The organism is Streptomyces sp. CBMA152 (assembly GCF_014596475.1).
Taxonomy (GTDB): domain Bacteria; phylum Actinomycetota; class Actinomycetes; order Streptomycetales; family Streptomycetaceae; genus Streptomyces.
The window spans coordinates 280,803-511,488 of sequence record NZ_MECJ01000033.1 but is presented as its reverse complement, the minus strand read 5'-3'; the positions used below and the strand labels follow the sequence as shown (position 1 = coordinate 511,488).

Sequence of the window (230,686 nt, the reverse complement as noted above, 5' to 3'; positions counted from 1 at the left end):
TCTGGAGCAACTGCCCCTCCATCGCGGCCACTTCAGCCGCCCGCGACGGCTTGGTGGCGAGCTCGCGTACGACCGCGTCATGGGCGTAGAAGTAGCGCAGATAGTACGAGGGGACGACGCCGAGGCGGTCCAGGAGGTGCCGGGGCAGGCGCAGGTCGTCCGCGACCGCGTCGCCGTGCTCGGCGAGCAGCCTCGGCAGCACGTTCTCGCCCCCGGGGCCGCCCAGGCGTACGCCCAGCTCCCAGGTGAGGTGGTTGAGGCCCACGTGGTCCAGATGCAGCTCGCCGGGCGCGACGTCGAGGAGCGCCGCGAACTTGCGCTGGAAGCCGATGGCGACGTTGCAGAGCCCGACCGCCTTGTGCCCGGCCTGGAGCAGCGCGCGCGTGACGATCCCCACCGGGTTGGTGAAGTCGATGATCCACGCGTCCGGGTTGGCGCGCCGCACCCGCTCGGCGATGTCCAGGACCACCGGGACGGTCCGCAGCGCCTTGGCGAGCCCGCCCGCGCCCGTCGTCTCCTGGCCCACGCAGCCGCACTCCAGCGGCCACGTCTCGTCCTGTTCGCGGGCCGCCTGGCCGCCGACGCGCAGCTGGAGCAGCACCGCGTCGGCGCCCTCGACACCCGCGTCCAGATCGGAGGTGGTGGTGATCCTCCCCGGGTGGCCCTGGCGGGCGAAGATGCGCCGGGCGAGGCCGCCGACCAGCTCCAGGCGGTCGGCCGCCGGGTCCACCAGGACCAGCTCACTGATCGCCAGCGTGTCCCGCAACCGCGCGAAGCCGTCGACGAGTTCGGGGGTGTAGGTGGATCCGCCCCCTACAACTGCGAGCTTCATAACAGACGTCAGCCCTTCACTCCGGTCAGTGTGACACCCTCGACGAACGCCTTCTGGGCGAAGAAGAAGACGAGGATGACAGGGGCCATGACCAGAACGGTCGCGGCCATGGTCAGGTTCCAGTCGGTGTGGTGCGCGCCCTTGAAGGACTCAAGGCCGTACGACAGGGTCCAGGCGCCCGGGTTCTCCGAGGCGTAGATCTGCGGTCCGAAGTAGTCGTTCCAGGCGTAGAAGAACTGGAAGAGCGCGACGGCGGCGATGCCGGGCTTCGCCATCGGCACCACCACCCGCAGCAGCGTCCGCAGCTCTCCGCAGCCGTCGACCTTCGCCGCGTCCAGGTACTCGTTGGGGATGGTCAGCAGGAACTGGCGCAGCAGGAAGATGGAGAACGCGTCGCCGAACGCCATCGGGACGATCAGCGGCCACAGCGTGCCCGACAGATCCAGCTGCTTCGCCCAGAACAGGTACATCGGGATGATGATCACCTGCGGCGGCAGCATCATCATCGAGATCACCAGCATCATCGACAGATTGCGGCCCCGGAAGCGGAACTTGGCGAGCGCGTACGCCACCGGCAGGGACGACACCACGGTGAGGACGGTGCCGAGCCCCGCGTAGAGCAGGGTGTTGCGCCACCAGGTCAGAAAGCCCGGGGTGTCGAAGACCTTCTTGTAGTTGGACCACTCCCAGTGGTGCGGGATCAGATCGCGGGTCAGGGTCTGCTGGTCGTCCATCAGCGAGGTGAGCACCAGGAAGACGAACGGCAGCACGAAGAAGAGGGCCGCCGCCACGCCCAGCGCGTGCACCGCGATCCACTGCAGGACGGCCTTGCGGCGGGCCACCCGGGCCGCCGGGGTGTCGGCTCTCGTCGTCGGCGGGTAGGCCAGATCGGTCGTCGCCATGTCAGTCACCTGCCTGGATCAGTCCGCCGCGGCGCCGCATCAGCAGGGCGGTGAAGGCCATGGAGAGGGCGAAGAGCACGAGGGCGACCACGCAGGCGGAGCCGTACTCGAAGCGCTGGAAGCCCAGGTTGTACACCAGTTGGGGCAGGGTCAGCGTCGACTTGTCCGGGTAGCCGGGCTCGAACTGCTGCCCGGAGTTCCCGATGATCCCGGAGGCGACCTTCCCCGCCACCAGCGGCTGGGTGTAGTACTGCATGGTCTGGATGATCCCGGTCACCACCGCGAACATCACGATGGGCGAGATGTTCGGGAGCGTCACGAACCGGAACCGCTGCCAGGCCGAGGCCCCGTCCAGCTCGGCGGCCTCGTACTGCTCCTTGGGTACGTCGAGCAGCGCGGCCATGAAGATGACCATGAGGTCGCCCACCCCCCACACCGCCAGCATGGTGAGCGCGGGCTTGGACCAGGTGGGGTCGGTGAACCAGTCGGGGGCGGGGACGCCGAGGTCGGTCAGGACCGAGTTGACCGGTCCCGTACCGGGGTTGAGCAGGAAGACGAAGCCGAGCGTGGCGGCGACCGGCGGCGCGAGGTAGGGCAGATAGAACAGCGTCCGGAAGACCCCGACCCCCGTCTTGATCTTGGTGACGAGCATCCCGATGCCCAGGCCGAAGATCACCCGGCAGGTGACCATGACGAGCACCAGCCAGAGCGTGTTGCGCAGCGCGGGCCAGAACATCGGGTAGTCGTTGAAGACGTACGACCAGTTCTTCAGGCCCGTGAAGGAGGGGGCCGTGAAGCCGTCGTAGTCGGTGAAGGAGAAGTAGACCGTGGAGAAGAGCGGGTAGGCGAAGAAGACGCCGAAGCCGATCAGCCACGGTGACATGAAGGCCAGGGTCCGCAGCGCGGCCCGGCGGCGCTTGGCGCGCAGGGTGTACGTACTCATGGGATGGACCGGCCCGGCTTACTTCGCCTGGTCGATCGCGGAGTCGATCTCCCGGGCGGTGCTCTCCAGACCCGCCTTGACGTCCGTCTGCTTGCCCTTCTCGACGTCGTAGCCGAGGTTCTGCAGGGAGAGCAGGTACTGGCCGCCGTTGACGGAGGCGGGGGTGGTCGTCGAGTTCGGGTTCTGCGCGATGTCCAGGAACGTCTTGAAGCGCGGGTCGTACTTCAGGTTCGGCGACTTCAGCGCGTCCAGGGTGGACGGCACGTTGTGGATGGCGTTGGCGAAGTTCACCACCGCGTCCGTGTCGGTGGCCATGAACTTGACCAGCTCCCACGCGGCGTTCTGCTTGGCCGAGGTGGCGGGTATGCCGACGATGGTGCCGGTGACGTAACCCTTGCCGGTCGTGGCCACCTGGTCGTCCGGCACGGGCAGCGGGGCGACCCCGATCTCGAACTTCGGCTTGGCCTCCTCGGCCATCGCCAGGCGCCACTCGCCGTCCAACTGCATGGCGACCTGGCCCAGGTGGAAGGGGTGCTTGGCGCCGAGCTCGTCGCCGAAGCCGGTCCGGAACCTCTCCAGCTTCTGGAACCCGCCGAGGTCGTCCACCAACTGCTTCTGGAAGGCGAGCGCCTTGGCGAAGGCCGGGTCCTTGGCGATGTTCGACCTGCCGCTGGAGTCGAAGTACGTCGGTGACCACTGGGCGAGGTAGTGCTCGGTCGTCGACTCGTAGCCGTGGTAGGTCGGCATGAAGCCCAGCTGCTCGTACGAGTCGCCCTTGGTCTTCGTCAGCAGCTTGGCGTCCTTGGCGAACTCGCTCCACGTCTTGGGCGGTTCGGCGATCCCGGCAGCCTTGAAGGCGTCCTTGTTGTAGTAGAGCGCGTACGCGTCACCGAGCAGTGGCAGCGTGCAGCGCTTGCCCTCGAACTGCGTGTACTCGTTCATGGCCTTCGGGAACGTCTTCGCGGGGTCGATCTTGTCCTTCTTGAGGAAGGCGTTCAGGTCGACGAACGCGTGCGACGAGCAGAACTTGCCGACGTTGTTGGTGGTGAACGAGGAGACCACGTCCGGCGCGTTCGAACCGCCCGCGCGCAGCGCCTGGTTGATCTTGTCGTCGTTGATGTTGCCGACGACCTTCACATGGATGTTGGGGTGCGCCTTCTCGAAGGCGTCCACGTCCGCCTGGATCGCCTTGACCTCGTCGGGCGCGTTCCACCCGTGCCAGAAGGTGATCGTCGTCTCCTTGGACGGGTCGTCCTTGGCAGAGGAGGTGCTCTGGCCCGTACAGGCGGACGCGAACAGGGCGATGGAGGCGGACGCGGCGAGCGCGGCGGCCGCCTTCCGGTTCCGGCGGATTGTGGACATGGCGAAGTCTCCCGGGGCAGGGTCGGGGGTGCGGGCAGGACGGGGCAGGGCAGGGTAGGGCGGGGTTCGGCGGGCGTGGGTCAGCGCGAGGTGTCGAAGACCTCGTCACGGGTGGTGGCAAGCGCGCTCTCCAACGCGCCGCGCAGCACCGGGTGCCGGTCGACCTCGCCGATGACGAGCCGGGGCCGGGAGGCGGCCAGCTCGCCCAGCTCGGTCTGTACGAGCTCGCGCAGCGGCTCGCCCCCGGCGGCGATCAACGCGCCGGAGAGGACGACGAGTTCGGGGTCGAGCACGGCGACCAGGGAGGCGAGACCGGTGGCGAGGCCGGTCGCGAACGTTTCGAGCAGCTGACGGTACGGGCCCTCGTCGGCCTCGGCCGCCCGCGCGACCAGCGCGATCGCGACCTCGATGGGGGTGCCGCCGGGCATGTCCGGCACGCCGTACTCGCGGGCCAGCCGTGGCACCACCTGGCCCCCGGCCAGCTCCTGGAAGCCGCCGCTGTTGGCCTTGGTGACATGGCGTACGAGCGGGGCGCCCGGCACCGGCAGGAAGCCGACCTCGCCCGCGCCGCCGGTGAAGCCGCGGTGCAGCCGCCCGCCGATGACGAGGGCGGCGCCGAGTCCGCCCTCGTTCCAGAGCAGCACGAAGTCGTCGTGGCCGCGGGCCGCGCCCAGGCGCTGCTCGGCGATGGCGGCGAGGTTGACGTCGTTCTCGTACTCGACCGGCATGGGCAGCGCGGCGGCGAGCTCGTCGAGCAGCGCGGGGGAGTGCCAGCCGGGCAGATGGGAGGCGTAGCGCAGGCGGCCGGTGCCGGGGTCGAAGGCGCCGGGGGTGCCGATGACGACGCGGTGCAGGTCCGAGCGGACCAGATGGGCGGCCTTGACGGCCCCGTCGAGGGCGTCGGTGACCTGGTGCGCCACGGACTCGGCGGCGCGTCGGCCGGGGGTGCGCACCTCGAACTCGCCGACCACGTCCCCGGTGACATCGGCGACGGCGGCGCGGATGCGCTCGGGCGTGACATCGAGCCCGGCGACGTGCGCGGCCCGCGAATTGACCGCGTACAGCTGGGCGTTGGGCCCCGGGCGGCCCTCGGTGGTGCCGGTCGCGACGACCAGCCCGGCGGCTTCGAGGCGCGCGAGCAGTTGCGAGGCGGTGGGCTTGGAGAGGCCGGTAAGCTTCCCGATCCGGGTGCGGGACAGCGGCCCGTGCTCCAGCAGGAGATCGAGGGCGGCGCGGTCGTTCATCGCGCGGAGTACGCGCGGGGTTCCCGGGGTAGTACCCGCCACGACGGTTGCACCTGCCTTCGGCTGGGGCCCGCCGCGTTTCGCTGCCGCGGGGAGCACTGTTAGGAAAGTTTCCTATTCGGTTGTGAGGACGGTAGGCCGCACGTCAGGGCCCCGTCAATGGGCTGACCCCGGGCGGCTGTCAATCCGTTACCTGCGCGAAGTGGGAACGAAGTCGGCAGTTCTGGTCGAGTCCGATCGCACCTGCGCAACTTGACACAACGTATGCCTGCCGGACGTACCGTGAGTGCCGGGCAGCGGTGCGAGGGGCTGTGCGGCACTATCGTGGATGACGCGCCGGAGCGTGCCCGACGAGTGGAAGAGGCTACCGATGACCGTGCCGTTCGGGGCGAACGACGGGCCGATCATTCCGAGACCAGCGCTCACGCTCCCCGCCCTCAGACAGGCTGTCGCGACGGTTGCCCCGTCCCGGTTGCCCGAGTTCTTCGAGGAACTCCAGGACGCGTTCGTCCGGGCGGGGGAGGAGGACAGCGTTGTCCCCATCCGGATGTTCTACCAACGGTGGGGCGTGGTCGTGGAGATCGAGAGGTATCCGGCGACCGCCCGGCGGCTGCACGCAGCCGAACGCAGGGTGGACAGCGCTGACCCCGAGGCGCGGAACCAGGCCGTCCGCGAGGCCGGCGACATCGTGCGGGCGGCACACCGCGAGGTCGCGGGTGGCTGACTGGCATTGGGAGCACGATCCCGACAATCTGCTCGACGGACTGGCTCCCGAGGCGTTGGCCGAGGTCGGTCTGCTGGCGCGAGAGATCGCCGTCCGCGAATCCATGGTCTTTCTGGAAGGGGCTTCGTACACCGGGATCGGCCCGGGACTGCGAACCGAGAGCCGTGGCTCGGTGATGCTCACCTACATCACGGACGTACGTGGTGAACGAATCGTCGTCGTCCAGGTGAACTGGTACGGCTGAGCGGTCTTGTGGAAGTCCGACGTGGTTCCGTGCCCGTCCGCACTTCCGGCGGAGCGTTGGCCCCCGGGTACGGCAAAGGGCGCTCACGCCGATGTGAACCGGCGGGAGCGCCCTCGCCGCGGATTACTTCGCCAGGCTCGGGCCCGGCGGTATCTCGGCCGTGGCCAGGGACTGGGGGGACGTCGGGTTGCCCAGGGCCGAGGGGGCGGCCATCGACGCCGTCGGGTCCGCGGCCGCCGCGGCCTCCGTCAGCGGCGGGCCGCCCACGATGCGGATGCCCGCCGCGTCGAACGCCTCCTTGATACGCCAGCGCAGCTCGCGCTCGACACCCACCGCCTTGCCCGGCATCGTCTTCGCCGAGACGCGGATGACCATCGATTCGAGCAGCACCTCGTGGAGGCCCAGGATCTCCACCGGGCCCCACAGCCGCTCGTTCCACGGCTCGTCCTTGGCCATGGAGTCGGTCGCCTCCGCGAGCACCGCGCGGACCCGGCCCAGGTCCTCGCTCGGGCGGACCTGGACGTCGACGGTGGCCGTCGCCCAGCCCTGGCTGAGGTTGCCTATGCGCTTGATCTCTCCGTTGCGTACGTACCAGATCTCACCGTTGTCGCCGCGCAGCTTCGTCACGCGCAGGCCCACCTCGACGACCTCGCCGGACGCCACGCCCGCGTCGATCGAGTCGCCGACCCCGTACTGGTCCTCCAGAATCATGAAGACACCGGACAGGAAGTCCGTGACGAGGTTGCGCGCGCCGAAACCGATCGCCACACCCGCGACACCCGCCGAGGCGAGCAGCGGCGCCAGGTTGATGTTGAGGACGCCCAGGATCATCAGGGCCGCCGTGCCCATGATCAGGAAGGACGCCACCGAGCGCAGGACCGAACCGATCGCCTCCGAGCGCTGGCGGCGGCGCTCGGCGTTGACCAGGAGGCCGCCGAGCGCGGTGCCCTCCACGGCCTGGGCGCTGCGGTTCATCCGGTCTATGAGCTTGGTGAGCGCCCGGCGTATGAGCACCCGCAGGACCGAGGCGATGATCAGGATCAGCAGGATGCGCAGGCCGATGGCGAGCCACGTCGACCAGTTCTGCTCGACCCAGCCGGCCGCCTCGGTGGCCGACTTCTGGGCGTTGTCGAGGGTGGGGGTGGTCGTCGGACCGGTGGGATCGGCGGACGGGGATCCGGCGGCCAGTACGGCGGGCCAGTGCACGGCGGGAACCTCCAGGACTTGCGCTGCCGACAGTGCGACGGCAGGCCAACCACACTAACGGGGCAACCCGTGTGCTTCGGTGCCGTGTTCGAGGGAGAGACGGACCGGACCTGGGGATGTAGGGGAGTGTGGTCGAAAACACTTCCAGCCCGTTACCCGGACGTGGTGGCGTTTCGACCAGGCATGAGGAGAGACTGAAGGCAGATCGTCCCGGCGCGAGCCACGCGCCGCCGGCGTACAAGGAGGCATCCACCGTGCCGCACGTCCTGGTCCTCAACGCGTCGTACGAGCCCCTCGGCGTCGTACCGCTCCGCCGCGCGCTCGTCCTCGTACTCGAAAACAAGGCAGTCTGCCTAGAGGAATCCGGCGCCTTCATGCATAGCGCGACCCGTGCCGTCCCCGCGCCCAGCGTGGTCCGGCTGAAGAGATTCGTACGGGTCCCCTACCGGGGGCCCGTTCCGCTGACCCGCCGTGCGCTCTTCGCACGGGACGGCGGGCGCTGTATGTACTGCGGTGGCGTCGCAACCAGCGTCGACCACGTCATCCCGCGCAGCCGTGGTGGTCTGCACGTCTGGGACAACGTGGTGGCCGCGTGCCGTCGCTGCAACCACGTCAAGGCCGACCGTCATCTGCTGGAGCTCGGCTGGCGGCTGCGGCATCAGCCCGCGCCGCCGAGTGGTCTGGCCTGGCGGATCATCGGTACGGGGCATCGGGATCCGCGATGGCTTCCGTACCTTCAACCGTTCGGGGCGGATGATGCTCTGGCCCGGATCGATGGCATTTCTGCCTGATTCCGGGCCAGATTTGTCTCTGGGCGCGGTGTCTTTGGGTGCGGGGTTCGTCTGCGGACCGTGCGTGGCTGGTCGCGCAGTTCCCCGCGCCCCCTAAGGGGATGGTGGCTCGGGCGGCCGTGGGGGCGTCGCAGCTGGTCGCGCCCGCGCGGCGGAGCCGCAAATGTCACAGCCCCGCGCCCCTTAAGGCGCAGCCACTGCGTATGCCTCTACCGACCACAGTGAGTAGCCGTACGGGGTCGCTCTTGTGACGCCCTGGATCCGGAGGAAACGGGCGTCTCTCGCGTCCATCCGTACCGCCTCTCGGCCGCCCTTGCCGTCTCGGACCGTCGCCGCCGTGCGCCAGGTGCGGCCGTCGGGGGAGGTCTGGATGGTGTACGCGCTCGCGTAGGCGTCCTGCCAGTTCAGGACGACCAGGCCGACGCGGCTGCGGGCCGGTAGTTCGGCCTGCCACCAGGCGTTGTCGACCGCCGGGGACGACCAGCGGGTCGACGGATCGCCGTCGGCCGCCGCGCGGGCCGGGAACGCGGGGGTCTCGTCGCCCGAGGACGACGCGGCGGCGCCCGCGATCAGGTCGGGGCCGACCGTACGCGGATACGCCTTGACGGTCAGGGTCCGCTCCTGCCCGGCGAAGGACACCGGCACGCGGTACTCGCCCGCCGGTGTGCCCGGCGCCACCGTCACCTCCACCGGCACCGTAGAAGTGGCCCCGCGCGGCACCGTGGCCGAGCCCGGGAGTGTGACCCCGATACCTCGGGGAGCGCGCGCGGTGAGCGTGCCCCGTACGTCCCCGGGCCGCGTCGACGTCAGCACCGCCGCGACCCGCTGCGGCTTGCCGCCGATCTCCGCGTCCGTCGCGTCCTTCGCCAGCTCGAAGCGGGCGCGCGGCTCGTCCGCGAACCACGGGATCAGATGCCGTACGGACTGTACGGAGTCGGAGGGGCCCGTCACGCGGACCGCGTCGGCGAGGACGCCCCCGGCGGCCGCCTGCGTCCAGCCGTCGCCCGACAGCGGCCCGACACTGCGCCAGCCCTGACCCGGCACATGCACCTGCACCAGCGCCCCGCCCTCGGCCCACGGCACACGCGCGGCGGCGAGGACCGGGCCGGGGCCGACGACCGGGGCGGCCGGGGCGCCCGCCGTGGCCCAGGCCGGGGGGCCCGAGCCGGGGCCCACGGCGGGGCCCGGGCCGAAGCCCGCGTCGTCCATGACCGTCAGGGCCTCCACGGGGCGCACCCGCCCGAGGCCCACGGTGTACGCGTCCGGCGACACGGTGACGGTCCCCGCCGGGCGGTCCGCGCCCGTCCAGGCCGCCGACGCGTCGGCCGCGCGCGCCAGGAACGCGTCCAGGACCCCCTTGCCGACCGTGGCCGTCCCGGTCGCGGCGCTCTGGCGCAGTGGCTCCAGGGCGAGCGCGGCCCGCCAGGCGGCCGCGCCGTGGCCGTGGGCCTGCGCCTGGAGCATGTCGACGGCGACCTCGCCGGCCCGGCCGTAGCGCGAGAGCCGGTCGGACCAGGGGCGGACCTCGTCGGCCAGCGCGCTGTCGGCGGCGAGCCGGTCGGGCGTCTGGCGCATGACCGTGAAGGCCGAGCGCAGCCGTGCGGCGGCCGCGTCCCGTACCGACGGGTCCGCCGAGCCGCGCGACTGCCAGAACGCGTCCAGGAGCGGGCGCAGATAGGCGGACTCGGCGCTGCTGAGCACCGACGAGGAGTCGTTGCCGGCCAGCGCGGTCAGCGCCTCGCGCACCGGCGCGTCACCGCCCGCCAGATCCGCGATCGCGGCCCGCCAGGACGCCTCGGGCTCGTACCCCTGCGGGTTCCAGGCGTAGTCGGCGGCCGTGAACAGCGGGATGCGGGAGGCCGACGCCTGTTCCATGGCGTTGGCGAGCAGCGCCGCCGAGCCGGTCGCGACGGCGGGCTCGCGGCCGGTGTACGGGCCGAGGAAGATCCGGCCGGGCGCCCAGTCGTTGACGGGATAGTTGTCCATCGTCACCAGCGGATGCCCGAACGCTGCCCGCGCGCCCGCGAGTTCGCGCCCGGTGATGGTGCGCGGCACCACCCCGACACCCGTCCAGGCGACCTGTACGCGCGCGTCGAGCCCGTCCGCGAGCGCGCCGCGGTACGTGGTGGCGCCGTCCTGGTAGTACTCCGTCGGCATCAGCGACAGCGGCTGCGAGCCGGGGTAGCGCTCGGCGAGGTGGGCCGCGACGGCGTTCGCCACGCGCGCGTGGGCGCGGGCGGCGGCGGCCGGGCCCTTCCCGAAGGTCTTCTTGTCCTGGCCGCAGTGCCACTCGCTGTAGCTGACGTCCTGGAACTGGAGCTGGAAGGCGCGCACGCCGAGCGCCCACATCGCGTCGAGCTTGCGCAGCAGCGCCTTGACGTCGCCGTCCGAGGACAGGCACATCTCCTGGCCGGGCGCGACCGCCCAGGCGAGCGTCACATGGTTGGCGGCGGCGCGGGCGGCGAGCGTACGGAAGGCGGCGCGCTGGTCGGCCGGGTACGGGTCGCGCCACTGGGCCTGGCGGTACGGGTCGTCGCCGGGCGCGTACAGGTAGCGGTTCTGCTTGGTGCGCCCCATGAAGTCCAGCTGGCCTAGCCGCTGTTCGGGCGTCCACGGCTGCCCGTAGAAACCTTCCGTCGTGCCGCGTACGGCGGTCGCGGGCCAGTCGCGCACGCTCACCCCGGGCACCGTCGCGTCCCCGCGCGCGTCCTTGCCGACGAGCTGACGCAGTGTCTGCACGGCGTGGAAGAGCCCGTCGTCGCCGACGCCGTCGAGTGCGACGGTGTCCCGCCCGCCGACCCGCCCGACACCGATCCGGTAGCCGCCCGACGGCAGGTCCCCGCGCTCGGGGACCCGCAGGGCGCGCAGCGCGTCCTGCGCGCCCGCGCCGCCCACCACGAACACCGGACCGTTGCCCGCGAGCCCGTCGTGGATCGTGGTGACCCCGGCCTGGTCGAGTACGTCCCCTAGCGCGGACACCGCGTACGGGTCGGCGCCGGGGTCGGCGACGACCACGGCCTCGCTGCCCAGGCTCAGCCCGGACCCGGACCGCTTGACCGACTGCGGCCGGGGCCAGACGGCCGGGACGGAATCCTGTCCGGCCTCCGTCGAGGGGCCGGTGGTGGGCTGGTCGGGCACCCAGGGTCCGGTGGGGGCCGCGAGTGCGCCGGGGGCCGCGCCGAGGAGCCCGCCGATCACGGCCACCGCGAGAGCCGTCGCCCGCCTACCGCGCCCGAACCGCACGCCATCTCCTCGCCTCGGCACCGCTTTTGCGGCCGCCCGCGCCACAACCCGCCCCGAGCCCACCACCCCCGGTGCGAGGGTGTCAATGCGGGTGACTGTTGTGCCGGAATTGCCCCCTCCGGTGATCGTTCACGAGCGGAGAAACGTGTCGGCGCGGCGAACGCGCAGTGACGACCGTGACCCGCCTCACGTTGTACGGATGGGAGCCCGCCCACGGGGTAGGGCTGCTGTGTCCTCCGTTGCCGACACTCTGTGGAGCCCCCGTGGCCCTCTCCGCCCTAGAACAGCCCCTGACCAGCGAACCTCCGCTGGCCGACGCCGAACCGCTCACCAGCGAGCCGCCGTTGACCGAGGCGGCGCCCCTGACCAGCGAGCCGACCCCGGTGGCCGGGCCTGTCGGAGCATGACGCCATGACCCTCGACCGGCTCGCCGCGCTGCACGGCGTCGCCACGTCGTACGACCCGTCGCCGGACCGTACGGTTCCGGTCGCGGACGCCACGGTCGTCGCGGTCCTGGCCGCGCTGGGCGTGGACGCGGCGACCCCCGAGGCGGTGGCCACCGCGCTGGCGACAGCCGAACTGGCCGAGGCAGAACGCCTGTTGCCCCCCACGGTGGTCCACTGGCACACCCCGGGCCCACCGCCCCCGCCCCCGGCCCTCGCGACCCTGCCCCCGGGCACGATGGTCCGCGTCGAGGCGGAGGACGGCGGGGAGACACGGTGGGTGACGCCGGGGGTGGCGGAGCCACCGGGACCGGGTGGGGCGTCGGTACGCGCCGAGCGGCCGGGATCGGGTGAGGCCTCGGCACCCGCCGACCGGTCGGCGCCGCCCGAGCCACCACCCGCCGAGCCGCCGGGACCGGCCGAGCCACCTGTGGCCACCTCCGCCGACCCACCGGCACCCGAACACACCCCCTGGCCCGCCCTCCCCCTCGGCGTCCACAGTGTCACCGCCCGCACCCCCGACGGCCGCGTCGCGCGCGCCACGCTCGTCGTCGCGCCGGGGCGCACCCCGCAACCCCCCGCCCGCACCCACGGGTTCCTCGTGCAGCTGTACTCGCTGCTCTCCGCCCACTCCTGGGGCATGGGCGACCTCGGGGACCTCGCGGAGCTCGCCGCGTGGGCGGGGCGGGCCGTGGGGGCCGGGTTCCTCCAGATCAACCCGCTGCACGCCGCCGTCCCCGGCACCCCCACCGACCCCTCGCCCTACCGCCCCTCCTCCCGCCGCTTCCCCGACCCCGTACACCTGCGGATCGAGGACGTGCCCGAGTACGCGTACGTACGCGACAGACGCAGGCTCGACGAACTCCTCAAGGCGGCCGACGCACTGCGTCAATCCGTCCTGAACGACGGCGAGTTGATCGACCGGGACGCGGTGTGGGCGCTCAAGCGGGAGGCGCTGGAGGAGATCGCGCGCGTACCGCTGGCGCCCGGGCGGCGGGCCGCGTACTGCGACTATCTGGCGCAGCAGGGGCAGGCGTTGGAGGACCACGCCACCTGGTGCGCGCTCGCCGAGCGGTACGGGCCCGACTGGGCGCGGTGGCCGCAGGGGTTGCGTGACCCGCGCTCGGCCGCCACCGCGCGCGCCCGCCGCGAGCTCATCGACCGCGTCGACTTCCACACCCGGCTCGCCTGGCTCACCGACACCCAGCTCGCCGCCGCCCAACGGGCCGCCCGGGAGGCCGGGATGGCGGTCGGGCTCGTCCATGACCTCGCCGTCGGTGTGCATCCGGGCGGCGCCGACGCCTGGGCGCAGCAGCGGACCTTCGCCCGGGGCATGTCGGTGGGCGCGCCGCCCGACGCGTTCAACGCGCGCGGCCAGGACTGGGGCCTGCCGCCCTGGCGCCCCGACGTGCTGGCCGCGACCGGCTACGCCCCGTACCGGGGGCTCCTGCGGAACCTGCTGCGGCACGCGGGCGCGCTGCGGATCGACCACGTCATGGGGCTCTTCCGGCTGTGGTGGGTCCCGCAGGGTCAGGAGCCGACCGCCGGGACGTATGTGCGCTACGACGCCGAGGCGATGCTCGCCGTCCTCGTCCTGGAGGCCCACCGCGCCGGGGCCGTCGTCATAGGGGAGGATCTGGGCACGGTCGAGCCCGGCGTACGGGAGGCGCTCGGCAGGCGCGGGGTGCTCGGCACCTCGGTGCTCTGGTTCGAGCGCGACTGGGGCGGCACCGACCGTCCGCTGCCCCCCACCGCCTGGCGCGAGGCGTGCGTCGCCACCGCCACCACGCATGACCTGCCGTCCACGGCCGCCCGGCTCACCGGCGAGCACGTCGGCCTGCGCCACCGCCTCGGCCTGCTCACCCGCCCGCTCGCCGAGGAACAGGCCGAGGATGCGGCCGAGGTGGGGGAGTGGCTGGCCTATCTCGCCCGGCTCGGGCTGCTGCCGGAGGGCGCCCGGGGCGAGGAGGGCGCGGTCCGGGCCGTCTACCGCTTTCTGCTGCGCACGCCCGCCCGGATGGTCGGGGTCTGGCTGCCGGACGCGGTGGGCGACCGCCGCCCGCAGAACCTGCCGGGCACCTGGGACCAGTACCCCAACTGGCGCCTGCCCGTGGCGGGCCCCGACGGCCGCCCGCTGACCCTGGAGGACCTGGTCTCCTCGCCCCGGCTGCACGGCCTGATGCGGGTGTTCACCGTCGGGGCGCGCACCGCCCCGACGGGCGCGCGGACTCATACGGCACCCCCGGGCGCGCGCCCCACTTAGGCGTTCGCTACTTTTGCACTGTGGACAAGAAGAACACCCTGCGCGCCGGCGCCGTGGCGGCCGGAACGACGCTGATGATGCTGCTGATGTCGGCCCCCGCCCTCGCGCTCACCCGCGACGACGGCGACGACCCGGGCAAGGGCCTGAGCGTGATCAACACGATCGGCCTGTACGTGGTCACGCCGATCGCGCTCTTCGCGATCATCGCCGGTCTGGTGATAGTCCTCGACAAGTCGCGCAAGAAGGCCTGACCGCCGCGCTTCACGCCTTGAGAAGGCGCTTTACGGTACGAGTCCGACTCGTACCGTAAAGCGCCTTTTCTCATTTCAGGCGGCGGTCGACGTGCTCAGTGCGCGGCGAGCAGCTTGCGCAGCAGGGCGGCGAGCTGGGCCGCCTCGGCCTCGTCGAGCACGCTGTCCAGCACCTCGTGCTGCATCGCCAGGCCCGCCGTCACCGACTCGTCGACGATCTCCCGCCCCTTGTCGGAGAGGGTGACGCGCAGCCCGCGCCGGTCGTGCGGGTCCGGGCTGCGGCTCAGCAGCCCGGCCTTCTCCAGTTTGTCGAGCCGCCCGGTCATCCCGCCGGTGGTGAGCATCAGCGTCGCCGAGAGCTGGCGCGGCGAGAGCGTGTACGGCTCGCCGGAGCGGCGCAGTGTCGCGAGCACGTCGAACTCGCCGCGTGAGATCCCGAACCGCTTGTACTCCTTCTCGATCCGGTCGCCCATCGCGCGGGAGACGCGGTAGATGCGGCCGTAGACGGCCATCGGAAGGGTGTCGAGGTCGGGGCGGACCTCCGCCCACTGCGCGGTGATGGCGTCGACGGGGTCGCGGGGGGTGGTCGCTGTCATGGAACCAGTATCCGAGCGGAATGGGTCGGACGCAAGAAAGTTGCTTGGCGGAAAGTAGCTTAGGAGTAAGCTACTTTCCATCGAGCAACTTCGGCATCGATCCCGTTTCTGGAGCCCCGTATGAGCACCGTCCGCAACCCGAGCCGCATGGCTACCATCGCGCTCACCGCCCTCGCGCCCGTCTCCTGGGGCTCCACATACGCCGTGACCACGCAGTTCCTGCCCGCCGACCGGCCGTTGTTCACCGGCATGATGCGGGCGCTGCCTGCCGGACTCGCACTCCTCGCCGTCACGCGACGGCTGCCGAGAGGGGAGTGGTGGTGGAAAGCGGGAGTGCTCGGGGCGCTGAACATCGGCGCGTTCTTCCCGCTGCTCTTCCTCTCCGCCTACCGGCTGCCCGGCGGTATGGCCGCCGTCATCGGCTCCGTCGGGCCGCTGTGGGTCGCCGGGCTCGCCGCGCTCTTCCTCGGCGAGAAGCCCACTCTGCGTACGCTCCTCACCGGCATAGCGGCCGCGCTCGGGGTGAGTCTCGTCGTGCTGAGGGCGGCGGGGGCGCTCGACACGGTCGGGGTGCTCGCCGGGGTGGCCTCCTCGGCCTCGATGGCCGCCGGGACCGTGTTCACCAAGCGGTGGGGGCGGCCGGAGGGGGTCGGGCCGCTGGTGCTCACCGGGTGGCAGCTCACCGCGGGCGGACTGCTCATCGCGCCGATCGCCTTCCTGGCCGAGGGTGCGCCGCCCGCGCTCGACGGCCGCAACCTCGCGGGCTACCTCTACCTCGCGCTGGTCAACACCGCGGTCGCGTACTGGCTCTGGTTCCGCGGCATCGGCCGGCTCACCGCGACCTCGGTGACCTTCCTGGGCCCGCTCTCGCCGCTCACCGCGGCCGTCATCGGCTGGGCCGCGCTCGGGCAGTCGCTGGCGCCGCTCCAGCTGGTCGGGATGGCGATCGCGTTCGGGGCGACGCTGGCGGGCCAGTGGACGCCGCGCGGGAAGGCTCGTACGGCCGATCCGTTCACTTCTCCTAAAGGGATTGATCAAAAAGATTCGATGGACCTGATGGTTCCTGCGGTGCGACGGTAGGGATCCACCCACCGAGAACCCCGCCGAGGAGAGACGACGAACGTGGCAGTCCTGGAACGCGCACGTGTCCGCACCGAACCGACCACCACCCCCGGAGCGCCCCGCGCGTCCCGGGCCGGTGGGCGCGGGCTGCTCCTCGCGGGGCTCGCGACCGTCGTCTGGTCGGGCAGCTTCGTCGCCTCCCGGGCGCTCCACGACTCCGTACCGCCCGTCCAGGCCGCGTTCTGGCGCTGGATCATCGCCCTGGTGGCGGTCGCGCCCTTCGCGGCCCGCGAGACCTGGCGCCAACGCGCCCTGATCCGCCGCCACTTGGGATTCATCACCCTCGCCGCCCTGATCGGCGTCACCGTCTACAACACCCTCGTCAACCAGGCCGGACTCTCCACCTCGGCGGGCAACATGGGCATGATCATGGCCGCGTCGCCGGTCCTGATGGCGGTGTACGAACGGCTCGGCGGCCGGCGGCTCGGCGCGCGCCGCACGGCCGGGATGCTCGTCGCCTGCGCCGGGGTGCTGCTGCTCGTCAGCAAGGGGTCGCCGACCCCCGACTTCGCGCCGGGCGACCTGTGGATGGTCGCGGCGGCCCTCTCCTTCGCCTCGTACAGCGCGCTGCTGCGCCGCCGCCCGGCCGAACTCGGCTCGCTCGCCTTCCTGTTCACCACCTTCGCGCTGGGCGCGCTGATGCTGGCACCGGTGTACGGGATCAGCGTTGCGATACAGGGAGGCTTCGCGGCGACGCCGGGGACGGTGGGTCCGCTGGTGTACGTGGGGGTGCTGTCGTCGGCCGTCGCCTTCTTCGCCTGGAACAAGGCGATCGGACTGATCGGCGCGGCCCGCGCGGGCGTCGTCTACTACCTCCAACCGGTGTGCGTGGCGCTGCTCTCCTTCGCCCTGCTCGGCGAGGCGACGGGACCCGGGCAGCTGCTCTGCATGGCGCTGATCCTCGGCGGAGTGGTGCTGGGGTCGCGCAGGTAGGTTGCGGCCATGGCCGACTGGGACATCAAGAAGCTGCGGATCCTGCGGACCCTGCACGAGCGGGGGACCGTGACCGCGACCGCCGAGGCGCTGCGCATGACGCCCTCGGCGGTCTCGCAGCAGCTGACCAACCTCGCCAGGCAGCTCGGCGTGACCCTCCTCGAAGCCGACGGCCGCCGGGTCCGCCTCACCGACGCCGCCCATCTCGTCCTGCGGCACGCGGACGCGGTCTTCGCCCAACTGGAGCGGGCGGACGCGGAGTTGAGCGGCTATCTGCGCGGGGAGGCGGGCGAGGTGCGGGTGGGCGCGTTCTCGACGGCCGTGCCCGCGCTGGTGGTTCCCGCCGTGCTGCGGCTGCGGCGCAGTCATCCCGCGCTCGATGTACGCGTACGGGAGGCGGAGGCGGCCGAGGCGTACGAGCTGCTGTCGGCCGGTGACGTCGACCTCGCCCTGTCGCTGGCCGCCCACGCGCCGAGCGCCCGCGATCCCCGCTTCACGGTGGTCCCGCTGCTCGCCGACCCGCTGGACGTGGCCCTGCCCGCCGACCACCCGCTCGCGTCCGCGCCGGACCTGCGGTTGTCCGACCTGGCGGGGGAGGCGTGGATCTACGGCGGGAGCGGGCCGTGGTCCGAGATCACCCTGGCGGCGTGCGAGGCCGCGGGCTTCGTCCCCGCGCAGGCGCACAGCGCGGCGGGCTGGACGGCGATTCTGTCGATGGTGGAGGCGGGGATGGGGGTCGCGCTGGTCCCCCGGCTTGCCGCGGTGCGGCGGGAGGGGGTGGCGATGCGGGAGCTTTCTGCGGACCGTCCGTATCGGCATGTGGTGGCGGCGGTGCGGTGTGGTGCGGAGGGTGGTCGGGTGGGGCGGGTGCTGGCCGCGCTGCGCGCGGTGTCGTCCCCCACCCCGCCCCTTCCCTGAACCCTCCGGGGGTGGGTGGGGGAAAGGGTGGGAGGGTTTTTCCCGGGGGCGGCGCCCCCGGACCCCCGTTTGTCTGCGGACCGTGCTGGGTTGCTCGCGCAGTTCCCCGCGCCCCTTGATGGGCCCTTCGGGCCCTCCTTAGGGGCGCGGGGAACTGCGCGACAAGCCCCCACCGGCGGCCACGTAGTGGGCCCGCTGGCGAGGACTCGCACCAGGGCGACGGGTAGCCTCGCCCGCCCACGGCGGAGGAATGCCGGGACGGGCGGGGCCGGTCGCGGGGCATGGGGTCCGGCTTCCTATGCTGCGGCCTGGTCCAGGGCCTTGCAGACTTCCTGAATCGTGGGCCGGTCGTCTGCGTCGTACCGCAACATGTCGCGGATGAGCGCTCCCAGTGTGCCCGCCACGTTCACGGGGCGGTGTGTGCCAGTGACGATCGCTTGCCGCTGAATCGCCCGCGACGCGTCGTCCGGGTACTCAACGTGCCGCCAACCGGTCGCCGCCATGAACAGGGTTGCCCCCAACGCGTACACGTCTGCTTGTCGCGTAGGAACCGCCTCGCCGTCCTCCAGTACGCGGCGGGAAATCTCGGGGCTCTCGTAGTGGACGAGACAGCCCCTGTAAGCGAAGTCGCACCACTCGGGTACTTCGACGCCACGGGCGAGGGCAAGGTCGATGAGCGCTGCCCTCGCCGGCTCGTCCCTCACGATGAAATGGGCAGGCTGCACGTCGCCGTGAACGACATCTTTGTCGTGCAACTCGGCGAGGGCTCGCGCGCATGCAAGGGCGTCGGGCAGGGGTGGACGGGAGGGGCTGTCCCGGGTCCGGTGCGGTTCCCATAGGTGTTGCAGATCGGTGCCCGCAAGCCATGGCTGGACGTTCCAAGTGCCCTGGTCCCACTGTCCGTACGTTGCGGCGGCCGTACCTAGCGCTTGCAAGATCACACCTTCACGGGCGGGTGCCAGTGCCGTCCATGCGTGCGTTTCACTGCGGTACCCCAGTTTGACCACGACGCGGCCAGTGGGCGTGTCTACATCCCACACCGTTGAACCGCGCCGGTTCAGTACGAGCCGCTGAGACAAGGGCGTTACGGGGACAGGGTCAGGGATCTCGAATGGCCCAAGACCGGTCATCGGCTGGTCCTCTCAATGTCAGGGGCCGACCCCCGGAGCAGAGGTCGGCCCCTCGGGTCAGGGGAGACTACTAGCGGGTGTGGTAGTCGCGCCCGTCGTCCGAGTCGCCCGTCGGCGGGTTACCCTCACCGCCGTCGTCGTCTCCGTCTCCGTTGCCACCACGCGGGGTGGCCATGCGCTGTAGTGCTTCCTTGAGTGTCACTTTCGTGTCTCCTCATGGCGTCCGGGTGGGGGCCGTCCCCAACCGTCGTGCACTTGCTGACCCGACCGGCCGTCCCCGGTTCACGGGACGTGCAACCGGACGGGCGTTACGCCCGCCCCTGCCGGGGTTCCTGTGAGCCGTGGGGACAACTCATCGGGTATGTCCGGCAGGGATGGAGTCACTGTTGGTCGACCTCGGCAGGGCACGCAGTTTCTCCGTATCCCGCACCTTGGCAGGTAGTTGGAACAGCGGGTCCCCGGCCACCGGGAGCCTCAGCGGTGGTCAGCCCGCGCGTTCTCGGTCTCCTCAGCGGCTTCGCGGCGCGCTTCGCTGCTGGTCACCAGTTCCAGCCGGTTGACCGCCCCTCGGCACGCCTGCTCCTGCTCGTTGTTGAGGACCACGACCGCCACGTCTTCCACTCTGCGGGTGAAGAGTCCGTGCCCCGTCTCGGCGGTGTGCGACATGATCGCGATGCTTCCGGCGTCAAGGTCGTTCGTCGCGTCCAACTCCCAGCGGCAGCCGTCGCCGGACATGCAGCGGGCCGTCAGGGTCACTTCGCTGGACGGGTGCCGCAGCAGCCGGTAGACCAAGCTCCGCAGCGTGCTTCTGACGCTCACCGGACCACCTCCTTGCCAGGCCACGACTCGTGGTCGGGGTGGCGGGTGATCTCCGCGTTGGCCCGCTGAACCTCCTGGGGCTGCCGACCCTCCCGCGCCACCTCACGGCTAGCGCGCGAGGCATCGCAGTGATCGCACCCCTCAGCGCCAGGCGGCTCAAGGCCGTACGTCGGGTCCACAGCGCTGACGGGTACTGAGCCGTACTCCGGCCCTGTGGGCATTCCTACTGGTAGTGCAAACATCAGCGCCGACCCCCAATCGGAGTGTCAATCATTCGGGCCTGCCGCAACTCGTCGTCAGTCAGGTATCTGAGTGCTTCTGGGGCGGTCGCCCACTCGGTCCCGCCACCGGGCGGGGAGTTGGTTGATCTCGCCAGCCTGTCCGGGGGCGGTCTGTTCGGATCGGCCGTGCACACATCCGCCGTGGGGACGTTGACGGGGATCACGGACAGGAAGTACGCCCCGGAGAGAGCCCGCCCCACCAGCCACCGGAACGCGCGTCCCCGGTGCGGAGTTGCGAACGTGCCGAGCAGAACACGGACGGTCTCACCAGAGGCGGGCCGCTCTGCGAATACTTCGGCCCAGTAGGCGCCGTGGGTCGCCGTCTGCACATTCTCGGCAGCATGATTCTCGCCGGGCACGACCACTCCTCTCCGTAGTGCTATCACTACCGGGGTGGTTCAGAGTGCTCCGCACCTGGGAAGGTTTCAACTTGCTGGAAGAGAACGAAAGGTTGGTGAACGGCCTTTGAACCGCAAGGAGTTAACGCCCGATGCCTCGCCCCAAGCGGCCTATGGGGCGCGTCTGCGCAGCCTGCGGGAGGCACGCGGCTGGACTCAAGATGATCTCGCCGATCGCATGGACTATTCCAGCGTGCATATCTCGGCGGTCGAAACTGGTCGGAAACCTCCGACTCTCCGCTTCTCGCGTAGTGCTGACCGCGCTTTCGGCCTTGAGGGCTCCGTGGACGCGTTCGAGCGCGAGTACCGGCAGATGGGACAAGGCAGCCTGCTGGAAGGGTTCCCGGAGTACGTCAAGCGCGAGGGGCGGGCCGTAGAGCTACGGCTGTACGAAGTAGGCGTCATCCCCGGTCTGCTTCAGACAAGGGAGTACGCGGCAACACTGGAGGCCGACGCTGTACGGCGGGAAGCCAGCACGGCCGAACAAGCGGAAGAGCGCGTGGAGTTGGTGACCCGGAGGCAATCCACGCTCGCCCGCACTCCATCTCCCTTGATCCATGCAGTGCTTGACGAGAGCTGCATCCGGCGACCCATGGGGAACTCTTCGGTCATGGAAGCTCAGTTTGATCGCCTGTTGGAGTTCGCCGAGATGCCGAACACCTTGCTCCAGGTCGCCCCCTTCAGCATGGGGGCACGCCGACCCTTCAGTCTGCCGGTAACTGTGTTGACCATGCCGGACCGCTCGATCATGTCCTACGCCGAGTCAGCGCAGCGAGGGCATCTAGAGCGGGACAGCGCCGCTGTCGTGGCCATACTTAAGGCATACCATCAGTTGCAGGCCGAGGCGTTGCCCCAAGCGGCGTCGGTGGCCTTGATCAACCAGTTCCGAAAGGGTTTCAAGTGACGACCGAATCCCCCCGCTGGTTCACGAGTTCGTACAGCGGTAACGGCGGCCAGTGCGTACAGGTCGCCACGAACCTTGTCGCCTCGCGCGGCGAGGTCCCAGTCCGTGACTCCAAGCGCCCGAACGGCCCCGCTTTGGGCTTCCACGCGGATGCGTTCTCTTCCTTCGTAGCAAGCCTCAAGGCCGGAGAGTTCGGCTCTATCTGAACGGCACCAGCACCACCAAGCACCCCGCCACTCCAACCCCTATGGAGCGGCGGGGTGTTCTGCTGTCAGGGAGCGAGTCCACAGGACAGGAACACCGCGCGCCCAGCTGAGCCTCGGCGGTAACCACGGACGACCTCTCGAAGGGGCGGGGTGGGGGAAACTCACCCCCGGCCCGACGTCGCCGTCACCAGCAGCGCCGCCCCCGCCAACCCCGCCCCCACCAGCAGCACAACCGTCTCCCCCGAACCGTTCACCACCGCACCCCCCACCGCCGCGCCCACCGCGATCGCCGCGTTGAAGACGCCCACGAGCAGGGCGGACGCCGCCTCGGGCGAGCGTGGGGCCGCCGCCAGGAGCCATGTCTGGGTGGTGACCGAGACGCCGCCGTAGGCCAGGCCCCACACCGCCAGCAGGGCGATGGAAAGGCAGGCCGAGCGCTGCGTGGCCGCAAGGAGCGCCAGGACCGCAGCGAGCAGCCCGGAGATGACCGGCAGCGCCCGCCGCGCAGCCGTCGCACCCGCGACGAAGTTGCCCACGACGCCCGCGACCCCGTACAGCAGCAGAAGGCCGCTCACCGCGTCCGGGGAAATGCCGTCGACGCGCTCCAGGACGGGCCGCACATAGGTGTACGCCGCGAAATGGCCCGTCACCAGGAGCAGCACCAGCAACAGACCCACCCGTACCGGCCGCAGCGCGAGGAGTCCGGCCAGCTGCGCCGGGCGCACCGCGCTCTCGGCGGGCAACGGCGGCAGCAGTACGGCGAGCAGCGCGGCCACCGCGAGCGCGAGCAGCCCCACCGCCGCGAACCCCCAGCGCCAGCCCGCCAGTTCACCGATCAGCGCGCCCGCCGGGACGCCGACGACCGAGGCGACCGCGATACCGCTGAAGACGACCGCCGTCGCCCGGCCCACCGCCTCGGCGCGTACGAGCCGGTGTGCCAGACCCGCCGCCAGCGCCCATACCCCGCCGATGCACACCCCGACGACCAGCCGCGCGCCGAGCAGTACGCCGAAACCGGGCGCCAGGGCCGAGACCAGGTCGGCGGCGGCCAGGAGCAGCACCAGGGAGACGAGGAGTACGCGACGGTCAGTGCGGCCCGCCAGTGCGGGCAGCAGCGGCGCGGTGACCGCCGCGACCACACCCGGCAGGGTGACCGCGAGCCCGGCCGTCCCCTCGCTCACCCCGAGCGCGTCCCCGAGCGGGCTCAGCAGACCGACGGGCAGCATCTCGGTGGTGACGACGCTGAAGGTCGTGGCGGCGACCGCGAGCACGGCGGCCCGGCTCCGCGCGGGGCTCAAGGGGGCGTGGTCCGGGGCGGCTTCGGTGATCGTGTCCATGCCCCCCAGCCTTCGCCCGCCCGGCGGCGGGAACAACGGCCGTTTCCTCATCCTTGGATGAACTGGGCTCATCGATCGACGACGGAAGAGGTTGTGTGGGCGGGCTGGAGATACGTGAGCTGGAGTGCTTTCTCGTCCTCGCCGACGAGCTGCACTTCGGGCGGACCGGCGAGCGGCTGTATCTGTCGCAGAGCCGGGTCAGCCAGCTGCTCGCCGCCCTGGAACGCCGGCTCGGGGCGCGGCTGGTGGAGCGCACCAGCCGCCGCGTACGCCTGACGCCCTTCGGCGACGCCTTCGTAGCCGAACTACGGCCTTCGTACGAGCAGTTGGCGGATGTCGTCGCCAAAGCGCGCGCGACCGCGCTCGGCGGCACGCTGCGGATCGGGTTCCAGGGCGCGGCCAACACGTGTCTGACGGGGGCGCTCGGCGCGTTCCGCGCGGCGTATCCCGAGGTCCGTACGCAGGTCACCGAGGTGCCGCTGTGCGATCCGTTCGGCGCGTTGCGGCGCGGTGAGGTGGACACGGCGGCCGTGCTGCTGCCGGTGGCCGAGCCGGATCTGGAGCTGGGGCCGGTCTTCTCCGAGCAGCAGCAGACCCTCGCCGTGTCGGTCCGGCACCCGTACGCCTCCCGCCCGTCCCTGACCGCCGCCGAACTCGCCGGTGCCCGTCTCATCGCCCCGGCGGCGCCCGCCCCCGCCTACTGGCGTACGGCGCAGGCGCCCGGGGCGGATGACGGGCCCGCCGTGGCCACCCTCCAGGAGGGTCTGACCCTGGTCGCGGCGGACATCGGCGCGATGCTGCTGTGCCGCCCGAGCGCCGAGTACCACGCGCGCGACGACATCGCCTTCGTGCCGGTGGAGGGGCTGCCCGCCTCGGCGCTGGGCGTGGTGTGGCGCCGGGGCGGGGCGACGGCCGCGGTGCGCGCCTTCGCGGACGCGCTGGCCGGGGTGCGGGACGGCGTCAGGGGCGGCGCACCTCGAAGAGGAAGCAGCCGTATTCCAGCGCCCTGACGTGGACGAGGACCACCTGCGGGTCCGCGAACGCCTCCTCGAAGGCCGCGTCGCAGGCCGCCGTCGCCTCCGCCGGGACCGCGAGCAGGCGGCCGCCGACGATCCGCCCCTCGCTGTCGTAGCGGCGCACGGTGCGCAGCGCGCCCTCGTGCGCGAACGGATAGCCGTCCGCCTCGCCCGGCCCGTCGCACTCGGCGTGGATGAAGACCGGGCCCTGCTCGTCGTACGCCCCCGGCTTGGCCCAGGTCAGGGCCGCCCAGCGGCGCAGCGGGGCGTACGACACGAGCGCGATGCGCTCGCCGGGATCGCTCCGGCGCAGACAGCAGCGCAGGGGCGCGCCGCCCTCGTCGTCGGTGTACGGGACGCAGGGCCGCCCGGCGTCGTCGCTCACCCGCAGCTGTGCGAGCGCGGCGGACCCGATGGGCCGGGCGGTGTAGGCGGTGGTCGCGGTGGTCGCGGTGGTGGAAGTCGTCGTGTTCATGGCTTCGAGCCTGGCCCGCCTCCGCCGTGTCCACCGGCGGAATTCGGACCTGGCGGTGGACGGGTACGCGGGCGGCGAAAAGCCCTGTACGTCCGCCACAGGTGTCATGTAAGGATGGCCGGAACCGTCACGATCTGATGGATACATCTGAAGTTCTGAAGGAGATGGCCGGGTGCCTGGCACGAATCTGACCCGTGAAGAGGCCCAGCAGCGGGCGAAGCTGCTGAGCGTCGACTCGTACGCGATCGAGCTCGATCTGAGCGGGGCACAGGAGGGCGGCACCTTCCGGTCCGTGACCACCGTGCGCTTCGACTCTGCCGAGGCCGGTGCGCAGACCTTCATCGACCTGGTCGCGCCCACCGTGCACGAGGTCGTCCTGAACGGCACCGCGCTGGACGCGTCGGCTGTGTTCGCCGACTCGCGGATCGCGCTGACCGGTCTGGAGGCGGGCCCGAACGAGCTGAAGGTCGTCGCGGACTGCGCGTACACCAACACGGGCGAGGGTCTGCACCGCTTCGTCGACCCGGTCGACGACCAGGCGTACCTCTACACGCAGTTCGAGGTGCCGGACGCGCGCCGCGTCTTCGCGTCGTTCGAGCAGCCGGACCTGAAGGCGACCTTCCAGTTCACCGTGAAGGCGCCCTCGGGCTGGACGGTCGTCTCCAACTCGCCGACGCCGGAGCCCTCCGAGGACGTGTGGGTCTTCGAGCCCACCCCCCGGATCTCCAGCTACATCACGGCCCTGATCGTCGGTCCGTACCACTCGGTCCACTCCTCGTACGAGAAGGACGGCCAGTCGGTGCCGCTGGGCATCTACTGCCGTCCCTCGCTCGCCGAGTACCTCGACGCGGACGAGATCTTCGCGGTCACCCGGCAGGGCTTCGACTGGTTCCAGGAGAAGTTCGACTACGACTACCCGTTCGCCAAGTACGACCAGCTCTTCGTGCCGGAGTTCAACGCGGGCGCGATGGAGAACGCGGGCGCGGTCACCATCCGCGACCAGTACGTGTTCCGCTCGAAGGTGACGGACGCCGCGTACGAGGTGCGCGCCGAGACCATCCTGCACGAGCTCGCGCACATGTGGTTCGGCGACCTGGTCACCATGGAGTGGTGGAACGACCTGTGGCTGAACGAGTCGTTCGCCACCTACACCTCCATCGCCTGCCAGGCGTACGCCGAGGGCTCCAAGTGGCCGCACGCGTGGACCACGTTCGCCAACTCCATGAAGACCTGGGCGTACCGGCAGGACCAACTGCCGTCCACGCACCCGATCATGGCGGACATCCGCGACCTCGACGACGTGCTCGTCAACTTCGACGGCATCACGTACGCGAAGGGCGCTTCGGTTCTCAAGCAGCTCGTCGCCTACGTCGGCATGGACGAGTTCTTCCAGGGCGTGCAGGCGTACTTCAAGGCGCACGCGTTCGGCAACACGCGCCTGTCGGACCTGCTCGGCGCGCTGGAGGAGACCTCCGGGCGTGATCTGAAGACCTGGTCGAAGGCGTGGCTGGAGACGGCCGGGATCAACATCCTGCGCCCGGAGATCGAGGTGGACGGCGAGGGCCTGATCACCTCCTTCACCGTCCTCCAGGAGGCCCCGGCGCTGCCCGCCGGCGCCCAGGGCGAGCCCACCCTCCGTCCCCACCGCATCGCGATCGGCTTCTACGACCTGGACGAGGCGGGCAAGCTGGTCCGTACGCGGCGGATCGAGCTGGACGTCGACGGGGCGCGTACGTCGGTCGAGCTCCCGGCGGGCACCCGCCGCCCGGCCGTCGTGCTCCTCAACGACGACGACCTCTCGTACGCGAAGGTCCGCCTCGACGAGGAGTCCCTGAAGGTCGTCACCGCGCACCTCGGCGACTTCACCGAGTCACTGCCGCGCGCGCTGTGCTGGGCCTCGGCGTGGGACATGACCCGCGACGGCGAACTGGCCACGCGCGACTACCTGGCCCTTGTGCTCTCGGGCATCGCCAAGGAGTCGGACATCGGCGTCGTGCAGTCCCTGCACCGCCAGGTGAAGCTGGCGCTTGAGCTGTACGCGGCGCCCGACTGGCGCGAGACGGGACTCGCGCGTTGGACCGAGGCGACCCTGGAGCAGCTGCGCGCGGCCGCGCCCGGCAGCGACCACCAGCTGGCGTGGGCGCGGGCGTTCGCGGCGACGGCCCGTACGGGCGACCAGCTCGACCTGCTCCAGGGGCTGCTCGACGGCACGGAGACGGTGGACGGCCTGGCCGTCGACACCGAGCTGCGCTGGGCGTTCGTCGAGCGCCTCGCGGCGACCGGGCGTGCCGACGAGAAGGCGATCGCTGCCGAGCACGAGCGGGACCGTACGGCGGCGGGCGAGCGCCACGCGGCCACCGCGCGCGCGTCGCGGCCGACGGCCTCGGCGAAGGCGGAGGCGTGGGCGGCGGTCGTGGAGGGTGACACGCTGCCCAACGCGATGCAGGAGGCGGTGATCGGGGGCTTCGTCCAGACCGACCAGCGCGACCTTCTCGCTCCGTACACGGAGAAGTTCTTCGCGGCGGTCAAGGGTGTGTGGGAGTCGCGTTCCCACGAGATCGCGCAGCAGATCGCGACGGGTCTGTACCCGTCGCTCCAGGTCTCCGAGGCGACCCTGTCCGCGACGGACGCGTGGCTGTCTTCGGCGGAGCCGAACGCGGCCCTGCGCCGCCTGATCTCGGAGTCCCGCGCGGGCGTCGAGCGGGCGCTGCGGGCCCAGGAGGCGGACGCGGCGGCGTCGTAGCGGGGGTTTGCCCCCGGGCCCCTTGGTTCGGCTGCGGACCGTGGGGGCTTGTCGCGCAGTTCCCCGCGCCCCTTAGATGGGCCCTTCGGGCCCTCCTAGGGGCGCGGGGAACTGCGCGAGCAACCCAGCACGATCCGCAGAGGAAGCGGGGCGCAGGGGCGAAGCCCCGCCCGGGGTCCGGGGGCCTCGCCCCCGGGAAGCCCACCCCCACCCCCTCCCACCCCCGGAGGGTTAAGGGAAGGGGCGGGGTGGGGGGAAAACTACGCCGACAGTTCCGCGGCCACCAGCTCCGCGATCTGCACAGCGTTCAGCGCAGCGCCCTTGCGGAGGTTGTCGTTGGACAGGAACAGGGCCAGGCCGTGTTCGACCGTCTCGTCGACGCGGATGCGGCCCACGTACGACGCGTCCTTGCCCGCGGCCTGCAGCGGCGTCGGGATCTCCGAGAGCTCGACGCCCGGGGCGGCCGCAAGGAGCTCGTACGCGCGCTCCACGCTGATCGGGCGCGAGAAGCGCGCGTTCACCTGGAGCGAGTGGCCGGAGAAGACCGGGACGCGCACGCACGTGCCGGAGACCTTCAGCTCGGGGATGCCGAGGATCTTGCGGGACTCGTTGCGGAGCTTCTGCTCCTCGTCCGTCTCGAACGAGCCGTCGTCGACGATCGAGCCCGCGAGCGGCAGCACGTTGAAGGCGATGGGGCGCTTGTAGACGCCCGGCTCGGGGAACTCGACCGCGTCCCCGTCGAAGGTCAGCTGGTCCGCCGTCTCGACCACCTTGCGCGCCTGGGTGTGCAGCTCGGCCACGCCCGCGAGGCCCGAGCCGGAGACGGCCTGGTAGGTGGTGGCGACCATCGCGGTGAGCCCGGCCTCGTCGTGCAGCGGACGCAGCACCGGCATCGCGGCCATCGTCGTGCAGTTCGGGTTGGCGATGATGCCCTTGGGGCGGTTGCGGATCGCGTCCGGGTTCACCTCGGAGACCACCAGCGGCACCTCGGGGTGGCCGCGCCACGCCGAGGAGTTGTCGATGACGACCGCGCCCTGGCCCGCGACCTTCTCGGCGAGGGCGCGGGAGGTCGCGCCACCGGCCGAGAACAGCACGATGTCCAGGCCGGAGAAGTCGGCGGTGGCGGCGTCCTCGACCGTCACCCCGTCGACCACGGTGCCCGCCGACCGCGCGGAGGCGAACAGGCGAAGCTCGTCGATCGGAAACTTCCGCTCGGCGAGGATCTTGCGCATGACTCCGCCGACCTGTCCGGTGGCTCCGACGATTCCGACCCTCACGATGACTCCTTTGTGTGCACGTATGTACGGCCCGGGCGCCTCCATGATGCGTCGGCCCACGGCCGACTTGTCCAATCCATTGTCCGGGCTGTGGGACGGCTGCCCACTTGTGACGAGCTCATGGCAGGTCTGTTGCATCCGCCCCGAAATGCCCTGCGACGGACGATTCGCTGGTTACGGTCCTGCCGTACCGATCGATTACCGGTCATCACCCCCCGCATTCCGGAGGATCTTCCGTGCGCGCATCCCGTCGCAGCCGGGCCATAGCGGTCCTGGCCGCCGCCCCCGTACTTCTGACGGCCGCCACCCCGGCCGTCGCCCGTTCCCACGGCCATCCCGATCCGCACCGCCAGGCCGACCGCCTGGCGCGCAAGCTGGTCGCACAGGCGTCGGGGGAGAGCGCCTACCGCCATCTGGAGCAGTTCCAGAAGATCGCCGACGCCAACGGCGGCAACCGCGCGGCGGGCACGCCCGGCTACGACGCGTCGGCCGCGTACGTCTACGGCCGGCTGAAGAACGCCGGGTACGACGTGAAGTACCAGGACTTCGACATCTATGAGTCCAAGGCGCTGCGCGAGAAGCTGACCGTCGTCTCTCCCCAGCCGCGTGAGCTGAAGACCGCCGCCTTCAAGTTCAGCAAGGCGAGCCCGGCCGGTGGCCTCACCGCCCAGGTCAAGGCCGCCCGCGTGGACGCCACCCCCGGCTGCGAGCTCGACGACTACACGTCGGGCACCTTCACCGGCAAGATCGCCCTGGTCAAGCGCGGCAGCTGCACCTTCCAGCAGAAGGAGGCCGTCGCGGCGCAGGCGGGCGCCGCCGGGATCATCCTCTACAACCACTCCGGCACCGAGCCCGCCCACGGCTCGGTCGGCGAGCCCGGCAACGCGCACATCCCCGCCACCGGCATCTCGCTGGCCGACGGCGAGGCGCTGGCCGCACAGGTCGCCAAGGGCGAGGTCACCGTCACCCTGGACGTCGCCACCGAGGCGGTCGCGCACAAGACGCGCAATGTCATCGCCGAGACCAAGGGCGGCGACCCGGACAACGTCGTGGCCCTCGGCAGCCACCTCGACTCGGTCCCGGCGGGCCCCGGCATCAACGACAACGGCTCCGGCTCGGCCGGGCTCCTCGAAGTCGCCCTCAAGCTCGCCAAGGAGACCAAGCAGACCAAGAAGCACCCGAAGCCCACCGCCAACAAGGTGCGGTTCGCCTGGTGGTCGGCGGAGGAGCTGGGCCTGCTCGGCTCCGACCACTACGTGAAGTCGCTCACCGACGCACAGAAGCGGCAGATCAAGCTGTACCTCAACTTCGACATGATCGCCTCGCCGAACGCCGCCCAGCTCGTCTACGACGGCGACGACTCCGACAAGAAGGGCGCGGGCGCGGGCCCGGCGGGCTCGGCGCAGATCGAAAGCCTGATCAACGGCTACCTCGACAAGCGCCATGTCCAGCACGAGGGGTACGACTTCGACGGCCGCTCCGACTACGGCCCGTTCATCGAGGTCGGCATCCCGGCGGGCGGCACCTACACCGGCGCCGAGGAGATCAAGACGCCCGAGCAGGCGGCGAAGTGGGGCGGCAAGGCCGGTGAGGCCTTCGACCCCAACTACCACGCGGCCGGGGACACGTTGAAGAACATCGACCGCAAGTACTTCGACCTCAACATCGACGTGATCGCGCACGCGGTCGGCACGTACGCGCAGGACCTCAGCTCCCTGAAGAACTGAAGCAGTACGCGAACGGGCCCGGCGTTCACCGAACGCCGGGCCCTCACACATGCTCAGCCGGTTACGGCGTGACCTTCTCGATCACGACGCTGCCGGTGCCCGCGGCGGTGCCGCGCGCGTTGACCAGCTTGACCTCGCCGAAGAACTGACGGCCCTCGGGGGCCGCCCCGCCCACCAGCACCTGCGCGCCGACCGTCGCCGAGGCGCCGTTGGCGAGCTTGACGGGCGTGGTGCCGTCGACCTTGACGGTGCCGAGCGACGGAGCGAAGTACACATCGCGGTAGTTGTACGTCGTCGACCCGGACGGGACCGAGTAGCCGGCGACCTGGATGGTGTACGTGCCGGCGGCCGGCTTGGCGATGCTGACGTGCTCCTCGGAGGTGGAGCCCGCCGAGGTCGCGACCTGCACGCCGTCCTTGAGGACCGCGAGGTCGAGGTCGGCCCCGGTGTCCGAGGTGCCGCCGATGGCCACGTCCAGGCGCTCCACGCCCTCGCCGAGGGTCACCGTGGTGCTCTGGACGTCACCCTGCTTGATGGTCGGCTTGGCGACCTTCGCGGAGCCCAGCGAGCCGCCCTGGAGACGGCCGTCGAGGACGCCGAACCCGTTGGTGACCTTCCAGCTGACCGGCGCCGCGGTGCCGATCTTCGCCTCGGGCAGCGTCTGCACCGCCGGGGCGAACTCGGCGCCGAGCAGCGCGACATCGAGCTTGTACGGGTTGTCGAGGTACGGCGACGTACGGCGCGACTCGACCTCGATCTCCCAGACACCGGCCGTCGGGTTCGCGTACGAACGCAGGTCCGGGCGGCAGGTGTTGGCCGGGTTGTCGTAGTTCGGGTAGCAGTTGGGCGTCCCGGTGTCCTCGGCCGGCACCCCGTACGGGTCGAGCGCGATGAACCGGGTCTGGCTGCCCGAGCGCAGCGCGCCCATGGAGAGCTCAAGCGACTTGGCGCCCGCCGGGACGGTCACGAAGTACGACTTGGTGCTGTTGCGCTGCACCGAGGACGAGTCGGTGAACGCGTACGACGGCTTCGCCAGCGGCTTGGAGACGATCACCGTGGCGAGGATCTGCTGGTCGACGCCCTTGGTGGCCTTGTCGTCGACCTCCAGGATGGCGCTGTGCACGCCCGCCGACTTCGGCTGCGCCTGCACCTTGACGGTGACGGGCGTGGCCAGCGGCAGCGCGACCTCGCGGGAGCCGAGGACCTTGAACGTGCCGTCGTCGTTCTTGAACGACAGCTTGTGCTTGACGGCCTTGTCCGGGCCCGTGGTGCGGGTGATCGTGACGTCGTACGTCCGCTTCTCGCCGACCTTCAGGCCGCCCTCGCGGTCGTAGATGCCGGTGCCGAAGCCCGGCGTCTTCAGCGCGAAGTCGAGCGCGGTCTTCACCGGCGCCTTGACGGTGTACTCGTGGGCGAGCCCGCCGGAGTCCTTCGCGCCGTCCTTGATCATGCCCCAGGCGTCGACGATGTCGATCAGGCCCGCGCCCTCGGCGTAGGCCTGAACACCCTTGATGTGCTTGGCCGTCGAGGTCAGCGCGGTGCGCAGATCCGCCGGGGCCAGGTCGATGTGCTGCTGCTTGGCGGCCGAGAGCAGCAGGGCCGCCGCTCCCGTCGCCTGCGGCGAGGCCATCGAGGTGCCCTGGAGCATCGAGTAGCCGGCCGGCAGCGAGTAGCCCGACTCCTTGACCGGGGAGCCCGGCAGCCAGGTCTGGGTGGTGTTGATCGCGGCACCCGGCGCCGACAGGGTCGGCGTGAAGCCGCCGTCCTCACGCGGGCCGCGCGAGGAGAACGGCATCATGTCGTACTTCTTCGACACGGCCGAGCCGTAGTTGGACGCCCAGGTCTGCTGGGAGATGGTGGCGCCGACGGAGATGACGTGGTCCGCGAGGCCCGGGTCGCCGATCGTGTTCACACCGGGGCCCTCGTTGCCGGCCGAGATGACCAGCTGGACGCCGTAGGTGTCGATCAGGCGCTTGTAGAGCTCGGCGCGCGCGTTGTTGCCGTCGTTGAGCGCCGGCAGGCCGCCGATCGACATGTTGACGATGTCGACGTGGCGGTTGGTGACCAGGTCGATCATGCCCTCGGTCAGCGCGATGTTGGTGCAGCCGCCGGACCAGTTGCAGGCCCGCGAGGAGACGATCTTGGCGCCGGGGGCGGCGCCGTTCATCTTGCCGCCGAACAGCCCGTTGGCCGCGGTGATGCCCGCGACGTGGGTGCCGTGCTCGGACTCGATGACGCCGATGTTGACGTAGTCCGAGGTGTGCCCGGCCGCGTCGTACTTCACGTCCTTGCGGATCTCGACGGTGAACGGGATCCGCTTGCTGGCGCCCGTGACCGGGTCGGTCTTGTCCTCGCCGAAGTAGCCGACCTGGAAGCCGTCCTTGTACGGCTTCATCGGCTCGTCGTCGGTGAAGTCGCCGTTGTTGTTGAGGTCGACGCGCACGGTCCCGGCGACCGGGTCGTAGAGCACGCCCCAGCTGTCGGTGGTGTCGCCGTCCCGGTTCAGGTCGCCCTTGGCGTCGCCGCCCTTGGTGACCGCCTCCGAGAACATGCTGATCTCGTACGAGCCGGCCGGCGCCTTCCAGGTGCGGCCCGCGTAGGTGAACGTCGACCCGGAGACCGGGGTGTTCATCCGCCGCCAGGTGCCGTCGTTGTCGGCCACCGGGTCGGTCGAGGTGACCCAGTCGACGATCTTGCGCTCGCCGGTGGTGGTCTTCTGCAGCGCCGGGTGGCCCAGGTCCACGCCCGAGTCCAGGACGCCGATGGTGATGCCCCGGCCGTCCGCCTTGGGGTGCTGCTTGACGAAGTCGACCGCGCCCGTCTCGAAGGACGGGTTGTACGGGTTCTTCGCCGGGGTGTTCTTGCCCGGTGCGGGCTGCGCGGAGGCGCTGCGCAGGGACTTGGTGCCCTTGGGGTTGTCGCCGACCGGGGTCGGGTCGTCCAGCTGGATCTCCTGCTTGAGGTCGATCCCGTGGACGGAGGGCAGCTTCGCGGCCGCCTTCAGGGCGGAGTCCGCGCTGCCGGTGGGCAGGGTGGCCCGTACGTAACCCAGCTTGTCGTCGGTCTTGCCGACGGTGGCGCCGGAGACGGAGCCGAGCTGGTGGGTGACGGCGCCGGTGGCGCCGGGGGCGGTCGCCACCATGACGGTGACGCTCTTCTCGCCCTTGGCCTCGGCCTCGGCGAGGCGCTGCTGGCCGACCGCGCCGAGCTTGTCCGCGGGGGACTTGACGGGCGTGGACTTCACGGGGGCGGGCGTCGGGCCGTTCTGGCCCGAGGCGAAGACGGGCGCGGCGCCCGCGGCGACGAGCGCGGCCACCATGCCGGCCGCGGCCGCTATCTGGGCCGTACGTCTCGCGCCGGGTATGGCGCGCGGCGATTCGGAGGTCATCAGCATCCCTAATGGTCAGAAAGGGTCCGGAATACGGGGCCGGATGACCGCTGAGCATTTCGTATATGACAGGTCTTTGTGGAGAGTTGACCGTTGCCGGAATCGGACATGGCGGAATCCCGCCATACGCCATCGGGCGCAAGGCGGTGTCAATCAGGGCGAATCAGCTCTCGCGCGTACGGGCGTAGTGACGGGACGCCTTCGCGCGGTTGCCGCACGCGGCCATCGAGCACCAGCGGCGGGTGCCGTTGCGCGAGGTGTCGAAGAAGTGCAGGACGCACGCGTCGTGCGCGCACTTGCGGATGCGGTCGGGCGCGGTCCGCAGCAGATCGAGGTAGTCCCGCGCGGCCGTCCAGGCGGCCCCCCACGCCGGATCGGCGAACTCCGCGCGCTCTCCCGGGCCTTGTGGGGTGAGTGTGGCGCGAATGCGGCCGTGTTCCAGGATCTCGTCGACGAGCGCGAGCGCCGCCGGGTCGCCCGGGCTCGCCACGGCCCGCTCCAGCGCGTCCCGGGCCCGCAGCAGCGGCCCGAGCGTCGCCTCGTCGGCGGCGAACCGCCGATCCAGCCCGTTGGTGGCCAGCCAGATGGCGAGCCCTTCGGTGCCGGTGAGCAGGTCCTGGCGGACGCCCTCGCGGTTCCAGTGCGTGTTCACCAGGTCGAGGGAGACGGGCTCTCCGGTGAGCGGACGCGGGTCGGGCGCGGACATGTCCGGCTCCTCTCGTACGGCGGGTGTGGCGGGGCGGGTGGGGCGTGCCGTTCGGTCGCCACTAACCACTGAAGGTTACGTGACCGGTTGCGCGGTTCGCACCTAACCTCTAACATCACATTGACAGGTTAGAACGCCTCGGGAGGGAACGCCATGACGGCGACCAGTACGTTCCGCACCGCCCACGTCGGCCTCAATGTGACCGACCTCGACCGCTCGCTCGCCTTCTACCGCGACCTCCTCGCCTTCGAGCTGCTGCACGAGGGCAAGGAGGAGGGCCGCCGCTACGCGCTGCTCGGCCGGGAGAGGCAGCTGACCCTCACGCTCTGGCAGCAGGCCGAGGGCGACTACGCGCCGGGCCGCGCCGGGCTGCACCACCTCGCCTTCCGCGTCGACACCCTCGACGAGGTCAAGGCGTACGAGAGCGGACTGCTCGCGGCCGACGTGGAGTTCGTGTACGAGGGCGTCGTCGCCCACGGCGAGGGCTCGGCCTCCGGCGGCATCTTCTTCCGCGACCCCGACGGCATCCGCCTGGAGATCGCCGCGCCCACCGCGGGCGAGGGCGCCGAGGCGCCGGTGGCGACCGCTCCCACCTGCGGCTTCTTCTAATCGCCGACTGAATCACCGGCTCGACCGACGAAGGTGCGTACGCCGTGACGACACAGACCGCATTCCACCCCGGGGCCCGGGCCGTGCAGGACCGCCTCGGTGTCCGTGAGCTCGCCGACCACGTCGGCCGCTCCATAGGCCCCGGCATCCGCCCGGTCGCCGCCGCCTTCCTGGAGGTCCAGCCGATGCTGGTGCTCGGGGCGGCGGACCCGGCCGGCCGGATGTGGGCCTCGCTGCTCACCGGGGACCCCGGGTTCGCCCGGGCCACCGGGCCGCATCGGATCGCGGTCGCGGGCGGCCCGCGCGAGGGCGACCCCCTCGCCGGTGCGCTCGCGGGCGAGGACGTCCCCGTCGGCACGATCGCGCTCGACCCGCGCACCCGGCGCCGGATGCGGCTCAACGGCACGGCCCGCGCGACCCCGCGCGGCTTCGCCGTCGTGGCCGAGCAGGTCTTCTCCAACTGCCCGAAATACCTTCAGCACCGCGAGATCGAGGCGTACGACGAGAATCGGCCAGGTGTCGTCCGGAGCGGCATCCAACTCACTCCCGACCAACAGGAGTTCATCCGTACCGCCGACACCTTCTTCATCGCCACCACCGCCCCCGACGGCGTGGACGCCAGCCATCGGGGCGGCAACCCCGGCTTCGTACAGGCGACTTCACCCCACGCACTGGAGTGGCGCGACTTCCCCGGCAACAACATGTATATGACGCTCGGCAACCTGGAGGCCGACCCGCGCGCCGGGCTGCTGTTCGTCGACTGGACGCACGGCACCACGCTCCAGCTCTCCGGCACGGCGCACACCACCTACACGGCGGGTGAGCGGATCACCGGCTTCACCGTCGAGCACGTGGTGCAGTCGGACGGCGCCAGCCCGCTGCGCTGGTCGGCGCCCGGGTACTCGCCCGCCAACCCGCCGAACTGACCGGCCCCGAACGGCCGAAAGCCGCTCAACCGTCGAAGTCCCGGGCAACTCCCGCCCGACATCTGCGTCTCCCTCCACCGACGGCGCCCGATCATGGCGCCGCAGGTGGAGGGAGACGCAGATGTCGGTTCGTACGGGGCGACGGATCAGGACGGTCGTGCTGGGGGCGGTCGTGGCGACGGGGGTATCCACGACCGTCCTCATGGCGCCCGCCTCGGCCCACGAGGCGGGCGCCGCCTCGCACACGGCGACCCAGCAGGCGATGGACGCGGCCGTGCACGACGGCGTCCCCGGCGTCGTCGGGGTCGCGCAGCACGACGGCCGCACCTGGAGCGGTGACTCCGGCGTCGCGGACCTCACCACCGGCCGCGAGCGGCAGGCCCCGGACCGGTTCCGGGTCGGCTCGATCACCAAGACGTTCGTGGCCACCGTCATGCTCCAGCTGGAGGCCGAGGGCAAACTGAGCCTCGACGACACCGTCGACCACTGGCTGCCCGGCGTCGTCGAGGGCAACGGCCACGACGGCACGAAGATCACTTTGCGCCAACTGCTCAGCCACACCAGCGGCATCTTCAACTACACCGAGGACAAGGACTTCCAGACCAAGGTCTTCGGGCCGGAGTTCCTCAAGCACCGCTACGACACGTACGCGCCCCAGCAGCTCGTCGCCATCGCCATGGCCCACAAGCCGGACTTCGCGCCGGGCACCTCCTGGCACTACTCCAACACCAACTTCGTCCTGGCCGGAATGGTGATCCAGAAGGCGACCGGCCACTCCTACGCGAGCGAGATCGACCACCGGATCCTCGGCCCGCTGCACCTGCGGTCCACCACGCTGCCGGGTACGGACGCCCGGATGCCGAAGCCCAGCGGCCGCGCGTACTCCAAGCTGGCCCGGGAGACGACCGGCCCCACCTACGACGTCACCGAGCTCAACCCGTCCATCGCGAGCTCGGCCGGCGAGGTGATCTCGAACTCCGGCGATCTCAACCGCTTCTACCGGGCCCTGCTGACCGGAAAGCTGCTGCCGCAGCGCCAGTTGAAGGAGATGACGACCACCGTCCCGCTGGGCTCCGGGTCCGCCGACAGCGGTTACGGTCTGGGCCTGATGAGGAACAAGCTGCCCTGCGGCACCGAGGTCTGGGGCCATGACGGCGGGATCCACGGTTCGTCGTCGGTGGCCCTCACGACGAAGGACGGGCGCCACTCGCTGGCGTTCAACTTCAACGGCGACTGGTCCGGCGACTCCGTGGCGGTCGTGCTCGCCGAGTTCTGCGGCACCACACCGGCGGCCAAGACCGTCAAGTGACCCTGTGGTGCTCCCCTGTTCAGCGGGGGAGCACCACCACGTACGCGGCCGGTTCACGGTCCGCCGACGCCATCAGGGCGGTGCGGACCACCGTCGCCTGCTGCTCCATCGCGTCGCGCAGCTTGCGGGGCGTGATGTGGACGACGGTGATGCCGAGCCGCTCCAGCGTCTCGCGCTTCTGGGTGTACTCGCACCACAGCGCGTCGTCCTGGCCCCGGTCGTGGCGCGGCGCCCGGGTGTCGAGCTCCACCGCGACCGCCTGGTCCGGCCAGTAGGCGTCCACGCCGCCGATGTGCGGGCCGCCCGGCAGCCGCAGATCCACGTTCCACAGCGGGTCCGGCAGTCCGTGCACGCGCACCATCTCGTAGAGCCGGGCCTCGGCGATGGAACGGCCCTCCGCCAGCAGTGAGTCCACGGCGTCCACCACATGCGCCCGGCTCAGCAGGCGTGCCTGGGTCAACTCCCTTACGATCGCGGCCGGTTCGCAGTGCCCGCCCCGTACGGCCTCGGTGAGCAGCCTGCGTACGGCGTGCGCGTCGGTCAGCTGGGCGACCGCGTCCGCGAGCGCCCTCGGTACGGGCGCCACCGGCACCCCGGTGACGGGTTCGGCGAGCGGCATCACATGTGCCCGCACCAGGCGGACGCAGCCGGTTGAGCGCAGCCGCCGGGTGCGCGGGACCAGGATGTCGATCCGGTCGAGCGAGATCAGCGGGGGAGCGGAGGAGAACCCGTGCAGGGTCAGCGCCGCGAGCCCGGTGACGATGGCGTCGGGGGGCGCCGCGTGCGCCTTGCCCTGGGCCGGGACGGACCGGGCGCGCTCGGCGGGACGGCCCGCGTACAGCAGGGCCGCGTGCAGCCGCTCGTCGCTGGTCGGCGGTCCCGGGTGCAACACATAGACGCCGGGCAGCAGTTGCTGCCAGGGGCCGCCGGGGCGGCACTGGGCTGCGGCGCGGGAGGCCGAGACGCCGTGCGCCCGCAGCTGCGTCGAGGAGAGCACCCGGCGCTGGACGTCGGTGAGGTGGCTGAGGGGGCGGGGGGAGAGCGGGGAGGGGGTCTCGCCGCCGAAGGTCGGGGTGTTGTGGTTCATGCACCGGGGTTTCCCGCGCCCGGACCGCCCCTTAACCGCTGTTACAAGCCCGTCGACAATTCCGGACAACCCCGTCCTAAAGTACGGGCGTTCGAGTGCCGATCAGGGGGCCCGTCGCCGGGCCCCCTCACCGGTGTCAGAGCGCGGCGGCCGCCGCGTCGCAGTCCTGGCCGCGCAGGGTGCGGGCCAGGTCGTCACGGGCCTCGACGACCAGGCGGCGCAGCGCCGGGGCCGCGTCCTGGTGGCCGGCGAGCCATTCGTCCGTGGCGTCGAGAGTCGAGCTGTTGTCCTGAAGGCCCGGGAAGAGGCCCTTCACGATGTCCATGCCGATCTGGATGGAGCGCTCGGCCCAGACCCGCTCGATCACCTCGAAGTACTTCGCGGCGTACGGAGCGGTCAGCGGGCGCTGCGAGGGCTGGCCGAAGCCGGAGATGGTCGCCTCCACCAGCGCGTTGGAGAGCGCGTCGGACTCCACGACCTGCGCCCACGCCTGCGCCTTGACCGCCTCGGACGGCCGGGCCGCCAGGCAGCGGACCTGGTGGCGCTTGCCGGAGGCGGTGTCGTCGCGGGCGAGCTCGGCGGCGATCGCCTGCTCGTCGGCGCGGCCGTCGGCGGCCAGCGGCTCCAGGAACGTCCAGCGCAGCTCCTGGTCCACGTCGAGCCCGTCGATCTTCGCGGTGCCCGCGAGCAGCCCCTCCAGCAGCTGGAAGTGGGCGCCGTCGGTCGCCGTGGAGGCGAAGAACCGGGCCCAGGCCAGCTGGGACTCGCTGCCCGGCTCCGCGATCCGCAGCTCGCGCAGCGCGCCCTCGGCGAGCAGCCGCCCGCCCTGCTCGCGCCACTCGGGCGCCGCGTAGTACGTCTGCGCCGAGCGGGCCCAGGAGTGCAGCATCTGGAGCACGCCGATGTCGCTCTCGCGCCCGGAGTGGGCGAGCACCAGCTCGATGAAGTCCCGGGCGGGCATGAGCGCGTCCCGCGTCAGGTTCCACAGCGCCGACCAGCACAGGGCGCGCGCCAGCGGGTCGGTGATGTCGCCGAGGTTCGCGCGCAGCGTGGCGAGCGAGTCGGCGTCGAAGCGGATCTTGCAGTACGTGAGGTCGTCGTCGTTGACGAGGATCAGCTCGGGCCGCTCGGCCCCGGCCAGCTCCGCGACCACGGTGCGCGGGCCCTCCACGTCGACCTCGGCGCGCGCGTACCGGACGAGCGCGCCCGCCTCGGAGCGGTAGAGGCCGACGGCGACGCGGTGCGGGCGCAGCGTCGGGTAGCCCTCGGCGAACTCCTGGACCACGGCGAGCTCCGTGATCCGGTCACCGGCGTCGTAAGTGGCCACGGGCGTAAGGGAGTTGACCCCGGCGGTCTGCAGCCAGGACTGCGACCAGGTCGCCATGTCGCGGCCGGAGACCTCTTCGAGGACCGAGAGCAGATCGCCCAGGCGCGTGTTCCCGTACGCGTGGCGCTTGAAGTAGCGGCGGGCGCCCTCCAGGAACGCGTCCCGTCCCACGTACGCCACCAGCTGCTTGAGGACCGAGGCCCCCTTGGCGTACGTGATGCCGTCGAAGTTGAGCTTGGCGTCCTCCAGGTCACGGATGTCGGCCGTGACCGGGTGGGTGGACGGCAGCTGGTCGGCGCGGTACGCCCAGGACTTGCGGCCGTTGGCGAAGGTGATCCAGCCGTTGGTGAACCGCGTCGCCTCCACCTGCGAGAAGCTGCCCATGAAGTCGGCGAACGACTCCTTCAGCCACAGGTCGTCCCACCACTGCATGGTGACGAGGTCGCCGAACCACATGTGCGCCATCTCGTGCAGGATGACGTTGGCGCGCCGCTCGTAGGCGGCCTGCGTCACCTTGCCGCGGAAGATGAACTCCTCGCGGAAGGTCACCAGCCCCGGGTTCTCCATCGCCCCGAGGTTGTACTCCGGCACGAAGGCCTGGTCGTACTTGCCGAACGGGTACGGGTAGTCGAACTGGTCGTGGAAGAAGTCGAAGCCCTGCTTGGTGACGAGGAACACGTCGTCCGCGTCGAAGTGCCGGGCCAGACCCTTGCGGCACATGGCGCCGAGCGGGATCTCCAGCGTGGTCCCGTCGTCGAACGTACGGGTGTAGGTGTCGGTCACATAGTGGTACGGACCGGCCACGACACAGGTGATGTACGTGGAGATCGGCTTGGTCTCGGCGAACCGCCAGACCCCGTCCTCGCCCTGGGTGCCCTCGCCGTTGGACCACACGGTCCAGCCCTCGGGCGCCTGCGCCTCGAAGCGGTAGGGCGCCTTCAGATCAGGCTGCTCGAAGTTCGCGAACACCCGCCGGGAGTCGGCCGGCTCGTACTGGGTGTAGAGGTAGACCTCGCCGTCCTCCGGGTCGACGAAGCGGTGCATGCCTTCGCCGGTCCGGCTGTACGCGCAGTTCGCGTCCACGACCAGCACGTTCTCGGCGGCCAGCTCCGCCAGCGCGATCCGGGTGCCGTCGAAGACGGTGGCGGCGTCCAGCGGCTTGCCGTTGAGGGTGACGGAGTTCACCGACGGCGCGATCAGATCGGCGAACGACTCGGCACCCGGCCGCGCGCAGCGGAACCGGATCGTCGTCACCGAGCGGAAGGTCCTCGGCCCGTCCGGGGCGTCCCCGACCGCGGACCGCAGGTCGAGGGCGACGTCGTACCCGTCGACGGACAACAGCTCGGCCCGCTCACGGGCCTCGTCGCGGGACAGATTCTCACCGGGCACGGGCACTCCTTCGTGTCTCGTTCGAATGCGACGATCCTGCCACGTCCACCCACGGCGGGACACGTGGGAATGCGCCGGGCGCCCGCCGACGTTGCGACCCACGGGAAAGGGCACCGGCGTGCGCCGCCGGAACCCGTCCCACCGTTTCCAGCATCCCCGCACGAGGAGTGACATGTCCGAGACCGCGTCCCAGACCGGGAAGACCCCCGTCGACTTCTGGTTCGACCCGATGTGTCCGTGGGCCTGGATGACGTCCCGCTGGATGCTGGAGGTCGAGAAGGTCCGGGACGTCGAGGTCCGCTGGCATGTGATGAGCCTCGCCGTCCTCAACGAGAACAAGCTGGACGAGCTGCCCGAGAACTACCGCGAGTTCCTGACCACCAAGGCGTGGGGCCCGGTGCGTGTGGTGATCGCCGCGCAGGAGAAGTTCGGCTCCGAGGTCCTCGGCAAGCTGTACACGGCGCTCGGCACCCGCTTCCACAACCAGGCCCTTGGCTCCGGCCGCGAGGTCCTGGTCGCAGCCCTGGAAGAGGCCGGCCTCCCCGCCGAGCTCGCCGACTACGCGGACGCCGACCCCGACACCTTCGAGTTCGACGCCCAGCTGCGCGCCTCCCACAAGGAGGGCATAGACAAGGTCGGCCAGGACGTCGGCACCCCGGTCATCGCGGTCCCCGACGCCAACGGCGACCAGATCGCCTTCTTCGGCCCGGTGGTCACCCCGGCCCCGAAGGGCGAGGCAGCGGCCCGCCTGTGGGACGGCACGCTCCTGGTGGCATCGACCCCGGGCTTCTACGAGATCAAGCGCACGAGGACGCAGGGCCCGATCTTCGACTAGAGCGACCTAAAGGCCCCCGGGTGCCCTACAGCGGCTCCGCCGCACGGGCGCAACCAAGCAATCCCGGGTGCCCTACAGGGGCGCGGGGAACTGCGCGACCAGCCCAAGACGGCCCGCAGTCAAAGCACCACGTCCATGCGAACGGCCCCCCACGAGTCACGTCCTCGCAGGGGGCCATTCGTATATCCGCCCGCACGCGAAGGTTGAGAAGACGATCACGAGCAGGACGTAAAGGGGGGCCTACGGGGCGAGCAGCAAGCTCCCCGAAGCCTTCGCTGCGGCGTAACGCGCAGCCACGTCCTGCCAGTTCACGACCCGCCACATCGCCTCGATGAAATCGACCTTCTGATTCCGGTACTGAAGATAGAACGCGTGCTCCCACGCGTCGAAGACCAGAATCGGCGTCGACCCCTGCCCGACATTCCCCTGGTGGTCGTAGATCTGCTCCACGATCAGCCGCCCGCTGACCGGCTCGTACGCGAGGACACCCCACCCCGAACCCTGCGTCGTCGCCGACGCCTTGGTCAGCTGGGCCTTGAACTTGGCGAAGGAGCCGAAGGATTCGGCGATCGCGTCCGCCAGCTCGCCCACGCCGTCCTTGTCCAGCGGCTCGCCACCGCCGTCGCCGGTCATGTTGTGCCAGTAGATCGAGTGCAGGATGTGGCCGGAGAGGTGGAACGCGAGGTTCTTCTCCAGGCCGTTGACCGCCCCCCAGGCGTCCTTGTCGCGGGCCTCCGCGAGCTGCTCCAGGGTGTCGTTCGCGCCCTTCACATACGCCGCGTGGTGCTTGTCGTGGTGCAGCTCGATGATCTCCGGGCTGATGACGGGTTCGAGCGCGGCGTAGTCGTACGGAAGTTCAGGAAGCGTGTAAATGGCCATGTCCGAAGCCCCTCCGACTGCTTATTGCGACTGATGTGCAAGTGCAGGCTAACAGCAGGAATGATCAACCGCAGCCAGGGGTGACCTCAGCAAAAAGCCCTGCGTCCCGGGGTCTAGGACCACGGGATGCAGGGCTTCGTACAGCAGGGAGCGGGATCAGACCGCCGTCCGGGCCTCCGCCCGACGCTGGCGGATGTACCCGACGATCGCGAGCACGATCGTCAGTACACCCGTCGCCGTCAGCTGGTCACGCGTGTCGGACTGACGGGCCATCAGGACGAAGATCCCGGCCATCGCGAAGAGCGCCACCCAGGTCAGCCCCGGGTACAGCCACATCCGTACCACCAGCTTCTCCGGCGACTCCAGCTCGGTGCGCCGGCGCAGCAGCAGCTGGGAGACGGCGATGAAGATCCAGACGACCAGGATCACCGCGCCGATCATGTTCAGCAGCCACGGGAAGACGTCGTCCGGCCGCCAGTAGCTCAGCAGCACGCAGCCGAAGCCGAAGACCGAGGAGCACAGCACCCCGATGCGCGGCACGCCGCCGAAGGTCCGGCCGAGCGCCTTGGGGCCCTGGCCGCGGGCGACCAGCGAGTACGACATCCGGGAGGCGCCGTAGATGTTGGCGTTCATCGCGGAGAGCAGGGCGACCAGGACGACCACGTTCATGATCTGCCCGGCGCCGGAGATGCCCAGGTGGTCCAGGGCGGCCACGTACGGGCCCTTCGCGACGACGGCCTTGTCGTTCCACGGCACCAGCGTGACGATGACCGCCATCGAGCCGATGTAGAAGACCGCGATGCGCCACATCGCCGTACGGACCGCGCGGGCCACGCCCTGCACCGGGTGCTCGGACTCGGCGGCCGCGATGGTGACCGTCTCCAGACCGCCGTACGCGAAGACGGAGGCGAGCAGTCCGAGCACCAGGCCCTCGGAGCCGTTGGGCATGAAGCCGCCGACGCCCGTGAGGTTCGAGGTGCCGGGGGCGGGCGTGTCGGGCAGGACGCCGAGGATGGCGAGCAGGCCGAGGACGAGGAAGAGGGTGATGGCGGCGACCTTGAGCGCCGCGAACCAGAACTCGAACTCGCCGAAGTTCTTCACGGCCGCGAGGTTGGTGGCCGTGAACACCAGCATGAACAGCGCGACCCAGGCCCACTCGGGCGTACCGGGCAGCCATACGGTCACGATCTTCGCGGCGCCGATGCCCTCCAGACCGACCGCCACACAGAGCAGCACCCAGAACGACCAGCCGGCGGTGAAGCCGGCCCACGGGCCGATCGCCCGCTCGGCGTGGACGGAGAAGGAACCGGAGGCGGGGTTGGCCGCCGACATCTCGCCCAGCATGCGCATCACGAGCATGACGAGCGCGCCGGATATGCCGTAGGCGAGGACGATCGAGGGCCCGGCCGCGGCGATACCGGCGCCGGAGCCGACGAAGAGCCCGGCGCCGATGACGCCGCCGAGCGCGATCATCGAGAGATGGCGCTGCTTGAGTCCGTGGGTGAGTGGGGAGTCGACCTTCGGCTTCGCGTCGGTCGTCGCGGGCGCGTTTGTCCGGGACATGGGCAGGACCTGTTCAGTAGCCGAGACGGGGAGAGGGAGCCACAGTCTGTTGGTGGCACCGCTCAGAGGGAACACCCGACCGCTATCCGGACACTCGACTCACACAGCGTGAATATTTACGCACATGTTGCACACGGAATGAACACTTCCATACTCGTGGGTCACGCCAAACCCACTCGTAACAACAGGTTCAAGCCTAGAGGCAACGCATTCAGGCCTCGACATCGGTCGGCCGCGCCCGTCGCTCCCGTACGAACGCCACCGCGAGCACCGCCGCCGTCGCGCCCGTCGACCAGAGCAGCTGAGGACGCGCGTTGTCGTCCAACAGCATGAGGACGAGGACGGCCGCCATCGCGGCCAGGGCCGCCCAGGTCAGCCACGGGAACGCCCACATCTTCAGCGTCAGCTTCTCCGGGGCCTCGCGCTCGATCCGGCGGCGCAGCCGCAGCTGCGAGACGGCGATCAGACCCCATACGAAGAGCAGCACCGCACCCACCGCGTTGAGCATGTAGAGGAAGACGGAGTCGGGCCACTTCAGATTGAGCAGTACGGAGAGGAACCCGAAGGCCACCGACGCGAGCACCGCACGCCTCGGCACCCCGCCGCCCGACACCTTCAGCAGCCCCTTCGGCGCCTCGTCGCGCTCGGCGAGGGAGAAGATCATCCGGGAGGAGCCGTAGAGGTTGGCGTTCAGCGCCGAGAGCAGCGCCACGAACACCACCACGTTCATGATCTGCCCGGCCCCGCTGACCCCGATCGAGTCGAGCACGGCGACGTAAGGGCTGTGGCCCGGCTGCATCGACGTCCACGGGAGCAGGGTGACGATGATGAGCATCGAGCCCACGTAGAAGAAGAGGATGCGCCACACCGCGCTGCGCACCGCGCGGCCGACCGCGCGCACCGGGTCGGCGGACTCGGCGGCCGCGATGGTGACGACCTCCAGACCGCCGAAGGCGAAGATCACGGCGAGGACGCCGGAGACGACGCCGTCCCAGCCGTTGGGCAGGAAGCCGCCCTGCCCGGTGAGGTTGGTGAACCCGACGGGCTCGGTGTCCGGCAGCACGCCGAAGACGGCCAGCAGGCCGAGCACCAGGAACAGCACGATGGCGCCGACCTTGAGCGTGGCGAACCAGAACTCGAACTCGCCGAAGTTCTTCACGGCCGCCAGGTTGGCGCCGGTGAACACCACCATGAAGAGGAGCACCCAGGCCCACTGCGGCATCCCCGGCACCCAGCCGTTGGCGATCTGCGCCGCGCCGGTCGCCTCCACGGCGAGGACGACCACGAGCAGGAACCAGTACAGCCAGCCGACGCTGAACCCGGCCCACCGTCCAAGGGCCCGCTCGGCGTGCACGGAGAACGACCCCGACGCGGGCATCGCCGACGACATCTCGCCGAGCATCCGCATCACCAGCATCGCGATGGCGCCCGCGATCAGATACGAGACCACGATCCCCGGCCCCGCGACCGCGATGCCCGCACCCGACCCCACGAAGAGCCCGGCGCCGATCACCCCGCCGAGTCCCAGCATGGTGAGATGACGCTGCTTCAGACCGTGGGACAGGGGCTCGGCCTCGCCAGTGGTGTCGGCGGCGGTGGCCCCGGCGGTGGTCTTGCCGTCGTGCATGGCGCTCGTCACTCTCGGATCACTCGCTGATCGTTTATGGGGAGTCCACAGTCTCCCCGAGCGCGCCCCCAGACCGCAAAACGGGGCCTTCTCTCCATCGCCGCAGTGACCAGCGTCACGCGGACGGACGGAAGACCTCCGCCCTTTGTGCGATCCCCACGAACCTGCCAACGGCCGCTTTGTCGGCCACTGATGGTGATCGAGCGAGATTCCCTCGGTTAACGTCACGGTGTCCCCTGCACGTATCGCCCTGCCCGTCCCCGATCCCGCGGAGTCCCACGATGGCCACGACCACTGTCACTGCCCCTGCCGCACCCCGCACCGGACAGGTCCTCGCCGACCTGGTGCCCGGCGCCCGCACCCGGGACATCGCCCTGGTGCTCGGCGGCGCGGCGCTCACCGGCGTGGCCGCCCAGATCGCCGTACCGGTCCCGGGCTCCCCGGTCCCGGTCACCGGCCAGACCTTCGCGGCGCTGCTGGTCGGCACCTCGCTCGGCGCCCGCCGCGGCTTCCTCTCGCTCGGTCTGTACGCGCTGATCGGCATGGCGGGGATGCCCTGGTTCGCGGACGGCGCCTCGGGCGCGGGCGGCGCGACCTTCGGCTACGTCCTCGGCATGCTGCTCGCCTCGACGGTCGTGGGCGCGCTGGCCCGCCGGGGCGGCGACCGCTCGGTGCTGCGGACGGCGGGCACGATGGTGCTGGGCTCCGCGATCATCTACGCGGTCGGTGTCCCGTACCTGGCCGCCTCGACCGGCATGTCCCTGAACCAGGCGGTCGCGCTCGGCCTCACGCCGTTCCTGTTCGGGGACGCGCTGAAGGCGGCGCTGGCGATGGGCGCGCTGCCGACGGCGTGGAAGTTCGTGGGCCGCAAGTAGCGGCAGCGGCAAACGAGAAGGGGCCGGGCGCGATGAACGCGCCCGGCCCCTTCCCTGTTTTTCAGTGTGTCCGACGACGTTGCTGATGGCGGGTGTTGGCCCACCAGACGCCGGTGGTGCCGACGAAGAGGAGCAGTCCGCCGGCCGCGAGGAGCGGCAGCACACCGTCGTTCACGCCGGTCTTGGGCAGCTGGGCGGGCGGGGTGGGAGCGGGGCTGGTCGGGGTCGGGGTGGCCGGGGTAGAGGGGCTGGGCGAGGCGCTGGGCGGGGCGGCCGGGACGTTGTCGGTGCCGAGCAGCAACGGGGTGTCAGGGGCGTTGGGCGTCGGCTTGGTCGTCCCGAACGGGACCGGCCCCTGTTGCCACAGCAGTTTGTCGCCGGTGCCCTCGGTCACCGGAAGGCAGATCTTTCCGGTCGCCTTCAGGTCGTAAGTGGCGGAAACGGTGTACGACTTGTCCTTTCCGGCCGCCAGATTGTCGATGACACAGGCGAATCCGGTGTTGACCCCTTTCGGCAACTTCTCCTGGGGAACCGGTACGCACCCCTGCACACCGGTGATCCGCATTCCGTCCAGACCGAGCACGCTCAAGGTGATCTGCCCGGTGTCCTTGGTCCCCTTGTTGATGACTTTCGCCGTGAGTGTGGTGTCGCCGGAGGAGTTGGAGACCTTGATCTCCTTCGGCAGTTCGGTGCCGATCTTGACGTCCGCCGGGGCGCTGGGCCCGGGGGAACCGCCCTGGCCGCTCCCGGGGGTGGGGTCGTCGGCGAAGGCGGCGGAGCCGAGTGGCAGTACCAGCAGGGCGGCGAAGAGGCCGACGGCGGCGAGAGCCGTCCGGTGTTTCTTCTGTTCCACGGACCGTACCAATTGATCCGAACGATCCGAACGGTCCACACGTGTCGAATGTGTCGAACGCATTTCTCATCCCCCTCACCCGAGTTGGGCGCTTGCAGTGCTGAGAAGGGTCCCACAAGATTTCGCGGAATTATGCTGTGATGGTGGCAAGTTCGTGTTTCTGTCCTGGTCACACCAGGTACTGAGGGGGCGGGCGGTAATGCCGGGAATTCGCGGGCTTTTGGTTGCGGGGCGATATCGGCTGGACGTCACGATCGGCCAGGGGGGAATGGGGCGGGTGTGGCGGGCGGCCGACGAAATACTCGACCGTACGGTCGCGGTGAAAGAGATGCGCATGGACGATCTCGACGTCGAGGACAGCCGGATCCGCCGCGAACGCACCCTGCGCGAGGCCCGCGCCACGGCCCGGATCGACCATCCCAATGTGGTGCGCGTGTACGACGTGGTGGAGGAGTCGGACCGGCTGTGGATCGTGATGGAGCTGGTCGAGTCCCGCTCGCTGGAGCAACTCCTGGTCCAGGACGGCCCGGTGACCCCTCGGGAGGCGGCGCGAATCGGCCTGGGCCTGGTGGAAGCACTACGTGAGGTCCACGCGGTAGGAGTCCTGCACCGCGACATCAAACCGGGAAACGTCCTTCTCAGCCGGACGGGCAGGGTGGTCCTGACCGACTTCGGCATCGCCGCGATCCAGGACGCGACGGCGCTGACGGTGGTGGGGATGCTGGTCGGCTCGCCCGACTACATGGCCCCCGAACGCGTGGGCGGCAAGCCGCAGGGCCCGGCGTCGGACCTGTGGTCACTGGGGGCGACGCTGTGCGCGGCGGTGGGCGGCCAGTCCCCGTTCGCCCGCGAGACGACCCTGGCGACGCTGCACGCGGTCCTGTACGAGGAGCCCCAACTCCCGCCGACGGCAGGCCCCCTGGCCCCGACGCTGGCGTCCCTCCTGGTCAAGGACCCGGAGACCCGACCGACCCTGGACGCCCTGTCGGCCCTACTGCTCCCGCTAGCGGCCCCACCAACGGTCCTGGCCCACCCCCCGACGGTGGCGGTCCACCAGACGGCCCCGGAGGCGCCGGAGGGGGTGAGGGAGCGACCGGTGGAGGAGGAGCCGACGGGGGACCCGGGGCGGAGCCCCGAGGACCGGGTACCAGGGCCCGAGGCCCCAGCGTCCCCACGGGGTCCGGGGCGGAGCCCCGAAGGGGGTGCAGGGGGCGAAGCCCCCGCGTGGGGGCCCGGGGGCGTAGCCCCCGGTAGCTCCCCTCACCCCCAAGCCTCCACCCCGGGGCCCGCACCCGAGACTCCCGCACGGGGTCCGGGGCGGAGCCCCGAAGGGGGTGCAGGGGCCGCAGCCCCCGGAAACCAACCTCCACCCGCACCCGAGGCTCCGCCTCACCCCACCCCCCGGCCGCCCGCCCAGGGCTTTCGGGAAGGGGCGGGGTGGGGAAACCGCCGCCGCGCCGCCATCGGCGCCGCACTAGCCCTGGCCGCAGCCACAGCAGTAGTCATCGTGCTCAGCACCACGAACAACTCCCACACCCCCGCAACAACCACCGGCACCCCCACCGTCGCCGGAACATCCCGCCCGCCCAGCACACCCCCACCCGGCACCATCGGCGAAACGGGCTTCGCGTGGGCACCCCCCAAGGGCTGGACGCGCACCGCGAAGAGCCCGTCCAACATCCACTACCACGCCCCCGGCGGAAAACAGGAGATCGCCGCCTCGTACGCACTCGCACGCGGCGGCGATCTCATGACCCAGTGGCAGGAGGCCGAACAGGGCTCCCACGACGTCCCGGGCTATCGCAACATCAGGCTGGAGCGGACCACCTTCAACGGCCGCCCGGCCATCGCCTGGGACTACTACTTCACACAGAACGGCGACCCGTGGAAGGCCCGCCAGATGGGCTTCGACGAGGGCGGCAAGTCGTACCAGGTCAACATCTGGTACGAGGCCGCCACGACCGCCGAGGCCGACGACGCCCTGCGCACCTACTCGGCGGTGACCTCGTCGTTCACGCCACTCTGAACAACGGCGGCTTCAGCAGCCACGGAACCCCGCTGCATGAAGTCCCGTACGAACGCGATCGCGATCACGACCGCGGCCACCAGCAGCGAAAGGAGCACCTGCTTGCGCCCGGCGTCGTCGGTGAGCATGTAGACGAGCACGAAGGAGATCATCGCGATCGTCAACCAGGTCAGATACGGGAAGAACCACATCTTGACCGTCAGCTTCTCCGGCGTCTCGCGCAGGATGATCCCGCGCATCCGCAGCTGCGTGAAGCAGATGACCAGCCACACGAACAGCGCGACCGCGCCGGACGAGTTGAGCAGGAAGTCGAAGACGGTGTCGGGCCACTTGTAGTTGAAGAAGACCGCGACGAAGCCGAAGAGGACCGAGCAGAGGATGGCCGCCTGCGGCACGCCCCGCTTGTTCGTCTTGGCGAAGGCGCGCGGCGCGTCACCGCGCTGGCCGAGCGAGAAGGCCATACGGGAGGCGGTGTACAGGCCGGAGTTGAGGCAGGAAAGGACCGCCGTCAGCACGATCACGTTCATGATCTGGCCGGCGTGCGGGATGCCGATCGAGTTCAGCGCGGCCACGTACGAGCCGTCCTTGACGATCGCCGGGTCGTTCCACTTCAGGAGGGTGAGGACGATGAAGATCGAGCCCAGGTAGAAGACGCCGATCCGCCAGATCACGCTGTTGGTGGCCTTGGTGACGGCACGGCGCGGGTCCTCGGACTCGCCGGCGGCCAGCGTGACGATCTCGCTGCCCATGAAGGAGAAGACGACCATCAGCACACCGGTGAGAATCGCTCCGGCGCCCTTCGGCATGAATCCGCCCGCATCGGTGAGATGCGCGAACCCGTCACCGGGGTTGTTGGACCCGGGAAGTATCCCGAAGACGGCCAGCAGGCCGATGACGACAAAGGCGCCGATGGCGACGACCTTGATCCCGGCGAACCAGAACTCGAACTCTCCGTACGAGGAGACCGACACCAGGTTGGTGGCCGTCAGCACGATCATCACGATCAGCGCCCAGCCCCACTGCGGGACCGCCCCGACCCAGCCGTGCAGGATCTTCGCGCCGGCGGTCGCCTCGACGGCGAGCACCACGACCCAGAAGAACCAGTACAGCCAGCCGATGGAGAACCCGGCCCAGCGGCCGAGCGCGCGGTCGGCGTAGGCCGAGAAGGAGCCGGAGGTCGGCCGGGCGGCGGCCATCTCGCCGAGCATGCGCATCACGAAGACGACCATCAGGCCGACGAGCGCGTACGAGAGCAGGATGGCGGGACCGGCCGCGGCGATGCCGGAGCTGGAGCCGACGAACAGGCCCGCTCCGATGACACCGCCGATGGCGATCATCGAGAGGTGACGGTTCTTGAGACCGGCCTGGAGGCCGTTGGAGCCGTGCGGGGCGCCGACGACGGGGGAGTCGGACGTTCCGGGATCGCCCGGTCGGCCTTCTTCCTTCGCAAGGGAGGGTTGCGAGGTCATGGACGAATCCTTAGGTCTAAGGGTCGCTCGGGTTACGAACCAACGCATTGAAGCCCGGTACTCCCAGGTACGGAAGTCCTGACTCCGAATCGTGATGAGGGGAACAAGGCCCCGACCAGGCAGGAGCAAGGTCATCCGAGGCCGGGACTTACGTCCTCACCCCGATGACTGCTGCCCGCCGGATCGCATGCCACACTCGGAGTCATGCGCGTGTACCTCGGCTCAGACCATGCCGGATATGACCTGAAGAACCACCTCGTCGAGTGGCTCAAGGCCCACGGCCACGAGGTCGTCGACTGCGGTCCCCACATCTACGACGCCCAGGACGACTACCCGCCGTTCTGCCTGCGCGCCGCCGAGAAGACGGCCGCGGACCCGGACGCGCTGGGCATCGTGATCGGCGGCTCCGGCAACGGCGAGCAGATCGCCGCGAACAAGGTGAAGGGCGTCCGGGCGGCGCTGGCCTGGAGCGAGCAGACCGCCGCGCTCGGCCGTGAGCACAACAACGCCAACGTGATCTCCATCGGCGGCCGGATGCACACGCAGGAGGAGGCGACCAAGTTCGTCGAGGTGTTCCTGAACACCCCGTACTCGAACGAGGAGCGCCACACCCGCCGTATCGAGATGCTCGCCGAGTACGAGACCACTGGCGCGCTCCCGCCCATCCCCGCTCACCACCCGCAGCAGGGCTGACCTGGCGTTATGCCCGAGGGGCACACGATTCACCGGCTGGCCGCCGACCACGATCAGTGGTTCGGCGGCCGTGTCGTGCGCGCGTCGAGCCCGCAGGGCAAGTTCTCGGACGGCGCTGCGCTGGTCAGCGGCCAGGTCCTCGACCTGGCCGAGGCCCACGGCAAGCACCTCTTCCTGGGCTTCGGCCCGGTCGGCTGGATCCATATCCATCTGGGTCTGTTCGGCAAGTACGCGCTCGGCGGCGCCCCCGTCCCGCCGCCCACGGAGACCGTCCGCCTGCGTCTGCTCGGCGAGGACGGCTACGCGGATCTGCGCGGCCCGACGACCTGCGCGCTGATCACCGACGCCGAGAAGCGCGCGATACACGACCGCCTGGGACCCGACCCGCTGCGGCCCGCCGACGACGGCGAGAAGGCGTGGGCGCGGATCTCGCGCAGCCGCACGACGATCGCGGCGCTGCTGATGGACCAGAAGATCATCGCGGGTGTCGGCAATGTGTACCGGGCCGAGGTCCTGTTCCGGCACGGCATCGACCCGTACCGCCTGGGCAAGGACCTCACCCGCTCCGAGTGGGACGCGATCTGGGCGGACCTGGTGCTGCTGATGCGCGAGGGCGTCCGCGTCAACCGCATCGACACCGTCCGCCCCGAGCATCTGCCCGAGGCGATGGGCCGCCCGCCCAGGGTCGACGACCACGGCGGCGAGGTGTACGTGTACCGCCGCGCCACCATGCCGTGCCACATCTGCGGTACCGAGATCCGCACGGCGGACCTGTCGGCCCGGAACCTGTTCTGGTGCCCGACCTGCCAGCGGACCGGCTGAGCGCACACCACCCGTACAGGTGGAATAGGCCCGCGTCGAGGGCCGCCCGGACGCGTAGGGGCTGCGGGGCGATCCTCCCCGGACCAGAGTCGGACTCCCGAACGAAGGAGTCGTCATGCCCACGCCACCCCCCGGGAGTGCCGCCCCCGGCGTGTACGTCGACGAGGTGTACAGCGGGCTGCGTCCGATCGAGGCCGTCGGCACCTCCACGCCCGCCTTCCTCGCCTGGAGCGGCAGCAAGCACAACGTCACCGGCCCCGAACTGGTCTGCGGCTGGGCCGAGTTCGAGGAGTCGTGGGACGTCCAGGGCGTGCTCGCCGCGATCAAGGACAAGCGGGAGAGCGAGCACGGCAGGCTGGCCGACTATCTGCTGATGGCGGAGGCCGTGTACGGGTTCTTCGCCAACGGGGGCCAGTCCTGTTACGTCGTCCCCGTCGCCCTGGGCGAGGACGGCTACGCCAAGGCGCTCAAGGACCTGGAGTCGATCCAGGACGTCTCGATGGTCGCCGCGCCCACGCTGGGCTCACCGGGCGACACCGAGGTGATGCGGCTGATGGCCGACCACTGCGAGCGGATGGGCAACCGGGTGGCGATCCTGGGCGTCCCGCCGGAGGCGGATCCGCTGAGGCTGGGCATCGAGAGTTCGTACGCGGCCGCCTACCACCCCTGGGTGCGGGTCCCCGGCCTCGACGGGCGCCCCCGTGACGTGTCGCCGGTCGGGCACATCGCCGGGGTCTGGACGCGTACGGACGGCGAACGGGGCGTGCACAAGGCCCCGGCGGACATGTCCCTGGAGGGGGTGCGCGAACCGGCCCGGGCGCTCGACGACAAGGAGTCGGCGGGGCTGGTCGAGGCGGGCGTCAACCTCGTGCGGGACTTCCCCGGAAAGGGTCCGACGGTGTGGGGAGCACGCACGCTCTCGAACGCGGCCGACGGGAAGTACCTCAACGTGCGGCGCGTCACCTGCTTCCTGAACGAGTCGATCAGGCGGGGCACCGACTGGGCCGTGTACGAGCCCAACGACCACAAGCTGTGGGCCGCGCTCCGGCACTCCGTGACGAGCTTCCTCGACGAGCAGTGGCGCCGGGGAGTGCTGGTGGGCGCCTCGCCGCAGGAGGCGTTCCAGGTGATCTGCGACGAGAGCAACAACGATCAGCGCGCGCCCATCGGCCGGGGCGCGGTGCGCGTGGACATCTCGGTGGCCCCGGCGCGCCCGGCGGAGTTCGTTCACTTCAGGATCACGCAACTCGCCGGTCAGTCACGGTAGTCGACGGGCCCGGGGCGTTGGCCTGGACGTACACCCTCTGTCATATGCCATGACTACCAGCGAGTAGGTCATCGGGCCGAGCCGATTTCGAACGGGATGGCCAAGGGGTCCCCCTGCGCACGGCGCCATCGGCTGGATAGGGTCACCGGCAATGGCACGTCGCGCGGGAGCGGATTCGTACAGTGCCCGGTGGCGGAAGTCCGCGCACCGGGCACGTATTGCGCTGCGCAAGTCCGGGGTGGACTACTTCCGGGGCGACGGCTCGGACTGGATCGCGCTCGCGGGCCTGCTCCTGACCGTCCCGGCGATCGCCCTCGCGACGCTCGCCTCGCCGGTCTGGTGCGCGCCGGGGGCCCTTGCCCTGCCGATCGTCGCGGGCGGCGTCCTGCTGCGGCCCGCGAGCCTGCTCGGGCTGTACGCGGCCGCCGCGATCGCCCTGATCGTCGAGTCGATCCAGCTCGGCCCGTACACCGAGGGCCCCGCGCGCGTGACGCCCGGCACGGTCCTGGTGGTCGCCGCGTGCGGGCTCTTCGGGCTGCTGATCGCCCAGTTCCGGGCCCGCGTCGGGGTGCCCTGGCGGCGCGGCGGCACCATGCTCTTCGACCTGCGCGAACGCATCCGGGTGCAGTCCGCGCTGCCCCGGCTGCCCAGGGGCTGGCACCGCGAGATGGCGCTGCGCCCGGCCGGCGGCCAGTCCTTCTCCGGCGACTTCGTCGTCGCGGCCCGCACCAACGGCAGCCGCACCCTTGAAATCGTCCTCACCGACGTCTCCGGCAAGGGCATGGACGCGGGCTCGCGCGCCCTGCTCCTGTCCGGCGCCTTCGGCGGCCTCCTCGGCTCGCTCCCGCCGCACGGCTTCCTGCCCGCCGCCAACGGCTATCTGCTCCGCCAGGACTGGGACGAGGGCTTCGCGACCTCGATCCACCTCGTCCTCGACCTGGAGTCCGGCGACTACGAGCTGCTGTCCGCCGGGCACCTCCCCGCCCTCCACCTCCAGGCGGGCTCCGGCCGCTGGCAGGAGGTGTCGGGCGAGGGACCGCTGCTCGGGGTGTACGACGGCGCCGAGTTCCACCCGGTCAAGGGCTCGCTCGGCCCCGGCGACGTCCTGATGCTGTTCACGGACGGCCTCGTCGAGACGGCCGAACGCGACATCGCCGAGGGCATCGACCGCCTCACCGGCGAGGCCGACCGCTATGTCACCAGCGGCTTCGACGGCGCCGCCTGGCACCTGATCGAGGCCGTCGCCAAGGACGTCAACGACGACCGCGCGCTCCTGCTGATCCGGCGCGAGGCGTGACCACCTTCTGAAGACCAGGGGTGGGGATTTCCCCACCCCGGTTCCGCCAGCAGCCGCCATGGCCCCCGACCTGCCCGAATCCGTACGTTCGAGAGAGCGAGCATCACGTACGTACGAGGAGAGGTCGAGGACGATGGCACTGCGACGCGGCAAGCGGCGGACACAGGGCGAGGCCGTGGAGGCCGACCCCGGCTGGGCCGTCGAGCTGCGCGGGGTGCGGCGTCAGTACGGGCGCGGCGGCTCGGCCGTGCACGCGCTGCGCGGGATCGACCTGGCGCTGCCGCGCGGCAGCTTCACGGCGGTGATGGGGCCCTCCGGCTCCGGCAAGTCGACGTTCCTGCAGTGCGCGGCGGGGCTGGACCGGCCCAGCGACGGGTCGGTGCGGCTCGGCGGGACCGAGATCACCGGCATGAGCGAGAACAAGCTGACCGAACTGCGGCGCTCCCGGCTCGGGTTCGTCTTCCAGGCGTTCAACCTGCTGCCCTCGCTCACCGTCGAGCAGAACGTGCTGCTGCCGATGCGGCTCGCGGGGCGGCGGCCCGACCGCCGTCGTGCGGAAGAACTTCTGGGACAGGTGGGGCTCGCGGGCAAGGGGAAGCGCCGCCCGGGCGAGCTGTCCGGCGGCCAGCAGCAGCGCGTGGCGATCGCCCGCGCGCTGGTGACCCGTCCGGACGTGGTCTTCGCCGACGAGCCGACGGGCGCGCTGGACACCACGACGGCGACCGAAGTGCTCACGCTGCTGCGGAACGCCGTGGACGGCATGGGCGCCACCGTCGTCATGGTCACCCACGACCCGCGCGCCGCCTCCTACGCCGACCAGGTCCTGTTCCTCGCGGACGGCGCGATCGTCGACTCCCTGACCCGCGCGTCGGAGGCGGACATCGCGTCCCGGATGAGTTCCCTGACCGCCCGGCCGACCGCCGCGTACGCGGGGGTGGCGGCATGAGGGGCCCCAACGGTCTCGCCCGGGCGGCCGTCCGCTTCAAACCGTCCGCGTTCGTCGGCACCTTCGTCGCCCTGTTCATGGCCGCGCTCGTCGTCTCCGCCTGCGGAATCCTCCTGGAAACAGGTGTACGCGCCTCCGTCCCGGCCGAGCGGTACGCGGGCGCCCCCGTGGTCGCCGCCGCCGACCAGCGCGCACACCACACCACCGGCAGCGGCGAGAACCGCAGCACCGCGTCCGTCCCGCTGCCCGACAAGGCCCGCCTCGACGCCTCCCTGGCGTCCCGCGCGGCGCAGGCGCCCGGCGCGGCCGCCGCGATCCCGGACGTCTCCTTCCCCGTACACGACGTACGTACGGGAAATACGCCCGCCACCGGCCACGGCTGGGGCTCGACCGCCTTCACGGGCACCAAGCTCTCCTCCGGCACCGCGCCCCGCACCGGCGAGGTGGTGACCGGCGACGGCGCCGCCGTCGGCGACCGGGTCGCCCTCGACACCCCTTCCGGCAAGCGGCAGTTCACGGTGTCCGGCACCACCAAGACCCCCGGAACCGTGTGGTTCACCGACACCCAGGCCATGGCCCTGTCCGGGCACCCCGGCCAGGCCGACGCCATCGCCGTCCTGGCCAGGCCCGGCGTCGCCGCCTCCGCCCTCGCCGACCAGGTCGCCCAGCGGCTCGGGGACGCGGCAGAGGTGCGCACCGGCGACGGGCGCGGCGCCGTCGAGACGCCCGGCCTCGCCTACGCCAAGGAGATGCTCACCGCACTCGGCGGCTCCTTCGGCGGCACGGCCACCATGGTCGCCGTCTTCACCGCCGCCGGGACCGTCACGCTCTCGGTCGGCCAGCGCCGCCGCGAGTACGCCCTGCTCCGCGCGATCGGCGCGACCCCGCGCCAGATCCGGCGCACCATCGCCACCGAGGCGCTGCTGGTCGCCCCGCTCGCGGGTGCGCTCGGCTGCCTGCCCGGCATGGCCCTGGCGACCTGGTGGTTCGGCCAGCTCCGCGACAAGGGCGCGGTCCCGGCCGCCGTCGAGCTTTCGGTGTCGTGGATCCCGATGGTGTGCGCGGTCGGCGCCACTGTCCTGACCTCGCTCTTCGCCGGATATATGGCCGCCCGCCGCCCCTCGCGCACCAAGCCGGGCGAGGCGCTGCGGGACGCGTCGGTGGAGCGGCTGCGGGTCGGCTGGATCCGTACGCCGCTGGGAGTCGCGGCCCTCGGCGGCGGTATCGCGATGTCGGGCGTGGCCGCCAATGAGAAGGGCTCGAACGCGGCGAACGCGGCCCTCGGCGTCGTCATGCTCTTCATGCTCGCCGTCGCCCTCCTCGGCCCGCTGATCGCCCGCGCCTGCGCGGGACTGTTCGGTCTGCCGCTGCGCGCGGCGGGTGCCCCGGCGTCCCTCGCGGCCGCCAACTCCCGTACGAACGCACGCCGTCTGGCCTCCGCGATCACTCCGATCGTGCTCGCGATGGCCTTCGCCTCCACCCTCGTCTTCATGCACACCAGCGAGGACCGGGTCACCGAGAAGCAGCAGCGGGCGGGCCTGGTCGCCGACCGGGTAATCACCGGCCCCTCCGGCCTGGCCTCGGACGCGGTGGCACGTGCTCAGGCGACCCCGGGCGTCGACACGGCGGTGGCCCTGACCCGTACGTCCGTCCTGGTCCGCGAGCACGGCGCGCTGCAGTCGGTCTCCACCCAGGGCTTCACGGGCACCGGCGCGGACCTCGCCCGCGTCCAGGACCTGGGCGTACGCAAGGGCTCCCTGGACGCCCTGAAGCCCGGCACGGTCGCCCTCGACAAGACCCTCGCCGACGACACCGGCGCCCACGTCGGCGAGCGCCTCAAGGTCGTGCTCCCCGACGGTACGACGGCGTCCCCGCAGGTCGTGGCCACGTACGACCGGGGCCTCGGCCTCGCCCAAGTGACGCTTGCGCAGGCCGACCTGGCGCGTCACACGACCACCGTCGCCCTGCCCACCGAACTCCTGGTGAAGGGCCCGGTCGAGGCGTCCGCCCTCGCACCCCTCGGCACGGTCACGGACGCGACGGGCTACGCCACCGCCAAGAACATGGACCGTGAGCTGAACGCCTGGGCCAACACCACCATGGCGGCCGTCCTCGGCGGCTTCGCGGCGATCGCGGCAGCGAACACGCTGGTCATGACGGTCCTCGACCGGCGCCGCGAGCTCGGCATGCTGCGCCTGATCGGCACCACCCGCCGCCAGGTCATGGGCATGGTCCGCTGGGAGGCGCTGCTCGTCACCTCGGCGGGAATCCTCCTCGGCACGGCCATCGCGATCGCCACCCTGATCCCGCTGACCAACGGCATGACCGGCGAGAACCCGTACATCCCGCCGTTCCTGTACGGGTCGTTCGCGGCGGCCGTCCTGGGCCTCGGCCTCGCCTCCACCGCGCTCCCGGCGCGGGCGGCCCTACGCTGAAGCGCATGCTGACACTTGCCGAGGTAGAGAAGCTGGCCAGGGCGGCGCACGCCGCCCAGAGGGACAAGGCGGGCCGTCCCTACAGCGAACATCTGGCGGCCGTCGCCGAGGGCGTACGCGCGCGTGGAGGCAGCGAGGAGCAGATCGCCGCGGCGTGGCTGCACGACTCCGTGGAGGACAAGGCGCTCACGCGCGCGTGGCTGGAGGGCGCCGAACTCCCGCCCTCCGTCAAGGAGATGGTCCTCGCCGTGACCAAGGTGCCGGGCGAGGAGCTGGCTTCGTACACGGCCAGGATCCTCGCCACACCCGGCGCGCTGCTGGTCAAGGAGGCGGACCTGGCCCACAACGCGAACCCGGCGCGCCTAGCCGTACTGGACGAGGCGACCCGCATTCGTCTCACCCGCAAGTACGCCACCGTCCGCGCGCTCCTGGGTCTTACGGACACGTACAAGGATTCGGTGTGAACGATTCGATGGCGATCCGTCACGCGGCAGCATCCATGGGGGTGTTGGTGGCACGATGGACTCTGCGGGGTGTGCTCGGCGGCACACCCCGGGCCGGCAAGGCGGACCGACCGAGGGTGTGATCAGTGTGGCCATTTCACTGTCTGTGGTGCTGCTGTTGGCGATCGTCCTCGTGGTGATGATCCGCGGTGGCTCCATCAAGGCGGGCCCGGCCATAGTCGCCGCGCTCTTCGGTTTCTTCATGGCCTCGACCGGCATGGCGCCGTCGATACAGCGGTTCCTGAACTCGCTGGCGGACACCATCAACCAGATCAAGTTCTGAACCGATCCCGGGCCCCGGAAAACACTGCGGGCCCGGTGAGCTGGTCACCGGGCCCGAAGCCGTGGAGCGGGCGACGGGAATCGAACCCGCGTAGCTAGTTTGGAAGACTAGGGCTCTACCATTGAGCTACGCCCGCGTGCGCCGCGTCGCAGGTCATGACGACCGCGGCACGAAGAGCATCGTAGCGGGTCACCCCCCGCGCGTGCACACCGCATAAGGGCGCGGTGTCCGTACGCGAACGAGCCGGGTGTCCGCAGCTGCAAAGCGGCCGACGCTTGTCTCCCGGGCATGTACCCTACGTGTCGCACCGACGGGGTGTGGCGCAGCTTGGTAGCGCGTCCGCTTTGGGAGCGGAAGGCCGTGGGTTCAAATCCCGCCACCCCGACCACCACCGTCTTCGAGCTGATCCGCGGACCCTCGCGAGCAGATCTCCGGACCCCCGCGCACAAGATCACATTGTGGGTGGCATCCCGCTTGCGGTTACTATGCAAGCTGCGTGCCCGTGTGTCTGACCAATCCGATGAACCGGGCCCCATCCGCCCGCGGCCGTCGGCCACCGGGTAGAACCCCCCAGAAGTCAGCCACAAGGAGACCGAACCGTGAAGAGCGCCGTGGAGACCCTGAACCCGACCCGGGTTCGGCTCACTGTCGAGGTGCCCTTCGAGGAGCTCAAGGACAGCCTCGACGCGGCGTACAAGAAGATCAACCAGCAGGTCACGGTCAAGGGCTTCCGCAAGGGCAAGATCCCGGCCCGCGTCATCGACCAGCGGTTCGGCCGTGGTGCTGTGCTGGAGGAGGCCGTCAACGACGCCCTCCCGAAGTTCTACACCGAGGCGGTCAACGAGGCCGAGCTGAACCCGCTGGGCCAGCCCGAGGTCGACATCACGGAGCTGAAGGACGGCGAGACGCTGAACTTCACCGCCGAGGTCGACATCCGCCCGACCATCGAGATCCCGGACTACTCCGGCATCGAGGTCACCGTGGACGCCGTCGAGGTCTCGGACGAGGACGTCGAGAAGGCCGTCACCGAGCTGCGTGAGCGCTTCGCCTCGACCTCCCCGGTCGAGCGCGCCGCCACCGACGGCGACGTCGTGACGATCGACCTGGAGGCCAAGGTCGACGGCGAGGTCCTGGAGGACGGCGTGGCCGAGGGTGTCTCGTACACCATCGGTTCCGGCGAGCTCCTCGACGGCATCGACGAGGCCGTCAAGGGCCTGGAGGCCGGTGGCGAGGCCACCTTCACCTCGCAGCTCAAGGGCGGCTCGGCCGAGGGCAAGGACGCCGAGGTCACCGTCAAGGTCACCCAGGTCGCCGCGCGCGAACTGCCGGAGCTGGACGACGACTTCGCGCAGCTCGCCTCGGAGTTCGACACCCTCGACGAGCTCAAGGCCGACAGCCGCAAGCGCCTTGAGAACATGAAGCAGTTCGACCAGGCCACCCAGGCCCAGGAGCGCGTGCTCGACGAGCTGCTGAAGATCACCGAGGTCCCGATCCCCGAGAAGCTTCTCGCGGACGAGGTCCAGACCCGCAAGCACAACCTCGAGCACCACCAGCTCGGCCAGATGGGCCTCGACCTCGCCAAGTACCTGGAGATCCAGGGCAAGACGCAGGAAGAGTTCGACGCCGAGACCGAGGAAGCGGCCGTCAAGGGCATCAAGACGCAGTTCATCCTCGACGAGCTCGTCAACAAGGAGAAGCTGAACGTCAACCAGGAGGAGCTCACCGAGCACCTGGTGCGCCGTGCCGCCTCCTCCGGCATGTCCCCCGACCAGTTCGCCCAGGCCGTCGTCGAGGGTGGCCAGGTGCCGATGCTCGTCGGCGAGGTCGCCCGTGGCAAGGCGCTGGCCGTGGTCGTCGAGGCCGCCAAGGTCGTCGACACCAACGGTGAGGCCGTCGACCTGGAGGACGACGAAGACGAGGCTGCCGAGGTCGAGGCCGCCGCCGAGACCGTCGAGGCCGTCGTCGACGGTGACGCCGAGGAGAAGACCGAGGCCTGACCCTCGGCCCGACCTCGTACGGCAGGCACCGCCTGACCGACGTACGAAGTACGTAAGGAGGGGCCCGCGACGCAGCCGCGTCCGGGCCCCTTCGCGTACCCGGGACGGAGGTTCGCCCAGGTGGCGGATGGCCGGTTCCGTACGGGCCCGCTGTTCAACCACCTTGCGCTCCGAGCGAACAGTTCGGGAACCGGGATGGCGTTGTCCTACCTGCGCGTTAGGGTCCATGAATACGGGGGCGTGGAGTCGGCCGGTTGAGAGTCGGCCCGAAGTCCCGCCCTCCGAACGAAGACGCTGAGACGGCCGGAGCCGTCAGAGACGAGCAGGTGGATACGTGACGAATCTGATGCCTTACGCCGCCGGCGAGCCGTCCCTCGGTGGTGGCCTCGGCGACCATGTCTACAACCGACTGCTCAACGAGCGCATCATCTTCCTCGGCCAGCAGGTCGACGACGACATCGCCAACAAGATCACCGCGCAGCTCCTGCTCCTGGCCGCCGAGCCGGAGAAGGACATCTACCTGTACATCAACAGCCCCGGCGGCTCGGTGACGGCCGGCATGGCGATCTACGACACCATGCAGTACATCCCGAACGACGTGGTCACGATCGGTATGGGCATGGCGGCCTCGATGGGTCAGTTCCTGCTGACCGGCGGCACCGCCGGCAAGCGCTTCGCGCTGCCGAACACCGACATCCTGATGCACCAGGGCTCCGCCGGCATCGGCGGCACCGCCTCGGACATCAAGATCCAGGCCGAGTACCTGCTGCGTACGAAGACGCGCATGGCCGAGATCACCGCCCACCACTCGGGCCAGACCGTCGAGACGATCATCCGCGACGGCGACCGCGACCGCTGGTACACGGCGGAGGAGGCCAAGGCATACGGCCTCATCGACGAGATCATGGCCCACGCGGCGGGTGTTCCGGGCGGCGGCGGCACCGGGGCCTGAGCCCCCGCCTGCTCCTTACCGAGCAGGCTTTCAGTCCCGGCCTCCGAAGCCCCCGAGCCCTCAGAACGCCACCAGGATGGTGAACCCCGACATGCAGAACAACCTCTCCGCGAGCGGCCTCTACACCGGCCCGCAGGTGGACAACCGCTACATCGTGCCGCGCTTCGTCGAGCGCACCTCGCAGGGCGTGCGCGAGTACGACCCGTACGCGAAGCTCTTCGAGGAGCGCGTGATCTTCCTCGGCGTGCAGATCGACGACGCCTCCGCCAACGACGTCATGGCGCAGCTGCTGTGCCTGGAGTCGATGGACCCGGACCGCGACATCTCGATCTACATCAACAGCCCGGGCGGCTCGTTCACGGCCCTGACGGCCATCTACGACACGATGCAGTTCGTCAAGCCCGACATCCAGACGGTCTGCATGGGCCAGGCGGCCTCCGCCGCCGCCGTGCTGCTCGCCGCGGGCACCCCCGGCAAGCGCATGGCACTGCCCAACGCGCGCGTGCTGATCCACCAGCCGTCCTCGCAGACCGGCCGCGAGCAGCTCTCCGACCTGGAGATCGCGGCCAACGAGATCCTGCGCATGCGCACCCAGCTGGAGGAGATGCTGGCCAAGCACTCCACCACGCCGATCGAGAAGATCCGGGACGACATCGAGCGGGACAAGATCCTCACCGCCGAGGACGCCCTGGCGTACGGCCTGGTCGACCAGATCGTGTCGACCCGCAAGACGACGTCGGCCGCGGCCGCCTGACGCAGCCGGAGCCCTTGGCGCGGTGCACGTCAAAGTGAACCGCGCCAAGGGGGGCCCGAACGGGGGGCCAGGCAAGGTACCGTCGGATATGAGGCACCAGGAGCCGCTGAACGTGGCGTCTCCCAGGCGAAGGGGAAGCACCTCGTGGCACGCATCGGTGATGGCGGCGACCTGCTCAAGTGCTCGTTCTGCGGGAAGAGCCAGAAGCAGGTGAAGAAGCTCATCGCAGGCCCCGGTGTGTACATCTGCGACGAGTGCATCGATCTCTGCAACGAGATCATCGAGGAGGAGCTCGCCGAGTCCTCCGAGGTGCGGTGGGAGGAACTGCCCAAGCCGCGCGAGATCTACGAGTTCCTGGAGAGCTACGTGGTGGGCCAGGAGCCCGCCAAGAAGGCGCTCTCCGTGGCGGTCTACAACCACTACAAGCGCGTCCAGGCCGGCGAGAACGGCGGCGCCCAGGGCCGCGACGACGCCATCGAACTGGCGAAGTCCAACATCCTGCTGCTCGGCCCCACCGGCTCCGGCAAGACGCTGCTCGCCCAGACCCTCGCCCGGATGCTCAACGTCCCGTTCGCCATCGCGGACGCGACGGCGCTGACGGAGGCGGGCTATGTCGGCGAGGACGTCGAGAACATCCTCCTGAAGCTGATCCAGGCCGCCGACTACGACGTCAAGAAGGCCGAGACCGGCATCATCTACATCGACGAGATCGACAAGGTGGCTCGGAAGTCCGAGAACCCGTCGATCACGCGCGATGTCTCGGGCGAAGGCGTCCAGCAGGCCCTGCTGAAGATCCTGGAAGGCACCACGGCGTCGGTCCCGCCGCAGGGCGGCCGCAAGCACCCCCACCAGGAATTCATCCAGATCGACACGACGAACGTGCTGTTCATCGTGGGCGGTGCCTTCGCGGGCCTGGAGAAGATCATCGAGTCCCGGGCGGGCGCCAAGGGCATCGGCTTCGGCGCGACGATCCGCTCCAAGCGGGAGATCGAGGCGAGCGACCAGTTCCAGGAGGTCATGCCGGAGGACCTGGTGAAGTTCGGGATGATCCCCGAGTTCATCGGCCGCCTGCCCGTGCTGACCTCGGTCCACAACCTGGACCGCGAGGCGCTCCTCCAGATCCTCGTCGAGCCCCGCAACGCCCTGGTGAAGCAGTACCAGCGCCTGTTCGAACTCGACGGCGTGGAGCTGGACTTCGACCGCCCGGCCCTGGAGGCCATCGCCGACCAGGCCATCCTGCGCGGCACGGGCGCGCGCGGCCTGCGCGCCATCATGGAAGAAGTCCTGATGTCCGTGATGTACGAGGTCCCGTCCCGCAAGGACGTCGCCCGCGTCGTCATCACGTCGGACGTGGTCCACAACAACGTCAACCCGACGCTGGTCCCGCGCGAGCCGAGGATCGTGAAGAACGACGGGCGCCACGAGAAGTCGGCGTAGCCGCTCCCGTACGCACACGAAGGGCGCCCGGCCGGTTGGAACTCCAACTGGCCGGGCGCCCTTACGTGTTGAGCGTGCCGCAGGCGGCTACTCAGGTGGTTACTTCTTCACCCGCGCGGTGTTGTACAGCTTCGCGGCCTGGTCGGCGACCTGGTCGGTCGGCATGGCCGTGCCACCGGTGCCCAGAATCTGCGCCATGTCGATGTTCTCGACGATGCCGACGGTGCTGTAGTCGGCCCAGATGCAGACCGGGATCTCGAAGTTCTTCGGTGCGCCGGTCGCCGACGGCTTGGTGTTGGTGAACTTGACGTTCTGGCACTTCATCAGCGCACCCGAGAAGCCGGCGGGGCTGACGGCCTTCGGGCTGCCGACCAGCTCGGCCTTCAGACCGTCGTCGCTGCTGCCCTTCTTCTTGTCGTCGTCGCTGCCCTGCTGCATCTTCGCGAACGCGGCGTCAAGGGTCTTCGACGGGTCGCTGATGTCGCCGTAGACGCCCTTGAGCATCAGCATCTTTCCGGACATCGGGTTCTTGGGGTCACCGGCCTTGTATGTCGCGGACGCCTGCGCGGGGTCCTTGACCCCCATCGCCTCGGTCTTCTGCTTGTCGTCGTCCGTGAACGGCTTGTCGTCCGACGCCGACGGGGTCTTCTGGTACTCACCGACCGACGCCGGGGCCACGAGCTTGTAGCCCTTGGTGCTGGAGGCGACGTCGCCGACGCTGCTGCCACCGCCACCCTTCGTCACGAACCACACGCCGCCGCCGATGGCGGCCACCGCGACGACGACGGCCGTCACGATCAGGCCCGTCTTCTTCTTGGCCGGGGCGGGCGGCATGGGGGCGCCGTACGGCGGCTGCTGGCCGTACTGGGGCTGCTGGGGCGGGTAGCCGTAGGGCTGCTGGGGCGGGACGCCCTGCGGGGCCTGCTGCGGGTAGCCGTAACCGGGCTGCGGCTGCCCCGGCTGCCCGTAGGGCTGCTGCGGCGGCTGCTGGCCGTACGGACCCGGCTGCTGCGGCTGGCCACCGTACGGGCCCGGCTGGTTGTAGCTCATTCTTGGGATTCCCCCTAGGGATGCTTATCTGATCCGGACATCCTGGCGGACGCGGGGGGAGAACGCATTACCCGGGGTGGCTTGATGTCTGCCTGTTGATGACTTGTTCCTGTTCCTTCACGTACTCGTCGATCCCGGTGCAGGGTTCTGTTCCGGTGGAGGTGACGAAGAAGGCCGCGGCCCAACCTGTGGCACACCCTTCCGGCGCAGGGCGCGTTCCGAGGCGGTTCTCAGCCTTCTGGCCAGGTCGGCGCTGCCGCGACGACGCCGACCACAACGCTTCGGCCGTGACGCTCGACCGCGCACTCCGGATGGAGACACACGCGGACTCTGCCGCAGGCCACTGCGGAGAGGATGCCAACAAGGATTCCCGTTTCATCGTGGGTGGCCGCCGCCCCTAAACTGGCCCCGTGACCGAGAACACTCAGCAGCAGAACTCAGCGCCCACCACCGAACTGCCGACCCAGTACGCGCCGGCCCAGGTAGAGGGGGAGCTGTATGAGCGCTGGGTAGAGCGTGGTTACTTCGAGGCGGACGCGAAGAGCGACAAGCCTGCGTACACCGTCGTCATCCCGCCGCCCAACGTCACCGGCAGCCTGCACCTGGGCCACGCCTTCGAGCACACGCTGATCGACGCCCTGACGCGCCGCAAGCGCATGCAGGGGTACGAGACGCTGTGGCAGCCCGGTATGGACCACGCCGGTATCGCCACCCAGAACGTCGTCGAGCGTGAGCTCGCCAAGGAGGGCAAGTCCCGCCACGACCTGGGCCGGGAGGCGTTCATCGAGCGCGTCTGGCAGTGGAAGGGCGAGTCCGGCGGTCAGATCTCCGGCCAGATGCGCCGCCTCGGCGACGGCGTCGACTGGTCGCGTGAGCGGTTCACCATGGACGAGGGCTTGTCCGAGGCCGTCCAGACCATCTTCAAGAAGCTCTACGACGACGAGCTCATCTACCGCGCCGAGCGCATCATCAACTGGTGCCCGCGCTGTCTGACCGCGATCTCCGACATCGAGGTCGAGTACCAGGACGACGACGGCGAGCTCGTCTCGATCCGGTACGGGGACGGGGACGCGTCCATCGTCGTGGCCACGACCCGCGCGGAGACGATGCTCGGCGACACCGCTGTCGCCGTCCACCCCGAGGACGAGCGCTACAAGCACCTGGTCGGCACCGAGATCGAGCTGCCGCTCACCGGCCGCCGCATCCCGGTCGTCGCCGACGAGCACGTCGACCCGGAGTTCGGCACCGGCGCCGTCAAGGTGACCCCGGCGCACGACCCGAACGACTTCGAGATCGGTCAGCGCCACGGCCTGCCCAACCTCGCCGTCATGGACGAGCACGCGGTCATCACCGTCCACGGCCCCTTCCAGGGTCTGGACCGCCTGGAGGCCCGCTCCGCCATCGTCGCCGCGCTGCGCGCCGAGGGCCGCATCGTCGCCGAGAAGCGCCCGTACACCCACTCGGTGGGCCACTGCTCGCGCTGCAAGACCACCATCGAGCCGCGGCTGTCGATGCAGTGGTGGGTCAAGGTCGGCCCGCTCGCCAAGGCCGCCGGTGACGCCGTCCGCGACGGCAGGGTCAAGATCCACCCGCAGGAGATGGAGAAGCGGTACTTCGACTGGGTCGACAACCTCCACGACTGGTGCATCTCGCGCCAGCTCTGGTGGGGTCACCGCATCCCCGTCTGGTACGGCCCGAACGGCGAGATCATCTGTGTCGGACCGGACGAGGAGGCACCGACGGGCGAGGGCTGGCGCCAGGACACCGATGTCCTGGACACCTGGTTCTCCTCCGGTCTGTGGCCCTTCTCCACGCTCGGCTGGCCGCAGCAGACCGAGAGCCTCGCGAAGTTCTACCCGAACTCCGTGCTGGTCACCGGTTACGACATCCTCTTCTTCTGGGTCGCCCGGATGATGATGTTCGGTCTGTACGCGATGGACGGCACCCCGCCGTTCCACACCATCGCCCTGCACGGCATGGTCCGCGACCAGTTCGGCAAGAAGATGTCCAAGTCCTTCGGCAACGCGGTCAACCCGCTCGACTGGATGGACACCTACGGCTCCGACGCGGTCCGCTTCACCCTGGCGCGCGGCGCCAACCCGGGTGTCGACGTCCCGATCGGCGAGGACTGGGTCCAGGCGTCCCGCAACTTCGCCAACAAGATCTGGAACGCCACGCGCTTCGCCCTGATGAACGGCGCCACGATCGAGGGCGAACTGCCGCCCGCCGAGCAGCTGTCGGCGGTCGACCGCTGGATCCTTTCCCAGCTCAACAAGACCGTGGCCGAGGTCGACGCCTTCTACGAGGACTACCAGTTCTCGAAGCTGTCGGACTCGCTGTACCACTTCGCGTGGGACGAGGTCTTCAGCTGGTACGTCGAGCTGTCGAAGACCACGTTCTTCGCGGGCGGCGAGCAGGCGAAGGTCTCCGGCCGGGTGCTGGGCGAGGTCCTCGACGTCATGCTGCGGCTGCTGCACCCGGTGGTCCCGTTCGTCACCGAGACGCTGTGGACCACGCTGACCGGGCGCGAGTCCCTGGTGATCGCCGAGTGGCCGAAGGACAGTGGCTTCCGCGACGAGGCCGCCGAGGCCGAGATCGAGAGCGTCAAGGCCGTCGTCACCGAGGTCCGCCGGTTCCGCAAGGAGCAGGGCCTGCAGGACGGCCAGAAGGTCCCGGCCCGCCTGGACCTGACCGGCACCGCGCTGGCCGCGCACGAGGCCGCCATCCGCCAGCTGCTGCGCCTGCAGCCGGAGGGCGAGGGCTTCAGCGCCACCGCCACCCTGCCGGTGGCCGGAGCGACGGTCGGGCTCGACCTGTCCGGCACCATCGACGTCGAGGCCGAGCGCAAGCGTCTGGCCAAGGACCTCGCGGCCGCCGAGAAGGAGAAGCAGCAGGCCGAGGGCAAGCTCGGGAACGAGGCGTTCCTGGCCAAGGCCCCCGACAACGTGGTCGACAAGATCAAGGGTCGCCTGGCCAAGGCCGAGGCGGACATCGAGCGCATCACCACACAGCTGGCGAACCTGCCGCAGGCGTGACGCGCGCGTAGCGCGTGAGAAAGGCCCCGGTTCGTACGTGACAACGTACGGTCGGGGCCTTTCCTGTTACCCAGGGATAGGTACGCGTGGGGCAAATCACTCAATTCACCCTCGATTAGGGTCGAAAGTCAGCCAACAAGGGCCCAAAGACCTTGGATGATGGAGAGCATGTTCGCCTCGTCCCCCGCCTCCGCGCTGCGGCGCGCGCTGGGCGACGAGCGAGCCCTGGACGTGGTGATCGCGGTGACCGCGTTCGCGCTCCTGCTCATCGACATCCCGGGCCTCGCGGCGGCGGACAACTCGCTCAACAGCGCCACCGTGCCGCCCGTGCTCGCGGCGGGCTCGGCCACGCTGCTGCTGCGCCGGCGCTGGCCGTGGATCCCGTATGTGGCCGCCCTGGTCTTCATGGGCTGGCTGCACCAGCTCACCCTGATCCAGTTCGCGCTCTATTCGCTCGGCCGCTTCCGGGGCCGCCGCACCGCCGTGGTGTCCACCGTGCTGTACGTGGCGGTGGCGTGCACGCTCTACCTCGCGCCGGGCTGGCCCGAGCACCGGTCGGAGACGCTGACGTCGTTCCTGAGCATCGTGGTGCCGGTGGGGGTGCTGTCGGCGGCGGTCGGTGTGGCCACCTACCGCCAGGACCTCGTACGCGAGGTGCAGGCGCTGCACGCCGTGCAGGCCGAGCGGGCGTCGGTGGCGCGGGACGTCCACGACATGGTCGGGCGCGAGCTGACGATGCTGGCGGTGACGGCGGAGGTACGCGCGCGCAGGGCCCGCGGCGGCCCCCATGAGCAGGACTTCGACTCCCTGGCCGAGACCGCGCGCCGCGCCCACCACATGCTCAACGAGATCATCGTGCAGCGGGCGGACGAACGCACCGCGACACCGGGCCTGGAGGGGCTGACGGAACTCGCCTCCCAGACCCGCCGCGCCGGGACCCCGGTGGAACTGGACGTGGCCGAGCGCGCCTACGGCCTCTCGCCGCTGCGCCAGGCGGCGGTGTACCGGGTGGTGCAGGAATGCCTCACCAACGCGGTCAAGCACGCCGGGGGAGAGGGCGTCTCGGTCGTGATCGCGGTACGCGGCGGTGAGCTGTGCGTACGGGTACGCAACGGCCTGCCCTCCGCCGTACCGGCCACGGCACCCGTCTCCTCCGGGACGGGCACGTTCTCCATGCGCGAACGGGTGGAGAGCATGGGCGGCGCGCTGACGACGCGGCGCACCCCGACGACGTACGAGGTCGAGGCGACGCTGCCGTCGGGCACGGCGTAAGGCCGACGGGGGCGGGTCCGGGGTCCTGTCGGTGCCCCTCCGTAGACTGGGTGCGTGACCGAGCAGCCCGACCACAGCAGCAGCCCCGACGACCACTTCGATGACATCGTCGAGGCCGAGACGAATCGCGACCCCGACCTGGCGGTGATCGAGGCCGGCAGCCGCACCCTGCGGACGCACGGCGGAGCGCCGCAGGCCGACCCCGTGCCCGCGCGGCCCGCCGACCCGGAGGTCGACAAGGCGCTGCGCGCGGTCGAGACGGAGCTGGCGACGCGCTGGGGCGAGACCAAGCTGGAGCCGTCGGTCGCGCGTATCTCCGCGCTGATGGACGTGCTCGGCGAGCCCCAGCGGGCGTACCCCTCGATCCACATCACCGGCACCAACGGCAAGACCTCGACGGCCCGTATGGTCGAGGCGCTGCTCGGCGCCTTCGACCTGCGCACCGGGCGCTACACCTCGCCCCACGTCCAGTCGATCACCGAGCGCATCAGCCTGGACGGCGCGCCGATCACGGCCGAGCGCTTCATCGAGACGTACGAGGACATCAAGCCGTACGTGGAGATGGTCGACGCCAAGGAGGAGTACCGGCTCTCCTTCTTCGAGGTGCTGACCGGGATGGCGTACGCGGCGTTCGCGGACACGCCCGTGGACGTGGCCGTCGTCGAGGTCGGCATGGGCGGCAGCTGGGACGCGACGAACGTCATCGACGCCTCGGTCGCCGTCGTCACCCCCATCTCGCTCGACCACACCGACCGCCTCGGCTCCACGCCCGCCGAGATCGCCGTCGAGAAGTCCGGGATCATCAAGCAGGGCGCGACCGTCATCCTCGCCCAGCAGCCGGTCGACGCGGCCCAGGTGATGCTGAAGAAGGCCGTCGAGGCGGACGCGACCGTGGCCCGCGAGGGCATGGAGTTCGGCATCGTCGCGCGCGAGGTCGCGGTCGGCGGCCAGCTGCTGACCCTGCGGGGCCTGGGCGGCGAGTACGAGGAGATCTTCCTTCCGCTGTACGGCGCCCACCAGGCGCACAACGCGGCGGTGGCGCTCGCCGCCGTCGAGGCGTTCTTCGGCATCGGCTCGGAGCACGCCCGGCCGCTCGACGTCGACACCATCCGCAAGGCGTTCGCCTCCGTGGTCTCGCCGGGCCGCCTGGAGGTCGTGCGCCGCTCGCCGACCGTCGTCCTGGACGCCGCCCACAACCCGGCGGGCGCGCTCGCCACGGCCGAGGGCCTGACCGAGGCGTTCGGCTTCTCGCGGCTCATCGGTGTGGTCGCGGCCAGCGCCGACAAGGACGTGAAGGGACTGCTCGAAGCCTTCGAGCCGGTCTTCGCGGAGGTCGTGGTCACCGCGAACTCCAGCCACCGCTCGATGGACGTCGACGAGCTGGCCGCGATCGCCGTCGAGGTCTTCGGCGACGAGCGCGTGGTCGTCGAGCCGCGCCTGGACGACGCCCTGGAGGCGGCGATCACGCTGGCCGAGGAAGAGGACGAGTACGCCGGTGCGGGAGTCCTCGTCACCGGTTCCGTGATCACGGTCGGCGAGGCCCGGCTGCTCCTGGGGAGGGGCTGACACCCGATGCGTACGCTCTGCGCTTCCACCCTCATCGGTGAATTCTTCGTGATCGGTTTCGCCGGCCTGGTCGCGATGAAGGACCCGGACCTGACGGTCACCACCGTCTGGACGATCAGCGGCATCTGCATGCTGTTCTCGCTGCTCCTGTGCGGGATGCTGACCCGTCCGGGCGGCATCCAGCTGGGCTGGGCGCTGCAGATCGCGCTGATCGCGAGCGGCTTCGTCGTCCCGCACATGTTCTTCCTGGGCGCGGTCTTCGCCGGTCTGTGGTGGGCCTCGATCCATTTCGGCCGCAAGGTCGACGAGGCGAAGGCCCGCTTCGCGGCGCAGGCCGAGGCGGAGGCTCCCCAGGCCGGGTGAACAGGGGGTGTCGGTGCCGGGTGCCGTTCGTTCGGACGCACCCGGTAGCCTCGCCTCACCGCACACGTATGCCTGCAAGGAGCCGTACACCATGACCCAGCGCACTCTCGTCATCCTCAAGCCCGACGCCGTCCGTCGCGGCCTGATCGGCGAGGTCATCGGCCGTATCGAGCGCAAGGCCGGCTGGACCATCCCGGCGATGGAGCTGCGCACCCTGGACCAGGAGACCCTGGAGCAGCACTACGGCGAGCACAAGGGCAAGCCCTTCTACGAGCCCCTGATGGGCTTCATGGCCTCCGGTCCCGTCGTCGTCCTGGTCGTCGAGGGCGAGCGGGCCATCGAGGGCGTACGCCAGCTGGCGGGTCCCACCGACCCGATCGCCGCCGCCCCCGGCTCCATCCGGGGCGACTTCGGCACCATCGTGCGGGAGAACCTCATCCACGCCTCGGACTCCGAGGAGTCCGCCGAGCGGGAGCTGAAGCTCTTCTTCCCGGGTCTGGTCTGAGTCTTCCCCGAGGCACCCGTTTCTTGACCGGGTGTCAGCCATATAGCGCTCATGACCTGGGGCGACCGAAGGAATTTCGGTCGCCCTTCGGCATATGCACGGCCACATCGGGAACTCATCGCTCCGACACATCGTCACCATTACTAGAGGTGGACCAACGCGCCGTGTCCGTGCAGGCGGCACTACGATGGAGCCTCACGCCCACAGCACCCACCTCGCCGACCTAAAAAGCCGTCAACGCTCGATTAGGGAAGGCCGGACGCATCCTCATGGGGAGCAACAACATGTCGTTCATCGGCCGTGACATGGCTGTCGACCTCGGGACCGCCAACACGCTGGTGTACGTCAGGGGCCGCGGAATCGTCCTGAACGAGCCGTCCGTCGTCGCCATCAACACCAACACCGGCGGCATCCTGGCGGTCGGCGCCGAGGCGAAGAAGATGATCGGTCGTACGCCGGGCAACATCGTGGCCGTACGACCGCTGAAGGACGGCGTCATCGCCGACTTCGAGATCACGGAGCGGATGCTCCGCTACTTCATCCTGAAGATCCACAAGCGTCGTTACCTGGCCCGCCCGCGTGTCGTCGTCTGTGTGCCCTCCGGCATCACCGGAGTCGAGCGCCGCGCCGTCATCGAGGCCTCCTCGCAGGCCGGCGCCCGTCAGGTGCACATCATCGAGGAGCCCATGGCCGCGGCCATCGGCTCTGGTCTGCCCGTCCACGAGGCGACCGGCAACATGGTCGTCGACATCGGCGGCGGCACCACCGAGGTCGCGGTGATCTCGCTCGGCGGAATCGTCACGGCGCAGTCCATCCGCGTCGCCGGCGACGAGCTGGACAACGCGATCATCCAGCACATCAAGAAGGAGTACAGCCTCCTCCTCGGCGAGCGCACCGCCGAGCAGATCAAGATCACCATCGGCTCCGCGTACGACCTCGACAAGGACGAGCACACCGAGATCCGCGGCCGCGACCTCGTCTCGGGCCTGCCCAAGACCGTGGTCATCTCGGCCGCCGAGGTGCGCAAGGCCATCGAGGAGCCGGTCAACGCGATCGTCGACGCCGTGAAGACGACGCTCGACAAGTGCCCGCCCGAGCTCTCCGGCGACATCATGGACCGCGGCATCGTGCTGACCGGCGGCGGCGCCCTGCTGCGCGGCCTGGACGAGCGGCTGCGCCGCGAGACCGGCATGCCGATCCACATCGCCGAGGACCCGCTGGATTCGGTCGCTCTGGGATCCGGCAAGTGCGTCGAGGAGTTCGAGGCCCTGCAGCAGGTCCTGGACGCCCAGCCGCGCCGATAAGCGCCCAAAACCGTCGTCCCCCCGGGTCACCCAGTGGCCCGGGGGGACCGCCCGTACGGGCCACTGCCAACCCGTACGGCGGATCGTTGATATACAGATCGAACAGATTCCGACGAGGAAGGCACGGCCGCCGCACGTGAGGGACACACGAGAGAGTCGGCTGCTCCTGGTGCTGCTGATCGTTGTAGCGTTCGCGCTGATCACGGTCGACATCCATGGTGGGGAGCATTCGCCGATGGACGGCGCCCGGCAGGTCGGCGCCACGGTGTTCGGGCCGGTGGAGAACGGCATGGCAGCCGCCGTCGATCCGGTGGGCAACGCCATCGGCGCGGTGCGCGACTCGGGGGAGCGGCACAACAAGATCGCCGACCTCCAGCGCGAGAACGAGGCGCTGAAGCAGAAGCTCGGCAGCGACGCCCGCAACCGCTCGCGCCTGAACCAGCTCGACGCGATGATGAAGACCGCCGGTGAAGGCCAGTACGGCATCAAGGCCGCGCAGGTCATCGGGATAGGAGCGGCCCAGGGCTTCTCCTGGACCGTCACCATCGACGCGGGCTCGCGCGACGGCATCAAGCGTGACATGACCGTGCTGAACGGGGAGGGCCTGGTCGGCCGGGTCACCACCGTCGGCCCGTCCACCGCGACCGTCCTGCTCGCCAACGACCCGGACTTCACGGTCGGCACCCGGATGGAGAACAGCGACGAGCTGGGCTTCGCCACCGGCCAGGGCGACCGGCCGCTTTCGGTGCAGCTGCTCAACGGCAAGGCCAAGGTCAAGGCGGGCGACCGCCTGGTCACCTTCGGCTCGCAGTCCGACAAGCCGTTCGTACCGGGCGTCCCGGTCGGCGAGGTCGTCAAGGTCGACCCCTCGGGCGGCGACCTGACCCGGACCATCTACGTACGTCCGTACGTCGGGTTCACCAAGCTCGACATCGTCGGCATCGTCGTCCAGGCCCCGCGCACCGACCCGCGCGACGAGGTGCTGCCCGCCAAGCCCAAGCCGACCCCGACACCGACCGTCACCGTGACGGTCACCCCGTCGCCGACCGGCAACGCGAACCCGAACAACGCGGCGGGTGAGACCAACCCGAACGGGAACGCGCCCCAGAACGGGAACGCCAACCCGAAACCCAACGGGGATCCGAACGGCAACGCGAACGCGAACAACGCCGTAGACAACCGCGGCCGGTAGGAGCTGATCCAGATGCGCATCAACAGGGTCGTGCTGTCCTCCGCCCTCATCGTCGTCGCCCTCGTCGTCCAGGTGAGCGTGCTCGCGCGGCTCCAACTGCCGGGCGCGGTCCCGGACCTGGTGCTGCTCACCGTCGTGGGCCTCGCTCTCGTGTACGGGCATCTCGGCGGCGCCTTCGTCGGCTTCGCCGCCGGGCTGCTCTCCGACCTCGCGCCGCCCGCCGACCACGCGGCCGGCCGGTACGCGCTGGTCCTGTGCCTGGTCGGCTACGCCGCCGGGCTCGCCAAGCCCGACCACGGAAGGCTGCGCTCGGCGACCGGGCCCATGGTCGTGGTGGTCTGCTCGGCCATCGGCTCCACCCTGCTGTACGCGGGTGTGGGCGCGCTCGTCGGTGACACCGCGGCCCGCCATGTCGGCCTGGTGAACCTGATGTTCACGGCCGCCGTGTACGACCTGCTGCTCGCGCCGTTCACCGTGCCGCTGATCATGGCCCTGGCCAGACGCGCCGAGAACGATCCGCTCGCGGAGACGTCCGGCGGCCCGGCCAAGAGCAGCTCCATCACCTCCGGCTGGCTCTCCGGCGGCACGGGACTTCGGATCGGCAACCAGCGCGGCGGCCTGCGCGTCAAGGCCGCCCGCAACCGCGCGGCCCGGGCCGGCCGCATCAAGGGCGTCAAGCGACTGTGAACCAGGGGGCCACGGCGTGAGCAACATCCCCGAGACGGGCCGCACCCCCCGGGTGCAGATCCGGCTCATCATCATCCAGGTCCTGGTCTTCTCCCTCCTGCTCACGCTCGGCGGGCGGCTGTGGTACCTCCAGATCCGCAACGGCCAGGAGTACACCGACGAGGCCAAGAACAACCACGTCCAGCAGGTCGTCCAGCCCGCCGTGCGCGGCGCGATCCTGGACGCGCGCGGAGTGCCGCTCGCGGACAACGAGACCCGGCTCGTGGTCTCCGCCTCCCGTACGGACCTGACCAAGATGCCCGACCGGGGCAAGGCGGTCCTGACCCGGCTCGCGGGCGTGCTCGGCATGAAGCCGCAGGACGTCATGGACAAGATCCGGCTCTGCGACGCCAAGACGCCCAAGCCGTGCTGGAACGGCTCGCCGTACCAGCCGATCCCGGTCACCGACAAGGCGACCACCCAGCAGGCGCTCCAGATCCGCGAGCGCTCCGAGGACTTCCCCGGCATCTCCGCCGACCCCACCGCCGTGCGCCGCTACCCCTCGCCCGGCAAGGCCAACACCTCCCAGGTGCTCGGCTATCTCTCGCCGGTCACCGACGACGAGATCGGCAAGGCGAAGAACACCGACTCGCCGTATCTGCGCTCCGACATGGTGGGCCGCTCGGGCCTTGAGCGCACGTACGACAAGCAGCTGCGCGGCAAGGCCGGGATCACCCGGTACGAGGTCGACAACCTCGGCCGGGTCATCGGGCAGGCGCAGAGCGACAAGGCCGAGCCCGGCGCGAACATCGTGACGTCGATAGACGCACGGGTGCAGGGAGTCGCCGAGTACGAGCTCGACAACGCGATGAAGGCCGCCCGTACCCAGTTCGACAAGATCACCAACGAGAACTACAAGGCGGACTCCGGCGCGGTCGTCGTGATGGAGGCCAAGACCGGCCGGATCGTCGCGATGGCGTCCGCGCCGACGTACGACCCGAACGTCTGGGTCGGCGGCATCTCCGGCAAGGACTACCAGGCGCTCACCGGCAAGGACAGCGACTACCCGCTGCTCAACCGGGCCATACAGGGTCAGGCCGCACCCGGCTCGACCTTCAAGGTGGTCTCCACGGCCGCCGCGGTCGAGGCCGGCTACAAGTGGGACGGCGGGTACCCCTGCACCAGCTCGTACTCCGTGGGCGGGCAGGTCTTCAAGAACTTCGAGGGCGAGAACTTCGGCCCCATCTCGCTGGGCCGCGCGCTTGAGGTCTCCTGCGACACCGTCTTCTACGGACTCGCCGACAACGAGTGGAAGAAGGACGGCGGCATCAACCCGAAGAAGGGCCAGCCGCAGGACTACTTCTACAAGGCGGCCCACCAGTTCGGCCTCGGCAAGCCCACCGGCGTGGACCTGCCCAACGAGGTCACCGGCCGCGTCCCGGACCGCCAGTGGAAGGAGAACTACTGGACGGCCAACAAGGACGCCTGGTGCAAGTCCGGCAAGAAGGACGGCAGTTACGTCGAGAAGATCGCGTACGAGAACTGCCTCGAAGGCAACAAGATGCGCGAGGGCGACTCGATCAACTACTCCATCGGCCAGGGCGACACCCTCGTCACCCCGATCCAGGAGGCCATGATCTACGGGGCGCTCGCCAACGGCGGCACCATGCACGCGCCGACCATCGGCAAGGCGATCGTCAGCGCCGACGGCAAGACCGTCCAGGAGATCAAGCCGAAGGTCAACGGCAAGCTGCCGATCACCCAGGACACCCTAGACGGGATGAACAAGGCGCTCGCGGGCGTCGTCACCGCCGGTACCGCCGCCTGGAAGTTCCAGGGCTGGCCGCAGGACAAGATCGAGCTGCACGCCAAGACCGGCACCGCCGAGGTCTACGGCAAGCAGACGACCTCCTGGCTGGCCACGTACTCCAAGGACTACACGGTCGTCATGACCATCGCCCAGGCCGGTACGGGTTCCGGCGCCTCCGGTGAGGCCGTGCGCAAGATCTACGAGGCGATGTACGGCATCGACGACGCCGGCCACCAGGACCTCAAGAAGGCCCTGCTGCCGCAGCCCGAGCAGTCCCTGCCCAAGATCCAGCCCGACGGCTCGATCGACGCGCCCACCGTCACCGCCTACGAGCGGCCGACGCCCAAGGCCTCCGACCAGCCGACGCCCGACGGGCAGCCGCAGCAGACCCCCGCCGGACAGCCGCAGCAGAACACCACGGCCACCAACACCGACAACCGCAACGGCCGGAGGGACTAGCGCCATGGCAGGCTTCTCCGTCCAGCGCTACGCCCCCCAGCGCTCCACGTTCGCCCGGATGACCGCGCGCGACTCCGTGCTGCGCCGGCTCGACTGGCCGCTGCTGCTCGCGGCGCTCGCGCTCTGCTTCATCGGCTCGCTCCTGGTGTGGTCCGCCACCCGCAACCGCACCTACATCAACCAGGGCGACCCGTACTTCTTCCTGATCCGGCACGCCATGAACGCCGGCATCGGCCTCTGCCTGATGACCGGCACCATCTGGCTCGGCCACCGCACCCTGCGCGGCGCCGTGCCGGTCCTGTACGGGCTGGCCATCCTGATGCTGCTCGCGGTGCTCTCGCCGCTCGGCGCCACCGTCAACGGCGCGCACTCCTGGATCGTGCTCGGCGGCGGATTCTCCCTCCAGCCCTCCGAGTTCGCGAAGATCGCCATCATCCTGTGCATGGCGATGCTGCTCGCGGCCCGGGTGGACGCGGGCGACCAGGCCCACCCCGACCACCGCACGGTGATGAAGGCGCTCGGCCTCGCGATGGTGCCGATCGGCTGCATCATGCTGATGCCCGACCTCGGCTCCACCATGGTCATCGTGGTGATAATCCTCGGCGTGCTGCTGTCCTCCGGGGCCTCCAACCGCTGGATCTTCGGACTGCTCGGCGCCGGAGTGGTCGGCGCGGTCCTGGTCGCCTCGCTCGGGATACTGGACAAGTACCAGATCAACCGCTTCGCCGCGTTCGCCAACCCCAACCTCGACCCGGCCGGTGTCGGCTACAACACCAGCCAGGCCAGGATCGCGATCGGCTCCGGCGGCCTCACCGGCACCGGCCTTTTCAAGGGCTCGCAGACCACCGGCCAGTTCGTGCCCGAACAGCAGACGGACTTCGTCTTCACGGTCGCCGGAGAAGAGCTCGGCTTCGTCGGCGCGGGCCTGATCATCGTGCTGATCGGCATCGTCCTGTGGCGCGCCTGCCGCATCGCCCGCGAGACGACCGAGCTGTACGGCACGATCGTGGCGGCCGGCATCATCGCCTGGTTCGCCTTCCAGTCCTTCGAGAACATCGGCATGACGCTCGGCATCATGCCGGTCGCCGGCATCCCGCTGCCGTTCGTCTCGTACGGAGGATCGTCGATGTTCGCGGTCTGGGTGGCGATCGGACTGCTCCAGTCGATCAGGGTGCAGCGCCCGATAACGGCGTAATACGGGGCCCTGGGCGACAAGGGGGCCGGATCGGACGCAATGGCCGGTCCGGCGCTCTGCCCAGGGCCCGTTTTCGCGTCTAGATTCAATTCATGGCGGAGACGAAGCGCGAGATCGAGCGGAAGTACGAAGCCACCGGCGACGACGTGCGCCTGCCCGACCTGACCAGGGTCGCGGACGTCGCGTCCGTCGTGGACAAAGGTGTGGCGGAGCTGGACGCCGTCTACTACGACACCCCGGACCTGCGCCTGGCCGCGCACGCGCTCACCCTGCGCCGCAGAACGGGCGGCGACGACGCGGGCTGGCATCTGAAGTTCCCGGTCGCCACCGGCATCCGCGACGAGATCCGCGCCCCCCTCTCCCCGACCGTCCCGCGCGCACTGGCCGCCCTGGTGCGCTCCTGCGTCCGCGACACCCAACTCGCCCCCGTGGTACGGCTGTTGTCCTCCCGTGACGTACGCCATCTGCTCGACGAGGACGGCGCCCTGCTCGCCGAGGTGAGCGTCGACGCCGTGCGGGCGGAGCGCCTGACGGAAGCCGACGGGCCGGCCACCGCCTCCTGGACCGAGATCGAGGTCGAGCTCGCCGACGACGTCGACCCGGCCCTCCTCGATCGCGTCGAGAAACGCCTGCGCAAGGCGGGCCTGCACCCCTCGGCGAGCGCGTCCAAGCTGGCCAGGGCGCTGACGGAGACCGGCCTCGGCCACCCGGCCGAAGACACCCGCGAGAGCGGGAAGCCCACCGCCGGCACGCACGTCCTCGACTATCTCCGCGCCCAGCGCGACGCCCTGGTGGCCCTGGACCCGGCGGTCCGGCGCGATCTGCCCGACTCCGTGCACCAGATGCGGGTGGCCACCCGCCGTCTGCGCAGCGCCTTCCGGTCGTACGGAAAAGTCCTCGACCGGACCGTCACCGACCCCGTCGGCGAGGAGCTGAAGTGGCTCGCGGCGGAGCTCGGGGTGGACCGGGACCAGGAAGTGCTCACCGAACGCCTCCAGAGCCGGATCGCGGCCCTGCCCCGCACGCTGCTGCTCGGTCCCGTGCGCGGGCGGCTGCGCATCTGGTCCGTCGCCCGCCGCAGCGGCTCGCGCCGCAAGACCATCGCCGTCCTGGACAGCAAGCGCTACCTCGTCCTGCTCGACACCCTCGACGCCCTCCTCGACGGCCCGCCGCTGCGCCCGGCCGCCCGCCGCCCGGTCACCGACGTCGTGCCCAAGGCCGTGATCAGGGACTACGACCGGCTGGCCGGACGCATAGAGCACGCCCTCGCGCTCGGCCCCGGCATCCCGCGCGACCTCGCGATGCACGACGCCCGCAAGGCCGCCAAGCGCGCCCGGTACGCCGCCGAGGCCGCCACCCCGGCGCTCGGCGGGCCCGCGAACAAGTTCGCCAAGCGGATGAAGGCCGTGCAGACGGTGCTGGGCGACCACCAGGACAGCGTGGTGGCCCGCGAGGCCCTGCGCGGCCTGGCCGTCCAGGCACATCTGGCGGGCGAGTCCGCGTTCACCTGGGGACTGCTGTACGGGCAGGAGGTCGCGACGGCCGCCGAGCGCGAGCGGGAGCTGCCCGGGGTGTGGGCGAAGGCGTCCCGGCCCGTACTGCGGGAGCGGCTCATGGCCTGAGCCGAGCAGGATCCGGCGGGCGAGGAGCGCCTCGCGAGCGGGTTACGCTAGAGAGTCGCCCCCTGCCAGCTCACGAAAGTTCGTCGAGATGACTGCCGCCGAATCGGTCTTCCCACAGCTCGAAGCTCTGCTCCCGCATGTGCAGAAGCCCATCCAGTACGTCGGCGGTGAGCTCAACTCCACCGTCAAGCCCTGGGAGGAGTGCGACGTCCGCTGGGCGCTCATGTACCCGGACGCGTACGAGGTGGGCCTGCCCAACCAGGGCGTCATGATCCTCTACGAGGTGCTGAACGAGCGCGAGGGCGTCCTCGCCGAGCGCACGTACAGCGTGTGGCCCGACATGGAAGCCCTGATGCGCGAGCACCAGGTGCCCCAGTTCACGGTGGACTCGCACCGGCCGGTCAAGGCGTTCGACGTCTTCGGCCTCAGCTTCTCCACCGAGCTCGGCTACACCAACATGCTCACGGCCCTGGAGCTGGCGGGCATCCCGCTGGAGTCCAAGGACCGCGGCATCGACGACCCGATCGTCCTGGCGGGCGGCCACGCGGCGTTCAACCCGGAGCCGATCGCGGACTTCATCGACTGCGCGGTCATCGGCGACGGTGAGCAGGCCGTGCTCGACATGACCACGATCATCCGCGCGTGGAAGGCCGAAGGCCGTCCCGGCGGCCGCGAGGAGGTCCTGTTCCGCCTCGCGAAGACCGGTGGCGTGTACGTCCCGGCCTTCTACGACGTGGAGTACCTGCCCGACGGCCGCATCGGCCGTGTCGTCCCGAACAAGTCGGGCGTGCCGTGGCGGGTCAGCAAGCACACCGTCATGGACCTCGACGAGTGGCCCTACCCCAAGCAGCCCCTGGTCCCGCTCGCCGAGACCGTCCACGAGCGCATGTCCGTGGAGATCTTCCGCGGCTGCACCCGCGGCTGCCGTTTCTGCCAGGCCGGCATGATCACGCGCCCCGTGCGGGAGCGAAGCATCACCGGCATCGGCGAGATGGTGGACAAGGGCCTGAAGGCCACGGGCTTCGAGGAGGTCGGCCTGCTGTCCCTTTCGAGTGCCGACCACACCGAGATCGGTGAGATCGCGAAGGGCCTCGCGGACCGCTACACCGAGGACAAGATCGGCCTGTCGCTGCCGTCGACCCGCGTGGACGCGTTCAACGTCGACCTCGCCAACGAGCTGACCCGCAACGGCCGTCGCTCGGGTCTGACGTTCGCCCCCGAGGGCGGCTCCGAGCGCATGCGCAAGGTCATCAACAAGATGGTCTCGGAAGAGGACCTGATCCGTACGGTCGCGACCGCGTACGGCAACGGCTGGCGCCAGGTGAAGCTGTACTTCATGTGCGGCCTGCCCACCGAGACCGACGAGGACGTGCTCCAGATCGGCGACATGGCGGTCAACGTGATCGCCAAGGGCCGTGAGGTCTCGGGCCAGAACGACATCCGCTGCACGGTGTCCATCGGCGGGTTCGTGCCCAAGCCGCACACCCCGTTCCAGTGGGCCCCGCAGCTGAGCGCCGAGGAGACGGACGCCCGTCTCGAAAAGCTCCGCGACAAGATCCGCGGCGACAAGAAGTACGGCCGCTCGATCGGCTTCCGCTACCACGACGGCAAGCCGGGCATCGTCGAGGGCCTGCTCTCGCGCGGCGACCGCCGTGTGGGCGCGGTCATCCGCGCCGTCTACGAGGACGGCGGCCGCTTCGACGGCTGGCGCGAGCACTTCTCGTACGACCGGTGGATGGCCAGCGCCGAGAAGACGCTGCCGTCGTTCGGCGTGGACGTCGACTGGTACACGACGCGTGAGCGCACGTACGAGGAGGTCCTGCCCTGGGACCACCTGGACTCCGGTCTGGACAAGGACTGGCTCTGGGAGGACTGGCAGGACTCGCTCGACGAGACCGAGGTCGAGGACTGCCGCTGGACGCCGTGCTTCGACTGTGGCGTCTGCCCGCAGATGGACACCAGCATCCAGATCGGCCCCACGGGCAAGAAGCTGCTCCCGCTGACGGTCGTCAAGTAACCGCTCGATCACGGAAGGCCCCGCACCGCAACGGTGCGGGGCCTTTGCCGCGTCTTGACGTTCATGGAACTCCAGCAGCAGCCGCCGAGGCAGCCCGAGGGCTGTCTGACCGTGGCGATCCGCATCCCCGTACGGATCGTCGTCCTGGTCCTGGTCGTGCCGGTCCGCATGATCTGGGACGTCCTGGCGGCCGCGGCCCGCGCCCTCCACCGCACGGCCCTGCGCCCCCTGGGCCGCGCGCTGTCCTGGCTGGGCCACACGCTGATCGTGCTCCCGCTCACGTATCTGGGCCGTGGACTGGCATGGACGGGGCGGGTGTTGGTGGTCGTGCCGGTGGCTTGGCTGTGGCGGTGGCTGGTAGTGCCGCTGTGGCGGTACGGCGTGGCCGCTCCGGCGAACTGGGTCTACCGGTACGTCCTCACTCCGCTGGGCCACGGCGTCGCCTGGCTCGCCGCCGGAGGGTGGACGGGTCTCTCGTGGGTGGCGCGGGGCATCGGCGTGGTCCTGTCCGTGATCGGAACCGCCCTCGTTCGGGTGGGTTTGATCTTGATTGTGGTACCTGTCGGGTGGTTCTGGCGGCGGGTACTGACGCCCGTCGGACGCGGGATCGCGGTCGTCGCGCGGGAGGTCGGGGCGGCGTTCGGGCACGCCTGGCGGATCGCCGGGCAGGTTTCGCGGGCCGTCGGGCGCGGCCTGAAGTGGCTCGGGTGGCAGCTGGTCGGGCGGCCCGTGCGCTGGGTGTGGCGGACCCTGTGCGCGCCGGTGCTGCACTGGGTGCGGGACACCCTGTGGGCCCCGGCGGCCCGGGCCGCGGCCGTCGCGGGACGGGCCGCGCGCGGGGCGCTGGGCGCGGCCGGACGCACCGCGCGCGAGGCGCTCGCCTCGGCCCGGGACACCGTGCGCCAGGCCCGCGCGGATGCCTGGCGGGCGCTGGTGGGCGGGCCGCCCCGGGAACCGGTACCGCATCCGGCGCGTACTCTGGGTCGTACAACTACTGCCTCCGACGCGGTGCCCGCCCCCGAGATCTCCCTGCGTAAAACGGAGGGATGAGCCGGGCGGCGCGCGGGCTGTGACGGAGGGCCCCCACAGGACAGGTGGGCGGCGCCCACCGCGCCCGCCCCGCACGAGGAGAAGAACCACTGGGCAAGCGACAGCCCGAAGGCCCGCCGCCCGCACCTGCGGTGCAGCGCATCCGACTGCGCTACACCAAGCGCGGCCGCCTCCGGTTCACCAGCCACCGCGACTTCCAGCGCGCCTTCGAGCGCGCGCTGCGCCGCGCCGAGGTGCCCATGGCGTACTCGGCGGGCTTCACCCCGCACCCCAAGGTCTCGTACGCGAACGCGGCCCCCACCGGTACCGGCTCCGAGGCCGAGTACCTGGAGATCGCGCTCACCGAGCACCGCGACCCGGCGACGCTGCGCGAGCTGCTCGACGAGTCGCTGCCCGCCGGGCTCGACATCACCGACGCGGTCGAGGCCCGCACCTCCGGCCTCGCCGACCGGCTGACCGCCTCCGTCTGGGAGCTGCGGCTCGAAGGCGTGGCCGTCGACGACGCCCAGAAGGCCGTCGAGACGTTCCTGGCCGCCGAGACCGTCGAGGTCCAGCGCCGGACGAAGAACGGTATGCGCACCTTCGACACGCGCGGCGCGGTCGTCGAGCTCCAGGCGCTTCCACAGGCTGATAGGCCGGTGGACAAGCCCTGTGCGATACTGCGCCTGGTGGTACGGCACCTGACACCTGCCGTGCGACCCGACGACGTCCTGTCCGGTCTCCGAGCTGTGGCCGACCTGGCGCCGCCGGTCCCCGCAGCGGTGACCAGGCTGGCGCAGGGGCTCTTCGACGAGGAGTCCGGCACGGTGACCGACCCGCTCGCGCCCGACCGCGAGGCAGCCCCGGCCGCTCCACCCAAGGCCGCCGGGACCACCTCTGCGACGGCGCCGGAAGGTCCAGCCGCGTAAGGGCAGTCGTTGTAGCGCAGCCCTGGTACTCGGGAGCCACCTGGGTCGGGCCGCGCACTGACCAGGAGACTTTCGCCAGGCCGTGCGTACATCGCGGACGGAACCGGCGAGCCGGACATACAGCTCCCGTGCGGCGCCCGCGCCCCGGACGACGGCACCCGCGCACATCACGCGGTCGTGCCGCCGGACCGGACCAAGGCGCGGCGCCCGGGAGCGTGACGGGAGCTACGCCCGCATGCTTGAGAACGAGAAGAACGAACCCGGCGTGACCGGGGACGACAACAGCCCCAGCGACACGCTGCCGCCGCGCCGCAGGCGCCGCGCGGCGTCGCGGCCCGCCGGTCCGCCGGGTGCCGCCACCGGCGACGCCCCCGAGGCGACGACCGAGCCGGCCCCCGTGGCCGAGCCCCCCGCAGCCGCTGCCGCCGCCGAGCCGGAGGCCGCTCCGGCGCGTACGCGCCGCCGCGCCACCCGTAAGGCCACCGCTCCGGCGGGTGCGCCCGTGGTCGAGGAGACCCCGGCCGCCGAAGCCGAGGCGCCCGCTGCCGCTGACGCCGAGCCGGAGGCCGCGCCCGCCCGGACGCGTCGCCGCGCCACCCGCAAGGTGACCGCGCCCGCCGCCGAGCAGGCCCCCGAGGCCGTCGAGGCCGCTCCGGTCGTCGATGCCGAGGCCGAAGCCGAAGAGGCCGAGCCCGCCGCTCCGGCGCGTACCCGCCGTCGTGCCACCCGTAAGGCCACGGCTACGGCCGGTGCGCCCAAGGCCGCCGAGGAGGCCGTGGAGGTCGTCGAGGCCGCCCCGGTCGCCGTCGAGGAGGAAGAGGCCGAGCCGGTCGTCGAGGCCGCCCCGGCCCGGACCCGCCGCCGTGCCACCCGTAAGGCCACCGCGCCCGCCGGTGCCCCGGTCGTCGAGGAGGCCCCGGGCGCCCTCGGTGCGCCGGCCGCCGTCGCCGCCGAGGACCCGGTCGCCTCCCCGGCCGAGGAGGCCGCTGTCGTGGCCGCCGCCGAGGAGCCCGCCGCGCCTGCCCGCACCCGCCGCCGTGCGACCCGTAAGGCCACGGCTCCGGCCGGTGCGCCCAAGGCCGCCGAGGAGATCGTCGAGGCCCCCGTGGCCGAGGCCGTCGTCGAGGCCGAGGTCGTCGTCGAGGAGCCCGTCGAGGACGAGGCGCCGCGTGGGCGCACCCGTCGCCGTGCCACCCGTAAGGCCACCGCGCCGCAGTTCACGCCGGCCGCCGCCGAGGCCGCCCCGGCGAAGGAGCCGCAGGCCGAGGAGGCCGCCGAGGCGCCGGTCGGCCGGTCGCGCCGTCGCGCCACCCGCCCCGCCGTCGCCGTCTTCCAGGCGCCGGTCTTCCACGAGCCGATGTTCCAGACCCCGGAGACCGCCGCGGCCGCCGCCGCGCACGCCGTCGTCGAGGTCGAGGACGAGACGGAGGCCGAGGAGGAGGCCGTCGTCGTCGAGCAGGCCGAGCCGCAGGGCCCCGCGCGCCGTCGCCGCCGCCGTCGCGGCGAGCCCGCCGAGGCCGCCCCCGAGCCGCAGGCCCCCGTGGCCGAGGCCGAAGAGGCCGAGGTCGAGGAGGAGGCCGAGGAGGCCGCCGAGGAGCACGAGGACGACCGTCCCTCGCGCCGCCGCCGCCGTGGTGGCCGCCGCCGTCGCCGGGGCGAGTCTGCCGGTGGCGAGGGCGAAGAGGGCGCCGAGGAGGCGGAGTCCGAGGAGTCCGCCGAGGCCGAGGGCTACGAGGACGAGGACGAGGAGGCCGACGGCACCCCGTCCGCCGCCGGGACCAGCAGCAGCCGTCGCCGTCGCCGGCGCCGTCGCCGCAGCGGTGACGGTGGCGACCACGAGGCCGGTACGGGCGGGGACGACCCGGAGCGTACGGTCGTCAAGGTCCGTGAGCCGCGCCCGGCCCGCGAGAAGGCCGAGCCGTCCGACGAGGTGCAGTCCATCAAGGGCTCGACCCGTCTGGAGGCCAAGAAGCAGCGCCGCCGCGAGGGGCGCGAGCAGGGCCGCCGCCGGGTGCCGATCATCACCGAGGCGGAGTTCCTGGCGCGCCGCGAGGCCGTCGAGCGCGTGATGGTCGTCCGCCAGAGCGGCGAGCGCACCCAGATCGGCGTCCTTGAGGACAACGTGCTCGTCGAGCACTACGTCAACAAGGAGCAGGCCACCTCGTACGTCGGCAACGTCTACCTGGGCAAGGTCCAGAACGTGCTGCCGTCGATGGAGGCCGCCTTCGTCGACATCGGCAAGGGCCGCAACGCCGTCCTGTACGCCGGTGAGGTCAACTTCGAGGCGCTCGGCATGGCCAACGGTCCGCGCCGCATCGAGGCCGCGCTCAAGTCCGGCCAGTCGGTCCTGGTGCAGGTCACCAAGGACCCGATCGGCCACAAGGGCGCCCGCCTGACCAGCCAGGTCTCGCTGCCCGGCCGCTACCTGGTGTACGTGCCCGAGGGCTCGATGACCGGCATCAGCCGCAAGCTGCCCGACACCGAGCGCGCGCGTCTGAAGACCATCCTCAAGAAGATCGTCCCCGAGGACGCGGGCGTCATCGTGCGCACCGCCGCCGAGGGCGCGAGCGAGGACGAGCTGCGCCGCGACGTCGAGCGTCTGCAGGCGCAGTGGCAGGACATCCAGAAGAAGTCCAAGCAGATCTCGACCTCCGCGCCGAGCCTGCTGTACGGCGAGCCGGACATGACCGTCCGCGTCGTGCGCGACATCTTCAACGAGGACTTCTCCAAGGTCATCGTCAGCGGTGACGAGGCGTGGGAGACCATCCACGGTTACGTCTCGCACGTCGCCCCGGACCTCACGGACCGGCTGTCGAAGTGGACCTCCGAGGTCGACGTCTTCGCCACGTACCGGATCGACGAGCAGCTGATGAAGGCGCTGGACCGCAAGGTCTGGCTGCCCAGTGGCGGTTCGCTGGTGATCGACAAGACCGAGGCGATGATCGTCGTCGACGTCAACACCGGCAAGTTCACCGGCCAGGGCGGCAACCTGGAGGAGACCGTCACCAGGAACAACCTGGAGGCGGCCGAGGAGATCGTGCGCCAGCTGCGGCTGCGCGACCTCGGTGGCATCGTCGTCATCGACTTCATCGACATGGTCCTGGAGTCCAACCGGGACCTGGTGCTGCGGCGCCTGCTCGAATGCCTGGGCCGCGACCGTACGAAGCACCAGGTCGCCGAGGTGACCTCGCTCGGCCTGGTCCAGATGACCCGCAAGCGGGTCGGCCAGGGTCTGCTTGAGTCGTTCTCCGAGACCTGCGTCCACTGCAACGGGCGCGGTGTGATCGTGCACATGGAGCAGCCGACCTCGGTCGGTGGCGGCGGCAACGGCAAGCGCTCGAAGAAGCGCGGCCGGGGCGGCGCCGGTGAGCACGAGCACGGCCACGAGGCGCACGAGCACGAGGTCGTCGAGGCCGAGGCCGAGGGCGAGTTCGTCGAGACCGAGGCGGAGGTGGCGGCCGAGGTCGCGACTCCGGTCGCGCTCGCCGAGCCCGAGTTCGTCCCGGACGAGGAGCTGTACAGCAGCGCGGCCGAGGCGGAGGCCGCTGCCCGTGGTGGCCGTTCTCGCCGCCGGGCGACCCGCAAGGCGTCGGCTCCGGCCGGTGCGCCGCGCCGGGCCGCCGAGCCGGTCGTCGAGGCCGAGCCGGTCGCGGAGCCCGTGGCCGAGGTCGAGCCGGAGCCGAAGGCCGTCACGGTCGCGTCGTTCATCGAGGACGAGGCGCCGCGTGGGCGCACCCGTCGCCGGGCCACCCGCAAGGCGACCGCTCCGGCGGGCTCGCCGGTCGCGGCCGAGCCGGTCGTGGTGGCGGAGCCCGAGGTCGTCGTGGTCGAGCCGGTCGCGGAGCCTGTGGTGGCCGAGCCCGTCGTCGAGGAGGCGCTCGTCGCCGCCGCGCCGCGTGCCCGTCGCCGGGTGACCCGTAAGGCCACCGCGCCCGCCGGTTCGCCCTCGGGCGCGCAGGAGGCCGCGGTGCTCGTGGTCGAGTCCGCCCCGGTGGCCGAGCCGGTCGTCGTCGCGGAGGAGGTCGCCGAGGAGGCGGCCCCGGCCAAGAAGACGGCCCGCAAGGCCGCCAAGAAGGCCCCCGCGAAGAAGGCGGCCGCCAAGAAGACGGCGGCCAAGAAGACCGTGGCGAAGAAGACGACCGCGAAGAAGGCGGCGTCCAAGAAGTCCGCCGCGGAGTCGGCCCCGGCCGACAGCTGAGCGGTGCGTAGGTAGTACGGCGAAGGCCCGGTCCCGGGATTCCGGGGCCGGGCCTTCGGCGTTCACCGATGCGTTACGCGCGTCGGCCGCGCCAGGCCGTACGCAACTGGCTCGTCAGGTACAGCGACGCCAGGGTCGGGATTGTGGCGCGGTACGGGTCCGGGGTTGTCCAGGCGTACGCCGACGCGGGGAGCAGGATCGTCAGGGCCGCCAGGCGCAGGTGCCACCAGCGGCGGGGGCGGGGGATCGGGAGCGTCGGGGTGCCCAGGTCCGTGGACAGGGAGTCGCGGATGCCGCGCAACACACCCCGGCGGGCCAGGAGTTGGGCGCCCGGGGCGGTGCTCAGGACCTCGTCGCGCTCGCCGAAGCCGGGCGGCAGCGGCGGCAGGCCGAGGGCTGCCAGGACGTCGGCCTGGCGGCGGGCGGGGGAGTCCGCGCCCCGCAGCAGCGTCACCAGCGGCCGCGCGTCCGGCACCAAGAACGCCGCCGCGAGGGCCTGCGCGGTCGCGGCGGCCGCCGTGTGGTCGGTGACCGGGGCCGCCGGGTCCCACTGGTGCGCGGCGGTCTCCCGGCCCTTCTGCAGCAGCGTGAGGCCGTACCGCGACTCGGTGCGGCGCAGCACCAGCGCGGGCCACTTCTCGCCCGTGGTGAAGCTGTCGGCGGCGGCCGTGAGCCGGTCGTCACCGGCCAGCGCCGCGCGCCGCCCGGGCGAGGGGTCCGGGACGAGCTCGACGTAACTCATCCCCGTCCGCGCGGGCGCGATCCGCAGCGAGACGCCGCACATCAGCGCGGCCTCGGCGACCTGGTGCGGCGGGGCCGCGGCTATCGCCAGCGAGCGCAGCGCGGAGCTCGCGGGCCGTGTGGCGCCGGGCCGGGTGGCGGGCCGCCGGGGCCGGGAGAAGAACGGTGTACGGGAGGCGAGCTGCATCCGTACGCCCGAGCGCAGCTCCACGAACTCGGTGCGTGGCTCGCCCAGATACGCCCACGGATACGTCCGCGCCCGCACCCCGATCGCCCGGAACACATCGAGGGCCTCGGCCCAGCGCTCGTGCAGGATCAGCATCAGGACGAGGTGGTTGCGGAAGTCCGCGGCCTCCGGGTCGCCCGGCTCGTACCAGGCGGACAGCTCCAGGGCCCGTTCCACCGCCGCGTCGATGCGGGGGCGCTCGATCGGGCTCTGGCGGGCCGGATCGTCCGAGGCGACCACGTACTCGACGGCCGCGAGCAGCGGCAGCGCGTGCAGCTTGGAGCCGGGCAGCGCGCTCTCGGCGGCCCGCTCGGCGAACGCGAACATCTCGACGTGCGAGCCGTACCACTTCTCGGAGAGGTACTGAAGCGCCGCCGCGTGGCAGCCGTAGTGGTGCGGGGAGCGGGCGGTGGCCTCCGCCCAGTAGGCGTCGAACACCTCGCGGGTGGCCTGGCTGCCCCGGGCGTGGGTGAGCGCGATCTGCCACGGCACCGGGTCGGTCGGGTTGAGCCGGGCGGCGGCGGAGGCGACCGGCACGGCGTCGCCGAGCAGCGCGAAGAACGCCTGGAACCGCTCGGGCCCCACGTCCTTGGCCCGCGCCGCGCTGCGCACCTCCCACGCCTGGTGGACGCAGAGCTCGGCCTTGACCAGCACCGCGTCGGGGTCCTCGGGCGACTCGGTGAGCCAGGCGTCCAGCCAGTGCGGGCTGTGCAGGGCGGCCGCGGCGAGCTGGGCCACATACGTACTGCGGCGCTCCCACTCCGCGCCGAGGCGGGTCCCGGCGAGCAGGGCGGCGGCGGGGCCGTGGTCCCCGGCGTGCACGGCGGCCAGCGCGTCGCGCATCGGGCCGTCCGGGGCGTCCAGCGTGACGGCCTCGTCGGGCGGCAGGTCCGCGCCCACGGACGAGCCGTGGCGGAGCATGCGGGGCATGGAGAGCAACGAACGCAAGGACACGAGTGTTCATTGAATCAGGGACGCCCGCGCGGGTTACCACGGGTCCGCCGCCCGCCCCCTTTCGCTACCCCTCTCCTCAGCCTCCGTCCGACCCCGGTTTGACCCCTCGCGGCCACCCCCGTAACCTTGACCCTCGGCGTGTTTCCATGCGCGCCCGCCTCTGAGCACCTCCCTCCCGGCGATCATTCGTGGTTGCGGGGAGAGGCCGCTCGTCCATTCCGGATCATCACGGGTTCGCCCGTGTGACGCGGCTGGCTTCAGGGGTTTCCGTTCCGAGCGAGAGAGAGATCCGCGTGTACGCCATCGTGCGCAGCGGTGGTCGCCAGCACAAGGTTGCTGTCGGCGACATCGTTGAGGTTGACAAGATTTCCACTGCCAAGGTTGGCGACACGGTCGAGCTCTCGACCCTGCTCGTTGTCGACGGCGACGCTGTCACCAGCGACCCGTGGGTGCTGGCCGGCATCAAGGTCACGGCCGAGGTCGTGGACCACCACAAGGGTGCCAAGATCGACATCCTTCGGTACAAGAACAAGACCGGTTACCGCCGTCGCCAGGGCCACCGCCAGCAGTACACGGCGATCAAGGTCACCGGCATCCCCGCGGCTGCGAAGTAAGGGACTGAGGAGACATGGCACACAAGAAGGGCGCATCGTCCACCCGGAACGGTCGCGACTCCAACGCTCAGCGGCTCGGTGTGAAGCGCTTCGGCGGTCAGACCGTCAACGCCGGTGAGATCCTGGTCCGCCAGCGTGGCACCCACTTCCACCCGGGCGCCGGTGTCGGCCGCGGTGGCGACGACACGCTGTTCGCCCTGCAGGCCGGCGCGGTGCAGTTCGGCACCCACCGTGGCCGCAAGGTCGTGAACATCGTTCCGGTCGCCTGACCGGTTCTCTCGTGAGGCGGACCTCACTTCCCGTACGGATGCCGTACGGGAAGCGGGTCCGCCTTTCGCGTGTTACAGAAGAGACATTCCCGTACGTTCTGGAGGCAAGTAACCATGACCACCTTCGTGGACCGCGTCGAGCTGCACGTCGCCGCGGGTAACGGAGGCCACGGCTGCGCCTCCGTACACCGGGAGAAGTTCAAGCCGCTCGGCGGTCCCGACGGTGGCAACGGCGGCCGTGGCGGCGATGTCATCCTGGTCGTCGACCAGGCCGTGACCACGCTCCTCGACTACCACCACAGCCCGCACCGCAAGGCCACCAACGGTGCGCCCGGCGAGGGCGGCAACCGGTCCGGCAAGGACGGCCAGGACCTGGTCCTGCCGGTCCCGGACGGCACCGTCGTCCTCGACAAGGACGGCAACGTGCTCGCCGACCTGGTCGGCCACGGCACCACGTTCATCGCGGGCCAGGGCGGCCGAGGCGGCCTCGGCAACGCGGCGCTCGCCTCCGCCCGGCGCAAGGCCCCCGGCTTCGCGCTGCTCGGCGAGCCGGGCGAGGCCCGTGACGTGGTCATGGAGCTCAAGACCGTCGCCGACGTGGCCCTGGTCGGCTACCCGAGCGCGGGCAAGTCCTCCCTCATCTCCGTGCTGTCGGCCGCCAAGCCGAAGATCGCGGACTACCCGTTCACGACGCTGGTCCCGAACCTCGGCGTGGTGACCGCGGGCTCCACCGTCTACACCATCGCGGACGTCCCCGGCCTCATCCCGGGAGCCAGCCAGGGCAAGGGCCTGGGCCTGGAGTTCCTGCGCCACGTCGAGCGCTGCTCGGTGCTCGTGCACGTGCTGGACACCGCGACGCTGGAGTCCGACCGCGACCCCGTCTCCGACCTCGACGTCATCGAGGAGGAGCTCGCGCAGTACGGCGGCCTGGACGACCGGCCCCGCATCGTCGTGCTCAACAAGATCGACATCCCGGACGGCCAGGACCTCGCGGAGATGATCCGCGGAGACCTGGAGAAGCGCGGCTACAAGGTCTTCGAGGTCTCGGCCGTCGCCCGTACGGGCCTGAAGGAGCTCTCCTTCGCGCTCGCCGAGATCGTGGCCCAGGCGCGTGCCGCCAAGCCCGTCCAGGAGGCCACCCGCATCGTGATCCGCCCCAAGGCGGTCGACGACGCGGGCTTCACGGTCACCTACGACGAGGCCGCCGAGGTCTACCGGGTGCGCGGCGAGAAGCCGGAGCGCTGGGTGCGCCAGACCGACTTCAACAACGACGAGGCCGTCGGCTACCTCGCCGACCGCCTCAACCGCCTCGGCGTCGAGGACAAGCTGATGAAGGCCGGTGCCCGCGCGGGCGACGGCGTCGCCATCGGCTCCGAGGACAACGCGGTCGTCTTCGACTGGGAGCCGACGATGATGGCGGGCGCGGAGATGCTCGGCCGCCGTGGCGAGGACCACCGCCTGGAGGCCCCCCGCCCCGCCGCCCAGCGCCGCCGCGACCGCGACGCGGAGCGCGACGAGGCCCAGCAGGAGTTCGACGACTTCAACCCGTTCTAGCCGGTCGGCTCGGCTCGGCAGCGGGTGGGTTGCCCAAGAGGGCCGTCTGCGGATCGTGCTGGGTTGCTCGCACAGTTCCCCGCGCCCCTTTAATGGGCCCTTCGGGCCCTCCTAGGGGCGCGGGGAACTGCGCGACAAGCCCCCACCGGCCCGCAGACGACGAACCTGGCCGCCCGCCAAGGGCTTCAGGGAAGGGGCGGGGTGGGGGTAAAACCCCGCGTCCGGCGGCGCACACCCCGGCGGCATACTGGACACGTTCAGCAAACGTACGATGTCCACCGAACGTCAAGGAGCAGCCCCCCGTGCGTAATCCCGAGGCACCGAGACTGCTGGGGGTCTACCGGCGCGCCGTGCCCGAGAGCGTCCGCAAGGCGATCGTCTCGCAGGTCGACGCGGACATGCGGCGCCGTGTGAAGATGCGCATCGCGGGCGGCGCGGCCGTCGCCGAGAAGATGCGGGCCGCCCGCGTCACCAAGCGCTACCAGAGCCTCGCCGCCGGGGACGACCGCGCGGTCGTGCACGTCGGCAAGGACCCCAAGGTCGCCCTCGTCATCCCCGGGGTCACCCCGCTCCAGGCGCGCCGCGCCAACCTCGACACCGTGCTGCGCGCCCTGCACGCCGCCGGTCTCGACCACTTCTGCGTACGCGGCCGCTCCGACACCGCCGCCGCCGTAGCCGTCCGCGAGGACGACCGCACCGCCGTACTGAAGGTGCTCGAAGCGCTCTGCGGCGACCAGCCCGGCTACGTCACCCACGTCAAGGGCAACAACCCGGTCCCCGAGACCTCCCTTCCGGGGTACGAGGACGCCACCTGGAAGCGGTTCAAGAGCGCCGGGACCGTACGCGTCACCTGGTACCGCACGGACCCCACGCACCGCCTCGTCCTCGGCAACACCTACGGCTGCGACGTCGAGTTCTGGCACGAGGAGGACGGCGAGCTGGTGCCGCCGCGCGTCGGCAAGCTCGCCGAGAGCCTGCCCGCCGAGGGGCCCGCCGCCGTCGTCTCCGAGGCGTACTTCACCCACCTCGCCCCGCGCCAGGCCCCCGACGCTGCCCTGGTCCGCACTCGCGCCGAGTTCGCCATCCACCCCACCGACGAGATCACCTTCCCGATCGACGTCGTGTACACCTGGGTGAACGGCGCCGACCCCGCCTGGCTGCGCCGCCGCGCCCAGTTCGCGGGCGAGACCTACCACGCCGAGTCCGCCAACGCCGCGCGCTATCTGAGCCGCGACGAGCTGCGCTACTCGCTGCGCTCGCTGCACATGTACGCACCCTGGGTGCGCAACGTCTACCTCGTCACCGACGACCAGACCCCCGACTGGCTGGACACCACCCGGCCCGGCATCAAGGTCGTCAGCCACAAGGAGATCTTCCGCGACCCGGGCCTGCTGCCCACCTTCAACTCGCACGCCATCGAGAGCCAGCTCCACCACATCGACGGCCTTGCCGAGCACTTCCTGTACTTCAACGACGACGTGATGCTGGGCAACGAGGTCACCCCGCAGGACTTCTTCCTCTCCAGCGGCCTCACCAAGTTCTTCCCGTCGCCCGCGCTCGTCCCGCTGGGCGCGCGCAGCCCCGAGGACCCGCCGGTCGCGGCCGCCGGAAAGAACAACCGCCGGCTGATCGAGGAGCGGTACGGGGCGGTGGTCGTGCAGAAGATGAAGCACATGCCGCACCCGCTGCGCCGCAGCCTGCTCACCGAGATCGAGACGGAGTTCGAGCCGGAGTACCGCTACACCGAGGCGAGCCGGTTCCGCTCCGAGGACGACATCTCCATCTCCTCCTCGCTGCACCACTACTACGCGTACCACACGCAGCGCGCCCTGCCCTCCGAACTCCCGTACACCTACCTGGACTTGACGCACCCGTGGACCGAGACGCGGCTCGGCCGGCTGCTCGCCAACCGGGACAAGACGGTGTTCTGCGTCAACGACACGGTCTCCACGGAGTCGGACGTGCATGAGCAGAAGGACCTGATCACGCCGTTCCTGGACGCGTACTTCCCGGTCCCGAGCCCGTTCGAGAAGCGGTAACAGACGTAAAGAGATAAGGGGCTCGGCCCGGACCAGATGGTCCGGGCCGAGCCCCTTACTCGTATCCGACGCGACAGGCGCGTCAGTCGCGCTCGAACCGCGACTTCACCGGGAAGTACGCGCTCAGGAACGCCCGCAGTACGCGGTCCTGCTCCTCCACCGACACCTCCGCGTCGGCGGACTCGCCGATGCAGAACACGTCGTGGCCGCGCTCGGCCAGCAGCCGGGTCAGCACCGTGTGGTGCTCGTAGTTGCCCACGTTGATGTAGCTGCAGGAGATCGCCGACGGCACCGAGCTGCCGACCAGGTAGCCGTAGTGGTGGTGCAGCGACGACGTGATCGACAGGTCCGAGTTGGCGCGGAACGGGTTGGCGGCGGTGCGGCCCACCTCGTCCGGGAACTTGTCCTCGATCTCGCTCAGCACACTGCGGCGCAGCGGGTGCGGCGCGTGCAGGAAGCTGGTCGTCGCGGTCCGCCCGAACGCCTGCTCAAGCAGGGCCCGGTTGTTCTTCGCGGCCGCGAAGTAGCCCTCGTCGTCCGGGGACGGCTCGGTCGGCGGCACGGCGGTCGGCGAGCGGAAGAACTTCGCCACGCCGTTGCTCAGGAAGAACGACGACGGGTTGAGCGGACGGCCGATGAACACATCGTCGTTGAGGTACAGGAAGTGCTCGGCCAGACCCTCGATGTGGTGCAGCTGGCTCTCGATGGCGTGCGAGTTGAACGTCGGCAGCCACGCCGCGTCCTTGAAGATCTCGCGGTGGCTGACCACCTTGATGCCGGGCTGCGTGGTGTCCAGCCAGTCCGGGGTCTGGTCGTCGGTCACCAGGTAGATGGTGCGCACCCAGGGCGCGAACATCTCCAACGAGCGCAGCGAGTACCGCAGTTCGTCGCGGTTGCGGAACCGGACGTCGCCGCTGTCGGCGTCGTCGGTCGGCATGTCGTGGGCCCGGCGCACCGTGTCGCGGCGCTGCTGCCACGCCGGGTCGGTGTCGTCGACCCAGGTGTAGACGACGTCGACCGGGTAGTCCACGTCCCACATCAGCTGCTTGGTGAACTGCGCGAGCGTCGGGTAATCCCGGTCGCCGACCCGCAGCTTGGCGGTGGCCTCAAGGTTCGGCAGCCGGCGCCCGAGCAGGGTCGTCAGACGCGGGGTCTCGCGCCAGCCGTCCTCCTCCGACTCGGCCCAGAACTCCAGGCTGCAGCCGTAGGCGGGCCCGTAACGAAGCGTGCGGCTCTCGGAGGTGACCGGCTTGAAGACGCGCAGCCCGGCGACCTCGCCGACCTCACGCAGCCGCTCGGCGAGCACCGCGCCGGGAGCCGAGCCGCGCGGGGTGACCAGCTCGGCGTAGACGGGCTTGCCGTGCAGGGCGGTGGCCATCGCCTCCATCACCTGGCGGCGCTGCTCGACGGGCACGGCGACGCGGTGGGCGACACCGGCGTCGTGGCGCAGCAGGATGTACGGGATCCCCGCGTCCTCCAGGACCTTCGCGGTGATCTCCAGGTTGATCTGCGCCATGGCCGGGCCCGACAGGTCGTCGCGCTGCTCGGCGAGACGGCCGGCGGAGCGGATCAGGGTCCGGTCCTGGGCCTGGAGCATCACCTCGCGGGCCTTCTGCTCGTCCGCCGAGTTCGCCATGTGCGAGACGGGGGCGGCGACGCTGAAGCTGCGGGTGCCACCGGCGGCGATGCGCAGCGCCGTGCGGTCGGCGCGCTGCGCCAGACGCTCGGGGCTGTCGCGGCGGGCCACCAGCTTGGCGAACAGCTGCTCCCAGCGGGCGGTGATCTCCTCGCCGCCGAACCGCTCGTACACACCCTTGCGGGCGGCCTTGCCGAACGCGTGGCGGGTCTCGTCCTCGCCCATCAGGCGGGCCATGGCGGCGGACAGCGAGTCGATGTCGCCGGGCGGCACCAGGAGGCCGTCGACGTCGTGGCGGATGATCTCGGCGGGCCCGGTGACGATGTCGTACGCGATGACCGGCACGCCGGCCGCGAACATCTCCAGGAGCACCAGCGGGAACGCCTCGTTGCGCGAGGGCAGCAGGCAGACGCTGGCCTTGGCCCACTCCTGCTCCATCTGCGAGGAGCGGCCCACCAGTTCGATGCGCGAGTGCATGCCCAGGCCCTCGACGAGGCGGCGCAGCCGCACCTCCTGCGGGCCGTCGCCGAAGATCCGCAGCTGCCAGTCCGGGAAGTCGGCGGCGATGCGCTGGAAGGCGTGGATGGCGTGGTCCAGCTGCTTCTCCGGGGTCATCCGGGCAGCCAGGACGATCGTCTTGGACTCCAGGTCGGCGCGCGGACGGTAGCCGTCGGGCACCGCGTTGGGGATCGCGGCGAGCTCGGGGGCCGCCTCGCGCAGCGAGTCGGAGAACCAGTCGTTGGTGCGCTCGGTCAGCGACACCAGCGCGTCGATGCGCGGGCCGTAGACCAGCAGCGGCTCACCGGAGACGCCGCGCAGCTGGGAGGCGCGGTGCTCCTGGTGCACGGTGATCACCCGGGCGGGGGCGAGCTCGGCGGCCGCCGCCATCAGCGCCGGGGTCGTGGTGACCAGCACGTCGGAGTCGAGGGAGCCGAGAGCGGCCGTCATCTCGATGTCCGAGAGCCGGTCGAAGGTGGACTCCCAGGACGGCTTGATCAGCTCGCTGGGCAGCGACTCCAGGGTGCGGCAGGCGCTCTCGTCCAGGGCGCTGGTGCGCACCGGGCGGCCGTACGATTCCGTCCTGTCCACCAGATAGCGCCGCTTGACCTGCTGGGCGGCCGCGAAGAACGGCTCCGGACGGGTCTTGAAGACGCTCAGCACCTCGACGTCGTGCCGGGGAGCGAGATGGATCGCCTGGGTGTAGGCGGCCATCTCGGTGCCGCCCATCTCGTCGCCCCAGGTGAGCAGAAACGTGATCTTCATGCAACTTCCTCTGCGCCACGGGGGGCGGTTCCGAATCCGGTACAGGACACGGCGAACACGCCGGCCGGGGTGACGTAGGCGTGCACCCGCGCGAGCGAGCCGTTGTCGAGAGCGACGATACGGAACGGTGTCCGGTAGACCTGCTTGGGGTAACGCACATCGGTCAGCCGCCGGGTGATCTTCAGCCGGGTTCCGCCGGTCTTCAGATGCATGTCCCAGGTGCGGGTGGTGCGGCCCACCGACATCGCGGCGAGCGGTACGTCGAAGGTGAAGCGGTCGCCGTCCCACTCGACGGGGGCCGTGACCGACTTGCTGCTGCGCCGCAGCACCGCCTCCGCCGTGTACTCCGACACCGGGGCGCGGCCCGCGATGAGCCGGCCGTGCACCACGACCCGGTCCCAGCGCAGTTCGAACGAGGTCAGCTCGGCGTGGTGGCGCGGCCCGCGCACGCTCAGCATGGAGCGGCCGTCGACCGAGCGGACCGGGCGGAAGATCGCGCCACTGGTCGGCGACGGGGACGTCGACAGGGTCGGGCCGTCCAGGGAGTCGGAAGAGGCGGAAGGGGCCGCGGAGATCTTCGCCCGCAGCTCACGGCCGTCACTCCCGGTGACCACGACCTCCATGCGCCAGGTGCCGGTCGACAGCAGCGGACCGCGCACGGCGGTCTCCGACGGATCGTCGTGGCGCAGCGGAGAGGTGGCCGTCAGAAGGAGAGTTCCGTCACTCTGCGGCTCCTGCTCCAGGTCGACGTGCACGACCCGGCGGCCACGGGAGAACTCCAGGTGAGCCGCGCTGATGGCCTCGGCACGGCGCGGGAAGGCCACCGCGAAGTTGAGGGTGCGTCCACCGGAGACCGAGAAGTGCACCGCCTGGAGCAGCGGCCGCGGCTTGACGCCGTCGATGGCCGGTACGGTATGCATCTGCTCGACACGACGGCGCATACGTACTGCCGCGCGGCGTGCCCGCTTGGCGGCGCCCACCGCATAGGGCAGCAGTGAGTCACTCACGGTGAACCTAGCTCTCGTCTGGGCTAATGGTCAGCGTTGCATGCTGCCAAGATTGCGTAAGATCGGCAAGTTGCTTCGTAATTCTATCGATGCATCACGATTGCTTCATCGAGTGGAACCCAAACGAAGTTTCCTCCCTCTCCTCGGATGGCGGTCTGCTTGATCGCAGATGAACGTGAAGCGGGGAGTGGGAGAAGGACATGGGACGCTGGTCGAACATGGGACGCCAAGTGACGTCCCGGCGTACCGTGCTGGCCTCGATGGCGGGGGTAGTGGCAGCCGGTGCGATCGCCGGATGCGACAGCTCCCACCCGTCGGCGAGAGGCGCGGCGGTCACCAGTCAACCACCGAAGCCGGTGTCGCTGCTGCCGGTCGACCGCCGCAGCAGCTTCGACGCCCCCGGCAACCCGCTCGCCATGGCGATCCTGGCGCACCCGGACGACGACCTGTTCTTCATGAACCCGGACACGCTGCACACGATCGAGCGCAATGTCCCCGTCGTCTCCGTGTACGTCACCGGCGGCGGCTCCTACGGCGTCAACCAGGCACCCGGCGAGCCCAAGGCCCGCCCCGACGTGCCCGCCTACGTCTCCGCGCGCCAGCAGGGCCTGCGCCAGGCGTACGCCCGGATGCTCGGCGCGACCCTGTTCACGCCCTGGAACCGCACCGTCGTCAAGCTGCCCGGCGGACGCGCGGCCGAGCTCAACGTGCTGGAGTACAACGGCCGTCGCGCCGAACTGATCTTCCTCGGCATCCGGATGCACGAGAAGACCGGCCGCGGCTCGGTCGGCATGACCCAGCTGTGGAACACCCCCGGCGTCGTCCTGCGCACCCAGCCGACCCCCGAGTCCACGGTCCAGGAGAAGTACACCTACAGCCGCGACGACCTCACCGAGACGCTGCTGTTCCTGATGCGCAAGTACCGGCCCACGCTGGTGCGCACCCTCGACCCGGACCCCGACGCCCAGGTCCACGACAAGCTCCACCCGCGCGGCAGCGACCAGGTCGGCTACTCCGACCACCCCGACCACACCGCCGTCGCCCTGTTCACCTGGCGGGCGCTCGCCCAGTGGGGCCAGGGCAGCTCCGAGGGCTCGCGCACCCCCGGCTTCCTCACCGAGGCCTACCGCGGCTACTACAACCAGCGCTGGCCCTACAACCTGCCGGGCGACACCGTCCACCAGAAGACCGAGTACCTCAACGACTACGGCGGCGCCTCCAGCTGGCAGTGCGGCAACGCCTCGGGCTGCGGCGACTACTCGGTCGGCCTCAACGGCGTCCTCAAGTCCAAGAAGGGCTGGGTCCGCTCCACCCACCGGCGCTACCCGACCGCCGGACCCAAGGTCGTCCTCGACAAGGACGGCCGGATGACCGCGTACGCCGTGCTCGGCACCCGCGCCGCACGCTGGCGCGAGTCCGGCCCCTACAGCGGCGGCTGGGGCGCGGCCGAGGACCTCGGCGGCGGCCCGCTGGCGCCCGCGCTCAGCGCGGTCGCCGCCGCAGACGGCCGCCACCTCGTCTTCGGCCTGCGCTTCACCAGCATGGGCCTGACCGACCCGGACGACACCCGCGAGATAGTCCTCCTCCAGCAGAAGACGCCCGGCGGAGCCTTCGAGGACCGCTGGATCAGCCTCGGCAACCCCGAGACCGACGCCCGGCACACCCGCCTCACCGGCCCGCCCACCGCGGTCGCCGCCCCCGACGGCACCGTCCACGTCTTCGTGCGCAACGCCGCCAAGGGCATCAGCACCCGCGTACGCGACAAGCAGGGCAAGTGGTCGCCGTGGCAGAAGCTGCCCGGCGGCGGCCAGATCCAGGAAGGCGTCAGCGCCACCGTCGACGGCGACGGCCGCGTCCACGTCTTCGGCTCCGCCTTCGGCTGGGTCGAGCACTGGACGCAGAAGGACGCCGGCGGCGCCCTGGTGCGCGGCGCCCGCAACCTGCGCACCCGCCCCGGCGACTCGCCGAACGTGGCCACCGCCAAGGACGGCACCGTGCTGCTCGCCTACCCCAAGCCGTCCAGCGACCAGATCAACGTGTCCCAGCTGCGCGGCGGCGAGGCGGGCCGCTGGACCGACCTGCCCGACCAGAAGGTCAGCGGCTACGGCCCGGTCGCCCTCGTCGACGGCCAGGACCTCGCCACCGGCGGCGTCGTGCTCGGCGCCCGCTCCGGCACCGGCGCGGTCGAATACCTCGACAGCGGCAAGCAAGTCACCCTCCACGGCGACGCGTCCACGGGCCTGATGGTCGGCGCCCCCGCCGTCGTCCAGGGCGCGAGCCAGGGTGTCGCCGTCGTCACCCTCGGCCTCAACACCGCCCCCGCGGTGACCAGGGTCCCGCCGCGCGCGGGCACCGTCTGACCGACACACCGTCCGTCCCGCCGAGCCGGGGCGGACCGGGAGCGAACAGGGGCGTGCGGGATTCCCGCACGCCTCATTCGCACGCCCGCCCGCGCAGACGACAACACCCGTCGCGTACGTACGAAAAGTCACACGCGGCCGGAGCGCCGGAGGGCACCTCCTAGACTGTCCGTATGACTTGGATGATCACAGGCGGTGCCGGTTACATCGGATCTCACGTGGTGAAGGCCCTCGTCGACGGCGGTGACCAGGTCGTCGTCCTCGACGACCTCAGCACCGGAGACGCGGCCCGGCTGCCCGAAGGCGTCCACCTGGAGCGCGGCTCCGTGCTCGACCGGGACGTCCTCGACCGCGTCCTGCGCGAGCACGACGTGGACGGCGTCATCCACATCGCCGGCAAGAAGCAGGTCGGCGAGTCCGTGGAACGGCCGCTGCACTACTACCACGAGAACGTCGAAGGCCTGCGGGTCGTCCTGGAAGCCGCCGCCGACGCGGGAGTCAGCCGCTTCCTGTTCTCCTCCTCCGCCGCCGTCTACGGCATGCCCGACGTCGACCTCGTCACCGAGCAGACCGAATGCCTGCCGATGAGCCCGTACGGCGAGACCAAGCTCGCCGGCGAATGGCTCGTCAGCGCCGTCGGCAAGGCCCACGGCATGGCCACCGCCTCGCTGCGCTACTTCAACGTGGCCGGCGCCGCCAGCGCCGAACTCGGCGACCCGGGCATCTTCAACCTCGTCCCGATGGTCTTCGAGCGGCTCACCGACGGCAAGGCGCCGCTGATCTTCGGCGACGACTACCCGACCCCCGACGGCACCTGCGTACGCGACTACATCCACGTCGAGGACATCGCCTCCGCGCACGTCGCCGCCGCCCACCGCCTCGCCCAGGACCCCAGCGCCGCGCTCATCCTCAACATCGGCCGCGGCGAAGGCGTTTCGGTCGCCGAGATGATCGAGATCATCCGCGACGTGACCGGCATCACCGAGCCCGCCCCCGAGACCGCCCCGCGCCGCGCCGGCGACCCGGCCCGCGTCGTCGCCTCCGGCGAGCTCATCACCAAGGAACTCGACTGGGCGGCCCGCCGCGACATCCGCGAGATGGTCACCTCCGCCTGGGAGGGCTGGCTGCTGCGCCACCCGCGCGGCTGAAGTCGTACGGGAGGGGCCTCGCCACACGGTGGGCCCCTCCAACAGACCCCGGACCCGTCCGGCCGCCCCGCGCCCGGACCGTCCAGCGATCGGAATAGCCGCGCGCCCGCCGCGCGGCCTGGCATAGATTCGCCGGTGTGACAGTGGCAAGGCAGTTCGTGACCCAGGCCCGCAGGATCGTCGTCAAGGTGGGCTCGTCCTCCCTCACCACCGCCTCCGGCGGCCTCGACGCCGACCGCGTCGACGCACTCGTCGACGTCCTCGCCAAAGCCCGCAGCGGCGGCGAGAAGGAGATAGTGCTCGTCTCCTCCGGCGCCATCGCCGCCGGACTCGCGCCACTCGGCCTGCGCCGCCGACCCAAGGACCTCGCCCGCCAGCAGGCCGCCGCCAGCGTCGGCCAGGGCCTCCTCGTCGCCCGCTACACCGCCTCCTTCGCCCGCTACGGCGTACGCGTCGGACAGGTCCTGCTCACCGGCGACGACACCAGCCGGCGCGCCCACTACCGCAACGCCTACCGCACCCTCGACCAACTCCTCGCCATGGGCGCCCTGCCCGTCGTCAACGAGAACGACACCGTCGCCACCGACGAGATCCGCTTCGGCGACAACGACCGGCTCGCCGCCCTCGTCGCCCACCTCGTCCGCGCCGACCTCCTCGTCCTGCTCTCCGACGTCGACGGCCTCTACGACGGCGACCCCAGCACCCCCGGCACCACCCGCATCGCCGACGTCCACGGCCCCGACGACATCGCCCACGTACAGATCGGCAGCGCCGGCAAAGCGGGCGTCGGCACCGGCGGCATGGTCACCAAGGTCGAAGCCGCCCGCATCGCCGCCGCCGCAGGCGTCCCCGTCGTCCTCACCTCCGCCAGCCACGCCGCCGACGCACTGGCCGGACGCGACACCGGCACCTGCTTCCACCCCACCGGCCGCCGCTCCGCCGACCGCCTCCTGTGGCTCGCCCACGCCTCCACCCCGCAGGGCCACCTCGTCCTCGACGACGGAGCCGTACGCGCCGTCGTCGAACGCCACTCCTCGCTGCTGCCCGCCGGAATCGCCGCCGTCGAAGGCGAGTTCAGCGCCGGAGACCCCGTGGAACTGCGCGACACCGCAGGACACGCCGTCGCCCGCGGCCTCGTCAACTTCGACGCCAAGGAGATCCCCCAGCTGCTCGGCCGCTCCACCCGCGAACTCGCCAAGGAACTCGGCCCCGAGTACGAGCGCGAAGTCGTACACAGGGACGATCTGGTCGTGCTGCACCCCTGAAACGGCTGAAAGTCCAGCCTTCGGCCGGACACCTTCACGAAAACCGCCCCGCGCGCCGCCCCGGGCTGGTCAACTTTGTTGCTGGGTACTCGCAGGGGGTGACCTCGCGGGGGCACTACATCGCATCACAGCATCACAGGAGGCCGCCGGTGAGACGAGCACGCCCGGGGGCGGCGCCCCGAGTCGGGGGAACCCACGCCCGCAGGGCCGTGGGGGAGGACGGGCGGACCCTGACCAGCGTGGGCACGGGGGCCGACATCACGCAGAGCGAGGAGCGGGAACAGCCCGGGGACACCCCCCGGCTCTGGCACATCACCCTCAGCGTCTCCGGCGCCGAGGCCCCGCTCAAAGAGGTCCGGCGCGGCCTCGAACAACTCGCCCACGACCACCCCTTCTTACTGACCAGCAGATACGCGGGCGACCACGCCGAGATCCGCTACTGGGAAGAGGCCCGCGACCTCCACGACGCGGCCGCCGTCGCCCTGCGCCTGTGGGGTGAACACCGCTCCACCGCCAAACTCCCGCCCTGGGAGATCGTCGGCCTGGAGGTCATCGACCGCGAGACCTACCACCAGCGCCTGGCCGAGGGCTACGGCCCACCACCGGCCGCACCGGTCGGGGTGCACCCCTTTTGAGAGCGCCGCTCTCTCCGGGACCAGCTCACCGAGGCCCAGCGCGCGACCACACCGTGAGAGACCCGTCTCGGACAGTGGAATACCGGCGGAACGCCCACGCCGGGAGCATTACCCTGCGTGCATGAGCGCGCAATCCCCGAACGAGAACATGTCCCCGGTCCTCCAGGCCGCCCACCGGGCCCGCACGGCCGCCGCCGAAATCGCGCCATTGCCGCGCGCGGCCAAGGACGACGCGCTCCAGGCGATCGCCGACGCCCTCGAAGCCCGCACCCAGGAGATCGTCGAGGCCAACACCCTCGACATCACCAAGGCCCGCGAGGCCGGGACCAGCGAGACCGTCGTCGACCGCCTCACCCTCACCCCCGAGCGCGTGCGCGCCATCGCCTCCGACGTACGCGACGTCGCCGCCCTGCCCGACCCCGTCGGCGAAGTCGTCCGCGGCTCCACCCTGCCCAACGGCATCGACCTGCGCCAGGTCAGGGTCCCCCTCGGCGTCGTCGGCATCATCTACGAAGCACGGCCGAATGTGACCGTCGACGCCGCCGCCCTCTGCCTCAAGTCCGGCAACGCCGTCCTGCTGCGCGGCTCGTCCTCCGCGTACGAGTCCAACACCGCGCTCGTACAGGTGCTCCGCGACGCCGTCGCCGAAGCGGGCCTGCCCGCCGACGCCATCCAGCTCGTACCCGGCGAATCCCGCGACTCTGTACAGGAGTTGATGCGCGCCCGCGGCCTCGTCGACGTCCTCATCCCGCGCGGCGGCGCCTCCCTCATCCGCACCGTCGTCGAACAGTCCACCGTCCCCGTCATCGAGACCGGCACCGGCAACTGCCATGTGTACGTGGACGCCCAGGCCGACCTCGACATGGCCGTCGACATCCTCATCAACTCCAAGGCGTCCAGGCCCTCCGTCTGCAACGCCGCCGAGACGCTCCTCGTCCACCGCGACATCGCCGACGCCTTCCTGCCGCGCGCCCTCGACGCGCTCGCCGACGCGGGAGTCAGCGTCCACGCCGACGAGCGGGTCCTCGCCTACGCCGAGGCGACCAAGGCGACGGTCGTCCCCGCCACCGCCGAGGACTGGGAGACCGAGTACCTCTCGTACGACATCGCGGCCGCCGTCGTCGACTCCCTCGACGCGGCCGTCGCGCACATCCGGCAGTGGACCTCGGGCCACACCGAGGCGATCGTCACCACCTCCCAGGCCGCAGCCCGCCGCTTCACCCAGTTGGTCGATTCCACCACCGTCGCCGTGAACGCCTCCACCCGCTTCACCGACGGCGGCCAGTTCGGCTTCGGCGCCGAGATCGGCATCTCCACCCAGAAACTCCACGCCCGCGGGCCCATGGGCCTGCCCGAACTCACGTCGACGAAGTACATCGTCACCGGCGACGGGCACATCCGGTAGGCGCCCGGTGGATGGATCCGGCTGCCCCCGAAGGGGAGAGTTCGGACACTCCCTGCCCAAAACGACCGCGCCGGGGCTACGCTGAACCCGTGCCGGACGACGTGGGGGGCAGGCCGTTCCCGGACGGCTGGGAGCCCGACGACGACCGCGGGGGCGCGGACGACGCATTCGCCTCCGTGGTCTTCGACGAGGACTTCGTACGGGCCGCCGAGATCCATGAACCGAGCGCCGTGGAACGGCTGTTGGCCGCAGCCCAGGCGCGCGCCGAGGCCGACGCGGCCCGAGCCCGCGCGGGCTCCGGCCCGGACGACGACTTCACCTACCCGTCCCGCGACCCCGACGCGTTCGGCCCCGCCTTCCCCGGCGGCGCCGAGGCAGGCCCCTACGGCCCGCACGGCGGCGCCCTGCGCCCCTACCGCGGCCGCTCCCGCTGGCACCGCCCGGTCGCCTGGCTGCTCGCCCTGATCATGGGCATCGGCATGATCGCCCTGGCCTTCGCGGCCGTCTACCGCGGCGCCTCCTCCGGCAGCGACGACCCGGCCCGGACACCGGCCACCAGCAATGTGGACAAGCCGGAGGGCAAACCCGGACTGCCGGTCCCGGTGACGGTGGGACCCAGCGCTTCGGCTGACTATTCGGCACCGGCTGCGCCTGCTGCGCCTGCGGCTTCGGCTGTACCTCGGATGGGGTGAGCGGGGCTTGATCGGGGTGGGGGGCTCCCCCCCCGCCCCCTCCCCCCGACCCCCACCCCGCGCCCACCCCACCCCGCCTCCGGCCCCCGCTCGGACAGGCTTCCGATGGCTCTCTGACGCCCGTCCGACGCCCGTCCGACCCCCCTCTGGCCGAGTGGTCGAGAACTCGCCAGAACTTGTCGCGTACCAGCGCGTTTACGGGCCCCTCCGGCGACCTACCCTGAAGGTATGGCAGGGCGTGGAGAGCCACCCGAGGGGACACCGGAGGGTCTCCCCGGCGGAGGTGAGGACGAGTACCGATCCGTCGTCTTCGACGAATCGTTCGTCCGGGCTGCCCGCCTGCAGGAATTCTCCGCACAGGAACGGATGCGTGAGCACGCGCGTGCGGTGCGCAGCCGCTCCAGCTGGTCCTTCAAGCCCTTCACCAGGCAGATAGTCGCGCTGGTCGTCCTCCTCTTCGTCGCCTTCGGTACCGCCGTGTACATGGGCCTGCGTCACCCGTACCAGCCCGGTGGCGGCAGCGTCGCCGCCGAGCCGCTGCGCATGACCGTCATACCCCTGGCGCCCCAGGGCGCCGTTCCCGGCATCGACGCCGCCCAGCTCTTCGACCACAGCCCGGCCGCCCAGTTCCGCACCGGCGCCGAGGGCATCAACCTCCCGGCCGTCCGCAGGACGTCCCACTTCTCCGAGAGCCAGATCATCGCCGGTGTGACCACCGCCAAGAAGTATCTGGTCCAGTCCTCTCTCGACCCCCAGGTCCTCACCGGCAAGTCCGTGCACCAGGTGCGGGCGCTGCTCGACCCGGACCTGCTGGCCCAGTTCGACCAGAGCATCGACAACCCCGCCGACGACGGCCGCCACGCGGCCACCGGCTGGCTGGTGCGATTCGATCCGGCCAAGGTGGCTCTCGCCGACACCCAGGTACGGGTGCAGGGCACGTTCCACTACGCCGAGTCCAGCCGGGACACCCTGGACGTGACGTCCGACCACACCTTCACGTACGCCCTGCGCCCGGCCGCGACCGGTTCGGCCAAGGCGGCCTCGCTCTTCACCGTCCGCCGTGAGCTGCACTTCCGCTTCGACCGCGACGACCTGCGCCTGCACCGGGTGGAGCTCCAGGTCAGCTATGTGGAGGCCGGACCGCAGGCTTGCTCGGCCGATGTCTCCGCGCAGCTGCGGCCGCTGCTGGCGGGGGAGCGGGCCAACACGGTCGGCCCGGCGGGAACCGACCCGTATGCGACCGGTCCCGCCACCGCCGCCCTCTGCGGCACCCTCGCCACCAGCGCCCAGCCGACGCCGTAGGGCCAGACCCACCGGACAGGCCCTGGCGAGCTCTCAGCCCTTGCCGCCGCCGTTGCCACCGGTGGCGCCGCCGTCGCCGTCCCTGGGCTCGTCGTTCGGCCCGTCGCCGTCCGCCGTGCCGGAGGGGCGGTCCGTGCCCGCCGATCCGTCGACCGGGCCATCCGCAGGCCCATCCGTCGGCCGGTCCGACGGACCGGAGTCCGTCGTACGCGAGCCGGAGCCCGCGCCCGTGAACTTGCCGTACAGCTTGCCGCCCAGGTCCGCCGTGCCGCCGGCTATGTCGCCGACCAGCTTCATCAGGGGATCCTTGCTCGTCCGTACCGAGTCGGCGTACGACGCGGCGGACTCGCGGAACGAGTCGGTGACCGAGGTGTCCTTGTCCTCCTCGCGGCGCGGGTAGTGACCGTCCATGATCCGCTGGTAGTCGCGGGTCGCGGCCCACTTCTTCAGCTCGGCCGCGCGCACCGTGGTGAACGGGTGCGAGCGGGGCAGTACGTTCAGGATCTTCAGGACCGAGTCGCGCAGGTCGCCGCCCGCCTCGTACTCCTCGGCCTGCTCCAGGAACGCGTCCACGTTCATCTCGTGCAGGTGGTTGCCACCGGCTATCTTCATCAGGCCCCGCATCGAGGCCTGGAGGTCCTGGCCGACGAGCAGTCCGGCCCGGTCCGCCGACAGCTCCGACTTGCGGAACCACTCCCGCAGCGCCGTCACGATCGCCATCACCGCCACGTTGCCCAGCGGAATCCAGGCGATCTTCAGCGCCAGGTTGGTGAGGAAGAGCAGGATCGTGCGGTAGACGGAGTGACCGGACAGCGCGTGGCCCACCTCGTGGCCGACGACCGCGCGCATCTCCTCCTCGTCGAGCAGTTCCACGAGGCCCGTGGTGACGACGATGATCGGCTCGTCGAGGCCGATGCACATCGCGTTGGGCTGGGGGTCCTGGGTCACGTACATCGGAGGGACCTTCTCCAGGTCCAGGATGTAACAGGCGTCCCGCAGCATGGCGTTGAGGTGCGCGAACTGGGCGTCGCTGACCCGCACCGAGTCGGAGAGGAAGAGCAGGCGCAGGCTGCGCTCCGGCAGCAGACCGCTGAGCGCCTTGAAGACGGTGTCGAACCCGCTGAGCTTGCGCAGCGCGACCAGCGCCGAGCGGTCCGCGGGATGTTCGTAGGCCCGGGAGGAGATCCCGGGGAAGCGTCGGCGCTGCCTGCTCGGCACGCTGTCCTGAAGGTCTTCGGTCATTGGTGTCCCCCTGCCTGAGAGTCTCGGCTCGTCCCCCTGACGACATCCACACTAGGCGGTGGGGCTACCGTGTGACGGGGGCCTGTGGATAACCAAGGAGAGACCTGCCATGTCGGACGCCGTGACGCTGCTCGCCGCCGCCTCCGACCAGCAAGGACCCGGCAATGTGCTGCGGATCGTGCTGGTCGTGACCATCCTCGGCGCGGCCGGCCTCGCCTGGCTGCTGCTGCGCGGCTACCGCTCGACCGACGACGAGACGACGGGCGAGCCGACGACGGCGGAGCCCGCCGCCGAGCGGGCCGAGGACGGCCGGTCCGGCGCGGAGAGCGCCGCCCGGGACTGACCCCGGCTCACCCCGGGTACCCCGCCGGGAACGACGCCCGGTTCACCGCACGTACCGCGCCGCGAGCGTTACTCGGGACCGGCCCCGGCTTGGTCGCGAACCCCCGCCCGGGACTGAACGGCTGAGTCGGCGTGAGCGTGCCCGGGCCGCCCGCATACGATGAGCCCGAAGTCTCCGCTCCGACTCCCGGATAGGTCCTGCTGACGATGAGCCTCCACAGCACCGCCGCCAACCTGGTCTCCCTCGCCGAGGGCACCGAGCACGGTGGCAACCACGAAAGCCTCAGCCCGTACGTCACCGGTGGCGGCGCCCTGGTCGCGCTGCTGCTCCTGCTGTGGATCACCACGCGCTTCAACCGCGACCGCTGACGCGACCGCCGAGGCGGGGCGTTCCACCGGGCCAGTAGGCTCTGCACGCATGGGAGAGCAGGAAGTGCCTACCGGTCCGGTCAAGCGGCGCATCGGCGTGATGGGCGGAACGTTTGACCCGATCCACCACGGACACCTGGTGGCCGCCAGCGAGGTGGCCTCTCAGTTCCATCTGGACGAGGTCGTGTTCGTACCGACGGGGCAGCCGTGGCAGAAGAGCCACAAGCATGTCTCCGCGGCCGAGGACCGGTATCTGATGACGGTCATCGCGACCGCGTCCAACCCGCAGTTCTCGGTGAGCCGCATCGACATCGACCGCGGCGGCGCGACGTACACCGTCGACACCCTGCGGGATCTGCGCGCGCTCAACAGCGACGCGGACCTCTTCTTCATCACGGGCGCCGACGCCCTCTCCCAGATCCTCACCACCTGGCGCGACGTGGACGAGCTGTTCTCGCTCGCCCACTTCATCGGGGTGACCCGCCCCGGCCATCTGCTCACCGACGACGGTCTGCCCGAGGGCGGGGTGTCGCTGGTGGAGGTGCCCGCGCTGGCGATCTCGTCGACGGACTGCCGGGCGAGGGTCGCGCAGGGCGATCCGGTCTGGTATCTGGTTCCGGACGGTGTGGTGCGCTACATCGACAAGCGCCAGCTGTACCGCGGCGAGTGAGAGAAGGGCACCCGGTGAACGACCGACAGGACCCGCACGACCCGTATGCACCGCAGGTGCAGCTTGTCGGTTATGACGAGTACGGCCAGCCGGTGTACCAGCAAGTGCCGCAGCAGGCTTCGTACGACCCGTACGCCCAGAACCAGCAGGCGCAGCAGTCCCAGCAGACTCAGCAGCAGGGCGGCTACGGGTACGACCCGTACGCCCAGCAGCAGCCTTCTTACGGATACGACCCGTACGGCCAGTCCGCCCAGCCCTCCGTGCCGCAGCAGCAACAGGGCTACGGCTACGACAGCACGCAGCAGTGGAGCCAGCAGCAGGCCCCGGCGCAGCAGCAGCCGACGGCCGCCGAGGCGGCTGCCCAGGCTCCGGTCCAAGCCCAGGTGCAGGCCCCCGTCCAGGAGGCCGCGCCGGAGGCGGTGGCCGAGCAGGTGCCGGTCCTGCCGCAGCAGCGCAAGGACGAACGCGACTACGGCACCGAGCAGTTCGCGTTCATCGAGGAGCCCGACGAGGACTCCGAAGACGTCATCGACTGGCTGAAGTTCACCGAGAGCCGCAGTGAGCGGCGCGAGGAGGCGCGGCGCCGCGGCCGCAACCGCATCGTCGCGCTGGTCGTGGTGCTGGCCCTCGCGGCGGTCGGCGGCGTCGGCTACCTGTGGTCGGTCGGCAAGCTGCCCGGCCTGTCGTCGTCCTCCGGTTCGAAGGCTCCGGCGGCCGCGGTCGGGGCGCAGAAGCGGGACGTGATCGTCGTGCATCTGCACAACACCCAGAAGGGCGGCACCTCCACGGCGCTGCTCGTGAACAACGCGACCACCAAGCAGGGCACCACCGTGCTGCTGCCCAACTCGCTCGCCGTCTCCAACGACGACGGCACCCGCACCACGCTGGGCAAGTCCGTCGACGGCGACGGCGCCCAGGGCACGCGCGAGGCGATCGGCACCCTGCTCGGCACCAAGATCACCGGCACCTGGCGCCTGGACACGCCCTACCTGGAGAACCTGGTCGACCTGGTCGGCAACGTCGACATCAGCACCGACACCGATGTGCCGAGCACCAAGGCGGGCGCGGATCCGGTGGTGAAGAAGGGCGACGACCAGACGCTGACCGGGCAGATGGCCGTCGCGTACGCCACCTACAAGGGGCCCGGCGAGGCCGACGCCAAGCAGTTGCAGCGGTTCGGGCAGGTCATGTACGGCGTGCTGCGCAAGATCTCGGACGACCCCAAGGCCGCGACGATCACCGTGCAGACGCTCGCGCAGATCCTCGACCCCTCGCTGCCCGAGTCGGACCTGGGCGCCTCGCTGGCCAAGCTCGCCGAGCACGCCAAGGTCGGCGCGTACAAGACGGCGCTCCTGCCGGTCCAGGCCGACGGCACGCTCAGCGCGCAGGCGAGCGACAGCGTCGTCAAGGACATCCTGGGCGGCACGGTCACGGCTCCCGACAAGGGCGCGGCGGTCCGGGTCGGGGTGGCCAACGGCAGCGGCAACGCCAAGGCGGCCGACAAGGCCCGGGTCGACCTGGTCAACGGCGGCTACGCCTTCATCGACGGGGGCAGCGCGAGCACCCAGTCGGCGTCCACCGTCACCTACGGTGACGCGGGGCAGAAGGCGAAGGCCGAAGAGGTCGCCAAGACGCTGGGTCTGCCGGCCGGTGCGGTCAAGCAGGGCAAGGCCGCGGCGAACGCGGATGTCACCGTGGTGCTGGGCAAGGATTACAAGGTCAAGTAATCCTTTCGGGGCTGTCGGCGGTCCGTGAGATCCTGGAGAACGATCTGAATCGATCTGACCGCCGACGAAAGCCTGCTTGTGACCGCCACGGACCGTTCCATCGAGCTCATCACCGCCGCCGCTCAGGCGGCCGCCGACCGGCTCGCGCACGACATCATCGCGTACGACGTCAGCGATGTGCTGTCGATCACCGACGCCTTCCTGCTCGCCTCCGCCCCCAACGACCGCCAGGTCAAGTCCATCGCGGAGGAGGTCGAGGAGCGCCTGAACAAGGAGCTCGGCGCCAAGCCGGTGCGCCGCGAGGGCGACCGCGACGCCCGCTGGATCCTGCTGGACTACGTCGACATCGTCGTGCACGTCCAGCACAGCGAGGAGCGCGTCTTCTACGCCCTGGAGCGGCTGTGGAAGGACTGCCCCGAGATCGCGCTGCCCGACGACGCGGTGAAGACCCGCGGCAAGGCCGCCGAGCACGCCCAGCTGCACGGTGGGACGGAGGACGGTGAGCTGAGCTGAACGCCGGCAACGTAAAGCCCAGGGGCCGCCGCGTCGTCCTGTGGCGGCACGGTCAGACGGCGTGGAACCTGGAGCGCCGCTTCCAGGGCTCCACGGACATCGAGCTGACCGAGACGGGCCTGGGCCAGGCGCGCCGCGCCGCGCGCCTGCTCGCGGCCCTCAAGCCGGACGCGATCATCGCCTCGGACCTCAAGAGGGCCGCGGCGACCGCCGGCGAGCTGGCCGCCGTGGCCGGGCTCCCGGTGGCGTACGACGAGGCCCTGCGGGAGACGTACGCGGGCGCCTGGCAGGGCCTGACCCACGAGGAGATCGTGGAGCGCTACGGCGAGCAGTACGCGGCGTGGAAGCGCGGCGAGCCGGTGCGCCGGGGCGGCGGCGAGCTGGAGACCGAGGTGGCCGACCGGGCCGCCCCGGTGGTGCTCAGCCACGCCGACAAGCTGCCCGACGACGGCACCCTGGTCGTGGTCAGCCACGGCGGGACGATCCGTACGACCATCGGGCGCCTCCTCGGCCTGGAGGCGCACCACTGGGAGGGCCTGGGCGGCCTCTCGAACTGCTGCTGGTCCGTCCTGGGCGAGGGCGCGCGCGGCTGGCGGCTCCTGGAGCACAACGCCGGCACGCTGCCCGAGCCGGTCCTCGGCGACGACGACTGAGACGACGACTTGGGCGTCCGCCGGGGCCGCCGACCGGCCGCCCGGGCGGTGCGACCACCGGATTTCACTTTCCGGCAGGTCGCAGGCTAAAGTTCTTCTTGTTCGCGGCGCAGGAGCGCGGGAAACAAAGCGAACAGCGGGGCTATAGCTCAGTTGGTAGAGCGCCTGCATGGCATGCAGGAGGTCAGGAGTTCAATTCTCCTTAGCTCCACAGGTACAAGATCCCGTCCGGTCGGTTCGACCGGGCGGGATCTTTCGTTTTCCCGAGACCCGCCCCCTTTCGGGGAACGGCCTGCGGGAGTGAGGCGTCCGCGCGGCCCCGTGCCCGCGCGGACGCCTCACGCCCAGAGCTTCTCCCGCATCTCCCGCAGGGCCGCCGTCCGCGCACGGCTCTCCTCGTCGTTCGGTGTGTACGTGACCAGCCGGAAGTCCGGCATGCCGTTGATCGACAGGGACAGCGACGTCATCCGTATCTCGCCGACCGCCTGGTGCCGGAAGGTCTTCACGCGCGGGCCCGGCGGGACCACGTCGCCGTTCTGCCAGAGCTCCGCGAAGTAGGAGCTGGCCGCCGACAGCCGCGCGATGAACGTCTCCCAGACGGGCTCGCCGACATGGCGCCCGTACTCGGAGCGCAGTGTCGCCACCATCACCGGCAGTTCCTGCTCCCGGAACAGCACCGGGCACTCCGATTCCGGCAGCATGAATATCGTCCACAGGACGTTGCGCACGCCCATCGCGCGGATCTCCGGCAGGTCGAACAGGTCCCGGTAGGCGGCGTTGGTCGCGAGGATGTCGTAGCGCCCGTTGTAGACCACCGCCGGGTGCGGGTCGAGGGCGTCGATCAGGCCCTGGACCTCGGGGCCGATGGCCGCCGGGCACGCCTCACGGTCCGGCTCGAAGGCCACGTCCGCCAGGTGGTACAGATGCTCGCGCTCGGGCTGGTCGAGGCGGAGCGTGCGTGCCACCGCGTCCAGGACCTGCGGCGAGGCGTTGATGGGACGGCCCTGCTCCAGCCAGGTGTACCAGGTCACGCCGACTCCGGAGAGCGTGGCGACCTCCTCGCGGCGCAGCCCCGGCGTACGCCGCCGCAGGCCCGGCGCCATGCCGACGTCGGCCGGTGTGACCCGCGCCCGCCTGCCGCGCAGGAAGGCCGCCAGCTCCGGCCTCCGGCGTCCGTTCGGTGTAGCCACTGTCGTCACGTCCCCCATCGTCCATCCCGTCGCCCACCGCTGCCAGGTGCTGTCAGTACCAGCATCAGCGGGCTCTCGTTACCCGTATCCGACTGCGGTCAGGCTCGCTTTCATGACCACAGCACTTCCCACGGGGCCAAGTCCCTTGCTCAGTAAAGACGCTGCCACTGACAATCGGCCTCCGCTGCTGCTCGCGATCGTGCTCGCCGCGCAGTTCATGGCGCTCCTGGACGTGTTCATCGTCAACGTCGCCGCCCCCACCATCCGCACCGAACTCCACGCGTCCGGCGCCGGGTTGCAGCTCGTCGTCGCCGGCTACACCATCGCGTACGCCGTCCTGCTGATCACCGGCGCGCGCCTGGGCGAACTGCTCGGGCACCGCAGGCTCTACCTCGTCGGGCTCGCCGTCTTCACCGCCGCCTCGCTCGCCTGCGGCCTGTCCGGGAGCACCGGACAACTGATCGCCTTCCGGCTGTTGCAGGGCGTGGGGTCGGCGCTGATGATCCCGCAGGTGCTCAGCCTCATCCAGCGCAACTTCACCGGAGAGGCACGCGTGCGTGCCCTCGGCGTCTACTCCGCGGTGCTCGCCACCGGCGCCGCCGCCGGGCAGGTCCTGGGCGGCATCCTGGTCAGTGCCGACCTCTTCGGAGCCGGCTGGCGGCCGGTGTTCCTGGTCAACGTGCCCATCGGCATAACCCTGCTGGCCCTCGGCGCGCGCTATCTGCCCAGGGACCGGCGTGAGCGGCGCGGCGCCGCCCGGCTGATGCGCGATCTCGACCTGCCCGGCCTGGTGCTGCTCGGCGGGTCCGTGTCGCTGCTCACGGTGCCGCTGGTGCTCGGGCAGGAGGAGGACTGGCCGCTGTGGGCGTGGCTGTCGCTGGCGTCGAGCGTGGTGCTCTTCGCCGCCTTCTGGGCGTACGAGTCGCGGCTCGCGCGGCGCGGCGGCGCCCCGCTGATCGCCCCCAGGGTGCTGCGGATACCCGGCATGGGCCTCGCGGTCACCAGGATCGCCGTGGCGATGGCGATCAACGCGGGCTTCCTGTTCACCCTCACACTGCACATCCAGGGCGGCCTCGGCTACAGCGCGCTGCGCGCGGGGCTCACCTTCGCGCCGACCGCCGCGGTCTTCGGCACGGTCGGCCTCACCTGGCGGCGCTGGCCCGCCTCCTGGCAACGGGCGCTGGTGCCCGGCGGGTTCGCGCTGACCGCGGTGTCCACGGTGGCCACGGGCGCGCTGCAGCACGGCGGCGGTACCGGGGGCCTCGCCATCTACGGTGCGTACGCGGGGGTCGGCGCCGGTCTGGCGCTCGCTTTCAGCCCCACGTTCGCCGGGGCGCTGGCGAACGTACGGCCCGAGGACGCGGCCGACGCCAGCGGACTGCTCGCGACGGTGAACCAGCTCGGCCAGCTCATCGGGGTCGCGAGCTTCGGCACGCTCTTCCTGAACCGGCTCGGCGCGGGGGCGCACGCGTCCGGCGACGCGCTGTGGGCGTGCTCCGTCGCGCTGGCAGGAGCGGCCCTGGTGGGGGTACTGACGGCTCTCGTATCACGACGTCGCTGACCCTCTTGCGCGGCCATGGCAGAATCGTGACGGCCGGAGGGGGACGACGGACCGAACGGGAGGGAGACCGCGATGCCTGCGAGCCGCGACGAGTTCCCGGACCTGTCCGGTACACCGACCTCGGCCGCCCGCCTGACGTGTCCGGCCTGCGGTTCCTTCCATGTCGCCCAGATGCTCGGCGACGACGGCGGTGGCGTCTCCTACGTGTGCACGGCCTGCGGCCACAGCTGGAGCTGAGATGGGTGCACACAGGCGGAAGTGCGACTGGTGCGGCAGCGGTACGCCGATCGTCCGGGACATGGAACCGATCAACGCCGACTACCAGTACTGGTGCGAGGAATGCGCGCGGGCGCTGATCATAAAAGGCGACCCGATCGAGACCTATCGGGAGCTGGAGGGCGAGCCGATCTACGGCCGCCTCCTGGAGGCGCACTGCACCCTCAAGAGGTTCTACTCGTTCGCCACGGCCTGAGCGCGGCCGCCGTCACAAAGGCGGCTCCGGCCAGCGGATAGAGCGCCGAGAGCGCCATCTGCACACCGTTCTGGGCGAGTTCGGGACGGCCCACCCCGTGCGGCACCCACCACAGCGCGTACGAGCAGAAGAGCGCGCCGGCGGCCGCCCACCACAGGCGCTGCGCGCCGAGCAGCACCAGGACCGGAACGCACCACACCCAGTGGTGCGACCAGGAGACGGGGCTCACCAGGAGCGCGGTGACGGCGCAGGACAGCGCCGCCCAGGCCCGCTCGCCGCGCACCTCGGCCCGTACCGCCGCGCAGAGCCCCAGCGCCGCTGTGACGGCCGCGGCGACCGTCCACCACGTCCCGGGGTCCCCGGTGTGCAACAGGCGCGCCAGCACCCCGCGCAGCGACTGGTTGGCGGTGTCCTCGGCGTGGCCGACCCGGTCCGCCTCGAAGAGCGTGGAGGTCCAGAAGCGCCGCGAGTCCCGAGGCAGGACCACGGCGGTGGCCAGGGTCGCCCCCGCGAACACCGCGAGCGCCGTCGCCGCCTGCCGCAGCCATGTGTTCCAGCCGTCTCCACGCGCGCGTACGAGCCCGGTCAGCAGCAGGAAGAGCGCGAACAGGGCGGGCGTCAGCTTCACGGCGGCGGCCAGGCCGATGCCCGCGCCCGCCCCTCGGTGGCCCGGGCGCCGGGTGAGGTCCCACAGGACGGCGACCGCGAGCAGCAGATTGATCTGGCCGTAGCGCAGCGTCGTCCACACCGGCTCGCACCACACGGCGAGCGCCGCCACCCACAGCGCGGCCCCCGGTCGCTCCCGCCCTGCCAGACGCAGCGACAAATGGGCGAGCGCGACAAGGAGGGCGAGGTTCGCGACGGTGGCGAGCGTGCGCATCTCGGGGACACCGAGCAGGGTGAGCGGGGTGAACAGCAGCGCGGCGAACGGCGGGTAGGTGGTGGGCAGCCTCGCGTGCGTGGCGCGCATCGCGTAGAGGTCCGCCCCGGCCCGTACGGCGGCGCCCTCCGCCCGGTAGACCATCAGGTCGATCATCGAGACCCCGGCGGCCCGCTGGGCGATCCAGAAGGCGCCGAACGAGAGCAGGCACGCTGTGGCGGCGAGCAGCACGGGACGGCGGACGAGGGCCGGGCGGGTGGCGGTGTGCGCGAGCACGTTCACGGTCACGAAAGGGGACGTTACCGGCCCTGTCGGTACAGAACGGCAACCGATTTGGTGGAGTGCCGGGGGGACCGTGTAATGTTCTCGATGTCGCCAAGGGAAACCGGGCGGAAAACAGAACAAGGGGCTATAGCTCAGTTGGTAGAGCGCCTGCATGGCATGCAGGAGGTCAGGAGTTCAATTCTCCTTAGCTCCACAATAAAGAAGGCGGCCACCCGGATCGGGTGGCCGCCTTCTTGTCATGCGTCAACTACGGCCGCTGCCCAGGGCCTTACGGGCGGGGGCGGGCAGGGCGGGCAGAGCGGCGGGCGCCTGCTCGATACGGAGTGCCAGCGCGGGACACCGGCGCACGGCCCGTTGTGCGCGCCCGCGCAGATGCATCGGGACAGTGGCGTCGGCCACCGCCGGATAGCCGTCGGCGCCCAGCCGGATCAGCTCCGGGATGAGGTCCGCGCACAGCCCGTGGCCCTCGCAGAGCGTCCAGTCGACCAGCACCTTCTCGCCGCTGGGAATGCCCTCCTCCGCGTAACCGTCGCCCGGCAGCGGCAGCAGGCCCAGCGTCGGGCGGCCGCAGCCGCCCGCCAGGACATGCGCCGCCAGGTCGTCGGTGAACGCGTTGACGGTCGACGTCAGGAAGCGGGCCGAACCGTCCGGGTGCTTGCACGCGCCGCGCCCCTTGACCGCCCCGGTGACCTCGCGCAGCGCCTCCAGGGCGGCCGGGCCGCCGCCGTTGAGCACATCCGCCAGACCGCCCGCCGCGGCCGGCAGCCCGAGCCGGCAGGGCCCGCACTGGCCGGACGTCTCGGCGGCCAGCCAGTTGGCGATCCGCAGTGACTCGCCCAGCGGGCACGTCTCCGGCCCGATCGGCAGGATCGCGCCCGCGCCCAGCGCCCCGCCGAGAGCTGCCAGCGAGTCCCGTGAGACCACCGCGTCGTGAGCGGCCGCCGCGTCCAGCCAGCTCCCGTGGTAGCCGCCGGTCAGCACGCCCTGGGGCACCGGCGGCGCACCGGCCAGCTGCAGTACGTACCGCAGCGGCACGCCGGTCGGGACCTCCACCACCATCGGGCGGGCGACCGCCCCGGAGAGCGTGAGCAGGACCGTGCCGGGCTCGGTGGGCAGGCCGTGGTGGCTGTAGCGGCGCGGGCCGACGCGGGCGGCCACGGCGAGCTGCGCGTACGTCTCCGCGTTCGACAGCAGCGTCGGCGCGCCGCCGATACCGGTGTCCGAGGCGCGCACCTTGCGCCCCGGCGGCAGCGCGGGCCCGCCGCCCGCGGCCCGGATCACGGACGAGGCCTCGCCCGAGACCATCCGCTCCGGAGTGCGCACCACGCGCGCGCGAAGGGCGGTGCCGCGTCTGTCGGCGAGCCCCCGCTCGGCGAAGGCCGCGCGGATGGACGCCTCCGTGGAGTCGCGGGTCACGGCGACCACCAGCGTGCGCGCGCCCAGTGCCTCGGCGGCCAGCAGAGCGCCGTCGAGGACCAGGTGCGGGGCGCGGTTCACCAGCACCGTGTCCTTGCGGCAGGCGGGCTCTCCCTCGCTCGCGTTGACGACGACCACCGGGCGCACTCCGCGCCGGATCGCGGACTTGGCGACCGCGCGCAGTTTGCGGGCGAAGGGGAACCCGGCGCCGCCGCGGCCGTTGAGGGAGATCTCCTCGGCCAGCTGGGCCAGGCGCTCGCCGGGCACCGGCTCCAGCGGGCCGTGCACCTTCAGGTGCATGTCGAGGCCGAGCCGTTCGACCAGGTCGAACCCGGCGGTGAGCTGCGGCAGTCCGACGACGCGCACCTCGGGGACGTCGGGCAGGGGCACGTTCACGGGCGATCTCCTGCGGGGCTGTGCCAGGGCTCACCGGCGACGGGCTGGTGGAACGGGCTGGGCTGCGGGGACGGTTCGGGCCGGGGTGGTACGTACTCGGGAGGCGGCCCGGAGGGGGCCCCGAACAGAGGGTCACTGTCCCCGTAGGGGACGGTGGGCAGCGGTGCCGTCTCGTCGAAGCCGCCGAGGCCGTTCTCGTGGACCGGCATGTTCTCCGGCGGACGCGGGGTGGGCGTCGGCCAGCTCGGGGCGTACTGCGGCGGGGCGGGGGCCAGCGAGACCGCGCGGTAGGCGGCCGAGATGCCGGTGGCCGGCTTCGGCTGTCCGGGTACGGCACGCGGCTGCCCGGCCTCGTACAGCTGTGCGCTCTCGTACGGATCGGCCGTGAGGGGGTCGGCCGAGAAGGGCGCGTTCGCGAAGGGGTCGGGTCCGAAGGCGTCCGCCGGGTACGGGTGCGGCGCGGGTGCTTCGTAGCGGGGCGAGGCGGGGTCCGCCGGGTGCGGCTGCGGGGTCGAGGCGTCCGGGGCGACGGCCTGGGCGGCCTCCACGCGCGCGAGGAGCGGGGCGAGCCGCCGGGCGATGCGGCGCTGGACGGGGCGCGGCAGCGAGCGGACGACCAGGGCGCCGACCACACCGGCCAGCGAGAGGCTGTACAGGGTGACGACCCAGCCGGCCGCCGGACGGCCCGCGTAGAGGCCGTGCATCAGCGCGAAGCACCAGGCCGGGTAGGCCAGCATGTGCACCGCGCGCCAGTGGCCCGCCACCCGGTCGGGGTTGGCGAAGGCGCTGCGCAGCGCGCCCGTGGCGGCCGTGACGACCATGAGGATGGCGGCGAGCGAGCCGAGGCCGATCAGTCCGCCCGAGCCGGTGACGCCGAGCCCGAAGGGGATCAGGGCGCCGAGCAGGGACGTGTGGCCCTCCGCGATCTTGACGGTGATGTGCACCAGGAGGAAGCCGATCGAGGACACGGCGGTCGCGCGGTGGATGGCCTGGGCGACCAGGCGCTGCCGGATCGACATGAACAGCCGGTCGGTGGCGAGCAGGCCCCAGGCGACCGAGGACGACAGTGTGACCAGGGACAGGACGCCGGTGGTGAAGTCCAGGGCGGCACGGAACGCGCCGCCCGAGGCCGCGCCCAGTACCGGTATGAGCACCACCGAGGCGATCAGAAGGGCGCCGGACATCCCTCCTTTCAACCGTCCCTTAAGGGACGGGATGTTCAGTTTGAGCAAGCGGGGACTGTGAGGGTTCATGGGGCGACTCCGAAAGGTTCAGCAAAGTGGTCCCGTGGCCGCATGCTAGGTCGCCCCATACCGAGGGGTACGGCGTTTGATTGGTTGCCCCAGAAGAGGTCGGTACGCGGAGTAACCTCATCCGGCTGGGGTCGTTGAGGCGCCCCACGACTACTCTGTGCGGTCGGTGCGGGGCCTGCGGTACCCTGACGCCATGCGTGCCGTACGCCTTCTGCTTAGCGAGCCGCGCTGATCAGTCCCGACCGAAGAAGAGAGCCGGTCGGAATCGGCGCGGCGTCCCCTCCTGTGCGAGGGGCTTTTTCGTTTGGTGAATGTCGCAGCCGCTGGCAGAGACGATCGATGGAGCTTTAAGGATCATGAGCGAGACGAACACCGCTGCCGCCGAGTCGGCCGCGCCGCACCGCTACACGGCCGCCATGGCCGCTGACATCGAGGCACGCTGGCAGGACGTCTGGGACGCCGACGGCACCTACGCGGCGCCGAACCCCAGCGGTGATCTGGCCGGTGACCCCGCGGTCGTCGCGCGGCCCAAGAAGTTCATCATGGACATGTTCCCGTACCCCTCCGGTGCGGGTCTGCACGTGGGCCACCCGCTGGGCTACATCGCCACCGACGTCTTCGCCCGCCACCAGCGCATGACCGGCCACAACGTGCTGCACACGCTGGGCTTCGACGCCTTCGGCCTGCCCGCCGAGCAGTACGCGGTGCAGACCGGCACGCACCCGCGCGTGTCCACCGAGGCCAACATGGAGAACATGAAGGCGCAGCTGCGCCGGCTGGGCCTGGGCCACGACAAGCGCCGCTCCTTCGCGACGATCGACCCGGACTACTACAAGTGGACCCAGTGGATCTTCCTGCAGATCTTCAACTCCTGGTACGACGACGAGGCCAAGAAGGCCCGTCCGATCGCCGAGCTGGTCGCGCAGTTCGAGAGCGGTGAGCGGCAGGCTCCCGGTACGCGCGCGTGGAGCGAGCTGAGCGCCGCCGAGCGTTCCGACGTCCTGGGCGGCTACCGCCTGGCGTACGCCTCGGACGCGCCGGTCAACTGGTGCCCGGGCCTGGGCACCGTACTGGCCAACGAGGAAGTCACCGGCGACGGGCGTTCCGAGCGCGGCAACTTCCCCGTCTTCAAGGCGAAGCTGCGCCAGTGGAACATGCGCATCACCGCCTACGCCGACCGGCTGCTGGACGACCTGGACGCGCTGGACTGGCCCGAGGCGATCAAGCTGCAGCAGCGCAACTGGATCGGCCGCTCCGAGGGCGCGCGCGTCGACTTCGCCGTAGGCGACGACGCGATCACCGTCTTCACCACCCGCCAGGACACCCTGTTCGGTGCCACCTACATGGTGCTGGCGCCCGAGCACGAGCTGGTCGACACGATCGTCCCGGCCGCCTGGCCCGAGGGCACACACGAGGTCTGGACGGGCGGCCACGCCACCCCGGCCGAGGCCGTCGCCAGGTACCGGGCGTTCGCCGCGTCCAAGTCGGAGGTCGAGCGCCAGGCCGACGCCAAGGAGAAGACCGGCGTCTTCACCGGCGCGTACGCGATCAACCCGGTCAGCGGCGACAAGGTCCCCGTCTTTATCGCCGACTACGTACTGATGGGCTACGGCACCGGCGCCATCATGGCCGTCCCGGCGCACGACGTCCGCGACTTCGCCTTCGCGCGCGCCTTCGAGCTGCCGATGCGCTGCGTCGTCGAGCCGTCGGACGACCGTGGCACCGACGCCTCGACCTGGGACGACGCCTTCGCCTCGTACGACGCGAAGATCGTCAACTCGTCCGGCGAGGACATCTCCCTGGACGGCCTGGGCGTCACCGACGCCAAGGTGAAGATCACCGAGTGGCTGTCGCAGCGCGGCATCGGCGAGGGCACCGTCAACTTCCGCCTGCGCGACTGGCTGTTCAGCCGCCAGCGCTACTGGGGCGAGCCCTTCCCGATCGTCTACGACGAGGACGGCGTCGCCCACTCGCTGCCCGAGTCGATGCTGCCGCTGGAGCTGCCGGAGGTCGAGGACTACTCGCCGCGCACCTTCGACCCGGACGACGCGGACACCTCGCCGGAGACCCCGCTGTCCCGCAACGAGGACTGGGTCAACGTCACCCTGGACCTGGGTGACGGCGCGGGCCCCAAGAAGTACCGCCGCGAGACCAACACGATGCCCAACTGGGCCGGTTCCTGCTGGTACGAGCTGCGCTACCTGGACCCGCACAACAGCGAGAAGCTGGTCGACCCGGCCATCGAGCAGTACTGGATGGGCCCGCGCGAGGGCCAGCCGCACGGCGGTGTCGACCTGTACGTAGGCGGCGCCGAGCACGCCGTGCTGCACCTGCTGTACGCGCGCTTCTGGTCGAAGGTCCTGTTCGACCTGGGCCACGTCTCGTCGGCCGAGCCGTTCCACAAGCTGTACAACCAGGGCATGATCCAGGCGTACGTCTACCGGGACAGCCGCGGCTTCCCGGTGCCGGCCGCCGAGATCGAGGAGCGCGACGGCAAGTTCTTCTTCGAGGGCGAGCCGGTCAAGCGCGAGCTGGGCAAGATGGGCAAGTCCCTGAAGAACGCGGTCACTCCGGACGAGATCTGCGCCGAGTACGGCGCGGACACCCTGCGCCTGTACGAGATGGCGATGGGCCCGCTGGACGTGTCGCGGCCGTGGGACACGCGCGCGGTGGTCGGCCAGTACCGGCTGCTGCAGCGGCTGTGGCGCAACATCGTCGACGAGACCACCGGCGAGGCCACGGTCACCGACGCCGAGCCGGACGAGGCGACGCTGCGCGCCCTGCACAAGGCGATCGACGGCGCGGGCGGCGACCTGGCGGAGATGCGCTTCAACACCGCCATCGCCAAGATCACCGAGCTGAACAACCACCTGACCAAGGCGGGCGGCCCGCTGTCGCGCTCGGTCGCCGAGCGCCTGGTGCTGCTGGTGGCGCCGCTGGCCCCGCACATCGCCGAGGAGCTGTGGCGCAAGCTGGGCCACCAGGACTCGGTCGTCCACCAGGACTTCCCCGTGGCCGACCCCGCGTACGTCGTGGACGAGACCGTGACCTGCGTCGTGCAGATCAAGGGCAAGGTCAAGGCGCGCCTGGAGATCCCGCCGACCATCTCCGACGAGGAGCTGGAGAAGCTGGCGCTGGCCGACGAGGCCGTCGTCGCGGCCCTGGCGGGCGCCGGGATCCGCAAGGTCATCGTGCGCGCGCCGAAGCTGGTGAACATCGTTCCCGCCTGACGCACACGGCGGTAGTGGGGGTTTCCCCTACGGGCAGGTTGGGGGTTCCCCGGGAACCCCCAACCTGCCCGTTCCGTTTACGGTGGAGGGAAGGCAGCCGACACCGAGGGGACGTTCATGGAAGCCGCGATCGCGATCCTGGCGCTGATGTTCGTCGCCTTCGTCGTGCTGGGCGTGTACCTGACCGTGAAAGCGGTCGGCGCCGCCAAGCGGGGAGTGGAGCGCACGGTCACCCAGGCCCGCAAGGCGGTCGAGGACACGACGCTGCGGGCCAAGAGCATGGGCCAGGTCGGCGTGGCGGGCGAACTCGCCCAGCTGAGGCTCACGCTGCGCACCTCGATGCGGGCCACACAGGACTCGCTCCGCGCGCGCGTGGAGCAGGACGAGTCGCTGAAGGAGTCGCTGCGCCTGTTCGAGCGGCTGAGCGGCCACGGCCACGAGCTGGACGACGAGCTCAAGCGCCTAGAGCGCGAGCCCGACAAGCAGCGCATAGCCGAGCGCATGCCGGAGCTGCGCGAGCGCACGGAGCGGATCACGCACGCGGCGGACTCGCTGCGCTGGGCGGCGCGGGACCGGGCCCGGCAGTTCGCCGACGACGACCTGGCCTCGCTCAGCGCGGAGATCGAGGTCGAGTCGGGGGCGCTGCGGGACTGGGCGACGAAGGGCCCGACCACGTCGGCGGCGCCCGGCACGGCCGCCCGCCCGGCGGATGCTCCCGGCGCCAACGGCTCGCCGGCCGCTTCCTGGCCGGAGTCCGCCACGGTGGCCGACGCCCCGCAGGCGATAGGCGCGGCCGGGCCCGCGCCCGTGTACCCGTGGCAGAAGACGGCCCGGCCCGAGACGACGAACTGAGCGGCGGGGCACGCGCTGGAGGCGCGTGTGCACGTCGGGCCGGACGCTCGGGCCGATCATCTGTCCACCCGAACCGATCATTGGACCGGGGCCGGGCTGCCGCGCGGCGGCCCCGGCGGGTAACCTCCCGCTCATGTCCCGCCATGTCGCGATCGTCACCGATTCAACGGCCTACCTTCCGCCGCAGACGATGGAGCGGCACGGCATCACCGCGGTGCCGCTGACCGTAGTCCTCGGCGATCAGGCGTTGGAGGAGGGCACCGAGATCTCCGCCCGCTCCCTCGCCCTGGCGCTGCAGAAACGTCGCTCGGTGACCACGTCGCGCCCGAGCCCCGAAGTGTTCGCCGCGGCCTATCGGGCCGCCGCAGACGCGGGCGCCGCCGGGATCGTCTCACTGCACCTCTCGGCCGAGTTCTCGGGGACGTACGACGCCGCCGTGCTGGCCGCGAAGAGCGCCCCCGTGCCGGTACGTGTGGTGGACACCGGGATGGTCGCGATGGCCCTCGGCTTCTGCGCGCTGGCGGCCGCGGAGATCGCCGAGGCGGGCGGCACACTCGACGACGCGGTCGCGGCGGCCGAGAAGCGCGCGGGCGGCACCTCCGCCTTCTTCTACGTGGACACGCTGGAATATCTGCGCCGGGGCGGCCGTATCGGCGCGGCCCAGGCACTGTTCGGCTCGGCGCTCGCGGTCAAGCCGCTGCTCCAGCTGGAGGGCGGCCGGATCGAGATGCTGGAGAAGGTGCGTACGGCCTCGAAGGCCATCGCCCGGCTTGAGGAGATCGTCGTCGACCGGGCCGGATCGAGCCGTGTGGACATCGCCGTGCACCACCTCGCCGCGCCGGACCGTGCCGCGGCGCTCGCGGAACGGCTGCGGGAGCGGGTGCCGGGACTTGAGGATCTGCATGTCAGCGAGGTCGGCGCGGTGATCGGGGCGCACACGGGACCGGGGCTGCTGGGTGCGGTGGTGTCGCCGCGCTGATGGTCGCGGCGGTGTTCGTCGCGGCGGTCGTCGGGCTGACCGTCGAAGTGATCTCGCGGAAGTGATCTCGTTGCGGTGATCCGTGAGGGGGTTGCGTCACTCTCCCGGGTGAGCGAGTTATCCACAACTGGCAAGTTTTCCACGGGAATCGGGCCTGCTCAGCGGGGTCGGCCGAACGTGCCTACCGTTTCGTGGCATGGCTATCCGATCACCACGCATCGCAACGAGCGGGCCGGGCCGAGCTCCGGGTTCGGACGGCCGTGCCCGCCACGGTCACGGTCGTCGCGGACGCGTCGCCCAGGCCCAGGCCTCCGCCAGAGTGGCCGCACAGCGGCGGGCGCAGACGCTGTTCCCGGCGTCGTCGTCGCCGAGCGAGTCAACGCCGAGTAGGCCAACGCCGAGTGGGCCGAAGTCGAGTGAGCCGTCGGCGCCGACCGCCGTACGGCCCGGGATTCTCCCGCGCGTGCCACTGCCCGCCTCCGATCCGCTGCCCGGTCCGGCACCGTTTGCCACCGACTCAACTGCCCCTCCTTTCCCAGGAGTACGGGAACGGATGTGGACGGCGTTACGGGAGCGGCTGCCCGTGTGGGTGCAGGTGCGGTGCGGGCTCACGCCGAAGAGTCTCGCCGCGCTGAGCGTGGTGCTGATCGTGGCCGTGGGGTTGGCCGTGCAGCAGTTCTGGACGGGTAGGCCGGAGCCCGTGCGGGCGCCGGAGCGGGTGGTCGGGCCCGCGCCGCCCGCACAGCCTGTACGGTCGCCGGGCTCGGGACGGACGCCGAGTCCAGCGACGGGGGCCGGGCCGAGCGGGGTGCCCGCGCCCTCTCCCAGCGGGGGCATCGTCGTCGATGTCAGCGGCAAGGTGCGGCGACCGGGGATCCACCGGCTGCCGACCGGGTCGCGGGTCGCCGACGCGCTGGACGCGGCGGGCGGGGTGCGGGACGGGGTGGACACCACCGGGCTCAACCGGGCACGCGTGCTCATGGATGGCGAGCAGGTGGTCGTGGGGATGCCCGGTGTGCTGCCCGGAGTTCAGGCGGGTGGGGCCGGAGGGGTGTCGGGATCGGTTTCGGGAGGCGGTGGCAGCGCCGGGGCGGGTGCGGCCGGGCCGGTCAGCCTGAACTCCGCGTCGGTGGATCAGTTGGACGCCCTGCCCGGTGTGGGGCCGGTGCTCGCCCAGCACATCGTCGACTACCGCGTCCAGCACGGCGGTTTCCGGTCCGTGGGCGAGCTGCGCCACGTGAACGGGATCGGCGACCGCCGGTTCGCGGACCTCCAGTCGTTGGTGCGGCTGTGAACCGCCCGACGGTCCACGCCGACTCGGGCCACCGGCTCGGCGCCGCGAATCCCCATCAGGAAGGCCCGGCCGACCTGCGCCTCGTCCCGCCCGCCGTCGGGGCGTGGGTGGCCACCGCGGTGGCCATGAGCGCCCCTGTGAAGTGGGTTACTTGGGGGCTGGTGGTGTGCTTGGTGGGGGCCGGGCTGTTGCTGGCACCGACGATTTGGGGCTGGTGGCGTGGGACTTCGCGTGGGCGGCGCGCTACGGAGTCCAGGGCGGCAGGAGGGGCTCGACCGCTCGCCCCCACCGCCACCTTCGCGCCCGCCCCCGCGCACTCAACCGCCAGAGCCGGGCCATGGTGGGCGAACCGCGTCGCCGTCGCGGCCGTGTTGCTGTGCTCGGCGGCCGGTGCGGCTGCGGGGGCGCTTCATGTGGCGCAGGCGCGACAAGGTCCCGTTGCCGGGCTGGCGCGGCAATACGCGCACGTCACCGTCGAGTTGACGACCACCTCCGACCCGAGGCCGGTACGGGGGCGGGCGTGGGGCGCCGGGTCCGTCGTGCTTCAGGGGGAGGTCACCCGGGTCGTCGGGGCGCACGGCGGGGACAAGCGGGTGCGGACGCCCGTGCTGGTGATCGCACCGAAGCCGTGGCAGGGGCTGCTGCCGTCGACGCGGCTGCGTCTGTCCGCCCGGCTGGCTCCGCCCGCGTCGGGCAACGACTGGGCGGCGGCCGTACTGAGGGTGCCCGAGCGGGCGGTGCCGGAGGTGGTGCGGGGGCCAACTGCCTTGCAGCGTAGGGCGGGTGGGCTGCGGGCCGGGTTGCGGAAGGCGGCCGAGGGGCTGAGTCCGGACGCCCGGGCGCTGCTGCCTGGGCTGGTCGTCGGCGACACCACGCAGATCACGCCCGAGCTGCGGGATGCGTTCGAGGCGACCGACCTCACGCATCTGATGGCGGTGTCGGGCAGCAACCTGGTGATCGTCCTGGCGCTGCTCATCGGCTCGCCCGGCCGTGCGTCGCTGGCCGAGCGGGGTGGCCTCGCCCCGCGCCTCGGCATCCCGCTGCGCGCGACCGCGCTGCTCGGCGGGGTGATCACTCTGGCGTTCGTGGTGGTGTGCCGACCGGATCCGAGCGTGCTGCGTGCGGCGGCCTGCGGACTGGTCACCCTGCTCGCGATCGCTACGGGCCGGCGCAGATCGCTGATCCCGGCACTGGCCGCCGCCGTACTGCTCCTGGTGCTGTACTCGCCGGAGCTGGCGCGGAGTTATGGCTTTCTGCTCTCCGTCCTGGCCACCGGGGCGTTGCTCACCATCGCCCCGGGCTGGGGCGAGGCGCTGCGGCGGCGCGGGGTGCCGCGCGGGCTCGCGGAGGTGCTGGCGGCGGCGGGCGCGGCGCAGTTGGTGTGCGCGCCCGTGGTGGCGGTGTTCGCGGCGCGGGTGAGTCTGGTGGCCGTCCCGTGCAATCTGCTCGCGGAGCTGGCAGTGGCCCCGGCGACCGTGCTGGGGTTCGCGGTCCTGGCTGCGGCGCCGGTCGCGATGCCGGTCGCCAAGGTGCTGGCGTGGTGTGCGGGGTGGCCGACGGAGTGGATCGCGACGATCGCGCGGACCGGGGCGGCGTTGCCCGGAGCGCAGACGGGGTGGCCGGGCGGTTGGGGCGGAGGGCTCCTGCTCGCCGGGGTGACCGTCGGCGGAGTGTTCCTGGCCCGCCGGCTGCCGCGCCATCCATGGGCGGCCGCGCTGTGTGCGCTCCTGGTGCTGCTCGCCGTGGTGCGGCCCGCGCCGCTGACCAGGATCGTCACCGGGTGGCCGCCGCCGGGCTGGGCCTATGCGATGTGCGATGTGGGGCAGGGCGACGCCACGGTACTGGCGGCGGGAGACGGTACGGCGGTGGTGGTCGACACGGGGCCCGACCCCGTTCCGGCCGACCGGTGTCTGCGGGCCCTGGGTGTCACTCGGATTCCCCTTCTCCTGCTTACGCACTTTCACGCCGACCATGTGGCGGGGCTGCCCGGAGTGTTGCGGGGCCGGGCGGTCGGGGTGATCGAGACGACGACATTCGAAGAACCGCCGGAACAGGCCCGGTTCGTACGGAGGGTCGCCGCGCGGGCGGGCGTGCCGGTGGTGTCGGCGGAGCCGGGGGAGCGGCGTGCGGTGGGCGGACTGTCCTGGCAGGTGCTGTGGCCGCCACCGGTCGGAGTGCCGAACCCGCTGGGCGGGCCGAGCTCGCCGCACCGTATCGGCGCCACCCGCCTCGACCCCGTGTTGGACGGGCCGAACAATGCCAGCGTCACTCTGCTCGTACGGGCCGGAGGGCTGACCCTGTTGCTGCCGGGGGATCTTGAACCGCTCGCTCAGCAGGCGCTGTTGCGGGATCATCCGGAGTTGCCGCCGGTGGACGTCCTCAAGGTGGCGCACCACGGCTCGGCGCACCAGGATCCGGCGCTGTTGCGAGCGGTGCGGCCACGGCTGGCGCTGATCTCGGCGGGGCGGGGCAACCCGTACGGCCATCCCGCGCCCGACACCGTCGCCCTGCTCGGCGCGGCCGGGGCGAGGGTGCTGCGCACGGACCTGGATGGCGCGATCGCCGTGACGGGTGCGGGGAGCGGGTTTCGGGCGGTGCCGACGGGGCGCGGGCCGTGAAGGGAGTGAGCGGGCTCGCGCGGGTAACCGGGGGTAGCAATTCGGGCCTCTCCGGACAGTGTTGCCCAACACATCACATGGGGCCCGTTTGCCTCGAACGGGTCAAGAGTGATCGAATGCGTCTTCGTCAAGGGCCGCGGTCCTGCCGTGACGACGATGTCCTGGGCGCGCGTGGTCCGGAGGATTCTTCTCGCGCGGGGGTGCGTGCACCGTGTTCAGCCGCTGGTCCGGCAGGCTTTCGACCGACTCTTCCCGTACGGGACCTCGTTCGGGATCTCGTACGGGACCTCGTCCGGGAAGAGGTGGCCCGCTCGCGGCGGTCGCCGTTCCGCCGACCGCCGGGGTGCTCAGCTGCCGGGTCCTGGACCCGGTCAACGAGCCGGTCCGGCAGGCGGAGTTCGTGGTCAGCGACAGTTCGGGCCGCAAGGTCGTCGCGGGGGAGACCGACCCGTACGGCAGTGTCATGGCGACCGTTCCGGCGGGGGAGTACCGCCTCGCGGTGACGGCCGAGGGGTACACGCCGTTCCACAGCAACGTCGTGGTGGCCGAGAGCGCGCTCGCCGGGCTCGGTGATGTGAAGCTGCATCTCGCGCCGCCGCCGGTGCTGCCGGAGCCGGGGGAGTGGGAGCTCGACGCGTCGCACTCCCAGATCGGGTTCACCGCGCGGCACATCGGGTTGGCCCGGATCCACGGCCGGTTCAACACGTTCGCGGGGGCCGTCCGGATCGGTGACCGTATGGAGGACTCGGCGATGCATGTCGTGATCGACGCGGCGTCCATCGACACGGGGGTGCAGATGCGGGACGACCATCTGCGGTCCGGGGACTTCCTGGACGTGGGGCGCTGCCCGACGCTGGAGTTCTACAGCGACCGCTTCGTGCACCGGGGCGGCAGTCGCTGGGCGATCATCGGCGGGCTGACCCTGCACGGGGTGAGCCGTACGGTCACGCTGGACACGCAGTACCTCGGGCTCGGTACGGGGCTTGAGGGCGAGACGCGGGTGGCCTGTCGGGCCACCACCGAGCTGCATCGGGAGGATTTCACGCTCACGTGGCAGACCATGCTGGCGCGGGGGATCGCGGCGATCGGGTCGTCGATCTCCATCGACCTGGACATACAGGTGGTCCCCAAGCGGCCGGCGGAACCTGCGGGCCCCAAGGCCACCTGAGGCCCGCAGGTTCCACCGGCCCGAGGGGAGACTCCTACGGCGCTTCGAGCCAGCCCTCGTATTCCTCGGCCAGTTCGTCGAGGGCCGCAGGGTCCAGGCGGGCGTGCGGGTCCTCGACGACGACCAGCCACTGGGCGTCCTCGGCGTCGTCCTCGCCGGCCAGGGCGTCGCGTACGAGTTGGGGCTGCTCGGTCAGGCCGAAGCGGGCGGGGAGTTCCTCGGCGACCTCGTCGGCGGCGTCGCGGTCGGGCAGGACAAGTACGTGTCGGGTCACATCGCTCACCTGGACATTCTCCGGTATGTGGGTGGGTGCGGGGCACGGTCGTGCGGGGTGCCGCCACGGTGGCGGCCCGGCGCTGTCAGTGGGGCGTGGGATGCTGGACGACGATGGCCACCAGGAAGAATTCCACCGACGATCCGCTCGCCCCGCTCACGCTCGCCGTGGGCCAGGAGGACCTGCTGCTCGACCGCGCCGTGCAGCAGGTGGTGGCGGCCGCCCGGGCCGCCGACGCCGACACCGATGTGCGCGACCTCACGTCCGATCAGCTGCAGCCCGGCACGCTGGCCGAGTTGACCAGCCCTTCGCTGTTCGCCGAGCGCAAGGTCGTGGTCGTACGCAACTCGCAGGATCTGTCGGCGGACACGATCAAGGACGTGAAGGCGTACTTCGAGGCGCCCGCCGAGGAGATCACGCTCGTACTGCTGCACGCGGGCGGCGCCAAGGGCAAGGGGCTGCTGGACGCGGCGCGCAAGGCGGGGGCACGGGAGGTCGCGTGTCCCAAGACGACGAAGCCGGCGGAGCGGCTGACGTTCGTGCGGTCGGAGTTCCGGGCGCTGGGACGTTCGGCGACGCCGGAGGCGTGCCAGGCGCTGGTCGACTCGATCGGCAGCGATCTGCGGGAGCTGGCGGCGGCGGTGTCGCAGCTGTGCGCGGACGTGGCGGGGACGATCGACGAGGCGGTCGTCGGGCGCTACTACACCGGGCGGGCGGAGGCGTCGAGCTTCACGGTCGCGGACCGGGCGGTGGAGGGGCGGGCCGCGGAGGCGCTGGAGGCGTTGCGGTGGTCGCTCTCGACCGGGGTCGCGCCGGTGATGATCACGAGTGCGCTGGCTCAGGGGGTGCGGGCGATCGGGAAGCTGTCGTCGGCTCGGGGTGGGCGGCCGGCCGATCTCGCCCGGGAGCTGGGGATGCCGCCGTGGAAGATCGATCGGGTGCGGCAGCAGATGCGGGGGTGGACGCCGGATGGTGTCGCCGTGGCTCTGCGGGCCGTGGCCGAGGCGGACGCGGGGGTGAAGGGCGGGGGGGACGATCCTGAGTACGCCTTGGAGAAGGCGGTTGTGGTGGTGGCGCGGGCTGCGCGGGCTCGGCGCTGAGTAGTTTGCCCCACCCCGCCCCTTCCCTAAAGCCCTGCGGGCGGCCGGGTGGGGGTGAAGGTCGTTTCCCGGGGCTGCGCCCCGGACCCCCGTCGCGGGGCCTGCGGCCCCTGCACCCCGCCACGGGCTCCGCCCGGACCGGCCGGGGTGGGTGGGTAAGCGGGACTACGCCCCTGCGCCCCCTCGGGGCTCCGCCCCGGACCCCGGCCCGGGGGGCGGGTGGGTAAACGGGGCTGCGCCCCCGCCCTTCCTCGGGGCTCCGCCCCGGACCCCGTTTGTCTGCAGACCATGCCGGGTTGCTCGCGCAGTTCCCCGCGCCCCCAAATACCTAGGGGCGCGGGGAACTGCGCGACCAGCCCCCACCAACCCGCAGACGGACACGCCGCCCCCACCGTCCCGTACGCGGCACGCAAAAACCCCGCCCCCACCCCCACAAAGAGGGCAGAAACGGGGTTTCCGCTAAACAATCAAACAGATCGCCGCACCCGCGTGGCGAACGCAGGCCGCGTGCGGCGGTGGTGCTGGGTACCGGGAGGGAGCGGAAGAGAGGGCCCGCTGGGTCCCTGCCGGTGGACAATCAAGTGGTCCGTGTGGACCTAGGCCGGCCCGGAGGCCGGTCGACAGGTCAGGCCTGGAGGGCGGCAACCTTGGTGGCCAGCGCCGACTTCTTGTTGGCGGCGGCGTTCTTGTGGATGACGCCCTTGCTGACGGCCTTGTCCAGCTTCTTGGAGGCGGCGCGGACAGCCGTGGTGGCCGCCTCGACGTCGCCGGCCAGGACAGCCTCACGGGCCTTGCGGACCGCGGTCTTGACCTCGGACTTGACGGCCTTGTTACGCAGGCGCGCCTTCTCGTTGGTCTTGTTCCGCTTGATCTGGGACTTGATGTTCGCCACGAAAGAGCCTTTGCAGGTTCGATGTATCAGATGGGTGTGACACTCGCCGCTGAGAGGGCAGACGAGGCACAGCTGCCCAGGTTACCAGCCGTCCTCCTGGCGGCCCAAACCGGGCGCAGTCCCGTTCCCGTGGGACGATAGGGGCTACGTATCGATCCGACATCGCCCGAGACGAGACGCCCCGCGTCTCAAGAATCAGGACCCTGCGTGCCCGCGACTCCTACCAACGTGCCCGAGCCGAGCCGTACCGACCCGGCTCTGATCCGCAATTTCTGCATCATCGCGCACATCGACCACGGCAAGTCGACCCTTGCCGACCGGATGCTCCAGCTGACCGGTGTGGTCGACCAGCGGCAGATGCGTGCTCAGTACCTCGACCGGATGGACATCGAGCGCGAGCGCGGCATCACGATCAAGAGCCAGGCCGTTCGGCTGCCCTGGGCCCCCACCGAGGGACCCGGCCAGGGCAGCACGCACATCCTGAACATGATCGACACCCCGGGGCACGTCGACTTCACGTACGAGGTGTCGCGGTCGCTCGCCGCCTGTGAGGGGACCGTCCTGCTCGTCGACGCCGCCCAGGGCATCGAGGCGCAGACGCTGGCGAACCTCTACCTCGCCATGGAGAACGACCTCACCATCGTTCCCGTGCTGAACAAGATCGACCTTCCCGCCGCCCAGCCGGAGAAGTTCTCCGAGGAGCTCGCGAACCTCATCGGCTGCCAGCCGGAGGACGTGCTCAAGGTCTCCGCGAAGACCGGTGTCGGCGTGGACGCGCTGCTCGACCGGGTCGTGCGCGACGTGCCCGCGCCCGTCGGTGTCGCCGACGCCCCGGCCCGCGCGATGATCTTCGACTCGGTGTACGACTCGTACCGCGGTGTCGTGACGTATGTCCGTGTGGTCGACGGCCAGCTCAACAAGCGTGAGCGGATCCGGATGATGTCCACCGGGGCCACGCACGAGCTGCTGGAGATCGGTGTCTCCTCGCCCGAGATGACGCCGTCCGACGGCCTCGGCGTCGGTGAGGTGGGCTACCTCATCACCGGTGTGAAGGACGTGCGCCAGTCCAAGGTCGGTGACACGATCACCTCCCTGAACAAGGGTGCGACCGAGGCGCTCGGCGGTTACAAGGACCCGAAGCCGATGGTCTTCTCGGGTCTGTATCCGCTGGACGGCTCCGAGTACCCCGACCTGCGCGAGGCGCTGGACAAGCTCCAGCTCAACGACGCCGCGCTCGTCTACGAGCCGGAGACCTCGGCCGCGCTCGGCTTCGGCTTCCGCGTCGGCTTCCTGGGTCTGCTGCACCTCGACGTGATCCGCGAGCGGCTGGAGCGCGAGTTCGGGCTCGACCTGATCGCCACCGCGCCCAACGTGGTCTACCGCGTCGTCCTGGAGGACGGCAACGAGGTCACCGTCACCAACCCGAGCGAGTTCCCCGAGGGGAAGATCTCGGACGTGTACGAGCCGGTCGTGCGCGCCACGATCCTCGCGCCCAGCGAGTTCATCGGCGCGATCATGGAGCTCTGCCAGACCCGTCGCGGCACGCTCATCGGCATGGACTACCTCTCCGAGGACCGCGTCGAGATCCGCTACACGCTGCCGCTCGCGGAGATCGTCTTCGACTTCTTCGACCAGCTGAAGTCCAAGACCCGCGGCTACGCCTCCCTGGACTACGAGCCCACCGGCGAGCAGTCCGCGAGCCTGGTCAAGGTCGACATCCTGCTGCACGGCGACAAGGTCGACGCCTTCTCCGCCGTCACCCACAAGGACGCCGCCTACGCCTACGGTGTGCGGCTCGTCGCCAAGCTGCGCGAGCTCATCCCGAGGCAGGCCTTCGAGGTGCCGATCCAGGCCGCGATCGGCTCCCGGGTCATCGCCCGCGAGACCATCCGCGCCATCCGCAAGGACGTCCTCGCCAAGTGCTACGGCGGTGACATCTCCCGTAAGCGGAAGCTGCTGGAAAAGCAGAAGGAGGGCAAGAAGCGGATGAAGATGGTCGGCTCCGTGGAGGTCCCGCAGGAGGCCTTCATCGCGGTGCTGTCCAGCGACGAGTCCGCGGGCAAGAAGAAGTAACCAGGCGAATCGGCGACAGGGTGTGGCCGGTTGTTACCCGCCAGTCACCCCTCACCGACATACGGACCCCTACTCCTCGGAGTAGGGGTCCGTTCGTTATGAAACCCCTTCCGCTGCCCCTTACGCGGGGGCCGGGAGCGCTCTACTCTGATCACGGCCCGATGGTTACTCGCCAGTTAAACAACAGCAGCCCCAGCCCTGCCGCAGGCCGGCCCGGAGGACGTCGTGAGCGACACACAGACCTTGATCGAGAATCGGCCACCGTCCGTGGCGGCCCTCTTCGTCCAGCGCGTGGAGGCCACTCCTGACCTGGAGGCCTACCGGCATCCGGTCCCGTCCGCCGACGGCACGGGCCCCGACGAGTGGAAGTCGCTGACCTGGGGCCAGGCGGCCGGCCGGGTCTACGCGATCGCCGCCGGTCTCGCCGATCTCGGTGTCGTCTCCGAGCAGCGTGTGGCGCTGGCCTGTTCCACCCGGGTCGAGTGGATCCTGGCCGACCTCGGGGTGATGTGCGCGGGCGGCGCAACCACCACCATCTACCCGCAGACCAACGCCGAGGAGTCGGCGTACGTGCTTGCCGACTCCGAGAGTGTGGTGCTGATCGCCGAGGACGCGGCCCAGCTGGCGAAGGCGCGCGAGCGCCGCGCCGAGCTGTCGGACCTGCGTCATGTCGTGGTGATCGACCCGACGGGCGTCGAGGCCGATGCGGACGACCCGCAGGGCTGGGTGATCACGCTCGCCGAGCTGGAGGAGCGCGGCGCCGCGTATCTGGAGAAGCACCCGGACGCGGTCAAGGAGCGGATCGCGGCCATCACCGCCGACCAGCTGGCCACGCTGATCTACACCTCCGGGACGACCGGCCGCCCCAAGGGTGTGCGTCTGCCGCAGGACAACTGGTCGTACATGGCGAAGGCCATCGCGGCGACCGGCCTGATCAGCGGCGAGGACGTGCAGTACCTCTGGCTGCCGCTCGCGCACGTCTTCGGCAAGGTGCTCACGTCCGGGCAGATCGAGGTCGGGCACGTCACGGCCGTCGACGGCCGGGTCGACAAGATCATCACGAATCTGCCGGTGGTCCGGCCGACCTACATGGCGGCGGTGCCCCGGATCTTCGAGAAGGTCTACAACGGGGTCGCCGCCAAGGCCCGGGAGGCCGGCGGCGCCAAGTACAAGATCTTCAAGTGGGCGGCCGAGGTCGCCCGCGAGTACGCCAAGGTCTCCCAGGACAACTTCCGCCGCACCGGCCGCTTTTCGGCGCCGTTCGCCCTCGCCGCCAAGCACAAGGTCGCGGACGCGCTGGTGTACACGAAGATCCGCGAGGCGTTCGGCGGGCGGCTGCGCGCCTGTGTGTCGGGCTCGGCCGCCCTCGCACCCGAGATCGGCTTCTTCTTCTCCGGCGCCGGCATCCACATCCTGGAGGGCTACGGGCTCACCGAGACCAGCGCCGCCTCCTTCGTGAACCCGGGCGAGTCCTACCGCACGGGCACCGTCGGCAAGCCGCTCCCCGGTACCGAGGTGCGCATCGCCGACGACGGCGAGATCCTGCTGCGCAGCCCCGGCGTCATGCAGGGCTACCACAAGCTGCCCGAGAAGACGGCCGAAGTCCTGGAGTCCGACGGCTGGTTCCACACCGGGGACATCGGCGAGCTCTCCCCGGACGGCTATCTGCGGATCACCGACCGCAAGAAGGACCTGATCAAGACGTCCGGCGGCAAGTACGTGGCGCCGGCCGAGGTCGAGGGCCAGTTCAAGGCGGTCTGCCCGTTCGTCTCCAACATCCTGGTGCACGGCGCCGACCGCAACTTCTGCACCGCGCTGATCGCTCTCGACGAGCCCGCGATCCTCGGCTGGGCCAAGGAGAAGGGCATCACCGGCTCGTACGCGGACGTGGTCGCCCGCCCCGAGACGGTGGAGCTCGTCGACGGGTATGTGAAGCGGCTCAACGAGGGGCTTCAGCGCTGGCAGACCATCAAGCAGTTCCGGCTGCTGCCGCGCGATCTCGACGTCGAGCACGGCGAGTTGACGCCCAGCCTGAAGCTGAAGCGGCCGGTCGTCGAGCGCCAGTACAAGGCGCTGATCGAGGAGATGTACGCGGGCTCGCGCGAAGCCTGACCGCCTGATCGCACAGGGACGACCGACGGCGGGGCCTAACGGCCCCGCCGTCGTCTCATGTCCCGTATCAGCTCCTCCATCGCCGCCAGGCGCTGGCGCAGCTCGCCCAGCTCGGGCGGGCCGCCTCTGATCAGCTCCTCCTCGATCGAGGCCAGCTGCCGCATGATCTCGCCCAGTTGCTTCTGCTCCTGGTCGAGCAGCCGCTCCAGCTGGCGGTTCTTGCGGTGCAGATCGAGGAAGACGTTCACCTTGGCCCGTAGCACCCAGGGGTCGAACGGCTTGGCCAGGAAGTCCGCCGCGCCCGTCGCGTACCCCCTAAACGCATAGCCGCTGTCGCCCTCCGCGCCGGTCAGGAAGATGATCGGGACGTCCTTCGTCTGGTCGAGGCGCTTGATGTTGGTCGCCGTCTCGAAGCCGTCCATGCCGGGCATGCGTACGTCGAGCAGGACCACCGCGAACTTCTGCCGCAGCAGCGCCTTCATCGCCTCCTCGCCCGAACGCGCCCGTACCAGCGGCTCGTTGAGGGAACCGAGGACGGCCTCCAGGGCGATCAGGTTGTCCTCCATGTCGTCGACCAGCAGGATGCTCGCCCGGTCGCCGGGTGGTGCCTGGGTGCTCATGGTCTCGCCTTATGTGGTCTCTGGAGCAGCGGCGGACTCCCCGGTGCCGCTCGACTGCTCCGGGACAGAGGGAACGCGCGGCTCCCCGGTCTCGCCCTCCGGGTCCAGCAGGGCGCAGACGACGGTGAGGAGCCGGTCTACGTCGACGGGCTTCGGCACGTACTCGTTGGCGCCCCGGGCGATCGACTTCTCGCGGTCGCCGGGCATCGCCTTCGCGGTCAGTGCCACGATCGGCAGCTCGGCCCAGAGCGGGCTGCGGCGGATGGCCTCGATCGTCTCGTAGCCGTCCATCTCCGGCATCATGATGTCCATCAGGACGAGCTCGACGTCGGGGTTGCGCTCCAGGGTCTCGATGCCCTCGCGGCCGTTCTCCGCGTAGAGCACGGGCATGCCGACCCGGCCGAGCACATGGGTGAGCGCGAAGACGTTGCGGATGTCGTCGTCGACGATCAGCACCCGCCGCCCGGGAAAGACCTGGCCCGCCCGGCCGCGCTGCCACTCCTCCAGCTTGGTGGTGGTGGGCCAGTCGTCGTCCTCGTCCGGCAGGGTCAGGTGCGGGTCGGCGAGCTGGTCGGACGGCCGGAGGTTGAGCTCGGAGGGCTGGTCGGGCTCGCCGGGCAGATGGCCCGGGTAGAGCACCGGTACGTACAGGGTGAAGGTGGAGCCGTCGCCCGGCTCGCTCTCGGCGATGATCCTGCCGCCGAGCAGGCCCGCGATCTCGCGGCTGATGGACAGGCCAAGGCCCGTGCCGCCGTACTTGCGGTTGGTGGTGCCGTCGGCCTGCTGGAACGCCTCGAAGATCACGGGAAGTTTCTCCGGCGCGATGCCGATGCCCGTGTCGGTGACCGCGAAGGCGATCAGGTCGTCGGAGCCGCCCAGGAGGCGGTTCTCCGGGTCCTTGACCCGGCTGACGCGCAGCTCGACGCGGCCCGACGAGGTGAACTTGATCGCGTTGGAGAGCAGGTTGCGCAGGATCTGCTGGAGCCGCTGCTCGTCCGAGTACATCTCACGCGGCACGTCCTCGCCGACCGCCACCTCGAAGGCGAGACCCCGGTCCAGGGTGATGGGGCGGAAGGTGGCGTGGACGTAGTCGAGGACCTTGATCAGCGGGAGCTTCTTGGGGCGTACGTCCATCCGGCCCGCCTCGATCTTCGACAGGTCCAGGATGTCGTTGATCAGCTGGAGCAGATCGGAGCCCGAGCGGTGGATGGTGGTGGCGAACTGCACTTCCTGGTCGGAGAGGTGGTCGTCCGGGTTGTCGGAGAGCAGCCGGGCCAGGATCAGCAGCGAGTTCAGCGGGGTGCGCAGCTCGTGCGACATGTTCGCCAGGAACTCCGACTTGTACTGGGAGCTGCTGGCGAGCAGCGCGGCCTTCTCCTCCAGGGCGGCGTTCGAGCGCTGCAACTCGGCCTGCTGGCGCTGGAGTTCGTCGGAGCGCTCCTGGAGCTGGACGGCGAGCCGCTGGGACTCGCTGAGCAGCGACTCGGTACGGGAGTTGGCGATGATGGTGTTGATGGCGACGCCGATGGTGTTCACGAACTGGTCGAAGAAGGCCAGGTGGACATCGGAGAAGCGGGAGAACGAGGCGAGCTCGATCACTCCGAGGAGCTCGTCCTCGAAGAGGATCGGGATGATGACGACGCTGGCCGGGGAGGCTTCCCCGAGACCGGAGTTGATCTTGATGTAGTCGGGCGGGGCCTCCTCCAGGAGGATGCGTTTCTTCTCCAGCGCCGCCTGGCGGACCAGCCCGTGGCCCGGCATGCCGGTGGTGTCGACGGTCGCGCCCTGCGCGGAGCCGTATCCCGCGATGAAGGCGAGACCCTTGGTCGTCGACGTCGTACGGGACGGGGTGCCCTCGCTGTCCGGGGCGGCCAGGAAGAACGCGCCGTACTGGGCGTTCACCAGCGGGGTGAGCTCGCGCAGGATCAGGTCGGCGACCTCCATCAGGTCGCGGTGGCCCTGCATCAGACCCGCGAGCCGGGCCAGGTTGGACTCCAGCCAGTCCTTGGCGCGGGTCGTCTCGCGCAGGTTGGACACCATCAGGTTGATGTTGTCCTTCAGCTCGGAGACCTCGCCGCGCGTCTCCACGGTGATCGAGCGGGACATGTCGCCCTGCGCCACCGCCGAGGCCACCTCGGCGATCGCGCGGACCTGGGTGGTGAGGTTCAGCGCGAGCTCGTTGACGTTGGTCGTCAGGCGCTTCCACGTCCCGTACACGCCCTCGACGCGGGCCTGGCCGCCCAGCTGGCCCTCGGAGCCGACCTCGCGGGCGACCCTCGTCACCTCGGAGGAGAACGAGGAGAGCGTGTCGACCATCGTGTTGATGGTGGTCTTGAGTTCCAGGATCTCGCCGCGCGCGTCCACGTCGATCTTCTTCGACAGGTCGCCCTGGGCCACCGCGGTCGCCACCTGGGCGATGTTGCGGACCTGCGAAGTCAGGTTGTCCGCCATGTAGTTGACGTTGTCGGTCAGGTCCTTCCAGACGCCCGAGACGCCGAGGACCTGGGCACGCCCGCCGAGGCGGCCGTCGGTGCCGACCTCGCGCGCGACCCTCGTCACCTCGTCGGCGAACGCGCGCAGCTGCTCCACCATCGTGTTGACGGTGTCCTTGAGCTCCAGGATCTCGCCGCGCGCGTCGACCGTGATCTTCTTGGAGAGGTCGCCGTTGGCGACGGCGGTCGTCACCTGCGCGATGTTCCGTACCTGGGAAGTGAGGTTGGAGGCCATGAAGTTGACGTTGTCCGTGAGGTCCTTCCAGACTCCGGAGACGCCTCTGACCTGGGCCTGACCGCCGAGGTTTCCCTCGGTGCCGACTTCGCGGGCCACGCGGGTGACCTCGTCGGCGAAGGCGGAGAGCTGGTCGACCATCGTGTTGATCGTCGACTTCAGGCCCAGGATCTCGCCCTTCGCCTCGACCGTGATCTTCTTGCCGAGGTCGCCCTGGGCGACGGCGGTCGAGACGAGCGCGATGTTGCGGACCTGCGAGGTCAGGTTGTCCGCCATGAAGTTGACGTTCTCGGTGAGGTCCTTCCAGACCCCGGAGACGCCTCTGACCTGGGCGCGGCCGCCGAGGTTTCCTTCGGTGCCGACTTCGCGGGCGACGCGGGTGACCTCGTCGGCGAAGGCGGAGAGCTGGTCGACCATGGTGTTGATCGTCGACTTCAGCTCCAGGATCTCGCCCTGCGCGTCCACCGTGATCTTCTGCGAGAGGTCGCCGTTGGCGACGGCGGTCGTCACCTGGGCGATGTTGCGGACCTGCGAGGTCAGGTTGGAGGCCATGAAGTTGACGTTGTCCGTGAGGTCCTTCCAGACCCCGGAGACGCCCCTGACCTGGGCGCGGCCGCCGAGCCGCCCCTCGGTGCCGACTTCGCGGGCGACGCGGGTGACCTCGTCGGCGAACGCGGAGAGCTGGTCGACCATCGTGTTGACCGTGAGCTTCAGCTCAAGGAGCTCGCCGGTCGCCTCGACCGTCACCGTACGGGTGAGGTCGCCGCGCGCCACCGCCGTCGTCACCGCCGCGATGTCGCGGACCTGGGCGGTGAGCCGGGAGGCCATGGTGTTGACGGCCTCGGTGACGTCACGCCAACTGCCGCTCAGCCCCTGCACCTTGGCGCGTCCGCCGAGCCGTCCCTCGGTGCCGACCTCCCTCGCCACCCGGGTGACCTCACCGGTGAACAGCGAGAGCTGGTCGACCATCTTGTTGACGGCCCGGCCGAGTCTGCGCAGATCGCCGCGCAACTGCCGGTTGCCGTCGTGCAGATCGACCCGCTGGGTCAGATCACCGCCCGCCACCGCGTCCAGGACGCGCGTCGCGTTCGCCGCCGGGACGACCAGGGCGTCGATCAGCGAGTTGGTGCTCGCCACACCGGCCGTCCAGGCGCCCTGCCCGGGACTGGCCGCCAGCCGCTCGTCCAGGCGCCCGTGCCGGACGACCTCACGGCGTACGCGGGCCAGCTCGTCCGTGAAGTGCTGGTTGCGGACGGCGATCTGGTTGAAGATCGCGTTGAGCTCCGCGGGTATCCCCTCCTGGGTCTCCTGGAGCCGGACGCGGAAGTCGCCGTCGCGCAGCGCCGTCATCGCGGCCAGCAGCGGACGCAGCTCCAGTGCACGGATCCAGTCGCCCTCACCAGGAGGCACGGCACTGTCATGGTTCATCTCGGCCCACTTCGGTGACTCGGCGCTTATGGGCACGCTCAGTCTGTCACTCTGTCGGTGTCATGAGCGGCGCATTGTGAGAACCGGTCAGGAGCCGCACCGTGGGGTCCATTCCAACGCAGCGGGAGAGCGTGAACCGCCTACTGAACTCGCCCGCTCCGCCCGACGCGACGGAGTACGGCGCCCGGTCCTGCGCCCGCACCAGCCTCCCTGGCAACCCGCTCGCCCCGTCCGCCGCCCGCCGCTTCGTGCGGGCCGCGCTCGCCGACTGGACGGACCAGGGACTGCCCGGCGCGACCCGGCTCGGCGACCGACTCGCGGACGACGCCGCCATACTGGTCAACGAGCTCGTCACCAACGCGGTGGTCCACGCGGGTACCACGGTCGAGCTGGTCTGCCGCCTGGAAGCGCCGGCCGGCGGCGACCTGGGCGGGGTGGTCCTGGAGGTCTCCGACCACCATCCCTCCAGAGCTGTACGGAGCGAACCGCGCGCCCCGCGCGAGGCGGGCGCGCCGGAGTACGGCCGGGGACTGCACCTGGTGGCGGCGCTCTCGGAGTCCTGGGGCATCACGTACCGCACGGGCCTCAAGACCGTATGGGCCCGCCTTGAGTTGGTGGAGGACGGCGAGGGCGACGGGAGCGACGGGGACGGGCACTACGACCCCGGGTCCGACGCGCGCCTCCAACGCGGGCTGCGCGCCGCCGAGATACTCACCAACGCGCCCCGGCGCACCTCGTCCGAGCACGACCGGGACTGGGTCAACCGGGGCGCGCTGTCCTTCCTCGCCGAGGCCTCCGACCTGCTGGCGGGCCAGTTCGACGAGGACATGATCGCGGCGCTCGCCGGACAGCTCCTGGTGCCCCGGCTCGCCGACTGGTGCGCGATCTGGCTCGACCCGGAGGCGGGCGGCCCGCTGGGCTCGCCCCGGCTCGCCCGGGTCTGGCACGCCCGCGAGTCCGGCATCGAGGAGCTGCGGGCGGCCCTGGAGAAGGAGCCGCCCCGGCTGCCGGAGTCGGCGCGCGGCGGACCGGTGCCGATGCCCTGGCCGTGCCAGGACGAGGACGACGGGGCGGCGCTCGCCTACCGGATGGTCGCGGGTGGCCGGTCGGTCGGCGTGCTCATGCTCGGCCGGGGCGGGCTGATGCGCATCCCCGACGAAGTCACCGGCCTGGTCGAGGACTTCGTACGCCGGGTGGCCCTGGCGATCGGCGCCGCGCGCCAGTACACCCGGCAGGTCACCATCAGCCGGGTGCTCCAGCGCGGACTGCTGCCCGCGGGCGTCGCGGAGATCCCGGGGGTCGACAGCGCGCTGGTGTACCAGCCGAGCGGCGAAGGGGTGGCCGGGGGCGACTTCTACGACCTGTTCCCGGGCGCCGACGGCCGCTGGTGCTTCGCGCTCGGCGACGTCCAGGGCAGCGGCCCGGAGGCGGCGGTCGTCACCGGCCTCGTGCGGCCGTGGCTGCGGCTGCTCGCGCGCGAGGGGTACGCGGTGCACGACGTGCTCGACCGCCTCAACAAGCTGCTCGTCGACGACGGCGTCGAGGCGGCGGAGGCGGCCGCCCGGATGGTCGCGACGGCGGGCGGCCACGAGATGCCCGAGGGGCCCCAGGCCCGATTCCTCTCCCTCCTCTACGGGGAGCTGGTGCCGGTCCCCGAGGACCAGGGCGGCGGCGCCCGCTGCACCCTGGCCAGCGCGGGCCACCCGCTGCCGCTGCTCCTCAACCCCGAGGGCACGGTACGGGCGGCGGCGGTGCCGCAGGTGCTGATCGGAGTGGTCGAGGGGGCCGCGTACGAGAGCGAGAGCTTCCGGCTGATGCCCGGCGACAGCCTGCTGTGCGTCACGGACGGGGTGACCGAGCGGCGCTCCGGTTCGCACATGTTCGACGACGAGGACGGGCTCGCGACGGTGCTCGCCCAGTGCGCCGGGCTGACGGCGTCCGGGATCGCGGAACGGATCAAGCGCGCGGTGTACGCGTTCGGCGCGAAGCCGCCGGAGGACGACCTGGCGCTGCTGGTGCTGCAGGCGCACTGAGGACGGCGGGCAGGGTTCCCTCGCGGGTGGCGGACAATGGGGTCATGCCTTCCGTACTGCCCGATGGTGAGCCCATGCCCGAGGACGGGGCGCTGCCCGGTTCCGCCCTGGAGGGCGCGGGGGAGCGGCCGCTCGGCTTCTACCTGCACGTTCCGTACTGCGCCACGCGCTGCGGCTACTGCGACTTCAACACCTACACCGCCACCGAGCTGCGCGGTTCCGGCGGCGTGCTCGCCTCCCGGGACAACTACGCCTCGACCCTGATCGACGAGATCCGCCTCGCCCGCAAGGTGCTGGGCGACGACGACCGTCCGGTCCGTACGGTCTTCGTCGGCGGCGGCACGCCGACGCTGCTCGCCGCCGGTGATCTCGTACGGATGCTGGCGGCGGTACGGGACGAGTTCGGGCTCGCGGACGACGCCGAGGTGACGACGGAGGCGAACCCCGAGTCGGTGGACCGGGCGTATCTGGAGGAGCTGCGGGCCGGGGGCTTCAACCGGGTGTCCTTCGGGATGCAGAGCGCGAAGCAGCACGTGCTGAAGATCCTCGACCGTACGCATACGCCCGGGCGGCCCGAGGCGTGCGTCGCCGAGGCGCGGGCGGCGGGGTTCGACCACGTCAACCTGGACCTGATCTACGGGACGCCGGGGGAGTCGGACGACGACTGGCGCGCGTCGCTGGCGGCGGCGGTGGGGGCGGGCCCCGACCACATCTCCGCGTACGCGCTGATCGTCGAGGAGGGTACGCAGCTGGCGCGGCGCATTCGCCGGGGCGAGGTCCCGATGACGGACGACGACGTCCACGCGGACCGGTATCTGATCGCGGACTCGGTGCTGGCGGAGGCGGGCTACTCCTGGTATGAGGTGTCGAACTGGGCCACGTCGGAGGCCGGGCGGTGCCTGCACAACGAGCTGTACTGGCGGGGGGCGGACTGGTGGGGGGCGGGTCCTGGGGCGCACAGCCATGTGGGCGGCGTGCGGTGGTGGAACGTGAAGCATCCGGGGGCGTACGCGTCGGCGCTGGCTGCCGGTCGTACGCCGGGGGCGGGCCGTGAGCTCCTGCCCGCGGAGGACCGCCGGGTGGAGCGCATCCTGCTGGAGCTGCGTCTGCGCGACGGCTGCGAGCTGTCGCTACTGCGCCCGGCGGGCCTGGCGGCGTCGCGCCGCGCCCTGTCGGACGGCCTCCTGGACCCGGGTCCGTACGCCGAGGGCCGGGCGGTCCTGACCCTGCGGGGGCGACTGCTGGCGGACGCGGTGGTCCGTGACCTGGTGGATTAGCCCCCACCCCGCCCCTTCCCGAAAGCCTCCGGCGGTTGTTCGTTCGCCTGGCCGCCGGTGGGGGCTTGTCGCGCAGTTCCCCGCGCCCCTTAATGGGCCCGAAGGGCCCTCCTAGGGGCGCGGGGAACTGCGCGAGCAACCCAGCACGATCCGCACCCAAAGAACCCGGCTGCCCGCCCAGGGCTTTCGGGAAGGGGTGGGGTGGGGGCCGAACCCCCGGCAGCCCTACGGCGCCGTCACGAAGTCGATCAGTTCCTCCACCCGGCCCAGCAGCTCCGGCTCCAGGTCCTTGTACGTGCGCACCCCGGACAGAATCCGCTGCCACGCCGCCCCGGAATTCGGTGGCCACCCCAGCGCCGCGCACACCCCCGTCTTCCAGTCCACCCCCCGCGGCACCACCGGCCACCCCTCGATCCCCACGGACGCCGGCTTCACCGCCTCCCAGACGTCGATGTAGGGATGCCCGGCGACCAGGACGTGTTCGCCCGTGACCGCCGCCGCGATGCGGGACTCCTTGGAGCCGGGGACCAGGTGGTCGACCAGGACTCCGAGGCGCGCGTCGGGGCCGGGGGCGAAGTCCGCGACGATCGCGGGGAGGTCGTCGATGCCGGAGAGGTATTCGACGACGACGCCCTCGATCCGCAGGTCGTCGCCCCACACCTTCTCGACGAGCTCGGCGTCGTGGCGCCCCTCGACATAGATCCGCCCCGCCCGAGCCACCCGCGCCCGCGCCCCGGGCACGGCCACCGACCCCGACGCCGTACGGGTGGGGCGAGCAGGGGCCGCCGACGGGCGGACCAGCGTCACCACCTTGCCCTCCAGCAAGAACCCGCGCGGCGCCAGCGGGAACACCCGGTGCTTGCCGAAGCGGTCCTCCAGCGTCACCGTGCCCGCCTCGCAGCGGATCACCGCCCCGCAGAAGCCGGTCGTCACCTCCTCCACCACCAGATCGGGCTCGGCGGCGACCTCGGGGGCCGGGGCCTGCTTCTTCCAGGGCGGGGTCAGATCCGGGCTGTAGCTGCGCATTCGGATGAGAATACGGGCTGAGCCGGAGACGAAGGGAACTTACGACACGCCGAATTGGGCTGCCAGCGACGCCCGTTGCTCGCGTACGAACCCCGCGTCCACCACCGCCCCGTGCCCCGGTACGTACACCGCGTCCTCCCCGCCCAGCTCCAGCAACCTGTCCAGCGCCGCGGGCCAGCGCGTGCGGACCGCGTCCGGGCCCGCCTGCGGTTCGCCGGACTCCTCGACCAGGTCGCCGCAGAAGACGATCTCGGGGGAGCCGGGGATCAGCAGGGCCAGGTCGTGGCCGGAGTGGCCCGGGCCCACGTTGGCCAGCAGGACCTGGCGGCCGCCCAGGTCCAGCGTCCACTCGCCGCTCACGAAGTGGTGCGGCGAGACCAGCAGGTCGGCCGCCTCGGCGGCCTGCGCCACCGGGACCCCGTGGGCGGTCGCGCTCACCTTCAGGGCCTCGCCGTCCAGGACCCGGTCGATGCCCACCGCCCCGTACACCTCGCAGCCCGAGAACGCGGCCGTGCCGAGCACATGGTCGAAGTGCGGATGGCTGAGTGCGATATGGGTCACGCGGCGCCCGGCGAGCGCCTGCGCCTGGGCGCGCAGTTCGGCGCCCTCGCGCAGCGTGGACCCCGTGTCGTACAGCAGTACCGCCTTGTCGCCGACGACCAGGCCGGCCGTCGCGTCCCAGCCGGGCAGCCGGCGGCGGCCGACGCCGTCGCCCAGGCGCTCCCAGCCGTACTCCTCCCAGCGGATGTTCGTCGTGTCGATGCCCATGACTGCGACGGTATCCCGGGTCACCGGGCGCGTCGCTCGACCGCGCCGCGAGCGGCAACGGTGGCCGCCCTTGCTAGGGGTGTACCGGTCGGCCGTACACTGGCCGGGGGAATGCTGGCACTCGAACGCACAGAGTGCCAGGCAGAGCGGCCAGGGACCACAGCTGGAGGTGTGCGCGGTGCTCAGTGAACGCAGACTCGAAGTGCTGCGCGCCATCGTCCAGGACTATGTCGGCACCGAGGAGCCGGTCGGGTCGAAGGCCCTGACCGAGCGCCACGCGCTCGGCGTCTCACCGGCGACCGTGCGCAACGACATGGCCGTCCTGGAAGAGGAGGGCTTCATCGCCCAGCCTCACACCAGCGCGGGCCGTATCCCCACGGACAAGGGCTACCGGCTGTTCGTCGACAAGCTCGCGGGCGTCAAGCCCATGACGTCGCCGGAGCGGCGGGCCATCCAGAACTTCCTGGACGGGGCCGTCGACCTCGACGATGTCGTGGCGCGCACGGTGCGGCTGCTCGCGCAGCTGACCCGGCAGGTCGCCGTGGTGCAGTACCCGTCGCTGACGCGCTCGACCGTGCGGCATGTGGAACTGCTCTCGCTCGCGCCCGCCAGGCTGATGCTGGTGCTCATCACGGACACCGGGCGGGTCGAGCAGCGGTTGGTCGACTGCCCGGCGCCGTTCGGCGAGACCTCGCTCGCGGATCTGCGGGCCCGGCTCAACAGCCGTGTCGTGGGGCGCCGCTTCGCGGACGTACCGCAGCTGGTGCAGGACATGCCGGAGTCCTTCGAGCCGGAGGACCGAGGAACCGTTTCGACGGTTCTGTCCACCTTGCTGGAAACCCTGGTCGAGGAGACCGAGGAGCGGTTGATGATCGGCGGCACCGCCAATCTGACCCGCTTCGGACACGATTTTCCCCTGACCATTCGGCCGGTGCTGGAGGCACTTGAGGAGCAGGTCGTGCTCCTCAAACTGCTCGGCGAGGCCAAGGAATCGGGCATGACCGTACGTATCGGGCATGAGAACGCCCATGAAGGGCTGAACTCCACGTCCGTCGTCTCGGTCGGCTACGGTTCGGGCGGCGAAGCCGTCGCAAAACTCGGCGTGGTCGGACCGACCCGCATGGATTACCCCGGAACGATGGGAGCGGTACGCGCAGTGGCACGTTACGTCGGACAGATCCTGGCGGAGTCGTAAGTGGCCACGGACTACTACGCCGTACTGGGCGTACGCCGCGACGCATCGCAGGACGAGATCAAGAAGGCGTTCCGGAGACTGGCGAGGGAACTTCACCCCGATGTGAACCCCGACCCCAAGACCCAGGAGCGGTTCAAGGAGATCAACGCCGCTTACGAGGTGTTGTCGGACCCGCAGAAGAAGCAGGTCTACGACCTCGGCGGCGACCCCCTGTCGTCCTCCGGCGGCGGTGGCGCGGGCGGCTTCGGCGCGGGCGGGTTCGGGAACTTCTCGGACATCATGGACGCGTTCTTCGGCACGGCCTCGCAGCGCGGCCCGCGCTCGCGGACCCGCCGGGGCCAGGACGCCATGATCCGCCTGGAGATCGACCTCAACGAGGCGGCCTTCGGGACCACCAAGGAGATCCAGGTCGACACGGCGGTCGTCTGTACGACCTGCTCCGGCGAGGGCGCCGCTCCCGGCACCTCGGCGCAGACGTGTGACATGTGCCGCGGCCGCGGCGAGGTCTCCCAGGTCACCCGGTCCTTCCTCGGCCAGGTCATGACCTCGCGGCCGTGCCCGCAGTGCCAGGGCTTCGGCACCGTGGTGCCGACCCCGTGCCCCGAGTGCGCGGGCGACGGCCGGATCCGTTCGCGGCGCACCCTCACCGTCAAGATCCCGGCCGGTGTGGACAACGGCACCCGGATCCAGCTGGCGGGCGAGGGCGAGGTCGGCCCCGGCGGCGGCCCCGCCGGCGACCTCTATGTGGAGATCCACGAGCTGGCGCACGACGTCTTCCAGCGGCGCGGCGACGATCTGCACTGCACGGTGACCATCCCCATGACGGCGGCGGCGCTCGGCACCAAGGTGCCGCTGCAGACGCTGGACGGCATGGAGGAGGTGGACATCCGCCCGGGCACCCAGTCGGGCCAGTCCATCCCGCTGCACGCACGCGGTGTGACGCATCTGCGCGGCGGCGGCCGGGGCGATCTGATCGTCCACGTCGAGGTCACCACGCCGACCAAGATGGACCCCCAGCAGGAGGACCTGCTGCGCCAGCTCGCCAAGCTGCGTGGCGAGGAGCGCCCCCTGGGCCAGTTCCAGCCGGGCCAGCAGGGCTTGTTCTCCCGACTGAAGGACGCGTTCAACGGCCGCTGATGTCCATAGCCCGGGGGCGCGTCCCCCGGGCCCCGGACGCGATTCGGGTACCGGAGCGCACCCGTGGCACGATGCGGGCATGGCTTTGACCGATCTCTGCCGGTATCCGATCGTGCAGGCCCCCATGGCCGGTGGCGTCTCCGCCGCCGGTCTCGCCGCCGCGGTCTGCGAGGCCGGCGGGCTCGGATTCCTGGCCGCCGGGTACAAGACGGCCGACGGGATGTACCAGGAGATCAAGGAGCTGCGGCGGCTCACCGGCCGCCCCTTCGGGGTCAACCTGTTCATGCCGCAGCCCCCGCACACCGACCCCTCGGTCATCGAGGTGTACCGGCACCAGCTGGCGGGCGAGGCCACCTGGTACGAGACGCCGCTGGGCGAGGCCGACTCCGGCGGCGACGACGGCTACGAGGCCAAGCTGGCGATCCTGCGCGACGACCCGGTCCCGGCCGTGTCGTTCACCTTCGGCTGCCCCGAGCCCGAGGTACTTGCCGGATTCGCGGCCGTCGGCACGTACACCGTCGTCACCGTGACCACCCCCGACGAGGCGCTGGCCGCCCAGAGCGCCGGGGCCGACGCCGTGTGCGTGCAGGGCATAGAGGCGGGCGGACACCAGTCGACGCACCGCGACGACCCGCAGGCCGACGGCTCCGGGATCGGGCTGCTCACCCTGATCACCCTGGTCCGCGAGGCCGTACGGCTGCCGATCATCGCGACCGGCGGACTGATGCGCGGCGCCCAGATCGCGGCGGTGCTCGCGGCGGGCGCGGACGCGGCGCAGCTCGGCACGGCGTTCCTGGCCTGCCCGGAGTCCGGCGCCCACGTGCTGCACAAGCACGCGCTGACCAACCCCCTTTTCACCCGTACGGAGTTGACCCGAGCCTTCTCCGGACGGCCGGCCCGCGGCCTGGTCAACCGGTTCATGCGCGAGCACGGGCCGTACGCACCGGCCGCGTATCCGGAGGTGCACCAGATCACCACCGGACTGCGGCGGGCCGCCGCGGCGGCCGGGGACGCACAGGGCATGGCCCTGTGGGCGGGCCAGGGCCACCGGCTCGCGCGCGAGCTGCCCGCCGGGCAGCTGGTGGAGGTACTGGCGGCCGAACTGGACGCTTCGCTGGCCGCGTTGGCGGCGGCATCGAGAAACATGAGGAGTGCGTCATGACCGCCCCGGTCTTCGTGGTCGACGGTTTCACAGCGGTGGGACCGGGCGGCCGGTACGTCCTGGACGGGCCCGAGGGGCGGCACGCCGTCTCGGTCAAGCGGCTCGGTCCCGGTGAGGACGTGGTGCTCACCGACGGGCACGGCGACTGGGCCGACGCCGTGGTCCTGGAGACCGAGGGCAAGGACCGGCTCGTCGTCCAGGTCGACTCCGTACGGCACGAGCCCGAGCCGGAGGTGCGGATCACCGTCGTCCAGGCGCTGCCCAAGGGCGACCGGGGCGAGGTCGCCGTGGAGACGATGACCGAGACCGGCGTCGACGCGGTGGTGCCGTGGCAGGCCGCGCGCTGCATCACCCAGTGGAAGGGCGACAGGGGCGCCAAGTCCCTGGCCAAATGGCGCAGTACGGCCCGTGAGTCGGGCAAGCAGTCGCGCCGGGTGCGGTTCCCGGAGGTACGGGACGCGATGACGACCAAGCAGGTTGTCGCGTTTCTGGCCACGGCTGATTTCGCCGCCGTGCTGCACGAGGACCGGGACGCCCCGAGCGAGGCGCTGGCCACCGCGAAGCTGCCCGAGCGCGGGGAGATCGTCCTGGTGGTGGGCCCGGAAGGCGGTGTGTCCCCCGAGGAGCTGGCGGTTTTCGAGGCGGCGGGCGCCAAGCCGTACCGCCTCGGCCCGAGCGTCCTGCGCACCTCCACCGCCGGTACGGCAGCTGCCGCGTTGCTGATGGGACGCACGGGGCGCTGGGCTTGAGCCGCCCCAAGTGACGTCGTAAAGCGGTCTACCGCGCGGGCCGGGCCGGTGGGACGCTGGCGCGTATGGGGGCAAGGAGATACCTACGCATTCCGCTGCGGCACCGGCGCGCGCTCGCCGCGCTCGGGGTCGTCGCGGTGGCGGGCACGGCGGCCGCGGCCTGCGACCCGGTGGGCGGCATGAGCTCGGCGACCGTCTCGATCACCACCGACAAGACGGCGACGGACAAGCTGAAGCAGGACGGCGTGAACGTGTCGTGGCTGTCCTGTACGGCGAAGGTCAGCGGTAACAGCACCTCGACCCGTAAGCCGTCCCCCTCCTCGACGCACTCGGTCGCCACGGTCGACTGCCGGGGCCGCACCAAGGACAACAAGGCGATCACGGTCACCGGCAAGGTCACCTCGGTCGTCGACGACCGCTGCGTACGCGGCGACCTGACGGCGAAGGTCGGCGACCGCACGGTCTTCAAGGCCACCGTCCTGGGCAACTGCAACGCCCCCGCGCCCACCACGACCACCCACCCCAAGCCCCCGGGCAAACCGGGCAGCCACCCCACGGCGACGGTCACCGTGACGGTGACGGAGACGTTCCGGGGCAAGTGAGCGAGCTGGACTCATGCGTTCCCGGAGAGGGCGGCACGTCATCGCCCCGCGAACCTCAGTAGCATGCCCATGAACTGATCACCGCTACCGAGGAGCTCAGGACCGTGGCCGGAGAGCCGCAGGCGGACTGCCTGTTCTGCAAGATCGTCTCGGGGGACGTCCCCGCGACCGTCGTCCGCGAGAGCGAGACCGTCGTCGCTTTCCGCGATATAAACCCCCAGGCCCCGACGCACATCCTCGTCATTCCCCGGGTCCACTACCCGGACGCGGCCTCGCTGGCCGCCGCCGAACCGGCGGTCGCCGCCGATCTGCTGCGCGAGGCGGGGGAGATCGCTGGCGAGGAGAAGATCGACGGGAGCGGTTACCGGATCGTCTTCAACACCGGCAGCGGCGCGGGCCAGACCGTCTTCCACGCCCACGCCCATCTGCTCGGCGGCCGCGGCATGCAGTGGCCCCCCGGATAACCGATCGTGTCCGTACGTGAAGTGGTGGTGCTCGGCACCGCCAGCCAGGTCCCGACCCGGCACCGCAACCACAACGGCTATCTGCTGCGCTGGGACGGCGAGGGCATCCTCTTCGACCCCGGCGAGGGCACCCAGCGGCAGATGCTGCGGGCCGGGGTGGCCGCGCACGACATCGACCGGATCTGCGTCACGCACTTCCACGGCGACCACTCGCTGGGCCTGGCCGGGGTGATCCAGCGGATCAACCTCGACCGGGTGCCGCACCCGGTCACCGCGCACTACCCGGCGAGCGGGCAGCGCTTCTTCGACCGGCTGCGGTACGCCACGGCCTACCGCGAGACGGTCGAGCTCGGCCAGGCGCCGGTCGAGGGGGAGGGGGCGGTGCTGGCCGCGACCGACGCGTACACGCTGGACGCGCGGCGGCTCTCGCACCCGGTCGAGTCGTACGGCTACCGCGTCACCGAGCCGGACCGCCGCCGTATGCTGCCCGCGCTGCTCGCCGAGCGCGGTATCGCCGGGCCGGACGTGGGCCGCCTCCAGCGCGAGGGCGAGGTCGACGGGGTCACGCTCGACGAGGTCAGCGAGATACGGCGCGGACAGCGGTTCGCGTTCGTCATGGACACCCGGCTCTGCGACGGCGTGTACGCGCTGGCGGAGGGCTGCGACATGCTCGTCATCGAGTCGACGTTCCTGGACGAGGACGTCCAACTGGCCGCGGATCACGGCCACTTGACGGCAGGTCAGGCGGCGGTGGTGGCGCGCGACGCGGGCGTACGCCACCTGGTCCTCACCCACTTCTCGCAGCGCTACGCCGACCCGGCCGAGTTCGAACGACAGGCGCGGGCGGCGGGGTTCGAGGGGGAGCTGACGGTGGCGGAGGACCTGATGAGGGTGCCGCTGCCGAAACGTACGACGTAGACGTACGCCGTTGACGTACGGGATTCACACGCAACGCACGCACCACCTAGGAAGCAGCACCACATGCCCCTCCCCAAGGCCGAACTCCACCTCCACATCGAAGGCACCCTCGAACCCGAGCTCGCCTTCGAACTGGCCGCGCGCAACGGGGTCCGGCTCCCGTACGCCGACACCGAGGAGCTGCGCAAGGCGTACCTCTTCGACGACCTGCAGTCCTTCCTCGACCTGTACTACTCGCTGATGGCGGTGCTGCGGACGGAGGACGACTTCGAGGCGCTGGCAGAGGCGTATCTGGCGCGGGCGGCGGCGCAGGGGGTGCGGCACGCGGAGATCTTCTTCGACCCGCAGGCGCACACCGCGCGGGGCGTGTCGATCGGAACGGTGGTGGAGGGGCTCGGCCGCGCGCTCGACCGCAGCCGGGAGCGCCATGGCATCTCGACCCGGCTGATCCTCTGCTTCCTGCGGGACCAGTCGGCCGAGTCGGCGCTTGCGACGCTGGATGCGGCGCGGCCGTATCTGCACCGGATCGTGGGGATCGGTCTCGACTCCGCCGAGGTCGGGCATCCGCCGGCGAAGTTCCGTGAGGTGTACGCGGTGGCCTCCGCGCTCGGGTTGCGCAAGGTCGCGCACGCGGGGGAGGAGGGGCCGCCGTCGTACATCACCGAGGCGCTGGACGTGCTCGGCGTCGAGCGGATCGACCACGGGCTGCGGGCGCTTGAGGACCCGGAGTTGGTGGCGCGCCTGGTCCGCGACCGGATCCCGCTGACGCTGTGCCCTCTGTCGAACGTCCGGCTCCGTGCCGTGGACGTTCTGGAGGCGCATCCGTTGGGGCGGATGATGGATGCGGGGCTTCTGTGCACGGTGAACTCCGACGATCCTGCGTACTTCGGGGGGTACGTGGATGACACGTTCCTCGCGGTGCGGGATGCGCTGGGGCTTTCGGATGAGCGCCTGCGGGAACTCGCGCGGAACTCGTTCCTGGCGGCGTTCCTCGACGACGAGGAGGGCCTGCGGGAGCGGTATTTGGGGGAGGTGGAGGCGTACGAGTTCGATACGGCGTGATCCTTTCCCCACCCCGCCCCTTCCCGAAAGCCCTTGGCGGGCGGCCGGGTTCTCCGGCTGACCGCCGGTGGGGGCTGATCGCGCAGTTCCCCGCGCCCCTAGGAGGGCCCTTCGGGCCCGTTAAGGGGCGCGGGGAACTGCGCGAGCAACCCAGTACGGTCCGCAGACGAAGAGGGGCGCAGGGGGCGCAGCCCCCGCCTCGGGGTCCGGGGGTCCCCGCCCCCGGGAAACCTCCTCCACCCCCACCCACCCCCGGAGGGTTTAGGGAAGGGGCGGGGTGGGGGGCTAAGACGCCAGGGCCACCTGGGGCTCGTCCACGTGCACCGCGCCCACCACCGGCCCCCGCCCGGACACCCCCCGCGCCACCGCGGCCAGCGGCAGTGCCACCGTCAGGAGCAGCGCGGCCAGCACCAAACCCATCCCCCCGAACCCCGCGTACGACGACAGCAGACTCCCCGTCAGCGGCCCGCCCGCGACGCCGAGCGACGACGCCGAACCCACCAGCACCGCCCACCGCCCCCGAGGATCCAGCGCGGCCCCGAGGCCCAGCAGATACGAGAGCACGACCGGGTAGAAGACGTTCCACAGCATCACACCGCCCGCGAACGACGGCAGATCCCGCGCCGAGGAGCTGAGGACGACACACCCCGCGATCACCACCGTCCCCACCCCGATCGGCACCGCCCGCCCGAACCGCAGGCCCAGCGCCCCCGCCCCGCTCACCCCGAGCAGCCCCGCCCCGAGCGCGACGGCGAACACCGCGCCGACGGTGACCTCGGACAGCCCCGCCTGCGTCAGGCCGATGCGCCCGCTCACCCCCCACAGCGCGTTCTGGGCGAGGGACCAGCAGAGCATCCCCACGGCCAGCACCGCGCCCGAGCGGAGTCGGGGGAGAGGGGCGGAAGACGCCCCCAAGGAAACCCGCGCCGCACCCGGCCCCGGCAGCCGTCCCGTCACCGGCCACACCGCCGCCGCCACCAGCGCGATCGCCGCGAACGGCAGCCCATGGCCGCCGCCGAGGTGAGGGATCGTCAGATACAGCGCCCCGGCCGTGGCCGAGACGGTCAGCAGGCCGAGCGTGGTCGCCCGGTGGGGGTCGGGCCGCGCGGCCGTCCCCGCCGCGGCCACGGCCGTCGCCGTACCGGACCCGAAGCCCCCGACGACCGCGCCCGCCACGACGAGCGGTACGTACGTCGTCAGCGCGCCGCCCCCGTAACCGATGAACGCGAGCAGCAGTCCCAGGCGGGCCAGGCGCCGCTCCCCGTACCGCTCCACCCGGGACGCCAGCGTGAATCCGGCCGCCGCCGAGCTCAACAGCAGTGTGGAGCCGATGAGTCCGGCCTGCGTGGACGAGAGCCCGAGGCCCGAGGAGAGCCGTCCGACGACGGTGGGGAGCAGATACGCGGCGAGGTAGCCGGCCGCGAAGACGGCGACCAGGGGCCAGGCAGCACGAGGGCGTGCGGACATGGGCGTTCCAGGGAGCGGTGCCCGAACGGGCAGATGCCAAAGAGGGGAGATGCGCCCGGTGTTGTACGGGAACGCGGGCCCAATTTGTATCAAGCGCCCGGAGTGCACGAAAGTCGCGGATGAGTGATCTGGGTCACTTTTTGTTTGCGTTGATGATTGCCGGGTATTTCACGCGATCCGGATCGAGGTCTCCCTCTGATCCCTTGACCCGGTCTTGTTCACATATCTAGTCTTGATTCTTGTGGATATACGCGAAGTCCGGCTCACCCCCGTCCTCGTCTCCGACCCCCCACTCCTCAACGTCCAGGGCGTCCATCAGCCGTACACCCCGCGCCTCGTCGTCGAAGTCGTCACCGAGGGCGGTGTCACCGGTGTCGGTGAGACGTACGGCGACACCAAGTACCTTGAGATCGCCCGGCCGTACGCCCCGCTGCTGGTCGGTCACGACATCGCCGACCTGAACGGGCTGTTCACACTCATGGACGCGGTCGGCGTCGACGCATCCCGCGTCGACGACTCCGTGGGCGTCGGCGGGCTGCGCGGGGTGCAGACCGCCGACAAGCTGCGGCTCTCCGTCGTGTCCGCCTTCGAGGTGGCGTGCCTCGATGCGCTCGGCAAGGCCCTCGGTCTGCCCGTCCACATGCTCCTCGGCGGCAAGGTCCGCGACAGCGTGGAGTACAGCGCCTATCTCTTCTACCGGTGGGCCGAACACCCGGGCGGCGCCGGGGAGAAGGACGACTGGGGCGCGGCGCTCGGCCCCGCCGGGATCGTCGCGCAGGCCCGGCGGTTCGCGGGTCAGTACGGGTTCACGTCGTTCAAGCTCAAGGGCGGTGTCTTCCCGCCCGAGCAGGAGATCGCCGCCGTCCGGGCGCTCGCCGACGCCTTCCCCGGGCATCCGCTGCGGCTCGACCCCAACGGCGGCTGGACGCCCGGGACTTCGCTGCGCGTCGCCGCCGAGCTCGCGGACGTACTGGAGTATCTGGAGGACCCGGCGCCCGGCACACGCGCGATGGCCGAGGTCTCGGCGGGGACGGACATCCCCCTCGCCACCAACATGTGCGTCACGACCTTCCCCGAGATCCGCGAGGCGTTCGCCACCGACGCCGTGCAGGTCGTCCTCAGCGACCACCACTACTGGGGCGGGCTGCGCCGCACCCAGGAGCTGGCGGCGGTCTGCCGCACCTTCGGCGTGGGTCTTTCCATGCACTCCAACACCCATATGGGCATCAGCCTCGCCGCGATGACGCACGTCGCCGCCACCGTGCCCAACCTCGACTACGCCTGCGACAGCCACTACCCGTGGCAGACCGAGGACGTGATCACCGCTCGCCATGTCTTCCGGGGCGGGCGGCTCGCGGTCTCCGATGCCCCCGGGCTCGGTGTCGAGCTCGATCGGGGCGCCCTCGACCGGCTCCACCGGCGGTGGCTGGAGGACGACGGGAGCATGCGCGACCGCGACGACGCCGCCGCGATGCGCCGGGCGCCCGGGCACGCGGAATGGACGACTCCGGCGCTGCCCCGCTGGTAGGGCGAGTCCCGTGCGAGCCGGATCGGGCACACTGGCCAGATCCGTACGCGAACGGGGAGCCCGCCGTGACCACATCCAGCAGAGAGCAGCGCGACCAGTACGGCCCCTTGGGCCACAGTGCCGGTGTCGACCCGCTGGGCAAGGTGCGCCGGCCCCGCGACCCGGACTGCGACGTCTTCCTGACCGGAACGGTCTTCCTCGACATCATCTTCACCGGCCTGGATTCGGCCCCCGTGCGCGGTACGGAGTCCTGGGCGCGCGGGATGGGCTCCAGCCCCGGCGGGGTCGCCAACATGGCCATCGCGCTGTCCCGGCTCGGGCTGCGCACCTCGCTGGCGGCGGCGTTCGGCGACGACCACTACGGCGAGTACTGCTGGGACGCCCTTGAGCAGGGCGAGGGCATCGATCTGTCGCTGTCGCGGACCGTGCCCGGCTGGCACTCGCCGGTCACCGTCTCCATGGCGTACGAGGGCGAGCGCACGATGGTCTCGCACGGGCACGAGGCGCCCCCGGAGGAGTCCGCGCCCGCCTGCCCGCCACGCGCGCGTGCCGCGATCGCCTCGCTGGTGCCGGGGCGGCGGGAGGAGTGGATCGAGGACGCGGCCCGGCATGGCTCGCGGATCTTCGCCGATGTCGGCTGGGACGACACGGGGCACTGGGACCTGGCGGGGCTGGCCGGGCTCGAACACTGCGAGGCGTTTCTGCCCAACGCGGGGGAGGCGATGCGGTACACGCGCACCGACTGCCCGCGGGCGGCCGCGCGCGCCCTGGCCGAGAAGGTGCCGGTCGCCGTGGTCACTCTTGGCGCGGAGGGCGCGTACGCGGTGGACGGGTCGACGGGGGAGACCGCGGAGGTGCCCGCGATCGCGGTGGAGGCGCTCGATCCCACGGGGGCGGGGGATGTGTTCGTGGCGGGGTTCGTCACGGGGACGCTGGCCGGGTGGCCGTTGGCGGATCGGCTCGCCTTCGCGGGGCTCACGGCCGCGCTGTCGGTGCAGGAGTTCGGCGGGTCGTTGTCCGCGCCCGGCTGGGCCGAGATCGCCGGGTGGTGGCAGCAGGTGCGGACGTTCGAGGACCAGGATCCGGCGGCGCTGCGGCGGTACGCGTTCCTGGAGGGGCTGCTCCCGGGCGCGGCCCGGCCGTGGCCGCTTCGTCGGGCTGTCCCGACCATCGGCTTCCGGCACCCCGTGTAGGCCTCCTCCCGGAGGGGCGTCGCTCGGGTGCGGACCGTGGCGGGCTGGTCGCGCAGTTCCCCGCGCCCCTTGGGTGACCCCGGAGCGCGTCAGCCGCCCGAATACCCGCACCTCTTGGACGAACACCCCGCCCCGAAAACCCCTCGGCCCTGTCAGTGGCAGGTCGTAGGCTTGGTATTCCAGAGGTTGTCGAGCAGCGAGAACCCTGCAACGGGAGGTATGTGCAGGCCACAGAGCCGGCCCATGACTCAGACACCCACACAGCCGCAGGCGAGTGCCCAGATCAAGGTCCCTGCCAAGCACCCGATGGTGATGCTGCTCGGATCCGGCGACTCGCTGCTGCGCGTGATCGAGAAGGCCTTCCCGGCGGCCGACATCCATGTCCGGGGCAATGAGATCAGTGCCACGGGGGACCCGGCGGAAGTCGCGCTCATCCAGCGCCTGTTCGACCAGATGATGCTGGTGCTCCGCACCGGTCAGCCGATGACGGAGGACGCAGTGGAACGGTCGATCGCCATGCTCAGGGCGAGCGAGAACGGCAAGGCGGAGGACGGCCACGAGACCCCGGCCGATGTGCTGACCCAGAACATCCTCTCCAGCCGTGGTCGCACGATCCGCCCCAAGACCCTCAACCAGAAGCGGTACGTCGACGCGATCGACAAGCACACGATCGTCTTCGGCATCGGCCCCGCCGGTACCGGAAAGACCTATCTCGCCATGGCGAAGGCGGTCCAGGCCCTGCAGTCCAAGCAGGTCACCCGGATCATCCTGACCCGGCCCGCCGTCGAGGCGGGCGAGCGCCTCGGCTTCCTGCCGGGCACGCTCTACGAGAAGATCGACCCGTATCTGCGCCCGCTGTACGACGCGCTGCACGACATGCTGGACCCGGAGTCGATCCCCCGGCTGATGGCGGCGGGGACCATCGAGGTCGCCCCGCTGGCGTACATGCGCGGTCGTACGCTGAACGACGCCTTCATCATTCTGGACGAGGCGCAGAACACCAGCGCCGAGCAGATGAAGATGTTCCTGACCAGGCTCGGTTTCGACTCGAAGATCGTCATCACGGGTGACATCACCCAGGTCGACCTGCCGAGCGGCACGAAGAGCGGGCTGCGGCAGGTCCAGGAGATCCTGGAGGGTGTCGAGGACGTCCACTTCTCCCGGCTCACGTCGCAGGACGTCGTCCGGCACAAGCTCGTCGGCCGTATCGTCGACGCGTACGAGAAGTACGACAGCCAGCAGGACCGCAACGGGAAGTAGTCAGAGCGCACCATGTCGATCGACGTCAACAACGAGTCCGGAACCGAGGTCGACGAGCAGGCGATCCTCGACATCGCCCGCTACGCGCTCACGCGGATGCGGATCCACCCGCTCTCCGAGCTCTCGGTGATCGTCGTGGACGCCGAGGCCATGGAGCAGCTGCACATCCAGTGGATGGACCTGCCCGGTCCGACCGATGTCATGTCCTTCCCGATGGACGAGCTGCGTCCGCCGATGAAGGACGACGAGGAGCCCCCGCAGGGGCTCCTCGGTGACATCGTGCTCTGCCCCGAGGTCGCCACCCAGCAGGGCCAGGACGCCCCGACGGGGCACTCGATGGACGAGGAGCTCCAGCTCCTGACCGTCCACGGGGTGCTCCACCTGCTGGGTTACGACCACGAGGAGCCGGACGAGAAGGCCGAGATGTTCGGCCTCCAGGCGGCGATCGTGGACGGCTGGCGGGCGGAGAAGGGCTTCACCGGCCCCTCCCCGGCGCCGACCGTCTCATGACCGGGCAACTGCTCTTCGGGGCGGTCGCCCTGGTCGTGGTCGCCTGGCTCGCCGCCTGCGCGGAGGCCGGGATCGCCCGTACGTCGTCGTTCCGCGCGGCCGAGGCCGTACGGTCCGGGCGGCGCGGGGCGGCGAAGCTCGCCCAGGTGGCCGCCGACCCGACCCGCTATCTCAATGTGGCCCTGCTGGTGCGGGTCGCGTGCGAGATGGCGGCGGGGGTGCTCGTCACGTACGTCTGTCTCAACGAGTTCGACAGGACCTGGGCGGCGCTGGTCGTCGCCATCGCGGTGATGGTGCTCGTCTCGTATGTCGCCGTCGGTGTCTCGCCGCGCACCATCGGCCGCCAGCACCCGCTGAACACGGCGACGGCGGCCGCGTATGTGCTGCTGCCGCTCGCCAGGATCATGGGCCCGGTCCCGCAGCTCCTGATCCTCCTGGGCAACGCGCTCACGCCCGGAAAGGGCTTCCGCAAGGGCCCGTTCGCCTCCGAGGCCGAGCTGCGGGCGATGGTGGACCTCGCCGAGCAGGAGTCCCTTATCGAGGACGAGGAGCGCCGTATGGTGCACTCGGTCTTCGAGCTGGGCGACACGCTGGTGCGCGAGGTGATGGTGCCCCGCACCGACCTCGTCTGCATCGAGCGCTACAAGACGATCCGTCAGGCGCTGACCCTCGCGCTGCGCTCGGGCTTCTCCCGTATCCCGGTGACCGGCGAGAACGAGGACGACATCGTCGGGATCGTGTACCTCAAGGACCTGGTCCGCAAGACGCACATCAACCGGGACTCCGAGGCAGACCTGGTCTCGACCGCCATGCGCCCCGCCGTGTTCGTGCCCGACACCAAGAACGCCGGTGACCTGCTGCGCGAGATGCAGCAGGACCGCAACCACGTCGCCGTGGTCATCGACGAGTACGGCGGCACGGCCGGCATCGTCACCATCGAGGACATCCTGGAGGAGATCGTCGGGGAGATCACCGACGAGTACGACCGGGAGCTGCCGCCGGTCGAGGAGCTGTCGAACGGCCGCTTCCGGGTCACCGCGCGCCTCGACATCACCGACCTCGGCGAGCTGTTCGGGCTCGACGAGTACGACGACGAGGACGTGGAGACGGTCGGCGGACTGCTCGCCAAGGCGCTCGGCCGGGTGCCGATCGCGGGCGCCACGGCCACGGTGGACCTGCCGGACGGGCGGACGCTGCGGCTCACCGCCGAGTCCCCGGCGGGCCGCCGGAACAAGATCGTCACGGTCCTCGTCGAGCCCGTACCGGTCAAGGAGGAGCACGTATGACCCCCCAGGAGCTCAGGGCCTTCTGCCTTGAATTCAACGCGGTGACCGAGGAGTTCCCCTTCGACACCGAGACCTCGGTCTTCAAGGTCCTCGGCAAGATGTTCGCGCTGAGCAACCTGGGCGGCTCGCCGCTGACCGCCAACCTCAAGTGCGACCCGGACGACGCGGTGCGGCTGCGCGAGGAGTACGCGGCGATCGTGCCCGGCTGGCACATGAACAAGCGGCACTGGAACACGGTGGACGTGGAACAGCTCCCGGACCAGTTGGTCCGGGAGCTGATCGAGGACTCGTACGACCTGGTGGTGGCCGGTCTCCCGAAGGCCGAACGGCTCAGGCTCGACCGGCCGTGACCTCTTAGGCGGTGCGGCGGCCAAGGCCGACCGCCACCAGGGCCGCCGCCGCGACGACGATCACCGCGTCGATGAGCAGGACCGTGCGCACCCCGTGGAACAGGCTGTTCTGGGTGGTGGCGAGGACGCCGAGGAGCGGGATGCCGATGGTGATGCCGACCTGCTGGGTGGTGGTGACAAGACCGGTCGCCAGGCCCTGCTCCTCGTCCGGGACACCGCTGGTGACGGTCAGTCCGTACGAGATGATCGCGCCCAGGTGGAACATGCTCGCCAGCGAGACGGCGGCGGTGGCGAGCAGCGCGCCCGAGCCGGAGCCGATGCCGAGCAGCGCGGCGATGAACAGGCCCTGGCCGAGCAGCGAGAAGACCAGCGTGCGGCGGGCGCCGAAGCGGCCGATGACCTTCGGGGCGAGCGTGCCGGCGACGGCCGACAGGACGCCCTGGACACCGAAGACCAGTCCGGTCTGGAAGGACGACAGCCCCAGGACCTCCTGGAGGTAGAGGGTCAGTACGAAGACGACCGTCGACATCATCGAGAAGGTGACCAGACCCGCCAGGTTGCCCCACGCCACGGTGCGGCGCTTCAGCATCGGCAGCGAGACCAGCGGGGCGGCCGCCCTCGACTCGACCGCGACGAACGCGGCGAGCAGCGCGAGGCCGACGACCAGCGTGCCCCAGACGTCCACGCCGCCGAAGCCGCGCTGGGCCGCCGTCGACAGGGCGTAGATCACCGCGAGCAGACCGCCGGTGACGGTGACCGCGCCGGGCACGTCCAGACGCGGGCGCTCGCCGGTGGTGCGGGACTCGGGCAGCAGCCCGGGGGCCAGGACCAGGACGATCACCGCGGCGACCGCGAGCAGACCCATCGTCGAGCGCCAGCCCAGCGTGTCGGTCATGACCCCGCCGAGCACCATGCCGACGGTGAAGCCGAGCGAGAGCAGCGTGCCGCTGATGCCGAGCGCCCGGTCGCGCTGCGGGCCTTCGGGGAAGGTGGTGGTCAGCAGGGACATGCCGGTCGGCACGATCACGGCGGCGCCGAGGCCCTGCAGGGCGCGGCCGGTGAGGAACGACGCCGGGTCCCAGGCGAGCGTGGCGAGCAGCGAGGCCGCGCCGAACAGCGCGAGCCCGGTCAGGAACAGCTTCCTGCGGCCGAACAGGTCGGCGATCCGGCCGAACAGCAGCAGGAAGCCGCCGGACGGCAGGGCGAAGGCGGTGACCGCCCACTGCAGGGTGGACGTGGAAAGGCCCAGGTCGTCGCCGAGGACGGGCAGGGCCACGTTCAGTACGGAGAAGTCGAGCGCCACCATGAACTGGGCGGCGCAGAGCACGAACAGGACCAGCTTCGCCCGGCCCGAGAGCCGGTTGTCCTCCGGGTCCTGCGTGAGCACCGGCGCGGTGGCCGCTGCGGTGTGGGTGTCGATTGCCATGGCCACAGCCTGACGGCCCGGGAATGCCCGTGGAGAGAGGGAACTTATCCTGTTGGTGGCACCACCAGGCAGGACGGGTGGCGCCAACGGGCAGTCGACGAGGGGGAGTACGTACGTGGCCACGCCGATCGGCAACGCCTCGCGCCGCACCGAGCTGCGCGAGTTCCTGATGAACCGACGGGCCAGGATCAGCCCGACGCAGGCCGGGCTGCCCGACGGCGGCGCCCGCCGGCGCACCCCGGGGCTGCGCCGCGAGGAGGTCGCGGTCCTCGCCGGGGTCGGCGTCTCCTGGTACCAGTGGCTGGAGCAGGGGCGTGACATCACGGTCTCGCCGCAGGTCCTGGACTCGGTGGGCAAGGTCCTCAAGCTGACCAGCGCCGAGCGCCGCACTCTGTACGTGCTGGCCGGGCTCAACCCGCCCGCGCCCGAGGTCGATCCGGCCCACGCCGACATGTGTCAGGGCCTGCAACGGCTGATCGACGCCTGGATGCCGTTCCCCGCGCACATCATGGACGCGTACTGGAACACGGTGATGTACAACGACGCGGCCGCGCTGGTGCTCGGGATGCGGCCGGAGATCGTGCAGAACTGCCTGGTCGCGTTCTTCACCGACCCCGTCTACCGGTCCCGCTCCACCTGCTGGGAGGAGCTCGCGGTGAACGTGGTCGCCCAGTACCGGGCGGCCGCTTCGGAGCGGCCCGGCGACGAGGGCTTCGGGGCGGTGATCGAGGAGGCGACGCGGCTCTCCCCGGAGTTCGCCGAGCTGTGGGAGCGGCGCGACATCCTGCCCGGCGGCCAGGTCCGCAAGTCGTTCCAGCACGAGGTGGTGGGCACGCTGCTCGTGGAGTCCACCCAGCTGCGCATCCCCGCCCGCCCGGACCTCACGATCGTGCTGCACACCCCGCTGCCGGAGACCGACACGGCCGCCAAGCTGGAGTGGCTGACCTCGCCCCAGGGGCGGCGCGGCTCGATGTACCCGGTGGCGGGCTGAGTCTCCGGATGCGTGCTCCTTATGCTCGGGGCATGACTCAGAGCACCGAACTCGACCCCGAGGACCGCAAGATCATCACCCTGGCGCGCAGCGCCCGGGCCCGCAACGGGGTGGCCGAGGGCGCGGCCGTACGGGACGAGACCGGGCGTACGTACGTCGCCGGAACCGTCGAGCTGGACTCGCTGAAGCTCTCCGCGCTGCGGACCGCCGTCGCGATGGCGGTGGCCAGCGGGGCCAGGTCCCTGGAGGCGGCGGCCGTGGTCACCGAGGCCCCGAGTGCCTCGGACGAGGACCGGGCGGCGGTCGCGGACCTGGGCGGGGCGGCCACGCCCGTGCTGGTGGCGGGGCCGGACGGGGAGCTGCGGAGCACGGTCACGGCGGGCTGAGCCGGACGCGTCGTGGGCAGGGGGCGGCGGGTCGATCTCCGAGGACGTTGCGGAGGCTGATCTACCGCTCCTGACCTGCGGGAACGCGGATCTTGACAGTATCTGATGGCCCATCAGTCGGTGGATTTCGATTCCATTGACTTCTTTTCGCGCCCCCTCGTGAATGGCTCCCTGCCGGCGCAGCCGAGCCGCTGCTGCGCCACAACCGCAGAGGAGGGCAGTCATGCCTTCACCACGAAGACGGCGCAACTGGGCCGCCGTACTGGGGGCCGCGGCGCTCATGGCCGGAACGGGAGCGCTCGTCGCGCCCGCGCAGGCCCTGGCCGCGACGCCCGTCGACTTCGCCACACACTGCGTACCCCCGCCCATCGCGGGCATCCCGCCGATCGACGGCACCACGTCCGCCCAGATCACCGTCGACAACGCCACACCCAAGGTCGGCGACACGGTGACCGTGACGTACACCGTCACCAAGCCCGCCGCCGGCAACCCGGTCGACATCGCGCTGCCGGCCGACATCATGACCCCCACCGGAAAGGTCGCCCTCGGCGGTGCGCAGACCGGCGCCGTCACGGTCGCCGGACCCAAGAAGAACGACCCGGTACCGGGGAAGGGCGCGTTCCCGGCGTTCTCCATGACCGGTACGTTCACCGTCAGCGCACCCGGCGCGATCACCCTGTCGCCCGGTGACTACAACATCCACACCAGCTACATCATGGAGCTGGACACCCCCTGTACGGTCACCAACCCGCCCGCGCCCGTCTCCGAGACGGTCACCGCGACAGCAGGCGGCCAGACCAACCAGCGGGCCGTCCAGGTAGGCACCGCCTCCGGCAAGCCCGGCGACAGCGTCACCGTCACCGGGTCCAAGTTCACCGCGGGCGCGACCGTGACGGTCGTGGGCCGGGCCGGGGCCGCCGAGACCGCCGACAAGAAGACCGTGACGGCGGACGCGCAGGGCGCGTTCTCCACCGCCCTGACGGTCAACGACAAGGCGACCAGCGGCATCGTCGCCTACGAGGGCGCGAGCTGGAGCGCCGACAAGGGCGCGGGACCGGCGGCGTACACCGTCGTCGACAACACCCCGACGCCGCCGAACAGTCAGAAGCTCAGCTCCGCGGTCAAGGCGGGCACGCTCTCCATGACCCAGGCCGGCGACGCCGTCTCGATGGACGCCGTCGACTTCGGCAAGGGCGGCGCCTCCAACGGCTCGCTGAAGACGGTGACGGTCCAGGACTTCCGCGGCGGCCCCGCGGGCTGGTCCCTGACCGGCAAGGTCACCGACTTCACCGGTCCCGCCGGGGCGAAGATCGACGCCTCGAAGCTCGGCTGGACCCCGGCCTGCGCCACCAAGGCCGGTTCCCCGTCGACCTGCGCGGCGGGCTCGGCGGGCACCGTGGGCAGCGCGGGCGCGACGCTCGCGACCACGCCCAACGCGGCGCTCACCGGCGGTGAGTTCACCGTCGACGCCAAGGTCACGCTGACCGTCCCGGCGTACACCGCACCCGGCACGTACGCGGGTGTGCTCACCCTGACGCTGGCCTGAGCCGGCATGCATCAACCCGTGGGCCGGGCGCGCACCCGGCCGGCCCACCCGTCCCCGGGGGTCTCGACCGTGCGCAAGCTGTACGTACTCCTCCTCGCCGTGGCCCTCCTGCTGCTCGCCCCGCCCGCGCGGGCCGCCGACAACGGCAACTGGGCCGTCTTCCCCGCCTCCTCCCCCAAGGACTCCGACAAGCTCCGTCCAGGGGGGACCCCCATCGCGGCCCAGCGCCCGTACTTCTATCTCTCGGCCGCGCCCGGCACGACGCTGGCCGACCAGGTGACCGTCACCAACAAGACCGCCGCGCCCATGACCTTCCGGCTCTACGGGGCCGACGCGTACAACACCGAACGCGACGGCGGATTCGCGGTGCGGACCCAGCGCGAGACCCAGCGCGGCGTCGGCGCCTGGACGCAGCCGGACCGCTCGTCCGTCACCGTCCCCGCGCACGCCTCGGTCACCGTGCCGTTCACCGTCACCGTCCCGGCCGACGCCGAACCCGGCGACCACCCGGGCGCGCTCGTCGCGCTCGACGAGAAGATCGCGGCCGGGCAGGGGCAGCTCGCCATGGGCGTCCAGCAGGCCGTCGGGGCGCGGGTGTATCTGCGGGTGAGCGGCCCGGCGGTGCCCGCGCTCGCCGTCGAGGACGTCTCGCTCGCCCAGCACCGCCCCCTGGTGCCCGGCACCGGTACGAGCCGAAGCGTCATCTCGTACACCCTGCACAACAGGGGAAACGTCACGCTCAACCCGAAGGTCGAGCTGAAGGCGAAGGGCCTGTTCGGCCGTACGCTCCTGAGCCGCGCCCTGACCCGGATCCCGGCCGAGCTGCTGCCCGGCCAGAAGGTCCGCCTCAGCGAGCCGTGGTCGGGCTCGCCGCAGCTGGACTGGGGTGATGTCTCCCTCACCGCGAGCGCCAAGGACACCACCGGCTCGGGCGGCGCCTCCTTCCTCGCGCTGCCGTGGCTCGCGGTCGGAGCGCTGGTCGCGGCGCTCGCGGCGGGGGTCGTGGGGTGGCGGCTGCGGCGGGCGCGGGCAGGGCGATCCTGAGTCCGCGCCGGGCGCGTGCGGCGGGGCCGTGCGGATCGGGGAGAATGGGCGGCATGAGCGCTCGTACTGTTGAGAACAACGCCCCCCATCGGGCCGGCTTCGCCTGCTTCGTCGGCCGCCCCAACGCGGGCAAGTCCACCCTCACGAACGCTCTGGTCGGACAGAAGGTGGCGATCACCTCCAACCGTCCGCAGACGACGCGGCACACGGTACGGGGCATCGTGCACCGCCCCGACGCCCAGCTGATCCTGGTCGACACGCCGGGCCTGCACAAGCCGCGCACGCTGCTCGGCGAGCGCCTGAACGACGTCGTGCGGACGACGTGGGCCGAGGTCGACGTGATCGGCTTCTGTCTGCCCGCCGACCAGAAGCTCGGCCCCGGCGACAAGTTCATCGCCAAGGAGCTCGCGGGGATCAAGAAGACCCCGAAGATCGCGATCGTCACCAAGACGGACCTGGTCGACTCCAAGGCGCTGGCCGAGCAGCTGATCGCCGTGCAGCGGCTCGGCGAGGAGCTGGGCTTCGAGTGGGCGCAGATCGTGCCGGTCTCGGCCGTCGGCGACCAGCAGGTCCAGCTGGTGGCGGACCTGCTCGTGCCGCTGCTGCCCGAGGGCCCGCCGCTGTACCCGGAGGGCGACCTCACGGACGAGCCCGAGCAGGTCATGGTGGCCGAGCTGATCCGCGAGGCGGCGCTCGAAGGTGTACGGGACGAGCTGCCGCACTCGATCGCGGTGGTCGTCGAGGAGATGCTGCCGCGCGAGGACCGTCCGGCGGACCGGCCGCTGCTCGACATCCACGCGAACGTGTACATCGAGCGGCCCAGCCAGAAGGGGATCATCATCGGCCCCAAGGGCAAGCGGCTCAAGGAGGTCGGCATGAAGTCCCGCAAGCACATCGAGGCGCTGCTGGGCACGCCGGTCTTCCTGGACCTGCATGTGAAGGTAGCGAAGGACTGGCAGCGCGACCCGAAGCAGCTGCGCAAGCTGGGCTTCTAGGGGCCCCACCCCGCCCCTTCACCTAGACCCTCCGGGGGTGGGTGGGGGTGGAGGTGGTTCTCCCGGGGGGCTACGCCCCCGGACTCCGTTCGCGGGGCCTGCGGCCCCTGCACCCCGCTTGGAGGGCTGCGCCCCGGACCCCGTTTGTCTGCGGATCGTGCTGGGTTGCTCGCGCAGTTCCCCGCGCCCCTAGGTAGTCAGGGGCGCGGGGAACTGCGCGCTCAGCCCCCGCCGGTCCGCAGGCGAAGAACCCGGCTGCCCGCCCAGGGCTTTCGGGAAGGGGCGGGGTGGGGAAAAACTACGCTTCCGCGATCAGCGCAGTCGCCACTCGTACGAACCCCAGACGGGCGTAGATGCGGGCCACGTCCTCGTCGCCCGCCGACAGGAACACCGTCGACGCGCCCCGGGCGCGGGCGTCGCGGACCAGCGCCGCCGTGACCGCCTCGCCCAGGCCCCGCCGCCGCGCAGCGGGGAGCGTGCCGACGCCGACGATCTCCGTGACACCGGACACCGGCTGATGCATGCCCGAGCAGAGCGGAAGCCCGTCCTCGACAGCCGCCGCCACGGCGGTGATGCCGTCGCGGATGCGCTGGGCGACCTGCTCGGCCCGGCCGTCGCCGACCCGCGCGGTGATCTCGGCGGTGAGCTCCGCGCGCCCCGCCGCACCCACCGCCGTACCGGGCGAGGAGAACGCCAGATGCGGCACGACCAGCGCCGCGTGCAGCAGCGGATCGTCCGCGCCCAGCATCCGCACCAGCGGGTGGACCGGCGCGTCCGGCGCGTCCGCCGAGAGCACCATCAGCGGGTGCTCATGGACCGCGAGCCCCGTCGCCTCCACGGCCGCCCGCAGCCCCGGGCTCACCTCGCCCACCCACTCGAACGCCTCCGGTATCCCCAGCTCCCGCTGGCGCGCCCGGACCCGGTCCACGTCGGCGGCCGAGACCGGGCCCGGGTGGTCGAGGGTCGGCCGGGCGTAGAACGGCCAGCCCGCTCCCTCCCGTACGAAGAGGGTCAGCGGACCGAAGTCCTCCGCCCGGGCCGACGCGCGCGGCACCGAGTCGTAGTAGCGCTCAAGGAGTTCGAGAGGGGAAGTGCGTGTCGTCATGCTCCGCATCAAAGCAACCGGCGGACCGGCTACGCACCCTCTTTAAGGACCCGTGAGACGAGCGTGCGCTGGGCCTCCGACAGATGAGGGTCCTCGCAGTGGACGGTGCGGCCGTCGACGGTGATCTCGTAGTGGAAGCCGTCCGGCACGCCGGTGGACGGCTCGGCCCGGCCGTCGGCGAGCGCCGCCTCGGCCAGGGCCTGCCACTCGGCGGCATCGGGGCGGCCCGAGGTGTCCACCTCGGCCCGGCGCTCGATACCGGCGAAACCTCCTGTGCGGGTCACCTGGATTCGCATGGTCCCTGTCTAGCAGTGCTCCGGGTCCGCGTCAGCCGGAAGCCACGCCGACCTGGGACCAGGCCTTGAGAACGGCCTGATGTTCCTCCCCGTCGCCGTACCGGCCCTGCGCGGCCGCCACCGTCAGCCGGGCGAAGTCCGCGAACATGGCCTGTTTGCCCAGCTCGCCGCCGGTCAGCACGTCGTACCAGATCTGCCCGGCCCGCTCCCACGCCTTGCCGCCGAGCGCCTCGGCGACCAGGTAGAAGGCGTGGTTGGGGATCCCTGAGTTGATGTGGACGCCGCCGTTGTCGCGGCCGGTGGTGACGTAGTTCTGCATCGTCGCGGGCTGCGGGTCCTTGCCGAGGACGTCGTCGTCGTACGCGGTGCCCGGCGCCTTCATCGAGCGCAGCGCCGTCCCCGTCACCGCCGGGGCGAGCAGGCCCTGGCCGATGAGCCAGTCGGCGTCCTGCGCGTCCTGGTCGAGCGTGTACTGCTTGATCAGCGAGCCGAAGACGTCCGACATCGACTCGTTGAGCGCGCCCGGCTGGCCGAAGTACGTCAGGTTCGCGGTGTGCTGGGTGACGCCGTGGGTCAGCTCGTGGCCGATGACGTCGACGGGCAGCGTGAAGTCCAGGAAGATCCGGCCGTCACCGTCCCCGAACACCATCTGCGTACCGTTCCAGAAGGCGTTGTTGTACTGGTTGTCGAAGTGCACGGTGGCGTCCAGCGGCATGCCGCCGCCGTCGATGGAGTTGCGCCCGTACGCCTTCAGATACAGCTCGAAGGTCGCGCCGAGCCCGGCGAAGGCGCGGTTGACGGTCGCGTCCTGGACCGGCTGGTCGCTCTCGCTGCGCACGGTCTGGCCGGGCAGCGCGGTGCCGTGCCGGGCGTCACAGATCGTGCGCTGCGGCTGGTCGGCGGCGGCGCCCTCGGGCGGGGCGACGGAGGGCGCGCCGAGCACGGTGGTGACCCGGCGGGAGGTGCGCTGGGCCGCGTCCGCGACGAGTGTCCTGCGGGCGATCTCGGACAGCGCGGGGTCCTCGGCCTGGAGCAGCCGGTCGAAGACGTGTGGGGGAACGATGGTGCAGAAGGCGGGTGTATGCGCGTTCATGTCGCGACAATGTGGCACCGGGTCATGGGGCTGTCACTACTCGCCACCATGATTGGTTCCGACAAGGGCGGTCCATCCCCTTTGGGGCTTTGGTCCCTGGTGTCACCAGGGACGTCCCGCATACTGAAACGGGACTGCCACCTCGCCGGCACTCGATTAGTCTTCTTCGCATCATGCGTTTCGGGCTGCTTCTCCTTAGCTGCCGCGGCGAGGGCCTGTAGTCGTAGGCCGACCCCCTCCCCGCGGGACCTGGTGGTGCGCTTCGACAGTCGGCCGTCCTTCGTCGCAGGACCCCCGAGGAGCCCTTCGCAATGACGCAGCACACCTTCGCCGGCCGCCCCACGCCGATCACCAACGCGACCCACACCCAGCGCCCGTCCGGGATGCCGATCCACAAGTACGGCACGTACGAGGCCGTGGACATCCCCGATCGCACGTGGCCCGAGCAGCGGATCAGCAAGGCGCCGCGCTGGCTGTCCACCGATCTGCGCGACGGCAACCAGGCCCTGATCGACCCGATGAGCCCCGCCCGCAAGCGCGAGATGTTCGACCTGCTGGTGCGCATGGGCTACAAGGAGATCGAGGTCGGCTTCCCCTCCTCCGGCGACACCGACTTCAACTTCGTACGCTCGATCATCGAAGAGGGCGCGATCCCCGAGGACGTGACGATCTCCGTCCTGACCCAGGCCCGCGAGGACCTGATCGAGCGGACCGTCGAGTCGCTGCGCGGCGCCCACCGGGCCACCGTGCACCTGTACAACGCCACCGCCCCCGCCTTCCGCCGGGTCGTCTTCCGGGGCTCCAAGGACGACATCAAGCAGATCGCGGTGGACGGTACCCGGCTGGTGATGGAGTACGCGGAGAAGATCCTGGGCCCGGAGACGACCTTCGGCTACCAGTACAGCCCGGAGATCTTCACCGACACCGAGCTGGACTTCGCCCTGGAGGTCTGCGAGGCGGTGTGCGACGTCTGGCAGCCCGAGGAGGGCCGCGAGATCATCCTCAACCTGCCCGCCACGGTGGAGCGTTCGACGCCGTCCACGCACGCGGACCGGTTCGAGTGGATGAGCCGCAACCTGACCCGCCGCGAGTTCGTCTGCCTGTCCGTGCACCCGCACAACGACCGCGGTACGGCGGTGGCGGCGGCCGAGCTGGCGATCATGGCCGGGGCCGACCGCATCGAGGGCTGTCTGTTCGGCCAGGGCGAGCGCACCGGCAACGTCGACCTGGTCACCCTGGGCATGAACCTGTTCAGCCAGGGCGTCGACCCGCAGATCGACTTCTCGCAGATCGACGAGATCCGCCGCACCAGCGAGTACTGCAACCAGATGGAGGTCCACCCGCGCCACCCCTACGCGGGCGACCTGGTCTACACCGCCTTCTCCGGCTCCCACCAGGACGCCATCAAGAAGGGCTTCGACGCGATGGAGGCGGACGCCGCCGCCAAGGGCGTCACGGTCGACGACATCGAGTGGGCCGTGCCGTATCTGCCGATCGACCCGAAGGACGTCGGCCGCTCCTACGAGGCCGTCATCCGGGTCAACTCGCAGTCGGGCAAGGGCGGTATCGCGTACGTCCTGAAGAACGACCACAAGCTGGACCTGCCGCGCCGGATGCAGATCGAGTTCTCGAAGATCATCCAGGCGAAGACGGACGCCGAGGGCGGCGAGGTCACGCCCGGCCAGATCTGGTCGGTCTTCCAGGACGAGTACCTGCCGAATCCGGCCAACCAGTGGGGCCGCATCCAGCTGCGTTCCGGCCAGACCACGACCGACACGGACGGCCGGGACACGCTGACCGTCGAGGCGGTCGTCGACGGCGTACCGACGGTCCTGACCGGTACCGGAAACGGTCCGATCTCGGCCTTCTTCGAGGCGCTGGCCGCCGTCGGCGTCGACGCGCGCCTGCTGGACTACCAGGAGCACACGATGAGCGAGGGCGCGTCCGCGCAGGCCGCCTCGTACATCGAGTGCGCGATCGACGGCCAGGTGCTGTGGGGCATCGGCATCGACGCCAACACCACGCGCGCGTCGCTGAAGGCGGTCGTCTCGGCGGTCAACCGCGCCGCACGCTGACACCCCCTGCGGAGGGTTTGCGGCGCCCCACCGGCCCTGTGCGGGCGGTGGGGCGCCGTCTTTGCGCCACTCCTTCCTACGGGGTGCTGACGTCACATCATCGATGTGGCTAACATCACGTCAACGCGGCAGTGTTGCCGGACCGTTACGGAGGTGCGCGGTGGTGCAAGGCCGGGGATATGACGGTTCGAACCCTCGCGCCCGAGGCATCCTCGTACGAGTGTGGACGATCCGGACATCGTGGACCACCGTCGGCGACGGCGACTTCTTCTGCCCGGAGTGCGGGGGCGACCGCAACTTCCGCCGCAGGACCGGCCGTCGGCGCCTCGCGGTGTTCGGCGTGCCGCTGTTCTCGCGCGGGGACGCGGGGCCCGTGGTGGAGTGCGCCGCCTGCGAGAGCCACTTCGGCATGGACGCCCTCGACCACCCGACCACCACCCGCTTCTCGGCGATGCTGCGGGACGCGGTCCACACCGTCGCGCTCGCCGTCCTCGCCGCAGGCGGCACCTCCTCGCGTACGGTCACGGCCACCGCGGCCGCCACGGTCCGCGCCGCCGGGTACGACGACTGCACCGAGGAGCAGCTGCTCGCCCTCATCGAGGCGCTGGCCGCCGACACCGGCCGCTACCTCGCCGACACCGACGCCGACCCGTGCGGCGCGGCCCTCGCCATCGAGCTCCATGAGTCCCTGGAGCCGCTGGCCCCGCACCTGGCCCCGGCCGGCCGCGAGTCGATCCTGCTCCAGGGCGCCCGCATCGCGCTCGCCGACGGCCCGTACAGCCCGGCGGAGCGGGAAGTCCTCACGACGGTCGGCGGGGCGCTCCAGCTGTGCGCGGACGACGTCTCACGGCTGCTGGCGGCGGCCCGTACGCCGTCCTGAGACATCTGCTTTGTAAGAGCAGCGCTCGGCGGTTGAGCGATGCTCGGCCGACGGTCCGGCCGCCCGGGAACCGGTGAAACAATGGGCCCATGAGTCTGTTCCGGGACGACGGCATAGTGCTGCGCACCCAGAAGCTCGGTGAGGCCGACCGCATCATCACGCTTCTGACCCGCGGCCATGGCCGCGTCCGCGCCGTCGCCCGCGGAGTGCGCCGGACGAAGTCCAAGTTCGGGGCGCGGCTCGAACCGTTCTCGCACGTCGACGTGCAGTTCTTCGCGCGCGGCAGCGAACTGGTCGGCCGGGGGCTGCCGTTGTGCACCCAGAGTGAGACCATCGCTCCGTACGGTGGCGCCATCGTCACCGACTACGCCCGGTACACCGCCGGCACGGCCATGCTGGAGACGGCGGAACGGTTCACCGACAACGAGGGCGAGCCCGCCGTGCAGCAGTACCTGCTGCTCGTCGGCGCGCTGCGCACTCTCGCGCGCGGCGAGCACGCGCCCGGCCTGGTCCTGGACGCCTTCCTGCTCCGCTCGCTCGCGGTCAACGGCTACGCGCCGAGCTTCGAGGACTGCGCGAAGTGCGGCATCCACGGGCCCAACCGGTTCTTCTCGGTGGCCGGCGGCGGAGTGATATGCGCCGACTGCCGGGTACCCGGCAGCGTCGTACCCTCTGCGGAGGCGGTCGCCCTGCTGAGCGCGCTGCTCACGGGGGACTGGGCGACGGCGGACGCGAGCGAGCCGAGGCACGTGCAGGAGGGCAGCGGCCTGGTGTCGGCCTATCTGCACTGGCATCTGGAGCGCGGCCTGCGCTCACTGCGGTACGTAGAGAAGAACTGAGGGAGAAGAACTCCACATGGCACGACGCGGAATCCTGGGCGGCCGGTCCCGCCGGGAGTACACGAGTCCCGAGCCGCACCCGTCGGGCGCGCGCCCGCCGAAGATCCCCGGCGAGCTGGTGCCCAAGCACGTGGCGGTCGTCATGGACGGCAACGGGCGCTGGGCCAAGGAGCGCGGGCTGCCGCGCACCGAGGGGCACAAGATCGGCGCCGAGCGCGTCCTCGACGTGCTCCAGGGCGCCATCGAGATGGGCGTGGGAAGCATCTCCCTGTACGCCTTCTCCACCGAGAACTGGCGGCGCTCGCCGGACGAAGTGCGCTTCCTGATGAACTTCAACCGCGACTTCATCCGCAAGACCCGCGACCAGCTCGACGAACTGGGCATCCGGGTGCGCTGGGTGGGCCGGATGCCGAAGCTGTGGAAGTCGGTGGCCAAGGAGCTCCAGGTCGCCCAGGAGCAGACCAAGGACAACGACAAGCTGACGCTGTACTTCTGCATGAACTACGGCGGCCGGGCGGAGATCGCGGACGCCGCGCAGGCGCTGGCGGAGGATGTGAAGGCGGGCCGCCTCGACCCGTCGAAGGTCAGTGAGAAGACCTTCGCGAAGTACCTGTACTACCCGGACATGCCGGACGTGGACCTGTTCCTGCGCCCGTCGGGCGAGCAGCGCACCTCCAACTACCTGCTCTGGCAGAGCGCTTACGCGGAGATGGTCTTCCAGGACGTGCTGTGGCCGGACTTCGACCGCCGCGACCTGTGGCGCGCCTGCCTGGAGTTCGCCCAGCGCGACCGCCGCTTCGGCGGGGCGATCCCCAACCAGGGCCAGCCGGAGCCGGAGTCCGGCGAGTAGACCCCGATCGGCGCCTGCGGGCCGCCCGGGGTCAGACCCCGGCGGCCTCGCGCTCGGCGGCCTCCAGCTCGGCGGAGATACGGGCGCCGCGGTCCTCGGCGAAGTCCAGGGCCGCGAGCACCGACGGCACCGCGATGCTGGACATCATGTGGCGCTGCATGACCGAGTGGCGGTGTGAGAGGTCCTGGTAGTCGCTGAGGATCTGCGACATCATCTGCAGCCCCGCGAAGGCGCCCACGTACAGCTCGGCCGTGTCGGAGATGACCACGTTGGGCAGCAGCTCGCCGCGTTGCTGCGCCACGGTGAGCAGTTCGCCGTTGACCTCGCTCCAGTGCCGGAACGGCCCGCTGCGGTCCAGGCCATGGGCCTGCTGGTCGAGGGTGAGGCGGACACTCGCCCGTACCAGGTGGTCGGTACGGAGCCGGTGCGCGAGGATCGAGCCGGCGTCGATGAGCTCCTGGAGCTTGATCGGCTGCGGCTGAAGCCCGGGACCCGAGCCCTGCTCGCTGAGCACCCCGTGGGCGAGCGCTTCCTTCGACTGGAAGTGGAAGTACAGCGCGCCCTTGGTGACCCCGGCGACCTTCAGGATGTCCGTGATGGTGGCGGCCTGGAACCCCTGCTTCTCGAAGACCATGGCCGCGGCCTCCAGGATCGCCCTCCTGGTACGGATCGCCCGGTCCTGCTTCGCCACACTGCCTCCTCGTTGTATCGCCGCGATGTCAGCGCGGTGAAGCTTTCCGGGGCCGCCTACCCCAATGTCTTGAAAAAAACCGTCTAGTTTGTATCTTATCAGGGGACGCGCCACTACGGTCTTTCGGTACACGCCCCTGGGGGGAGCATGCCCAAAACGCAGGCAGTCTTGACCGGTGCCCAGTACATAACCGGCACCGTGGCCTCAAACGCCCTGAACAGCGGCCCGGTACACACCGTTTCGCCCGAACTTGTCCACCGGGCCCGGCCCGCGGACGCGTTCCCGCGAGGCTGGCGGCGCCGCGGTGACCATACCTTCTCGGTCGCCGCGAGCTGGCCCCACGACCACGTCTTTTTCGAGCCAGTCTCGGGCGCTCTGCACGACCCGCTGCTCGTCGTCGAGACGATGCGCCAGTCCGCGATGCTCATCGTGCACGCGGGCTACGAAGTTCCGCTCGACTGGCATTTCATGCTCACCGATCTCGAATACGAGGGCCACGCCGACCAGTTGGACGTCGGCGCCGAATCCGCCCTCATCGATGTCGAGCTGGACTTCTCCCAGCTCGAATGGCGCGGCGGCAGGCTCACCCAGCTGAAGGTGGACTGGACGCTGCGACGCGGGGGCCGCCTGGTGGCCACCGGCAACGGCCGGGCCCGGGTCCTGAGCCCCGGCGTCTACCGCAGGCTGCGCGGCGACAAGGAGTTCCCGGGCGTCCTGGAACACCTGCCGCCGCCGATACCCGCCGATCTCGCGGGCCGCTCCCGCGCCGAGGACGTGGTGCTCGCGCCCTTCCCGCAGGAGCGCGTCTGGCGGCTGCGCGTCGACACCACGCACCCCACGCTCTTCCAGCGCCCCAACGACCACATACCCGGCATGCTGCTCCTGGAGGCGGCCCGGCAGGCGGCCTGCGCGACCCTCGGACCCCGGCCGTTCGTCCCGCTCGCGGGCGGCATAGCGTTCCACCGGTACGCGGAGTTCGGCACACCGTGCTGGATCCAGGTGTCCGACGCGCCGGACGCGCGGCCCGGAACACGCGCCGTGCAGGTCACCGGCCACCAGGACGACAGCCTGGTCTTCCTGGCCACCCTGTCGGCGCCGCACGGAAGTTGATGGAGGGTCAGATGATTCTGGTGACCGGCGCGACCGGGACCGTGGGCGGCGAGGTCGCCCGGCTGCTCGCGGCGCGGGGCCCGCTGCGGATCCTGGCCAGAACCCCGGAACGGGTGACGGTGACGGGCCCGGCGGTCGAGGTCGTGCCCGGCGCGTACGGTGACCGAGACAGCCTGGAACGCGCGCTCGACGGCGTACACGCGGCCTTCCTGGTGACCAACAGCATGACCGAGCCCGACGACGCCCACTTCGTCGCGGCGGCCCGCGCCGCCGGGGTGCGGCATCTGGTCAAGCTCTCCGCGCTCGCCGTCGCCGACCCGGCCGCGACCGACCTCATCACGTGTCGCCAGCGCGAGAACGAGACGGTCGTACGGGAGTCGGGCCTTGCCTGGACGCTGCTGCGGCCCCGGGCGTTCATGACCAACACCCTGTCCTGGGTGCCCTCGGTGCGCGCCGAGGGCGTGGTGCGCGCGCTGTACGGGGATGCGCCCAACGCGACCGTCGACCCGCGCGACATCGCGGAGGTGGCGGCAGAGGTGCTCGGCGCGCCCGAGGCGCACGAGGGCGCGGCGTACGCCCTGTCGGGCCCTGGGGCCGTCACCGCCGTCGAGCAGACCGCGCAGCTCTCCGAAGCCGTGGGCAGGGAGCTGAAGTTCGAGGAGCTGGGCCCCGAGCGGGCGCGTGCGGCCCTGCTGAAGCGCTACCCCGAGCCGGTGGCCGAGGCGCTGCTCCACAGCGCCGAACGCCAGCGGGCGGGCGCCAAGGCCGGGGTGTCGGACACGGTCCGCGAACTGACAGGCCACCCGGCCCGGTCGTACGCCGACTGGGCCCGCGCCCACGCGAGCGCCTTCGCGTGAGCGCGGGCCTCACGTACGTAGTACGTATGTAGCGCGCGGGCCCCGGCCGGTCAGCCGTTCAGCAGGACCGGCAGCGCCTGGTGGCCGTTGGAGATGAACGACGGGAGCTGCGGCAGGCGTTCGCCGGGCTCGGCCAGGGCCACGTCCGGGAAGCGCTCGAAGAGCGCGGAGAGCGCGATCGTCGCCTCCATCCGGGCCAGCGGCGCGCCCAGGCAGAAGTGGACGCCGTGCCCGAACGCCAGGTGCTCGCGGCGCAGCGGGCGCGACGGGTCGAAGCGGTCGGCGTCGTCGCCGTGCACCTCGGGGTCGCGGCCCGGACCTGCCAGCGCGACCAGGATCGGCTCGCCCTTGCGGATCAGTACGCCCCCGGCCTCGATGTCCTCCACGGCGTACCGCAGCGGCACATGGGCGGCCGGCGGCTCCCAGCGCAGGGTCTCCTCGACCACGTCCTCCCACGCCACCTCCCCGCGCCGGACGCGCGCCAGCTCCTCGGGGTGGGTGAGCAGCGCGTACACCGCCTGGTCGATGAGGTTGACCACGGTCTCGAACCCGGCGGAGATCATCAGCAGCAGGGTGTCGACGAGCTCCACCTCGGTCAGACCGCTGCCGTCCTCGGTGGGGGCACCTCCCATGCCTTCCGGGCCATGGGGGAGGGTGGCGATGAGGCCGCTGGTCATGTCGTCGCCGGGCTCTGCGCGCTTGTACGCGATGAACTCGTGCAGCGCCGCGTACAGTTCGCGCCCGTTCGCCTCGGCCTCCTCCGCGCTCACCGACGTCAGGAAGGTGATGTCGATCAGTCGGCAGAGCCGGTCGCGGGAGGCGTCCGGGACACCGAAGAGCTCGCAGATCACCTGGACGGGCAGCGGCCCGGCGAAGGCCGTGCGCAGGTCCACCGCCTCGCCGCGCGGGGTGTCCGCGAGCTTGTCGAGGAGGTCGGAGACGATCCGCGCGACCGTCGGCCGCAGCGACTCCGTCTGCCGCGCGGTGAACGCCCGGTTCGTCAGCTTCCGCAGCCGGCTGTGCTCCTCGCCGTACGCGGTGATCATGCTGCGCACCGATATCCAGATCGCGAGCGGCCAGGTGCGGGGTATCTCGCCGTTGATCCAGGCGGGCCAGTGCAGTTCGGCGTCCTTGGAGACGCGCGGGTCGGTCATCAGGCTCTTGGCCACGTCGTTGCTGGTGACCGACCACGCGGCCACACCGCCGGGCAGCTCGACCCGGGTGACCGGGCCGCGCTCGCGGATACGGGCGATCTCGCCGTGGATGTCGGCCCCGGAGGCGTCGATGGCGAACGGGCAGTGCTGGGGCATGGAGGTGCTCCGAAGGGGACGGGAACGGGGGGTGCGTGCCATGCCGACTACTGTGCCCTCCCCCCAGACGCGCGGGCGGGAGGACACTAACAAACCGGGCTACCGGTTTGACACTTGGGTCGGTTTTTGGCCCCTTGCGTCCCCGTTGGATCCCTGCGTTCGTCAGCCGACGACGGTCCAGGTGTCGCTGCCGGTGAGCAGGCCGGCGAGGTCGCCCTTGCCGCGCTGCTCGATGGCCTGGTCCAGCTGGTCGGCCATCTGCGTGTCGTACACCGGCCGGTTCACGCTGCGGAACACACCGATCGGGGTCTGGTGCAGCGTATCCGGGTCGGCGAGGCGGGACAGCGCGAACGCGGTGGTCGGCGACGCGGCGTGCGCGTCGTGCACCAGGATCCGCGACTCGTTCTCCGGCGTCACCTCGACCACCTGGAGGTCACCGGTGGCCGGATCGCGCACGACACCCTTGTGCAGCTCGGCGCCGAACCGGATCTGCTCCCCGTGCTCCAGCCGGATCACGGCCTCCTGCGCCAGCTCGTTGTCCTTGAGGACCTCGAAGGCGTCGTCGTTGAAGATGTTGCAGTTCTGGTAGATCTCGATGAGGGCGGTGCCGGGGTGGTCGGCGGCCTGGCGCAGGGTCTCGGTGAGGTGCTTGCGGTCGGAGTCGACCGTACGGGCCACGAAGGAGGCCTCCGCGCCGAGGGCAAGGGACACCGGGTTGAAGGGCGCGTCGAGCGACCCCATCGGCGTCGACTTCGTGATCTTCCCGACTTCGCTCGTCGGTGAGTACTGGCCCTTGGTCAGGCCATAGATCCGGTTGTTGAACAGCAGGATCTTCAAGTTGACGTTGCGGCGCAGCGCGTGGATCAGGTGGTTGCCGCCGATCGACAGCGCGTCGCCGTCACCGGTGACCACCCATACGCTCAGGTCGCGCCGCGAGGTGGCGAGGCCGGTGGCGATGGCGGGGGCGCGGCCGTGGATGGAGTGCATCCCGTAGGTGTTCATGTAGTACGGGAAGCGGCTGGAGCAGCCGATGCCGGAGACGAAGACGATGTTCTCTTTGGCGAGGCCGAGTTCGGGCATGAAGCCCTGGACGGCGGCGAGGACGGCGTAGTCACCGCAGCCGGGGCACCAGCGGACTTCCTGGTCCGACTTGAAGTCCTTCATCGACTGCTTGGCCTCGGCCTTGGGCACCAGGCTGAGCAGGGTATGTGCCGTCGTCTCAGTCATTGATGGCCTCCTTGAGGGCCTCCGCGAGCTGCTCGGCCTTGAACGGCATTCCGTTGACCTGGGTGTACGACCGCGCGTCGACCACGAACTTCGCCCGGATCAGCGTGGCGAGCTGGCCGAGGTTCATCTCGGGGACGACCACCTTGTCGTAACGCCTCAGCACCTCGCCGAGATTCCTCGGGAAGGGGTTGAGGTGGCGCAGATGGGCCTGCGCGATGGGCACGCCCTCGGCGCGCAGCCGGCGGACGGCCGCGGTGATCGGGCCGTAGGTCGAACCCCAGCCGAGGACGAGGGTGTTGGCGCCGCCGAGGTCGTCGACCTCCAGGTCGGGGACCTCGACACCGTCGATCTTCGCCTGCCGGGTGCGGACCATGAACTCGTGGTTGGCGGGGTCGTACGAGATGTTGCCGGTGCCGTCCTGCTTCTCGATCCCGCCGATGCGGTGCTCAAGGCCCGGGGTGCCGGGGACGGCCCACGGGCGGGCCAGCGTCTGCGGGTCGCGCTTGTACGGCCAGAACACCTCGGTGCCGTCGGCCAGCGTGTGGTTGGGCACGGTCGCGAACTGGACGCGCAGGTCCGGGAGTTCTTCGGCGTCGGGAACTCGCCACGGCTCGGAACCGTTGGCCAGGTAACCGTCGGAGAGCAGGAAGACCGGGGTGCGGTAGGACAGGGCGATACGGGCCGCGTCCAGGGCCGCGTCGAAGCAGTCGGCCGGGGTCTTGGGCGCGACGATCGGGACCGGGGCTTCGCCGTTGCGCCCGTACATCGCCTGGAGCAGGTCGGCCTGCTCGGTCTTGGTGGGCAGGCCGGTGGAGGGGCCGCCGCGCTGGATGTCGACGATGAGCAGCGGCAGTTCGAGGCTGACGGCCAGGCCGATCGTCTCGGACTTGAGCGCCACACCGGGGCCGGAGGTGGTGGTGACGCCGAGGGAGCCGCCGAAGGCCGCGCCCAGGGCCGCGCCGATACCGGCGATCTCGTCCTCGGCCTGGAACGTCCGTACGCCGAAGTTCTTGTGCTTGGACAGCTCGTGCAGGATGTCCGAGGCCGGGGTGATCGGGTACGAGCCCAGGTAGAGCGGCAGGTCCGCCTGCTTGCCCGCCGCGATCAGACCGTACGCGAGGGCGAGGTTGCCGGAGATGTTGCGATAGGTGCCGGGCGGGAACGCGGTGGTGGCGGGGGCCACCTCGTACGAGACCGCGAAGTCCTCGGTCGTCTCGCCGAAGTTCCAGCCCGCGCGGAAGGCCGCGACGTTCGCCTCGGCGATCTCCGGCTTCTTGGCGAACTTCTGTCGCAGGAACGCCTCGGTGGCCTCGGTCGGGCGGTGGTACATCCAGCTCAGCAGGCCGAGCGCGAACATGTTCTTGCTGCGTTCGGCCTCCTTGCGGGGGAGGCCGAACTCCTTGAGCGCTTCCACCGTCAGCGTGGTGAGCGGTACCGGGTGGAGGTTGTACGCCTCCAGGGAGCCGTCCTCCAGCGGGGAGGTCTCGTAACCGACCTTCGCCATGGGGCGCTTGGTGAACTCGTCGGTGTTGACGATGATGTCCGCGCCGCGCGGCACGTCCGCGAGGTTGGCCTTGAGGGCGGCGGGGTTCATCGCGACGAGGACGTTGGGTGCGTCGCCGGGGGTGAGGATGTCGTGGTCGGCGAAGTGGAGCTGGAAGCTGGACACGCCCGGGAGGGTGCCTGCGGGGGCGCGGATCTCGGCCGGGAAGTTCGGCAGCGTGGAGAGGTCGTTGCCGAACGAGGCGGTCTCCGAGGTGAAGCGGTCACCGGTCAGCTGCATGCCGTCGCCCGAGTCACCCGCGAAACGGATGATCACCCGATCGAGACGTTTGACTTCCTTCAGCATGGGTGACTCCTCAGCCCTTGATCTCGCAGATGGTGGCACCGGACGTGACGGACGAACCCACTTCCGCCACAAGGTCCTTGATGGTGCCGGAGCGGTGGGCGTTGAGCGGCTGTTCCATCTTCATCGCTTCGAGGACCACGATGAGGTCGCCTTCGTTGACCTCCTGGCCTTCCTCGACCGCGACCTTGACGATCGTGCCCTGCATCGGCGACGCGAGCGCGTCGCCCGAGACGGCGGAGCCCGACTTCTTGACCGCGCGGCGCTGGGGCTTGGCGCCCGCCGCGAGTCCCGTACGGGCCAACGTCATCCCGAGGGAGGCGGGCAGCGAGACCTCAAGCCGCTTGCCGCCGACCTCGACGACCACGGACTCCCGCTCGGTCGAGGACTCGTCGTCGCCGTCGGCCGTCGGGGGGACGAACGCCGGGATGGTGTTGACGAACTCGGTCTCGATCCAGCGGGTGTGGATGGTGAAGGGGTCGCTGGTGAAGGCGGGGTCGACCACGACGGCGCGGTGGAAGGGGATGGCGGTGGCCATGCCCTCGACATTGAACTCGGCAAGCGCGCGGGAGGCGCGCTGGAGGGCCTGTTCGCGGGTGGCGCCGGTGACGATCAGCTTCGCCAGCAGCGAGTCCCAGGCCGGGCCGATGACCGAGCCGGATTCGACGCCCGCGTCCAGGCGCACGCCCGGGCCGGTGGGCGGGTTGAAGGTGGTGACGGTGCCGGGGGCGGGCAGGAAGTTGCGGCCCGGGTCTTCGCCGTTGATGCGGAACTCGAAGGAGTGCCCGCGCACCGCCGGGTTGTCGTAGCCGAGGGCTTCGCCGTCGGCGATGCGGAACATCTCGCGGACCAGGTCGATGCCGGTGACTTCTTCGGTGACCGGGTGTTCGACCTGGAGGCGGGTGTTGACCTCAAGGAAGGAGATCGTGCCGTCGACGCCGACGAGGAACTCGACGGTGCCCGCGCCGACGTAGCCGGCTTCCTTCAGGATCGCCTTGGAGGCGCTGTAGAGCTGTGCGTTCTGCTCCGGGGAGAGGAACGGTGCGGGGGCCTCTTCCACGAGCTTCTGGTGGCGGCGCTGGAGCGAGCAGTCGCGGGTGGAGACGACGACGACGTTGCCGTGGGTGTCGGCGAGGCACTGGGTTTCGACGTGGCGGGGCTTGTCGAGGTAGCGCTCGACGAAGCACTCGCCGCGTCCGAAGGCGGCAACGGCCTCGCGGACGGCGGACTCGTAGAGTTCGGGGACTTCTTCGAGGGTGCGGGCGACTTTGAGGCCGCGTCCGCCGCCGCCGAAGGCGGCCTTGATGGCGATCGGCAGGCCGTGCTCCTGGGCGAAGGCGACGACTTCGTCGGCACCGGAGACGGGGTCGGGGGTGCCTGCGACCAGCGGGGCTCCGGCGCGCTGGGCGATGTGACGGGCCGCGACCTTGTCGCCCAGGTCGCGGATGGCCTGCGGGGGCGGGCCGATCCAGGTCAGGCCGGCGTCGAGGACGGCCTGGGCGAAGTCGGCGTTCTCCGACAGGAAGCCGTAGCCGGGGTGGATGGCGTCGGCGCCGGAGTCGGCGGCTGCTTGGAGGACTTTGGTGATGTCCAGGTAGCTGGCGGCCGGGGTGTCACCGCCCAGAGCGAATGCTTCGTCGGCCGCGCGGACGTGCAGAGCGTCCCGGTCCGGGTCGGCGTAGACGGCTACGCTGGCGATCCCGGCGTCCCGGCAGGCCCGGGCAACGCGGACAGCGATTTCGCCACGGTTGGCGATGAGCACCTTGCGCACGACGGCTCCTCAACTTGCGGGTGCTGAGCGGAAAGATCGGAACGGAACGCCGGTTGTTTGTACAGCGCCACCCTCGAAGCATCGTGGAGGGAACGTATCCGGCGTTACTCCGCAGTTGTCCACCGTGCGGTGATCTCACGCGCTGCCCCGCGTGCTGGCTTGGCCGCCAAACCCCCTTCTGTGCAGGGGGTTTGGGCCCTGCGCCCTCGTAGGTCGGACGGCTTCGCCACCGTTGCTCCACCACGGGGAATTGTGCGAAATTCTTGCGGAACGCGAGTTCCTATTTGCGAATTCGTCTGCAGACCGTGCTGGGTTGCTCGCGCAGTTCCCCGCGCCCCCAAAGACCTACGCCAGCGCAGGCGCCATCCCCGGGGTGCCGATCGCTGCCATCAAGCCCGGGCTGCCGTCCGGCTTCAGGGCGTCCAGGGCGTCGGCTCGGGCCAGGCGGGGGAGGAGGAGGCGCCAGAACCTGCCGAACATCTGGCGGGAGAACCAGCGGGGATGGGCGCGGCCCATCGCCTCGAAGCCGACCGTCGTCGCCGCGATCACCGCCTTGGCGTCGTCCACGACGACCCCCTCGGCGAGTGCGCCCTCGGCGGCCGCTCCGGTCAGGACCTCGCCGACCCAGTCGACCCAGTACTGGCGCAGATCGGTCGTGCCCTTCCAGGTCGCGTCGGAGCTGAGCCCGAACCCGGCGCGCAGGACCACGTCGTCGCCGAGCCGGAACGCCAGCGCGTGCGTGGTGTCGACGAGGACCTGGAGCGCCCGTCCGTGCTCGGCCTGCCGGGGGCGGGCGATCTGCCGCAGGGACGCCATCGCGTTCTCGCAGACCGCCTCGGCCAGGGCGTTCTTGCTGACGAAGTGGAAGTGCAGCGCCCCGTTGCTGACGCCGGCCCGGGTGCTGATCGCGGTCAGGGAGGACGGTGCGAAGCCGTCCGCGTCGAACACTTCCGCCGCGGCGAGGATCAGCGTCTGACGCGTCCGCTCCGCGCGTTGCTGCTTGCTCATCGTGTCACTCCGTTGTCCGGCAGGGGCATAGGCATGGGCATGGCATGCGTACGCGAGTCTATAGAAACCGACGCGATGGTTTCTTAATTCCCTGGAGTCTGGCTTGAAGGAGTTCTGAGCGGCTGGAAACAGCGGTACCCGACCCCGGCACAGAACCGGACGTGCTGTTTGTGGCGGCAAACAGCGAATGGTGCGGGAGGGGCGAGCCAGGGCATGCAGAAGGGGGTGCGGGCCACTGCGCCCGCACCCCCTTCCGGCGGATGCCAACTACCGTGCGCCGACTACTTCGCCGCGCACTCCTCGCACGTACCGAAGATCTCCACGGTGTGCGCCACGTTCACGAAGCCGTGCTGTTCGGCGATCGCCTCGGCCCACTTCTCGACCGCCGGGCCCTCGACCTCGACCGCCTTGCCGCACACCCGGCAGACCAGATGGTGGTGGTGGTCGCCGGAGGAGCAGCGGCGGTAGACGGCCTCGCCGTCGCTGGTGCGCAGCACGTCGACCTCGCCGGCGTCGGCGAGGGACTGCAGGGTGCGGTAGACGGTGGTGAGCCCCACCGAGTCGCCCCGGTGCTTGAGCATGTCGTGCAGCTCCTGCGCGCTTCGGAACTCGTCCACCTGGTCGAGGGCCGCCGCCACGGCGGCCCGCTGCCGGGTGGACCGGCCGCGTACAGGTGATCCAGCCGTCGCCACAGGTGCCTCCCTTACCCTCGCCCGCTCACGTCGTCGGGCCATTCTGCCAGGTCGGGGTCAGACCGTGGCCTCGTCCGCCGCGGTCCGTGCCCCCGGTACCTCCAGGGTGCACTCCTGGGCGGCGGTTTCGGCCACCCGCGCGCGCCGTCGCGCCAAGGGGGCCGCGAGTGCGGTCAGCGCGATGAACGCGCCGATGGCGAGCAGCACGATCGTCGCACCGGGCGGCACGTCCTGGTAGTAGGACGTGACCGTTCCGGCCAGCGTGACCGTCGTACCGATGACCACCGCGAGGACGAACGTCACCACGAACGAGCGCGAGATCTGCTGGGCGGCGGCGACCGGGACCACCATCAGCGCGCTGACGAGCAGCAGCCCGACGGCCCGCATCGCGACCGTGACGGTGATCGCGGCGGTCACCGCGATCAGCAGGTTGAGGGCGCGCACCGGCAGACCCGTCACCCGTGCGAACTCCTCGTCCTGGCTGACCGCGAACAACTGCCGCCGCAGGCCGACCGTGACCAGCACCACAAACGCAGCGAGCAGGCAGATCGAGGTGACGTCCGAGTCGGAGACGGTGGAGAGCGAGCCGAACAGGTACGAGGAGAGGTTGGCGTTGGAGCCGGTGTCCGAGAGGTTGACCAGCAGCACACCGCCCGCCATGCCGCCGTAGAAGAGCATGGCGAGCGCGATGTCGCCGCGCGTCTTGCCGTACGCGCGGATCAGTTCCATCGTGACGGCGCCGACGACGGAGACGAGTGTCGCCATCCACACCGGGCTGCTGTTGAGCAGGAAGCCGAGGCCGACGCCGGTCATCGCGACATGGCCGATTCCGTCGCCCATCAACGCCTGGCGGCGCTGCACCAGGTAGATGCCGACGGCGGGGGCGGTGATGCCGACCAGGACGGCCGCGATGAGCGCCCGCTGCATGAAGGCGGTCTGGAGGATTTCCATGATCAGGTCAGCAGTCCTGTGCGGATCGGCTCGGCGGCCGAGTGGGGGTGGACGTGGTCGTGGCCCGGGAGCGCGTGCTGGCCGGTGGCCTTGGGCGGCGGGCCGTCGTGGGTGACGCAGCCGTCGCGCAGCACCACCGCGCGGTCGATCAGCGGCTCCAGGGGCCCGAGTTCATGCAGCACGAGCAGCACGGTCGCGCCGCCCGCGACCTGCTCGCGCAGGGTCGCGGCGAGGATCTCCTGGCTGGCCAGGTCGACGCCCGCCATCGGCTCGTCCATGATCAGCAGCTCGGGCTCGGAGGCGAGCGCGCGGGCGATCAGGACGCGCTGGCGCTGGCCGCCGGAGAGCGCGTTCACCGAGTCCTTGGCGCGGTCGGCGAGGCCCACGAGCTCGATGGCCCGGCGCACGGCCGCCCGGTCCGCCTTGGAGAGCAGGCCCAGTTTCGTACGGGACAGACGCCCCGAGGAGACGACCTCGCGGACTGTGGCGGGCACTCCGCTCGCGGCGGTGGTGCGCTGCGGTACGTAACCGACGCGCGCCCAGTCCTTGAAGCGCTTCAGCTCGGTGCCGAACAGCTCGATCGCGCCACCGGTGAGCGGCACCTGGCCGATGACCGAGCGCACGGCGGTGGACTTGCCGGAGCCGTTGGCGCCGAGGAGCGCGACGACCTCACCGCGCTGGACGGTGAGGTCGATGCCGCGCAGCACCGGGCGCGAGCCCAGCGTGGCCGTGGCCCCGCGCAGGGATATGACGGGTTCCATCGCTGCTGCCTCCGATGCGTCGGATGCGGATCGCCGAGTCGTGGTCGTCACTTGGCGCCGAGTGCCTTCTGGAGCGCGGCCAGGTTGGCCTCCTGCACCGCGAGGTAGTCGGCACCCTTGGACTTCTTGGTGATGCCCTCCAGCGGGTCCAGGACATCCGTCTTCAGGCCGGTGTCCTTGGCGAGGGTCTTGGCGGTCTTGTCGCTGGCCAGTGTCTCGAAGAAGACGGTGTTGACGTGGTCCTTCTTCGCCAGCGACTGGAGCTCCTTGATCCGGGCGGGGCTCGGCTCGGCCTCGGGGTCGATGCCCGCGATGCCCTCCTGGGTCAGCCCGTAGCGCTCGGCGAGGTAGCCGAAGGCGGAGTGGGTGGTGATGAAGGTCTTCGTCGCGGTGTTCTTCAGGCCCGCCGTGAACTTGTCGTTCAGCGCGCCGAGGTTCTTCACCACGGTGTCGGTGTTCTTCTTGTAGTCCGCCGCGTGATCCGGGTCGGCCTGCTCCAGGGTCTTGCCGACGCCCTTGGCGACCTCGGCGTACTTCACCGGGTCCAGCCAGATGTGCGGGTCGGCGCCGGCCTCGCTGTCGCCCTCGTGGGCGTGGCCCTCGTGGCCCGGGCCGGTCTCGGTGCCGTGGTCCTCCAGCTTGGTCAGGCTCGCCGCGTCGACGGTGTGCTTCACACCGGACTGGTCGATGGCCTTGTCCACGGCGGGCTGGATGCCCTTGAGGTAGACGATGACGTCCGCCTCGCCGAGCGAGGCCGTCTGCTTCGGGCTGAGCTCCAGGTCGTGCGGCTCCACGCCCGGCTTGGTGAGGTTCGAGACGGCGACGTGGGAGCCGCCTATCTGCTCGGCCAGGTACTGCATCGGGTAGAACGACGCCACCACGTCGAGCTTGCCGTCCTTGCTGCCCGCGGTGGACGAGCCCGAGCAGGCGGTCAGGCCGAGGACCACGGCGCTGGACAGGGCGGCGGCGGGTATGAGGCGTCGTACGTTCATGACACTCATTTTCAACAAAACTGGAAACGATTGTCAACAAGACCCCGTCAAGCCCTGGCCAAGCCCTCGTCAAGGCTGTCCGCGACCGCTTCGCGGGCCTTCGTCGACGCCGGTCCCGGATACCGATTTGATCCAGGGGTGCAGGCCGCCGCTACCCTGGGGCATTCGCCGTTCGTCGTCGTCGTAATGAAGAGAGCACCGTGGCCGCCGACAAGATCGACACCATCGTCAACCTGAGCAAGCGCCGTGGCTTCGTCTACCCGTGCAGCGAGATCTACGGTGGTCAGCGTGCCGCCTGGGACTACGGGCCGCTGGGTGTCGAGCTGAAGGAGAACCTCAAGCGCCAGTGGTGGCGCTACATGGTCACCTCGCGCGAGGACGTCGTCGGTATCGACTCGTCGGTGATCCTGGCCACCGAGGTCTGGGAGGCCTCCGGCCACGTCGCCACCTTCACGGACCCGCTCACCGAGTGCACCTCCTGCCACAAGCGGTTCCGCGCGGACCACCTGATCGAGGCGTACGAGGAGAAGCACGGCAAGGAGCCCGCGAACGGCCTCGCCGACCTCAGCTGCCCGCACTGCGGCAACAAGGGCACCTTCACCGAGCCGAAGAACTTCTCGGGTCTGCTCTCCACCCACCTCGGCCCGACCCAGGACAGCGGCTCGGTCGCCTACCTGCGTCCCGAGACCGCGCAGGGCATCTTCACCAACTTCGGCCAGGTCCAGCAGACCTCGCGCAAGAAGCCGCCGTTCGGTATCGCCCAGATGGGCAAGTCCTTCCGCAACGAGATCACGCCCGGCAACTTCATCTTCCGCACCCGCGAGTTCGAGCAGATGGAGATGGAGTTCTTCGTCAAGCCGGGCGAGGACGAGAAGTGGCAGGAGTACTGGATGCAGGAGCGCTGGAACTGGTACACGGGCCTTGGCCTGCGCGAGGAGAACATGCGCTGGTACGAGCACCCGAAGGAGAAGCTCTCCCACTACTCCAAGCGCACCGCCGACATCGAGTACCGCTTCCAGTTCGGCGGCAGCGAGTGGGGCGAGCTGGAGGGTGTCGCCAACCGCACCGACTACGACCTCTCGGCGCACGCCAAGGCGTCCGGCAGCGACCTGTCGTACTTCGACCAGGAGGCCGGTGAGCGCTGGACCCCGTACGTCATCGAGCCCGCCGCCGGTGTCGGCCGCTCCATGCTCGCCTTCCTCCTCGACGCCTACAGCGAGGACGAGGCGCCCAACGCCAAGGGCGTCATGGAGAAGCGCGCCGTGATGCGCCTCGACCCGCGTCTGGCGCCGGTCAAGGTCGCGGTCCTGCCGCTCTCGCGCAACCCGCAGCTCTCGCCGAAGGCGAAGGGGCTGGCGGCGGATCTGCGGCAGAACTGGAACATCGAGTTCGACGACGCGGGCGCGATCGGTCGCCGTTACCGTCGTCAGGACGAGATCGGTACGCCGTTCTGTGTCACCGTCGACTTCGACACGCTCGACGACAACGCGGTGACCGTCCGCGAGCGCGACACGATGTCCCAGGAGCGCGTCTCCCTGGACCAGATCCAGTCCTACCTGGGTAGCCGACTGCTGGGTTGCTGATTCGTCTGCGGGTACGTGGGGGCTGGTCGCGCAGTTCCCCGCGCCCCTAAAGGCCTGGCCCCGTACCGCCTGTTCGGCAGTACGGGGCCAGGCCCTTTGCTTACGGTCGCCGCGCCGCAAGCACCCCGCACGCCACCGCCAGTGGCAACTCCGCGCACAGCGCCAGCACCACGGACGTGGTGAACTCCGGGCCCGGGGCCGAAGTCATCACGTCGAACCAGGCGTCCACCAAAAGCAACGCCCCCGTCGCCGCGGCAGCTTGCCCCACCCGAGCGTCACCGCGCTTGAGCAGCGCGCCCGTTCCGGTCAGGCCCACGGCCAGGAGCGCGTCGAGGCCGATCCACGCCGCGGACCAGTTGGAGACCTCCGTGGTCTGCGGCAGCGTCTGCGCCAGGACGACCATCCACGGCAGCAGCGCGACCCCGGCGCCCGTCAACAGCGTGGCCAGACGCGGCCGGCGCAGGCCCGCGACACCGGCACCGGTACGGGACGTCGTACGGCGGGTGCGGATCTGCGGGGCGACGAGCGTCATGGCGACGGGGCTCCTTCCGGCCCGGAGGTCCGTCCACCGGGCATGATCACAAGCTTCGTCGTTCCGGCCGTCCAGGTCAGTAGCGCGGTCGTCCGGAACAGGGGTGGTGCCAGCTACACCCCCGGGCGGGCAGCAGCGTGATGGCGCGGCCCCGACCAGGGCATTTACGGTATGCACATGGCAACTCCCGGCCCGCTGCGGCGCGCATTCGACTGGGCCGCCGCACACGCCCCCTGGTCGGCGTGGGCCTGGCGCAACACCACCTTCGCCGTGGCAGGCGTTCCCCTCGCGCTGCCCGCCGCGGCCGCCTTCACGTACATGGTCGCGGCCCCCGGACACACCCCGAGCGCCCTGCTGTTCGTCCTCGTCGTCAATCCGCTGCTCACCACCCTCCAGCGCAGCCGCTTCTGGTCGCTGCTCGGCCTCGACGTGCCGCACATCGCCTGGCGCAGCCGCAAGCTGAGTTGGCGCGGGCTCGTCGAGCGGCTGCGGTCGGAGTCGACCTGGCGGCAGTACGGCTACCACCTCCTCGTCGCCCCGCTCGCGGCGACGGCCGGTGTGCTGGTGGTCTGCTCATGGGCGGCGGGCCTCGCGGGGGCGCTGGTCTTCTCCTGGGTGTGGGCGCTGCCGATGGACGACCGGATGCCGGGCTGGACCGACGAGTACGTCCTGCTCACCGTCGGCGGCCTCCTGCTGCTGCTCAGTACGCCCTGGTTCGCCGCCGCCACCGCCCGCCTCGACGCCCACGCGGCGGCCGCCCTGCTCGGCCCCAACCGGGCCAAGGAGCTGGAGCGGCGGGTCGAGACGCTGGCCGAGAGCCGCGCCGGAGTACTGGACGCCGCCGACGCCGAACGCCGCCGTATCGAGCGCGACCTGCACGACGGCGCCCAGCAGCGGCTCGTCTCGCTCGCCATGAACCTGGGCCTGGCCCGGGCCACCCTCACCGATCTGCCGCCCGACGCCCGGGCCGTCATCGACGAGGCGCACCGCGAGGCCAAGGAGGCCATCGAGGAGCTGAACAGCCTGGTGCGCGGACTGCACCCGGCCGTCCTCGACGACCGCGGCCTGGACGCCGCGCTCTCCGGCATCGCCGCCCGCGCCCCGCTGCCCGTCGAGCTCACCGTCGACATCGACCGGCGCCCCGCGCCCACTGTCGAGGCCGTCGCCTACTTCGTCGTCTCCGAGGCACTGGCGAACGTCGCCAAGCACGCCCGCGCGACGCGCTGTTCCGTCCATGTGCGCCGCCGCGCCGACCTGCTCACCCTGACCGTCTGCGACAACGGGGTCGGCGGCGCGGACGCCGCCGGCGGCACCGGACTGCGGGGCCTGGGCAAACGCGTAGGGTCGGTGGACGGAACGATCCGGATCAACAGCCCCCACGGGGGCCCGACTGTCATCACTGTGGAGTTGCCGTGCGGGCTGTGATCGCCGAGGACTCGATCCTGCTGCGGATAGGTCTTGTCAAGGTTCTGGAGATAGCCGGGTTCGAGGTCGCCGCCGAGGCGGACGACGCCGATGGGCTGCTCGCCGCCGTCGAGGAGCACCGGCCCAAGCTCGCGCTCGTCGACGTCCGGATGCCGCCGGGCTTCACCGACGAAGGCGTACGCGCCGCCCTGATGATCCGTCAGCAGTGGCCGGACACCTCCGTACTGCTGCTCTCCCAGTACGTGGAGGAGCGGTACGCGGCCGATCTGCTCACCGCGCAGACCGGCGGCATCGGCTATCTGCTCAAGCAACGGGTCGCCGACGTCGAGGAGTTCATCGACGCGCTCAAGCGGGTCGCGGGCGGCGGCACCGCGCTCGACCCGCAGGTCGTCGCCCAGCTGCTGCTGCGCCGGGGTGGCGGCGCGGATCCGCTGGAGCGCTTGACCCCGCGCGAACGCGAAGTCCTCGCCCTGATGGCCGAGGGCCGCTCCAACGCGGGCATCGCCGTGCAACTCGTCGTCAGCGAGAGCGCGGTGGCCAAGCACATCAACAGCATCTTCGCCAAGCTCGACCTGCCCGTCGCCGACGGCGACCACCGCCGCGTCCTCGCCGTGCTGCGGTTCCTGGACGGCGGGTCGTGAGTACGAGCACGGGCATACGTACGGAGAGCGGCCCCGGTTCCGGTCCGGGCGGGGATCGGCCCCAGCACCGGGGGCGGTGGATCCTGGTCGCCGTGCTCAGCGCGTTGTTCATCGTTACTCCGCTCGTCTTCGGGATGTACGGGGAGTTCTTCGGCCGCGAGGCCAGTCACAGCAGTGTCGAGACGAACGACCACCACCCGGTGCGGGCCGTCCAGATCGACTCGGGCAGCGCCGCGGTGACCATCGGGCCCGGTGCGGACGGTGAAGTCCGGGTCAAGGAGCGGCTTTCCTGGTCGCTGCGCAAGCCCAAGGTCACCAAGGTGTGGGACGGCGACACCCTCAGGCTGCGGCCCGAGTGCGGCGGTCTGCTCTCCGTCACGGGCCTGGACTGCTCGGTCCAGCTCGACCTGACCGTCCCGGCCGGGGTCGAGCTGAACGTGAAGAGCGGCTCGGGCACGGTCCGGGTCAGCGGCCTCACCGGCCCGGTCGATGTGCGGGCCGGGTCGGGCAGTGTGAAGTTGTACGGCGTACGCGGGCCGATCACCGGGTCCGTCGACTCCGGGTCGTTCAGCGGGTCCGCGATCGGGTCGGCCTCGGCGGAGATGCGGGTGCGGTCGGGGCAGGCGTCGTTGGAGTTCGTGACTCCGCCTCGGCGGGTCAGCGCGTCCTCCGGCTCGGGGAGTGTGGAGGTCTCCCTGCCTCCGGGGTCTCGGTATCGGGTGGCGGGGTCCGTGGGGTCGGGCGCGCGGGATGTCGACGACGCGTTGGTCGACCCGGCGTCTGATCGTTTGCTCACGATCTCTACCGGGTCGGGCGCGGCGACCGCCCGATACGCCAGCTGGAACTAGGCGTCCCCGGGGGCGCGCCCCTGGCTCGCCGGGGTTGCGGCGCGCAGGCCTCGTATCAAGAGGTCCACCACCGCCTCGAACTCTGCCTCGATTCCCGGGCGTTGCCACTGGGACGCGTACGCCGGGTCGTGGAAGCGGCCTGTGGCGTCGAAGAGGGCTCGGGCCACTGACTCGTCGGGGGTCGGCGTGGTGAACTGGGCGCGCTGGACGCCCGCGTGGACTATGCGGGCCAGCTGGGCGACCAGGTCCGCGATGTGGTCCTCGACCACCGTGCTGTTCTCCGCGAGCAGCACCTCGTACGTGGCGAACAGCTGGGGGTCGTCGCCCGCCTTGTGGCGCTTGGCCTCGAACAGCTTCGCCAGCCAGTCGCGCAGGGTGGACTCGGCGTCCTTGGGCTCGTCGTCCGCGATGACGCCGAGTTGCAGCGTCGTGCGGTCCAGCCAGCGCTTGGTGACGGCTTCCCGCAGCGCCGACTTCGTACGGAAGTGGCGGTAGACGCTGCCGTGGCTGACGCCGAGCTGGCGGGCGACGTCGACGACCGTGGCCTTCGCCGGGCCGTGGCGGCGCAGCACCTCCTCGGTCGCTTCGAGGATGCGCTCGGCGGTCAGTGGTTCCGTACTCATGACCTTGACGTTACCCGGCGCCGACGACACCGGTTCGGCCCTGTGGACAACTCAGTGCTCGCTGTCCAGATGTGCCATCTGGGCCGCCGGGTAGCGGTCGCCCGCGGCGGCGCCGGCCGGGACGGCGGCCTCGATCGCGGCCAGGTCGTCCTTGCCGAGCGTGACGTCGAGCGCGCCCAGCGCCTCGGCGAGGCGGTCCCGGCGGCGGGCGCCGACCAGGGGCACGATGTCCGCGCCGAACCGCTCGCCCTGCGTCATCACCCAGGCGATCGCGATCTGCGCGACCGAGACGCCCTGGTGCTCGGCGACCTTGCGCAGCGCCTCGACGAGGTCCAGGTTGCGGTCGAGGTTCTCGCCCTGGAAGCGCGGGCTCATGCCGCGGAAGTCGTTGGCCGCCAGCTTGCGGTCGCGGGTGAAGTGGCCGCTGATCAGGCCGCGCGAGAGCACCCCGTACGCCGTGATCCCGATGCCCAGCTCCTTGGCGGTCGGCAGGATCTCGTCCTCGATGCCGCGCGAGATGAGCGAGTACTCGATCTGGAGGTCGCTGATCGGGGCGACGGCGGCGGCCCGGCGCAGGGTGTCCGCGCCGACCTCGGACATCCCGATGTGCCGTACGTGACCGGCCTCGACCAGTTCGGCGATGGCGCCGACGGTCTCCTCGACCGGGACGTTCTCGTCGAGCCGGGCGATGCGGTAGACGTCGATGTGGTCGACGCCGAGGCGCTGGAGCGAGTACGCGGCGAAGCTCTTGACCGCTGCCGGGCGGCCGTCGTATCCGGCCCAGCCGCCGTCGGGGTCGCGCAGGGCGCCGAACTTCACGCTGGTGAGCGCCTGTTCGCGAGCGGCGGCGGGGGCGCTGCGCAGGGCCTCGCCGATCAGGAGCTCGTTGTGGCCCATGCCGTAGAAGTCGCCGGTGTCGAGCAGGGTGACGCCCGCGTCGAGGGCGGCGTGGATGGTGGCGATGGACTCGGCCCGGTCGGCCTCGCCGTACAGCGCGGACATGCCCATGCAGCCGAGGCCGAGGGCGGAGACCTGGGGACCGGTGGTGCCGAGGGTGCGGGTGCGCATGGTGGTCGCTCCTTGCAGGGTGGGGGTGGGAGGTGCGGTGTGCACCCCCGTACCCACCATGACATGACAGATGACAGATTTCAATATCTGTCATCTGTCATTTGTCACCCCGTGTTCAGGTGTCGACCGACCTTCGGGTGTTGTCCCCCCGTCTTCCCAGGTCATCCCACCTTCCGGGGCAGCCGCAGGCTCAGCAGTACGGTCACGACGACCGCCGCCAGCTGGACGAGAAGCGTCACCACGAGTGCGTCCCGGGTGCCCGAGGACGGGGCGAGGGAGAGGAAGAGGCTGCCCAGGGTCGCGACGCCGAGGGCGAGGGCCGACTGCTGGGTGGTGACCATGACGCCGCTGCCGACGCCCGCCCGGTCCGCCGGGACGTCCGAGAGCACGATCCGGAACAGCACCGGCAGCTGGAGGCCCTGGCCGAGTCCGGCCAGCGCGACCCCCGGGGCCAGCGCGCCGATGCCGAGGTCCGGCCAGCCGTAGTGGACGGTCGCCACCAGGACCGTGATACCGACGCCCTGGATGAGGCCGCCGACGGTGACCACCTTGCTGCCGTACCGGCCGATCAGGCGCGGCCCGGCCAGCGAGGCCACGAAGAACGCCACAGCCATCGGGACCAGGGCGAGACCGGCCGAGACCGGGCCCATCTGAAGGCCCTGCTGGAGGACGACCGCGATCACGAACATGAAGCCGCTGAAGCCGACCGAGAACGGGACGATGAGCGCCAGGCCCCGGTTCAGGGACGGCAGGCGCAGCAGGCTCGGCGGGACCAGCGGGGTGCCGCCGCGGCGGTCGATGCGCTGCTCGGTCCGGAAGAACGTGAACGCCGCGAACGGGAAGACCGCGAGCGATATCCAGGTCCACAGCGGCCACCCGGCCGCGCGGCCCTCGGTCAGCGGAAGCAGCAGGCTGATCAGCGAAAGGGCCAGCAGGAGCGTGCCCGGCACGTCGATCGAGGCGGCCCGCTCCGAGCGGGTCTCCGGCACGCTGCGGACGGCGAGCACCAGGCCGACGACGACCACGGGAACGTTGACCAGGAAGACCGAGCGCCAGCCGGAGCCCGCGATGTCGGCGGCCACGAGCACGCCGCCGAGGATCTGGCCCGCGACCATGGACAGGCCCGCGGTCGCGCCGTACAGGCTCATCGCGCGCGCCCGGCGCGGTCCGGCGGTGGTGGCCTGGATGGTGGCCAGGACCTGCGGGAGCATCAGCGCGGACGTGGCGCCCTGGGCGACCCGGGCCGCGACCAGCGTCCAGGCGGTCGGTGCCAGGCCGCAGGCGAGCGAGGTCAGGCCGAAGCCGGCCATGCCGATCAGGAAGAGCTTGCGGCGCCCGGCGGTGTCGCCGAGCCGGCCGCCGAGGACGAGCAGTACGGCGTACGCGACGCCGTAGCCCGCGACCACCAGCTCCAGGGTGGCCGCGCCCGCGGACAGGTCCTTGTCCATGGCGGGCAGGGCGACGTTGACGATGAAGAAGTCGATCAGGGGCAGGGCCGCGCCGAGCAGCACGGTGAAGAGCCCGAGCGCGCCGATCGACGCGCCCTCGTGATGGATGACCGGGACGGTGGCCGGGGTGGTGGTCGCGGTCCTCGGTCGGGTAGCGGATGTGGTCGAAACAGAACTCACGTCGTTGCTCACGCATCACACGATCGCGGTTTGCTCAGCCTGGTACCAGAGTCTGTTTATCCTGGTACCCGCACTACCTGGCAATGGGGTCGGCCGTGCGGCACCCTGGTGCGTATGACCACTGTGGCACCGCAGTCCGACGTTCGCAGGCACGAGTTGGCCGAATTCCTGCGCAGCCGCCGCGAGCGCATCACGCCCGAGCAGGTCGGCCTGCCGCACGGCCGCCGTCGGCGCACGCCCGGGCTGCGCCGCGAGGAGGTCGCGCATCTGTCCGCCGTCGGCGTCACCTGGTACACATGGCTGGAACAGGCCCGTGAGATCCAGGTGTCCGCGCAGGTCCTGGACGCGCTCGCGCGCGCGTTGCTGATGGACCCCAGCGAGCGCGCCCATCTGTTCGCCCTCGCCGGGACCGGCGACCCGAACCCCAACGCGCCCTGCCCCACGGTCACTCCGGCCATGCGCGCGATGCTGGACCAGTTGGAGCCGATGCCCGCCTGCATCCAGAACAGCCGGTACGACATCCTGGCGTACAACCGCACGTACGCGAAGCTGCTCTGCGACCTGGACGCGCTGCCGCCCGGCGACCGCAACTGCATGTGGCTGGCCTTCACCAACGACGACTGGCGGGCGGCGGTCGCCGATCGGCCGGAGGTCAACCGGATGATGGCCGCCAAGTTCCGCGCCTCCATGGCCGAGCACCTGGCCGAGCCCGCCTGGAAGACGCTGCTGATGCGCCTGGAGAACGGGTCGCCGGAGTTCCGCGAGATCTGGGCGCGGCACGAGGTGGTCGGCCAGGGCGGCCGGGACAAGTTCATCCGCAACGCGCTGGTCGGCCTGTTGCACCTGGAGCACACCAACCTGTGGCTGGGCCCGTCGTCCGGCCCGCGCCTGGTCACGTACGTACCGCTGGACGACGACACCCGCGTACGCCTTGAGCGTCTTCAGGAGCTGTCGGCCCGGGTGCCCGCGCACGCGTAACGGGTTTTCCGGTGGCCACGCGCGCGTAGCTGCCGCCAGAGCCGCCGACCGTCCTGCTGAGCGGTCTTGTGGAAGTCCGGTGCGGTTGACGCGTGCCCCGAAGGGGCGCGGGGAACTGCGCGACCAGCCACCGACGGCCCGCAGTCGAATACCCGTACCTCCAGCGGAGCGCTCACGCCGCCGAGCTCGCCAGCTCCAGCCGCTCGGCCGTCCGGCGCGCGGACTCGCGGGCCCGGCGGCCGCTGGTCGCGGCTCCCATCAGGAGTACGGCCAGACCGCAGCCCGTGATGATCCACCAGGCAGGACGGGCGGCGTCCGGGAAGGCGGCGGCGTAGGCGCCCGGCGCCGCCGTGCCCGCGAGGCCGCCCGCGAGTACCGCGCCGGTGATCGCGACGCCCAGCGTCTGCCCGGTCTGGCGGCTGGTGGAGGCGACGGCGGCCGCGACGCCCGCCTGGGCGCGGGGCATCCCGGAGACCGCGGTGTTGGTGATGGGGGAGTTGACCATGCCGAAGCCGAGGCCGAACAGGACGTATCCGGTGAAGAGCAGCCCCGTCGAGGACTGACCGTCGAACGCGGCGAACAGCAGCCCGCTCGCGGCCATGGTGACCCCGGCGATCAGCAGCGAAGGCCGTGGCCCCCGGGCGGCGACAAGGCGTCCGGACAGCGGGGCCACGACGAGCGTGACGGCCGCCATCGGCACCATGTAGAGCCCGGCGTGCAGGGCGTCCAGGCCCCGTACGTTCTGCAGATAGAGCGTGTTGACGAAGAGGAAGCCGCCGAGCGCGGCGAAGGCGGAGACCGCGATGACGGTGGCGCCGCTGAACGGTGTGCTGCGGAAGAACCGCAGGTCGATGAGGGGGTCGACGCGCCGGGGCTCGTAGCGCAGGAGCCCGGTGAGCGCACCGGCGGCGATCGCCGCGCAGAGCAGGATCTGCGCCGACGTCCAGCCCGCGCTGGGCGCCTCGATGATCGCGTACGTGAGCGAGCCGAGCAGCGCGATGACCAGGAGCTGACCGACGGGGTCGGGGCGGCGCGGCCGTTCCGCGCGGGACTCCGGTACGTAACGCCAGGTCAGCAGGAGTGCGGCGAGGCCGACCGGAAGGTTGATCCAGAAGATCGAGCGCCAGCCGACCGAGTCGACCAGCAGGCCGCCGATGATCGGGCCCGCGGCCATGGAGATCCCGACGACGCCGCTCCACACGCCGATGGCGCGGGCGCGTTCACGTGGGTCGGTGAAGGTGTTGGTGATGATCGACATCGCCACCGGGTTGAGCATCGAGCCGCCGACCGCCTGGATGGTGCGGAAGGCGACCAGGGAGGACAGGTTCGGGGCGAGCGAGCAGAGCAGCGAGCCGAGGGTGAAGATCACCAGGCCTGCCATGAAGACGCGGCGGCGTCCGATGCGGTCGGCGGTCGAGCCCGCGAGCATCAGCAGGGAGGCGAGGACGAGGGTGTACGCGTCGATCGTCCACTGCATCCCGGAGACGGAGGTGTGCAGTTCGCGCTGCATGGTGGGCAGCGCCACGTTCAGGATCGTGTTGTCGAGGCCGACGATGAGCAGACTCATGCAGCAGATCGCGAGCACGAGTATGCGGCGGCGGGGACTGAGATCGGGCATCCCTAGATAGTACGCCTAACTAACGACCTGGTCCATGTAGTACGGCTAACTAATTAACGCGGGGATGCGCGACAATGGCGTAATGACCACGCTCAACATCGGCCCGCATGCCGTGCAGCCTCCCGTGGTGCTGGCACCCATGGCCGGCATCACCAATGCCCCGTTCCGTACCCTCTGCCGTGAGTTCAGCGGCGGCAAGGGGCTGTTCGTGAGCGAGATGATCACGACGCGGGCGCTGGTCGAGCGCAACGAGAAGACCATGCAGCTGATCCACTTCGACGAGACGGAGACGCCTCGCTCGATCCAGCTGTACGGCGTCGACCCGGTCACCGTCGGCAAGGCGGTCCGCATGATCGTCGACGAGGACCTGGCCGACCACATCGACCTGAACTTCGGCTGCCCGGTGCCCAAGGTGACCCGCAAGGGCGGCGGCTCGGCGCTCCCGTACAAGCGGCCGCTGCTGCGTGCGATCCTCAACGAGGCCGTCTCCAACGCGGGGGACCTGCCGATCACGATGAAGATGCGCAAGGGCATCGACGACGACCACATCACCTATCTGGACGCCGGACGGATCGCCGTCGAGGAGGGCGTCACCGCGATAGCGCTGCACGGCCGCACCGCCGCCCAGCACTACGGCGGCACCGCGGACTGGGACGCCATCGCGCGCCTGAAGGAGCACGTCCCGGAGATCCCGGTGCTCGGCAACGGCGACATCTGGTCCGCCGAGGACGCGCTGCGGATGATGAAGGAGACCGGCTGCGACGGCGTCGTCGTCGGACGCGGCTGCCTCGGCCGCCCGTGGCTCTTCGGCGACCTGGTGGCCGCCTTCGAGGGTACGGACTCCTACGCGCGCCCCACCCTGCGCACGGTCGCGGACGTGATGGTGCGGCACGCGACGCTGCTCGGCGAGTGGATCGGCGACGAGTCGCGCGGGGTCATCGACTTCCGCAAGCACGTGGCCTGGTACCTCAAGGGCTTCGCGGTCGGCTCGGAGATGCGCAAGAGCCTCGCGATCACCTCGTCGCTGGACGAGCTGAGCGCTCAGTTGAGCGAGCTCGATCTGGACCAGTCGTGGCCGGTCGGCGCCGACGGCCCGCGCGGGCGCACCTCGGGCAACAACCGGGTCGTCCTGCCGGACGGCTGGCTCAAGGACCCGTACGACTGCTCGGGCGTGAGCGCGGACGCCGAGCTGGACACCTCCGGCGGCTGAACCCGTACGAAACGGTCAACAGCGGGACGAAAGCGCGGCGAAACCTTCGTGGCCCGTCGTCTCGCGATGGCGTGATCCACGGTCCGGATCGTGGAATTCCGGCCCGCTCGGCGGCGTGATTCTCGCCACCCCTGATAGGGGTTGCGCTCAGATGAGCACTTTCGAGGCGGTTGCATCTCTAGAAGGGGTGGCACTGAGTGCCACCCCTTCTGTGTTCAAGAAGTGAACTCAGATGCATGAAGTGCTGCTCAGGTGAGCGGAATAGTGGCTCTTTCGGCACTCTCGCCTTCAGGGAGTGAAGCAATGGTGATCACCCGGGTTACCTCCCAGTTACTTTCGATCTGCTGGCGGACGAGTGGTTAAAGCCGTATGACGCGCAAGTGGACGTACCCAGACACCTTCGATCTGGGTATGTTCCTCGCCGTCAGGGCAGCCAACGAGTCGTCGAGGAGTCGAGACCCGTGTCGGAAGACAAAGACCTCCAGCACAGCCAGAAGTTCGTCTACGACTTCACCGAGGGGAACAGGGACCTCAAGGACCTGCTCGGCGGGAAGGGCGCGAACCTCGCCGAGATGACCAACCTCGGCCTGCCGGTGCCTCCCGGCTTCACGATCACCACCGAGGCGTGCAAGGTCTACCTCGACAGCGGCGAGGAGCCGGCCGCGCTGCGCGACGAGGTGAGTGCCCACCTCGACGCCCTTGAGGCGAAGATGGGCAAGAAGCTCGGCCAGGCCGACGACCCGCTGCTGGTCTCGGTGCGCTCGGGCGCCAAGTTCTCGATGCCCGGCATGATGGACACCGTCCTCAACATCGGCCTCTCCGACGCCTCGGTGACGGGCCTGGCCAAGCAGTCCGGCGACGAGCGCTTCGCCTGGGACTCCTACCGCCGCCTCATCCAGATGTTCGGCAAGACCGTGCTGGGCGTGGACGGCGAGCTCTTCGAGGACGCCCTCGACGAGGCCAAGGCCGCCAAGAAGGTCACCGTCGACACCGACCTCGACGCCGCCGACCTGAAGAAGCTGGTCAAGCACTTCAAGAAGGTCGTCAAGGCCGAGGCCGGGCGGGACTTCCCGCAGGACGCGCGCGAGCAGATGGACCTCGCCGTCAAGGCGGTCTTCGAGTCGTGGAACGGCGACCGCGCCAAGCTCTACCGCCGCCAGGAGCGCATCCCCGGCGACCTCGGCACCGCCGTCAACATCTGCTCGATGGTCTTCGGCAACCTCGGCCCCGACTCGGGCACCGGCGTCGCCTTCACCCGTGACCCGGCCTCCGGCCACCAGGGCGTCTACGGCGACTACCTGCAGAACGCCCAGGGCGAGGACGTGGTCGCGGGCATCCGCAACACCGTGCCGCTGGCCGAGCTGGAGGGCATCGACAAGAAGTCGTACGACCAGCTCATGCAGATCATGGAGACGCTGGAGACCCACTACAAGGATCTCTGCGACATCGAGTTCACCATCGAGCGCGGCCAGCTCTGGATGCTCCAGACCCGGGTCGGCAAGCGCACCGCCGGTGCCGCCTTCCGGATCGCCACGCAGTTGGTGGACCAGGGCCTGATCGACGAGGCCGAGGCGCTCCAGCGCGTCAACGGCGCCCAGCTCGCCCAGCTGATGTTCCCGCGCTTCGACGAGGGCGCCAAGGCCGAGCTGATCGGCCGGGGCATCGCGGCCTCGCCCGGTGCCGCCGTCGGCAAGGCGGTCTTCGACTCGTACACCGCCGTCAAGTGGTCGCGCTCGGGCGAGAAGGTCATCCTGATCCGCCGCGAGACCAACCCCGACGACCTGGACGGCATGATCGCCTCCGAGGGCATCCTGACCTCGCGCGGCGGCAAGACCTCGCACGCGGCGGTCGTGGCGCGCGGCATGGGCAAGACCTGTGTCTGCGGCGCCGAGGAGCTGGAGGTCGACACCAAGCGCCGCCGTATGACGACGCAGTCCGGCGCCGTCATCGAAGAGGGCGACCTGGTCTCCGTCGACGGCTCCACCGGCAAGGTCTACCTCGGCGAGGTCCCGGTCGTGCCGTCGCCGGTCGTCGAGTACTTCGAGGGGCGGATGCACGCGGGCGCCGACGACGCCGACGAGCTGGTCGCCGCCGTGCACCGGATCATGGCGTACGCGGACCGAGTACGCCGCCTGCGCGTACGGGCCAACGCCGACAACGCCGAAGACGCCCTGCGCGCACGGCGGTTCGGCGCCCAGGGCATCGGCCTGTGCCGCACCGAGCACATGTTCCTCGGCGAGCGGCGCGAGATGGTCGAGCGGCTGATCCTGGCCGACACCGACGAGGAGCGCGAGGTGGCACTCAGTGCCCTGCTGCCGCTCCAGAAGAAGGACTTCGTCGAGCTCTTCGAGGCGATGGACGGGCTGCCGGTCACCGTGCGGCTCCTGGACCCGCCGCTGCACGAGTTCCTGCCCGACATCACCGAGCTCTCGGTCCGCGTCGCGCTCGCCGAGTCCCGCAAGGACGCCAACGAGAACGACCTGCGCCTGCTCCAGGCCGTCCACAAGCTGCACGAGCAGAACCCGATGCTGGGTCTTCGGGGCGTCCGCCTCGGCCTGGTCATCCCCGGTCTGTTCGCCATGCAGGTACGGGCGATCGCGGAGGCCGCGGCCGAGCGCCGCAACGCCAAGGGCGACCCGCGTGCGGAGATCATGATTCCGCTGGTCGGCACGGTCCAGGAGCTGGAGATCGTCCGTGACGAGGCCGACCAGGTCATCGCCGAGGTCGAGGCCGCCACCGGCACCGACCTCAAGCTCACCATCGGCACGATGATCGAGCTGCCGCGCGCCGCCCTGACGGCGGGTCAGATCGCCGAGGCCGCCCAGTTCTTCAGCTTCGGCACCAACGACCTGACGCAGACGGTCTGGGGCTTCTCCCGGGACGACGTGGAGGCGAGCTTCTTCACCGCGTACCTGGAGAAGGGCATCTTCGGGGTCTCGCCGTTCGAGACCATCGACAAGGACGGTGTCGGCTCGCTGGTGCGGTCCGCCGTCGAGGCCGGCCGGGCCACCCGCCCCGACCTGAAGCTGGGCGTCTGCGGCGAGCACGGCGGCGACCCGGAGTCGGTGCACTTCTTCCACGAGGTGGGCCTGGACTACGTCTCCTGCTCCCCGTTCCGCATCCCCGTGGCGCGCCTTGAGGCGGGCCGCGCGGCCGCCGAGTCGCGGGGCAGCGACTCGCGATAGAGCCCCGGAGCCGCCGTCGGGTCCCCGACCCTCAACACCGATCCGACGGCGGCTTCGGAACACATGGAAGGGGCGGCACCCTGTGCGGGGGTGCCGCCCCTTCCGCCTGTTCACGCGCGATTCGTGGCGATGGCCGGATGTTCCCCGAGTGTGCGGCCGCTTAATTCCTGTTGAAGCACGGACATTTCATGAGCCCGTTGCCGTAAAAGCAGAGTGCGGTTCACGGATCCCCATCCGCGAACCGCACTCTGTCATCCCCGCCGGGCACGGAGCCGCCACCATGCCGACCGCCGCCAGACGAAGCAAAGCCCCCCACGGTCCTCACAACGTCTTTCCGGTTGGCCCGGTGTCGTGCCCGACGACGTACAGCTTTTCGGTACGCACGGGCTGCTCGCGATGCCTTTCAAGTGTGGCTGAAAGGCCGGTGGTCACGGCCTGTGACGGTAGGCATACTCAGGGGCGGGACGATTGCGGATGCAACACAATGCAACACGTTGCAACATTCGAGACAGGTGGAGATTCGGTGCTGCGTATTCATTTCACTGGCGTGGACCTGGCCCGGGTGCGCATGGCGCCCGGTCCGGACGCGCTGTGGGAAACGATTCTCAGCTTTCATCGATTAAGAGACCGTCGGGGTGCCCTAGTCTTCGGTGAATGGCGAACGGAAACGCGTACCCGGTTGAACGGTGAAACGCGTCTGCTCTCCGCAGTGGTGCCGGGCCGCGGCTATTTTCCCGACTTTCTCACGCCCGCCGAAGGGCCGCACACCCTGGAGTCAGCACTGGAGGTCGTGCGCGAGACCGGGCAGGACCGACTGCAGGACGAGCTCACCCGGGTCGCAGGGCCCCGGGGGCTGCCGGGCTGGCTGCGGGCGCTCGCCGACGGCGGCGCGGATCCGATGGACCGTCTCCTCGGCGCGCTGCGCGGCTACCACCGGGCCGCCATCTCGCCGTACTGGCCGCACATCCAGGCCCGCGTCGACGCCGACCGGGGGGCCAGGGGCCGTGCGCTCCTCGACGGCGGGGCGGACGAACTGCTCGCCTCGCTCCCGCCGATGATGCGCTGGCGCGCCCCGGTCCTGGAGGCGGACTACCCGGTCGACCGGGACCTTTACCTGGAGGGCCGCGGACTGCTGCTCCAGCCGTCCTTCTTCTGCCGCCGTACGCCGGTGGCGCTGCAGGACCCGCTGCTGCCGCCCGTCCTGGTCTACCCGGTCACGCACACCCACACGCCGTACGAGCGGACGACGTCGGGCACCGCCCCGTCGCTCGGTCGGCTGGTGGGGCACACCAGGTCGGCGGTGCTCCAGTCGATCGGCCACGGCGCGACCACCAGCGAACTGGCCCGCCGGGCCGGGGTGTCGCTCGCCTCCGCCAGCCAGCACGCCGGCGTTCTGCGGGAGGCGGGCCTGCTGGTGACGCTGCGGCACGGCAGTGCGGTGCTGCACACGCTGACCCCGCTGGGGACGGCGCTGCTGCGGGGCGGTCAGCCGGTGATGGCGGAACGTTCCGCCCCGGCGACGATGTAGTGCCCTCGTCCGGGGGTGGCCGGAAACGGCCGCTCCCGGCAGGGCAGTTGGCGACGGCGTCCTCAGAGCCGGAACCGCAGCCGGCAGATCACCGCGTCCGTGTCGCGCCGCACCGCGTGCGCGAGGACGGCGCCGCGCTGGTTCTGGAGCAGTCGCTGCCAGATGTGGGCGGGCTCGACCTCCGGTATCAGGACGGTGACCCGGGTGTTCGGGTGGTAGCGGTGGACGCGGTCGACGTACGCGGCGACCGGGCGGCCCACCGTGCGGTGCGGCGAGTGCAGTTCGACCAGCTCCACGCCCGGGTTCCACGCCTGCCAGTCGCGGCGCAGCGCCTCGGTCTCCCGGCGGTCCTCCTCGTCGGGGTGGGTGACGGTGACGGCCCGTACCTCGTCGCCCAGGGACACGGCCGCGTTCAGCGCCTCGCCGGTCAGCCGGGACAGATGCGATACGGGCACGATGACCAGCGAGCGGTCGCGGTGCGGCGGTTCGGGGACGCGGCCGAGCCCGAGGCGGTCGCTGATCCTCCCGTACGCCCGGTGCACCGCCTCGAAGGCGAGCACCAGCAGCGGCAGGGCGATGACGACCATCCAGGCGCCCTCGGTGAACTTCGTCGCGGTGACGACGACCGCAGAGACGCCGGTGAGCAGCGCGCCGAAGCCGTTGAGCAGCGCCTTCGCACGCCAGCGCGGCGAGCGTTCGCGCCGCCAGTGCAGCACCATGCCGGTCTGGCAGATCGTGAATCCGACGAAGACACCGATCGAGAAGAGCGGTACGAGGGTGTTGGTGTCGCCGCCCGAGAAGATCAGCAGCGCGCCCGAGACGGTGGCGAGCGCGAGGACGCCGTGGCGGTGGACCTGGCGGTCGGCCTTCAGACCGAAGACGTGCGGAAGGTAGTTGTCACGGGCGAGCAGCGACATGAGGACGGGGAGACCACCGAAGGAGGTGTTCGCGGCGAGCGCGAGCAGGACGACGGTGGCGAACTGCACGACGTAGAAAGCCCAGTTGTGGCCGAGGGAGGCGTCCGCGAGCTGGGCGAGGACGGTGACGCCTTCGACCGGCTGGAGGTGGAAACGGCCGATGAGTACGGACAGGCCGATGAGCATCACACCGAGGAGCGCGCCCAGGGCGACCTCGGTGCGCTGGGCGCGCTTGGCGGCCGGGGCGCGGAACGACGGCACGGCGTTGGCGACGGCCTCCACGCCGGTCAGCGCCGAGCAGCCGGACGCGAACGCCTTGAGCAGCAGCAGCGCGCCGACGCTGGTGGCGTTCCCGGCGAGCACGGACGCGTGGCCGTCGGCGGTCGCGGTGGAGACGGGCGCGTCACGGAAGAGCCCCACGACGACGATCGCCAGGATCGCGCCGATGAAGACGGCCGTCGGCACGATGAACGCCTTGGCGGACTCGACGATGCCGCGCAGGTTCACGGCGGTGACGAGAACGAGGACGCCGAGGCAGATGACGACTCGTTGGTCATAGAGACCGGGGAACGCCGACGTCAGCGCGGCGACGCCGGCGGTGACGGAGACGGCGACGTTCAGTACGTAGTCGAGGATCAGCGAGGCCGCAGCGACCAGGCCGGTGCGCGGTCCGAGGTGGGCGCGGGCCACCGCGTACGAGCCGCCGCCGTTCGGGAACGCGGCGATGACCTGCCGGTACGAGGCGACGAGTACGGCGAGGAGGGTGGCGATGGCCACGGTCACCGGGAGCGTGAACCCGAGCCCGTACGACCCGGCGGCCGCCAGCACGAGCACGATGGCCTCGGGCCCGTACGCGACGGAGGCCATGGCATCGAGCGAGAGCGCGGCGAGGCCCTGGGTGGCGGTGAGGCGGTGGGGGTCGGGCTTGACGCCGGGGAGGCCGGGTGCGGCGGTGGTGGCGCCGGATGCCCCGGGGGTCCCGGCTGCCCCGGGCGGTTCCTCGGCCGCGGGGTCGGCGGCCCGGATCGACGACTTGATCAGCATGCTGTTCAGCGTGCGGTCGCCTCGGCGGGATGCGGCGTCTCTTGTCGGGGCCTTGGCGGGAGGGGCGGCCATCCATACGAACCTTTGACGCCCCCACCCCGCCCGTTCCCTTAACCCTCCGGGGGTGGGTGGGGGTGGAGGTGGTCTCCCGGGGGCTACGCCCCCGGACCCCTGGGCGGGGCCTGCGGCCCCTGCACCCCGCTCGGGGCTGCGCCCCGGGCCCCGTTTGTCTGCGGATCGTGCTGGGTTGCTCGCGCAGTTCCCCGCGCCCCTAGGTATTTAGGGGCGCGGGGAACTGCGCGCTCAGCTCCCACCGGCTCGCAGCCGACGAACCCGGCCGCTCGCCCAGAGCTTTCGGGAAGGGGCGGGGTGGGGGAAATCGCACGCCCCTACAACCCGTACCGCACCCCCGTAAGCCCCTCGGAAGCCACCCACAACCGTTCGCCCGTCACGTCGTTCAGGGTCCACTTCGCTCGCGAAGACCTCGTGGGGGCGCCGCGCCAGCCCTGGATGCGGGGGCCGGTGAAGGAGTCGGGGCGGACCGAGGGGGCCGTGGCCGCGTACAGGGTGGGGAGCGCGCCCGACTCCGCCGGCTGGGCCACGATTCTGTTGCCCAGCTGAGCGACGCGTTCCGCCAGGCGGCGGCCCTCCATCCGCGCGCCCGCAGTCTGGAGGTTCGTCGCCGCATAGCCGGGGTGCGCGGCGGCGGCCACCACATCCGAACCCGCCGAACGCAGCTGCCGGGACAGTTCGTGGATGAAGAGCAGGTTCGCCGACTTCGAGCGGGCGTAGGCGATCCAACGGCGGTAGCCGCGCTCGCTGTTGAGGTCCGTCAGGTCCACGTTCGACAGCGCGTGCAGGCCGCTGGAGACCGAGACCACCCGAGCGGACGGCGCCGCGCGCAGCTTCGGCAGGAGCAGGCCTGTGAGGGCGAAGTGGCCCAGGTGGTTGACGCCGAACTGCCGCTCGAAGCCGTCCGCCGTCTTGCCGTACGGCAGCGCCATCACACCCGCGTTGTTGATCAGCAGGTCCAGACGTTCATGCGGATACGTTTCGGCGAACGCCCGTACCGAGGACAGGTCCGCCAGGTCCAGCGGCCTGAACTCGACGTCGGCGCCGTACACCTGACGGTGGATCAGCGCCACGGCCTCCTTGCCGCGCTCCTCGCTACGGCACGCGAGGACCACATGCGCGCCCTTGCGGGCCAGCTCGCGTGCCGTGACGAGTCCGATGCCACTGTTGGCCCCGGTGACGACGGCCGTGCGGCCGCTCTGGTCCGGGATGTCCCTCGCGCTCCAGCCCTGAGTCATGCGGCCACCGTACCGTCCGGTAGGTCTGGAGCGCAGGGGGCCCTCGGACCCGGTGGGTCAGGCGGACGCGCCGCCGTCGATCACCAGGTCCGTGCCCACCGCCGCCGCCGCGTCGTCCGAGGCCAGATAGAGAACGGCCGCCGCGATCTCGGCGGTCGCCGCGACCCGGCCCAGCGGCGAGTCCCCCTTCATGCGCACCGCGCGCTCGGCCTCCGTCTCTCCGGCGCGCAGCGACATGGTGGTGGCGGAGGCGCCGGGGCTGACCGCGTTGATACGGACGCCGTCCTGGATGTGGTCGAGGGCGGCGGCCCTGGTCAGCGCGGAGACGGCGGCCTTGGTGGTGAGGTAGCCCGCCGCGCCCGGGACGCGCTTGTGGGCGCCGAAGTTGGAGGCGATGTTGACGATGGCGCCGCCGTTCTCCTGGGTGCGCATCTGGGCGATCTCGGCCTGGAGGGCGAGGAAGACGCCGGTGAGGTTGATGTCCAGCATGGCCTGCCAGTCGGCGGCGGCCAGCTCGCCCACGGGCCCGCGGCCACGCAGCACCCCGGCGTTGTTGACCGCCACGTCGAGGGAGCCGAACCGGGCGACGGTGGCGGCCACCAGGCCGCGCATCTCGTCCTCGACGGACACGTCCGCCGTGAACGCGGCCGCCGTCCCGCCCGCCTGCTCTATCTGGGCCACGGTCTCGTCGAGCGAGGCCGCCGTCCGTCCGGCGACGGCCACCCGGGCCCCCTCGGCGGCGAACGCCAGCGCCACGGCCCGGCCGATGCCGGAGCCCGCGCCGGTGACGAGGACGGTCTTGTCGGTGAAGCGAAGGCCAGTAGACATTTTTTCTTGACCAATCGTTCTGTTATGAGGGTAAGGAGAGGAAGAAATGGGCGACGACACTCGGTCGCCGTGTGGGTCAGTTCAACAGTGTCAGCGCGGCCTCCGCCGCGTCCCGCACCCTGGCCGGGTCGTCGCTCGCCTTGCCGACGACCCGCATGCCCTGCATGAGTACGAGGAACATGCGGGCCAGTGCGCGCGGATCGCGGTCCCCGGGCAGTTCGCCCTGCGCCTGGGCGCGGACGAGTGCCGAGTGCAGCAGGGTCTCGACGCGCTCCCAGTCCTGCACCACCCGGCGGGCCGCGGCCGTGTCGTGCGGTGCGATCTCGGTCGCGGTGTTCGTGGCGAAACAGCCGTTCAGACGGGTACGGGCGGCCGTGGACTCGGCCGCGAACCGGCGCACCACACCCCGTACGGCGTCCAGTGCGGGGCCAGGACCGGACAGCTCGTGGACCAGGATCTCGCCCATGGTCTCGCCGTAGCGGTCGAGCGCCTTCAGATACAGCTCGTGCTTGTTGCCGAAGGTCGCGTAGATGCTGGCGCGGCCGATACCGAGGTGGTCGACGAGGTCCGCCATCGACGTCGCCTCGTAGCCGCGCCGCCAGAACAACTCTAGAGCCGACTGGAGCGCGGCGTCCGGATCGAATTCCTTGGTCCTGGCCACACAGTGACCGTACGACTATCGAGAACGATCGGTCAAGTAAGCCCGGATCGCCACCTCGTCATCGTCCAGGCACGCACCCGTCTCCAGGTCGAAGCGCTGCTTCAGGAGGGGGGACGCCACGTACGGGCGGCCTTCCGGAGTCAGGCCGAGCAGGCCGCGCGAGAGGACGTACGCGCCGGTGAACGGGTCGCGGTTGTCGACCGCGTACGTGCGGCCCGCCCGGTCGGTGAAGACCGCGGCCTGCTGCCCGTCCGGCAGCAGTACGGCGACACCCCGGCCGGGGATCAGACGCGTACGCTCGCACACCTCGAACCAGCCGTCGTCCAGCAGAACTCGGACGCTGTGGTCCTCAACGAGTGTTTCGCTCTCGGTCATTTCGGTCATCGCGCCGCCACCTCCAGGGTCAGTACGGGCAGTTCGGGCTTGATCTGGCCGCGCTCCGGCACGAACCGGACCGTGGGGTCGGGGGTGCCGGGCGCGTTGACGAAGGAGACGAAGCGGGCCAGGCGCTCGGGGTCCTCGATCGTCTCGGCCCACTCGTCGCGGTAGTCGTCGACATGGGTGGCCATCAGCGCCTCCAGCTCGTCGCAGATGCCGAGGGAGTCGTGCACCACCACGTCCTCGACGTGCTTCAGGCCGCCCTCGATCCGCTCCAGCCACACCGAGGTGCGCTCCAGGCGGTCGGCGGTGCGGATGTAGAACATCAGGAACCGGTCGATGAGGCGGACCAGTTCGGCGTCCGAGAGGTCCTGGGCCAGCAGGTCCGCGTGGCGCGGGGTCGCACCGCCGTTGCCGCCCACGTACAGGTTCCAGCCGTTGGCGGTGGCGATCACGCCGAAGTCCTTCGACTGGGCCTCCGCGCACTCGCGCGCGCAGCCCGAGACCGCCGACTTCAGCTTGTGCGGGGAGCGCAGACCCCGGTAGCGCAGCTCCAGCTGGATCGCCATCTTCACCGAGTCCTGCACGCCGTAGCGGCACCAGGTCCGGCCGACGCAGGACTTCACCGTACGCAGGGACTTGCCGTACGCGTGGCCGGACTCGAAGCCCGCCGCCACCAACTTCGCCCAGATCTGCGGAAGTTGGTCGACGCGGGCGCCGAACAGGTCGATGCGCTGGCCGCCGGTGATCTTCGTGTAGAGGCCGTGGTCGCGGGCGACCTCGCCGATGACGATCAGCTTCTCGGGGGTGATCTCGCCGCCCGGGATGCGCGGCACGATGGAGTACGAGCCGTTGCGCTGGATGTTGGCGAGGAAGTGGTCGTTGGTGTCCTGGAGCGCGGCCTGCCCGCCGTCGAGGATGTGGCCGTTGCCCAGGCTCGCCAGGATCGAGGCGACCGCCGGCTTGCAGATCTCGCACCCGTCGCCGCCCCGGGCCGACTCGCGTCCGTGGTCGTCGAGCAGTGCCTCGTACGACGTGACGCGCAGCGCGAGCGCGATCTCGTACAGCTCCTGGCGGGTCTTGGCGAAGCAGTCGCACAGACCGCCGTCGCCGGTCTTCGGCAGCAGTTTCTCCAGGGTCTTCACGCAACTGCCGCAGCCCGTACCGGCCCTGGTGCACTTCTTGACCTCGGGCAGCGAGGAGAGCGGGGTGACCGCGCCCTTGGTGACGTTGTGGCAGGAGCAGATCACCGCGTCGTCGGGCAGCGCCTCCGGCCCGAGTGCGACGGGTGCGCCGAGGCCGGCGGGCAGGACCAGCTGCTCGGCCGGTATCGGCGGGATGTGGCCGGTGAGCGGGCGCAGCGTGCCGTACATCTCGGCGTCGCCCACCAGGACGCCGCCGAGCAGGGTGCCGTCGGGGGAGACGACCAGCTTCTTGTAGATGCCCGAGCGGGCGTCGGTGTAGACGACGTCGAGGCTGCCGTCGGTGGCGCCGTGCGCGTCGCCGAACGAGGCCACGTCCACGCCGAGCAGCTTCAGCTTGGTCGACATGTCGGCGCCGGTGAAGGACTTCTCCAGGCCGCCCGCGATCGCCTCGGCGGCCGTCACCGCCATCTCGTATCCGGGCGCGACCAGGCCGTACACCTTGCCGTCGCTGGTCAGCGCGCACTCGCCGATCGCGAAGACGGCCGGGTCCTCGGTGCGGCAGTGCTCGTCGACGACGATGCCGCCGCGCTCGCCGACCGGCAGCCCGCACGCGCGGGCCAGCTGGTCGCGCGGGCGCACCCCGGCCGAGAAGACGACCAGGTCGGTGGCGAGGCGCGAGCCGTCGGAGAGCAGCATGCCGTCGACGGCGCCCTCCCCGGTGACCTCCTGGGTGCCGACGCCCGTGTGGACGGAGAGGCCCATGTTCTCGATGGTGCGCAACAGCGCCGCGCCGCCGCCGTCGTCCACCTGCGCGGGCATCAGCCGGGGCGCGAACTCCACGATGTGCGTGGTCAGTCCGAGCCCCTTCAGCGCGCCCGCCGCCTCCAGACCGAGCAGCCCGCCGCCCACCACCGCACCGGTCGTCGCCGTCCTCGCGTACGCCTCGATGGCCAGCAGGTCCTCGATCGTGCGGTAGACGAAACAGCCGGTCAGATCCTTGCCGGGGACCGGCGGCACAAAGGGGTACGAGCCGGTGGCGAGCACCAGGACGTCGTACGCGAAGGAGCGCCCCGCGCGCGTGGTGACGGTCCGCGCCGCCCGGTCGACGCGCTCCGCCGGGTCGCCGAGCAGCAGCTCGATGCCGTGGCGCTCGATGAACCCCTCTTCCACCATGGACAGTTCATCGGGTGTGGTGCCCGAGAAGTACGAGGTGAGGTGGACCCGGTCGTACGCCGCGCGGGGCTCCTCGCCGAGCACCACCACGCGCGCGTCGGCGGTGACGCCGTTGTCGGCGAGAGCTTCGAGGAAGCGCTGGCCGACCATGCCGTGGCCGACGACGAGGATCGTGCGGCCGGGTTCCGTGGTCATGGGCAGGACCCTCCGTCGTGGGTGAACAGGGCACGGTGGCCGCTGGCGATGCCATCAGCGTGGTCGCCGGCTGTTTCCCGACCGCATCTGCCCCGTTTCCCGCGAGCAACGGCCTGCTCAGCGGGGTGGGGGAGGGGTGGTGAGGCTGCTCAGGAGGGGGAGGGGCTCGCGCCCCTTTAGGGGCGCGGGGAACTGCGCGACCAGCCCAGCACGGTCCGCACCCGAATACTCCCGCTACTTCCCGCGCCTCAAAGAACCGTGCCGGTGAGATGCGCGAACACCACCACGTTCCCCCGGTACCCAGACGCCTCGCTGAACCCCCCACCGCAGGTGATCACCCGCAGCTCAGGTCGGCCGACGGCCCCGTACACACGCCGGTTCGGGAAGCCATCATTCCCAAACACTTCCACCGCGTCGACGGTGAACACGGCCGTACGCCGATCCCGCCGAACCACCTCCACACGGGCGCCCTTCTTCAGCACACCGAGCGCGTAGAAGACGGCGGGCCCGCGCGCGTCGTCCACGTGCCCGGCCATCACGGCCGTACCGACGGCCCCCGGCGCCGTGCCGTCCTTGTACCACCCGGCGGAGTCCGACCGCCCCGGCGGCGGTACGGCCAGACTCCCATCCCCGGCGAGGCCCAGCGGCAGCACCGGCGCGTCGACGCGGATCGCCGGAATCCGGATACGTACGGGTTCGGAGGGCGCCAGCGCGTCACCCGCGAGCGCGCCGCCGGTGTGCGCGTCACCGGAGCCCACGCGCGCGTGGGGCGAGCCGGCCACCGACTCCGTGAACGACTCCGCGCGCGACGGCTGCGGCGGCTGAGCCGCCTCCGTGCCCTGGCGCACCAGCCACACCCCGACGCACACCGCGATGCCGACCAGCCAGCCGTTGCGCCGCCGCGCTGCCTGGGCGGCCCGTACCGACTCCGCCGACTGGGCCGACACCGGCGGTCAGTTCCGGCGGTCGGGAGCGCCCGCCCGGCGGCGCAGCAGCAGTCCGCCGGTGACGGTGGCCACCGCGAGCACGGCCGCCCCGGCCGCGATCTCGGTCCGGTTGGAGATCACGCTGCCGCCGACGCCGGACTTCACATGGCCCTTCGGCTCGCTGTGCTCGGCGTGCTCGCCGTGCTCCGCGTGCTCCCCGTGGTCGAAGCGCTCGCCGCCGCGATCGCTCTCGCCGCCGTGGGCGATCGTCAGATCACCCCGAGCGGATTTGCCGTTGTCGCAGGTCACGCTGATCTCGAAGGTCCCCGGCTTGGCGTGGTGGGGCACCATGAACTGACCGGCGAGCACTTCCTTGTGGGTGGAGACGCTGAGGTGGAACTCTCCGTCGCCGACCGCTTTCGCGTCCCCGGTCGCATGGCCGTCGTGGCCGCACGCAGTGGTGTTCACGGTGACGGTCGTGCCCGGCGCGGCCGTCGCCGGAAAGACCTCCACACCACCGCCGCCGAAGTCGTTGTTGGCGTACGCGGGTGCGCCGCCCAGGCCGAGCAGGGCGGCCGCGAGCGCGGAACCGGTCAGCAGGCGGGCAGTACGCATGGGTCCTCCGGGGAGCGGGGTGCCGTGCTTCTCCCTTCGAGGTAAGTGGCCCACGCGGACGGCCGCCCCTTGGCAGGGGGCGAACGAGTGAGCCCGTCACCCATTCGCCCGGCCGCGTTCCCGACTCCTCAGATCTCGTCCCAGGGGACCTCCGCGTACAGCCGCCACACCGTCTCCATCAGCTCGGCGTCCACCGTGAACTCGTGGTCGTCGATGCAGGCCACCGGCGCGATGCCCTGCGAGTTGGTGACGAAGGCGGCCCGGTACGCGCCGAGGCCGTCGAGCGTGACCGGTCGCCGGACGGTCGGCGTCCCGTACTGCGGCAGCCGCGCCTCGACCAGCGCCATGGTGATGCCGAGCAGCGACGGCCGGTCCGGCCACACCACCGAACTCCCGTCCCAGAACGCGATGTTGGTGACCGAACCCTCGGCGATCTCGCCGCCGGGCCCGGTCAGCAGCGCGTCGGTGTAGCCCTGGTGGACGGCCTTCTTGCCGAAGTAGAGCTGGCCGAAGCCGCCGAGGTGCTTGAGATGGGCGGCGGGCCGCTCGTACGGGACGGACAGGAGCCGCTGCGGCTCCGGGGAGAGATCCTGCGGCGGTCGTACGGTCACCATCACGGTCGGGTCGTCGTCGGGCCCGTATACGTAGACGCGCGTCGAGGCGTCCTCGGCGCCGGACGCCTTCAGGGCCTGGCGGACCAGGGTGCGCACCCGCTCGCCGTCGAGGCCGGGGCCGAAGATCTCGCGGGTGGCGGCGTCGAGCCGGGCCAGGTGCAGCGCGAGCCCGCGCACCCGGCCGCCGCGCACCTGCATCGCGCTGAAGTGGCCGTAGTTGCCGGTCAGGGCGGGGATCCGGAGGGTGTCGGCGTCGGCGGGACGGCCGTTGATCTCGGCATACGCATCGCTCATGGGGCCACCGTAGTGCGGCTTGACCTCAAGTTAGCTTGAGATGTGACGCTCCCCGACATGGACATCACCACCGCTCCCCGCGTGGAGCCCATCACCCATGCCGTCCCGCTCAAGCTCGCCGTCGTCGTCGGATCCAACCGTGAGGGCCGGTTCGGCCCGGTCGTCGGGGACTGGCTGCTGGCCCGGCTGTGCGAGCGCGACGACTTCGAGGTCGAGCTGATCGACCTGGCCGAGGTCGCCCTGCCCACGTCGATCTCGTACGCACCGACGCCGCCGGTACGCGCGGTCCTGGACAGCGTCACGCCGAAGCTCGCCGAGGCGGACGCCTTCATCGTCCTCACACCCGAGTACAACCACTCCTTCCCCGCCTCGGTCAAGAACCTGATCGACTGGCACTACACGCAGTGGCAGGCCAAGCCGGTCGGCTTCGTCTCGTACGGCGGGATGTCGGGCGGCCTGCGGGCCGTCGAGCATCTGCGGCAGGTCTTCGCCGAGCTGCACGCGGTCACGGTCCGCGACACGGTCAGCTTCCACCAGGCCCCGGACCGCTTCGGGCCGGACGGCGAACCCGTCGAGCCCACCGAGGCGGAGTCGGCCGTCAAGCGGCTGCTCGACCAGCTGGGCTGGTGGGGCCGGACGCTGCGGGACGCCAGGAGGACCCGCCCGTACGCCGGTTGAGCCCCTGGCGTACGGACGGGTCCGGTGGCGCGGGTCAGCCGACGGAGACCGCCGACCAGGCCGCGGCGACCGTGTTCTGCTCCGCGCTGCCGCTGCCGTACAGGTCCTTCGCCGCGTTCAGGGTCGCCGTGCGGGCGGCCGCGTAGTTGGTGGAGGACGTCATGTAGACGGTCAGGGCCCGGTACCAGATCTTGCCGACCTTGTCGTGGCCGATGCCGGAGACCGTGGAGTTGTTGCAGGTGGGGCTGTTGTAGCTGACGCCGTTGATCACCTTGGCGCCGCTGCCCTCGGAGAGCAGATACGCGAAGTGGTTGGCGACGCCGGACGAGTAGTGCACGTCCAGGTTGCCGACGCCGGAGCTCCAGCAGTCCGCCGAGTTGCCGTCCGTGGAGGGCTTGTCCATGAAGCGCAGCGCGGCCTTGCCGAAGCCGGGCTTCACGATCTTCTCGCCGATGAGATAGTCGCCCTGGTCGGAGGCGTTGTTGGCGTACCACTCGACCATGGTGCCCATGATGTCGCTGGTCGCCTCGTTGAGCCCGCCGGACTCACCGGAGTACGTCAGGGCCGCGGTCTTGGCGGTGACGCCGTGCGTCATCTCGTGCCCGGCCACGTCGAGCGCGACGAGCGGCCCGAACGTGGTGCCGTCGCCGTCGCCGTACGTCATGCAGAAGCAACTGTCGTCCCAGAAGGCGTTGTTGTAGTTGCTGCCGTAGTGGACGCGGTTGTACGAGCCCTTGCCGTCGCCGCCGATCCCACTCCTCCCGTGGACGTTCTTGTAGTAGTCCCAGGTGGTGTTGGTGCCGTACTGGGCGTCGACGGCGGCCGAGGCGCGGTCGGAGTTGGTGCCGTTGCCCCAGTGGTTGTCGGTGTCGGTGAAGAGGGTGGCGGGCGCCCGCCAGAAGCAGATGCCGAAGAAGCAGAAGTCGGTCTGGTTCTGCGCGTCACCGGTGTACGTGTTGCCGCGTGTCGGGTCCGTGAGCTGGTACGAGGACCCGGACTGGGTGGTCTCCAGGGCGACCGTGCCGCTGTACAGCGACTGGCCGTCGCCGGTGACGGTCTCGATGGAGTCCCAGGCGTCGATCGTCGTGCCGGTACGGGCGTCGGTGAGCACCACGCGCGCGACCGGGTTGCCCAGCGAGTCGCGTGCGGTGGTCTGCGTCTTCCAGGCCAGCCGGGGCGCGCCGTGCAGCGCGTCGACGACGAGCTGCGGCTTGGCCGTGAGCTGCTTGAGGGAGACGCCCTTGTGCGCGGCGCGCAGCTCGGCGCCCGCCAGATCGGCGGCGCGGGGCGCGGGGAGCGCGGGCGTGATGGTGGGCACGGCCAGATCGCCCGCGACGGCCCGGTCGGCGCCGCGATAGGCGCCGGTGGGGGAGAGATGGACGACGAAGTCGCCGCCCAGCACGGGCAGTTGACGATACGTACGGTCGTAGCGCACATGCCGACTGCCGTCGGGGTCGATGACGACGTCCCGTACGGACATGCCCTGCGCGGCGGTCACGGCGAGCGCGACCGCGTGCGCGGCGACGGCCCGGTCACCGTCGCGAACGGCGACGTCCCGGGACGGTGTGGGGTGGGCGGCGGCGGAAGCGGGGCTGAGCGCGGCGGCGATCATGGCACCGGCCGCGACGGCTATCCCGGCGGTGGTGAGGCGCGATGCGTTCCGTGTAGGTCTCATCGGGCTCCTCGGGTTCCATGGGGGGTTGGCTCGGAGGATCTGATGCCACCTCAGATTTTAGGTGAACATGACAGCGGACTGTCTATACCGCGAGACCTGCCGCACTGGGCGGTCGGCCAGCGGCAGTTGGCTTTTAGGGGCGCGAGGCTGTGACATTGTGCGGCTCCGCCGCGTGGGCGCGACCAAGCGGCACTCAGTACCCGCGCGAACGGTCGACCAGCGGATTAAGGGGCGCGGGGAACTGCGCGACAAGCCCCCACAACCCGCACCCGAAACTCAAGCTTCAGGCAACACCACAGTGGCTACCGCCCCACCAGACGCCGCGTTCCGCAACGCAACCCGCGCCCCAATAACCTCAGCCTGCCCAAGGGCAATGGTGAGCCCAAGTCCCGTCCCCTGCCCACGAGACATCGCCCCGGTGACAAACCGAGAGGGCCCATCCCGCAACACCCGCTCAGGAAACCCCACCCCGTGATCCCGAACGGTCACAGCCGTACCGGACACCGTGACCTCGACAGGCTCCGCGCCGTGCCGCCGCGCGTTGGCGACCAGATTGGCCACAATCCGCTCAAGCCGCCGAGGGTCGGTACGAACCAGAGCTCCCCCACCATCACCCTCGGCCAACTCGCCGGCAAACCCGCACCGCCGCAGAATCCCCTCCATCAGCGGCGCCAGCGACCGCACTTCAAGATCCGGATGCTCCGCCCGAGCGTCCAGACGGGCAACCTCCAGCAGATCCTCGGTCAGCGTCCGCAACGCGGCGACCCGGTCCCGTACCAACTCGGTCGGCCGGGACGGCGGCAACAGCTCGGCCGCCGTATGCAGCCCCGTCAGCGGCGTACGCAACTCATGCGCCACATCAGCGGTGAACCGCTGTTCGGCCTCCAGGCGGCTCTGCAACGACGCGGCCATCGTGTCGACCGCGCACGCCAGCTCCGCCACCTCGTTGCGCCCGGAGGGCGCCGCCGACTGACCGATCCGCGCGTCGAGTTCACCCCGCGAGATACGCCGCGCGATCGCCGCGGCCGTCCGCAGCTCGCGGCTGAGCCGACTGGCGAGCCCGGCCCCGCCGAGCGCGGCAAGGGCCACCACGAGTGCGCCCCAGCAGATCAGCTCACGGTCGAACTCCCGCAGCTCCGCCCGCTCGGCCACCAGCGGCCGCCGCACCGACAGCACCTGGTCGCCGATCGGCCGCGCGGCCCAGACGGCCGGGTCCGGGCCGTCCAGGTCGACGAAGGTGCTGCGGCGCCCCGCCAGCGCCGACTGCCGCAGCTCGACGGGCAGCCGCCGGTCGTCGACGGCCGCGTCGATGTCGCTGCGGTCGACCTGCCCCGTCAGCTCGTACACCTGGCGCACCCGCGCGAGCTGCATGGTCGCCGACTCCCGTACCGTCGTGACCAGTTGTGCCGCCCGCGCCTCGTGCATCAGCGCGCCGATGGTGACCGCGACCAGCGCGCAGCCGCCCGCCAGCACCATCGCGATCTTCCAGCGCAGGCTCAGCCCCTGCGGAACGGCCCGCAGCCGCCGCAGCGCCTCGCGTGCGAAGCCCCACGCGCGCGTGGGCGGCGTCACGGCCCGGCCTCCTTCGCGGCTCTGTCGTCGCCGTCCGCGTCGTCGTTCTTGTACGTCTTGATGTCGCTCACAGAGGACAGCCGGGCGCCGTCCCAGCGGTAGCGGACGGCCTGTTCGGCGCCGTCGTCCGAGGCGGTGCGCACCACCAGGTCCGTCCCGACGGTCTCGACCGCGAGCCGCTTGCCCACCGTGTAGAGGATGGGGACGACCTTCCCGTCACGGGCCGTGTACACCACCATCACCGTGCGGCCGCTCTCCACGTCGGCCGAGAGGATCAGCTCGGGCGAGCCGTCGTCGGTGAGATCGCGCAGGACCGGCGGGCGCATACCGGGCCGCCCCGGGTGCTCGATCTTCTCCAGCTTGCCGAACTGTTTGGTGCGCGGGTCGGCCCGTACGACGTCGTCCGGATCGACCGCCGCAAGGCCCTCCTTCGGCACCTCGGGACCGTCGGCCAGCGGCTCCGGCGGCGGCTGGCTGCCCGCCGCGTCGGCGGCGCCCGGCCGCTTGGGGGAGGCGTCGGACCAGTCGGGCCAGAGCGGCTTCGGCGTCGGCTGCGCGGCCACGGGCGGCGCGGCCCCGCCGTCGCTGAGCCCGGTGGGCGCGCCGCACCCGCTCACGGCGAGCGCGACGACTGCGGCGGCCGCGACAGCGGCGACCGCGGTGGCGCGGAGACTCTGGATCATGGCGAGGCGGCCTGGTGGCAGGGGGCGGGGGACCGGCCGGGTGCACCGGCCGCGACAATCGACGGTAGGACCGCTTCATCACGGAAGCCGGGACGGTATGTAACAGCTGTGCGTAGGCGCGGCCCCAACCGTCGGATCAGGGACTTTCGGCCAGGCCGGAGTGCCCTTTTGTTCCCCGTTCCGTGCCCCGCGCCCCGAGGGAGAGTGCCCGTGACCACGGCAGAACCGCTGCCCTTCTTCGTGTACGGCACGCTGCGGCCCGGCGAGCGCTACTACGTCCGCTTGCTGCGCGGCCGCACCGCCGCCGAGGTGCCCGCGCGGCTGCCGGGGGCGGTGCTCTACGAGGGGCCCGGCTATCCGTACGCGATGGCGGGCAACGGTGTGGTGACCGGCGCGCTGATCACCCCGAGCCCCGACGCGTACGCCCAAGTCCTCCTCGTACTCGACCAGTTGGAGGAGTGCTACGGGCCGGACGACCCTCGGAACATGTACGACCGGGTGAGCCGGAGCGTCGAGCTGCCGGGCGGCGGGACCGCCCGCGCCTGGGTATATCTGGCCGCGCCCGCGCTGGCCCGGCGGCTGCTGGCCGAGGGCACGCCGATCCCCGGCGGCGACTGGGTCACGGCCCGCCGCAGCCCGCCCGGCGAGCGGGTCTGAGCCGCGTCACCGCGCGAGCGCCCGCGCCACCCCGGTCTCCTTCGGGCCGAGGAAGGTCGGGTCCGGCTCGAAGGTCGCGTCGAAGGCCGCCTTGCCCGCCGCGAACACCTCGCGGGTGGTGCCGTAGTACCAGGTCACGTCGTGTACGGCGTCGACCGCGACCCCGTACGAGTCGATTCCGGCGCTCTCGCACAGCGCGACCGCCCGGCGGATGTGGAAGCCCTGGCTGACCAGCACGGCCCGGCGCACCCCGAAGATCTTCCGGGCCCGTACGCACGAGTCATAGGTGTCGAAACCCGCGAAGTCGCTGACCACCTGCTGGTCGGGGACGCCGTGTTTCACGAGGTAGGCGCGCATGGCGTCGGGCTCGTCGTACTCGACCCGCCCGTTGTCGCCGGTCACGAGGACGGCCTTGACCTTGTGGTCCCGGTACAGCTCGATCGCCGCGTCAAGCCGGTGCGCGAGGTACGGCGACGGCTCGCCCTTCCACAGCCCGGCCCCGAACACCACCGCGACCCCGGACGCGGGCGCCTGCGCGACCGTCCCGACCTTGCCGTCGGCCGCCACGAACATCCAGGCCGCGGGGGTCAGCGCGAGGACACAGGCGGCGGCGACGCCCTGCACGAGACGGCGCTGCCCCGTGCGGGTGCGCGGCAGCCGGATCCGTACGCGAAAGCGCGGCAGGCGCATGAGGGTCCCCCTGGGTCGACTGGTTCAACCGGTTCGATCACTGGTCCGAGTGCTCGGACGCGGGGGAGGGCCGAAACGGTTCTCCGGCCGTGTTTCCCCGGTCTGCCAGGTGTTTCGTGAGGCGGCGGAAAACACTCGTCACCGTCGCGCAACGGCGTGGCAATGTGGGCCCGGCAGGATCGGTCCATGACGGAGTTGGAGACGGAGACGCACACGCAGCCCCTGCCCGCCCGCCGCTCGCTGCCGCTCGACAGCACGGCCGAGCTCCTCACCCGTATCACCGTCCAACTGGGCAGCCAGCTCAGCCACGTCCGACTGAACGGAAGCCGCAAGCCGATGCCCCCGACCGACATACCCGACGCGACCCGGCCCACCCTGGTCGCCGTCGCGCACGGCAGTCGCGACCCCCGGGCGCTGCGGACCGTGACCGCGCTGCTCGACCTGGTCCGCGAGCTGCGCCCCGGACTCGACGTACGCCTGGGCCACATCGAGATCGACGAGCCCGCGCTGCCCGACACGCTCGCCGCGCTCGGCGCGGGCAGCGCTGTCCTCGTACCGCTGCTTCTCAGCCGCGGTTTCCATGTCAAACAGGACATTCCCGCCGCCGTCGCGGCCGCGCCGAGGCTGCGGGCCCGCACCGCCAAGCCGCTCGGCCCGCATCCGCTCCTGGTCGAGACGCTGTACGAGCGGCTGGTCGAGGCCGGGTGGCAGGACGATCCACGCGCGCGTCGCAGCGGTGGAGTGGTGCTCGCCGGGGCCGGGTCGCGCGACCCCGAGTCGGCCGCCGACACCCGCCGCGCCGCCGAGATGCTGAGCGAACGCCTCGGCGGGGTGCCGGTGATCCCCGCGTACGCCTCGGCCGCCGCGCCCACCGTCCCCGACGCGCTGCGCGCGCTCGCCGCGCGCGGCCGCCACCGGACCGCCATCGCCTCGTACTTCACCGCGCCCGGCCGGTTCGCGACCCAGTGCGCCGGCTACGCGCGCGGGGTCGCGGCGGCCCCGCTCGGCGCGCACCCGGCCGTCGCGCGACTGATCGTGCACCGCTACGACCAGGCGCTCGCCGCCGCCCCCTTCGGCGCGCTGCGGCGCGAACTCGCCACAGCTTGATCCCGCAGAACCCCGCTTGTCAGTGGTTCCGTTTACTGTCGGTGCATGGAAGGCATCGCAGGACATCACCCGGGATACGACCCGTCCGACGTCGAGCGGTGGGCCGCCGAGCCGGACAAACGGCCAGGCCGCACCGCCTTCCAGCGCGACCGCGCGCGGGTGCTCCACTCCGGTGCGCTGCGCCGCCTCGCGGGCAAGACGCAGGTCGTCACGCCCGGCGTGACCGGGCAGCTGTGGGACGCGAGCCCGCGCACGCGCCTCACGCACTCGCTGGAGTGCGCCCAGGTCGGCCGCGAGCTCGGCGCGGCCCTTGGCTGCGACCCCGACCTGGTCGAGGCCGCCTGCCTCTCGCACGACATGGGCCACCCGCCCTTCGGGCACAACGGCGAGCAGGCGCTCAACGACTTCGCCAAGGACTGCGGCGGCTTCGAGGGCAACGCGCAGTCGCTGCGCCTGCTGACCCGCCTGGAGCCCAAGCGGTTCGTACGCGGCGAGCGCGGCGGCGAGCCCGTCAGCGTCGGCCTCAACCTGACGCGCGCCGCCCTGGACGCGGCCACCAAGTACCCCTGGTCGCGCGGCGCCCACCCCACCGACCCGCAGTCCGTGAAGTTCGGGGTGTACGAGGACGACCTGCCGGTCTTCGACTGGGTGCGCCAGGGCGCCGAGCCGTACCGCAAGTGCTTCGAGGCCCAGGTCATGGACTGGTCGGACGACGTGGCGTACTCGGTCCACGACTTCGAGGACGGGCTGCACGCCGGGCACATCGACCCCAACCTGCTCTTCTCCGAGCCGGAGCGCGCGGACATCTGGCGCGTCGCCATCGGGCGCTATGTGCCGGACGACACCGATCCGCAGGAGCTCGCCGACGCGCTCGACCGCTTGATCGGCGAGGAGTGGTGGCCGCACGGGTACGACGGCTCGGCGGTCGCCCAGGCCCGGCTCAAGGACGCCACCAGCCAGCTGATCGGCCGGTTCTGCCTGGCCGCCGAGGGCGCCACCCGGGGGCGCTGGGGCTCGGGCCGGCTCAGCCGGTACGGGGCGGAACTGGTCGTGCCGCGCGCGACCCGCAACGAGTGCGCGGTCCTGAAGGCGGTGGCCGACCGCTATGTGATGCAGCGCGACGAACAGGAGCGGCTGCGCGCCGACCAGCGCGTGATTCTGGCCGAACTGGCCGAAGCGCTCACCGCGCGCGCCCCGGCGGACGGCCTGGACCCGCAGTTCCGCGCGCTGTTCGCGGCCGCGGGCGACGACCGCGCTCGCAAACGGGTCATCGTCGACCAGATCGCGTCCTTGACCGACGCGGCCGCGCTGTCCCTGCACTCCAGACTCACAGCGCGTCACCGATGACGTATCCATGAGGCATCGACGGACACCGAGCGGGCGTCTGTCGCACCGATGAAGCCCGGCCACTCGGCGCCCCCAACGGAGCAAGCCCTCTTCCCCCATCACGCTCCGTGCGGGACGCTCGCAGATGGCGGTCGAGCAACGAGGAGGCATCAAGTGGTCGACGCAGACCGGACATTTGTCATTGTCGGTGGAGGACTGGCCGGGGCCAAGGCCGCCGAGACCCTTCGCGCGGAGGGGTTCAACGGCCGGGTGATCCTCATCGGCGACGAGCGGGAGCACCCGTACGAACGGCCTCCCCTGTCCAAGGGGTTCCTCTCCGGCAAGGAGGAGCGCGACAGCGTCTTCGTCCACGAGCCCGCCTGGTACGCGCAGAACGACGTGGAGCTGCACCTCGGCCAGACCGTCACCGCCATCGACCGCGACGCCAAGACCGTACGTCTGGGGGACGGCACCCTCATCGGCTACGACAAGCTGCTGCTCGCCACCGGCTCCGAGCCCCGCCGCCTCGACATCCCCGGCACCGGCCTCGCGGGCGTCCACCACCTGCGCCGCCTCGCCCACTCCGAGCGGCTGCGCCATGTCCTGAAGGCGCTCGGCCGCGACAACGGCCACCTCGTCATCGCGGGCGCCGGCTGGATCGGCCTGGAGGTCGCGGCCGCCGCGCGCGGCTACGGCGCCGAGGTCACTGTCGTCGAGCCCGAGCAGACCCCGCTGCACCAGGTCATCGGCCCCGAGCTCGGCCAGATCTTCACGGAGCTGCACGCCGAGCACGGGGTGCGCTTCCACTTCGGCGCCAGGCTCACCGAGATCATCGGCCAGGACGGCATGGTGCTCGCGGCCCGCACCGACGACGGCGAGGAGCACCCGGCGCACGACGTGCTGGCCGCGATCGGCGCGGCCCCGCGCACCGCGCTCGCCGAGAACGCCGGGCTCGCCCTCGTCGACCGCGCCGACGGCGGCGGCGTCGCCGTCGACGCCACCTTGCGCACCTCCGACCCCGACATCTTCGCCGCGGGCGACGTGGCGGCCTCCCACCACCCGCTGCTGGACGCCCGGCTGCGCGTCGAGCACTGGGCCAACGCCCTCAACGGCGGCCCGGCCGCCGCGCGCGCGATGCTGGGCCAGGAGGTCTCGTACGACCGGATCCCGTACTTCTTCTCCGACCAGTACGACCTGGGCCTGGAGTACTCGGGCTGGGCGCCGCCCGGCAGTTACGACCAGGTGGTGCTCCGGGGCGACGCGGGCAAGCGCGAGTTCATCGCGTTCTGGCTGAAGGAACGGCGGGTGCTGGCCGGGATGAACGTGAATGTGTGGGACGTCACAGGTCCCATCCAGCGGCTGATCCGGGCCGGCAGCAAGGGCGTCCAGGTCGACCCCGACCGCCTCTCGGACCCCTCCACGCCCCTGGAGGACCTCGCACCGGAGGCGCCCTGAGTGTCACAACCTCCCCGTAGTATTCATGCGTGGCAGGCAGGATCAACGATGACGACGTGAAGGCGGTCCGGGACGCGGTCCCGATCGACGCCGTCGTGTCCGAGTACCTCCAGCTGCGCAACGCGGGCGGCGGCAACCTCAAGGGCCTGTGCCCCTTCCACGACGAGAAGTCCCCGTCCTTCCAGGTCAGCCCCAGCAAGGGTCTCTTCCACTGCTTCGGCTGCCAGGAAGGCGGCGACACGATCGCCTTCGTCCGGAAGATCGACCACCTGTCGTTCTCCGAGGCCGTCGAGCGCCTGGCCACCACCGCGGGCATCACCCTGCGGTACGAGGAGGGCGGCTACAACCCGTCCCACCAGCGCGGCGAGCGCATCCGGCTGGTCGAGGCGCACCAGGTCGCCGCGCAGTTCTACATCGAGCAGCTGGGCACCAGCCCCGAGGCCGAGATCGGCCGCGCCTTCCTCGCCGAGCGCGGCTTCGACCAGGCGGCCGCGGCCCACTTCGGCGTCGGCTACAGCCCGGCCGGCTGGGACCACCTCACGCGCTTCCTGCGCGGCAAGGGCTTCTCCGACAAGGAGCTGACCCTCTCGGGCCTGTCCCAGGAGGGCCGCCGCGGCCCCATCGACCGCTTCCGGGGCCGGCTGATGTGGCCGATCCGCGATGTCTCCGGCGAGGTCGTCGGCTTCGGCGCCCGCAAGCTGCGCGACGACGACAACGGCCCGAAGTACCTCAACACCCCCGAGACCCCGATCTACAAGAAGTCCCAGGTCCTGTACGGGATCGACCTCGCCAAGAAGGACATCGCCAAGGCGAGCCGCGCGGTCGTGGTCGAGGGCTACACCGATGTGATGGCCTGCCATCTGGCCGGGGTCACCACCGCCATCGCCACCTGCGGCACCGCCTTCGGCGGCGACCACATCAAGATCCTGCGCCGCCTCCTGATGGACAACGGCAGCGCGCGCGTGATCTTCACCTTCGACGGTGACGCGGCGGGCCAGAAGGCCGCCCTGCGGGCCTTCGAGGACGACCAGAAGTTCGCCGCCGAGACGTACATCGCGATCGCCCCCGACGGCATGGACCCCTGCGAGCTGCGTCTCGCGAAGGGCAACGAGGCGGTCGCGGACCTGGTCCAGCCCCGCACCCCGCTCTTCGAGTTCGCGATCCGCCAGATCGTCCAGCGCTACGACCTGGAGACCCCGGCGGGCCGCGCCGCCGCGCTCGACGAGGCCGCGCCGATCGTCGCCCGCATCAAGAACGTGGCGTCCCAGCACGAGGTGGCCGTCCAGCTGGCCGGCATCCTCGGCATCCTGGACACCCAGTTCGTCGTCAAGCGCGTGGCCCAGCTGGCCCGTTGGGCCCGCGACCGCGGCGGCAAGGGCCCCGCGCCGGACCGCCGTCGCGGATACGGGGAGGTGCAGGCCCCGGCCGCCGCCTCCGGCCCCGCGCTCAATCTGCGCAGCCCAGCCCACCGCACCGAGCGCGAGCTGCTGAAGCTGGCGCTCCAGTACCCGAACCTGGTCTCCCCGGCGTTCGACGCGTACGGCGTGGACGAGTTCACGGCCCCGCCGTACGCGGCGGTGCGCCAGTGCATCATGGACGCGGGCGGCGCCACGGACGCGCCCTCCGACTACCTCCCCGCCGTCCTGGAGTCCGCGCCGGACGACACGGTCCGCGCGCTCGTCACCGAGCTCGCCGTGGAGGCGATCCACGCGCGCGTGGTCGACGAGGCGTACGCGGGCGAGCAGTTGGTGTGGGTGCGCCGCCGCGCCGTCGACCGCCGCCTCCTCGACATCCAGGGCACCCTGGCCCGCCTCGGCCAGAACGGCGACCCCGCGCGCCTCAGCGCGGTCCAGAACGAGCTGTGGGTCCTCCAGCAGTACGGCCAGGCGCTGCGCAACCGGGGCGTGCAGGCACTCTGACGCCCGGCCCGGGCCTGCCGGGGTAGCGGGACCGCTCCGGGGTACCCGTACCGGAGTCAGCGCGGCACGACGCCGCTCCCGCACGGGTAACCGCCCGGTCACGGACCGGCTTCAAAAAGTCATCGCACGCCCCTCGTGGCGGAGATGTGTCTTACCCCACACTGGGGTGCGGTGCCTGAGTCCTCGGAGCGCGGCCGGCCCACCGAAGGTGGGTACCTCACCCCCGCGGATCCGCTCATCGTGTACGGGACGGACAGCGGCCCGGCCGCCCCCGTCCCGCTGCCGCACGCCCCCGATCCGGCAGCGATCACCCTGGAGGTCGCCCCCGTGCAGACCCAGACCCTGACCGATACCGACGTCGCCACCGTGCCCCCGCAGGCCCGGGCCGTGCTCCACCCCGAGGCCGACGCGCCCGCCGTCGAACCGCTCGTCGACGAGGTGGTGGAGGTGCCCGAGCCGCCCGAGCGGGTGCCGGGGCGCGCGGACACCGGCGGACCGTCCTCCGACCTCTTCCGGCAGTACCTGCGGGAGATCGGGCGGATCCCGCTGCTCACCGCCGTCGAGGAGGTCGAGCTCGCCCGCCGGGTCGAAGCGGGCCTGTTCGCCGAGGAGAAGCTCAGCACCACCCCCGATCCGGACTCCCAACTCGCCGTGGATCTCGACAAGTTGGTGGTCATGGGCCGGATGGCCAAGCGCCGTCTGATCGAGGCGAACCTGCGCCTGGTCGTCTCCGTCGCCAAGCGTTACGTCGGGCGCGGGCTCACCATGCTCGACCTGGTCCAGGAGGGAAACCTCGGACTGATCCGCGCGGTGGAGAAGTTCGACTACGCCCGGGGCTACAAGTTCTCGACGTACGCGACCTGGTGGATCCGTCAGGCCATGTCCCGCGCGCTCGCCGACCAGGCCCGCACGATCCGCGTCCCCGTCCATGTGGTGGAGCTGATCAACCGGGTCGTCCGGGTGCAGCGCCGGATGCTCCAGGAGCGCGGCTACGAGCCGACGCCGGAGGAAGTGGCCGCCCATCTCGACCTGCCGCCGGAGCGCGTCAGCGAGGTCCTGCGCCTGGCCCAGGAGCCGGTCTCGCTCCACGCGCCGGTCGGCGAGGAGGACGATGTGGCGCTCGGCGACCTCATCGAGGACGGTGACGCCGCCTCGCCCGTGGAGTCCGCGGCCTTCCTGCTGCTGCGCGAGCACCTGGAGGCGGTGCTGTCCACGCTGGGCGAGCGCGAGCGCAAGGTGGTCCAGCTGCGCTACGGGCTCGCGGACGGGCGCCCGCGCACCCTTGAGGAGATCGGCCGCATCTTCGGCGTGACGCGCGAACGCATCCGCCAGATCGAGTCGAAGACGCTCAACAAACTCCGCGACCACGCGTTCGCGGACCAGTTGAGGGGGTACCTGGACTGAGGGGGAGCGGGCCAACACCCGCTCCCCGCCCGTCTGTCAGTCGACCTCGGCCACGGCTTGCGCGAACTGCGCCGCGTACAGCCGGGCGTAAGCACCCTCGGCTGCCAGCAGCTCGTCGTGCGTGCCCTGTTCGACGATCGAGCCGTTCTCCATCACGAGGATGACGTCGGCGTCGCGGATCGTGGAGAGCCGGTGCGCGATGACGAACGACGTACGCCCATGGGCAAGCCGGGCCATCGCCTTCTGGATCAGCACCTCGGTGCGGGTGTCGACCGAGCTCGTGGCCTCGTCGAGGACCAGGATCACCGGGTCCGACAGGAACGCCCGGGCGATGGTGATCAGCTGCTTCTCGCCCGCGCTGACCCCCGTCCCCTCGTCGTCGATCACCGTGTCGTACCCGTCGGGCAGCGTCCGGATGAACCGGTCCGCGTGCGCCGCCCGGGCCGCCTCCTCGATCTCCTCGCGGGTGACCGAACGGTCCGCCCCGTACGCGATGTTGTCCGCGATGGAGCCGCCGAACAGCCACGTGTCCTGGAGGACCATGCCGATGCCCGCGCGCAGCTCCTGGCGCGACATCCGGGCCGCGTCCACCCCGTCCAGGGTGATCCGCCCCTCCGTCACCTCGTAGAACCGCATCAGCAGATTGACCAGCGTGGTCTTGCCCGCGCCGGTCGGGCCGACGATCGCGACCGTCTGGCCCGGCTCCACCTTCAGCGACAGGTCGTGGATCAGCGGCTTGTCCGGGTCGTAGCGGAACGCCACCTTCTCCAGGGTGACCGCGCCGCGCCGCTCCACCGGCCGCTCGGTCCCGGCCGCGTCCGGCTCCTGCTCGTCCGCGTCCAGGAGCTCGAAGATCCGCTCGGCGGACGCGACACCCGACTGCACCAGGTTCGCCATCGAGGCGACCTGGGTGAGCGGCATCGAGAACTGCCGCGAGTACTGGATGAACGCCTGCACATCACCGATGGACAGCGTGCCGGAGGCGACCCGAAGACCGCCGACGACCGCGACCAGCACGTAGTTCAGGTTCGAGATGAACATCATCAGCGGCTGCATCACACCGCTGTTGAACTGCGCCTTGAACCCGGCCTCGTACAACGCGTCGTTCTGCTCGGCGAACTGCTGCGCCGACTCCTCCTGGCGCCCGAAGACCTTCACCAGGGTGTGCCCGGTGTACATCTCCTCGATGTGCGCGTTGAGCTTGCCGGTGGTCTTCCACTGCTGCACGAACTGCGGCTGCGAGCGCTTGCCGACCTTGGTCGCCACGAACACCGACAGCGGTACGGTCGCCAGCGCCACCAGGGCGAGCAGCGGCGAGATCCAGAACATCATCGCGAGCACGCCGACGATGGTCAGCAGCGAGTTGATGAGCTGGCCCATCGTCTGCTGCATCGTCTGCGAGATGTTGTCGATGTCGTTGGTCGCCCGGCTCAGCACCTCGCCGCGCTTGGCCCGGTCGAAGTACGACAGCGGCAGCCGCGACAGCTTCGCCTGCACCTCCTCGCGCATCCGGAACACCGTGCGGTTGATGGCCCGGTTGGAGAGCCGGGTCGCCACCAGCATGAGCAGCCCCGCGGCCACG

Annotated in this window: 190 protein-coding genes and 4 tRNA genes (2 of these 194 only partly in view); 121 read left to right on the top strand and 73 right to left on the bottom strand. The window is 70.9% G+C overall.

Annotated features, from left to right (window positions below):
* The 5 genes from BG418_RS35300 to BG418_RS35280 form a co-directional block, all read right to left on the bottom strand.
* On the bottom strand, positions 1-832 hold the 5' portion of the coding sequence (locus BG418_RS35300; protein ID WP_188278136.1) for a 6-phospho-beta-glucosidase. 434 nt of this gene lie to the left of the window's left edge; the window shows 832 of its 1,266 coding nt (coding positions 1-832); its start codon is at positions 830-832; its stop codon lies beyond the left edge, outside the window.
* Between the two features lie 8 nt (positions 833-840).
* On the bottom strand, positions 841-1,734 hold the full coding sequence (locus BG418_RS35295; protein WP_188278135.1) for a carbohydrate ABC transporter permease: 894 nt from the start codon (positions 1,732-1,734) through the stop codon (positions 841-843).
* A 1-nt stretch (position 1,735) separates the two neighbouring features.
* Positions 1,736-2,677: a carbohydrate ABC transporter permease gene (locus BG418_RS35290; protein WP_188278134.1), complete on the bottom strand. Its 942-nt coding sequence runs from the start codon at positions 2,675-2,677 to the stop codon at positions 1,736-1,738.
* Between the two features lie 18 nt (positions 2,678-2,695).
* Positions 2,696-4,039, bottom strand: coding sequence for an ABC transporter substrate-binding protein (locus BG418_RS35285; protein ID WP_188278133.1), 1,344 nt, complete (start codon positions 4,037-4,039; stop codon positions 2,696-2,698).
* 80 nt (positions 4,040-4,119) lie between these two features.
* Positions 4,120-5,325: an ROK family transcriptional regulator gene (locus tag BG418_RS35280; protein WP_188278132.1), complete on the bottom strand. Its 1,206-nt coding sequence runs from the start codon at positions 5,323-5,325 to the stop codon at positions 4,120-4,122.
* Positions 5,326-5,626: 301 nt separating this feature from the next.
* Between BG418_RS35280 and BG418_RS35275 the strand changes: the two genes are divergently transcribed.
* Positions 5,627-6,007, top strand: coding sequence for a hypothetical protein (locus BG418_RS35275; RefSeq protein WP_188278131.1), 381 nt, complete (start codon positions 5,627-5,629; stop codon positions 6,005-6,007).
* Positions 6,000-6,251: a hypothetical protein gene (locus BG418_RS35270; protein WP_188278130.1), complete on the top strand. Its 252-nt coding sequence runs from the start codon at positions 6,000-6,002 to the stop codon at positions 6,249-6,251. Before BG418_RS35275 ends, BG418_RS35270 begins: the two co-directional genes overlap by 8 nt.
* A gap of 123 nt (positions 6,252-6,374) precedes the next feature.
* On the opposite strand, the gene BG418_RS35265 is transcribed toward BG418_RS35270, so the two are convergent.
* Entirely contained in the window at positions 6,375-7,457 is a 1,083-nt protein-coding gene (locus BG418_RS35265) for a mechanosensitive ion channel family protein (protein WP_399001510.1), read from the bottom strand.
* Positions 7,458-7,711: 254 nt separating this feature from the next.
* Here BG418_RS35265 and BG418_RS35260 point away from each other — a divergent pair, with 254 nt between their 5' ends.
* On the top strand, positions 7,712-8,248 hold the full coding sequence (locus BG418_RS35260; protein WP_188278129.1) for an HNH endonuclease: 537 nt from the start codon (positions 7,712-7,714) through the stop codon (positions 8,246-8,248).
* Positions 8,249-8,431: 183 nt separating this feature from the next.
* Here the strand turns inward: BG418_RS35260 and BG418_RS35255 are convergent, their stop codons facing one another.
* Positions 8,432-11,491, bottom strand: coding sequence for a beta-N-acetylglucosaminidase domain-containing protein (locus BG418_RS35255; RefSeq protein WP_188278128.1), 3,060 nt, complete (start codon positions 11,489-11,491; stop codon positions 8,432-8,434).
* A gap of 227 nt (positions 11,492-11,718) precedes the next feature.
* Here BG418_RS35255 and BG418_RS35250 point away from each other — a divergent pair, with 227 nt between their 5' ends.
* From BG418_RS35250 to BG418_RS35240, 3 genes are read left to right on the top strand one after another with little or no spacing between them, the layout of a single operon-like run.
* Positions 11,719-11,898, top strand: a complete 180-nt coding sequence (locus BG418_RS35250) for a hypothetical protein (protein ID WP_223185941.1) — start codon at positions 11,719-11,721, stop codon at positions 11,896-11,898.
* 4 nt (positions 11,899-11,902) lie between these two features.
* Positions 11,903-14,197: a 4-alpha-glucanotransferase gene (gene malQ / locus BG418_RS35245; protein ID WP_188278127.1), complete on the top strand. Its 2,295-nt coding sequence runs from the start codon at positions 11,903-11,905 to the stop codon at positions 14,195-14,197.
* A gap of 20 nt (positions 14,198-14,217) precedes the next feature.
* Positions 14,218-14,448 (top strand): hypothetical protein, encoded by a 231-nt coding sequence (locus BG418_RS35240; protein ID WP_188278126.1) that lies wholly within the window; start codon positions 14,218-14,220, stop codon positions 14,446-14,448.
* A 95-nt stretch (positions 14,449-14,543) separates the two neighbouring features.
* On the opposite strand, the gene BG418_RS35235 is transcribed toward BG418_RS35240, so the two are convergent.
* On the bottom strand, positions 14,544-15,044 hold the full coding sequence (locus tag BG418_RS35235) for a MarR family winged helix-turn-helix transcriptional regulator (protein WP_188278125.1): 501 nt from the start codon (positions 15,042-15,044) through the stop codon (positions 14,544-14,546).
* 120 nt (positions 15,045-15,164) lie between these two features.
* Here BG418_RS35235 and BG418_RS35230 point away from each other — a divergent pair, with 120 nt between their 5' ends.
* The 3 genes from BG418_RS35230 to BG418_RS35220 are packed head-to-tail and all read left to right on the top strand — an operon-like array spanning position 15,165 to position 18,017.
* Positions 15,165-16,124, top strand: a complete 960-nt coding sequence (locus tag BG418_RS35230; RefSeq protein ID WP_188278124.1) for an EamA family transporter — start codon at positions 15,165-15,167, stop codon at positions 16,122-16,124.
* A 42-nt stretch (positions 16,125-16,166) separates the two neighbouring features.
* Positions 16,167-17,099 (top strand): DMT family transporter, encoded by a 933-nt coding sequence (locus tag BG418_RS35225; RefSeq protein WP_188278123.1) that lies wholly within the window; start codon positions 16,167-16,169, stop codon positions 17,097-17,099.
* A 9-nt stretch (positions 17,100-17,108) separates the two neighbouring features.
* Entirely contained in the window at positions 17,109-18,017 is a 909-nt protein-coding gene (locus BG418_RS35220) for a LysR family transcriptional regulator (protein ID WP_188278122.1), read from the top strand.
* 296 nt (positions 18,018-18,313) lie between these two features.
* On the opposite strand, the gene BG418_RS35215 is transcribed toward BG418_RS35220, so the two are convergent.
* From BG418_RS35215 to BG418_RS35210, 3 genes are all read right to left on the bottom strand, one after another.
* On the bottom strand, positions 18,314-19,147 hold the full coding sequence (locus tag BG418_RS35215) for a protein kinase domain-containing protein (RefSeq protein WP_188278121.1): 834 nt from the start codon (positions 19,145-19,147) through the stop codon (positions 18,314-18,316).
* Positions 19,148-19,217: 70 nt separating this feature from the next.
* Entirely contained in the window at positions 19,218-19,349 is a 132-nt protein-coding gene (locus BG418_RS40675) for a hypothetical protein (protein ID WP_262928634.1), read from the bottom strand.
* Positions 19,350-19,621: 272 nt separating this feature from the next.
* Positions 19,622-19,966: a hypothetical protein gene (locus BG418_RS35210; RefSeq protein WP_188278120.1), complete on the bottom strand. Its 345-nt coding sequence runs from the start codon at positions 19,964-19,966 to the stop codon at positions 19,622-19,624.
* Between the two features lie 746 nt (positions 19,967-20,712).
* Here BG418_RS35210 and BG418_RS35205 point away from each other — a divergent pair.
* Together BG418_RS35205 and BG418_RS35200 are read left to right on the top strand one after the other, a co-directional pair.
* On the top strand, positions 20,713-21,549 hold the full coding sequence (locus tag BG418_RS35205) for a helix-turn-helix transcriptional regulator (RefSeq protein WP_188278119.1): 837 nt from the start codon (positions 20,713-20,715) through the stop codon (positions 21,547-21,549).
* Positions 21,546-21,755 carry a DUF397 domain-containing protein gene (locus BG418_RS35200; protein ID WP_188278118.1) on the top strand — a complete coding sequence of 70 codons (210 nt, stop codon included), beginning with the start codon at positions 21,546-21,548 and terminating at the stop codon, positions 21,753-21,755. Before BG418_RS35205 ends, BG418_RS35200 begins: the two co-directional genes overlap by 4 nt.
* A 161-nt stretch (positions 21,756-21,916) precedes the next feature.
* Here BG418_RS35200 and BG418_RS35195 read toward each other — a convergent pair whose 3' ends face one another.
* Positions 21,917-23,092: an MFS transporter gene (locus BG418_RS35195; RefSeq protein WP_188278117.1), complete on the bottom strand. Its 1,176-nt coding sequence runs from the start codon at positions 23,090-23,092 to the stop codon at positions 21,917-21,919.
* A 95-nt stretch (positions 23,093-23,187) separates the two neighbouring features.
* Here BG418_RS35195 and BG418_RS35190 point away from each other — a divergent pair, with 95 nt between their 5' ends.
* Positions 23,188-24,102, top strand: coding sequence for a LysR family transcriptional regulator (locus BG418_RS35190; protein WP_188278116.1), 915 nt, complete (start codon positions 23,188-23,190; stop codon positions 24,100-24,102).
* Here BG418_RS35190 and BG418_RS35185 read toward each other — a convergent pair.
* The gene (locus BG418_RS35185) at positions 24,053-24,583 is read right to left on the bottom strand and encodes a DUF1203 domain-containing protein (protein ID WP_188278115.1); all 531 of its coding nucleotides are present in this window, start codon (positions 24,581-24,583) and stop codon (positions 24,053-24,055) included. The two genes, BG418_RS35190 and BG418_RS35185, sit on opposite strands and share 50 nt — an antisense overlap.
* 172 nt (positions 24,584-24,755) lie before the next feature.
* On the opposite strand from BG418_RS35185, the gene pepN (BG418_RS35180) reads away from it, so the two are divergent.
* Positions 24,756-27,326: an aminopeptidase N gene (gene pepN / locus BG418_RS35180; protein WP_188278114.1), complete on the top strand. Its 2,571-nt coding sequence runs from the start codon at positions 24,756-24,758 to the stop codon at positions 27,324-27,326.
* Between the two features lie 260 nt (positions 27,327-27,586).
* On the opposite strand, the gene BG418_RS35175 is transcribed toward pepN (BG418_RS35180), so the two are convergent.
* On the bottom strand, positions 27,587-28,603 hold the full coding sequence (locus BG418_RS35175) for an aspartate-semialdehyde dehydrogenase (protein ID WP_188278113.1): 1,017 nt from the start codon (positions 28,601-28,603) through the stop codon (positions 27,587-27,589).
* A 236-nt stretch (positions 28,604-28,839) separates the two neighbouring features.
* Between BG418_RS35175 and BG418_RS35170 the strand changes: the two genes are divergently transcribed.
* Positions 28,840-30,330 carry a M28 family peptidase gene (locus BG418_RS35170; protein WP_188278112.1) on the top strand — a complete coding sequence of 497 codons (1,491 nt, stop codon included), beginning with the start codon at positions 28,840-28,842 and terminating at the stop codon, positions 30,328-30,330.
* Between the two features lie 61 nt (positions 30,331-30,391).
* On the opposite strand, the gene BG418_RS35165 is transcribed toward BG418_RS35170, so the two are convergent.
* Together BG418_RS35165 and BG418_RS35160 are read right to left on the bottom strand one after the other, a co-directional pair.
* Complete coding sequence (locus tag BG418_RS35165; RefSeq protein ID WP_188278111.1) at positions 30,392-33,724, bottom strand: S8 family serine peptidase; 3,333 nt, start codon at positions 33,722-33,724, stop codon at positions 30,392-30,394.
* 157 nt (positions 33,725-33,881) lie between these two features.
* On the bottom strand, positions 33,882-34,424 hold the full coding sequence (locus BG418_RS35160) for a CGNR zinc finger domain-containing protein (protein WP_188278110.1): 543 nt from the start codon (positions 34,422-34,424) through the stop codon (positions 33,882-33,884).
* Positions 34,425-34,577: 153 nt separating this feature from the next.
* On the opposite strand from BG418_RS35160, the gene BG418_RS35155 reads away from it, so the two are divergent.
* The 3 genes from BG418_RS35155 to BG418_RS35145 all read left to right on the top strand — a co-directional run bounded on the left by BG418_RS35155 (position 34,578) and on the right by BG418_RS35145 (position 37,268).
* Positions 34,578-35,033 carry a VOC family protein gene (locus BG418_RS35155; protein WP_188278109.1) on the top strand — a complete coding sequence of 152 codons (456 nt, stop codon included), beginning with the start codon at positions 34,578-34,580 and terminating at the stop codon, positions 35,031-35,033.
* 44 nt (positions 35,034-35,077) lie between these two features.
* A complete protein-coding gene (locus BG418_RS35150; protein ID WP_188278108.1) occupies positions 35,078-35,959 on the top strand; it encodes a pyridoxamine 5'-phosphate oxidase family protein in 882 nt (293 codons plus the stop codon).
* A gap of 121 nt (positions 35,960-36,080) precedes the next feature.
* A complete protein-coding gene (locus BG418_RS35145) occupies positions 36,081-37,268 on the top strand; it encodes a serine hydrolase (RefSeq protein WP_188278107.1) in 1,188 nt (395 codons plus the stop codon).
* Between the two features lie 19 nt (positions 37,269-37,287).
* Here the strand turns inward: BG418_RS35145 and BG418_RS35140 are convergent, their stop codons facing one another.
* Positions 37,288-38,355: a hypothetical protein gene (locus BG418_RS35140; RefSeq protein ID WP_188278106.1), complete on the bottom strand. Its 1,068-nt coding sequence runs from the start codon at positions 38,353-38,355 to the stop codon at positions 37,288-37,290.
* Positions 38,356-38,491: 136 nt separating this feature from the next.
* A complete protein-coding gene (gene pepN, locus BG418_RS35135; protein ID WP_188278105.1) occupies positions 38,492-41,071 on the bottom strand; it encodes an aminopeptidase N in 2,580 nt (859 codons plus the stop codon).
* A 172-nt stretch (positions 41,072-41,243) separates the two neighbouring features.
* Here pepN (BG418_RS35135) and BG418_RS35130 point away from each other — a divergent pair, with 172 nt between their 5' ends.
* Positions 41,244-41,906: a DsbA family protein gene (locus tag BG418_RS35130; RefSeq protein WP_188278104.1), complete on the top strand. Its 663-nt coding sequence runs from the start codon at positions 41,244-41,246 to the stop codon at positions 41,904-41,906.
* Between the two features lie 240 nt (positions 41,907-42,146).
* On the opposite strand, the gene BG418_RS35125 is transcribed toward BG418_RS35130, so the two are convergent.
* The 3 genes from BG418_RS35125 to BG418_RS35115 all read right to left on the bottom strand — a co-directional run bounded on the left by BG418_RS35125 (position 42,147) and on the right by BG418_RS35115 (position 45,975).
* Positions 42,147-42,785, bottom strand: a complete 639-nt coding sequence (locus tag BG418_RS35125; RefSeq protein ID WP_188278103.1) for a superoxide dismutase — start codon at positions 42,783-42,785, stop codon at positions 42,147-42,149.
* Positions 42,786-42,941: 156 nt separating this feature from the next.
* The gene (locus BG418_RS35120; RefSeq protein ID WP_188278102.1) at positions 42,942-44,348 is read right to left on the bottom strand and encodes an amino acid permease; all 1,407 of its coding nucleotides are present in this window, start codon (positions 44,346-44,348) and stop codon (positions 42,942-42,944) included.
* Positions 44,349-44,559: 211 nt separating this feature from the next.
* Complete coding sequence (locus tag BG418_RS35115; protein ID WP_188278347.1) at positions 44,560-45,975, bottom strand: amino acid permease; 1,416 nt, start codon at positions 45,973-45,975, stop codon at positions 44,560-44,562.
* A gap of 281 nt (positions 45,976-46,256) precedes the next feature.
* Between BG418_RS35115 and BG418_RS35110 the strand changes: the two genes are divergently transcribed.
* Entirely contained in the window at positions 46,257-46,850 is a 594-nt protein-coding gene (locus BG418_RS35110) for a biotin transporter BioY (protein WP_188278101.1), read from the top strand.
* 61 nt (positions 46,851-46,911) lie between these two features.
* Here BG418_RS35110 and BG418_RS35105 read toward each other — a convergent pair whose 3' ends face one another.
* A complete protein-coding gene (locus BG418_RS35105) occupies positions 46,912-47,703 on the bottom strand; it encodes a hypothetical protein (protein WP_317453865.1) in 792 nt (263 codons plus the stop codon).
* 199 nt (positions 47,704-47,902) lie between these two features.
* Here BG418_RS35105 and BG418_RS35100 point away from each other — a divergent pair, with 199 nt between their 5' ends.
* On the top strand, positions 47,903-49,729 hold the full coding sequence (locus BG418_RS35100) for a serine/threonine-protein kinase (protein ID WP_188278100.1): 1,827 nt from the start codon (positions 47,903-47,905) through the stop codon (positions 49,727-49,729).
* Here BG418_RS35100 and BG418_RS35095 read toward each other — a convergent pair.
* Positions 49,693-51,198, bottom strand: a complete 1,506-nt coding sequence (locus BG418_RS35095) for an amino acid permease (protein ID WP_188278099.1) — start codon at positions 51,196-51,198, stop codon at positions 49,693-49,695. The genes BG418_RS35100 and BG418_RS35095 overlap by 37 nt on opposite strands.
* Positions 51,199-51,402: 204 nt before the next feature.
* On the opposite strand from BG418_RS35095, the gene BG418_RS35090 reads away from it, so the two are divergent.
* The 8 genes from BG418_RS35090 to BG418_RS35055 all read left to right on the top strand — a co-directional run bounded on the left by BG418_RS35090 (position 51,403) and on the right by BG418_RS35055 (position 59,444).
* The gene (locus BG418_RS35090; protein ID WP_188278098.1) at positions 51,403-51,891 is read left to right on the top strand and encodes a ribose-5-phosphate isomerase; all 489 of its coding nucleotides are present in this window, start codon (positions 51,403-51,405) and stop codon (positions 51,889-51,891) included.
* Positions 51,892-51,900: 9 nt separating this feature from the next.
* Positions 51,901-52,713 carry an Fpg/Nei family DNA glycosylase gene (locus tag BG418_RS35085; RefSeq protein ID WP_188278097.1) on the top strand — a complete coding sequence of 271 codons (813 nt, stop codon included), beginning with the start codon at positions 51,901-51,903 and terminating at the stop codon, positions 52,711-52,713.
* 115 nt (positions 52,714-52,828) lie between these two features.
* Complete coding sequence (locus tag BG418_RS35080; RefSeq protein ID WP_188278096.1) at positions 52,829-53,980, top strand: phage tail sheath subtilisin-like domain-containing protein; 1,152 nt, start codon at positions 52,829-52,831, stop codon at positions 53,978-53,980.
* A gap of 151 nt (positions 53,981-54,131) precedes the next feature.
* Positions 54,132-55,277 (top strand): PP2C family protein-serine/threonine phosphatase, encoded by a 1,146-nt coding sequence (locus tag BG418_RS35075; protein ID WP_188278095.1) that lies wholly within the window; start codon positions 54,132-54,134, stop codon positions 55,275-55,277.
* A 133-nt stretch (positions 55,278-55,410) separates the two neighbouring features.
* On the top strand, positions 55,411-56,223 hold the full coding sequence (locus tag BG418_RS35070; protein WP_188278094.1) for an ABC transporter ATP-binding protein: 813 nt from the start codon (positions 55,411-55,413) through the stop codon (positions 56,221-56,223).
* Positions 56,220-58,658 (top strand): ABC transporter permease, encoded by a 2,439-nt coding sequence (locus tag BG418_RS35065; RefSeq protein WP_188278093.1) that lies wholly within the window; start codon positions 56,220-56,222, stop codon positions 58,656-58,658. Before BG418_RS35070 ends, BG418_RS35065 begins: the two co-directional genes overlap by 4 nt.
* Positions 58,659-58,663: 5 nt before the next feature.
* The gene (locus BG418_RS35060; protein WP_188278092.1) at positions 58,664-59,122 is read left to right on the top strand and encodes an HD domain-containing protein; all 459 of its coding nucleotides are present in this window, start codon (positions 58,664-58,666) and stop codon (positions 59,120-59,122) included.
* 127 nt (positions 59,123-59,249) lie between these two features.
* A complete protein-coding gene (locus tag BG418_RS35055; protein ID WP_188278091.1) occupies positions 59,250-59,444 on the top strand; it encodes a hypothetical protein in 195 nt (64 codons plus the stop codon).
* A 62-nt stretch (positions 59,445-59,506) separates the two neighbouring features.
* On the opposite strand, the gene BG418_RS35050 is transcribed toward BG418_RS35055, so the two are convergent.
* A tRNA-Gly gene (locus BG418_RS35050) sits at positions 59,507-59,580 on the bottom strand.
* 175 nt (positions 59,581-59,755) lie between these two features.
* Between BG418_RS35050 and BG418_RS35045 the strand changes: the two genes are divergently transcribed.
* From BG418_RS35045 to clpX, 5 genes are all read left to right on the top strand, one after another.
* Positions 59,756-59,832: transfer RNA gene (locus BG418_RS35045), tRNA-Pro, on the top strand.
* Between the two features lie 211 nt (positions 59,833-60,043).
* Positions 60,044-61,441, top strand: a complete 1,398-nt coding sequence (gene tig, locus BG418_RS35040) for a trigger factor (RefSeq protein ID WP_188278090.1) — start codon at positions 60,044-60,046, stop codon at positions 61,439-61,441.
* Positions 61,442-61,787: 346 nt separating this feature from the next.
* On the top strand, positions 61,788-62,393 hold the full coding sequence (locus BG418_RS35035) for an ATP-dependent Clp protease proteolytic subunit (RefSeq protein ID WP_188278345.1): 606 nt from the start codon (positions 61,788-61,790) through the stop codon (positions 62,391-62,393).
* Positions 62,394-62,469: 76 nt separating this feature from the next.
* Positions 62,470-63,147 carry an ATP-dependent Clp protease proteolytic subunit gene (locus BG418_RS35030; RefSeq protein WP_317453864.1) on the top strand — a complete coding sequence of 226 codons (678 nt, stop codon included), beginning with the start codon at positions 62,470-62,472 and terminating at the stop codon, positions 63,145-63,147.
* 144 nt (positions 63,148-63,291) lie between these two features.
* The gene (gene clpX / locus BG418_RS35025) at positions 63,292-64,584 is read left to right on the top strand and encodes an ATP-dependent Clp protease ATP-binding subunit ClpX (protein ID WP_067158960.1); all 1,293 of its coding nucleotides are present in this window, start codon (positions 63,292-63,294) and stop codon (positions 64,582-64,584) included.
* 99 nt (positions 64,585-64,683) lie between these two features.
* Here clpX and BG418_RS35020 read toward each other — a convergent pair whose 3' ends face one another.
* A complete protein-coding gene (locus tag BG418_RS35020) occupies positions 64,684-65,634 on the bottom strand; it encodes a hypothetical protein (RefSeq protein WP_188278088.1) in 951 nt (316 codons plus the stop codon).
* A gap of 410 nt (positions 65,635-66,044) precedes the next feature.
* Here BG418_RS35020 and BG418_RS35015 point away from each other — a divergent pair, with 410 nt between their 5' ends.
* The 15 genes from BG418_RS35015 to BG418_RS34945 all read left to right on the top strand — a co-directional run bounded on the left by BG418_RS35015 (position 66,045) and on the right by BG418_RS34945 (position 88,796).
* Entirely contained in the window at positions 66,045-68,669 is a 2,625-nt protein-coding gene (locus BG418_RS35015) for a valine--tRNA ligase (RefSeq protein WP_188278087.1), read from the top strand.
* A gap of 168 nt (positions 68,670-68,837) precedes the next feature.
* Positions 68,838-69,941, top strand: coding sequence for a sensor histidine kinase (locus BG418_RS35010; RefSeq protein WP_188278086.1), 1,104 nt, complete (start codon positions 68,838-68,840; stop codon positions 69,939-69,941).
* Between the two features lie 54 nt (positions 69,942-69,995).
* Positions 69,996-71,507, top strand: a complete 1,512-nt coding sequence (locus BG418_RS35005) for a glutamate ligase domain-containing protein (RefSeq protein WP_188278085.1) — start codon at positions 69,996-69,998, stop codon at positions 71,505-71,507.
* 6 nt (positions 71,508-71,513) lie between these two features.
* A complete protein-coding gene (locus BG418_RS35000) occupies positions 71,514-71,870 on the top strand; it encodes a DUF4233 domain-containing protein (RefSeq protein ID WP_188278084.1) in 357 nt (118 codons plus the stop codon).
* 91 nt (positions 71,871-71,961) lie between these two features.
* Positions 71,962-72,375 (top strand): nucleoside-diphosphate kinase, encoded by a 414-nt coding sequence (gene ndk / locus BG418_RS34995; RefSeq protein ID WP_188278083.1) that lies wholly within the window; start codon positions 71,962-71,964, stop codon positions 72,373-72,375.
* Between the two features lie 284 nt (positions 72,376-72,659).
* Entirely contained in the window at positions 72,660-73,679 is a 1,020-nt protein-coding gene (locus BG418_RS34990) for a rod shape-determining protein (RefSeq protein ID WP_188278344.1), read from the top strand.
* A 136-nt stretch (positions 73,680-73,815) separates the two neighbouring features.
* Complete coding sequence (gene mreC, locus BG418_RS34985) at positions 73,816-74,871, top strand: rod shape-determining protein MreC (RefSeq protein ID WP_188278082.1); 1,056 nt, start codon at positions 73,816-73,818, stop codon at positions 74,869-74,871.
* A gap of 12 nt (positions 74,872-74,883) precedes the next feature.
* Positions 74,884-75,558 (top strand): rod shape-determining protein MreD, encoded by a 675-nt coding sequence (mreD, locus tag BG418_RS34980; RefSeq protein ID WP_188278081.1) that lies wholly within the window; start codon positions 74,884-74,886, stop codon positions 75,556-75,558.
* 16 nt (positions 75,559-75,574) lie between these two features.
* On the top strand, positions 75,575-77,806 hold the full coding sequence (gene mrdA, locus BG418_RS34975) for a penicillin-binding protein 2 (protein ID WP_188278080.1): 2,232 nt from the start codon (positions 75,575-75,577) through the stop codon (positions 77,804-77,806).
* A gap of 4 nt (positions 77,807-77,810) precedes the next feature.
* Positions 77,811-79,001 carry a rod shape-determining protein RodA gene (gene rodA / locus BG418_RS34970; RefSeq protein WP_188278079.1) on the top strand — a complete coding sequence of 397 codons (1,191 nt, stop codon included), beginning with the start codon at positions 77,811-77,813 and terminating at the stop codon, positions 78,999-79,001.
* Positions 79,002-79,093: 92 nt separating this feature from the next.
* The gene (locus BG418_RS34965) at positions 79,094-80,623 is read left to right on the top strand and encodes a CYTH and CHAD domain-containing protein (RefSeq protein WP_188278078.1); all 1,530 of its coding nucleotides are present in this window, start codon (positions 79,094-79,096) and stop codon (positions 80,621-80,623) included.
* 88 nt (positions 80,624-80,711) lie between these two features.
* Positions 80,712-82,640 (top strand): TIGR03960 family B12-binding radical SAM protein, encoded by a 1,929-nt coding sequence (locus BG418_RS34960; protein ID WP_188278077.1) that lies wholly within the window; start codon positions 80,712-80,714, stop codon positions 82,638-82,640.
* 63 nt (positions 82,641-82,703) lie between these two features.
* Complete coding sequence (locus tag BG418_RS34955) at positions 82,704-83,690, top strand: hypothetical protein (RefSeq protein WP_188278076.1); 987 nt, start codon at positions 82,704-82,706, stop codon at positions 83,688-83,690.
* Positions 83,691-83,821: 131 nt separating this feature from the next.
* Positions 83,822-84,598, top strand: coding sequence for a TIGR03936 family radical SAM-associated protein (locus BG418_RS34950; protein WP_188278075.1), 777 nt, complete (start codon positions 83,822-83,824; stop codon positions 84,596-84,598).
* Positions 84,599-84,833: 235 nt separating this feature from the next.
* Positions 84,834-88,796, top strand: coding sequence for an Rne/Rng family ribonuclease (locus BG418_RS34945; protein WP_188278074.1), 3,963 nt, complete (start codon positions 84,834-84,836; stop codon positions 88,794-88,796).
* A 73-nt stretch (positions 88,797-88,869) separates the two neighbouring features.
* Here the strand turns inward: BG418_RS34945 and BG418_RS34940 are convergent, their stop codons facing one another.
* Positions 88,870-90,693 (bottom strand): hypothetical protein, encoded by a 1,824-nt coding sequence (locus BG418_RS34940; RefSeq protein ID WP_223185827.1) that lies wholly within the window; start codon positions 90,691-90,693, stop codon positions 88,870-88,872.
* Between the two features lie 317 nt (positions 90,694-91,010).
* Here BG418_RS34940 and rplU point away from each other — a divergent pair, with 317 nt between their 5' ends.
* From rplU to BG418_RS34920, 4 genes are all read left to right on the top strand, one after another.
* Positions 91,011-91,331 (top strand): 50S ribosomal protein L21, encoded by a 321-nt coding sequence (rplU, locus tag BG418_RS34935; protein ID WP_015033583.1) that lies wholly within the window; start codon positions 91,011-91,013, stop codon positions 91,329-91,331.
* Positions 91,332-91,345: 14 nt separating this feature from the next.
* On the top strand, positions 91,346-91,600 hold the full coding sequence (gene rpmA / locus BG418_RS34930) for a 50S ribosomal protein L27 (protein WP_049715810.1): 255 nt from the start codon (positions 91,346-91,348) through the stop codon (positions 91,598-91,600).
* 114 nt (positions 91,601-91,714) lie between these two features.
* Positions 91,715-93,154, top strand: coding sequence for a GTPase ObgE (gene obgE, locus BG418_RS34925; RefSeq protein WP_188278073.1), 1,440 nt, complete (start codon positions 91,715-91,717; stop codon positions 93,152-93,154).
* A 302-nt stretch (positions 93,155-93,456) separates the two neighbouring features.
* Positions 93,457-95,193 carry a stealth family protein gene (locus BG418_RS34920; protein WP_188278072.1) on the top strand — a complete coding sequence of 579 codons (1,737 nt, stop codon included), beginning with the start codon at positions 93,457-93,459 and terminating at the stop codon, positions 95,191-95,193.
* Positions 95,194-95,275: 82 nt separating this feature from the next.
* Here the strand turns inward: BG418_RS34920 and BG418_RS34915 are convergent, their stop codons facing one another.
* Both BG418_RS34915 and BG418_RS34910 read right to left on the bottom strand, forming a co-directional pair.
* Positions 95,276-98,092: a stealth conserved region 3 domain-containing protein gene (locus tag BG418_RS34915; protein ID WP_188278071.1), complete on the bottom strand. Its 2,817-nt coding sequence runs from the start codon at positions 98,090-98,092 to the stop codon at positions 95,276-95,278.
* Entirely contained in the window at positions 98,089-99,099 is a 1,011-nt protein-coding gene (locus BG418_RS34910; protein WP_317453863.1) for a hypothetical protein, read from the bottom strand. The genes BG418_RS34915 and BG418_RS34910 overlap by 4 nt, the downstream gene beginning before the upstream one ends.
* 200 nt (positions 99,100-99,299) lie before the next feature.
* On the opposite strand from BG418_RS34910, the gene BG418_RS34905 reads away from it, so the two are divergent.
* The 7 genes from BG418_RS34905 to BG418_RS34875 all read left to right on the top strand — a co-directional run bounded on the left by BG418_RS34905 (position 99,300) and on the right by BG418_RS34875 (position 107,906).
* A complete protein-coding gene (locus BG418_RS34905; RefSeq protein WP_188278070.1) occupies positions 99,300-101,459 on the top strand; it encodes a PIG-L family deacetylase in 2,160 nt (719 codons plus the stop codon).
* A gap of 173 nt (positions 101,460-101,632) precedes the next feature.
* A complete protein-coding gene (galE, locus tag BG418_RS34900) occupies positions 101,633-102,607 on the top strand; it encodes a UDP-glucose 4-epimerase GalE (protein WP_188278069.1) in 975 nt (324 codons plus the stop codon).
* 137 nt (positions 102,608-102,744) lie between these two features.
* Complete coding sequence (gene proB / locus BG418_RS34895) at positions 102,745-103,872, top strand: glutamate 5-kinase (protein ID WP_317453862.1); 1,128 nt, start codon at positions 102,745-102,747, stop codon at positions 103,870-103,872.
* A 149-nt stretch (positions 103,873-104,021) separates the two neighbouring features.
* On the top strand, positions 104,022-104,507 hold the full coding sequence (locus BG418_RS34890) for a hypothetical protein (RefSeq protein ID WP_188278068.1): 486 nt from the start codon (positions 104,022-104,024) through the stop codon (positions 104,505-104,507).
* A 121-nt stretch (positions 104,508-104,628) separates the two neighbouring features.
* Positions 104,629-105,912, top strand: a complete 1,284-nt coding sequence (locus BG418_RS34885; protein WP_188278067.1) for a glutamate-5-semialdehyde dehydrogenase — start codon at positions 104,629-104,631, stop codon at positions 105,910-105,912.
* Positions 105,913-106,001: 89 nt separating this feature from the next.
* On the top strand, positions 106,002-106,604 hold the full coding sequence (locus BG418_RS34880) for a hypothetical protein (protein ID WP_188278066.1): 603 nt from the start codon (positions 106,002-106,004) through the stop codon (positions 106,602-106,604).
* 228 nt (positions 106,605-106,832) lie between these two features.
* The gene (locus BG418_RS34875) at positions 106,833-107,906 is read left to right on the top strand and encodes a hypothetical protein (RefSeq protein WP_188278065.1); all 1,074 of its coding nucleotides are present in this window, start codon (positions 106,833-106,835) and stop codon (positions 107,904-107,906) included.
* A 33-nt stretch (positions 107,907-107,939) separates the two neighbouring features.
* On the opposite strand, the gene BG418_RS34870 is transcribed toward BG418_RS34875, so the two are convergent.
* Entirely contained in the window at positions 107,940-109,148 is a 1,209-nt protein-coding gene (locus BG418_RS34870) for a M48 family metallopeptidase (RefSeq protein WP_188278064.1), read from the bottom strand.
* Positions 109,149-109,257: 109 nt separating this feature from the next.
* Between BG418_RS34870 and BG418_RS34865 the strand changes: the two genes are divergently transcribed.
* From BG418_RS34865 to BG418_RS34835, 7 genes are all read left to right on the top strand, one after another.
* Positions 109,258-109,491: a hypothetical protein gene (locus tag BG418_RS34865; protein ID WP_188278377.1), complete on the top strand. Its 234-nt coding sequence runs from the start codon at positions 109,258-109,260 to the stop codon at positions 109,489-109,491.
* A 206-nt stretch (positions 109,492-109,697) separates the two neighbouring features.
* Positions 109,698-109,859 (top strand): hypothetical protein, encoded by a 162-nt coding sequence (locus BG418_RS34860; RefSeq protein ID WP_188278063.1) that lies wholly within the window; start codon positions 109,698-109,700, stop codon positions 109,857-109,859.
* Between the two features lie 49 nt (positions 109,860-109,908).
* Entirely contained in the window at positions 109,909-110,529 is a 621-nt protein-coding gene (gene nadD / locus BG418_RS34855) for a nicotinate-nucleotide adenylyltransferase (protein ID WP_188278062.1), read from the top strand.
* A gap of 14 nt (positions 110,530-110,543) precedes the next feature.
* Positions 110,544-112,256 carry an LCP family protein gene (locus tag BG418_RS34850; RefSeq protein WP_188278061.1) on the top strand — a complete coding sequence of 571 codons (1,713 nt, stop codon included), beginning with the start codon at positions 110,544-110,546 and terminating at the stop codon, positions 112,254-112,256.
* A gap of 78 nt (positions 112,257-112,334) precedes the next feature.
* Positions 112,335-112,769 (top strand): ribosome silencing factor, encoded by a 435-nt coding sequence (rsfS, locus tag BG418_RS34845; RefSeq protein WP_188278060.1) that lies wholly within the window; start codon positions 112,335-112,337, stop codon positions 112,767-112,769.
* Positions 112,766-113,422, top strand: coding sequence for a histidine phosphatase family protein (locus tag BG418_RS34840; RefSeq protein WP_188278340.1), 657 nt, complete (start codon positions 112,766-112,768; stop codon positions 113,420-113,422). The genes rsfS and BG418_RS34840 overlap by 4 nt, the downstream gene beginning before the upstream one ends.
* Positions 113,423-113,560: 138 nt before the next feature.
* Positions 113,561-113,633: transfer RNA gene (locus BG418_RS34835), tRNA-Ala, on the top strand.
* Between the two features lie 127 nt (positions 113,634-113,760).
* On the opposite strand, the gene BG418_RS34830 is transcribed toward BG418_RS34835, so the two are convergent.
* Positions 113,761-114,630 carry a helix-turn-helix transcriptional regulator gene (locus BG418_RS34830; RefSeq protein ID WP_188278059.1) on the bottom strand — a complete coding sequence of 290 codons (870 nt, stop codon included), beginning with the start codon at positions 114,628-114,630 and terminating at the stop codon, positions 113,761-113,763.
* Between the two features lie 181 nt (positions 114,631-114,811).
* On the opposite strand from BG418_RS34830, the gene BG418_RS34825 reads away from it, so the two are divergent.
* The 3 genes from BG418_RS34825 to BG418_RS34815 all read left to right on the top strand — a co-directional run bounded on the left by BG418_RS34825 (position 114,812) and on the right by BG418_RS34815 (position 116,645).
* The gene (locus tag BG418_RS34825; RefSeq protein ID WP_317453877.1) at positions 114,812-116,173 is read left to right on the top strand and encodes an MFS transporter; all 1,362 of its coding nucleotides are present in this window, start codon (positions 114,812-114,814) and stop codon (positions 116,171-116,173) included.
* Between the two features lie 72 nt (positions 116,174-116,245).
* Positions 116,246-116,410 (top strand): hypothetical protein, encoded by a 165-nt coding sequence (locus BG418_RS34820; protein ID WP_188278057.1) that lies wholly within the window; start codon positions 116,246-116,248, stop codon positions 116,408-116,410.
* Position 116,411: 1 nt separating this feature from the next.
* Positions 116,412-116,645 carry a hypothetical protein gene (locus tag BG418_RS34815; protein WP_188278056.1) on the top strand — a complete coding sequence of 78 codons (234 nt, stop codon included), beginning with the start codon at positions 116,412-116,414 and terminating at the stop codon, positions 116,643-116,645.
* On the opposite strand, the gene BG418_RS34810 is transcribed toward BG418_RS34815, so the two are convergent.
* Positions 116,614-117,813 (bottom strand): glycosyltransferase 87 family protein, encoded by a 1,200-nt coding sequence (locus tag BG418_RS34810; protein WP_317453861.1) that lies wholly within the window; start codon positions 117,811-117,813, stop codon positions 116,614-116,616. The two genes, BG418_RS34815 and BG418_RS34810, sit on opposite strands and share 32 nt — an antisense overlap.
* Positions 117,814-117,930: 117 nt before the next feature.
* Between BG418_RS34810 and BG418_RS34805 the strand changes: the two genes are divergently transcribed.
* Positions 117,931-118,003, top strand: a tRNA-Ala gene (locus BG418_RS34805).
* 50 nt (positions 118,004-118,053) lie between these two features.
* On the opposite strand, the gene BG418_RS34800 is transcribed toward BG418_RS34805, so the two are convergent.
* Both BG418_RS34800 and BG418_RS34795 read right to left on the bottom strand, forming a co-directional pair.
* Positions 118,054-119,622 carry a ferredoxin gene (locus BG418_RS34800; protein WP_188278054.1) on the bottom strand — a complete coding sequence of 523 codons (1,569 nt, stop codon included), beginning with the start codon at positions 119,620-119,622 and terminating at the stop codon, positions 118,054-118,056.
* Complete coding sequence (locus BG418_RS34795; RefSeq protein WP_188278053.1) at positions 119,619-120,806, bottom strand: hypothetical protein; 1,188 nt, start codon at positions 120,804-120,806, stop codon at positions 119,619-119,621. Before BG418_RS34795 ends, BG418_RS34800 begins: the two co-directional genes overlap by 4 nt.
* Before the next feature lie 425 nt (positions 120,807-121,231).
* On the opposite strand from BG418_RS34795, the gene leuS reads away from it, so the two are divergent.
* From leuS to BG418_RS34765, 6 genes are all read left to right on the top strand, one after another.
* The gene (gene leuS, locus BG418_RS34790) at positions 121,232-124,105 is read left to right on the top strand and encodes a leucine--tRNA ligase (protein WP_188278052.1); all 2,874 of its coding nucleotides are present in this window, start codon (positions 121,232-121,234) and stop codon (positions 124,103-124,105) included.
* Between the two features lie 117 nt (positions 124,106-124,222).
* Positions 124,223-124,957: a hypothetical protein gene (locus BG418_RS34785; RefSeq protein ID WP_188278051.1), complete on the top strand. Its 735-nt coding sequence runs from the start codon at positions 124,223-124,225 to the stop codon at positions 124,955-124,957.
* A gap of 133 nt (positions 124,958-125,090) precedes the next feature.
* A complete protein-coding gene (locus BG418_RS34780; protein ID WP_188278050.1) occupies positions 125,091-125,936 on the top strand; it encodes a DegV family protein in 846 nt (281 codons plus the stop codon).
* 553 nt (positions 125,937-126,489) lie between these two features.
* Positions 126,490-127,230 carry a helix-hairpin-helix domain-containing protein gene (locus BG418_RS34775; RefSeq protein ID WP_317453860.1) on the top strand — a complete coding sequence of 247 codons (741 nt, stop codon included), beginning with the start codon at positions 126,490-126,492 and terminating at the stop codon, positions 127,228-127,230.
* Positions 127,231-127,643: 413 nt separating this feature from the next.
* Positions 127,644-129,848 carry a ComEC/Rec2 family competence protein gene (locus BG418_RS34770; RefSeq protein WP_399001458.1) on the top strand — a complete coding sequence of 735 codons (2,205 nt, stop codon included), beginning with the start codon at positions 127,644-127,646 and terminating at the stop codon, positions 129,846-129,848.
* 211 nt (positions 129,849-130,059) lie between these two features.
* A complete protein-coding gene (locus BG418_RS34765) occupies positions 130,060-131,016 on the top strand; it encodes a YceI family protein (RefSeq protein ID WP_188278047.1) in 957 nt (318 codons plus the stop codon).
* Between the two features lie 34 nt (positions 131,017-131,050).
* Here the strand turns inward: BG418_RS34765 and BG418_RS34760 are convergent, their stop codons facing one another.
* Positions 131,051-131,299 carry a hypothetical protein gene (locus tag BG418_RS34760; protein WP_188278046.1) on the bottom strand — a complete coding sequence of 83 codons (249 nt, stop codon included), beginning with the start codon at positions 131,297-131,299 and terminating at the stop codon, positions 131,051-131,053.
* Between the two features lie 104 nt (positions 131,300-131,403).
* On the opposite strand from BG418_RS34760, the gene holA reads away from it, so the two are divergent.
* Positions 131,404-132,390, top strand: coding sequence for a DNA polymerase III subunit delta (holA, locus tag BG418_RS34755; RefSeq protein WP_188278045.1), 987 nt, complete (start codon positions 131,404-131,406; stop codon positions 132,388-132,390).
* A 625-nt stretch (positions 132,391-133,015) separates the two neighbouring features.
* Here the strand turns inward: holA and rpsT are convergent.
* On the bottom strand, positions 133,016-133,282 hold the full coding sequence (rpsT, locus tag BG418_RS34750; RefSeq protein ID WP_188278044.1) for a 30S ribosomal protein S20: 267 nt from the start codon (positions 133,280-133,282) through the stop codon (positions 133,016-133,018).
* Positions 133,283-133,489: 207 nt separating this feature from the next.
* Here rpsT and lepA point away from each other — a divergent pair, with 207 nt between their 5' ends.
* Positions 133,490-135,355: a translation elongation factor 4 gene (lepA, locus tag BG418_RS34745; protein ID WP_188278043.1), complete on the top strand. Its 1,866-nt coding sequence runs from the start codon at positions 133,490-133,492 to the stop codon at positions 135,353-135,355.
* Between the two features lie 225 nt (positions 135,356-135,580).
* On the top strand, positions 135,581-137,467 hold the full coding sequence (locus BG418_RS34740; RefSeq protein WP_188278042.1) for a long-chain fatty acid--CoA ligase: 1,887 nt from the start codon (positions 135,581-135,583) through the stop codon (positions 137,465-137,467).
* Positions 137,468-137,502: 35 nt separating this feature from the next.
* On the opposite strand, the gene BG418_RS34735 is transcribed toward BG418_RS34740, so the two are convergent.
* Positions 137,503-138,087, bottom strand: coding sequence for a two-component system response regulator (locus BG418_RS34735; RefSeq protein WP_188278041.1), 585 nt, complete (start codon positions 138,085-138,087; stop codon positions 137,503-137,505).
* Between the two features lie 9 nt (positions 138,088-138,096).
* Positions 138,097-142,164, bottom strand: coding sequence for a HAMP domain-containing protein (locus BG418_RS34730; RefSeq protein WP_399001675.1), 4,068 nt, complete (start codon positions 142,162-142,164; stop codon positions 138,097-138,099).
* 179 nt (positions 142,165-142,343) lie between these two features.
* Between BG418_RS34730 and BG418_RS34725 the strand changes: the two genes are divergently transcribed.
* The gene (locus BG418_RS34725) at positions 142,344-144,275 is read left to right on the top strand and encodes a SpoIIE family protein phosphatase (protein ID WP_188278040.1); all 1,932 of its coding nucleotides are present in this window, start codon (positions 142,344-142,346) and stop codon (positions 144,273-144,275) included.
* A 44-nt stretch (positions 144,276-144,319) separates the two neighbouring features.
* Positions 144,320-145,552, top strand: a complete 1,233-nt coding sequence (hemW, locus tag BG418_RS34720; RefSeq protein WP_188278039.1) for a radical SAM family heme chaperone HemW — start codon at positions 144,320-144,322, stop codon at positions 145,550-145,552.
* A gap of 225 nt (positions 145,553-145,777) precedes the next feature.
* Here hemW and BG418_RS34715 read toward each other — a convergent pair whose 3' ends face one another.
* Both BG418_RS34715 and BG418_RS34710 read right to left on the bottom strand, forming a co-directional pair.
* Positions 145,778-146,578, bottom strand: coding sequence for a DUF3097 domain-containing protein (locus BG418_RS34715; RefSeq protein WP_188278038.1), 801 nt, complete (start codon positions 146,576-146,578; stop codon positions 145,778-145,780).
* Between the two features lie 39 nt (positions 146,579-146,617).
* Complete coding sequence (locus BG418_RS34710) at positions 146,618-147,346, bottom strand: MBL fold metallo-hydrolase (RefSeq protein WP_188278037.1); 729 nt, start codon at positions 147,344-147,346, stop codon at positions 146,618-146,620.
* A gap of 178 nt (positions 147,347-147,524) precedes the next feature.
* Between BG418_RS34710 and hrcA the strand changes: the two genes are divergently transcribed.
* The 8 genes from hrcA (at position 147,525) to BG418_RS34670 (ending at position 154,635) form a co-directional block, all read left to right on the top strand.
* Entirely contained in the window at positions 147,525-148,541 is a 1,017-nt protein-coding gene (gene hrcA, locus BG418_RS34705) for a heat-inducible transcriptional repressor HrcA (protein ID WP_188278036.1), read from the top strand.
* Positions 148,542-149,678: a molecular chaperone DnaJ gene (gene dnaJ, locus BG418_RS34700; RefSeq protein ID WP_188278035.1), complete on the top strand. Its 1,137-nt coding sequence runs from the start codon at positions 148,542-148,544 to the stop codon at positions 149,676-149,678. It abuts the gene before it with no gap.
* A 79-nt stretch (positions 149,679-149,757) separates the two neighbouring features.
* Positions 149,758-150,840, top strand: coding sequence for a nitronate monooxygenase (locus tag BG418_RS34695; protein WP_188278034.1), 1,083 nt, complete (start codon positions 149,758-149,760; stop codon positions 150,838-150,840).
* A complete protein-coding gene (locus BG418_RS34690; RefSeq protein ID WP_188278033.1) occupies positions 150,837-151,589 on the top strand; it encodes a 16S rRNA (uracil(1498)-N(3))-methyltransferase in 753 nt (250 codons plus the stop codon). The genes BG418_RS34695 and BG418_RS34690 overlap by 4 nt, the downstream gene beginning before the upstream one ends.
* 65 nt (positions 151,590-151,654) lie before the next feature.
* Positions 151,655-152,191, top strand: a complete 537-nt coding sequence (locus BG418_RS34685; RefSeq protein ID WP_188278032.1) for a hypothetical protein — start codon at positions 151,655-151,657, stop codon at positions 152,189-152,191.
* A gap of 104 nt (positions 152,192-152,295) precedes the next feature.
* Positions 152,296-152,655 carry a histidine triad nucleotide-binding protein gene (locus BG418_RS34680; RefSeq protein ID WP_188278031.1) on the top strand — a complete coding sequence of 120 codons (360 nt, stop codon included), beginning with the start codon at positions 152,296-152,298 and terminating at the stop codon, positions 152,653-152,655.
* A gap of 6 nt (positions 152,656-152,661) precedes the next feature.
* On the top strand, positions 152,662-153,573 hold the full coding sequence (locus BG418_RS34675; RefSeq protein ID WP_188278030.1) for a ribonuclease Z: 912 nt from the start codon (positions 152,662-152,664) through the stop codon (positions 153,571-153,573).
* A 63-nt stretch (positions 153,574-153,636) separates the two neighbouring features.
* On the top strand, positions 153,637-154,635 hold the full coding sequence (locus BG418_RS34670) for an adenosine deaminase (protein ID WP_188278029.1): 999 nt from the start codon (positions 153,637-153,639) through the stop codon (positions 154,633-154,635).
* Positions 154,636-154,920: 285 nt separating this feature from the next.
* Here the strand turns inward: BG418_RS34670 and BG418_RS34665 are convergent, their stop codons facing one another.
* A complete protein-coding gene (locus BG418_RS34665) occupies positions 154,921-156,102 on the bottom strand; it encodes an MFS transporter (RefSeq protein WP_223185825.1) in 1,182 nt (393 codons plus the stop codon).
* A 241-nt stretch (positions 156,103-156,343) separates the two neighbouring features.
* On the opposite strand from BG418_RS34665, the gene BG418_RS34660 reads away from it, so the two are divergent.
* From BG418_RS34660 to BG418_RS34635, 6 genes are all read left to right on the top strand, one after another.
* Positions 156,344-157,630, top strand: a complete 1,287-nt coding sequence (locus tag BG418_RS34660) for an enolase C-terminal domain-like protein (RefSeq protein WP_399001441.1) — start codon at positions 156,344-156,346, stop codon at positions 157,628-157,630.
* Between the two features lie 65 nt (positions 157,631-157,695).
* Positions 157,696-158,823 (top strand): carbohydrate kinase family protein, encoded by a 1,128-nt coding sequence (locus tag BG418_RS34655; RefSeq protein WP_399001438.1) that lies wholly within the window; start codon positions 157,696-157,698, stop codon positions 158,821-158,823.
* Positions 158,824-159,066: 243 nt separating this feature from the next.
* Positions 159,067-160,083, top strand: coding sequence for a PhoH family protein (locus BG418_RS34650; RefSeq protein WP_188278027.1), 1,017 nt, complete (start codon positions 159,067-159,069; stop codon positions 160,081-160,083).
* 12 nt (positions 160,084-160,095) lie between these two features.
* A complete protein-coding gene (gene ybeY / locus BG418_RS34645) occupies positions 160,096-160,593 on the top strand; it encodes an rRNA maturation RNase YbeY (RefSeq protein WP_188278026.1) in 498 nt (165 codons plus the stop codon).
* A complete protein-coding gene (locus BG418_RS34640; protein WP_188278025.1) occupies positions 160,590-161,879 on the top strand; it encodes a hemolysin family protein in 1,290 nt (429 codons plus the stop codon). Before ybeY ends, BG418_RS34640 begins: the two co-directional genes overlap by 4 nt.
* Entirely contained in the window at positions 161,876-162,229 is a 354-nt protein-coding gene (locus BG418_RS34635) for an MmcQ/YjbR family DNA-binding protein (protein ID WP_188278024.1), read from the top strand. The genes BG418_RS34640 and BG418_RS34635 overlap by 4 nt, the downstream gene beginning before the upstream one ends.
* A gap of 4 nt (positions 162,230-162,233) precedes the next feature.
* On the opposite strand, the gene BG418_RS34630 is transcribed toward BG418_RS34635, so the two are convergent.
* Complete coding sequence (locus BG418_RS34630) at positions 162,234-163,655, bottom strand: MFS transporter (protein ID WP_188278023.1); 1,422 nt, start codon at positions 163,653-163,655, stop codon at positions 162,234-162,236.
* 169 nt (positions 163,656-163,824) lie between these two features.
* Here BG418_RS34630 and BG418_RS34625 point away from each other — a divergent pair, with 169 nt between their 5' ends.
* The 5 genes from BG418_RS34625 to era all read left to right on the top strand — a co-directional run bounded on the left by BG418_RS34625 (position 163,825) and on the right by era (position 168,617).
* Positions 163,825-164,646: a helix-turn-helix transcriptional regulator gene (locus BG418_RS34625; protein ID WP_188278338.1), complete on the top strand. Its 822-nt coding sequence runs from the start codon at positions 163,825-163,827 to the stop codon at positions 164,644-164,646.
* 32 nt (positions 164,647-164,678) lie between these two features.
* Entirely contained in the window at positions 164,679-165,032 is a 354-nt protein-coding gene (locus BG418_RS34620; protein ID WP_188278022.1) for a cytidine deaminase, read from the top strand.
* Between the two features lie 223 nt (positions 165,033-165,255).
* The gene (locus tag BG418_RS34615; RefSeq protein WP_188278021.1) at positions 165,256-166,578 is read left to right on the top strand and encodes a beta-xylosidase; all 1,323 of its coding nucleotides are present in this window, start codon (positions 165,256-165,258) and stop codon (positions 166,576-166,578) included.
* A 69-nt stretch (positions 166,579-166,647) separates the two neighbouring features.
* Complete coding sequence (locus tag BG418_RS34610; protein ID WP_317453876.1) at positions 166,648-167,622, top strand: WxL protein peptidoglycan domain-containing protein; 975 nt, start codon at positions 166,648-166,650, stop codon at positions 167,620-167,622.
* Positions 167,623-167,675: 53 nt separating this feature from the next.
* Positions 167,676-168,617 carry a GTPase Era gene (gene era, locus BG418_RS34605; RefSeq protein WP_188278019.1) on the top strand — a complete coding sequence of 314 codons (942 nt, stop codon included), beginning with the start codon at positions 167,676-167,678 and terminating at the stop codon, positions 168,615-168,617.
* A gap of 298 nt (positions 168,618-168,915) precedes the next feature.
* On the opposite strand, the gene BG418_RS34600 is transcribed toward era, so the two are convergent.
* The 3 genes from BG418_RS34600 to BG418_RS34590 are packed head-to-tail and all read right to left on the bottom strand — an operon-like array spanning position 168,916 to position 171,111.
* On the bottom strand, positions 168,916-169,722 hold the full coding sequence (locus tag BG418_RS34600) for a GNAT family N-acetyltransferase (RefSeq protein ID WP_188278018.1): 807 nt from the start codon (positions 169,720-169,722) through the stop codon (positions 168,916-168,918).
* Positions 169,723-169,751: 29 nt separating this feature from the next.
* A complete protein-coding gene (locus BG418_RS34595; protein ID WP_188278017.1) occupies positions 169,752-170,018 on the bottom strand; it encodes a protealysin inhibitor emfourin in 267 nt (88 codons plus the stop codon).
* A 31-nt stretch (positions 170,019-170,049) separates the two neighbouring features.
* On the bottom strand, positions 170,050-171,111 hold the full coding sequence (locus BG418_RS34590; RefSeq protein WP_188278016.1) for a M4 family metallopeptidase: 1,062 nt from the start codon (positions 171,109-171,111) through the stop codon (positions 170,050-170,052).
* A gap of 311 nt (positions 171,112-171,422) precedes the next feature.
* Between BG418_RS34590 and leuA the strand changes: the two genes are divergently transcribed.
* The 4 genes from leuA (at position 171,423) to BG418_RS34570 (ending at position 175,755) form a co-directional block, all read left to right on the top strand.
* On the top strand, positions 171,423-173,186 hold the full coding sequence (gene leuA, locus BG418_RS34585; protein WP_188278015.1) for a 2-isopropylmalate synthase: 1,764 nt from the start codon (positions 171,423-171,425) through the stop codon (positions 173,184-173,186).
* A gap of 160 nt (positions 173,187-173,346) precedes the next feature.
* Positions 173,347-174,066 carry a TerB family tellurite resistance protein gene (locus BG418_RS34580; protein ID WP_317453858.1) on the top strand — a complete coding sequence of 240 codons (720 nt, stop codon included), beginning with the start codon at positions 173,347-173,349 and terminating at the stop codon, positions 174,064-174,066.
* Between the two features lie 89 nt (positions 174,067-174,155).
* A complete protein-coding gene (gene recO / locus BG418_RS34575) occupies positions 174,156-174,905 on the top strand; it encodes a DNA repair protein RecO (protein WP_188278013.1) in 750 nt (249 codons plus the stop codon).
* A gap of 16 nt (positions 174,906-174,921) precedes the next feature.
* Complete coding sequence (locus BG418_RS34570) at positions 174,922-175,755, top strand: isoprenyl transferase (protein ID WP_188278012.1); 834 nt, start codon at positions 174,922-174,924, stop codon at positions 175,753-175,755.
* Between the two features lie 31 nt (positions 175,756-175,786).
* On the opposite strand, the gene BG418_RS34565 is transcribed toward BG418_RS34570, so the two are convergent.
* Positions 175,787-176,446 (bottom strand): ScbR family autoregulator-binding transcription factor, encoded by a 660-nt coding sequence (locus BG418_RS34565; RefSeq protein WP_188278011.1) that lies wholly within the window; start codon positions 176,444-176,446, stop codon positions 175,787-175,789.
* A 198-nt stretch (positions 176,447-176,644) separates the two neighbouring features.
* On the opposite strand from BG418_RS34565, the gene BG418_RS34560 reads away from it, so the two are divergent.
* Entirely contained in the window at positions 176,645-177,556 is a 912-nt protein-coding gene (locus BG418_RS34560; protein WP_317453857.1) for a ScbA/BarX family gamma-butyrolactone biosynthesis protein, read from the top strand.
* An 11-nt stretch (positions 177,557-177,567) separates the two neighbouring features.
* Positions 177,568-178,413 (top strand): NAD(P)H-binding protein, encoded by an 846-nt coding sequence (locus BG418_RS34555; protein ID WP_188278009.1) that lies wholly within the window; start codon positions 177,568-177,570, stop codon positions 178,411-178,413.
* Positions 178,414-178,463: 50 nt separating this feature from the next.
* Here the strand turns inward: BG418_RS34555 and BG418_RS34550 are convergent, their stop codons facing one another.
* From BG418_RS34550 to BG418_RS34510, 9 genes are all read right to left on the bottom strand, one after another.
* Positions 178,464-179,723 (bottom strand): cytochrome P450, encoded by a 1,260-nt coding sequence (locus tag BG418_RS34550; RefSeq protein WP_188278008.1) that lies wholly within the window; start codon positions 179,721-179,723, stop codon positions 178,464-178,466.
* Positions 179,724-179,885: 162 nt separating this feature from the next.
* Positions 179,886-180,950, bottom strand: a complete 1,065-nt coding sequence (locus BG418_RS34545; protein ID WP_188278007.1) for a 2-oxoacid:ferredoxin oxidoreductase subunit beta — start codon at positions 180,948-180,950, stop codon at positions 179,886-179,888.
* Positions 180,943-182,799 (bottom strand): 2-oxoacid:acceptor oxidoreductase subunit alpha, encoded by a 1,857-nt coding sequence (locus BG418_RS34540; protein ID WP_188278006.1) that lies wholly within the window; start codon positions 182,797-182,799, stop codon positions 180,943-180,945. Before BG418_RS34540 ends, BG418_RS34545 begins: the two co-directional genes overlap by 8 nt.
* 10 nt (positions 182,800-182,809) lie before the next feature.
* Positions 182,810-184,567: a biotin carboxylase N-terminal domain-containing protein gene (locus BG418_RS34535; RefSeq protein ID WP_188278005.1), complete on the bottom strand. Its 1,758-nt coding sequence runs from the start codon at positions 184,565-184,567 to the stop codon at positions 182,810-182,812.
* A gap of 345 nt (positions 184,568-184,912) precedes the next feature.
* Positions 184,913-185,575, bottom strand: coding sequence for a ScbR family autoregulator-binding transcription factor (locus BG418_RS34530; protein WP_188278004.1), 663 nt, complete (start codon positions 185,573-185,575; stop codon positions 184,913-184,915).
* A 281-nt stretch (positions 185,576-185,856) separates the two neighbouring features.
* Positions 185,857-186,267, bottom strand: coding sequence for a Fur family transcriptional regulator (locus BG418_RS34525; RefSeq protein WP_188278003.1), 411 nt, complete (start codon positions 186,265-186,267; stop codon positions 185,857-185,859).
* 57 nt (positions 186,268-186,324) lie between these two features.
* Positions 186,325-187,218 carry a metal ABC transporter permease gene (locus tag BG418_RS34520; protein ID WP_188278002.1) on the bottom strand — a complete coding sequence of 298 codons (894 nt, stop codon included), beginning with the start codon at positions 187,216-187,218 and terminating at the stop codon, positions 186,325-186,327.
* Between the two features lie 2 nt (positions 187,219-187,220).
* A complete protein-coding gene (locus BG418_RS34515) occupies positions 187,221-187,979 on the bottom strand; it encodes a metal ABC transporter ATP-binding protein (RefSeq protein ID WP_188278001.1) in 759 nt (252 codons plus the stop codon).
* Positions 187,980-188,026: 47 nt separating this feature from the next.
* A complete protein-coding gene (locus BG418_RS34510) occupies positions 188,027-188,971 on the bottom strand; it encodes a metal ABC transporter substrate-binding protein (RefSeq protein ID WP_188278000.1) in 945 nt (314 codons plus the stop codon).
* Positions 188,972-189,171: 200 nt separating this feature from the next.
* Between BG418_RS34510 and BG418_RS34505 the strand changes: the two genes are divergently transcribed.
* Positions 189,172-190,554, top strand: coding sequence for a glycine--tRNA ligase (locus tag BG418_RS34505; RefSeq protein ID WP_188277999.1), 1,383 nt, complete (start codon positions 189,172-189,174; stop codon positions 190,552-190,554).
* Between the two features lie 100 nt (positions 190,555-190,654).
* Here BG418_RS34505 and BG418_RS34500 read toward each other — a convergent pair whose 3' ends face one another.
* Positions 190,655-191,086 carry a hypothetical protein gene (locus BG418_RS34500; RefSeq protein ID WP_188277998.1) on the bottom strand — a complete coding sequence of 144 codons (432 nt, stop codon included), beginning with the start codon at positions 191,084-191,086 and terminating at the stop codon, positions 190,655-190,657.
* A 177-nt stretch (positions 191,087-191,263) separates the two neighbouring features.
* Here BG418_RS34500 and BG418_RS34495 point away from each other — a divergent pair, with 177 nt between their 5' ends.
* The 3 genes from BG418_RS34495 to BG418_RS34485 are packed head-to-tail and all read left to right on the top strand — an operon-like array spanning position 191,264 to position 194,000.
* Positions 191,264-192,511, top strand: a complete 1,248-nt coding sequence (locus tag BG418_RS34495; protein WP_188277997.1) for a histidine kinase — start codon at positions 191,264-191,266, stop codon at positions 192,509-192,511.
* Complete coding sequence (locus tag BG418_RS34490) at positions 192,499-193,152, top strand: response regulator (RefSeq protein ID WP_188277996.1); 654 nt, start codon at positions 192,499-192,501, stop codon at positions 193,150-193,152. The genes BG418_RS34495 and BG418_RS34490 overlap by 13 nt, the downstream gene beginning before the upstream one ends.
* Positions 193,149-194,000 (top strand): hypothetical protein, encoded by an 852-nt coding sequence (locus tag BG418_RS34485; protein WP_188277995.1) that lies wholly within the window; start codon positions 193,149-193,151, stop codon positions 193,998-194,000. The genes BG418_RS34490 and BG418_RS34485 overlap by 4 nt, the downstream gene beginning before the upstream one ends.
* Here BG418_RS34485 and BG418_RS34480 read toward each other — a convergent pair.
* From BG418_RS34480 to BG418_RS34470, 3 genes are all read right to left on the bottom strand, one after another.
* The gene (locus BG418_RS34480; RefSeq protein WP_188277994.1) at positions 193,997-194,623 is read right to left on the bottom strand and encodes a TetR family transcriptional regulator; all 627 of its coding nucleotides are present in this window, start codon (positions 194,621-194,623) and stop codon (positions 193,997-193,999) included. The two genes, BG418_RS34485 and BG418_RS34480, sit on opposite strands and share 4 nt — an antisense overlap.
* Positions 194,624-194,674: 51 nt before the next feature.
* A complete protein-coding gene (locus BG418_RS34475) occupies positions 194,675-195,691 on the bottom strand; it encodes an aldo/keto reductase (protein ID WP_188277993.1) in 1,017 nt (338 codons plus the stop codon).
* A 161-nt stretch (positions 195,692-195,852) separates the two neighbouring features.
* Positions 195,853-197,247, bottom strand: a complete 1,395-nt coding sequence (locus tag BG418_RS34470; protein ID WP_317453875.1) for an MFS transporter — start codon at positions 197,245-197,247, stop codon at positions 195,853-195,855.
* A 186-nt stretch (positions 197,248-197,433) separates the two neighbouring features.
* Between BG418_RS34470 and BG418_RS34465 the strand changes: the two genes are divergently transcribed.
* Entirely contained in the window at positions 197,434-198,297 is an 864-nt protein-coding gene (locus tag BG418_RS34465) for a helix-turn-helix transcriptional regulator (protein ID WP_188277992.1), read from the top strand.
* Between the two features lie 172 nt (positions 198,298-198,469).
* Here BG418_RS34465 and BG418_RS34460 read toward each other — a convergent pair whose 3' ends face one another.
* Positions 198,470-199,915, bottom strand: coding sequence for an MFS transporter (locus tag BG418_RS34460; RefSeq protein WP_188277991.1), 1,446 nt, complete (start codon positions 199,913-199,915; stop codon positions 198,470-198,472).
* An 82-nt stretch (positions 199,916-199,997) separates the two neighbouring features.
* On the opposite strand from BG418_RS34460, the gene dusB reads away from it, so the two are divergent.
* From dusB to BG418_RS34445, 3 genes are all read left to right on the top strand, one after another.
* Positions 199,998-201,125, top strand: a complete 1,128-nt coding sequence (gene dusB / locus BG418_RS34455) for a tRNA dihydrouridine synthase DusB (RefSeq protein WP_223185822.1) — start codon at positions 199,998-200,000, stop codon at positions 201,123-201,125.
* 461 nt (positions 201,126-201,586) lie between these two features.
* Positions 201,587-204,310 carry a pyruvate, phosphate dikinase gene (gene ppdK / locus BG418_RS34450; RefSeq protein WP_188277989.1) on the top strand — a complete coding sequence of 908 codons (2,724 nt, stop codon included), beginning with the start codon at positions 201,587-201,589 and terminating at the stop codon, positions 204,308-204,310.
* Between the two features lie 523 nt (positions 204,311-204,833).
* Entirely contained in the window at positions 204,834-205,838 is a 1,005-nt protein-coding gene (locus BG418_RS34445) for a helix-turn-helix transcriptional regulator (RefSeq protein WP_188277988.1), read from the top strand.
* A 62-nt stretch (positions 205,839-205,900) separates the two neighbouring features.
* Here BG418_RS34445 and BG418_RS34440 read toward each other — a convergent pair whose 3' ends face one another.
* From BG418_RS34440 to BG418_RS34400, 9 genes are all read right to left on the bottom strand, one after another.
* Positions 205,901-207,799, bottom strand: a complete 1,899-nt coding sequence (locus BG418_RS34440; RefSeq protein WP_188277987.1) for an APC family permease — start codon at positions 207,797-207,799, stop codon at positions 205,901-205,903.
* A gap of 389 nt (positions 207,800-208,188) precedes the next feature.
* Positions 208,189-209,109, bottom strand: a complete 921-nt coding sequence (locus BG418_RS34435; protein WP_188277986.1) for an oxidoreductase — start codon at positions 209,107-209,109, stop codon at positions 208,189-208,191.
* Between the two features lie 57 nt (positions 209,110-209,166).
* Complete coding sequence (locus tag BG418_RS34430; protein ID WP_188277985.1) at positions 209,167-209,937, bottom strand: SDR family NAD(P)-dependent oxidoreductase; 771 nt, start codon at positions 209,935-209,937, stop codon at positions 209,167-209,169.
* A gap of 76 nt (positions 209,938-210,013) precedes the next feature.
* Positions 210,014-210,598, bottom strand: a complete 585-nt coding sequence (locus BG418_RS34425) for a TetR/AcrR family transcriptional regulator (protein WP_188277984.1) — start codon at positions 210,596-210,598, stop codon at positions 210,014-210,016.
* A 15-nt stretch (positions 210,599-210,613) separates the two neighbouring features.
* A complete protein-coding gene (nirD, locus tag BG418_RS34420) occupies positions 210,614-210,973 on the bottom strand; it encodes a nitrite reductase small subunit NirD (RefSeq protein WP_399001670.1) in 360 nt (119 codons plus the stop codon).
* Positions 210,974-210,978: 5 nt separating this feature from the next.
* On the bottom strand, positions 210,979-213,489 hold the full coding sequence (nirB, locus tag BG418_RS34415; protein WP_188277982.1) for a nitrite reductase large subunit NirB: 2,511 nt from the start codon (positions 213,487-213,489) through the stop codon (positions 210,979-210,981).
* A gap of 248 nt (positions 213,490-213,737) precedes the next feature.
* Positions 213,738-214,436 carry a class F sortase gene (locus BG418_RS34410; protein ID WP_188277981.1) on the bottom strand — a complete coding sequence of 233 codons (699 nt, stop codon included), beginning with the start codon at positions 214,434-214,436 and terminating at the stop codon, positions 213,738-213,740.
* 6 nt (positions 214,437-214,442) lie between these two features.
* Positions 214,443-215,030 (bottom strand): hypothetical protein, encoded by a 588-nt coding sequence (locus BG418_RS34405; protein WP_188277980.1) that lies wholly within the window; start codon positions 215,028-215,030, stop codon positions 214,443-214,445.
* Between the two features lie 128 nt (positions 215,031-215,158).
* Complete coding sequence (locus tag BG418_RS34400; RefSeq protein WP_188277979.1) at positions 215,159-215,938, bottom strand: aminotransferase class IV family protein; 780 nt, start codon at positions 215,936-215,938, stop codon at positions 215,159-215,161.
* Between the two features lie 57 nt (positions 215,939-215,995).
* Here BG418_RS34400 and BG418_RS34395 point away from each other — a divergent pair, with 57 nt between their 5' ends.
* Positions 215,996-216,616 (top strand): NADPH-dependent FMN reductase, encoded by a 621-nt coding sequence (locus BG418_RS34395; protein WP_188277978.1) that lies wholly within the window; start codon positions 215,996-215,998, stop codon positions 216,614-216,616.
* 34 nt (positions 216,617-216,650) lie between these two features.
* Here the strand turns inward: BG418_RS34395 and BG418_RS34390 are convergent, their stop codons facing one another.
* The 3 genes from BG418_RS34390 to BG418_RS34380 all read right to left on the bottom strand — a co-directional run bounded on the left by BG418_RS34390 (position 216,651) and on the right by BG418_RS34380 (position 220,546).
* Positions 216,651-218,291: a M4 family metallopeptidase gene (locus tag BG418_RS34390; RefSeq protein WP_188277977.1), complete on the bottom strand. Its 1,641-nt coding sequence runs from the start codon at positions 218,289-218,291 to the stop codon at positions 216,651-216,653.
* A 276-nt stretch (positions 218,292-218,567) separates the two neighbouring features.
* Entirely contained in the window at positions 218,568-219,863 is a 1,296-nt protein-coding gene (locus BG418_RS34385; protein WP_317453856.1) for a HAMP domain-containing sensor histidine kinase, read from the bottom strand.
* Positions 219,860-220,546: a hypothetical protein gene (locus BG418_RS34380; RefSeq protein ID WP_188277976.1), complete on the bottom strand. Its 687-nt coding sequence runs from the start codon at positions 220,544-220,546 to the stop codon at positions 219,860-219,862. Before BG418_RS34380 ends, BG418_RS34385 begins: the two co-directional genes overlap by 4 nt.
* Positions 220,547-220,756: 210 nt before the next feature.
* Here BG418_RS34380 and BG418_RS34375 point away from each other — a divergent pair, with 210 nt between their 5' ends.
* Entirely contained in the window at positions 220,757-221,203 is a 447-nt protein-coding gene (locus tag BG418_RS34375; RefSeq protein WP_317453855.1) for a gamma-glutamylcyclotransferase family protein, read from the top strand.
* 6 nt (positions 221,204-221,209) lie between these two features.
* Here the strand turns inward: BG418_RS34375 and BG418_RS34370 are convergent, their stop codons facing one another.
* A complete protein-coding gene (locus BG418_RS34370) occupies positions 221,210-221,893 on the bottom strand; it encodes a vancomycin high temperature exclusion protein (protein WP_188277974.1) in 684 nt (227 codons plus the stop codon).
* A 186-nt stretch (positions 221,894-222,079) separates the two neighbouring features.
* On the opposite strand from BG418_RS34370, the gene BG418_RS34365 reads away from it, so the two are divergent.
* The 5 genes from BG418_RS34365 (at position 222,080) to BG418_RS34345 (ending at position 229,104) form a co-directional block, all read left to right on the top strand.
* Complete coding sequence (locus BG418_RS34365; protein WP_188277973.1) at positions 222,080-223,000, top strand: sirohydrochlorin chelatase; 921 nt, start codon at positions 222,080-222,082, stop codon at positions 222,998-223,000.
* A gap of 45 nt (positions 223,001-223,045) precedes the next feature.
* The gene (locus BG418_RS34360; RefSeq protein ID WP_188277972.1) at positions 223,046-224,347 is read left to right on the top strand and encodes a deoxyguanosinetriphosphate triphosphohydrolase; all 1,302 of its coding nucleotides are present in this window, start codon (positions 223,046-223,048) and stop codon (positions 224,345-224,347) included.
* A gap of 153 nt (positions 224,348-224,500) precedes the next feature.
* Positions 224,501-225,781 carry an NAD(P)/FAD-dependent oxidoreductase gene (locus BG418_RS34355; RefSeq protein ID WP_188277971.1) on the top strand — a complete coding sequence of 427 codons (1,281 nt, stop codon included), beginning with the start codon at positions 224,501-224,503 and terminating at the stop codon, positions 225,779-225,781.
* Between the two features lie 29 nt (positions 225,782-225,810).
* Positions 225,811-227,700: a DNA primase gene (gene dnaG, locus BG418_RS34350; protein ID WP_188277970.1), complete on the top strand. Its 1,890-nt coding sequence runs from the start codon at positions 225,811-225,813 to the stop codon at positions 227,698-227,700.
* A 171-nt stretch (positions 227,701-227,871) separates the two neighbouring features.
* A complete protein-coding gene (locus tag BG418_RS34345; protein WP_188277969.1) occupies positions 227,872-229,104 on the top strand; it encodes an RNA polymerase sigma factor in 1,233 nt (410 codons plus the stop codon).
* Positions 229,105-229,140: 36 nt separating this feature from the next.
* On the opposite strand, the gene BG418_RS34340 is transcribed toward BG418_RS34345, so the two are convergent.
* On the bottom strand, positions 229,141-230,686 hold the 3' portion of the coding sequence (locus tag BG418_RS34340; protein ID WP_188277968.1) for an ABC transporter ATP-binding protein. Its footprint extends 380 nt past the window's final position; the window shows 1,546 of its 1,926 coding nt (coding positions 381-1,926); its start codon lies off the right edge, out of view; its stop codon occupies positions 229,141-229,143.

Coding starts and splice junctions, on each gene's coding strand:
- BG418_RS35230 (WP_188278124.1), top strand. CDS start 15,165: ATGAGCACCGTCCGCAACCCGAGCCGCATGGCTACCATCGCGCTCACC.
- BG418_RS34860 (WP_188278063.1), top strand. CDS start 109,698: ATGAGCCTCCACAGCACCGCCGCCAACCTGGTCTCCCTCGCCGAGGGC.
- ybeY (WP_188278026.1), top strand. CDS start 160,096: ATGTCGATCGACGTCAACAACGAGTCCGGAACCGAGGTCGACGAGCAG.
- BG418_RS34615 (WP_188278021.1), top strand. CDS start 165,256: ATGCCTTCACCACGAAGACGGCGCAACTGGGCCGCCGTACTGGGGGCC.
- BG418_RS34540 (WP_188278006.1), bottom strand. CDS start 182,799: ATGCTGAAGGAAGTCAAACGTCTCGATCGGGTGATCATCCGTTTCGCG.
- BG418_RS35160 (WP_188278110.1), bottom strand. CDS start 34,424: ATGTCCGCGCCCGACCCGCGTCCGCTCACCGGAGAGCCCGTCTCCCTC.
- BG418_RS34685 (WP_188278032.1), top strand. CDS start 151,655: ATGGGGGCAAGGAGATACCTACGCATTCCGCTGCGGCACCGGCGCGCG.
- BG418_RS34530 (WP_188278004.1), bottom strand. CDS start 185,575: ATGAGCAAGCAGCAACGCGCGGAGCGGACGCGTCAGACGCTGATCCTC.
- BG418_RS34775 (WP_317453860.1), top strand. CDS start 126,490: ATGTGGACGGCGTTACGGGAGCGGCTGCCCGTGTGGGTGCAGGTGCGG.
- BG418_RS34440 (WP_188277987.1), bottom strand. CDS start 207,799: ATGCTGATCAAGTCGTCGATCCGGGCCGCCGACCCCGCGGCCGAGGAA.
- BG418_RS35070 (WP_188278094.1), top strand. CDS start 55,411: ATGGCACTGCGACGCGGCAAGCGGCGGACACAGGGCGAGGCCGTGGAG.
- BG418_RS34630 (WP_188278023.1), bottom strand. CDS start 163,655: ATGGCAATCGACACCCACACCGCAGCGGCCACCGCGCCGGTGCTCACG.
- BG418_RS34795 (WP_188278053.1), bottom strand. CDS start 120,806: ATGTCCGGCGCCCTTCTGATCGCCTCGGTGGTGCTCATACCGGTACTG.
- BG418_RS34545 (WP_188278007.1), bottom strand. CDS start 180,950: ATGACTGAGACGACGGCACATACCCTGCTCAGCCTGGTGCCCAAGGCC.
- galE (WP_188278069.1), top strand. CDS start 101,633: ATGACTTGGATGATCACAGGCGGTGCCGGTTACATCGGATCTCACGTG.
- BG418_RS34715 (WP_188278038.1), bottom strand. CDS start 146,578: ATGCGCAGCTACAGCCCGGATCTGACCCCGCCCTGGAAGAAGCAGGCC.
- BG418_RS35085 (WP_188278097.1), top strand. CDS start 51,901: ATGCCCGAGGGGCACACGATTCACCGGCTGGCCGCCGACCACGATCAG.
- BG418_RS34500 (WP_188277998.1), bottom strand. CDS start 191,086: ATGACGCTCGTCGCCCCGCAGATCCGCACCCGCCGTACGACGTCCCGT.
- BG418_RS34360 (WP_188277972.1), top strand. CDS start 223,046: ATGGAAGGCATCGCAGGACATCACCCGGGATACGACCCGTCCGACGTC.
- BG418_RS34550 (WP_188278008.1), bottom strand. CDS start 179,723: ATGCCCCAGCACTGCCCGTTCGCCATCGACGCCTCCGGGGCCGACATC.
- BG418_RS34435 (WP_188277986.1), bottom strand. CDS start 209,109: ATGACTCAGGGCTGGAGCGCGAGGGACATCCCGGACCAGAGCGGCCGC.
- BG418_RS34875 (WP_188278065.1), top strand. CDS start 106,833: ATGGCAGGGCGTGGAGAGCCACCCGAGGGGACACCGGAGGGTCTCCCC.
- BG418_RS35080 (WP_188278096.1), top strand. CDS start 52,829: ATGCCCACGCCACCCCCCGGGAGTGCCGCCCCCGGCGTGTACGTCGAC.
- BG418_RS35215 (WP_188278121.1), bottom strand. CDS start 19,147: ATGACCGGTCTTGGGCCATTCGAGATCCCTGACCCTGTCCCCGTAACG.
- BG418_RS34870 (WP_188278064.1), bottom strand. CDS start 109,148: ATGACCGAAGACCTTCAGGACAGCGTGCCGAGCAGGCAGCGCCGACGC.
- BG418_RS35090 (WP_188278098.1), top strand. CDS start 51,403: ATGCGCGTGTACCTCGGCTCAGACCATGCCGGATATGACCTGAAGAAC.
- BG418_RS34595 (WP_188278017.1), bottom strand. CDS start 170,018: ATGCGAATCCAGGTGACCCGCACAGGAGGTTTCGCCGGTATCGAGCGC.
- BG418_RS34670 (WP_188278029.1), top strand. CDS start 153,637: ATGCCCCTCCCCAAGGCCGAACTCCACCTCCACATCGAAGGCACCCTC.
- BG418_RS34590 (WP_188278016.1), bottom strand. CDS start 171,111: ATGAACGCGCATACACCCGCCTTCTGCACCATCGTTCCCCCACACGTC.
- BG418_RS34600 (WP_188278018.1), bottom strand. CDS start 169,722: ATGACGACACGCACTTCCCCTCTCGAACTCCTTGAGCGCTACTACGAC.
- BG418_RS34515 (WP_188278001.1), bottom strand. CDS start 187,979: ATGGAACCCGTCATATCCCTGCGCGGGGCCACGGCCACGCTGGGCTCG.
- BG418_RS34465 (WP_188277992.1), top strand. CDS start 197,434: ATGACCACTGTGGCACCGCAGTCCGACGTTCGCAGGCACGAGTTGGCC.
- BG418_RS34370 (WP_188277974.1), bottom strand. CDS start 221,893: ATGCGCCTGCCGCGCTTTCGCGTACGGATCCGGCTGCCGCGCACCCGC.
- BG418_RS35125 (WP_188278103.1), bottom strand. CDS start 42,785: ATGGCCATTTACACGCTTCCTGAACTTCCGTACGACTACGCCGCGCTC.
- BG418_RS34635 (WP_188278024.1), top strand. CDS start 161,876: ATGACCCCCCAGGAGCTCAGGGCCTTCTGCCTTGAATTCAACGCGGTG.
- BG418_RS34940 (WP_223185827.1), bottom strand. CDS start 90,693: ATGCCCCGCATGCTCCGCCACGGCTCGTCCGTGGGCGCGGACCTGCCG.
- BG418_RS34815 (WP_188278056.1), top strand. CDS start 116,412: ATGGGTGCACACAGGCGGAAGTGCGACTGGTGCGGCAGCGGTACGCCG.
- BG418_RS34820 (WP_188278057.1), top strand. CDS start 116,246: ATGCCTGCGAGCCGCGACGAGTTCCCGGACCTGTCCGGTACACCGACC.
- BG418_RS35145 (WP_188278107.1), top strand. CDS start 36,081: ATGTCGGTTCGTACGGGGCGACGGATCAGGACGGTCGTGCTGGGGGCG.
- BG418_RS35165 (WP_188278111.1), bottom strand. CDS start 33,724: ATGCTGATGACCTCCGAATCGCCGCGCGCCATACCCGGCGCGAGACGT.
- BG418_RS34570 (WP_188278012.1), top strand. CDS start 174,922: ATGGCACGACGCGGAATCCTGGGCGGCCGGTCCCGCCGGGAGTACACG.
- mreD (WP_188278081.1), top strand. CDS start 74,884: ATGCGCATCAACAGGGTCGTGCTGTCCTCCGCCCTCATCGTCGTCGCC.
- BG418_RS34730 (WP_399001675.1), bottom strand. CDS start 142,164: ATGACGGCGCTGCGCGACGGCGACTTCCGCGTCCGGCTCCAGGAGACC.
- BG418_RS35130 (WP_188278104.1), top strand. CDS start 41,244: ATGTCCGAGACCGCGTCCCAGACCGGGAAGACCCCCGTCGACTTCTGG.
- BG418_RS35000 (WP_188278084.1), top strand. CDS start 71,514: ATGCGTACGCTCTGCGCTTCCACCCTCATCGGTGAATTCTTCGTGATC.
- dusB (WP_223185822.1), top strand. CDS start 199,998: ATGACCACGCTCAACATCGGCCCGCATGCCGTGCAGCCTCCCGTGGTG.
- BG418_RS35195 (WP_188278117.1), bottom strand. CDS start 23,092: ATGGACACGATCACCGAAGCCGCCCCGGACCACGCCCCCTTGAGCCCC.
- BG418_RS34640 (WP_188278025.1), top strand. CDS start 160,590: ATGACCGGGCAACTGCTCTTCGGGGCGGTCGCCCTGGTCGTGGTCGCC.
- BG418_RS34945 (WP_188278074.1), top strand. CDS start 84,834: ATGCTTGAGAACGAGAAGAACGAACCCGGCGTGACCGGGGACGACAAC.
- BG418_RS34430 (WP_188277985.1), bottom strand. CDS start 209,937: ATGTCTACTGGCCTTCGCTTCACCGACAAGACCGTCCTCGTCACCGGC.
- BG418_RS34990 (WP_188278344.1), top strand. CDS start 72,660: ATGTCGTTCATCGGCCGTGACATGGCTGTCGACCTCGGGACCGCCAAC.
- BG418_RS34395 (WP_188277978.1), top strand. CDS start 215,996: ATGGACATCACCACCGCTCCCCGCGTGGAGCCCATCACCCATGCCGTC.
- BG418_RS34480 (WP_188277994.1), bottom strand. CDS start 194,623: ATGAGTACGGAACCACTGACCGCCGAGCGCATCCTCGAAGCGACCGAG.
- BG418_RS34390 (WP_188277977.1), bottom strand. CDS start 218,291: ATGAGACCTACACGGAACGCATCGCGCCTCACCACCGCCGGGATAGCC.
- ndk (WP_188278083.1), top strand. CDS start 71,962: ATGACCCAGCGCACTCTCGTCATCCTCAAGCCCGACGCCGTCCGTCGC.
- recO (WP_188278013.1), top strand. CDS start 174,156: ATGAGTCTGTTCCGGGACGACGGCATAGTGCTGCGCACCCAGAAGCTC.
- BG418_RS35295 (WP_188278135.1), bottom strand. CDS start 1,734: ATGGCGACGACCGATCTGGCCTACCCGCCGACGACGAGAGCCGACACC.
- BG418_RS35290 (WP_188278134.1), bottom strand. CDS start 2,677: ATGAGTACGTACACCCTGCGCGCCAAGCGCCGCCGGGCCGCGCTGCGG.
- hemW (WP_188278039.1), top strand. CDS start 144,320: ATGCCTTCCGTACTGCCCGATGGTGAGCCCATGCCCGAGGACGGGGCG.
- BG418_RS34830 (WP_188278059.1), bottom strand. CDS start 114,630: ATGGGGGACGTGACGACAGTGGCTACACCGAACGGACGCCGGAGGCCG.
- rodA (WP_188278079.1), top strand. CDS start 77,811: ATGGCAGGCTTCTCCGTCCAGCGCTACGCCCCCCAGCGCTCCACGTTC.
- BG418_RS35020 (WP_188278088.1), bottom strand. CDS start 65,634: ATGAGCTACAACCAGCCGGGCCCGTACGGTGGCCAGCCGCAGCAGCCG.
- BG418_RS35030 (WP_317453864.1), top strand. CDS start 62,470: ATGGTGAACCCCGACATGCAGAACAACCTCTCCGCGAGCGGCCTCTAC.
- BG418_RS35140 (WP_188278106.1), bottom strand. CDS start 38,355: ATGAACCACAACACCCCGACCTTCGGCGGCGAGACCCCCTCCCCGCTC.
- BG418_RS34620 (WP_188278022.1), top strand. CDS start 164,679: ATGACTCAGAGCACCGAACTCGACCCCGAGGACCGCAAGATCATCACC.
- BG418_RS34495 (WP_188277997.1), top strand. CDS start 191,264: ATGGCAACTCCCGGCCCGCTGCGGCGCGCATTCGACTGGGCCGCCGCA.
- BG418_RS34965 (WP_188278078.1), top strand. CDS start 79,094: ATGGCGGAGACGAAGCGCGAGATCGAGCGGAAGTACGAAGCCACCGGC.
- BG418_RS34735 (WP_188278041.1), bottom strand. CDS start 138,087: ATGAGCACCCAGGCACCACCCGGCGACCGGGCGAGCATCCTGCTGGTC.
- BG418_RS34915 (WP_188278071.1), bottom strand. CDS start 98,092: ATGAAGATCACGTTTCTGCTCACCTGGGGCGACGAGATGGGCGGCACC.
- BG418_RS34885 (WP_188278067.1), top strand. CDS start 104,629: ATGAGCGCGCAATCCCCGAACGAGAACATGTCCCCGGTCCTCCAGGCC.
- BG418_RS35220 (WP_188278122.1), top strand. CDS start 17,109: ATGGCCGACTGGGACATCAAGAAGCTGCGGATCCTGCGGACCCTGCAC.
- BG418_RS34400 (WP_188277979.1), bottom strand. CDS start 215,938: ATGAGCGATGCGTATGCCGAGATCAACGGCCGTCCCGCCGACGCCGAC.
- BG418_RS34475 (WP_188277993.1), bottom strand. CDS start 195,691: ATGCGCACCCGCACCCTCGGCACCACCGGTCCCCAGGTCTCCGCCCTC.
- BG418_RS34955 (WP_188278076.1), top strand. CDS start 82,704: ATGGAACTCCAGCAGCAGCCGCCGAGGCAGCCCGAGGGCTGTCTGACC.
- malQ (WP_188278127.1), top strand. CDS start 11,903: ATGACCCTCGACCGGCTCGCCGCGCTGCACGGCGTCGCCACGTCGTAC.
- BG418_RS35065 (WP_188278093.1), top strand. CDS start 56,220: ATGAGGGGCCCCAACGGTCTCGCCCGGGCGGCCGTCCGCTTCAAACCG.
- BG418_RS34785 (WP_188278051.1), top strand. CDS start 124,223: ATGGAAGCCGCGATCGCGATCCTGGCGCTGATGTTCGTCGCCTTCGTC.
- BG418_RS35115 (WP_188278347.1), bottom strand. CDS start 45,975: ATGCACGACGGCAAGACCACCGCCGGGGCCACCGCCGCCGACACCACT.
- BG418_RS34650 (WP_188278027.1), top strand. CDS start 159,067: ATGACTCAGACACCCACACAGCCGCAGGCGAGTGCCCAGATCAAGGTC.
- BG418_RS35100 (WP_188278100.1), top strand. CDS start 47,903: ATGCCGGGAATTCGCGGGCTTTTGGTTGCGGGGCGATATCGGCTGGAC.
- BG418_RS35095 (WP_188278099.1), bottom strand. CDS start 51,198: ATGACCTCGCAACCCTCCCTTGCGAAGGAAGAAGGCCGACCGGGCGAT.
- rpmA (WP_049715810.1), top strand. CDS start 91,346: ATGGCACACAAGAAGGGCGCATCGTCCACCCGGAACGGTCGCGACTCC.
- BG418_RS35285 (WP_188278133.1), bottom strand. CDS start 4,039: ATGTCCACAATCCGCCGGAACCGGAAGGCGGCCGCCGCGCTCGCCGCG.
- BG418_RS34510 (WP_188278000.1), bottom strand. CDS start 188,971: ATGAACGTACGACGCCTCATACCCGCCGCCGCCCTGTCCAGCGCCGTG.
- BG418_RS35155 (WP_188278109.1), top strand. CDS start 34,578: ATGACGGCGACCAGTACGTTCCGCACCGCCCACGTCGGCCTCAATGTG.
- BG418_RS35035 (WP_188278345.1), top strand. CDS start 61,788: ATGCCTTACGCCGCCGGCGAGCCGTCCCTCGGTGGTGGCCTCGGCGAC.
- BG418_RS34555 (WP_188278009.1), top strand. CDS start 177,568: ATGATTCTGGTGACCGGCGCGACCGGGACCGTGGGCGGCGAGGTCGCC.
- nirD (WP_399001670.1), bottom strand. CDS start 210,973: ATGACCGAGAGCGAAACACTCGTTGAGGACCACAGCGTCCGAGTTCTG.
- nirB (WP_188277982.1), bottom strand. CDS start 213,489: ATGACCACGGAACCCGGCCGCACGATCCTCGTCGTCGGCCACGGCATG.
- BG418_RS34780 (WP_188278050.1), top strand. CDS start 125,091: ATGTCCCGCCATGTCGCGATCGTCACCGATTCAACGGCCTACCTTCCG.
- BG418_RS34405 (WP_188277980.1), bottom strand. CDS start 215,030: ATGCGTACTGCCCGCCTGCTGACCGGTTCCGCGCTCGCGGCCGCCCTG.
- BG418_RS34625 (WP_188278338.1), top strand. CDS start 163,825: ATGAACCGACGGGCCAGGATCAGCCCGACGCAGGCCGGGCTGCCCGAC.
- BG418_RS34380 (WP_188277976.1), bottom strand. CDS start 220,546: ATGATCCAGAGTCTCCGCGCCACCGCGGTCGCCGCTGTCGCGGCCGCC.
- BG418_RS34960 (WP_188278077.1), top strand. CDS start 80,712: ATGACTGCCGCCGAATCGGTCTTCCCACAGCTCGAAGCTCTGCTCCCG.
- BG418_RS34665 (WP_223185825.1), bottom strand. CDS start 156,102: ATGTCCGCACGCCCTCGTGCTGCCTGGCCCCTGGTCGCCGTCTTCGCG.
- leuS (WP_188278052.1), top strand. CDS start 121,232: ATGAGCGAGACGAACACCGCTGCCGCCGAGTCGGCCGCGCCGCACCGC.
- leuA (WP_188278015.1), top strand. CDS start 171,423: ATGACGCAGCACACCTTCGCCGGCCGCCCCACGCCGATCACCAACGCG.
- BG418_RS34710 (WP_188278037.1), bottom strand. CDS start 147,346: ATGGGCATCGACACGACGAACATCCGCTGGGAGGAGTACGGCTGGGAG.
- BG418_RS35075 (WP_188278095.1), top strand. CDS start 54,132: ATGGCACGTCGCGCGGGAGCGGATTCGTACAGTGCCCGGTGGCGGAAG.
- BG418_RS34905 (WP_188278070.1), top strand. CDS start 99,300: ATGGGACGCTGGTCGAACATGGGACGCCAAGTGACGTCCCGGCGTACC.
- BG418_RS35120 (WP_188278102.1), bottom strand. CDS start 44,348: ATGTCCCGGACAAACGCGCCCGCGACGACCGACGCGAAGCCGAAGGTC.
- BG418_RS35235 (WP_188278125.1), bottom strand. CDS start 15,044: ATGACAGCGACCACCCCCCGCGACCCCGTCGACGCCATCACCGCGCAG.
- BG418_RS35060 (WP_188278092.1), top strand. CDS start 58,664: ATGCTGACACTTGCCGAGGTAGAGAAGCTGGCCAGGGCGGCGCACGCC.
- BG418_RS34865 (WP_188278377.1), top strand. CDS start 109,258: ATGTCGGACGCCGTGACGCTGCTCGCCGCCGCCTCCGACCAGCAAGGA.
- BG418_RS34460 (WP_188277991.1), bottom strand. CDS start 199,915: ATGCCCGATCTCAGTCCCCGCCGCCGCATACTCGTGCTCGCGATCTGC.
- BG418_RS35010 (WP_188278086.1), top strand. CDS start 68,838: ATGTTCGCCTCGTCCCCCGCCTCCGCGCTGCGGCGCGCGCTGGGCGAC.
- BG418_RS35110 (WP_188278101.1), top strand. CDS start 46,257: ATGGCCACGACCACTGTCACTGCCCCTGCCGCACCCCGCACCGGACAG.
- nadD (WP_188278062.1), top strand. CDS start 109,909: ATGGGAGAGCAGGAAGTGCCTACCGGTCCGGTCAAGCGGCGCATCGGC.
- BG418_RS35185 (WP_188278115.1), bottom strand. CDS start 24,583: ATGAACACGACGACTTCCACCACCGCGACCACCGCGACCACCGCCTAC.
- BG418_RS34690 (WP_188278033.1), top strand. CDS start 150,837: ATGACCGCCCCGGTCTTCGTGGTCGACGGTTTCACAGCGGTGGGACCG.
- BG418_RS34695 (WP_188278034.1), top strand. CDS start 149,758: ATGGCTTTGACCGATCTCTGCCGGTATCCGATCGTGCAGGCCCCCATG.
- holA (WP_188278045.1), top strand. CDS start 131,404: ATGGCCACCAGGAAGAATTCCACCGACGATCCGCTCGCCCCGCTCACG.
- obgE (WP_188278073.1), top strand. CDS start 91,715: ATGACCACCTTCGTGGACCGCGTCGAGCTGCACGTCGCCGCGGGTAAC.
- BG418_RS34365 (WP_188277973.1), top strand. CDS start 222,080: ATGACGGAGTTGGAGACGGAGACGCACACGCAGCCCCTGCCCGCCCGC.
- era (WP_188278019.1), top strand. CDS start 167,676: ATGAGCGCTCGTACTGTTGAGAACAACGCCCCCCATCGGGCCGGCTTC.
- BG418_RS34520 (WP_188278002.1), bottom strand. CDS start 187,218: ATGGAAATCCTCCAGACCGCCTTCATGCAGCGGGCGCTCATCGCGGCC.